Origin of the sequence: Anaerococcus faecalis (genome assembly GCF_013371425.1) — a bacterium.
GTDB classification, from domain to species: Bacteria; Bacillota; Clostridia; order Tissierellales; family Peptoniphilaceae; genus Anaerococcus; species Anaerococcus porci.
The window spans coordinates 1-230686 of the sequence record NZ_JABVBA010000003.1; the positions used below are offsets into that span (position 1 = coordinate 1).

At 30.5% G+C, this 230686-nt stretch carries 195 protein-coding genes, 1 pseudogene, 2 riboswitches and 2 other annotated features (1 of these 200 cut by a window edge); of the genes and pseudogenes, 57 read left to right on the forward strand and 139 right to left on the reverse strand.

Going from position 1 to position 230686, the window contains the following annotated elements; genetic code table 11:
• The 3 genes and pseudogenes from HV819_RS03615 to pepF form a co-directional block, all read right to left on the reverse strand.
• Positions 1-783: pseudogene (locus HV819_RS03615) on the reverse strand (IS256 family transposase); the annotation flags it as partial.
• Positions 784-1138: 355 nt separating this feature from the next.
• Positions 1139-1813, reverse strand: coding sequence for a CPBP family intramembrane glutamic endopeptidase (locus HV819_RS03620; protein WP_154539547.1), 675 nt, complete (start codon positions 1811-1813; stop codon positions 1139-1141).
• Positions 1814-2310: 497 nt separating this feature from the next.
• Positions 2311-4110 carry an oligoendopeptidase F gene (gene pepF / locus HV819_RS03625; RefSeq protein WP_154539549.1) on the reverse strand — a complete coding sequence of 600 codons (1800 nt, stop codon included), beginning with the start codon at positions 4108-4110 and terminating at the stop codon, positions 2311-2313.
• A 70-nt stretch (positions 4111-4180) separates the two neighbouring features.
• Here pepF and HV819_RS03630 point away from each other — a divergent pair, with 70 nt between their 5' ends.
• The gene (locus tag HV819_RS03630) at positions 4181-5422 is read left to right on the forward strand and encodes an aminopeptidase (RefSeq protein WP_154539551.1); all 1242 of its coding nucleotides are present in this window, start codon (positions 4181-4183) and stop codon (positions 5420-5422) included.
• Positions 5423-5731: 309 nt separating this feature from the next.
• On the opposite strand, the gene HV819_RS03635 is transcribed toward HV819_RS03630, so the two are convergent.
• The 3 genes from HV819_RS03635 to HV819_RS03645 are packed head-to-tail and all read right to left on the reverse strand — an operon-like array spanning position 5732 to position 8340.
• Positions 5732-6589: a class C sortase gene (locus tag HV819_RS03635; RefSeq protein ID WP_176269540.1), complete on the reverse strand. Its 858-nt coding sequence runs from the start codon at positions 6587-6589 to the stop codon at positions 5732-5734.
• The gene (locus tag HV819_RS03640) at positions 6564-7442 is read right to left on the reverse strand and encodes a class C sortase (protein ID WP_154539555.1); all 879 of its coding nucleotides are present in this window, start codon (positions 7440-7442) and stop codon (positions 6564-6566) included. Before HV819_RS03640 ends, HV819_RS03635 begins: the two co-directional genes overlap by 26 nt.
• On the reverse strand, positions 7429-8340 hold the full coding sequence (locus HV819_RS03645) for a class C sortase (RefSeq protein WP_154539557.1): 912 nt from the start codon (positions 8338-8340) through the stop codon (positions 7429-7431). Before HV819_RS03645 ends, HV819_RS03640 begins: the two co-directional genes overlap by 14 nt.
• A gap of 134 nt (positions 8341-8474) precedes the next feature.
• Between HV819_RS03645 and HV819_RS03650 the strand changes: the two genes are divergently transcribed.
• The 4 genes from HV819_RS03650 to HV819_RS03665 all read left to right on the forward strand — a co-directional run bounded on the left by HV819_RS03650 (position 8475) and on the right by HV819_RS03665 (position 10320).
• Positions 8475-8657 (forward strand): DUF1659 domain-containing protein, encoded by a 183-nt coding sequence (locus HV819_RS03650; protein WP_154539559.1) that lies wholly within the window; start codon positions 8475-8477, stop codon positions 8655-8657.
• Positions 8658-8671: 14 nt separating this feature from the next.
• On the forward strand, positions 8672-8902 hold the full coding sequence (locus tag HV819_RS03655) for a DUF2922 domain-containing protein (RefSeq protein ID WP_154539561.1): 231 nt from the start codon (positions 8672-8674) through the stop codon (positions 8900-8902).
• A gap of 210 nt (positions 8903-9112) precedes the next feature.
• Positions 9113-9643, forward strand: a complete 531-nt coding sequence (locus HV819_RS03660) for a sigma-70 family RNA polymerase sigma factor (protein ID WP_154539563.1) — start codon at positions 9113-9115, stop codon at positions 9641-9643.
• Between the two features lie 191 nt (positions 9644-9834).
• The gene (locus HV819_RS03665) at positions 9835-10320 is read left to right on the forward strand and encodes a hypothetical protein (protein ID WP_154539565.1); all 486 of its coding nucleotides are present in this window, start codon (positions 9835-9837) and stop codon (positions 10318-10320) included.
• Between the two features lie 45 nt (positions 10321-10365).
• On the opposite strand, the gene nagB is transcribed toward HV819_RS03665, so the two are convergent.
• The 6 genes from nagB to HV819_RS03695 form a co-directional block, all read right to left on the reverse strand.
• Positions 10366-11088, reverse strand: a complete 723-nt coding sequence (gene nagB / locus HV819_RS03670; protein WP_154539567.1) for a glucosamine-6-phosphate deaminase — start codon at positions 11086-11088, stop codon at positions 10366-10368.
• Between the two features lie 66 nt (positions 11089-11154).
• A complete protein-coding gene (locus HV819_RS03675) occupies positions 11155-12510 on the reverse strand; it encodes a PFL family protein (RefSeq protein WP_154539569.1) in 1356 nt (451 codons plus the stop codon).
• A gap of 2 nt (positions 12511-12512) precedes the next feature.
• Positions 12513-12782: an ACT domain-containing protein gene (locus HV819_RS03680; protein ID WP_154539571.1), complete on the reverse strand. Its 270-nt coding sequence runs from the start codon at positions 12780-12782 to the stop codon at positions 12513-12515.
• Between the two features lie 511 nt (positions 12783-13293).
• Entirely contained in the window at positions 13294-15150 is a 1857-nt protein-coding gene (locus HV819_RS03685) for a PTS mannitol transporter subunit IICBA (RefSeq protein WP_176269541.1), read from the reverse strand.
• Between the two features lie 10 nt (positions 15151-15160).
• Complete coding sequence (hxlB, locus tag HV819_RS03690) at positions 15161-15718, reverse strand: 6-phospho-3-hexuloisomerase (RefSeq protein ID WP_154539575.1); 558 nt, start codon at positions 15716-15718, stop codon at positions 15161-15163.
• Positions 15708-16397, reverse strand: a complete 690-nt coding sequence (locus HV819_RS03695) for a ribulose-phosphate 3-epimerase (RefSeq protein WP_154539577.1) — start codon at positions 16395-16397, stop codon at positions 15708-15710. The genes hxlB and HV819_RS03695 overlap by 11 nt, the downstream gene beginning before the upstream one ends.
• 142 nt (positions 16398-16539) lie before the next feature.
• On the opposite strand from HV819_RS03695, the gene HV819_RS03700 reads away from it, so the two are divergent.
• Complete coding sequence (locus HV819_RS03700; protein WP_154539579.1) at positions 16540-17286, forward strand: DeoR/GlpR family DNA-binding transcription regulator; 747 nt, start codon at positions 16540-16542, stop codon at positions 17284-17286.
• Between the two features lie 46 nt (positions 17287-17332).
• Here HV819_RS03700 and HV819_RS03705 read toward each other — a convergent pair whose 3' ends face one another.
• The 3 genes from HV819_RS03705 to rbr form a co-directional block, all read right to left on the reverse strand.
• Entirely contained in the window at positions 17333-18490 is a 1158-nt protein-coding gene (locus tag HV819_RS03705) for a mannitol dehydrogenase family protein (protein ID WP_154539581.1), read from the reverse strand.
• A gap of 2 nt (positions 18491-18492) precedes the next feature.
• The gene (locus HV819_RS03710) at positions 18493-20400 is read right to left on the reverse strand and encodes a PTS mannitol transporter subunit IICBA (protein WP_176269542.1); all 1908 of its coding nucleotides are present in this window, start codon (positions 20398-20400) and stop codon (positions 18493-18495) included.
• Positions 20401-20528: 128 nt separating this feature from the next.
• Positions 20529-21122, reverse strand: coding sequence for a rubrerythrin (rbr, locus tag HV819_RS03715; RefSeq protein WP_154539585.1), 594 nt, complete (start codon positions 21120-21122; stop codon positions 20529-20531).
• Between the two features lie 215 nt (positions 21123-21337).
• Here rbr and HV819_RS03720 point away from each other — a divergent pair, with 215 nt between their 5' ends.
• Positions 21338-22612 (forward strand): glucose-6-phosphate isomerase, encoded by a 1275-nt coding sequence (locus HV819_RS03720; protein WP_154539587.1) that lies wholly within the window; start codon positions 21338-21340, stop codon positions 22610-22612.
• A gap of 472 nt (positions 22613-23084) precedes the next feature.
• On the opposite strand, the gene HV819_RS03725 is transcribed toward HV819_RS03720, so the two are convergent.
• Positions 23085-23873 (reverse strand): hypothetical protein, encoded by a 789-nt coding sequence (locus HV819_RS03725; RefSeq protein ID WP_176269543.1) that lies wholly within the window; start codon positions 23871-23873, stop codon positions 23085-23087.
• A gap of 144 nt (positions 23874-24017) precedes the next feature.
• On the opposite strand from HV819_RS03725, the gene HV819_RS11555 reads away from it, so the two are divergent.
• Positions 24018-24074 (forward strand): hypothetical protein, encoded by a 57-nt coding sequence (locus tag HV819_RS11555; protein WP_328700347.1) that lies wholly within the window; start codon positions 24018-24020, stop codon positions 24072-24074.
• Between the two features lie 385 nt (positions 24075-24459).
• Here the strand turns inward: HV819_RS11555 and HV819_RS03735 are convergent, their stop codons facing one another.
• Positions 24460-25110: a hypothetical protein gene (locus tag HV819_RS03735; RefSeq protein WP_176269544.1), complete on the reverse strand. Its 651-nt coding sequence runs from the start codon at positions 25108-25110 to the stop codon at positions 24460-24462.
• A gap of 67 nt (positions 25111-25177) precedes the next feature.
• Here HV819_RS03735 and HV819_RS03740 point away from each other — a divergent pair, with 67 nt between their 5' ends.
• Both HV819_RS03740 and HV819_RS03745 read left to right on the forward strand, forming a co-directional pair.
• Complete coding sequence (locus HV819_RS03740) at positions 25178-26056, forward strand: hypothetical protein (RefSeq protein WP_154539591.1); 879 nt, start codon at positions 25178-25180, stop codon at positions 26054-26056.
• A 143-nt stretch (positions 26057-26199) separates the two neighbouring features.
• Positions 26200-26772 carry a GNAT family N-acetyltransferase gene (locus HV819_RS03745; RefSeq protein ID WP_154539593.1) on the forward strand — a complete coding sequence of 191 codons (573 nt, stop codon included), beginning with the start codon at positions 26200-26202 and terminating at the stop codon, positions 26770-26772.
• Between the two features lie 445 nt (positions 26773-27217).
• On the opposite strand, the gene HV819_RS03750 is transcribed toward HV819_RS03745, so the two are convergent.
• The 6 genes from HV819_RS03750 to thrS all read right to left on the reverse strand — a co-directional run bounded on the left by HV819_RS03750 (position 27218) and on the right by thrS (position 34364).
• Positions 27218-27832, reverse strand: coding sequence for an endo-alpha-N-acetylgalactosaminidase family protein (locus HV819_RS03750; protein ID WP_328700348.1), 615 nt, complete (start codon positions 27830-27832; stop codon positions 27218-27220).
• 138 nt (positions 27833-27970) lie between these two features.
• A complete protein-coding gene (locus tag HV819_RS03755) occupies positions 27971-28147 on the reverse strand; it encodes a hypothetical protein (protein WP_176269545.1) in 177 nt (58 codons plus the stop codon).
• Between the two features lie 307 nt (positions 28148-28454).
• Positions 28455-29813 (reverse strand): MATE family efflux transporter, encoded by a 1359-nt coding sequence (locus tag HV819_RS03760; RefSeq protein ID WP_154539597.1) that lies wholly within the window; start codon positions 29811-29813, stop codon positions 28455-28457.
• Positions 29814-29932: 119 nt separating this feature from the next.
• Positions 29933-31123: a peptidoglycan bridge formation glycyltransferase FemA/FemB family protein gene (locus HV819_RS03765; protein WP_154539599.1), complete on the reverse strand. Its 1191-nt coding sequence runs from the start codon at positions 31121-31123 to the stop codon at positions 29933-29935.
• Between the two features lie 128 nt (positions 31124-31251).
• Positions 31252-32430, reverse strand: a complete 1179-nt coding sequence (locus tag HV819_RS03770; protein WP_154539601.1) for a carboxylate--amine ligase — start codon at positions 32428-32430, stop codon at positions 31252-31254.
• Between the two features lie 8 nt (positions 32431-32438).
• Positions 32439-34364, reverse strand: a complete 1926-nt coding sequence (thrS, locus tag HV819_RS03775) for a threonine--tRNA ligase (protein WP_154539603.1) — start codon at positions 34362-34364, stop codon at positions 32439-32441.
• A gap of 542 nt (positions 34365-34906) precedes the next feature.
• Here thrS and HV819_RS03780 point away from each other — a divergent pair.
• From HV819_RS03780 to HV819_RS03790, 3 genes are all read left to right on the forward strand, one after another.
• Positions 34907-35608, forward strand: a complete 702-nt coding sequence (locus HV819_RS03780) for a GntR family transcriptional regulator (protein ID WP_154539605.1) — start codon at positions 34907-34909, stop codon at positions 35606-35608.
• 734 nt (positions 35609-36342) lie between these two features.
• Positions 36343-37284, forward strand: coding sequence for a 2-keto-3-deoxygluconate permease (locus HV819_RS03785; protein ID WP_176269546.1), 942 nt, complete (start codon positions 36343-36345; stop codon positions 37282-37284).
• Positions 37285-37492: 208 nt separating this feature from the next.
• Positions 37493-37573: riboswitch (THF riboswitch) on the forward strand.
• Between the two features lie 41 nt (positions 37574-37614).
• On the forward strand, positions 37615-38163 hold the full coding sequence (locus HV819_RS03790) for a folate family ECF transporter S component (RefSeq protein ID WP_154539609.1): 549 nt from the start codon (positions 37615-37617) through the stop codon (positions 38161-38163).
• A 356-nt stretch (positions 38164-38519) separates the two neighbouring features.
• Here the strand turns inward: HV819_RS03790 and HV819_RS03795 are convergent, their stop codons facing one another.
• The 18 genes from HV819_RS03795 to HV819_RS03880 all read right to left on the reverse strand — a co-directional run bounded on the left by HV819_RS03795 (position 38520) and on the right by HV819_RS03880 (position 57742).
• The gene (locus HV819_RS03795) at positions 38520-39860 is read right to left on the reverse strand and encodes a dicarboxylate/amino acid:cation symporter (protein ID WP_176269547.1); all 1341 of its coding nucleotides are present in this window, start codon (positions 39858-39860) and stop codon (positions 38520-38522) included.
• A gap of 22 nt (positions 39861-39882) precedes the next feature.
• Positions 39883-40647 (reverse strand): DeoR/GlpR family DNA-binding transcription regulator, encoded by a 765-nt coding sequence (locus tag HV819_RS03800; protein WP_176269548.1) that lies wholly within the window; start codon positions 40645-40647, stop codon positions 39883-39885.
• Between the two features lie 42 nt (positions 40648-40689).
• Positions 40690-41673 carry an aldo/keto reductase gene (locus HV819_RS03805; RefSeq protein ID WP_176269549.1) on the reverse strand — a complete coding sequence of 328 codons (984 nt, stop codon included), beginning with the start codon at positions 41671-41673 and terminating at the stop codon, positions 40690-40692.
• A complete protein-coding gene (locus tag HV819_RS03810) occupies positions 41674-42636 on the reverse strand; it encodes a carbohydrate kinase family protein (RefSeq protein ID WP_176269550.1) in 963 nt (320 codons plus the stop codon). It abuts the gene before it with no gap.
• Between the two features lies 1 nt (position 42637).
• Positions 42638-43474 (reverse strand): class II fructose-bisphosphate aldolase, encoded by an 837-nt coding sequence (locus tag HV819_RS03815; RefSeq protein ID WP_176269551.1) that lies wholly within the window; start codon positions 43472-43474, stop codon positions 42638-42640.
• A gap of 9 nt (positions 43475-43483) precedes the next feature.
• Entirely contained in the window at positions 43484-44533 is a 1050-nt protein-coding gene (locus HV819_RS03820; protein ID WP_176269552.1) for an NAD(P)-dependent alcohol dehydrogenase, read from the reverse strand.
• 25 nt (positions 44534-44558) lie between these two features.
• A complete protein-coding gene (locus HV819_RS03825) occupies positions 44559-45923 on the reverse strand; it encodes an MFS transporter (RefSeq protein ID WP_176269553.1) in 1365 nt (454 codons plus the stop codon).
• Positions 45924-46119: 196 nt separating this feature from the next.
• Positions 46120-47223: a zinc-binding dehydrogenase gene (locus tag HV819_RS03830; RefSeq protein ID WP_176269554.1), complete on the reverse strand. Its 1104-nt coding sequence runs from the start codon at positions 47221-47223 to the stop codon at positions 46120-46122.
• A gap of 207 nt (positions 47224-47430) precedes the next feature.
• Positions 47431-48132, reverse strand: coding sequence for a GntR family transcriptional regulator (locus HV819_RS03835; RefSeq protein WP_154539611.1), 702 nt, complete (start codon positions 48130-48132; stop codon positions 47431-47433).
• Entirely contained in the window at positions 48133-49263 is a 1131-nt protein-coding gene (locus HV819_RS03840; protein WP_176269555.1) for an SIS domain-containing protein, read from the reverse strand.
• Positions 49264-49355: 92 nt separating this feature from the next.
• Complete coding sequence (locus tag HV819_RS03845; RefSeq protein ID WP_154539615.1) at positions 49356-50462, reverse strand: ABC transporter ATP-binding protein; 1107 nt, start codon at positions 50460-50462, stop codon at positions 49356-49358.
• Complete coding sequence (locus tag HV819_RS03850; RefSeq protein ID WP_176269556.1) at positions 50455-51705, reverse strand: Gfo/Idh/MocA family protein; 1251 nt, start codon at positions 51703-51705, stop codon at positions 50455-50457. The genes HV819_RS03845 and HV819_RS03850 overlap by 8 nt, the downstream gene beginning before the upstream one ends.
• Positions 51706-51708: 3 nt before the next feature.
• Positions 51709-52512, reverse strand: coding sequence for a carbohydrate ABC transporter permease (locus HV819_RS03855; protein WP_176269557.1), 804 nt, complete (start codon positions 52510-52512; stop codon positions 51709-51711).
• Positions 52513-52528: 16 nt separating this feature from the next.
• A complete protein-coding gene (locus tag HV819_RS03860) occupies positions 52529-53440 on the reverse strand; it encodes a carbohydrate ABC transporter permease (RefSeq protein WP_176269558.1) in 912 nt (303 codons plus the stop codon).
• 19 nt (positions 53441-53459) lie between these two features.
• Entirely contained in the window at positions 53460-54743 is a 1284-nt protein-coding gene (locus HV819_RS03865) for an ABC transporter substrate-binding protein (protein ID WP_154539621.1), read from the reverse strand.
• 173 nt (positions 54744-54916) lie between these two features.
• Complete coding sequence (locus HV819_RS03870; RefSeq protein WP_176269559.1) at positions 54917-55897, reverse strand: tagatose 1,6-diphosphate aldolase; 981 nt, start codon at positions 55895-55897, stop codon at positions 54917-54919.
• Position 55898: 1 nt separating this feature from the next.
• The gene (locus tag HV819_RS03875) at positions 55899-56831 is read right to left on the reverse strand and encodes a hexose kinase (RefSeq protein WP_154539625.1); all 933 of its coding nucleotides are present in this window, start codon (positions 56829-56831) and stop codon (positions 55899-55901) included.
• The gene (locus HV819_RS03880) at positions 56828-57742 is read right to left on the reverse strand and encodes an N-acetylglucosamine kinase (RefSeq protein WP_154539627.1); all 915 of its coding nucleotides are present in this window, start codon (positions 57740-57742) and stop codon (positions 56828-56830) included. Before HV819_RS03880 ends, HV819_RS03875 begins: the two co-directional genes overlap by 4 nt.
• Positions 57743-57902: 160 nt before the next feature.
• Here HV819_RS03880 and HV819_RS03885 point away from each other — a divergent pair, with 160 nt between their 5' ends.
• A complete protein-coding gene (locus HV819_RS03885) occupies positions 57903-58652 on the forward strand; it encodes a DeoR/GlpR family DNA-binding transcription regulator (RefSeq protein ID WP_154539629.1) in 750 nt (249 codons plus the stop codon).
• Positions 58653-59040: 388 nt separating this feature from the next.
• Here HV819_RS03885 and HV819_RS03890 read toward each other — a convergent pair whose 3' ends face one another.
• The 7 genes from HV819_RS03890 to gltX form a co-directional block, all read right to left on the reverse strand.
• Positions 59041-59637: an ECF transporter S component gene (locus tag HV819_RS03890; RefSeq protein ID WP_154539631.1), complete on the reverse strand. Its 597-nt coding sequence runs from the start codon at positions 59635-59637 to the stop codon at positions 59041-59043.
• 72 nt (positions 59638-59709) lie between these two features.
• A riboswitch (FMN riboswitch) is annotated at positions 59710-59825 on the reverse strand.
• Between the two features lie 360 nt (positions 59826-60185).
• Positions 60186-61238 (reverse strand): zinc-ribbon domain-containing protein, encoded by a 1053-nt coding sequence (locus HV819_RS03895; protein ID WP_176269560.1) that lies wholly within the window; start codon positions 61236-61238, stop codon positions 60186-60188.
• A 77-nt stretch (positions 61239-61315) separates the two neighbouring features.
• On the reverse strand, positions 61316-62323 hold the full coding sequence (locus HV819_RS03900; protein ID WP_154539635.1) for a sigma-70 family RNA polymerase sigma factor: 1008 nt from the start codon (positions 62321-62323) through the stop codon (positions 61316-61318).
• 90 nt (positions 62324-62413) lie between these two features.
• The gene (locus HV819_RS03905) at positions 62414-62941 is read right to left on the reverse strand and encodes an NYN domain-containing protein (RefSeq protein ID WP_154539637.1); all 528 of its coding nucleotides are present in this window, start codon (positions 62939-62941) and stop codon (positions 62414-62416) included.
• Positions 62928-63638, reverse strand: coding sequence for a 23S rRNA (guanosine(2251)-2'-O)-methyltransferase RlmB (gene rlmB / locus HV819_RS03910; RefSeq protein WP_154539639.1), 711 nt, complete (start codon positions 63636-63638; stop codon positions 62928-62930). The genes HV819_RS03905 and rlmB overlap by 14 nt, the downstream gene beginning before the upstream one ends.
• Complete coding sequence (gene cysS, locus HV819_RS03915; RefSeq protein ID WP_176269561.1) at positions 63638-65056, reverse strand: cysteine--tRNA ligase; 1419 nt, start codon at positions 65054-65056, stop codon at positions 63638-63640. The genes rlmB and cysS overlap by 1 nt, the downstream gene beginning before the upstream one ends.
• Position 65057: 1 nt before the next feature.
• Positions 65058-66539 carry a glutamate--tRNA ligase gene (gltX, locus tag HV819_RS03920; protein ID WP_176269562.1) on the reverse strand — a complete coding sequence of 494 codons (1482 nt, stop codon included), beginning with the start codon at positions 66537-66539 and terminating at the stop codon, positions 65058-65060.
• 1391 nt (positions 66540-67930) lie between these two features.
• Here gltX and HV819_RS03925 point away from each other — a divergent pair.
• Together HV819_RS03925 and HV819_RS03930 are read left to right on the forward strand one after the other, a co-directional pair.
• Positions 67931-70723 (forward strand): AAA family ATPase, encoded by a 2793-nt coding sequence (locus tag HV819_RS03925; protein ID WP_154539645.1) that lies wholly within the window; start codon positions 67931-67933, stop codon positions 70721-70723.
• Positions 70724-70726: 3 nt separating this feature from the next.
• On the forward strand, positions 70727-71380 hold the full coding sequence (locus tag HV819_RS03930) for a hypothetical protein (protein WP_176269563.1): 654 nt from the start codon (positions 70727-70729) through the stop codon (positions 71378-71380).
• A gap of 42 nt (positions 71381-71422) precedes the next feature.
• Here the strand turns inward: HV819_RS03930 and HV819_RS03935 are convergent, their stop codons facing one another.
• Positions 71423-72304: a radical SAM protein gene (locus HV819_RS03935; protein ID WP_154539649.1), complete on the reverse strand. Its 882-nt coding sequence runs from the start codon at positions 72302-72304 to the stop codon at positions 71423-71425.
• An 11-nt stretch (positions 72305-72315) separates the two neighbouring features.
• Complete coding sequence (locus tag HV819_RS03940) at positions 72316-73326, reverse strand: threonine aldolase family protein (protein WP_154539651.1); 1011 nt, start codon at positions 73324-73326, stop codon at positions 72316-72318.
• A gap of 316 nt (positions 73327-73642) precedes the next feature.
• Between HV819_RS03940 and HV819_RS03945 the strand changes: the two genes are divergently transcribed.
• Positions 73643-74554 carry a TDT family transporter gene (locus HV819_RS03945; RefSeq protein ID WP_154539653.1) on the forward strand — a complete coding sequence of 304 codons (912 nt, stop codon included), beginning with the start codon at positions 73643-73645 and terminating at the stop codon, positions 74552-74554.
• Positions 74555-74680: 126 nt separating this feature from the next.
• Here HV819_RS03945 and HV819_RS03950 read toward each other — a convergent pair whose 3' ends face one another.
• From HV819_RS03950 to HV819_RS03980, 7 genes are all read right to left on the reverse strand, one after another.
• Positions 74681-76753 carry a heavy metal translocating P-type ATPase gene (locus HV819_RS03950; protein ID WP_176269564.1) on the reverse strand — a complete coding sequence of 691 codons (2073 nt, stop codon included), beginning with the start codon at positions 76751-76753 and terminating at the stop codon, positions 74681-74683.
• A gap of 1 nt (position 76754) precedes the next feature.
• Entirely contained in the window at positions 76755-77087 is a 333-nt protein-coding gene (locus HV819_RS03955; RefSeq protein ID WP_154539657.1) for a DUF6110 family protein, read from the reverse strand.
• A 309-nt stretch (positions 77088-77396) separates the two neighbouring features.
• On the reverse strand, positions 77397-77603 hold the full coding sequence (locus HV819_RS03960; protein WP_235942759.1) for a hypothetical protein: 207 nt from the start codon (positions 77601-77603) through the stop codon (positions 77397-77399).
• Positions 77604-77620: 17 nt separating this feature from the next.
• Entirely contained in the window at positions 77621-79777 is a 2157-nt protein-coding gene (gene feoB / locus HV819_RS03965; RefSeq protein WP_154539661.1) for a ferrous iron transport protein B, read from the reverse strand.
• Positions 79778-80002 (reverse strand): FeoA family protein, encoded by a 225-nt coding sequence (locus HV819_RS03970; RefSeq protein WP_154539663.1) that lies wholly within the window; start codon positions 80000-80002, stop codon positions 79778-79780.
• Positions 80002-80223, reverse strand: a complete 222-nt coding sequence (locus tag HV819_RS03975; protein ID WP_154539665.1) for a FeoA family protein — start codon at positions 80221-80223, stop codon at positions 80002-80004. Before HV819_RS03975 ends, HV819_RS03970 begins: the two co-directional genes overlap by 1 nt.
• Positions 80224-80741: 518 nt before the next feature.
• Complete coding sequence (locus tag HV819_RS03980; RefSeq protein WP_154539667.1) at positions 80742-81605, reverse strand: DegV family protein; 864 nt, start codon at positions 81603-81605, stop codon at positions 80742-80744.
• Between the two features lie 335 nt (positions 81606-81940).
• Positions 81941-82183, forward strand: a binding site (T-box leader).
• 51 nt (positions 82184-82234) lie between these two features.
• Between HV819_RS03980 and HV819_RS03985 the strand changes: the two genes are divergently transcribed.
• The 5 genes from HV819_RS03985 to HV819_RS04005 all read left to right on the forward strand — a co-directional run bounded on the left by HV819_RS03985 (position 82235) and on the right by HV819_RS04005 (position 88930).
• Positions 82235-83422, forward strand: coding sequence for a hypothetical protein (locus tag HV819_RS03985; RefSeq protein ID WP_229771205.1), 1188 nt, complete (start codon positions 82235-82237; stop codon positions 83420-83422).
• A 216-nt stretch (positions 83423-83638) separates the two neighbouring features.
• Positions 83639-83875, forward strand: a binding site (T-box leader).
• 66 nt (positions 83876-83941) lie between these two features.
• The gene (locus HV819_RS03990) at positions 83942-85114 is read left to right on the forward strand and encodes a hypothetical protein (protein ID WP_154539669.1); all 1173 of its coding nucleotides are present in this window, start codon (positions 83942-83944) and stop codon (positions 85112-85114) included.
• 35 nt (positions 85115-85149) lie between these two features.
• Complete coding sequence (locus HV819_RS03995) at positions 85150-86211, forward strand: branched-chain amino acid aminotransferase (protein ID WP_154539671.1); 1062 nt, start codon at positions 85150-85152, stop codon at positions 86209-86211.
• 9 nt (positions 86212-86220) lie between these two features.
• Entirely contained in the window at positions 86221-87351 is a 1131-nt protein-coding gene (locus HV819_RS04000; RefSeq protein WP_176269565.1) for an iron-containing alcohol dehydrogenase family protein, read from the forward strand.
• A gap of 532 nt (positions 87352-87883) precedes the next feature.
• Positions 87884-88930: an endonuclease/exonuclease/phosphatase family protein gene (locus HV819_RS04005; protein WP_176269566.1), complete on the forward strand. Its 1047-nt coding sequence runs from the start codon at positions 87884-87886 to the stop codon at positions 88928-88930.
• A 46-nt stretch (positions 88931-88976) separates the two neighbouring features.
• On the opposite strand, the gene HV819_RS11935 is transcribed toward HV819_RS04005, so the two are convergent.
• The 14 genes from HV819_RS11935 to lacA all read right to left on the reverse strand — a co-directional run bounded on the left by HV819_RS11935 (position 88977) and on the right by lacA (position 117489).
• The gene (locus HV819_RS11935; protein ID WP_176269567.1) at positions 88977-90644 is read right to left on the reverse strand and encodes an ABC transporter permease; all 1668 of its coding nucleotides are present in this window, start codon (positions 90642-90644) and stop codon (positions 88977-88979) included.
• The gene (locus tag HV819_RS04015) at positions 90634-91710 is read right to left on the reverse strand and encodes an ABC transporter ATP-binding protein (RefSeq protein ID WP_176269568.1); all 1077 of its coding nucleotides are present in this window, start codon (positions 91708-91710) and stop codon (positions 90634-90636) included. Before HV819_RS04015 ends, HV819_RS11935 begins: the two co-directional genes overlap by 11 nt.
• Positions 91711-91714: 4 nt before the next feature.
• Complete coding sequence (locus HV819_RS04020; protein WP_176269569.1) at positions 91715-92770, reverse strand: extracellular solute-binding protein; 1056 nt, start codon at positions 92768-92770, stop codon at positions 91715-91717.
• A gap of 128 nt (positions 92771-92898) precedes the next feature.
• Positions 92899-93648, reverse strand: coding sequence for a response regulator transcription factor (locus HV819_RS04025; protein WP_176269570.1), 750 nt, complete (start codon positions 93646-93648; stop codon positions 92899-92901).
• A gap of 2 nt (positions 93649-93650) precedes the next feature.
• Positions 93651-95231, reverse strand: a complete 1581-nt coding sequence (locus HV819_RS04030; RefSeq protein WP_176269571.1) for a sensor histidine kinase — start codon at positions 95229-95231, stop codon at positions 93651-93653.
• 20 nt (positions 95232-95251) lie between these two features.
• Positions 95252-96028, reverse strand: a complete 777-nt coding sequence (locus HV819_RS04035) for an HAD-IIB family hydrolase (RefSeq protein ID WP_176269572.1) — start codon at positions 96026-96028, stop codon at positions 95252-95254.
• Positions 96029-96275: 247 nt separating this feature from the next.
• The gene (locus HV819_RS04040) at positions 96276-97490 is read right to left on the reverse strand and encodes an MSCRAMM family protein (RefSeq protein ID WP_176269573.1); all 1215 of its coding nucleotides are present in this window, start codon (positions 97488-97490) and stop codon (positions 96276-96278) included.
• Positions 97491-97511: 21 nt separating this feature from the next.
• Complete coding sequence (locus tag HV819_RS04045; RefSeq protein WP_176269574.1) at positions 97512-99626, reverse strand: pilin N-terminal domain-containing protein; 2115 nt, start codon at positions 99624-99626, stop codon at positions 97512-97514.
• 148 nt (positions 99627-99774) lie between these two features.
• Complete coding sequence (locus tag HV819_RS04050; protein ID WP_176269575.1) at positions 99775-113637, reverse strand: SpaA isopeptide-forming pilin-related protein; 13863 nt, start codon at positions 113635-113637, stop codon at positions 99775-99777.
• Positions 113638-114243: 606 nt separating this feature from the next.
• Positions 114244-115650, reverse strand: coding sequence for a PTS galactitol transporter subunit IIC (locus HV819_RS04055; RefSeq protein WP_176269576.1), 1407 nt, complete (start codon positions 115648-115650; stop codon positions 114244-114246).
• A gap of 34 nt (positions 115651-115684) precedes the next feature.
• On the reverse strand, positions 115685-115990 hold the full coding sequence (locus HV819_RS04060; protein WP_154539697.1) for a PTS sugar transporter subunit IIB: 306 nt from the start codon (positions 115988-115990) through the stop codon (positions 115685-115687).
• An 11-nt stretch (positions 115991-116001) separates the two neighbouring features.
• On the reverse strand, positions 116002-116469 hold the full coding sequence (locus HV819_RS04065) for a PTS sugar transporter subunit IIA (RefSeq protein WP_154539699.1): 468 nt from the start codon (positions 116467-116469) through the stop codon (positions 116002-116004).
• A gap of 8 nt (positions 116470-116477) precedes the next feature.
• Positions 116478-117008: a galactose-6-phosphate isomerase subunit LacB gene (gene lacB / locus HV819_RS04070; RefSeq protein WP_154539701.1), complete on the reverse strand. Its 531-nt coding sequence runs from the start codon at positions 117006-117008 to the stop codon at positions 116478-116480.
• A 28-nt stretch (positions 117009-117036) separates the two neighbouring features.
• Positions 117037-117489 (reverse strand): galactose-6-phosphate isomerase subunit LacA, encoded by a 453-nt coding sequence (gene lacA / locus HV819_RS04075; RefSeq protein WP_154539703.1) that lies wholly within the window; start codon positions 117487-117489, stop codon positions 117037-117039.
• An 819-nt stretch (positions 117490-118308) separates the two neighbouring features.
• Here lacA and yajC point away from each other — a divergent pair.
• From yajC to HV819_RS04100, 5 genes are read left to right on the forward strand one after another with little or no spacing between them, the layout of a single operon-like run.
• Positions 118309-118584, forward strand: a complete 276-nt coding sequence (gene yajC / locus HV819_RS04080; protein ID WP_176269577.1) for a preprotein translocase subunit YajC — start codon at positions 118309-118311, stop codon at positions 118582-118584.
• Between the two features lie 16 nt (positions 118585-118600).
• A complete protein-coding gene (agaV, locus tag HV819_RS04085; protein ID WP_154539707.1) occupies positions 118601-119077 on the forward strand; it encodes a PTS N-acetylgalactosamine transporter subunit IIB in 477 nt (158 codons plus the stop codon).
• Between the two features lie 18 nt (positions 119078-119095).
• Entirely contained in the window at positions 119096-119902 is an 807-nt protein-coding gene (locus HV819_RS04090; RefSeq protein WP_176269578.1) for a PTS mannose/fructose/sorbose/N-acetylgalactosamine transporter subunit IIC, read from the forward strand.
• Positions 119892-120887 (forward strand): PTS system mannose/fructose/sorbose family transporter subunit IID, encoded by a 996-nt coding sequence (locus HV819_RS04095; protein WP_154539711.1) that lies wholly within the window; start codon positions 119892-119894, stop codon positions 120885-120887. Before HV819_RS04090 ends, HV819_RS04095 begins: the two co-directional genes overlap by 11 nt.
• Complete coding sequence (locus HV819_RS04100) at positions 120887-121318, forward strand: PTS sugar transporter subunit IIA (RefSeq protein ID WP_154539713.1); 432 nt, start codon at positions 120887-120889, stop codon at positions 121316-121318. The genes HV819_RS04095 and HV819_RS04100 overlap by 1 nt, the downstream gene beginning before the upstream one ends.
• A gap of 294 nt (positions 121319-121612) precedes the next feature.
• Here HV819_RS04100 and nagA read toward each other — a convergent pair whose 3' ends face one another.
• A complete protein-coding gene (gene nagA, locus HV819_RS04105) occupies positions 121613-122740 on the reverse strand; it encodes an N-acetylglucosamine-6-phosphate deacetylase (protein ID WP_176269579.1) in 1128 nt (375 codons plus the stop codon).
• Positions 122741-123209: 469 nt separating this feature from the next.
• Here nagA and HV819_RS04110 point away from each other — a divergent pair, with 469 nt between their 5' ends.
• Entirely contained in the window at positions 123210-124997 is a 1788-nt protein-coding gene (locus HV819_RS04110; RefSeq protein ID WP_176269580.1) for a homoserine O-acetyltransferase/O-succinyltransferase family protein, read from the forward strand.
• Between the two features lie 51 nt (positions 124998-125048).
• On the opposite strand, the gene HV819_RS04115 is transcribed toward HV819_RS04110, so the two are convergent.
• The 14 genes from HV819_RS04115 to HV819_RS04180 form a co-directional block, all read right to left on the reverse strand.
• Positions 125049-126380: an alpha-amylase family protein gene (locus HV819_RS04115; protein WP_176269581.1), complete on the reverse strand. Its 1332-nt coding sequence runs from the start codon at positions 126378-126380 to the stop codon at positions 125049-125051.
• A 247-nt stretch (positions 126381-126627) separates the two neighbouring features.
• Positions 126628-127101 (reverse strand): PTS system mannose/fructose/N-acetylgalactosamine-transporter subunit IIB, encoded by a 474-nt coding sequence (locus HV819_RS04120; protein WP_176269582.1) that lies wholly within the window; start codon positions 127099-127101, stop codon positions 126628-126630.
• Complete coding sequence (locus tag HV819_RS04125) at positions 127102-128025, reverse strand: sugar phosphate nucleotidyltransferase (RefSeq protein ID WP_176269583.1); 924 nt, start codon at positions 128023-128025, stop codon at positions 127102-127104.
• Positions 128026-129048 carry a UDP-glucose 4-epimerase GalE gene (gene galE, locus HV819_RS04130; RefSeq protein WP_176269584.1) on the reverse strand — a complete coding sequence of 341 codons (1023 nt, stop codon included), beginning with the start codon at positions 129046-129048 and terminating at the stop codon, positions 128026-128028.
• A 10-nt stretch (positions 129049-129058) separates the two neighbouring features.
• A complete protein-coding gene (locus HV819_RS04135) occupies positions 129059-130162 on the reverse strand; it encodes an ABC transporter ATP-binding protein (RefSeq protein ID WP_176269585.1) in 1104 nt (367 codons plus the stop codon).
• Positions 130163-130172: 10 nt separating this feature from the next.
• On the reverse strand, positions 130173-130352 hold the full coding sequence (locus HV819_RS04140) for a DUF6903 family protein (protein ID WP_176269586.1): 180 nt from the start codon (positions 130350-130352) through the stop codon (positions 130173-130175).
• Positions 130353-130354: 2 nt separating this feature from the next.
• Positions 130355-132514, reverse strand: coding sequence for a 1,3-beta-galactosyl-N-acetylhexosamine phosphorylase (gene gnpA / locus HV819_RS04145; protein ID WP_176269587.1), 2160 nt, complete (start codon positions 132512-132514; stop codon positions 130355-130357).
• Complete coding sequence (locus tag HV819_RS04150) at positions 132514-133398, reverse strand: carbohydrate ABC transporter permease (protein WP_176269588.1); 885 nt, start codon at positions 133396-133398, stop codon at positions 132514-132516. Before HV819_RS04150 ends, gnpA begins: the two co-directional genes overlap by 1 nt.
• A gap of 9 nt (positions 133399-133407) precedes the next feature.
• Positions 133408-134298, reverse strand: coding sequence for a carbohydrate ABC transporter permease (locus HV819_RS04155; protein ID WP_176269589.1), 891 nt, complete (start codon positions 134296-134298; stop codon positions 133408-133410).
• A 1280-nt stretch (positions 134299-135578) separates the two neighbouring features.
• Positions 135579-136025, reverse strand: coding sequence for a hypothetical protein (locus HV819_RS04160; RefSeq protein ID WP_176269590.1), 447 nt, complete (start codon positions 136023-136025; stop codon positions 135579-135581).
• A gap of 76 nt (positions 136026-136101) precedes the next feature.
• Positions 136102-136365, reverse strand: coding sequence for a class IIc cyclic bacteriocin (locus HV819_RS04165; protein WP_176269591.1), 264 nt, complete (start codon positions 136363-136365; stop codon positions 136102-136104).
• A gap of 57 nt (positions 136366-136422) precedes the next feature.
• Positions 136423-136593 carry a hypothetical protein gene (locus tag HV819_RS04170; protein WP_176269592.1) on the reverse strand — a complete coding sequence of 57 codons (171 nt, stop codon included), beginning with the start codon at positions 136591-136593 and terminating at the stop codon, positions 136423-136425.
• Positions 136594-137253 (reverse strand): ABC-2 transporter permease, encoded by a 660-nt coding sequence (locus tag HV819_RS11865; RefSeq protein ID WP_176269593.1) that lies wholly within the window; start codon positions 137251-137253, stop codon positions 136594-136596.
• A complete protein-coding gene (locus HV819_RS04180) occupies positions 137234-138115 on the reverse strand; it encodes an ABC transporter ATP-binding protein (protein ID WP_176269594.1) in 882 nt (293 codons plus the stop codon). The genes HV819_RS11865 and HV819_RS04180 overlap by 20 nt, the downstream gene beginning before the upstream one ends.
• Positions 138116-138355: 240 nt before the next feature.
• Here HV819_RS04180 and HV819_RS04185 point away from each other — a divergent pair, with 240 nt between their 5' ends.
• Positions 138356-140023: an FAD-dependent oxidoreductase gene (locus tag HV819_RS04185; RefSeq protein ID WP_176269595.1), complete on the forward strand. Its 1668-nt coding sequence runs from the start codon at positions 138356-138358 to the stop codon at positions 140021-140023.
• 76 nt (positions 140024-140099) lie between these two features.
• On the opposite strand, the gene HV819_RS04190 is transcribed toward HV819_RS04185, so the two are convergent.
• The 7 genes from HV819_RS04190 to HV819_RS04220 form a co-directional block, all read right to left on the reverse strand.
• Positions 140100-140426 carry an ATP-binding cassette domain-containing protein gene (locus HV819_RS04190; RefSeq protein ID WP_176269596.1) on the reverse strand — a complete coding sequence of 109 codons (327 nt, stop codon included), beginning with the start codon at positions 140424-140426 and terminating at the stop codon, positions 140100-140102.
• Between the two features lie 211 nt (positions 140427-140637).
• The gene (locus tag HV819_RS04195) at positions 140638-141825 is read right to left on the reverse strand and encodes an iron-containing alcohol dehydrogenase (protein WP_176269597.1); all 1188 of its coding nucleotides are present in this window, start codon (positions 141823-141825) and stop codon (positions 140638-140640) included.
• Positions 141826-142485, reverse strand: a complete 660-nt coding sequence (locus HV819_RS04200) for an L-fuculose-phosphate aldolase (protein ID WP_176269598.1) — start codon at positions 142483-142485, stop codon at positions 141826-141828. It abuts the gene before it with no gap.
• 13 nt (positions 142486-142498) lie between these two features.
• Positions 142499-143926, reverse strand: coding sequence for an FGGY family carbohydrate kinase (locus tag HV819_RS04205; protein WP_176269599.1), 1428 nt, complete (start codon positions 143924-143926; stop codon positions 142499-142501).
• Positions 143927-144904 carry an NAD(P)-dependent oxidoreductase gene (locus tag HV819_RS04210; RefSeq protein ID WP_176269600.1) on the reverse strand — a complete coding sequence of 326 codons (978 nt, stop codon included), beginning with the start codon at positions 144902-144904 and terminating at the stop codon, positions 143927-143929.
• A gap of 21 nt (positions 144905-144925) precedes the next feature.
• Positions 144926-146101 (reverse strand): S-methyl-5-thioribose kinase, encoded by a 1176-nt coding sequence (gene mtnK, locus HV819_RS04215; RefSeq protein ID WP_176269601.1) that lies wholly within the window; start codon positions 146099-146101, stop codon positions 144926-144928.
• A 7-nt stretch (positions 146102-146108) separates the two neighbouring features.
• A complete protein-coding gene (locus HV819_RS04220; RefSeq protein WP_176269602.1) occupies positions 146109-147434 on the reverse strand; it encodes a Na+/H+ antiporter NhaC family protein in 1326 nt (441 codons plus the stop codon).
• A gap of 187 nt (positions 147435-147621) precedes the next feature.
• On the opposite strand from HV819_RS04220, the gene HV819_RS04225 reads away from it, so the two are divergent.
• Positions 147622-148389, forward strand: a complete 768-nt coding sequence (locus HV819_RS04225; protein ID WP_176269603.1) for a DeoR/GlpR family DNA-binding transcription regulator — start codon at positions 147622-147624, stop codon at positions 148387-148389.
• Positions 148390-148975: 586 nt separating this feature from the next.
• Here HV819_RS04225 and megL read toward each other — a convergent pair.
• Positions 148976-150172: a methionine gamma-lyase gene (megL, locus tag HV819_RS04230; RefSeq protein WP_176269604.1), complete on the reverse strand. Its 1197-nt coding sequence runs from the start codon at positions 150170-150172 to the stop codon at positions 148976-148978.
• Positions 150173-150246: 74 nt separating this feature from the next.
• Here megL and HV819_RS04235 point away from each other — a divergent pair, with 74 nt between their 5' ends.
• On the forward strand, positions 150247-151164 hold the full coding sequence (locus HV819_RS04235) for a LysR family transcriptional regulator (protein WP_176269605.1): 918 nt from the start codon (positions 150247-150249) through the stop codon (positions 151162-151164).
• Here HV819_RS04235 and HV819_RS04240 read toward each other — a convergent pair.
• Complete coding sequence (locus tag HV819_RS04240; protein WP_176269606.1) at positions 151127-152521, reverse strand: Na+/H+ antiporter NhaC family protein; 1395 nt, start codon at positions 152519-152521, stop codon at positions 151127-151129. The genes HV819_RS04235 and HV819_RS04240 overlap by 38 nt on opposite strands.
• A 403-nt stretch (positions 152522-152924) precedes the next feature.
• On the opposite strand from HV819_RS04240, the gene HV819_RS04245 reads away from it, so the two are divergent.
• Entirely contained in the window at positions 152925-153635 is a 711-nt protein-coding gene (locus HV819_RS04245) for an ABC transporter ATP-binding protein (protein WP_176269607.1), read from the forward strand.
• Complete coding sequence (locus HV819_RS04250; RefSeq protein WP_176269608.1) at positions 153607-154515, forward strand: ATP-binding cassette domain-containing protein; 909 nt, start codon at positions 153607-153609, stop codon at positions 154513-154515. The genes HV819_RS04245 and HV819_RS04250 overlap by 29 nt, the downstream gene beginning before the upstream one ends.
• Before the next feature lie 29 nt (positions 154516-154544).
• Here the strand turns inward: HV819_RS04250 and HV819_RS04255 are convergent, their stop codons facing one another.
• The 11 genes from HV819_RS04255 to glpX form a co-directional block, all read right to left on the reverse strand.
• Complete coding sequence (locus tag HV819_RS04255; RefSeq protein WP_154539761.1) at positions 154545-155888, reverse strand: hemolysin family protein; 1344 nt, start codon at positions 155886-155888, stop codon at positions 154545-154547.
• 89 nt (positions 155889-155977) lie between these two features.
• A complete protein-coding gene (locus HV819_RS04260) occupies positions 155978-156622 on the reverse strand; it encodes a V-type ATP synthase subunit D (RefSeq protein WP_154539763.1) in 645 nt (214 codons plus the stop codon).
• Positions 156623-156625: 3 nt separating this feature from the next.
• Positions 156626-158017, reverse strand: coding sequence for a V-type ATP synthase subunit B (locus HV819_RS04265; protein WP_154539765.1), 1392 nt, complete (start codon positions 158015-158017; stop codon positions 156626-156628).
• A complete protein-coding gene (locus HV819_RS04270; protein ID WP_176269609.1) occupies positions 158017-159783 on the reverse strand; it encodes a V-type ATP synthase subunit A in 1767 nt (588 codons plus the stop codon). Before HV819_RS04270 ends, HV819_RS04265 begins: the two co-directional genes overlap by 1 nt.
• A gap of 12 nt (positions 159784-159795) precedes the next feature.
• Entirely contained in the window at positions 159796-160107 is a 312-nt protein-coding gene (locus tag HV819_RS04275; RefSeq protein WP_176269610.1) for a V-type ATP synthase subunit F, read from the reverse strand.
• Positions 160100-161098: a V-type ATP synthase subunit C gene (locus HV819_RS04280; RefSeq protein ID WP_176269611.1), complete on the reverse strand. Its 999-nt coding sequence runs from the start codon at positions 161096-161098 to the stop codon at positions 160100-160102. Before HV819_RS04280 ends, HV819_RS04275 begins: the two co-directional genes overlap by 8 nt.
• A gap of 9 nt (positions 161099-161107) precedes the next feature.
• Positions 161108-161659: a V-type ATP synthase subunit E gene (locus tag HV819_RS04285; RefSeq protein ID WP_176269612.1), complete on the reverse strand. Its 552-nt coding sequence runs from the start codon at positions 161657-161659 to the stop codon at positions 161108-161110.
• 12 nt (positions 161660-161671) lie between these two features.
• Complete coding sequence (locus HV819_RS04290) at positions 161672-162136, reverse strand: V-type ATP synthase subunit K (protein ID WP_154539775.1); 465 nt, start codon at positions 162134-162136, stop codon at positions 161672-161674.
• The gene (locus HV819_RS04295) at positions 162129-164066 is read right to left on the reverse strand and encodes a V-type ATP synthase subunit I (protein WP_176269613.1); all 1938 of its coding nucleotides are present in this window, start codon (positions 164064-164066) and stop codon (positions 162129-162131) included. The genes HV819_RS04290 and HV819_RS04295 overlap by 8 nt, the downstream gene beginning before the upstream one ends.
• Positions 164053-164379, reverse strand: a complete 327-nt coding sequence (locus tag HV819_RS04300; RefSeq protein WP_235942760.1) for a V-type ATP synthase subunit H — start codon at positions 164377-164379, stop codon at positions 164053-164055. The genes HV819_RS04295 and HV819_RS04300 overlap by 14 nt, the downstream gene beginning before the upstream one ends.
• Positions 164380-164874: 495 nt before the next feature.
• Entirely contained in the window at positions 164875-165837 is a 963-nt protein-coding gene (glpX, locus tag HV819_RS04305; RefSeq protein WP_176269614.1) for a class II fructose-bisphosphatase, read from the reverse strand.
• 159 nt (positions 165838-165996) lie between these two features.
• On the opposite strand from glpX, the gene HV819_RS04310 reads away from it, so the two are divergent.
• Positions 165997-167229: a hypothetical protein gene (locus HV819_RS04310; protein ID WP_176269615.1), complete on the forward strand. Its 1233-nt coding sequence runs from the start codon at positions 165997-165999 to the stop codon at positions 167227-167229.
• A 69-nt stretch (positions 167230-167298) separates the two neighbouring features.
• On the opposite strand, the gene HV819_RS04315 is transcribed toward HV819_RS04310, so the two are convergent.
• Both HV819_RS04315 and HV819_RS04320 read right to left on the reverse strand, forming a co-directional pair.
• Positions 167299-169089, reverse strand: coding sequence for a SpaA isopeptide-forming pilin-related protein (locus tag HV819_RS04315; protein ID WP_176269616.1), 1791 nt, complete (start codon positions 169087-169089; stop codon positions 167299-167301).
• Positions 169090-169111: 22 nt separating this feature from the next.
• Complete coding sequence (locus tag HV819_RS04320; protein ID WP_176269617.1) at positions 169112-171784, reverse strand: SpaA isopeptide-forming pilin-related protein; 2673 nt, start codon at positions 171782-171784, stop codon at positions 169112-169114.
• 634 nt (positions 171785-172418) lie between these two features.
• Between HV819_RS04320 and HV819_RS04325 the strand changes: the two genes are divergently transcribed.
• The 11 genes from HV819_RS04325 to HV819_RS04375 all read left to right on the forward strand — a co-directional run bounded on the left by HV819_RS04325 (position 172419) and on the right by HV819_RS04375 (position 184057).
• A complete protein-coding gene (locus HV819_RS04325; RefSeq protein WP_176269618.1) occupies positions 172419-173183 on the forward strand; it encodes an ABC transporter permease in 765 nt (254 codons plus the stop codon).
• Entirely contained in the window at positions 173173-173859 is a 687-nt protein-coding gene (locus HV819_RS04330) for an ABC transporter ATP-binding protein (protein WP_176269619.1), read from the forward strand. Before HV819_RS04325 ends, HV819_RS04330 begins: the two co-directional genes overlap by 11 nt.
• On the forward strand, positions 173849-174829 hold the full coding sequence (locus HV819_RS04335; protein ID WP_176269620.1) for an ABC transporter substrate-binding protein: 981 nt from the start codon (positions 173849-173851) through the stop codon (positions 174827-174829). Before HV819_RS04330 ends, HV819_RS04335 begins: the two co-directional genes overlap by 11 nt.
• Before the next feature lie 156 nt (positions 174830-174985).
• Positions 174986-175717, forward strand: a complete 732-nt coding sequence (locus HV819_RS04340) for an ABC transporter ATP-binding protein (RefSeq protein ID WP_176269621.1) — start codon at positions 174986-174988, stop codon at positions 175715-175717.
• Positions 175692-176687, forward strand: a complete 996-nt coding sequence (locus tag HV819_RS04345) for a COG1361 S-layer family protein (RefSeq protein ID WP_176269622.1) — start codon at positions 175692-175694, stop codon at positions 176685-176687. The genes HV819_RS04340 and HV819_RS04345 overlap by 26 nt, the downstream gene beginning before the upstream one ends.
• Positions 176677-177996 carry an ABC transporter permease gene (locus HV819_RS04350; protein WP_176269623.1) on the forward strand — a complete coding sequence of 440 codons (1320 nt, stop codon included), beginning with the start codon at positions 176677-176679 and terminating at the stop codon, positions 177994-177996. The genes HV819_RS04345 and HV819_RS04350 overlap by 11 nt, the downstream gene beginning before the upstream one ends.
• A gap of 659 nt (positions 177997-178655) precedes the next feature.
• Entirely contained in the window at positions 178656-179531 is an 876-nt protein-coding gene (locus HV819_RS04355) for a metallophosphoesterase (protein WP_176269624.1), read from the forward strand.
• A 42-nt stretch (positions 179532-179573) separates the two neighbouring features.
• Entirely contained in the window at positions 179574-180920 is a 1347-nt protein-coding gene (locus HV819_RS04360) for an MFS transporter (RefSeq protein WP_216629208.1), read from the forward strand.
• A gap of 7 nt (positions 180921-180927) precedes the next feature.
• Positions 180928-181746 carry an HAD-IIA family hydrolase gene (locus HV819_RS04365; protein ID WP_176269625.1) on the forward strand — a complete coding sequence of 273 codons (819 nt, stop codon included), beginning with the start codon at positions 180928-180930 and terminating at the stop codon, positions 181744-181746.
• Positions 181747-182553: 807 nt separating this feature from the next.
• Positions 182554-183075 carry a sigma-70 family RNA polymerase sigma factor gene (locus HV819_RS04370; protein ID WP_154539801.1) on the forward strand — a complete coding sequence of 174 codons (522 nt, stop codon included), beginning with the start codon at positions 182554-182556 and terminating at the stop codon, positions 183073-183075.
• On the forward strand, positions 183068-184057 hold the full coding sequence (locus tag HV819_RS04375) for a hypothetical protein (RefSeq protein ID WP_154539803.1): 990 nt from the start codon (positions 183068-183070) through the stop codon (positions 184055-184057). Before HV819_RS04370 ends, HV819_RS04375 begins: the two co-directional genes overlap by 8 nt.
• Before the next feature lie 288 nt (positions 184058-184345).
• Here the strand turns inward: HV819_RS04375 and HV819_RS04380 are convergent, their stop codons facing one another.
• The 30 genes from HV819_RS04380 to rpmH all read right to left on the reverse strand — a co-directional run bounded on the left by HV819_RS04380 (position 184346) and on the right by rpmH (position 213730).
• Complete coding sequence (locus HV819_RS04380; protein ID WP_176269626.1) at positions 184346-185404, reverse strand: ribonucleotide-diphosphate reductase subunit beta; 1059 nt, start codon at positions 185402-185404, stop codon at positions 184346-184348.
• A 294-nt stretch (positions 185405-185698) separates the two neighbouring features.
• Positions 185699-188227, reverse strand: a complete 2529-nt coding sequence (locus HV819_RS04385; protein WP_176269627.1) for a ribonucleoside-diphosphate reductase subunit alpha — start codon at positions 188225-188227, stop codon at positions 185699-185701.
• A gap of 264 nt (positions 188228-188491) precedes the next feature.
• Positions 188492-188965, reverse strand: coding sequence for an RDD family protein (locus HV819_RS04390; RefSeq protein ID WP_154539809.1), 474 nt, complete (start codon positions 188963-188965; stop codon positions 188492-188494).
• Positions 188966-188971: 6 nt separating this feature from the next.
• Positions 188972-189973: a signal peptide peptidase SppA gene (gene sppA / locus HV819_RS04395; RefSeq protein ID WP_154539811.1), complete on the reverse strand. Its 1002-nt coding sequence runs from the start codon at positions 189971-189973 to the stop codon at positions 188972-188974.
• A gap of 243 nt (positions 189974-190216) precedes the next feature.
• A complete protein-coding gene (locus tag HV819_RS04400; protein WP_176269628.1) occupies positions 190217-190519 on the reverse strand; it encodes a hypothetical protein in 303 nt (100 codons plus the stop codon).
• A 510-nt stretch (positions 190520-191029) separates the two neighbouring features.
• Entirely contained in the window at positions 191030-192469 is a 1440-nt protein-coding gene (locus tag HV819_RS04405; protein WP_176269629.1) for a PTS transporter subunit EIIC, read from the reverse strand.
• Positions 192466-193344, reverse strand: coding sequence for an N-acetylmuramic acid 6-phosphate etherase (murQ, locus tag HV819_RS04410; protein WP_154539817.1), 879 nt, complete (start codon positions 193342-193344; stop codon positions 192466-192468). Before murQ ends, HV819_RS04405 begins: the two co-directional genes overlap by 4 nt.
• Complete coding sequence (locus HV819_RS04415) at positions 193325-194314, reverse strand: MupG family TIM beta-alpha barrel fold protein (RefSeq protein ID WP_176269631.1); 990 nt, start codon at positions 194312-194314, stop codon at positions 193325-193327. Before HV819_RS04415 ends, murQ begins: the two co-directional genes overlap by 20 nt.
• Positions 194301-194612: a hypothetical protein gene (locus HV819_RS04420; protein WP_176269632.1), complete on the reverse strand. Its 312-nt coding sequence runs from the start codon at positions 194610-194612 to the stop codon at positions 194301-194303. Before HV819_RS04420 ends, HV819_RS04415 begins: the two co-directional genes overlap by 14 nt.
• A 168-nt stretch (positions 194613-194780) precedes the next feature.
• Entirely contained in the window at positions 194781-195617 is an 837-nt protein-coding gene (locus HV819_RS04425) for a MurR/RpiR family transcriptional regulator (protein WP_154539823.1), read from the reverse strand.
• A 47-nt stretch (positions 195618-195664) separates the two neighbouring features.
• Positions 195665-197677: an ATP-dependent zinc metalloprotease FtsH gene (gene ftsH / locus HV819_RS04430; protein ID WP_154539825.1), complete on the reverse strand. Its 2013-nt coding sequence runs from the start codon at positions 197675-197677 to the stop codon at positions 195665-195667.
• Positions 197678-198148: a MarR family winged helix-turn-helix transcriptional regulator gene (locus HV819_RS04435; protein WP_154539827.1), complete on the reverse strand. Its 471-nt coding sequence runs from the start codon at positions 198146-198148 to the stop codon at positions 197678-197680.
• Between the two features lie 348 nt (positions 198149-198496).
• Positions 198497-199360: an NAD(P)/FAD-dependent oxidoreductase gene (locus HV819_RS04440; protein WP_176269633.1), complete on the reverse strand. Its 864-nt coding sequence runs from the start codon at positions 199358-199360 to the stop codon at positions 198497-198499.
• A 1-nt stretch (position 199361) separates the two neighbouring features.
• The gene (gene trxA / locus HV819_RS04445; protein WP_176269634.1) at positions 199362-199670 is read right to left on the reverse strand and encodes a thioredoxin; all 309 of its coding nucleotides are present in this window, start codon (positions 199668-199670) and stop codon (positions 199362-199364) included.
• A gap of 35 nt (positions 199671-199705) precedes the next feature.
• Complete coding sequence (locus HV819_RS04450) at positions 199706-200302, reverse strand: Smr/MutS family protein (RefSeq protein WP_176269635.1); 597 nt, start codon at positions 200300-200302, stop codon at positions 199706-199708.
• The gene (locus tag HV819_RS04455) at positions 200302-201693 is read right to left on the reverse strand and encodes a DUF1538 domain-containing protein (protein WP_154539835.1); all 1392 of its coding nucleotides are present in this window, start codon (positions 201691-201693) and stop codon (positions 200302-200304) included. The genes HV819_RS04450 and HV819_RS04455 overlap by 1 nt, the downstream gene beginning before the upstream one ends.
• A gap of 108 nt (positions 201694-201801) precedes the next feature.
• Positions 201802-202788: a phosphate acetyltransferase gene (gene pta, locus HV819_RS04460; RefSeq protein WP_154539837.1), complete on the reverse strand. Its 987-nt coding sequence runs from the start codon at positions 202786-202788 to the stop codon at positions 201802-201804.
• Between the two features lie 64 nt (positions 202789-202852).
• Entirely contained in the window at positions 202853-203323 is a 471-nt protein-coding gene (locus HV819_RS04465) for a DUF4446 family protein (RefSeq protein ID WP_154539839.1), read from the reverse strand.
• The gene (locus HV819_RS04470) at positions 203311-203919 is read right to left on the reverse strand and encodes a cyclodeaminase/cyclohydrolase family protein (protein WP_154539841.1); all 609 of its coding nucleotides are present in this window, start codon (positions 203917-203919) and stop codon (positions 203311-203313) included. The genes HV819_RS04465 and HV819_RS04470 overlap by 13 nt, the downstream gene beginning before the upstream one ends.
• Positions 203897-204751, reverse strand: coding sequence for a ParB/RepB/Spo0J family partition protein (locus HV819_RS04475; RefSeq protein ID WP_154539843.1), 855 nt, complete (start codon positions 204749-204751; stop codon positions 203897-203899). Before HV819_RS04475 ends, HV819_RS04470 begins: the two co-directional genes overlap by 23 nt.
• The gene (locus HV819_RS04480) at positions 204729-205658 is read right to left on the reverse strand and encodes a ParA family protein (protein WP_154539845.1); all 930 of its coding nucleotides are present in this window, start codon (positions 205656-205658) and stop codon (positions 204729-204731) included. Before HV819_RS04480 ends, HV819_RS04475 begins: the two co-directional genes overlap by 23 nt.
• On the reverse strand, positions 205636-206856 hold the full coding sequence (locus tag HV819_RS04485; protein ID WP_154539847.1) for a CinA family nicotinamide mononucleotide deamidase-related protein: 1221 nt from the start codon (positions 206854-206856) through the stop codon (positions 205636-205638). Before HV819_RS04485 ends, HV819_RS04480 begins: the two co-directional genes overlap by 23 nt.
• A gap of 518 nt (positions 206857-207374) precedes the next feature.
• Positions 207375-208004: a 16S rRNA (guanine(527)-N(7))-methyltransferase RsmG gene (rsmG, locus tag HV819_RS04490; protein WP_154539849.1), complete on the reverse strand. Its 630-nt coding sequence runs from the start codon at positions 208002-208004 to the stop codon at positions 207375-207377.
• Positions 207997-209886 carry a tRNA uridine-5-carboxymethylaminomethyl(34) synthesis enzyme MnmG gene (gene mnmG / locus HV819_RS04495; RefSeq protein WP_176269636.1) on the reverse strand — a complete coding sequence of 630 codons (1890 nt, stop codon included), beginning with the start codon at positions 209884-209886 and terminating at the stop codon, positions 207997-207999. Before mnmG ends, rsmG begins: the two co-directional genes overlap by 8 nt.
• 1 nt (position 209887) lies before the next feature.
• Positions 209888-211252, reverse strand: a complete 1365-nt coding sequence (gene mnmE, locus HV819_RS04500) for a tRNA uridine-5-carboxymethylaminomethyl(34) synthesis GTPase MnmE (protein WP_176269637.1) — start codon at positions 211250-211252, stop codon at positions 209888-209890.
• 117 nt (positions 211253-211369) lie between these two features.
• On the reverse strand, positions 211370-212233 hold the full coding sequence (gene jag / locus HV819_RS04505; protein WP_176269638.1) for an RNA-binding cell elongation regulator Jag/EloR: 864 nt from the start codon (positions 212231-212233) through the stop codon (positions 211370-211372).
• Complete coding sequence (locus HV819_RS04510; protein ID WP_154539857.1) at positions 212199-212954, reverse strand: YidC/Oxa1 family membrane protein insertase; 756 nt, start codon at positions 212952-212954, stop codon at positions 212199-212201. The genes jag and HV819_RS04510 overlap by 35 nt, the downstream gene beginning before the upstream one ends.
• Before the next feature lie 39 nt (positions 212955-212993).
• Positions 212994-213206 carry a membrane protein insertion efficiency factor YidD gene (gene yidD / locus HV819_RS04515; protein WP_154539859.1) on the reverse strand — a complete coding sequence of 71 codons (213 nt, stop codon included), beginning with the start codon at positions 213204-213206 and terminating at the stop codon, positions 212994-212996.
• Positions 213196-213546 carry a ribonuclease P protein component gene (gene rnpA / locus HV819_RS04520; protein ID WP_154539861.1) on the reverse strand — a complete coding sequence of 117 codons (351 nt, stop codon included), beginning with the start codon at positions 213544-213546 and terminating at the stop codon, positions 213196-213198. Before rnpA ends, yidD begins: the two co-directional genes overlap by 11 nt.
• A gap of 49 nt (positions 213547-213595) precedes the next feature.
• Positions 213596-213730, reverse strand: a complete 135-nt coding sequence (gene rpmH, locus HV819_RS04525; RefSeq protein WP_154539863.1) for a 50S ribosomal protein L34 — start codon at positions 213728-213730, stop codon at positions 213596-213598.
• Between the two features lie 897 nt (positions 213731-214627).
• On the opposite strand from rpmH, the gene dnaA reads away from it, so the two are divergent.
• The 9 genes from dnaA to HV819_RS04570 all read left to right on the forward strand — a co-directional run bounded on the left by dnaA (position 214628) and on the right by HV819_RS04570 (position 224425).
• On the forward strand, positions 214628-216004 hold the full coding sequence (dnaA, locus tag HV819_RS04530; protein ID WP_154539865.1) for a chromosomal replication initiator protein DnaA: 1377 nt from the start codon (positions 214628-214630) through the stop codon (positions 216002-216004).
• A 232-nt stretch (positions 216005-216236) separates the two neighbouring features.
• The gene (gene dnaN, locus HV819_RS04535) at positions 216237-217349 is read left to right on the forward strand and encodes a DNA polymerase III subunit beta (protein WP_154539867.1); all 1113 of its coding nucleotides are present in this window, start codon (positions 216237-216239) and stop codon (positions 217347-217349) included.
• Positions 217350-217357: 8 nt separating this feature from the next.
• Positions 217358-217567 carry an RNA-binding S4 domain-containing protein gene (locus HV819_RS04540; RefSeq protein WP_154539869.1) on the forward strand — a complete coding sequence of 70 codons (210 nt, stop codon included), beginning with the start codon at positions 217358-217360 and terminating at the stop codon, positions 217565-217567.
• Positions 217567-218643, forward strand: coding sequence for a DNA replication/repair protein RecF (recF, locus tag HV819_RS04545; RefSeq protein ID WP_176269639.1), 1077 nt, complete (start codon positions 217567-217569; stop codon positions 218641-218643). The genes HV819_RS04540 and recF overlap by 1 nt, the downstream gene beginning before the upstream one ends.
• A gap of 11 nt (positions 218644-218654) precedes the next feature.
• Entirely contained in the window at positions 218655-220559 is a 1905-nt protein-coding gene (gene gyrB, locus HV819_RS04550) for a DNA topoisomerase (ATP-hydrolyzing) subunit B (RefSeq protein WP_176269640.1), read from the forward strand.
• A gap of 8 nt (positions 220560-220567) precedes the next feature.
• Positions 220568-223009 (forward strand): DNA gyrase subunit A, encoded by a 2442-nt coding sequence (gene gyrA, locus HV819_RS04555; protein ID WP_154539875.1) that lies wholly within the window; start codon positions 220568-220570, stop codon positions 223007-223009.
• A gap of 2 nt (positions 223010-223011) precedes the next feature.
• Positions 223012-223320 (forward strand): STAS domain-containing protein, encoded by a 309-nt coding sequence (locus HV819_RS04560; RefSeq protein WP_154539877.1) that lies wholly within the window; start codon positions 223012-223014, stop codon positions 223318-223320.
• On the forward strand, positions 223320-223652 hold the full coding sequence (locus HV819_RS04565; protein WP_154539879.1) for an ATP-binding protein: 333 nt from the start codon (positions 223320-223322) through the stop codon (positions 223650-223652). Before HV819_RS04560 ends, HV819_RS04565 begins: the two co-directional genes overlap by 1 nt.
• A 2-nt stretch (positions 223653-223654) precedes the next feature.
• A complete protein-coding gene (locus HV819_RS04570; RefSeq protein ID WP_154539881.1) occupies positions 223655-224425 on the forward strand; it encodes a SigB/SigF/SigG family RNA polymerase sigma factor in 771 nt (256 codons plus the stop codon).
• Positions 224426-225113: 688 nt separating this feature from the next.
• Here HV819_RS04570 and HV819_RS04575 read toward each other — a convergent pair.
• Positions 225114-226103 (reverse strand): hypothetical protein, encoded by a 990-nt coding sequence (locus HV819_RS04575; protein WP_176269641.1) that lies wholly within the window; start codon positions 226101-226103, stop codon positions 225114-225116.
• Between the two features lie 366 nt (positions 226104-226469).
• Between HV819_RS04575 and HV819_RS04580 the strand changes: the two genes are divergently transcribed.
• From HV819_RS04580 to HV819_RS04590, 3 genes are all read left to right on the forward strand, one after another.
• A complete protein-coding gene (locus HV819_RS04580; protein WP_176269642.1) occupies positions 226470-228614 on the forward strand; it encodes an ABC transporter substrate-binding protein in 2145 nt (714 codons plus the stop codon).
• 460 nt (positions 228615-229074) lie between these two features.
• A complete protein-coding gene (locus HV819_RS04585) occupies positions 229075-230037 on the forward strand; it encodes an ABC transporter permease (protein WP_176269643.1) in 963 nt (320 codons plus the stop codon).
• A gap of 1 nt (position 230038) precedes the next feature.
• A protein-coding gene (locus HV819_RS04590; RefSeq protein ID WP_154539887.1) for an ABC transporter permease subunit crosses the window boundary here: on the forward strand, positions 230039-230686 show its beginning. Its footprint extends 1302 nt past the window's final position; only the first 648 of its 1950 coding nucleotides appear in the window; its start codon is at positions 230039-230041; its stop codon lies off the right edge, out of view.

The following is a 230686-nucleotide window of genomic DNA, read 5'->3' on the forward strand; positions in this document are numbered from 1 at the left end:
TAGGATATTTCTTAAGAAATGAACCTGGCATCTTTGCCATATTACATTTACGAATGTTTCTTTTATTGCTTTTACTAGAGCTTTGTGAGCATCTGATATTACCATTTTAAGTCCAGATAGTCCTCTAACTTTTAAATATTCAAAGAAGTTTGACCATGAATATTAACTTTCACTAGAACTTAGGTCTAAGCCTATGATTTCTCTATTTTCTTTTTCAGTTGTTTCTATTGCAATATGATAAGCTTTTGATACTACACGATTGTTTTCCCTTACTTTTATGTAGACCACATCTACAATTAGATACGGAATTTTTAGTTTGCTTAAGTCACTATTTCTCCATAGCTTTACTTCTTCGTCAAGCTCTTTAGTTAAAGATGATACAAAGGATTTAGAATATGCTTTACCACACATATTTTCTATCACCTTGGATACTTTTCTTCTTGATACTCCTTGAACATACATTTCTAGCATGGTTATAAGTAGTGCTTTTTCATTTCTTTGATATCTTTCAAAGACTTCTGTTGAGAATTTACCATCTCTTGTCCTAGGTACTCTTAAAGTTAATGTTCCTATTTTGGTTGTATAGTCACGTTCATAGTAGCCATTATGGTAGGTGATTCTGTTAGGATCCCTTTGATAGGCTGTATTTTCTAAATATTCATCTTTTTCCATAAGTTCATTAAAAACTTTTGTTAAGATAGATTTGGCAATTTTATTATCTACAGATTCATTAATTAAATTTTGTATTTCTTCTTGATTAATTGTAAAATGTAATTGGGTCATTTGTTCCTCCTAGTTGGTTTTTGTGGTTAAAAACATTGTACTAGTTTGGGTTTTAAATGACCTTTTTCTTTTTACACAATTATACGGACTCTATCATTTTATTTTATCATATTTTTAACAATATGACTATATTATTAAAATGAAACTGCAATATTTTTATTTATCATTTGATTTTCTTGTGAACTAACTTTATTAATTAAAGTAAATATTTTATATGCAAAAATTCTAAATTTTTGCTATAATAATAGTGTAAATTATCGAATATATTTTAGGACTTATATGATTTCTATATTATTCGTTAATTACCATAATCAAAAAGAAGATCTTCCCCAAAATTTGAGGAAGGTCTTCTTTTTTATAAGGCAAAGTATAAAATAACTACTGATATTAAGTTCCATAGGCTATGAAGATAGGCTGAAAGTCTTAGACTATTTGTAAGGTACCTAACCATAACTAGGACAAAACCTAGAGAAAAATAGACTAAAAATGAGTAAAGGTCTGTAGGAATATGCATTAGGGCAAATACTATATTTGCAAGTATAAGCGATATAATATCTCTTAGGTTTTGGTCGTTTTTTTTAAAGATTTTTCTAATTATACCAGGAAAATACTCCCTAAATGTGTATTCTTCTACAGCTGGAGCAAGTAGTACCATGTAGGCTATAAGAGCTGGTGAAAAGTTTAAGGCTAACATATTTTCTATGGCTTCTTGGTTTTGTGATATAGAAGCATTTGATCCAAATATCATACCTAATAAATAAGATAATGTAAGAATTGATACAAAGCCTACCACTAGAACTTTTAAAGTGTTTAATACCCCCATCTTGTTTTGGTGTCTTCTATAAAAAATAAGATAGAAAATTAAGGTAAAAAGAGCGTATCCTACTGTTATAATAAAAACTATATCTCTACTCATTCCCATCATTATACTAGTTATAGCAGGTGTTGAGCCAAATAATATAAGTAAAATTAAAAGAATAAGTCCAATTATCCTATATTTTCCTATAAATCTTTTTGATAAATATTTCATAATACCCCTTTCATTTTCGTTAATACTAGATATTTACCCTAAATTTTATTGATTAGCTATTTTTATATTTTCTTGTATTTATCATTATAATCAAACTCACTAATGTTTTTTTGATAATTGACACATTTTGAAAAGAAAATCTAAAAATATTCATACTTAAATTCTATCGTACAATTATTATTTTTTAATATATTACTTTTAGTTCTTTCTAAGTTTCTAGCTATTATCTCTTCATATTAAGATTTTATGTCTTTGTTATTAATATCTTTAATATTTTCCTTAATTATCTCATTATATTTTACCTTAAAACTTGGATTTAATAATATATAAGACCACTTTCAAAGTATGTTCAATATATTTAATGCTATTCTTATTTTTCTTTATTTCTTATCATAATAAAATCTACATTTCTATATTGCTATAATATATATCAAGGCACAAAAAAAGAAGGGAAGATCCCCTCTTTACAGTATTTTAATACCTTATTTTATTTGCAATTATTCATATAGTCCAATTTTTTGGCAAAGCTCATCTATTTTGTCTATTATTTCACCTATAAAGTCAATTGTATCTTCTAGGGCTTTGGTATTTGTCATATCTACTCCTGCTTTTTTAGCAAGATCCATTGGACTTAGAGTTGAGCCTAAGTTTAGAACTTCTCTCCATCTTTTTATATCTTCCTTATCTCCATGGATTAACTTTTCTGAAACTTGAGTTCCTATGGTAAGTCCTGCTGAGTAGGTATATGGGTAAAGTCCCATATAATAATGAGGTTGTCTCATCCATGTAAGTTCAGATCCATCTACAAGTTTGACATCACTTCCCCAGAACTCTTCTAGTTTTTCTCTAAAGATTTGGTTTAAGTCATCGCTTGATAGACTTTCTCCCTTATCTACTCTTTCATAGACTTCTCTTTGGAAAGCTGCCTCTAAAAAGTGAGTTACAAAGTTGTGGTAATAGGTTTTTGAAATCATTGTATCCAATACCCAAAGTTTTTGCCTATCATCTTTGGCGTTTTTAAGTAGATATCTTTCCATAGTGATTTCATTGGCGGTTGATGGACTTTCTACAAAATACATTGATACGTTAGTGTTTAGAGCGTCTTGATTTTTGTTGGCATTTTCAAAGTGTCCAGCGTGTCCTAGCTCGTGGGCAAGGGTCATTACTTGACTCATGTCCTTGTTGTAGGTTGTCATGATATAGGAGTGAACTCCGTAAGGAGTATCACAGAAGGCTCCAGTTCTTTTGCCTTCATTTTCTGCATAGTCTATCCATCTTTCTGAAAATGCTCTCTTAAGCATTTCTACATAATCATCTCCCAAAACTTTTAGACCATCAATTATATAATCTCTCGCTTCCTCTATTTCAATTTCTTTAGAAAATCCTGAATCAATGGAAAGTTTAAGGTCTGCATAAGTCATTTCATCTAATTTATAGACTTTTTTGATGATATTTGCATACTTTCTCATATATTTTGGAAGTTTTGCCATAATTGTGTCTATATGATTGTCATAGATTTCTCTTGGTATATCTTGGTAGGATAAAAGCATATCAATTACAGAATCAAAGCCTCTAAGTTTCGATACTATTTTCTCATTTTGCACTTGAGTATTATAGATAGCACCATTTCCTCTTTCATATCTTCTAAGGGCATCGTGGTAGTTTCTAAAAGCTTTTCTTCTTACTTCTGTGTTTTTATCAGCCTCGAAGTATTCTTCAAAGTTGTTGTGATTAAGATTTATCTTCTTACCATCAACTTCAATTGGATCTACTTTTATATCTCCATAACGCATGGAAGAATATTCACCATAAGGTGCATCAAATGTTGGGGCAAGTTTTGATAAAACTTCTTCTGCACTATCATCTAGAATATGGTCCTTTTTATCTAGGATTTTTTTAAGGTAATAGTCATAGTCTGGATTTTCTTTTCTAGTTTTATTTACTATATCTTCATCAATTTTTGTCAATAGTCCATCAAAAAATGTAAGATTTGATCCTATATCACTAGATATAGTACCAAATTTGGCATATCTTTTTTGAGGATGTGGGTCGTTTGCATCAACTTCTGTTGAGATTCCAGCAAAAGATCCTAACCTATGAAGTCTTGCCACTATATCTGATAGACTCTTTAAGGCCCTTTTTAATTTTTCACTAGAGTCTATCTCTTTAAATTCTTCTTTGAAATCTTCACTTAATTTTAGGGTGTTTTCTAATTCATCATAGAAAGCTTTGTCATTTTCAAATATATCTTCTAATTTCCAAGTTTCTTTTACATCAACTTCACTTCTTTTTTTCATAATTTCCTCCTAACTATCTATATTCCATTATACCCTTATAAAGGAGTATAATGAAAAAAACGGAGGTATTATGACTATAAATTTAAAAAAATTAGAAAATTATGCAAAACTTGCAGTAGAATTTGGTGTAAATGTTCAAGATGGTGAAGATGTTTTGATAAATTCTTCTATAGAGGATCCCTCTCTTGCAAGATTTATCACAAAATATGCTTATGAAAGTGGGGCTCGTAAGGTTAGCATAAATTGGAAAGATGAAGAAATCATAAAGCTTGACTACACATACCAAAATCAAAAAACTTTAAATGAAGTTCCAGACTATATAATAGAAAAAAATATCTATCAACTAGAAAAACATAGGTCTAATAGGATTTCAATTATTGGAGATGACCCAGATTTATTAAAAAATTTGGATCAAAAAAAGATAGCTGAGGCTGTAAGGGAGAATTCTTTAAAGCTTAAAGACTTTGTAAAATATACTATGAACGATATGGTTTCATGGCTTGTTATAGCCTATCCTACCAAGAAATGGGCTAAGAAAATCTTTCCCGAACTAAAAGAAAATGAAGCAGTAGATAAGCTTTGGGAATTAATTTTTGACGTAAGCCGTATAGATGAAGACTGGAATAATACTAAAAAGAATTGGCAAGACCATATAGAACTTTTGAATGAGAAGGCAAGCTTTTTAAATGCTCATCAGTTCGATGAAGTTTGCTACAAGTCTTCTAACGGAACAGACCTTAGGGTAAAACTTCCTAAAAATCATATATGGATGTCAGCATCATCAAGAAATGAAAAGGGAGATACTTTCTTGCCAAATATACCAACAGAAGAAGTTTTCACCTCTCCTCAATATGATGGAGTAAATGGAAGACTTGTTGCAGTAAAACCACTTGTATATAATGGGGTGATTATAGATAAGTTTGAATTTACCTTTAAGGATGGACTTGTAGTAGACTTTAAGGCAGAAGTTGGATATGATACTTTAAAGGAAATGCTAGAATCCGACCCAAATGCTAAAAGACTTGGAGAAATCGCCCTTGTACCATACCATTCTCCAATAAATGAATCCAATGTCTTATTCTTTAATACACTTTTTGATGAGAATGCCTCATGCCATTTCGCCCTAGGTAAAGCCTATCCTACTACTATAAAGGGTGGTACAGAAGTAGCTGACGAAGATCTGCACACCATAGGTCTAAATGATTCTTTAATCCATGAAGACTTCATGGTGGGAGCAAAAGATCTAGATATAAAGGCCTACAAAGATGGAAGAGAATATCAAATATTTACAGATGGAAATTGGGCTAAATAAACTTAAGAATAAAAACTGAAGTTCTTTTTAAAAAAATAGCGAATTTCTATCTTTTCATGATTGTAAGCTAGTCTTAGAAAATTTCAAAAAAGTTTAATTGATATTTGATACCAAATCATCATAAAGTATTTGTAATGGTTTTTAAAGATTAATTCATTATAAAATTATCGATAAACTAGCAATTATTGGTATTTAGCTACTATTATTTTTATGTAATATATTTCCTAGATTATTAATATATGTATTTAATATAAAAAGTAGATGAACTTTTTAAATTCATCTACTTTTTATATAGCTTGACTTAAATTTTCAGCTAATTTTTCGATTTTTTATAAGTTTTATTATCCTACTTACCACAAAAATAATAAGAATAAAATCTATAATCATAAATCCTACATAAATATAATTTGTTATCTTTACATTCTCACTTACTTCAATTTTTTCTGTCTTTTGATTTTCTGTAGGATTTTTTTCATCTTCTACTCTTCTTGCATTTACCAAAAGCCTATTTGGCCTTGGCCAAAAAAATGGATGACAGGTAAGAAGGGTTATTATATCTTCTCCCTTTTCTATTCTTAAGCTTTCCCAATCAAAAGGACCAATTACTTCTTTTGAAAATACTTTGTATGTTAGAGTCCTATCAGCTCTTTTTATATAAATTAAATCTCCATTTACCAAATCATCTGCATATAAGAGCATGGTATCTGCCCACCATCCCCTATGGCCTGCAAGGACTGAACGTGTTGATTCTCCTCCTACCGGGATTGATGAACCTGATACTTGTCCCAATCCCCAGGCTATATGGTCATAGCTTGCATCTAGATAAATTGGAATTACTTTTCCAAGTTTTGGTATTTCTATATAAGCAAATATATCATCTGGATTATCAAGAATTGATTTAGACCCGAAGTCCCCTACTTCAAATGGATCTGTCATTGATATGTCAGAATCTTTTATAGTTTCATTGTATGCTATAGCTCTTTTTTCTACCTCGTCTAGGATTTCTTTATCTTCCTCTGCTTGAGATTTCAATACTTTTTCATAGACCATTTTGTTTTCTATGTCGGAGTAGAATCTTTTTGCAATAGGAAAGGCTAGTATTATAAGACCTAGAAGTATTATTATATAGCCAAATATTTTCTTATTTTTCTTTGAGTCTTTCTTCAATATCTTTTACCTCCATGTTCATCTTTTTTTGACGATGTTTTTCTCTAATATAGGTTAGAATGGTAAATAAAAGTATAGGGATAAGAACTAAAAATAGTTGGTAGAAGTCTGGTCTTATCTTTGGGGTGTTGGCACTACCATCATCTATTGCCTGAGCATAATCTATTCTTTCTCCTCTTACTAAAAGCCTATGTGAATTTATCATATATGGTGTACAGGTAAGAAGGGTTGCATAATCTTTTTTATCAACTACTAAAATAGGATCAAAGTTAGTAGGCTCTACTACTTGAATTTTATCCACCTTGTAGGCTAAAGTTTCTTTTATATTGTGGATATAGAAAATATCTCCCTCTGTAAGTTGATTAAGATACCTAAATAAGACTGCGTTAGGAAGACCTCTGTGAGCTGTGATTACCGTATGGGTGGAATCTCCCCCTATAGGAAGCGAAGTTCCCTCAAGGTGACCTGCTCCCTTTTCAAGAACATCATCGCTTGTTCCTGCATATATTGGGATATCTACTGCAATTTTTGGTATTTCAATATGCCCTAACATCTCATGGACTTCAAGCATTCTTGCATAGTCGGCCTTAGCTTCTTTTACCTTTTCATCATAAGGGTCAGAGATTATAGATGGATCTAAAGTTTGGTTGTAAACTCTCGCTAATTCCATCCTTTTTTCTAGGTCTTCTTTGCTTACATCATCCTTAGCCTTTTTAAATTCTATGATTTCATCTTTGGCCTCTATCTCGTAGAATTTTTGGCTTATAAAAGGATAGGAGAAGATAAGAAAACCCACTAGGAATATGAGTAAAAAAGGTAGATTTCTTCTTATGTCTTTTTTACTTAACTTCATCATCTTTACCTAAATTTTCTATTTGGTTTTTGATTTCATCAATTTTTTTACTTGTCTTATTATTTTCTTTCCTTAGTTTTCTTATTCTAAATAGGAGAATTATTATAATAATAAGGGCTATAAAGAATAGAATCCTAAATATCCAGTTGGTTTTGGCTTCTTTAATCAATTCTTCATCTACACTTTCTACATATTCTACCCTGTGACCTCTTACTAAAAGTCTATGTGAATTTATCATAAAAGGAGTACAAGTAAGTAAGGTTGCATAATCATGTCCTGGAAAAATCATAAGATCTTCAAAGTTTGTAGGCTCTATTACTTTGATTTGATCAACTTGATAGGCAAGGGTTTCTTTAATATTATGTATATAAAACTTATCTCCTATTTTAAGTTGGTCAATATTTGTAAATAGAGTCTTTTCTGGTAGACCTCTATGGGCTGTAAGGACTGTATGAGTGTTGTTTCCACCTATAGGAAGAGAGGTTCCTTCAAGGTGGCCTACACCAATTTGTAATACATCTTCACTAGTTCCTGCATAGATGGGTAGGTCTTGATTTATCTTTGGTATTTCTATATGACCTATCATTTCCTCTACTTCGAGCATTCTTGCGTACTCCCTCTTGCCAGCTTCTTGTTTTTCCTTAGCAAATGGATCTTCCGGTACAACTCCTGATAGAGCATCATTGTATGCTTTTGCAAGACCAATTCTTCTATCTATTTCTTCCTTATCAATCTTTGACTTACCTTGGTTAAATATTTCTACTTGTTCCTTTGAATCTAAGGTATAGTACCATCTTGATATTATAGGATAAAGAAGAACCAATATCCCTATTAGAAATATCAGCTTCCATAATATATCTTTTAATGTAATTTTTTTCTTTTTTTTATTCTTACTCATTAAATCACCTATTTTAAAGTCCTTGTTTATTATATCTTACACTACTTGATAATTTTAATAAAGAATTTTTGTAAATATATAATTTCAGGACATTTTCTTCTTTTGCTCTATCTATAAGTGAAAGGAGATAAGATATGAAAATTAGAATATTATTTAAAATCAATGATGGTGCAGAGGAAAAAAAGATTTCTAGAACTTTTTCAAATTTAAATGAAGCATTAAGTAATGAAAATCTTAAAAACTTTGCCCAAGCCTACATGTCACTTACTGACATTACTGCTTATACAGTAGAAAAAATAACAAGTAAAGAAATATAAGGAAGGAGTAAAAAATGGAAAATAGAAAATTAAAATTAGGATTTAAGGATGACTTCAATAAGTCAAAGACCATATCAGTTGACTATCCAAAAGTAGACCTTAACAATCAAGAAATAAGGACTGCTATGGATAAGATTATAGAAAGCAAGGTAATAGAAACAAAAGATGGCAAGATAAGTAAAGTTGACAAAGCCTATATAGAAAGAGTTTCAAGAGACGAAATCAATGTAAATGAAATAATTTAAGTAAAGCTGGCTTAGGCCAGCTTTTTAAATACTAAATTTAAATAAAACTTATCAGTCTTAATGGAATTTAAGGTCTATTATTTTAACCTTAAAGTTCTTTTAGGCAAATAATAAAGTCCTAAAAGGACTTTAGCAAATTAAACTTTTATATAAATTTCCTATAGACTAAGTATGTCGACAAATAAATAGCGATCGCAGTAAGGAAATTTTATGAAAATATGTATAGAAAACTTGGATGCGATTATAAGAAAGTACAAACCACTTATCATAAGCACTATAAACAAGTTTCCAATCTATGATAGGAATGAAGCCTATATCAAAGCTTATGACTTTATCCTTAATATAGTGGAAGACTATGATGAGAAAAGAGGAAAATTTGGAGGCTATATAAAATATAGACTATATTATTACTTTCTAGATATGAGTAAAAAGAAAGAAGCAATATCCCTAAATGATAAAGATAAAAAGGGAATAGAACTAATAGAAAATCTTAAAGATAATATAGACATAGAGAAAGATTTGATTAAAAATGTCGAAATAAAAGTATTAAATGATGCAATAAAAAAGCTTAACAAAAGACAAAGAGATATAATCTATCTAAAATACAACAAAAATTTCTCCCACAAGAAGATAGGAAGTTTATTAAATATTAGCCCTAAAACTGTAACTAATATTCATGGTGATATTATATATAAGCTAAGAAGGATTTTACGTGAAGAAGAGATTTTAGAAAATTTTTAGTTTTTTATAAAATTTCATAAGTTCTAAATAGAGGAATTAAAGCTTATAATTAATTTTTTGATTTCATTAAAATAATTTCATCGGAAATTCTTTTATTAAGATATAAAACAAGCCAATAATTGACTAATAAGATGAAATATAGTACACTTAATGTCTAGAGAAGACTTTCTTCTGTGGGGAAAGGAGGCTTTATGGACAATATTATCGCCATCTTACCTATTGAAATCAAAGGTTTTGGTATTGGCTGTGAGGTCTATTATACATCTCATATTGTAAAAGATAAGAGATCATGTGAACTTTTTTTGAAACATTTGTGTGCCAAAAGGGCTATTTCTGTAAAACTTATGCACAAAAGAATGAAAGATATCTTGAAAGTTTCAAGGAATTTACCTTATTTTATTGATTCCTTCAATGTATTTTTTCCCTTTAAGATAAATGAAACTGACCATGATAATCTTAGGAGAGCTTTTGTAAATGCCTTTTATGTTGAAAATATCAAAGATTCTACTATTTTTCTCAAAAATGGGTCTACCCTTTCAAGTCTTAATAAGGATAAGTCCTTAAAAAATAATTTTAACCATGCAAGTAAGGTGATGTACATGGCCTTAGCTAAAGAATCTACTAACTTTAAAAAAAGGCTTGAGCTTTATCAAAGTCTTAATATACTTGATTTTTAAAAAACAGGCTCCCTCAAAAAGGGAGCCTGAAATCTTAGATAATATTTATCCTTCATATGCTTCTTTATCTACAAATAAATAGCAATTTGGGTGAAGGTGTAGTAGGCTTGCTGGGAAATTTGTGTCAATTTTATCATCTTCTATAATTTTCTTTACAGCATCAAACTTATTTTTTCCACTTGCAAGTACAATTATGGTTTTTGCATTGAAAGCATCTGCCATTCCCATTGATATTGCGTATTTTGGAACATCTTCTTCTGATTTAAAAAATCTTGAATTTGCCTTTATAGTTTCATCTGTAAGCTTAACTATAGATGTTCTTTTGTTAAGTTTGTCAGCTGGTTCGTTAAAGGCTATATGTCCATTGTTTCCAAGTCCTAGTATTTGAATATCTCTAGGTCCCATTTCATCAAGAACTTTGTCATATTCTTTAGCATATTTTTCGTCATTTGTATCAGCCTTTGGTAGGTGGGTATTTTCTTTTTTAATATTTACCTTATTAAATAAGTTTTCATCCATAAAATATTGATAAGATTGTTCATTTTTTGGGTCAATTCCTACATATTCATCAAGGTTTACTGACTTAGCCCAGTGGAAAGATATTTCTCCATCTTTTTGTGCTTTTACTAAATTTTCATAAAGTCCAACTGGTGTTGAACCTGTTGCAAGTCCTAATTTTGATTGTGGCTTTTCTACTAAAAGGCTTTTAAATAAGTCTGCTGCTTTTTTGCTCATCTCTTCATATGAATCACTTACTATAACTTTCATATAAAATCCTTTCTTTATTTATTTGTTTCTTTTTATATTTTACTGGTTATTGTTTTTTTTTAAATGCTAATTTTTAAATGAATGAACTGGAGCTGGTATTCTTCCACCACGATTTATAAAATCAGATGAAGAAGACTGTCTTATATCCATAATTGGAGCATAACCTAATAACCCACCAAATTCGGCATAGTCACCACACTTTTTGCCATAGACAGGAATTACTCTTACTGCTGTTGTTTTTTGATTAATAACACCAATTGCTGCCTCATCTAAAATCATAGCTGATATAGTAGAAGCCTCAGTATCTCCAGGGATTGCTATCATGTCAAGTCCCACAGAACATACACTTGTCATAGCTTCAAGTTTATCAAAGGTCAAATGTCCTGCATCTGCCGCCTTAATCATAGCTTCATCCTCACTTACAGGAATAAAAGCTCCTGAAAGTCCTCCAACAGATGATGATGCCATAAGACCTCCCTTTTTTACTGCATCATTTAGCATAGCAAGAGCTGCTGTTGTTCCATGTCCCCCAACATGCTCTATTCCTATCTCTTCAAGTATTCTTCCTACGCTATCTCCAATAGCTGGGGTAGGTGCTAAGGATAAGTCAAGGATTCCAAATTCCTTGCCAAGTCTTTTAGCTACATCACGACCAATTAAATCTCCCATTCTTGTAATCTTAAAAGCAGTCTTTTTGATAGTTTCATAGACCTCATTTATTGGTTTTTTCTTATCTTTTTCAATAGCAGCCTTGACAACTCCAGGTCCTGATACACCAACATTTATAACAGTATCAGCCTCTCCTACCCCAAGAAAAGATCCTGCCATAAATGGATTGTCCTCAACTGCATTAGCAAAGGCTACAAACTTTGCACAACCTAGAGAATCTTGGTCTTTGGTAAGTTTGGCTAAGTCTTTAATTCTCTCTCCTATAAGCTTAACTGCATCAAGATTAATACCTGCTCTTGTAGATCCTACATTTACAGATGAACAAACATAATCAGTAGTTGAAAGGGCGTGTGGAATAGAGTTTATCAAAATTTCATCAGATTTTGTCATAGATTTTTGAACAAGGGCAGAAAAACCACCGACAAAATCAACTCCAACATCTTTTGCCACCTTATCAAGAACTTCTGCATATATCGTATAATCATCCAAAGCTGAGCTTGCTGCAACTAAGGAAATAGGTGTTACTGAAATTCTGTTATTTATTATAGGAACTCCATATATCTCTGATACTTTTTTGGTAGTTTCAGTGAAATTCTCACATTCTTTCATCATCTTTTCATAGATTTTTTTGGTTGATTTCTTATAGTCACTATCGGCACAATCAAGAAGGTTGATTCCCATAGTAATAGTTCTAATATCCAAATGCTCTTGGTCAAGCATCTTTATTGTTTCAATAATTTGCTTAGTATCCATAACTAAATCCTTGCCATCTTATCAAAAAGTTCTTCGTTTTGGAGCCTTAAATCAAGGCCAATCTCCTTAGAAAGCTTTCCTATAGCCTTATTTACATTTTCAAAAGAATCATTAGACTCTTTTAAGTCAACATTTAAAATAGCAACAAACTTATCATCCATAATAGTTTGACTAAAATCTAGGATGTTGATATTGAACTTAAAAAGTAGTTCAGAAACCTTATATACAATACCCGGTTTGTCATTTCCAATCACTGTCAAAATTGCTTTCATAATATTCTCCTATTTTTCCAAAGTTTCTACTAGAACTATTTTAGCATAATAAAGTGAAATTTAAAACAAGCTTTTTAGACCCATTATTAAAGGGACAAAATGAACATCCCTTTTGTCCCATGTTATAAACTATTCTTATTAAAAAATCTCATTTTAATTATGCATATGCCTATAATAATTAAAGAGAATTTGTTTTGGTGCACTTGAATCTAAAGCTTTCCCCCACCCGCATAGCAGATGTTTTTTGCTTTACTATATTCCATTTGCTCAACTAACTTAAGTGTACAATAAAAAACTGCCATTTGGCAGCTTTTCTGTAGACAAAGTACTTTGAAATTTATTATACACAAAACTTCTTACATCTAGTTAAAGAACAGAACATTACTTTAACTTAAGTAAATAGTAAAGGAAAGTCCCTTTATATCTAAATTAATTATATAGTAAAGAAAAACTTATTAGCTTTATTCATTAATTTACTCTCTGCAATAAAAATTTGTCTTTTTTCAAATTCTTATTTATTCTCTTTTGTTAGGATTTCGTAGATTTCGTCTCTATTTGCATTTTCTACAAGATTATTTACTACTTCTTCTGCATTGATTTTATTTGCTACGTTTGCTAGTATTCCTATGTGGTCATCGTCTTTTCCAGCTATTCCTACTATTAGTTTTACAAGCTCTCCGTCCCAATCTACTCCTTTTTTACTAACTATAACAACTATTCCAGATTTTTTTATAGATTTTTTAGTTTCACTAGTCCCATGAGGTATGGCAAGACCTATACCAAAGTGAGTTGGAGCTTCCTTTTCTCTTTGAAGCATACCAGCCTCATATTCCTTATCTACATAACCTGATTTTTCCATAAGTTCTTGAACTTTCTTTATAACTTCTTCCTTACTAACAAATGTTTCATCAAGGATTATATTTTCTTTTTTTAATATTTGCCTATAAGTTTTATTTTTCATTTTCTTTTCTTCAAAGCTTTCATAATACTTGCCTTCTTGATTTTTAATTTCGGATAATAACCTATCTAAATTGACATCATTAAGATAATTCTCTATTGTTATAATATTATAATTTCCAAGTTTTCTTTTTGCCCTGTCATACAGGTTTTTGTGTAATACAACTACATCATAATCACTTGGAACTTCTTCTATGGTAAAGTTTTTAACTTGAATACTGTTTATGTTGTTATCTTTTAGCATTTTTGCAAATCTTGATGCTCCCATGGCAGATGAACCCATTCCAGCATCACAAGCAAAGGCAACTTTACTAATTTTTCCTGTGATTTTCTTATTTTGTTTCATTTCTTTAGTTTGAGCTTCATATTTTCCTATATTTTCTTCGCTTTCCTTGCTAGCTTTAAGAATTAATGATGTAACTAAGAAACTTACAAGAGTTGCTACAAAAACTCCTAATATAACTCCAAAGTAGTTTCCTCTTGGGGTTAGGGCAAGGTAGGAGATGATTGAACCTGGTGATGGTCCCGCTGTTAATCCAACTCCTAGTAGGTTAAAGATAAAGGTTCCTGACATTCCACCTAAAATCATTGCTATTATTGTGATAGGTTTCATCAATACATATGGAAAGTATAGCTCGTGGATACCACCTATAAAGTGGATTACTATAGCTCCTGGTGCTGATTTTCTAGCTGATTCATTGCCAAAAAGGGTATATGCTAGTAAAAGTCCTAGACCTGGTCCTGGATTTGATGCCACCATGAAGTATATGGATTTTCCTGTAGCAAGGGTTTCTTGCATACCTAATGGGTAGTAGATACCTTGATCTATTACGTTATTGAGAAATAACACTTTAGCTGGTTCATTTATCACTGAAAGTAAAGGTAAAAATCCTGTTGATACTAATACTTCGATTGCCTTTGTTATTAGAATATTTAACGATTCTATAAGTGGTCCTATAAATAAATAAGATAGAATCATTAGGATAAAGCCTAAAATACCAATAGCAAAGTTATTAACTACCATTTCAAAACCAGACCTAATCTTATTTCCAAGTAATGAATCTACTTTTTTCATGATATAGCCACCAAGAGGTCCCATTATCATGGCCCCTAGAAACATTGGTATTTCGGCTCCTATTATAAGTCCCATTGTTGCTATGCTACCTAGTACTCCACCCCTTTTTCCACCTACCATGGTTCCGCCAGTATTTGCTAAAAGTAATGGTAGGAGGTATTTAACTGATGGAGCAACAAGGCCTGCCAATTTTTTATTTGGAAACCAACCTGATTCGATAAATAGGGCTGTTACAAGACCCCAAGCTATAAAGGCGCCTATGTTTGGTAAGACCATATTTGTTAGAAATCCACCAAATGACTGAACTCTTCCTCTAATTGATATTTTTTCTGACATTTCTTACTCCTCACTCAAGATTTGCATGGTATTGCCATAGTTTGACCATATCGATATTTTTGTCATTAACTATTTTCAAAGCTATAGAATCACCTAGTATTAATAACGCTTGTTCAAACAAACTTGTCATAGGTTGCTTGCTTAGAAGCTCATCTTTTAGATTTAATTTAGTATTTGTTGGTATCCTAAGCATGATATCAGTATATTCTTTCATGCTTGAATTAGGGTTTGAACCTATGTAACAAACCATTGCTCCTATCTCTTTTGCCTTTTTTGCTATGCTTAAAGGATAGAGACTTTCTCCACTTCCTGAACCTACTATAAGCAAATCGTTTTCAGAAATAGCAGGCTCTGTTATCTCCCCAACTACATGACAGCTTACACCAAGGTGGGATAGCCTTTTGGCTATAGCCTCAAGTGAAAGCTTAACTCTTCCTACACCTACAAAAAATACCTTCTCAGACTTATTAATTTTTTCTATTAACTCATCAACTTGTTTTTCATCAATTTTTTCAAATAAGTTGGATAACTCACCCAAAATAATTCCATAAGATTCTTTAAAGTCCATTTTCTGCCTCCTTTATACTTTTTATGATGTTTTCCCTATTTTCCTTAAGATTTAAGCCTTTCTTATACAAACTTTTTGAACCTAAAACCAAGTCTCTTGCACCATATGATATATAGTCATTAAACTTATCAGTACTTACCCTTCCATCTAGTTGTATTTTTGCCTTAGAGTTTGATCTATCAATCATTTCTTTGATATTTTTAATCTTCTCTAGACCATATTTTATTTGCCCTTCATTTTTGTTTGTTGCATAGCCTGGATTTATCATCATAATTAAGACAGAGTCTAGTTGGTCTATTACGTATTTTAGAACACTTTCATCCCTCGCAGGTGTAAGGGCAACTCCTACTTCTATGCCTGCATTTTTTACTATATCTATATATCTTTGGACATGAACTGATGTTTCTTCATGGAAGCTAATCCTATCAACATTTAAGTTAATCATCTCTTTTATAAAGTATTCGTTGTTGACACTCATTATATGAACATCAATATACATATCAGTATATTTTCTAATTTCTTTTATTGTTTCAAGTCCAAGTGGCATAGATGGGGCAAAAGCTCCATCTATAACATCTATGTGTAGCCTATCAAAGCCTGATTCTTTAAGCTCATCAATGCTTTTTTCAAGATTTAATAAGTTAGCACACATTATGGATGGTGATAGTAAAGTCTTCATTTGTGCTCCTTTTTTTGCGTGTTTATGCTGTTTTATCTTATATTACCATCGTAAACACGCATTGTCAAGCATTTTCCTGTATTTTTTTGCATGTTTGCTTGATTTTTTAGATAATCTAGGTAAATTCTTATTAGGAGAATATATGTTAAAAGCTGAAAGACAAGAAAAGATTATTGAGATTCTCGAAGTTGAACACAAGGTTATAGCAAGCGAGCTAAGTAAAAGGTTTGACGTTTCAGAGGACACTATTAGAAGAGATTTAAAAGAATTAGATAATTTAGGAAAACTTAAAAGGGTTCACAGTGGAGCTTTAAAGATTGGACCAAAGATTACCAATTTTGAATATAGATCGAAGATTGGTCAGGAAGAAAAAAAAATCATGGCTAAAAAAGCACTTCCATTTATAAAGGAGAACTCCCTTATAGTTATAGATGGTGGAACTACAAACAACACCCTTATAAACCAAATTCCTCTAGACTTTAAGTGTAAGATTATTACAAATTCCATACCTATAGCAGTGAGTCTTAACAACCACAAGAATATAGAGTGTATAGTCTTGGGTGGAGACTATGACAAAAGAACTATGAGTAATTTCGGACCAATGACCCTAAAAGAACTTGATTACTTTGTTCCAGACATTTATATAATGGGAGTTTACAATATTAATCTCGAATATGGTGTAAGTGTAAATACCTTTGAAGAGTCTGTCATAAAAAAGAAAATGAGTGATATTTCTACAGATGTCTTATGTATGGTTACAAAGGATAAGCTTGAAACTGTGAGCAATTACAAGCATACGAACTTAAAGGATATAACTTATCTTATAACATCTAATTGGGAAGATAAGTTTAAGAAAAAATATAGAAAATTTATTGAAAAGGTAATATAAATAATTAAAATATCCAGACCAAGTGGCCTGGATATTTTTTATGTTTTTAGTCTATTTTTTCATATTCTTCAACTATTTTTTCAAATAGTCCACTTCTTTCGTCTTTTTTGATTTCTGCAAAGTGTTCAATGGCCTTTTCTATGCCATTTTCTTTGATATAATCTTGTATTTCTAATGCTTTTTCATCTTCTTTGTTGTCATATTTGAATGCATAGGCTATGGCTTTAGCAAGATAATCATATTCTAGATTATTGTCATAGGCTGATATTGCAGGACTTACTAGCCTATCTGTTTTACCTAGCTTTCTTTGTGGATCTCTTGCAACTCTAGCTACTTCATCATGGCTTGCTGTCTTTAGAAATCTATTTAATTTTGATTCTTTGAATTTATCTAACTCTACTTTATCAAATCCATATTTTTTGATTAGTACTTTTGATGATTCTTCCATTAGTTTTTTAACATCCGAAAGAATTTCTTCATCTCCGAAGGCCTCATCCATCATTGTGTAGCCTTTATAGTAACCAAAGTAGGATGTTGCTGCATGAACTCCGTTTACTAGGAAGAGTTTTCTTTCTAGTTCTTCGTCTATGTTTTGGGTGTATTCAGCATCTTTTATTGGTTTTGTTGTTGAATCTTTTAGTTTTGTTTGTTCAATTACTGCTTCGAAGTCGTCTGAAATTTCTACTACTGACCTTCCATCTACTGTTTTATTTTGTACAATTCTGTCTGTTACTGTGTTTGGGAAAGTTGCAAGGCTATCTACTTCTTCTTCTGTTAGACTTGTGTTTTGTAGTAGGTGTCCTTTTAAGATATCACTTGCTCTGAAGGCATTTTCAAAGGCCATTATGTCTACTTTTGGTGTAGATGGGTCTTTTTTTTCAAGGCCTTTTGCTATAATCTTTGATGTTGAGTCTAGGTTTTCTACTCTTACTGAGGTTGTTATGATATCAGCTTTTGTAATTGCTTCATAGATTTTTTCAAGATCTTCATCTTTACTTGAGCATAGGGCTGATACATTTTCAAGTTTTATAGCTTTATTTTCATGATCCATTAGTTCTAGACCTACATATCCATCTTCATTGATTTGGTCTACTATTTTGTCAAATACATCTACAAATATGAGTTTGTAACCTGAGTCGTGAATTATTTTTCCAAGTAGCCCACGACCTATGGCCCCTGCTCCAAATTGAATTGCTGTCTTCATATTTATTCTTCCTCTCTTGTTAAGATTTCATATATCTCATCTTTATTGGAGTTTTCTACTAAGGAATTTACTATCTCTTCTGTGTTGATATTATTTGCGACATTAGCAAGAATTCCTATATGATCATCACCTTTTCCAGCTATTCCTACTATTAGTTTTACTAATTCTCCGTCCCAGTCTACTCCATTTTTACTTGTTATTACTACAAGACCTGATTTTTTTATCTCTTTTTTAGTTTCATTTGTTCCATGTGGAATGGCAAGACCTATGCCAAAGTGGGTAGGGGCTTCTTTTTCTCTTTGAAGCATACCAGCTTCATAACCCTTATCTACATAGCCTGATTTTTCCAATAATTCTTGAACTCTTTTAATGGCTTCTTCTTTATTTTCAAATGTTTCATCTAAAATTATATTATCCTTTAATAAGATAGTATTTTTCTTTTCTTCTTTCAAGTCAGCTATTTTTTGAGTTTCTTCTTTTACTTCTTCTTTGTTCTCAACTTTTGCTGTACTTTCTGCTTCTTTAAGCCTTTCTACAACTTGATCATATTCTGGAGCTTGCATGAAGTTATTTACTGAAACATGTATTGCATTTGGAACGATTTGTTTTGCACGCTCTGTAAGATCTTTATGGGTTACTACAAGGTCTACATCTTTTGGAAGATTGGCTATAGCTACATTTGTTATATCTATTCCTTCTAATAATCCTGCTTCTTTTAGTTTTTTCTTTAAGATGCTTGCTCCCATGGCTGATGAACCCATTCCTGCATCACAAGCAAATCTTATCTTTGAAATGTTAGCAAATGACTTTTCTTCGTTTACTATTGCTGTTTCTTTTCCAGATTTATTAGCTTTTACATCTCCCTCTGCCTCATCTAAACTTTTTGAGCTTTTAGAAGTTCTTAATATTACTGAACCTATAGCAAAAGAAATGACTGTTGCAACTAGAAATCCTAGGATTGTTGCAAGGTAGGAGCCTTTTGGAGTCATAGCAAGCCAAGCTAGAAAACTTCCTGGTGATGGGCTTGCTACAAGTCCACCATTAAGGAGTTCAAGAGTAAAGGTACCTGAAGCTCCTCCCACTATTGTTGCAAGGATTAGTTTTGGATTCATAAGGATATATGGGAAATATATCTCATGGATTCCACCGAAAACTTGAATTATAGCTGCACCTGCCGCTGATGATTTTTCTCTTTTATTACCAAAGATAGAATAAGCAAGAAGAACTCCTAGTCCTGGTCCTGGATTTGATTCAATCATAAATAGGATTGATTTTCCAGTATCTGCAGCTTGTTCTAATCCTATTGGTGTAAAAATACCATGATTTATGGCGTTATTTAAAAATAGGATTTTTGCTGGTTCTATAAAGATGTGAACTAAAGGCAAAAGTGATCTTTCTAATAAGAAATTTATTCCAGCTGCAAGTAAGCCAGTTAGACCTGATATAAGAGGTGCTACAATTACATATGATAAAAGGGCTAAGCCTAAGGCTAAAAATCCTGCAGAGAAATTGTTTACAAGCATCTCAAAGCCTTCTGGAACATGTCCTTCATAAGCATCTTGAAGCTTTTTAAGTAGCCATCCTCCCAAAGGTCCTAAAAGCATGGCAGCAACCAGCATTTTTTCTTCTCCTGCTGCAGCTATTGCTCCCATTAAAGCTACTACCCCTACTACTCCACCCATTTTAGGATTAATAAGGTTTCCACCTGTATAGGCTATAAGTGCTGGTATAGCATATCTTAGAAGTGGATCTACTATCTTGTTGAAATTTTCATTTGGTAGCCATCCTGCTGGTATGAATAAGGCCGCCATAAATCCCCAAGCAATAAGTGCCGCTATATTTGGCATTACCATGCTTGAAAGGAATGATCCAAAGTTTTGGACTCTAGATCTTATACTTTTTTCTGTCATAGTCTCCTCCTTTATTTATTTATTATAATTATACCCAATAAATAAATTAATAACTTAAAAAAAAACCTGCCTATAGGCAGGTTTTTTAATGAAAGATTCTAATTTTTATTTTTTAAATTCTTTATTAATTAATAATTAAAGTTTGCAACCTCAAAGAAATCTTGTGGATGTTTACAAGCAGGACAAATCTTAGGTGCTTTTTTACCTTCGTAAAGGTATCCACAGTTCCAACATTTCCAAATTACTTTTTCTTCTTTTTCAAATACTGTTCCATTTTCAATATTATCATGAAGTTTTTGATATCTATCTCTATGAGCTGCTTCTACTTTAGCAATATGTTCCCAGCTTCTTGCTATTTCATCAAATCCTTCTTCTCTTGCAATTTTTGCAAATGATGGATACATATCTTCAGCTTCTTCGTTTTCTCCATCGATTGCACCTTGAAGATTTGTTAATGTATCATGGTATACAACTGGAAATGCTGTATAATCTGGGTTTAATTCGATTGCATCAAGTTTAAATTCTTCTTTAAGATATTTATAAAATTGTTTAGCATGAACTTGTTCGTTTCTTGCTGTTTCCTCAAAGATTTGTTGAATTTGAACATATCCTTCTTTTTTAGCGATTTTTGCAGCAATTGTATATCTCATTGTTGCTTGTGATTCACCAGCAAATGATGTAATTAAGTTACTTGCTGTCTTTGTTCCTTTTAATGATGTCATTATATGTACTTCCTTTCTCTTGCGTTACTCAAATACATGTTCTTGTCATCTCTACATTAATTACTATATACCTTTCTTTAAAAATGTCAATAATGATTCTAAAGTTTTAATCATTCTAAAATAATGAAAATTATTATCATTATCAACAACCTTTTCCTTTATTTTTTTTATAATTGCTCATATTTTGGGTATAAATAAAAAAAGGAGGATTTGTAATGAATATAGATTTTACTAATGTTGACCTTACAGGTCTTGACTCTTACAAAGACAAAAGTCTCGATGCATTCAAAACTTTAATCGAGAAAACAGGAGAAGGTAGTGACTTTTTAGGTTGGATTGATAGGCCAGTTGACCTAGATATGCAAGAATATGAAAGAATAAAAAAAGCTAGCAAGAAAATCCAAACTAATTCCGATGTACTTGTAACTATTGGTATAGGAGGATCTTACCTTGGAACAAAAGCTATAGATTATGCTATGGCAGGCTATTTTAGAAGAGAAAATGGTACTCAATTAGTATATGCAGGACATCAACTATCTGGCGAATACCTCTATGACCTACTTGATTTTCTAAAAGAGAAAGAATTTTCTGTAAATGTCATTTCAAAGTCTGGTACTACGACAGAACCAGCTATCGCTTTTAGATTTTTAAAGGAAATGGCCGAAGAAAAATATGGTAAGGAAGAAGCTAAAAATAGGATTTTTGTTACAACCGACAGACAAAAAGGAGCTTTAAAGGATTTAGCTACTAAAGAAGGTTATGAAACTTTTGTTGTACCTGATGATATAGGCGGAAGATTTTCAGTAATTTCGGCAGTAGGTCTTCTTCCTTTATGTGTAGCTGGAGTTGATATAGACAAATTTGTTGATGGTTTTAAAAATGGTCGCAAAAAATATACTATTAATTCATTCGAAGAAAATGATGCTATAAAATATGCAGCTATTAGAAATATGCTTTACGAAAATGGTAAGGATATAGAAGTTTTAGTAAACTATGAACCTAAACTTAAGTATATTTCAGAATGGTGGAAACAATTATTTGCAGAAAGCGAAGGAAAAGATGGCAAGGGACTTTTCCCAGTATCTGTAAATAACACTACAGATCTTCACTCCCTAGGTCAAATGATCCAAGATGGCAAAAGAAATATATTTGAAACAGTTCTTAAGGTTCAAAAACCAGATAAGGATATTACAATTAAAGAGGATTCTGATAACCTAGATGGTCTAAATTATTTAGCAGGAAGAGACCTTTCTTATGTAAATGAAAAGGCCATGGAAGGTACAATCTTAGCCCATATCAAGGGAAATGTTCCAAATATTCTTCTTACTATAGATGATGTATCTGAAGAAAGTTTGGGAGAACTTTTATACTTCTTTGAAGTAGTTGTTGGAGTAAGTGGCTATATGCTTGGAGTTAACCCATTTAACCAACCAGGTGTAGAAGAGTATAAAACCCAAATGTTCAAACTTTTAGGAAAACCAGGATATTAAATAAAAAAATAAGACCTCAAAGACTCTTTGAATTAGAGATTAAATAAAAACTAAATTAGGAAGTCTTTAGGTGGCATGATAAAAGGCTATGGGTTTATGATTCATAGCTTTTTTCTTTGTTATATAATAATTAATATCTTCTAATTACTTGACTAATAGAGGAATGTATAGGAATATGTATAGAAAAGTGAAGGAGAAAAACATGAAAAATCAAGAATTAAAAAGACAAAGCTTTATAGAATATACCTAAGAAAAATCAAAAAATTAAAGACGTACTTTTAGATATGGCTAAAGAACACTCATATGAAATTAAAGAAAGAGGAGACCTTGAAAGAAAAAATAATGATGCAAAAGATTTTCTAGATATACCAATTTGATCTTTAAAGAGAATGCTTAAAGAAGATTATGAACTTGGAAAGATAAATTCTTAAATAAATGAAAAAGGCCATGAACGAATCATAGCCTTGAATTATTACATATCTTTTATAGAAGATTTTATATGTTCTCTTTCTTCGTTTGAAAGATTGTATTTATCAAAAAGCTGTTCATCAATTTCATTAATAGATTTTGTCCAGTCGATATCTGACTCAGAAGTAAAATCTTGAAGTGGAACAAATCTATATACTATTTGAGTAGTGTTTTGAGATGATTTAACCAAAGTAACCATAAATCTCAAGAATTTACTTTCTAAATATTTTTTAAGATTCTGTGCTTCTTCGATTGTTTCAAACTTTCCAATTGGTATTAATGAATCCGTACAGGCAGATTTTTTCTCGCCGATATATGGTTGACCAATCACCTTTTTATCAGTATGAGGTGCTCCAGCAGATTTTGATATGAAAACTTTATATGAGTTAAAAATGTCAACATTCTTCTTTATTTTATCTTCTATGATATACCTTATTTCATTAGCTTTACACCTGAGTTCGCAAGCACCTTTGAACATATAAATTGATGCTACTTTTTCCACAACACTTTGTTTCCCAATAATTCCGAAAGCATTTCTTCCTTTAGTTATTTCAGTTAAAGGACGAAATTCTTCTTTTTTTACTTTTTTTAGGATGCTAAACTGATATTCGTCTGTAAGTATTACATCTATTCCTTTTATAAATAGTTCTCTTTTTTTATGAATACTATTGCCATTTGTATGCTTTATAAAATCTAATTCACCAATATGTTTATTTGATGATATAAAATAGCAAATCCCCCCTTTAATTTCTACAGAATTAAAAATGTCATTAGTATCTTCAGTCAAGTCCATAATATTGTGTAAAATTTACTAGCACAATTTGTATAGTTATTCTATAATATTATACCAGTTTGTACAAACTAATTTTCACATTAATGTGAAATCATTCCTAAAATTTGTAAGGAAGTACATGATATTAAAGAACTTAATCCAGAAATAATAAGAACTTTTGTAGATAAAATTCATGTAGAACAATCAGAAAAAGTTCAATGAACAAATCTTAAAAGACAACAATTTGATTTTATTGGAACTTCATCGGTAAAATTGACATATAAAAACCGGCATAAAGGTTAATATCTTCATGCCGATTAAATTTTAAGGAAATTAATCCCTAATTAAAAGCCACCAATGGACCTTATTTTTACTTTCTTGTAAATAAAAGCATAAAAGGAAAAATTCATCTTTATATTAATTAAAAACAAAATAAGAATAAATATATAAAAATAGGACTGTTGCACAATGAATCAATCATTTAAAAAATCATCACAAACTCCTCCATTATTATTTGACCTCCATAAGCGGCAGGCTATTATAAGTTGTCTATGAATAACTTGTAATTATATAACAATAGAAATTCATATTTTTTGCAACAGCTCTATCACTTATTTTTGTCAGCATATTTCAAAGCACCACCTAAAATAGCATTAATGAAGTCTCTTGATTCGTAGATTTTATAGTAGCTTAGTTTCTTATCTAAGATAAGTTTAGCTGTATTTTCTTCTATAGTTTGGTTTTCATTTGAAAGTTCTCTTACAAAACTTTTATGAAGATTTTTGTCTTTTGGGTTAAGGGTGTCAAATACATCTATGTAGCAAACATTTTTGACGTCAACTTCTACTTCAAGTCCATCACTTGCCTTTTTTATATCTTTTACTGAAACTTTGAGATTTGCATAATTTGCCTTTAAGAATTCTTTTTGTTCAGGCAATTCACTAGAATATGATTCAGATAAGACTTTGTTGATTTTACTCACCTTATCAAAATACTTCTCTTGAGCTTTTATATCTTGTTCTTTTATACTAAGTACGGCCTTATCAATAGACCTTTGAGGAGTGTTATAGAATTTTTCATATAGGAAAAATGGAGATATAATAAGTATTCCAATGACTAAAAGCCTAATGATTCCATTTCTTTTATTTTTCTTTTTTCTTATATTTCTTCTTTTGTTCCTATCATGTTTTTGATAGGGAGAAGTTTTTCTTTCTCTTGATTTTTCAGCGAAAATTTCACTTCTTTTTTTCTTAGCCATGATTTATCCTTTTAACAAATAATTTTCTTTTAAATCCCTATTATTATATAATTAAAGTGGTGATACTATGAAAAAACAAAAATTAATAATAGCAGATATATTGGCTCTTATTTTAAGCCTTATCATGATATATTTACCCTTATTTACAAATAAAGAAACTTTTTCCTGGATATATTATTCATATATTACGGCTTATTTTGCATCCATTTTTTCAAATACTAAGGATAGAAAGGTCCTATTCTTTTTCATTCCTCTTATATCTTTAAGTTTTATAAGAGCTTATATAATAGGATTTGACCCTACTAAGCCTAGAATTTTACTTAATAATTTATCTGAAATAATTGCATCTAATTACAAAATAATATTGCATATATTTATATTATATCTAGTAGAAAGGATTTTAACAAAAGTATTTGGAGCCTACTTTACAAAAATATGCGGGATAATATTATTTATCCTTTATTTACTATGCTTTAATACATCTTATCTTAAAGGTTTAAGTCCTTTCAATAAATATATGTTTTTTGGCTTTATATACTTTATCTTTGCAAGAATTAACCCTTCAAAAAAGATAAACCCTTATCTTTACATAATAGCTTTTCTTATCTTTATAATTGAAATTTTTATTATAGATAAGACTAAGATTTTTATAGGATTTTCTATAGGTTTTCTACTCTTAACCTATCTTATTTTAAAGGCTGATATATATGAGATAGGCTTTGAAAAGTACTTTTTAAATTCCCTTTTGTATCTTTTTGTACTTATTAAATTTCTTTTAGAAAATCTTTTATATCTTTCTAATTTAAACCTATATATTTCAGCTACTATAATTTCATTTTTTATAAGCATAATTTTTTACCAATTTAGGATAAAGATTTTTGACTATCTTTTCTTGGGAGTTCACAAAGATAATGCTAAAATAATAAAAAGTAAAAAAAGAGCCTAGTTATTGAATCTTAATTTAGATTTTAAAAAAATTATTCGAAAAAGTATAAAGCTATAAGTATAATCTATGGACTTTTAATGTGCTATTAATTTTTAAATAAATAGCATAAAAGCTTTAATATAATTTAAAAATTGGGGGATATTATGAATCCAGACATAAATATTACTGGTATAAGATTAGAAACAAATTCGCTTATTCTAAGACCTTTTAAAAAAGATGATCTTAAAGATTTTAATGAATATGCAAAAATTCCAGGTGTTGGGGAAATGGCTGGTCGGACTCATCACGAATCTATAGAAGAGTCATCAAAAATTTTAGATATGTTTATTAACGGAAAAAAGACTTTTGCTATAATCAAAAAAGAGACTGGTAAAGTTATAGGTTCATTTGGCATAGAAAAATATAAGGAAGAACTTGTTGGAGAAAAATATAAAAATTTAAAATGTAGAGAAATAGGCTATGTCTTAAGTAAGAATTTTTGGGGTAAGGGCTATATGACAGAAGCAGGTCATGCAATCTTGGAATATTGTTTTGATACTCTAGAACTAGATGCAGTATTTTGTGGATATTTTAAAAAAAATACTCAATCAAAACGTGTAAGTGAGAAGTTAGGTTTTAATTATTTATTAGAGCATTTCTTCTACACTAAATATGGAACTAAGGAGCAAGCAATATTAACTGTAATTCATAATAGCCAATGGAGAAAACAGCTTTAGATATTTTGTTAAAGTGATTAAGAAGACTATAGGAGTGTTGCCTAATATTAACTTATCAATTAAATCATCACTTTTAATTTGAGGAATTTCTTGTTACTTGGGATTATTTATAGTTAAATCTGTGATAAATAATTTAGTATCTTATAAAAATCCTAAAAAAGAATAATATTAAATAAGGAAGCTGTATAATATGTTTTTCTATAGTACATCATTTTATTTCTTATTTTGTTAGCATTTTTTCTTGACATAAGTTTTATCCTAATTAGCTTTTTAGCCTAACTATGAGATTTTTATACATAAATTTTACACAGTCATATAAAATTAAAAGGGCTATGAATTCAAAGATTCATAGCCCTTTCAATTTGCGTCTAAAGACTCCTTTAATTATTTAATTTATTGAGTCTTTAGATGCTATTTTTTAAAGAGGATTAAAGTATTACTATTATTATTTTCTTTTTTTACTTATAAATAGTCCAAGTATTGCACTAAAAAGACTTGCTAGGGATAGTTTAAGTGAGTCGTGACCTTCTGATCCATATCCTTTTAAAAGAACCATTTGTCCAAGTCCATCCGTATTTAGGTAAACTTTCTTAATCCCATCAAGACTTGTTAAGAATGGATTTTGGGCTTGAGAACCAAAGTTCATGGCTATTCTTTGACCTACTAAGTCTTTTACGTATTCATGACCCATTGGGTTATTCATTATATCCCTATAGGCTATGGCTCCATCTTGCCAGTCGATTTTACCATCATCATTTAAGTCATCTGCAAAAGCAATCTTTGCTGATGGTTTTATCCAAGTTCTTTCATCAAATACTTTGTAGCTACAATCCTTATTTTTATAGGCAAGTTGGTAGATGTAGGAAGATGAGTTTATTCCCAAGAAATTTTCATCCCCATAAGTTTTCTTTTCTATGGTAAGCCTAGTATAATCATCTGATCCACCACCATAGTTAAATTGAGAATTTGACCACACAGCTGCTGAAAGATTCTTATTGGTTACAAATCCATACATGTAACCTTTCTCTTCTATATCATTCATAGGATTATCAACATCTATATGGACATCTCCCCTCTATAACTTCTTTACTGGTATCGTTTTTTTCAGTAGTATTTAAATCATTCTCAGTATTTTCCTCTAGATCTTTTTTTATATCTTCTTTTGTATTTTCTTCGGCTTTATTAGAATCATCTTCTGCTATAGACTCGTCTTTTTAAGCTCTTTTATAACTTCTTTATTTTCTATGTTTGAGTCATTTACTACATCTTCTTGTGCAAAAGACTCACTAGAAGCTATAGTTAAAACTGATAAGGAAATAACACAAGCTAGAATTTTTTTAGGTAGTTTGTTCTTGACAAGATATTTTTCTTTCATATCGTCTCCTTTATATCGTTTTCCTGATAATTAAAAATATGGTAATTACCACTTCTTATATCAGAAAGGAATTATTTTTCTTTATCAAACGTTTTTTTTGATAAATGCTCACTATTAGAGCTTATAAGTGCTTTTTGACAAAGAGAAGAGACTGTTGCAAAATTATGAATTTCTATCCTTGCATCATTACAAATTACTCACAGACAATTGAGGATAGCTTAACATCTCATGGATGTAAAATTGTCGTGGAGGAGCTTGTAATAATTTTGGAAAGATTAATCATTCTGCTACAGTCCCATTTTTTAATTTATAGATTTTTTTCGATTTTTTGCTTATAATCACGTCTTAAAAAATATACACAATAAAATGCCGCAAAAAATTCTGCTATTATAAAGGATATCCAAATCATATTTATATTTCCTGTCCTTTCTCTTATAAAGTACATAAGAGGAAGAAGGATTATAAATTGCCTTAAGAAAGGTTCAAATAAAGCTACTCCAGATGATGATAAGGATTGAAAAATTGAAGCACATACTATGGAGAATCCTACTGGTAGGTAGGATATTGAAATTATCCTAATCATAGGTACTCCTATATCCATCATCTTTGGTGTTGCTGAAAACAACTTAAGTATAGGTACTGGAAATACCATAAAAATTATCATGCCAAAAACTATCATAATAGTTGCTGCAGATATAGATAATTTTATAGCTTCTTTTATTCTTTTCTCATTGCCTGCCCCAAAGTTATAAGAAACTATAGGTACCATGGCATTTGATATACCTAAAACCGGCATGAATTCGAAACTTTGCAACTTAAACATTACCCCATATGCTGCTATAGCTGATTGACCAAAACCTGCAAGAATTGTATTTATGAAAAATACTGCAAAAGAAGTTATAGCATTCATTAAAGCTGCTGGAAGTCCTATAGCAAAAATCTCCTTTAAAATAAGATGAGATACAGAAAATCCCCTAAACCTAAATCTTATTTCCTTATTCTTTCTTATATTTAGTCCTAGTCCAACTAAAGCTCCTATGATTTGACCTAAGACTGTAGCGATTGCTGCACCCTTAACTCCCAATTTTGGAAAACCAAAAAGACCAAATATAAAAATCGGATCAAGTATTATATTTATAATTGCTCCAATTCCTTGAGTTATCATTGTATAAAAAGTAAGACCTGTCGATTGGAGGAGTTTTTCAAAAAGAATTTGGAAAAATACACCCATAGAAAATAAGCAAACTATATATAAATAATCTATCCCATAGGATATGATTTCAGGATCTTTTGTTTGCATTCTTATAAAAGGTTCTACAAAAAATAAGGCAATAATAACAAATACAAATGATAAAATACCTGCTAGCATAAGTCCATGGACTGCAACACTTGATGCCTCATCTTTCTTATTCATGCCCAAATACCTAGATAAAAGGGCTGACACACCTACTGATATACCTACTCCAAAGGCTATAATTACATTTTGTACGGGAAATGAAATTGTAACTGCTGTAAGAGCCTTTTCTGAAAGCCTTGCTACAAATATTGAGTCTACTATGTTATATATAGCTTGAACAAGCATTGATATAATAATGGGAATACTCATCTCAAACAAGAGCTTGCCCATAGGCATATTCCCTAACTTTTGTGATTTTACTTCTGCCATCTAATCTCCTTTCAAAAAATAAAAATAACGGCAAGTGCCGCTATTTAAATACCTATATACTTACTTTATTAAATTTAATGAATATTGCAAGTCATTTTCAAAGTTTTTTACATTTTATTTTAGATGTTACTTAATTTATTTTTACTTTTTTTTAAAAATAAAAGACTCTTATATTTTTTTGGAAATGGATAATAGATAAAAGCCCCTGTTTTCCTTACTATATATCCATTAAAGTTTTGTTTAAACCTTAAAACTCCATCTGAACCATCATAAACCCCATCTATCCCAAAGAAATTATAGGTTTTAATTCCTCTTTTCATAATTCTTTTCATCGCTTCAAATTGTAGGATAAATGGTCCTGGAAGTTTTTGATATTTTGTTAAAGATCCCCCTAAGAAATATATAGCTTGATTGTTTTGATAAACTAGGATCATATTAGCAAGAGGAATTATATCACGACTTGCATCTTCTTTTAAATCTTTTAAGCTTTCTATTTCATTTTTTAAAGAATCTCTTCTTTGCTTATTCTTATTATTCTCTTTTATACCAGATAGTATTTCTTCAAGTCTTTTTATAGAATTATTTAAGTTAATTTCTGCTACTAGAAACTCTTTTTTATCGGAAAACTCATCATAGAAAGTATTATAATAGTCTATAGACTTATCCCCAAAGCCTTGTCTTTTAGCAGTTTCAAGGGTTAAACTTTTAAAATCTTCCATTTCATTTTTTTTAATTTCCCTAACTCTTATATCAAGCTCCTTAGCTTTTTTTATTTTTCTTTGGGCATTTTTATTAAATGAATTCAAAAGATTATCATAGTCATCTGGTAGAAAATCAGACAAATCTTTTACGAATTGATAATCAGGTGATCCATCATATTCAGGAACTGTCCCATCATTTCTTATATATCCAAGCTCTTGCATCTTATAGAAGGTAGAATAGTCTTCATCTGTTAATGGCTTTCCCTCTTGGTCATACTTTCTGAAATCTTTGTCAAGCTTTATTACAAGTTTTAAATATCCATTTTCTTTGGCATAATCTTTCATTTTATCATAGAAGAGATATTCATATTTTTCATTATAAGAACTTGCACCTACCATAAAGTCAATTCTTTTCCCGCCGAGAAAATTTCTAATAAAGCTAAGACCAACAGCAAAAATTTCTTCATCCTCTACGAGAGCTAGAAGTTTAGTTTCCCTATTATTACTTTCTAAAGAAGCTTTCATTTCACTAGTTTGCAAAAAAGAATAAGTTTCTACTTTCTTTAAAAAATCATCATATTTATTTCTTGAAATTTCTTTTATTACCATAATTGCCTTTCCTATTTAACTCTTATTATATATATGATATCATATATTAGCTCAATTAATAAATAAGAGCAATTTATATATTTTAAAATCCCTATAAAAACAAATAACGGCCGAGGCCGTTATTATTCTTATCCAAAAATTTCTTTTTCAGATTTTCTTATATGTCTTTTTAAAATTATTTTTCTTTCAAAAGAGTTATCATATTCCATTATATTTGGATTGGCTGTGTTTATTACTCTTTCTTTATCATTAAATTCATCTAATAGACTCTTGTCCATATGCTCTTCTAAGCATTTTTCACTTAATTTTATTAGCCTAAATTTCTTAGATGGCTCTACCAATTCACTTTTTCCATATCCTAAATCATTTATAGCAAGTTCAATTAAATTTACTCCAGCAAGAGTAGAGTAATAGAATGTCCTACCTTGTCTTTGGTTCATCTCTAAAACAAAGATTTCTCCAGTATTTGAATCCATCTTAAAATCCAAGTTAAATAAACCTACATAAGCTAGCTTATCAACTATATATTTTGCAATCTCTCTCATCTTCTCATTGTCTGCATCAACTTGAACCAGGTGATTTCCTACCGTCAAAACCCTTTTGTCAGAGATTAGATTTCTTGCAAGAACCATGGAAGTTTCACCCTTAGTAGACCTATATCCATTTAAGGAATACTCTGATCCATCTCCTCCATTTACATATTCTTGTACAATCATCTCTCCCTCGTAACCTGCCTTATAGATTTCTTTCAAAACTTTAATAGCTTCTTCTTTTGATGATATATCATAACCCTTTTGTTTTTTTTCGAAATCAAGAGCATAAAGGGCTGGGAAATCATCAGGCTTCATAAAGATATGTCCTTCAAGACTTAAGCTTTCTATATTATCTTTTCTGATAATTTCAGTTTTCGGATACCTAACCCCTATCTTATCAAGATATTCATAAAACTTTGACTTATAAAATAATTCTTTATAAATTCTTCCGAAAGGATAGGCAGCCTTACAATCAAAGTCTAACCTATCTAAATTCTTACATAGTATATTAAGATATATCTCATTAGGTGCAAAGATTATAAATATTGTATCAGGATACTTTTTTGCTTCTTCATTAAGCATAGTCACAAATTGATCATCATGACTTGAAAATCCTTTTTTATAAGTAAGGGTTGAGATTTTAGTATTTCTATAAACATTTAAAATCCCTGACCCTACCGTAACTGCCTTTTTATTAAAGGCTTCAAAGTAGCTCCTAGCTACAGAGTATGAATTATCGTCCGTACCTAAAACTAAAGCTCTTACTTCTTTCATCATATCTCCTAGAATAAAGACTTCATTGACTTGGAATCTTTTTCTTCATTTAATTTTTCAATAAATTCTTCGAATGAAACGTCTTTTGTTTCTTCTCCGTCCCTATTTCTTACTGTAAGTTTGCCAGATTCTTCTTCTTTTTCACCTACAACTAGCATGTAGTTTGTTCTCATAAGTTGAGCTTGTCTAATCTTATAGCCTACACCCTCACTTCTGTGGTCAACTTCTACTCTAAAACCTTCTTTTTCGATTTTTTTACATAAGTCATCAGCAAAATCAGAATATTTATCAGATACTGGAATTATAACAACTTGTTTAGGATTAATCCAAAGAGGGAATCTTCCTGCAAATTGTTCTGTAATAGATCCTATAAATCTTTCAATAGAACCTAAAAGAGCTCTGTGAAGCATAACTGGTCTTTGTTTTTCACCATTTTCATCTACATATGTTAGGTCAAAGTTTTGTGGCAATTGGAAATCAAGTTGAATTGTTCCACATTGCCATGTTCTTTTAGCCGCATCTTCTAAGTGGAAATCAATCTTTGGACCATAAAATGCTCCATCTTTTGGATTTATTTGATATTCAATTCCACGTTCTATTAAAGCATCTTCTAGGGCCTTTTCTGCAAAGTTCCACTCTTCAATCTTACCCATAAAGTCATCTGGTCTTGTTGAAAGCTCGATTTTATATTTGAAACCAAATGTAGAATAAAGTAAATCGGCAAGGTCAATCATCTTAAATACCTCATCCTTTACTTGACTTGGTAGGCAGTATACATGAGCATCGTCTTGAGTAAATGTTCTTACTCTGAAAAGTCCATGTAAAGCACCTGAAAGTTCATGTCTGTGAACTTGGCCATATTCTGCAAGTCTTATAGGAAGATCTCTATATGAATGTGGTTCTTCTCCATATACTAATACTGAACCTGGACAGTTCATAGGTTTTATTGCATAATTCTCACCATCTATTTTTGTAAAATACATGTTTTCTTTGTAGTGATCCCAGTGACCTGACCTATGCCATAGTTCTTCATTCATAATTAATGGTGTTTTTATTTCTCCATAACCATTTTTCTCAAGTACTTTTGTCCACCAATTTAAAAGCTCATGTCTTAGAATCATTCCATTTTCTTTGAAAAATGGGAATCCTGGAGCTTCCTCATGGAAAGAGAATAGGTTCATTTCCTTACCTATTTTCCTATGATCACGTCTTTTGGCTTCTTCTTGTAATTGTATATATTCATCTAATTGTTTCTTCTTCTCAAAACTTATACCATAAATTCTTTGAAGCATCTTCCTATCAGAATCTCCTCTCCAATAAGCACCAGCTATTGATTTAAGTTTGATAGCCTTTATAGCTTTTGTTGAAAGAAGGTGTGGTCCTCTACAAAGGTCAACAAATACACCATCTCCCATATCATATATTGTAATCAACTCATCTTTTGGAAGATCTTCTATCAATTCAACCTTATAGTCTTGACCTTCTTTCTTGAAATATGATAGGGCATCTTCCCTTGAAATTTCTTTTCTTTCAATTTTGAGGTCTTTTTTTGCAATTTCTTTCATTTTTGCTTCGATTTTTTCTAAATCTTCTGGAACAAACCTATGCTCTAAATCTACATCATAGTAGAATCCATCATTTATAGCAGGTCCTATAGCAAATTTAGCATCAGGCCAGATTTCTTTTATAGCTGCTGCCATTAAGTGGCTTGATGTATGCCAAAATATCTCTTTTCCTTCTTCATCATCAAATTTAACTACTCTAAAATCACAATCTTCATTAATTGGCTCAGCATAGCCTTTAACTTCACCATTTACAACAGCACCAAGAGCTGATCTAAAAAGTCCTTCAGAGATATCTTTTGTAACATCTCCTACTCTTACTCCATCTTCATATTCTTTTACATTTCCATCTGGCAATTTTACATCCACCATATTCTCTCTCCTTATTCTTTAATAATTACTTTTAAATAATAAAAAAGACACATCATCCCAAAGGACGATGTGTCGTGGTTCCACCTTAATTTAAACTCATTAATGTTTTATCGCAGACCTTGCGCTTCCTATTAAGGAAAATATCGGGGGTGGTCTTCAGAATAGTCTTTAATAGAAAGCTTTCAGCTTCTGCTTTCCTCTCTGTAAAAAAGTAAAATCCCTACTCTTCCCTTCAAATACTTATATAAAACTTATGTTTACATAATACTACAAAAAAATTTAATTGCAAATAATTTTTAAAAAAGTTTATTTGCCTAAGAAAATATTTATAAGAATAAAAATCTATTGTAACTTATATAAGCATGAGTTATGATTTTTATCTTTCCAAATAAGAACTTCTCTTTTACCTAAATAAATTCTTATCTTAATAAATAATGTTTAATTCTGATTATTTTTCATAAAAAATATTGCTAATCGAAAAATATTTTCACAATTTATATAGTATGTGATATAATACACGCATGATTAAATAAGGAGTTATTATGGTTTTAACTAATACAAAAATTAAAAGAAAATTTATAAAGGATGAAGCTTACGATATAATCTCCGAGCAAATTATAAGGGGTGAGTTAATGCCTAAGACAAGACTTAGGATAAATGACTTATCTAAAGACTTGGGGATTTCTAGAACTCCTGTAAGGGAGGCCTTATTAAAGCTTGAAGATGAGGGACTTGTTATGACTAAGGCAAATAGGTGGACTATGGTTGCCCCTATTAATATCAAAGAAACCTTGGATATCTATCCAATTATTTCAAGTTTAGAATGTCTTTCACTTAGGTTAGGTTTTAAAAGGATTGATGAAAAAATAATTAAAAAATTAGAAGATGTTAATGAAAAGATTAAACTTAAAAGTAAGGAAAAAGACCAACTTGAAATTTTAAAACTTGACGAAAAATTTCACAAGATTATTATAGACTCGTCTTTAAATGATGAAATTTATCCTATAATTGAGGGTCTTAAGAGAAAGGTAAAAAGAGTTGAAATTTACTTTTTTGAAAGCCATAAGGATCAATTTACAACTTATGAGGAACATAAAAAGCTTATTGAGTACTTAAAGGATAAAGATTTTGAAAAATCTATAAATGCCCTAAGAAAAAACTGGGTCAATACCCTTGATAGTCTTGACGAAATTACTGAAGACATTGAGGTAGATAGTGATGAAGATTTGTTACCAAATAATTAAATTATTAAGAATAAAATTATTTTAAATATAGTATACTGTCAAACTTAAATTAAGATAGGCCATTTTCTAATCTTTTATAAATATAATACTTAAGATAAAGGATATAGCTTTTTAACAGTAATAGTAGCTATCTAATAGGCTTACAACTTTCTTGTAAGAGTCAATATTTGCCAAATGTAATTAATTTTGTGTACAATATTGATCCAAATTTATACTTCAAAGATTTGCAAATATGGTAAAATTTTAAAATCAACTTATTCTTAGTTTTTGCTATCTTATTTTACTACAGATATAAGTTAATTATGATAGTGATTTTACTTTAATAGATTTAAATTAAGGCTTTGTGTAAATTTTCTATTTTTAGGCTTTAAATTTTCACAACGCTTTTAATTTTAACTAATATTAAAATGACCTCTTCTTTAATAAGTAAGTTTACAACAAAATGTATATTTAACTTATCCTTTACAATTTTAATGCTATATTTATACTATATGATATTATTGAAAATATATTCTAAATTATTTTTATTATTATAATTAATTATTCATTACTTACTTCAATGATATATCTATATTTTTTATTGCTCCCTAAACCTGACAAGGATTTAGGGAAACAGTAATCCAAATTTAAATAATAATTAAGTTTTGAAATTTTCTTAATATTAGATTAGGAAAATTATTTTTTATTTAATATTAGTGATTTTGGGTATCAATTTATAGTTAGGAGATGATTATATGCTTAAATTCATGAAAAAAATCCCGGGCGGACTACTTTTAATACCAATGCTTATATCCGCCCTTTTTCATACTTTTTTGCCTGACTTTTTTGTGGTGCCAGGCATAACAGAAGCCCTTTTTACCACAAAAGGAACTAATTATATAGTAGGACTTATTTGTTTTTTATCTTCAACTGCTATTGATATAAAAAATATAAGCAAGGTTTTAAAAAAACAAGGTACAATCCTGCTTCTTAAGATTTTCCTTTGCTTTATATTTGGAATAATTTTTATAAAAATCTTTGGACTTGATGGAGTCTTTGGCATATCTGCCCTAGCCTTTATTACTTGCATTTGTTCTATTAACCCATCCCTTTACCTTGCCCTATCTCACGACTATGGAAATAAAGATGATGAAGCAGCCTTTGGTCTTACAGGAATTCTTTGTGTACCAGCCTTTCCTATCTTGGTTTATTCTATATCTAAATCATCTGCGATAGATCGGACACCTGTAATATCTGTACTTATACCAATTGTACTTGGAATATTGATAGGAAATCTTGATAAAGATATGGCTAAATTCTTCACACCTGCTGTAACTATCCTTACTCCTTTTATGGGTTGGTCTTTTGGAGCAGGAATAAATATTATAGAGGCCCTAAAAGCAGGCCCTCAAGGAATACTTGTTACAATATTATTTTACCTATTGATATTTCCTCCAATATTTTTCTATGAGAGAAAAATCCTTAAGGAAAATGGAATTACAACATTTGGTATATCTTCCATAGCAGGACTTTCTGTATCAGTTCCAACTATAATTGCCCATACAGATAAGAGTATAGGCCTTATAGCCAATACTGCTACAGCTCAAATAGCCCTAGGAGTTGTCCTAACAAGTATTATAACTCCAATTCTTACGGGCATTTATACAGACAAGAAAAAAATAAAGAAAAATACTTAAAAAGAATAGAGTCTGTTGCAAAATTATAAATTTCTAATGTTTCATCATTACAAGTTACTCATAGACAATTTGAGAATACTTCTATCTCAATGAAGTCCAATTGTCGTGGATGATGTTATAATGGCTTTGGAAAGATTGATTCATTTCTGCAAATGTCTTCTTTACTTTTTTTAGTATATGTACTATAATTATAAACAAAATATAAATTGGTAGAGTAGGACTAAAGCGTTAAGTGCTAGAAAATGGGATGTTGTTTCTAGACGAAAGATTTTAGTCCGCATCCGCTACCATCATATCCTATGATGGCAGACTACCAAATAGGAGGAATTTTTGAAAAATCTTAAAAACATTAGAACTATGATATTGCTATCATTTTTTATAGCCTTATCAGTTGTAGTATCCAAATTTTTTTCTATCACTACAATGAGCCAAAAGGTTGGTCTTGGCTTTATAGTTACAGCCCTTATGTGCTCAATTTTTAATCCATCACTTGCAGTTATTGCATCTATAATAATTGATCTTGTGGCAAATCTTTTATTCCCAACTCCTGGAGGTTTTTACCTTCCCTTTGTTATTACTAAGATTGCTTCTGCCCTTATCTATACTTTCTTTTTGTATAGAAAAGAGATTACAAGAAAAAACATCATATGTGCAACTACTCTAAACACCTTGATTACAAGCTTATTTTTAAATACAATCTGGGTAAGCCAGCTTACTGGAAATCCCTTTATAAGCCAATTTTTATTAAGGATACCCTCTATGGCCTTTAACTATGTCTTACACACCATAGTTTTAGTTATAATCTTGCCAAAACTTGCACATCTATTAAGAAAAGAAGTAAAAAGACTAGGTGCTCAGCCAGAAAATGCACCTTATTAAAAATTTTTAAAAACAGGGATTATTGAAATTAACCCATAATATGGGATAAGTTCATATAGGCCCTGTTTTTTAGTCTATTATTTATTAAATTTTCATTTTTCTTAAAATTTTATTTGCTAAGAAAAAAACACTATATTTAAAATTAATAATTTCATCCTCTAAATCTAGATAATTTATTTTCTAAATACCCCATTTATTAATTAAATATCTTATAAGTTTTAATATAGTTTTTATAAATATTAAACAAATAGATAGTATGATTTGACTAGCTTAATTTAAATAAACACTTATGTAGTTAAACAAAAACTTTAAATTATAATAAAATCTTTACTCTATTTCATCTATCAAATATAGATCTAATTATAATATACATCCTCATCAAGCTCCCCCTCACGTTTATTAATTATTACATTTGTTGTAGCATCCCCAACCACATTTAAAGTAATAACAGCCATGCCTGGTAAGTAATTCATTGCTAAAACTAATGAATAACCAATCATTGCTAATTCTGAATTCCAGCCAAGACCACTCATAACTACGTAAACCATTGTAGTACCTGCAACTGGTATAGCTGGCGTACCAATGGCCATACATATCGATAAGAATCCTGTAACTATAAGAGTCATCGATGTGACTTCAATTCCAGCAGCAGTACCTATAAATGTAATAGATATCATGTGCATTAATGTGGTTCCGTTCATATTAATTGTCATTCCAGTTGGAAGCACAAAACTTGTTATTTCTTCTGAGCAACCTAATTCTTCATTGCATGTTTTAACATTTATAGGTAAAGTAGCAGCAGATGAATTAGTTGCTGCAGCAAATAGTGCTACTTTTGAAATCTTTTTCATAAATGGCAATGGATTAAGTTTAGTTGTCAATAATATCCCTATAGGATATATTGTTAAAAGTAATAGAATTGATGTTAAGGTGGTTGCTACCATCCAAACTAAAGTTGGTTTTATGTACTCTACTCCATATACTGCAAGGGCTCTTGTTACCATACATAAGATAGCAAAAGGACTTATATAGTTAATTAAAAAATTAAGATACTTTTGAATTAATTCATTAAATGAATCAAATAATTTTTCTATCGGTTCTGCATAGTCACCCATAAATATTATACAAACTCCCATAATAGAGGATATTACAACAACAGATAATATTTGATTGTTAAATGTTAATGCATTAAATATATTATCAGGAACTGCATTTATTAAAACTGTAAGCGGATTATATGCCTCCATTGTAGTTAATTCTGTAGCTTCATGAGTGGGAAGGTTAACATCAAATCCACCAAAATTTTTAATAAGCATAGCAATAACACCAGCTAAGAATGCAATAATAATATAAAAACATACGAAAGTAAACAATGTTTTTATAGCAATGCTTCCTAGTTTTTTTGGATTTCCTAGTGAGGATATAGCTAATGTTAGAGATGTTAAAACTAGTGGTACAATCGCTAATTGTAATCCTCTCATAAACAATTGGCTAATAATATAAAGTATCCCAACACCATCAAATCCCTTTGACTTTGTTACATCAACTAAAAACATAGTGTTAATAAACTTCCATATATCACTTTCAGTACCTAATCGTTCTCTAATTATAATTAACAATCCACCAAGCAAAAAACCAAAAATTAAAGATATAACCATCTTATTAACAATTGACATTTTTTTAATTGATCTCGTCATTTATATCTCCTTTCAGTAATTTCTAATATAATAATTTTATATTATTATCCTTACAATAATTAACCCATTCAATATTAGGTTCACTATCAGTAATAATATAGTTAATAAATTTTAAATCAGTTAACCTAATAAATGCTGTTTTGTTAAATTTAGAATTATCAACTAGTAAAGCAACTTCATTAGCACATTTAATCATCTTTTTCTTTACAGATGACTCATTATCATATGAATCTGTAATTCCGTTTATAATATCTACACCTCGACAGCTTATTATCGATAATTCAGCATGATAATTTTCTATAGTTCTTTCAGCTGTTTCACCATGAAAAGAAATAGTATTTTTATTATAAATACCTCCAGTCGATATAATATTTGGCTTAAAATCTTTAATCTCTCTAAATATAGCACAAGAATTAGTTACAATTGTTAAATTTTTATCATTTTTTAATGACTTTAAAGTTTCCACACAGGTAGTACTTGAATCACAAAATAACGTTCTTTTATTTTTTATAATATCTCTTGCAAATAAAGCAATCTTTTTCTTCTCATTAGTGTTTGCAATTTGTCTTTTATAAAAATCTATCTCGCTTTTATTTGTTTCATCATCTTTAACCCAAATTGCCCCACCATGAACTCTTCTTACACAGCCTTTTAATACTAATTTATCTAAATCTCTCCTAGCAGTTTCATCAGTTATAGACCATCTATCACTTATTTCAGAGACAGTTATCTGATTTTTGATTTCAAGTAGACTCTCTATTTCATTTAATCTAATACTATTACTCATTATTCCCCCTTTTTAGACAACTAATTAGGAGAGAAATTACTATTAATTTGCACAAATTTCATCTGCTAATTTTGTCATATACTCAATATCTTCTTTTTCAATTTCTAGTTCTGCTGAGATTACATTCTCTTTAATCTCACTTACTTCTGATGCACCAGATAATAAGTTAATATTATCATTCTGATTTATAATCCAAGCTAGCGCTAAATTTGCTATAGAACAATTGTATTTTTTAGTTAGTGGTTTCCAATTATTTAGCATCCAAACAACTTTTTTTAGATTTTCTTTTTGCCACCAGAACTTATTAGCTCTTGCTCCTTTAGGCATGTAATTTTCATCAAATTCTCCTGTTAGTAATCCTTGCTCTAATGGAGAATAAGCTTGAAATGTAATATTGTTTTTAATACATAAAGGCATTATATCTTTTTCGACCGATCTTTCTAGAATATTATATTTTAATTGAACGATATCTAGTTGACCTGATTCAATATATTCTTTAATCTGATTATAATCCACATTAGCAGCACCTATATATTTTATCAAACCTTCTGATTTTAATTGCTCTAGAGTTTTTACAACTTCAGAAATTGGTGTATAAAATGGTTCAACCGCTTGCCAATGTGTCATGTAAACATCTATATAATCAGTGTTTAACCTTTTCAAGCTATCTTCTACTTCTTTCCTTATTGAGTCTGGCGTTAATAATTTATATAGTTGTCTTCCCCCAACTTTATTAAACAGAGCACCTTCTCTATCCCAAACAATTCCACATTTTGTAATTAAACATATGTCTTCTCTAGAAATCTCATTAATCGCTTTCCCAACAATTTCTTCGCTTTGTCCAAAATTATATCCAGGAGCTGTATCTATTACATTAATTCCATGATTTACAGCTTCAATTATTGTATTAACAGATTTATCAATATCAACCTCAGAATCCCAAGCTGTACCAGCTCCCATAGCCCAAGTTCCAAGTCCAAGTTTTGATATTTTTCTATCTGTTTTCCCTAAATTTATATATTGCATTTAATTTTTTTCTCCTTCCTGAATAAAATATCTATTTAGATTTTCATTAAATTGCTTTCTAGTTTTTATCCCACTAGTTGCACCTAAAGATTGTATAGATATACCTGCTGCAACATTAGCCATTTGAGTACATTCCTTAATGCTTAATCCTTCAACCAAACCTGTAATAAAACCAGAAGCAAAATTATCACCAGCCCCAATAGTATCGATTGCTGTTATACCATGCATAGCTGGTATTACAGCTTTAAATCCACTTTCATTTTTAATATAAGCCCCTTTAGAATCAATCTTAATTACAACACATTTCACACCATAAGATAATATATCGTCAGCAATTTCATTTATATCATTTTTATTTGTCATTAATCTAGCCTCATCTATATTTGGAAAGAAAAAATCTACTAATTTTAATGAATTCTTAATATCATCGAAAGTTTCATTATTTCTTGGCTTTATCATATCAGCTGTAATTATCATATTTTGTTGCTTAGCTCTACTTAAAATTTTAACTAGCTCTTCATCACGTAATAACGGGTTATTAAAAAAACTTCCATATGATAATATTTTTGCATCTTTTATTAAGTCTAAGTTTAAATCATCAATTGTAGTTTTCCATAAACTACCATTTTTACTTGTTATAAATGTTCTTTCACCATCATGCGCTACCAATCCAATATTTATAGATGTATTGATACCATCTTTAACTGTGATTCCATCAATATCTATTAAATTGTTTCTACAGTGATTAAGTATGAATTTTCCAGCTATGTCATTTCCAACCATTGAGATTAATTTAACTTTTGAACCTAATCTCGAAATTATTGTAGCCTCATTTAAAGCATCTCCTCCTGTTGTTAAAGAAATATTCTCAAGTGGATAAGATTCACTTTTAAAAACTTTTTTATCTACTGGTTGTAGAGGCACATCTACAACAGATGCGCCTAAACATATAACATCCACCATACTAATTAACCTTATTATTTGCACCAAATAATTTTATTTTATATTCGGCTTTTTCTTTTATAGCTTGTCTTACATGTTGTTGTAATTCAAGAAATGGCACATCGCAATGCATATTAACTGCTTCCATTGCAGCTTGGCATAGTTCTGTATGAATATTAATCTTTGAAATTCCTAATCTAATTGATTTTTTAATATCTTTATCACCTATTCCTGATGCTCCATGTAAAACTAATGGCACATCGACAGCTCTACTAATCTTTTCTATTATATCAAAATTTATTTTTGGCTCACTAGTATAAACACCATGTTGATTACCAACTGCTACAGCTAAAGAGTCGCATCTTGTTTTTTCGACAAATTCTTGTGCCATATCAGGATCTGTATATTGGTACTCTGCTAATGCTTCTTCATATATAGTTTCATTTCCAACATGTCCTAATTCTGCTTCAACCGGTACTCCCAATGGATGAAAATAATCTACTGCCTTTTTTATCTCTTTTACGTTTTCCTCGAAAGGAAGTGATGAAGCATCTCTCATTACTGAATTCATACCATGATTATAAGCATTTTTTATAATATCCATACTTCTTCCGTGATCCCAGTGAGTAATTATAGGAACAGTAGCATGTTTAGCCATAGAAATCATCATGGCACTAAACTCTTCAAAATTTGTATTTTGTATAAATCCTGAACCAAATGATATTATTATAGGTGCTCTTAAATTTTCAGCAGCATCTATTACCGCCATTAGCATTTCTGCATTCCAAACGTTAAAATGTGGGATAGCATATTTGTTTTCTTTAGCTTCATTTTCCCAGTATTTAATATCTCCTAACATTTTATCCTCCTAGTCTTTAATAACTTTAATTACACCTTTAATAATGTCTTGTTTCTTATCTTGATCAATTGCTTCATCAAATGCTTCTTGTACATTTTCATAATCATATATATTTGTTACCATAGATTTTACATTTATTTTACCATTATTTATTAACTCTATTGTTTCTGGAAAATCATTACAATATCTAAATGAAGTTTTAATATTAACTTCTCTATTAATTTTTAAGAAATCTATTGGTACAGGTTTAGATTGTGTCCCAACTGCTATAATATCTCCACCTCTAGAGACAATATTTACAGCTTGCTTCATTGTAACCTCGTTGCCAGCAGCCTCAAAAACCAATTCAATGCCTTCTGGATAATTTTCCTTAATATATTTATATAAATCTTCCTTTTTACTATTAATTACAATCTTAGCCCCTAATTCTAACGCTTTATCTAGTCTTTTATCAATAATATCTACAACAATAATATCAGTAGCCCCATTAGCTAAGCACGCTTGAAGAGTCATTAAACCAATACATCCCGTACCAAATATAAGTATTGTCTTTCCTGGTCTTGCATTACCCAGTTTTGCAGCATGAACTCCAACCGCAGCTGGCTCAACTAATGCTCCTTCTAATGAAGTCATTGTCTCTGGAAGTTTAAAGCACCATTCTTCAGGATGAAGCATATAGTTGGTTAATGCCCCTTTGTAATTTGGCTGAGTAGCTAAAAAATCAACAGAAGGACATATATTATATCTGCCTTCTTTAGAGTAATGTGTACTTAAATCAGGAACTCCAGGTTCTACTATAACTCTATCTCCAACTTTAAAATTCGTTACATTTTCCCCTATTTTAACAACTTTACCACAAACTTCATGACCTAAACCTATTTTTTGATTAGGATCTTTAGGAGGTATAAAAGGTCCGAATTCAAATCCATGAATATCTGAACCACACATGCCAACGTATTCAACTTCAATTAATAGCTCCCTATTTTTAGGATTTCTAATATTAGTTTCTTGTATTTCAAATTGTTTCGGTGTTACTAAAATTGCTTCTGTATTTTTCATCTCTTTCTCCTTATTAATTCTTAAATCAATGTCTACCTATATCTTCTACAGACTCCCCTCTTGTTTCTACACCCAAGAATATAATTCCTACTGCTATAATTATTGCAACTACTGCTAATAATACGAAAACAGCTGAAGGCCCATAATTTGTTAATACAATGTTTACAATGAATGGAAATATTATTCCACTCGCCCTACCAACTGCGTTACAAAAACCAGAGCCTCTTAATTTCGCATCTGTAGGCCAAATTTCGGGAACATATACAGCTGAGGCAAAGCATACATACATATATATAAATGTGAATAGTATAAAACCAACTATTGATATTGAAGTTAATGAATCTAGCTGACCGTAAAAAATACCTAATACACCAATAATTACTAGGAGACCTATCCCCATTACTTTTCTAGGAAGTTTATCCATTATTAATGATGCTATGAAAATACCAAATGGAGCTCCAAATAACCCAACAGTATTTAGTAATGTAGAATCTTTTGTATTTATACCTTTGGCTGCAAATATCGTTGGCAACCAATTCATTAGAGTATATTGAATTACATTCATTCCAATCAGTACTAAAGAACCAATAATAACTCTTTTTAATAGTTCACCCTTAAATAATTCTCCATATGAAATACTTGATAATCCACCTTCATTACTAATCTTAACTTCCGGTAATTTTTTACCTGTTTGTGCTTCTATTCTTTCTTCAATACTGTTTAATATTTCATTAGCTTCAGAATATCTACCTTGTACTTCTAACCATCTTGGGGATTCTGGAAATTTATTACTAATTAACACCATAGCAATTATTGATAAAACAGAAGGAATTGCAAACTGTATTCTCCAATCCAATTCAGGAGCAACCCCAATTGTCACAATTAGTGTTGCAATAAGAGAACTAATTGGATGAGCCCAGTTTCCAATAAATGAAGTCCTAGATGACCAAGTACCTCTTGATACAGCTGGCATATATTCTGTAAATCCAGCAAAAAGAACTACCAATAATGCTCCTAATCCAAAACCTTGAATAGTTCTGATTATGTATAATAGTTCCATATTAGGACATACTATAGCTCCTATCATAGCTAAAATATGTATTATTTCATATAATAGTATGCTTTTCTTTCTACCAATTTTGTCACCTATAATTCCGCCAATTAATGCTCCAAACAACATACCCGCAGTATATAAAGATGAAAAAGAAGCCAATCCCTCTTGTGTTATCCAGCCAATTTCAATCAACCTAGCACCTACAAGTCCACCTATACCATTTGACCAACATACTAATAATGCGAACGCTGTTACAAACCACATTTGTGTGTGCCACCTAGAAGTAGGTAGTCTATCAAGTCTTGCCCCAGCATTTGGGAAGTTATTATTATTCATTTTTACCTCATTTTTTAATTATTTTTTTAATTTATTCATATTAATAATCATTTTATTTATTTTTTCATTTACTAAATTATCATATTCTAAAAAAGATATTTTATATTAAGTGTAGCTATTTAAATAGCTACACTTTTATACTGTACAGTTAATATACGTATCAAACCTATTTATAGATTATTATAGATCACTGAAATTATTCTTCTCCATAATCCTTTGTATTTTTATCATCAAAGTCATATTCAAGAAAAACTTTAACAGCTTTTTTATCCGCCATTGCTTGGAATCCTTTTTCCCATTCTGAAAGTCCATAATGATGAGTAATCATCGGTTGAACATTAATCTTACCTGATTCAAGTAACCTAATTGCATTTCTCCATGTTGTTGAGTCATAAGCCATATGTCCAATAATACTCTTGTTCCACTCAGTTATAGAATTAATAGAGAAATCTAATGGCTTAAATCCCATTCCTATTCTCACAACCTCACCATTTGGTCTAAGCATTTCTAGAGATTGTTTTAATGCTATATTAGCTCCAGAACATTCAAGTACAAGTCCTAAATTATCTCTACCACATATTTCTAAACATTTTTCAACTACATCTTCTTCGCTACCATTAACTGTATGAGTTGCACCTAATTCTTTACCTATTTCGAATCTAGTTTCTACATCATCTTCAAGTCCTACAAGTACAATATTTACAGCTCCCATAATTCTAGCCATTTGAACTGAAAACAATCCAAGAGGTCCTGCACCTATTACTACGACATCTTGACCAGGTAAAAAACTTGATTGTTGTGCAATTGCTTTATACGCATTTGATATAGGATCTAGTAGTGCAGCTTCTTCATAGCTAACATTCTCAGGAATTTCCCAAATTGCATGTTTATGAATTCTTAATATCTCACCAGGAATTTTTAAATACTTAGAAAACCCTCCACCCCATCTATTATTATCGAGTCCAATGTTAACCTTTTCTTCACAATCTAAAAAATCTCCTTGTTCACATGCTGGACAATGGCCACATACATGTCCGCTATTATCAGAAACTATTCTTTGACCTACTTTCCAATCTTTAACGTTTTCACCAACTTTTACAATTTTCCCAGAAAACTCATGACCCCTAATTGAATTAAACTCATCTGATCCATTATCAACTTTAAAATGTTTCATATCTGCTCCGCATATTGCGGCCGCTTTCACTTTAATAATAATATCCTCTGGTCCACATTCTGGTATGTCTACATCTATTAATCTGTAACCACCAAATTCTTTTCCATACCTTGCTAATGCTTTCATGTTTTCCTCCTTAAATATTTATAGACATAGTATATCGTTTTTTCTTTGTTATGTCAAACTAATTATTTGTTTTTCTTTGTTTTTTTATAATTAATCTTTTTATTTTTTTGATTTATCTTTGTTTTGTCTTTGTTTTATCTTTCTATATAATATAATAAGCAATTAAAAAAAGAGATTTTATAAAAAAATCTCTTTTGAAAAATAAATTTATTGAGGTTTATATGAAGTTTCATAATAGAACATGTCTCCTCTAGCATAGGATATAGTATACTCTATTATATTTTCTTCAATATCAAATGTTGTTCTAATAATCTTAAGGCAGGGACTATTTTTTTTAAGTCCTAAGGACTTTGCCATCTCACTATCAAGCTCTGATACTGAAAATCTCTCCTTAATTTGGTAAATATTTACCTTAAAGTTTTCCCTAAATATATCATATAGGGCCTTTTTTTCTAGTAAATTTTTATCTACTTGAGAAAACCTCCCATAGGGAATAGTAGTTTTTTCATACATCATCGGCACATTATCTGCCAACCTTAGTCTGTCAAATTGTATGACTTTTTCCTTATCTTTTAACTTCATTTTATCCTTTAATTTATTATTTGCATCTCTTATGGCATAGTCTACTACTAAAGACTTAGGCGTTTTGCCATTTTTCTTAGTTTGCTCTGTAAAGGAATAGTAGTTTGATAAGTTTTCCCTATCTCTTTCTCTTATAAAGGTTCCCTTTCCCTGAATTTGGTAAAGGATACCTGAATTTACAAGATAGCCTATAGCATTTCTTACGGTTGTTCTTGAAACATCGTAGTCTTTACAAAGTTGCCTTTCTGAAGGAAGCTTATCTCCATTATTCATTATGGCAATCTTTTCCAAAAGTTCATCTATAAGCTTTGTATAAAGAGCTGACATTTATTTATATTCATGAATTGTAACGCCTTTTACAACTCTGTTTACTGTGTTTGATCTAGAAGGATTGTCAGGTCTATTACCCACCCTTAAACTTGTAACCAGAGCAAATATTTGGGCAATTACTATATATCCTATAGAAAGATAAGCATCATTTAAGTCATCTGATTCAAAAATAAGCTCATAATCTCTATCAAGCTTGGAATTTGCAATTCCTATCAACTTTTTAGCTATACCGTCATTATATACTTCGTCTAAAACATCAAGATCATATAGTCTTGTATAAGCATTTGATGATACAAAAGAAACTAATAGGGTGTTTTCGTCTATGAATGATTTTGGACCATGTCTAAATCCCATGGAAGAATCCCAAATTGTAGCAACCTCTCCTGCTGTAAGCTCTAAAATTTTAAGTCTTGCTTCCTTGGTAAGCTTTCCTAAAGGACCTGAACCAAGATATACAACCCTATTAAAATCAAAGTTTACTAAGTCTTCTAGTTCATCTATTCTAGAATAAATTTCTTTTCCAAGTTTTGAAAGCTTTTCTACAATTTCCTTTTTATTTTCACTCTTTGAATCGAATATCAAAAGAGTTGCTAAAAGCATAGATGAAAATGAGTTTGTCATGGCAAAACCCTTATCGTTTGTAATTTCAGGCTCTAAAAATACATAAGAGTTAGGATCATCATATAGACCTTTTGCAAGCTCACCATCTTTTGCACAAGTTATAGGTAGGTTGTAGAAATCATCGACTAATTGTTGCCCTAATTTAACTGCAGCTAAAGATTCTGGGGAGTTTCCACTTCTTGCAAAGGAAACTAAAAGAATTTTTTGATCTTTTTGAAAGTGTAGGTAAGGGGAAGAAACTAAGTCTGTTGTAGCTACTGATTCAAAGTTAAAATCACCATGAGTCTTAAGATAGTCTACAGCTACATTCCCAACATATTCGCTAGTTCCTGCTCCTGTAAATATTACCTTAGTGTCTTTGCTAAGCTTTTCTAAAAATTTATCAATATCGCCTTTTCTTTCTTCATACAGGCTATACACATCAAGCCAAGTATCAGCTTGGTTTAGAATCTCAGTATAGGTGTTTTTAAAGTCTTTTTCTTCTAATTTGTTTTTATCCAATAGCATAATAACCTCCTGTATTGGTAACTACCATTACTTTAAGTGTATACGATTCCAAGTTTCATGTCAAGATTAGAGACTAAAAATAGCTTTGGAATTTAAATTTTATTATCTATTCTTTTTCCTGTTTCAGGATCAAATAAGAATATTTTATCACTATTTAAATATACACTGATTTCTTGATCTATATCATAAGATAAGTTATCAAAATCTCTAATAATTATCTCATTTCCATTAAAATCTGTATATATTACCTTTTCGCTTCCCAGAGATTCAACAACAACGACTTTTGTTTTGATTTCTATATCTTTTTCACTATTTCTTTTAATATTTATATGTTCAGGTCTTATAGCAAGTTTAATATTACTTTTACCAAAAGCCTTAATAGTATATGACTTAATATTTGTAAAAAGCTCTTCTGGAAAATTTACTAAGCTATTTTCTAATTTAACTTCTTTTTCATCTATATACATATTAAGCATATTTATCCTAGGAGAACCTATAAAACCAGCTACAAATTCGTTGATTGGATTTTCATAAAGATTAACTGGACTGTCTACTTGTTGAATTATTCCATCTTTCATTACTACAATCCTGTCCCCCAAGGTCATAGCCTCAGTTTGGTCATGAGTTACATATATAAATGTTGTATTGAGCTCTTTATGTAGTTTATTTATCTCAGTTCTCATTTGGGTCCTAAGTTTTGCATCTAAATTACTTAAAGGCTCATCCATTAAAAACACTTCCGGATTTCTCACCATTGCTCGACCTAAAGCTACTCTTTGGTTTTGTCCACCTGATAATTGGCTAGGTTTTCTGTCAAGATAAGATTCTAATTGCAATAACTTAGCAGCCTGACTTATTTTTTCTTTAATTTCTTCTTTAGAAAATTTTTGATTTTTTAAAGCATATGCCATGTTATTATATACAGTCATATGTGGATATAAAGCATAATTTTGAAAAACCATGGCAATATTTCTATCTTTAGGTTCTACATCATTGATTACCTTGCCATTTATTTTAATTTCTCCACTACTTATGTCTTCAAGGCCTGCTAACATCCTCAAGGTTGTGGATTTTCCACAACCTGATGGACCTACAAATACAATAAATTCATTGTTTTGTACACATAAATTAAAATCTGTTACAGCATGATATCCATTTTCATATATTTTATTTACATTAATAAATTCTATATTACTCATCTAGTCTCCTAATGAAATCATCAATTTCAACAACTTTTGATTCTTTTCTTGCCTGTTCTGATGCGAAACACATCATGTGACTCATTATAGATTCTTCTGCTCCAGTTTTAACAACTTCACTTTCTCCATGACATGCTTCATAAAAGGCTTTTATTATTCCATAATCTGCTCCGCCATGATCTGAAGCATTGCTTATAACTTGGTATCTTTCTTCTTTATAGCTTTTAAATCTTTTAACCTTAATTATTTGATCATAGTCATCTGCTATAATTTCACCTTCTGTGCCCATAATCTTAATATTTCTATGTACATCATTAGAAAAGGCTGAAAGATTAAATACCACTTCAACATCATCTTCAAATTCTATGGAGATTGCTTGATGATCACATACGTTGTTATCACATTTATAAACACATCTTCCATAAGGTCCTTCTCTTAAAGCTTTCTCCAGACCCTCTTTTGTCCTTGTAACATCAACAACATCGCGCCAGCCAAGTCCTGGATATCCTGTATAGAAGTCCTTAACCGAAAATACACATGTATCTTTATACTTACAATCAAGACACCTATCTGCTGCACCACTAGGTTCATTTTCTTTTTTAAAATAAGATAGTTTCCCAAAAGATGTAATATATTTTGGTTTTTTTCCTGTAAGGTATATTAAAATATCCATATCATGGCATGATTTTTGTAGAATTAAAGGTGAAGATAGATCTTCATTTCTCCAATTTCCTCTTACAAAAGAATGAGCAAAGTGAAAATATCCTATATTTTCATTATGATTTATAGAAAGAACTCTTCCTATGGCATTAGAGTCTATAAGTTCTTTGATTTTTACAAAAAATGGTGAGTATCTTAAGACATGACATATCATAAATACCCTATCCTTTTTCTTAGCTTTTTTGGCAATATTGAATACTTCATGAGCGTTTGGACTTATTGGTTTTTCAAGCAATATATTTAAATCATAATCTAAAGCTTTCATACATACGTCATAATGATCCCTATCTGGTGTTGCTATTATTAAGGTATCCACAAATCTTTCTTCATCCATTTTTTCAAAAAAATCTTTATAGTCTGTAAATATGTAGCAATCATCAATATTAAATTCTTTTTTACAAGCTTCAAGCTTTTTCTCATCAATATCTACAAAAGATTTTATTTCTACATCCCCATATTCTCTTAAAAGTCTGGCATAGGCAATTCTTCCCCTATGTCCTGCTCCAATTACTCCTAATTTCATAGTTTATCCTTTCATTCCACTTGTTGCTAAACTTTCTATAAATTGCTTTTGAAATATAGCAAATAATAATATCATAGGCCAAATTGAGATAAGAGCACTAGCCATATAAACAGGGTAATTTACTGCATATTGTCCTGTTGAAGCTAAGTTTGCTAATCCTACTGATAGAGTTTGTTTCTCTGGTAAAGTATTAACTATTAATGGCCACATTAAATTGTTCCATGTAAATAATAAACAAGTTATTATCAGTGTAACTATGCCTGGCTTCACTATAGGAAGGCATATATCTTTAAAGATTTTAAATTGTCCAGACCCATCTATTCTAGCAGCCTCCTCCAATTCTTTAGGTATTTGGCTAAAGAATTGTCTCATTAAAAATGTGCCAAAAGCTGAAAACATAGAAGGTAAGACCAAAGCTGTTATTGTATTTAGTAATCTTAATTTATTCATTATTTGAAATTGTGGTACTAAAAATATTTGTGAAGGTACCATTAAGATTGACATGATAAGAATAAATATTGCATTTTTAAACGGGAAATCTATCCTCGCAAATGCGTATCCAGCCATAGTGCACATTGTCACCTGTCCTATTGTTGTAATTACAGCATATAATACTGTGTTCTTAAATAGAACTGGGAAATTTAGCTTACTTAAACTTTCCGAAAAATTTGATATTTGAGGGCTACTTGGAAATATCTTTGGAGGAATTTGCATAGATTCACTAAGTGTTTTTAAAGATGTAAGTATCATCCATAAAAATGGAAAAACAGTAAATACTATACCTATTAGAAGTACTACATGTATCATGATTTTTCTCCAACCTTTAATTTTCAATTCCACTCACCCACTTTCTTTGTATTTTTAATTGTAAAAATGTTAATATCATTATAATTATAAATAGAATTGTAGCTATTGCGGCTCCATATCCCTTTCTACCAAAATCAATAGCTGATTGATAAAATAGGTATACTATAGTTTGAGTACTCTTTAAGGCTGGAGATGTTTTTGTAATCATCATAAATACAATATCAAATACTTGAAGACTTGATATCATTGATGTTGTTAAAACAAATACTAAAGTAGGGGCTACTAAGGGAACAGTGATAGTGAAAAATTGTTTAATTTCACTTGCTCCATCTAATTTAGCAGCTTCATAATATTGTTTAGGAATAGACTGCATCCCCGCAAGAAAATAAACTATATTCATACCTAAACTCATCCAAATTCCAACAACTATAATACACAACAAAGCCGTATCATTATCAGCTATCCATGCTCTAGGTTCTCCACCAAAAAGCATTATAAATTGATTTAATAAACCATATTGTCCATTGTAAATCCATTTCCAAATCATAGCTACCGCTGCAGGCATTGTTACTGCTGGCAAAAAATATAAGGTTCTATAAATTCCTACTCCCTTAATATTTTTATTCAATAAATTAGCTATAGACATTGATATAAGAACAGAGATTGGAACTGTGATTATAGTATATTTTAGAGTATTTCTTAAAGATAGATAAAAATTTTCATCTTTAAATAACTCTTTATAATTATCAAATCCTACAGGATTCCAAACTCCAAATGAATTCAAGTCTGTGAACGAATAAAAAATATTTTGAAAAAAAGGAATTATAAAAAATATAGTTAATCCCAACAATACTGGGAGTATCATTAGATACCCCCACATTGCCAAGCGAAGATTATATTTTTTTCTTTTCTTTTTTTTAATCTTCATATAATCACATTCCTATTGATTAATTTTGTTCCTTTTCTAAGGCATCATTCATTTTTTGGGCTAAATCTTTCAAAACATCCTTTACTGGTTTATTAAATGAATACATCTCATTTATTGCATCTTCTTCATATGCATTCCAAACAGGTGTATTTTTACTAACTGGGTATGGAACAGAGTATTCCAATTCGTCTACAAAAGCTTTTAGATTCTTATCAGGATAAGATTTTTCCCAAGTTTCCAAAACTTTATTGTTAGCTGGTATAACAGTAGCTTTTTCAGCCCACATTTCATTTACTTCTTTGGAGCCAAGATAAGCTAAAAAGTCTAAGGCTTGATCTTTGTTTTTTGAACCCTTTGCTAAACAATATGAAAGACCATGAATAGTAGCAGCTCTTTCTTTAATTTTAGGCATTATTTCAAGATCTATATCTTTACTTATATTTTCATCACCTAAATATTCTGGAATCCTCCAACTTCCTGAATAAATCATAGCTATCTTACCAGCCTTAAACAAATCTGTATCATTGGTATCTGTAAGTGTTTTAAGATCCGGTGAATATCCTTTTTCTCCTATATCAATCCATCTTTGAATACCATCATAAGCTTCTTCTGTGTCATAGCCTGACTTTGTCTTATCTTTATTGATAATATATCCACCACATTGAGGTATAGTATCATAATATCCTTCTTGAGTCGCAGGTTTAAATGAAGTTCCCCAAATTCCCTTGTCCTTATCTGTTAATTGTTCTGCTGCCTTTACAAAATCATCCCAAGTCCAATCTTTGTTTGGATAACTAACGCCTTTTTCATCAAATAATTTTTTATTATAGAAAAGAGCTGTTAGATCCCAATCTTTTGGAATACCATATAAATGATTATCATATGTGTATAAGTTGATTAATCCCTCAGGATAATCTTCTTTTTTTATTCCCATCTTATCTAGATAATCATCTAGGGGTTCAATTACTCCATTACTTACAAATTTTATAAAATTAGGTCCATTCATTGTAAATATATCTGGCATAACATCACCTTGGGCTTGGGTTTCTAATTTTGTGAAATGATCTTTAAATGTTGTCTCTTCTATTTGTATATCTACTCCAGGATTTTTTTCTTCATATTTTTTTTCGATATCCTTCATTGTTGCAATTTGATCTGGATTCCACATGGCAATACGAACAACGTTTTCCCCAGATTTAGAACTCTTCTCTTCTGAGCTAGGATTTTTAGAATCTTTATTTCCACATCCTGTAACCAATAGTGCTAACGACATACACAAGGCAAACTTTTTCCATAATTTCATATTTTTCTCCTCTCCATTCTAAGTCATAAATGATGAAATATTTATGCATTAAATGTTTTTATGTATGGTAATTACCTTATCTTTAGTATAATACAGTTCTTTAATGTAGTCAAGTTTTTTTAATATTATATAATATTAAAAATGGGCCCTATTAAGGACCCACTTGTGTTTTTTTATTCTTCAATTTTATCAAAAACTGATTTTGCTGTTTCTTTTAATACTTTGTTTAAGCTTTGTATATTATCCAAGCCTTGAGTATTTAACCATTTTATTGCATCATCATCAGATTTAGCGAATTCTTCAACTCCACCCTTCCATGTAGCTCTTCCACAAAGTACTCCATTAAATTCTGAGCCTGCTTCCTTTGCAAATTTAAGTGTTTCTTTGAATAAGTCTGCGCTTACCCCACCTGATAAGAAGATAAAAGGAATTTTGCTTATATCTGATTGTTCTTTGAAAAATTTAGAAGCTTCTTCTTGGCTATAGACAACTTCTTTTCCATATCCTTCGACAAAATTCATATTTACTGGAGTTTCAAGTTTTAAGACATCAATCTTATATCTTTCATCTTGAAAGTCTTTAACTGCTGCATTTACCTTGTGAGGTCTAACTTTTGCAAATTCAGCACTTTTACTATCTTCTATTTTTTCATCATAGACTATTAGTTCAAGGAAAAATGGAAGTCCTAAAGCTTCACATTCATAACCTATCCTTTCAATAAAGGCCTTTTTCTTATCATTTGTTTCTTTACTTTGATCTACATCATAGTAAAGAAGAATCTTTATAGCTTCTGCCCCTAGTTCTTTAAGCCTTAAAACTGAACATCCATCTATAAGTTTTGGTAGTCTTTCAGGATCATTTTTATCAAAACCAGTTACTTCATAACTAATCAAGAGTCCTGCATTTTCATCCCTTACCTTTATTGCTTCAAGTCCATATATTGGATCTAGTAAGATTGATGATGAATATTTTGTTAATTGTTTAGAAACTAATGATTTAAATCTTGAAATATCTTCTACATTGTTTAAATTTTCATCAAAAGCTCCTATCATTTTTTCCATTGAGCCTCTTTGATCTATAGCAAGGGCTGCTATTACTCCATTTTCATTAGCAAGCTTTTTTAAATTTTCTACCTTTTCTTTTGAAATTTTCATATTATATCTCCTTTATGCTTATTTTTTCATAATACTTATCAAAATCATTCATATTTACATGAGCTATTTCTTCATTTAGGACATTCAAAAGTCCACAATTCATAGATTTTCTTATAAAATCTTCGCCACTTTCTTTATTAAAAATTGCAGATATAGCACCTGCAAGACTTGAATCTCCACTTCCTACTGGATTTAGTGCCTCTACTTTTGGAACAGCTGTTTTATAAATTTTATCATTTATTTTAACTACCGCTCCACTAGCTCCTTGACTAACAATAATATATTTTATTTCAGATAAGACAGAATTTGAAAATATTTCTTTTATTTTTTCATCTTCTTCTGGGAATTTCTTACCAATTATATCTATAATTTCCTTTTCATTTGGTTTTATAAGATCAGGTTTAAAATCTGCATTTACTAAATCTTTGAGTGTTGAGCCTGATGTATCAAGGGCTACAAATATATTTTCATTTTTTGCAAATTCAATAATTTTCTTATAAAAATTTGAATCAAGGCCTTTTGGAAGTGAGCCTGATATACTTATAATATCTAAATTATTAGCAATTTCTTTAAGATGGGCTAAAAATTCATCTTCTTTTTCTTTAGAAACTTCTGGGCCCTTTTCAAGTATTTCTGTTTGCTTGCCATCATGTAAAATAGCTATGCAATTTCTTGTTTCATCATCTAACTTTATAAAATCATGAGATATTTTTCTCTCATCTAATCTTTTTTCGATAAACTCGCCAAGCTTTCCACCAATAAAGCCTGAATTTGTAACATCTTCACCTAATTCTTTTAGTACATAGGATACATGGATTCCCTTTCCTCCAGCATCTTTTTCTACCTTAGCTGTCCTATTTACATCATCTATAACAAAACCATCTAATTTGTAGGATATATCTACAGAAGGATTGGCAGTTATGGTTAAAATCATATTATTGCCCCTTTTTCATAATATTTTTTGGCTAGAATTAAAGAACCTTCAATAGGAGTTGTATAAGGCTCAATTATTTCTATATTGTTTTTTATATGCTTTTCAATAGCCTCTATAAGTTTATTTCCTAATTTATATACTCCACCTGAGTAAGAAACTTTAACACAACCATCAAAATCAAGTTTATTTATAAGACTGTCTATAGTTAAGGCAGCTTCATAGCCTACTTTGTCTAAAAGTTCTATGGCATACTTGTCGTTTTTTTCTAATGCTGGGTTTAATAGCCTTGCACAATTTGCTATTTCATCCCTTTTCATCTTTTCTGCTATATCTATCAGTTCAACATCATCTTTTATGCCTAATTCATTTTTTACCAATTCATATATATAAGTTTTTTCTATTCTTCCATCACTCATTTTTGTGAATAAATTCAAAATATTCTTACCTATAAAGTAAGCACTGGCTTCATCTCCTAGAAAAGGTCCCCATCCACCTGATCTATCTGAATTTCCTTTATCATCTACACCAAAGGCTATAGAGCCTGTCCCTAAAACAAGATTTATACCTGCTTGTGCGTTTAAGGATCCAGACCATCCATTAACACAGTCATTTCCCATCTTGTACTTACCTTTGCCCAAAAATTCATCAAAGAATTCTTCCATGAATTTTTCGTTTTCAGGATATTGACCATAGCCTGGTATAGCCAAAAAGGAAAAATCAATATCTTCAATCTTTATTTTTGCATTATCACAAAGTTTATTTATAGCTTTTGTAACGTTATCACTAAATTCATCCCTAGTGATTTGCTTTAGGTGAATAGTATTAGTTTTCTCTTTAAAATGTTTATTGTCAACACATAAAAGATAATCTGTTTTTGTACCACCACCGTCTACTCCCAAGAATATAGACATAGGCCCTCCTATAAATGTTTTATATTGTTTGTTTTTATATCTATGATATAATAATATAGTAAAGATATTTAATTGTCAATAGTGAAAATCCATATTTTCAAGGATTTGATATAAATTAATAATGAACAATTTAAAACATTTATTTTTAAAGAGGTATAAGATGTTAAAAGAGGAAAGACAAAATTTTATTTTAAACCATGTCAAAAAAAATGGAATAATCAGAGTTTCTGATGTAACTGAAGTTTTAGATGTAACTGAGATGACAATAAGAAGAGATCTTAAGGAACTTGAAAATAAAAATAAATTAAAAAGAATCCATGGAGGGGCAAAATACATAGATGATTTAACCGAAAGAGAGTCAAGTCACCAAGAAAAATTGCATATGAACATGGAATATAAGATAATTATAGCTAAAAAAGTTTCTAACTTAATCAAAGATAATGATACCGTTTTTATTGGAGCTGGTTCTACACTAGAACTTGTGTCAAATTATCTTGATAATAAAAAATGCAAAATCGTCACTAATTCACTATTTCTTTTTAATAAAATTTATGATAAAGAAAATATAGAATCAATTCTTGTTGGAGGAAGGATAAGAAAGGTTACCGGAGCTTTTGTAGGAAATTTTTCAGATAATATAGTTGAAAGTCTACATTTTAAATCTGCTTTTATAGGTGTGAATGGAATAAATTATAATAATGCTTATACATATAATGAACAAGAAGGAGAACTTCAAAAATTAGCTCTTGATAATTCGGTCCACAAATATTTAGTTGCTGACCACACAAAAATTGGTAAGGAAGATTTTTATTCATTTTATAATATAGATGAAATCCAAGCTGTTATTTCTGATGATAAAATCAGTAATGATAAACTTCCAATACTTAAAGAATATACTGATATTATATAAGGACTTATATCTAAGTAAAATATAATTTCTCATTCTTAATTTACTACTTCAAAAACTACTACATATGAAAGTGTTTTAGAGTATCTACAATCTCTTTCTTGGACTTGTTGATACTCTGAATTTTTTATATCATATTTTCCTTACTTTTGGTATATTTTATAAAAACACCTTAATTTAAGATATTAAAAATTAAAAAAGGGACTGTTGCAGAATGAATTAATCGTTCAAAATCATTACAAACTCCTCCACGACAATTTCACCTACTTAAGTGGCAAGATATTCTCAAATTGTCTATGGCTAACTTTTAATGATGCAACGTTAGAAATTCATAATTTTGCGACAGCCCCCTTGTCTACAGTCTATACTATGGATAAATTATAATATCCTCTTACTTTCTATCATGTAAAATACCCGATACATGTTTATATAATAATTTAGTTGCAAGAATTTCTATTGTTCCCTTTACTAGATTAAATGGAACTATGGCAAAGACCATAAGTGTAAAATATGACTTAACTAGGCTATTTAACTTGGATGTCATTTGTACAAAAGTGTCCATACCTACTCCCATTATCTTTCCGTATAGTGGGAAGATTACAAAGGCATTGGAAAATGTTGCAGCAAGGGTCATAAATAACATTCCTACTATAAGTGCTATAGTTGCTGTTTTTTTAGTCTTCTTTCTTTGGTAGATATAAGCTGAGATGAAAACAAAAAGTCCCCCAACTATAAAATTTGATATCTCTCCAACTCCACCTGTAGAAGTCTTGGTTAAATTTAATAAGTTCTTAATAAGTTGAATTAATACTCCATAAACAGGACCCATTGAAAAACCACCTATAAGAGCTGGAACATCAGCCAAATCAACTTTCATAAAAGGCGGTGCTATAGGAATTGGAAATTGAATAAACATAAGTATAAAACTCATAGCAGACAAAATTCCTACCTTAACTAAATTTCTTAACTTTCTTTGGTCACGACTCATAATATCCTCCTTAATTTTAGGCATTAAAAAATGCCCATAAATCAGGGCATAAGGAAAAGTCCATACAAAAATGGACATCTTCTTTCATCCAGACTATACTGTCGGTTTGGGAATTACACCCAATCGGTCAAAAGACTCGCAGACTATAACTGCCGGTTTAGGAATTTAACCTCACCCTGAAGATACTTTTATAATAACATAAAATTAAAAAATTAACAAAATTAATCAAACTAAATATAAAAAAACTTTTAAGATAAAATTTAGATAATTTGAAAATTATGAAGATGAATAAGTCCTTATTTTTAGAAAAATAGTAATTAGGCACTTATAAAAATTTAGATAAAAAGTAAGATGCAATTGTCATTTCATTTCCAAAAATGATAAAAATAAGTTTATTTAAAATATTCAAACTTTCAATCTTTATAATATTTCTTTCTTATTTTAATTCAACCTATTAGTGCCAACTATATAGGGATATTATTTCTTATTATTTAATTTTTCTAGTTGACACTAATAAATCATCTTGCTTTATGCTACTAGTACATTACTTATTCCTTATGAAATTCTCCTGTAACAAGCTTGGATGATATCCATCCCTTTCCTATATAAAGCCAGTATCTTTCTCCATCACTTTCTACTTTTGTTGGATGAACTACTTCTCCCCTTCTTACTTCTCCCTTTTTTTCAGATTTGATACTAGGAGATGCCCTAAGTTGACCTACACTAATATCTACAGTAAGGTCCTTTCCCATAAAGTCCTCTGCTTTATAAAATTCTACATAGGAAGGATTACCATTCTTATCCCATAGGTCATTGCTTATGATATTGTCTATATCATAGTCTTTAGAAAACTCTTGTTTTCTTTCTTTTATGCTTTTTTTCTTATTATTTTCCTTATCATCTTTTCCAAGTTCTTCCTTTGCCCTATCATTTACTACAGCTATATCTTGAGATTTAGGAAATAGTTCTATATATTTACTAGAAAGACTTTCTGCTTTTTCATAATCTCCACTATTAAAGATATCTACTAATTGGTCAACCGCCCTTTCTTCTGCATCTTTTAATAAGTCTTCTGCCTTTTTATAATCTGAACTGGTTGATTTTGGTATGGTCTTTAGCTTAGTAACCGCCATTTCAAATTCCCCATTTTTTATTAGAGATTTAGCATCAGATAAAACTTTAGCAAAATCGTTGGACTCATTTTTCAAAGAAGAACTAACTTTATTTGAAGATATTTCGCCTCCCACAGTATCATTTGTTTCTTTGTTGTCAATTAAAGCAAATCTTATAGCTCCTACTATAAGTACTATAATAAAAATTATAATCAAGACGGTTATTATAACTTTCTTTATCCCTAGATAATTATTGTAATTATCAGCAAGCTTTACCTTTTCATTTTTATAATTTCTATGAGTATTCCTAGAATCATTATTGTTAATATTTTCTCTAAAATCTTCTCTTACTGGCCTAAGCTTTTGGGTTGTTTCTTGGTCTTTATTTCTATTATTATTTGGATTAGAGTCATAATTTAGCTTACTTCCACAATTATTACAAAACTTAGCCCCATCTTCATTGGGATGACCACAATTTTGGCAATACATATGCACCTCCTATAATAATTATTATATATCTTTTAATTTCTATATAAAAAACGTGCTGATTGCACGTTTTATCTCACCTACTCTTGATCACTATATTGCTTTAATTTTCCAAGAGCTTGATTTTCTATTTGTCTGATTCTTTCTCTTGAAAGGTTGTAGATTGTCCCTATCTCTTCTAGGGTTTTTGGCTTTTCATTGTCTAGACCGTACCTGTAGACTATAATTTGCTTTTCCCTATCAGATAGTTGGTCTAGGGCCTTCATTAGAAATTCCTCCATATCTTTTTTGAGGATTTGATCATCTACTGGAATGGACTCATCTCCAACCATATCCATAAGCTCATCTCCAGTCGAGTCCTCACTATCAAGATTTATATTAAGACTTGTAGAATTTACTTGATTTCTATTTATAAGGAAAAGATCATCTGCTTGTTTTTTGTCTATTCCTTCTTGTTTTAAAATCTTATATAACTCTTCCTCGCTTGCTTCTGGATTTGCTTTCAAGATTTGTTTAAGTTTGTTTAGTTTTAAGTACTTCCCAGCAGGGATTCTTATAGTGTGACCTTCCTTGTTTATTGCCTTTCTTATAGCCTTATCTATCCACTTATAAGCGTAGGTTGTAAACTTATATCCTAAGCTTAAGTCGAATTTCTCCGCAGCCCTTATCATTCCAAGCATACCCGATTGAACTAAATCTTCTAGTTCTAGGTCATTTCCATGGGAACGATAAAAGTAGGATGCCCTGCTTCTTACAAGTCCTTGATTTTTATCTACCAAGGCTCCTAGAGCGTTTTGGTTGCCCTTTTGGAATTGTTCCACTATTTGCTCATTTGTTAAGTCTGATAATTTGAGAATATCACTTCTTTGTTTGGCAACTAAGAGGTTTGTCTTCTCCTTTTTTTTATCATCATCTTCAAATTCATTATCTAAGTCTTCATCTTCTAGATATTGATCAAACTCTTCCTTTTCTTCATCTGTAAGCTTTTTATAAATCTTTAAAGCTTCTTTTTGATCAATTTCTTCTTCATCGAAGAAGTCTTTGAATTTGTCTAAGACTTCCTCATCTTTAAAATTTATTTTATCCATATAACCACCATAAATTTGATCTGCCTTAGCAGTCAAGTTCTTATAAAAATGATTTGAATTTTTATAAATTGAATTTTTCCACCATCACCATTATTCATCTTTCAACCTGTCCCCTATATCATCTAACAAGTCTTTAAGCTCATCTGATATAGGAAAGTCCTTGAAGTTTGTAGAGAAGTCTTTTCTTTTGCTTCTTTTTATCTTATGTTTCATATTCATAAGCTCATTTCTAAGCTCAAGGGCTGTTATCCTACTTGCTCCTCTTTCAAAAGCAAGAGATTGAACTTGACCATCATCTGTAACCACCTTTACATTGTGACGTCTGGCATAGAGGTTGGTCATCTTTTCTATATAGGTATCAGCCGTTTGAAACTTCTTGGTATATACTATTTTAATACCCAATTTCTCACTTATATTTTCCCTATCTCCATCTGAGTTGTAGGCATCAAATACCAGCTCTACAATTTCATTTGAAAGACAGGCGTACTCTGCCATCATATCAATCAACTTTTCTCGAGCAAGTTCAAGTGATTGGGACTGGATAGACTTTAATTCGGGCCAAGAATTTATTATATTATAGCCATCTATATAGGTTAGGTTCTTTTTAGTTAAAGCCATTTTGCCTTATGGTCTCATATATTGCAATAGCACTTGCTACCGACGCATTTAATGAATTTATTTTGCCAAGCATTGGTATTTTAATAAGTCCATCGCAATTTTCTCTTACAAGTCTTGATAGTCCCTTGCCCTCGTTTCCTACAACAAGTCCAATCTTTCCTGTAAGGTCTGTTTGTGTAATATCAGATTCTGCCTCTCCAGCTAAGCCATAAATCCAGAAATTTTCTTCCTTTAGTTCTTTTATGGCCCTATTAATATTAATAACCTGTGCTATATCGATGTTGTTAATGGCTCCTGCACTTGTTTTATAGACTGTTGAATTTACCTTGGCAGAGCGTCTTTCACCTATGATTATTCCATCAAAACCAAAAGCTTCTGCACTTCTTATAATGGCACCAAGGTTATGAGGATCTTCTATTTGATCTAATATCATAAGTCTTTTTTTATCCTTTAACTCATCCAAGTCCTTATATTTGAAATCTTCTACTTCAATTTCTACTCCTTGGTGATTGCCATCAATTTTTGAAAAATAGTCCTTATTTTCATAGACTATTTTTACATTTCTTTCATTAAGTTTATTTATTATTTTTTCTATAAACTTATTATTACTATTGCTTTTTAAAATATGAGCTTTTAAAATTTTTTCACCAGTGTCTATAGTTTCAATTACAGGCTTTCTACCAAAAATCTTAGCCATTATTTAAGCTCCCACTTAGTACCTTCTTTGGTATCTTTTAAAATTATGCCCATTTGACTTAGCTTATCACGTATTTCGTCAGCTTTTTGGTAATTTTTCTCTCTCTTAGCTTCATTTCTTTCGTCTATCAGTTTATTTATATCATCTTCATCAACTAAATCAGTGGATTTTTTCCTGTTTTCAATTCCAAGAACATCTTCAAGTTTAAGATATAAATTTCTTGTTTTTTCTACAAATTCCTTAGATGAACTTGAGTCAACTTTTGTATTAGCAAACTTAGCAATATCAAACAAAACTGTTATGGCATCAGGAGTATTTAAGTCATCATCCATAACCCTTTTAAACTCTTTTGCAAATAAATCTAGCTCTTTAAGTGATTTTTTCTCATCATCTGTGAGATTTCCACTTGTAATTTTAAGCAAGTCATCTAACCTAAATTTGGCATTATTTAACCTATTTAGGGAGTTTTGGGCTTGTTCAATTATCTGTCTTGTAAAGTTTATAGGAAGTCTATATCCTGCTGATAGTAGCCAAAATCTTACAACCATGAGATCATATTCTTTCTTTATATCATGAAGGGTAAAGAAATTACCCAAAGACTTACTCATTTTAGTACCATCTACTTGAATCATTCCATTGTGCATCCAGTAGTTTGCAAACTTCTTGCCAGATCTTGTTTCTGATTGGGCTATCTCATTTTCATGGTGAGGAAATTGTAAATCTTCTCCACCAGCATGAATATCTATTGTTTCTCCCAAGTATTTTTTGGTCATAGCTGAACATTCTATATGCCAACCTGGTCTACCTGAACCCCATGGTGAATCCCATGAAATTTCACCTTGCTTTTTTGTAGCTTTCCATAAGGTAAAGTCCATAGGATTTCTTTTTTTGGCCTTATCCTTATCATCAAGCCTGTTTGATGCTCCTTCTCTTAAATCTTCTATATTTTTTCCGGAAAGATGACCATAGTTTTTGGCCTTTGAAATATCAAAATAAACATCTCCATCAGAAACATATGCCGCATCCTTATCTATTAATTCTTTAACAAAGTTAATTATATCATCCATCGTTTCTGTAGCTTTAGGGTGTATAGTATTTTCCTCATCTATATTCAAATCTTTGGAATCTTCCATGTAGGCTTTTATAAACTTGTCTGAAACTTCCTTTGTTGTAATATTTTCATTAATGGCCTTGTTTATAATCTTATCATCGACATCTGTGAAGTTTACAACATATTTTACATCATATCCTAAATATCTTAAATATCTTCTCATGGTATCAAACACTACTAAAGGACGAGCGTTTCCTATGTGCATATAATCATATACAGTTGGACCACATACATACATTTTTACCTTATTTTCATCTATTGTTTTAAAGTCTTCCTTTTTTCTTGTGAATGTATTATATATTTTCATATCAAAATCTTCCCTTAACGTAGTTTAATCTATCAATTATCTTAGACTTGCCCATAATAACAAAGGCATTTCCAAGATCTGGCCCATGTACATTGCCTGTAAGAGATGCTCTTACTGGAAACCATAAGTTCTTTCCTTTTATGCCAGTCTCTTTTTGGATAGATTTCATTACAGATTTAGCAAATTCCATATCGACTTCATCAACTTCATTTAGTTTATTAATAAAGCTATCAAAAATCATCTTAGCTTCATCAGTTCTTATAGCTTCAACCGCCTCATCTGTCCATTTCATTTCGCTATCATCTACATAGTAAAAATAAGCTTGATCTACTATATCTGAAAACTTATCTATAGCTGATTGCCAAGTTGCTGCAAGTAGATTAAGCAATTCATCTGGATAGTCTTCACCAAAGAAACCTGCTTTTATGCAATAAGGCTTAATTGCCTTTGCTAAATCTTCAACGCTCATCTCTCTCACATAATGACCATTTATCCAATCAAGCTTTCTTACATCAAATACAGCCCCTGTCTTATTTACCCTATCAAAGCTAAATTGTTCAGCCAATTCTTCCATAGTAAAAATCTCTTCTTCGCTATCTGGTGACCATCCCAAAAGAGCAAGATAGTTTATTAAACCTTGAGGTAAATATCCTCTTTCGATGAAATCTTCAACCATTCCATCTCCATTTCTCTTAGAATATTTTTTGTGATCTTTATTTAATACTGTTGGTAGGTGGATAAATTCTGGAGACTTCCACCCAAAAGCTTCATAAAGATAAACGTGTTTTGGTGTTGATGAAATCCACTCATCCCCTCTTACTACATGAGTAATTCCCATTTCATGGTCATCAACTATAACTGCAAAGTGATAAGTTGGATATCCGTCCTCTTTTATAAGTACTTGGTCATCCATATCAGATGTATTAAAACTAATTTTCCCCTTAATCCTATCTTCAAATGAAATATCTGTATTTTTTGGAAGTTTTAGTCTTACTGTGTATTTTTCTCCATTTGCAATTTTTTCTCTTGCCTCATCAAGGCTTAAAGATCTACAAAGTCCATCATATTTTGGAGTAAGTCCATCAGCTTTTTGTCTTTCTCTTAAATTATCTAGTCTTTCCTTTGAGCAGAAGCAGTAATATGCCTTACCTTCTTCTATAAGTTGATTTATATATTTATCATAAATTCCAGCTTTTACCCTATCTGATTGGATATAAGGTCCAGCCTCTCCCACTTCAGTAACTTCTCCATTTTCATCAAGTTTTACACCTTCGTCAATTTCTATACCTGACCATTTTAAAGTCTTTAGAAGATTTTCCAAGGCTCCTTCAACAAATCTTGTCCTATCTGTATCCTCAATCCTTAAAAGCATCTTTCCACCAGTATGTCTTGCATAAAGGTAGTTAAAAAGTGCTGTCCTAAGTCCACCGATGTGGAGGTATCCTGTTGGTGATGGTGCAAATCTAACTCTTGTTTCTGTCATAATTCCTCCTTAAATTCTTGCTTTTATTATATAATATATTGACATTTTTATAAACATTTAACAAATTTACTTAATAGTCTTATCTATAATTAAGTTATTAACAATTTTTATAGCTTAATTTTAACGTAAAGTAGGGAGTGATTTTACACTCCCTACCCTATTATTACCCATATTTTAACACACAAAACAAATCATTTCAAGATTAATTATGAATTATATACTTCTTCTTGCTAGCTTAATTATATTTTCACTAATCTATTATTTTATTTGTTCTATAGTGTTTATAATGATTTAATTATATTATGAGTATTTTATAATTTCAATTAATGGCTATTAGGTATTTTAAAAATTGTAGTCATAAAATTCCAAAAATATAAATTTTTCTCTAAAAAGTTGTGAAAATTTAGTAAAAGATAAATCATTAAGATTTCAAGACTTATCACTGATAAAATCTTGATGGACAAGAACTTCTAGATAAATTATATGAAGTTATAGAATGTTTATTGAATATAGACAAAGACTTAGTGAATTTTAAACTTAGAGATTTTATAGGAAAAATCTGATAACTCTAATACAAAAAATCTCGCAAAACACAATATAGCTTAGGATAGTTTTCAATAGCAAGCCTAATTAAAGCTCTACTCGGCTAAGATAAGTCTAGTCTAGTCCAAGCTCTTATATCAGTAGTCTTATTTGGATTTGGTATAGAAAAAAATAATAAAACATTCTATAATATAAGTATAGTTTTTTTGCTTGTCATATTTATTATTTTGTACAAGATTTTAGCAGAAGTTTTGTTTATAACTTCTTATTAGGATTTCTTATCCATTTATAAATCTTGTAGCATTTCATGTGGCTTGCTTTATTACAAATTTTATCATATCTATATATCCTAATAAAATTATACTTAGAATTAAAGTAAGGTAAGCTTGTATTGATAAATTAATAGATTTATCTAAAAAAATCAATAAAGTTACAAGTAAAATAAAAAACAAAAGTGAAACTTATATCCATTCGACTATTATCTAATAGATAATCAATGATTTTATTAAGATTGTAAGAAATAACGAATCTTACAGTAAAAAATATGCTAAGTGTATAAAAACAGCTTAATATAAGCAAGTAGCAATAATAAAAATGTTACGAAGCAAAAGATTAATCAATAGCAAATAATTAAGTTTCAAAAGCCTTCAAAACTACTAATTATGGAAAACCTAGTTTTAAACATAGTTAGAGCAGGAAAAATCAATAGAAATTTTAACATTATAAATTCTAAATGGTAATATATTTTTAAAAAAACATTTAAAGTAAATCATTTTTTTTAAATAAAATCAGATAATAATTAATATTCACTTGTGATATAATTATATTAAAAATTTTAAGGAGGTAATATGGCTAGGTATTTGGTAGGAGATTCGATTGATACATGGAATTTTACTGACGCCTATAATAGTTGTAATGACAATGATATTATAGAGTTAGAAAAAAATTTCGAACTTTATCTCCCGAATGGTTTCATATTAAATAAAAACATTACTATTGAAGGTCATCTAGAAAATAAAAATAATACTGATTATTACACTAATAATATATATGGTGATTTTACAATAAAAAATAAGTCTAATGTATTGCTTAAATCCCTTTGGATTGAGTGCATAAATAATACAAAAAATATATTAAATATAAAAGACTCATCTGTTGTAAGTTTAAATAATGTAGTATTAAAAAGATCAGAAAATATAAAGATTAATTCTAACGAGGGTAAGTATCCAGATATTTACTTAGATGTTAATTCTAAGCTTTTTATGGACTCAGTTACGACTTTTGATATAGAAGACAATTATTCTGTGTTTTTCTTTAAAAACTCAAGAGTAGAGATTAAAAATTCAAATATTAACTCAAATCTAACAGTGAATAATTCAACAGTTAATATAGAAAATACCTCTATAAGCAAACATTATACAAATACAATTAATTGCCAAAACTCAACCTTATCTATAAAAAACTCTAGTGTAAAAGGAGGTTTTGTAGAAAAAGATTTGCCTTCTCTATACCTTAAAAATTCGAAACTCTATTCAAACAACTCTATATATGAACAAAATAAATATACTGCTAATATTTACCTATCAGATAATTCATATATTGAATCTTCTAATGACACCATCTCATCATTAAATCTATCTGAAAGTAGAGGGCTAATTGAAAATACTACAATAAAAGAAATAATTTTCATAATCAAAAAATCTTATCTTGTAAGTGATAAAAATTTGCTACTTTTAGGAAAAAACAATGAAAAAATAGATATCTATATGGATGATTTTTCTACATTAAGAGCAAAAATAGTAGATTTTTATAGGGTTTTTAATCCTAATGTTAGACTTAATGGTAATTCATACTTGCAAATTAATAATATAAACTATGAAGGTGAGTTTGACTTAGAAAAAATAAATAGCTTAAAATTTGAAACAAAGCAAGATTCTACTTATAAGATTTTAAGCTTAGATAATCCAGATAGTAAAAATGATAGCAATGGTTTAGAAAATTCTAATGAAGAAAGTAACAATGAAGTCGATGCATTTAGTGAACTCAATAAACTTATAGGTCTTTCCTCTGTTAAAAATGAGATAAATAAGATGGTAAGAATGGTTGAATTCAACAAAAAAAGGATGGAACAAGGACTTCCTGTTGAAAAAAGCTCACTACACTCAGTATTTTTAGGAAATCCTGGAACTGGAAAAACTACTGTTGCAAGACTTATAGGAAAAATTTTATTTGAAAATGGTGCCCTTTATAATAAAGATAAATATATATTTATAGAAGCTTCAGAGTCTGATTTAATTTCATCTTTTGTTGGAAAAACAGCAATACAAACCCATGAAATACTTGAAAAGGCCAAAGGTGGAGTCTTATTTATAGACGAGGCTTACACCTTAAATAAGGGTGATTCTTCTGTAAATCATGGACAAGAGGCCATAAATACCATTCTTAAATACATGGAAGATCACAGAGATGAAATAATGATAATCTTTGCAGGATATACCAAGGAAATGGAACAATTCCTTGAAACAAACCCAGGTCTTAAGTCAAGAGTTTCAAATAGGTTTATCTTTGAAGACTATACAAGTGATGAGATTGTTGAAATAGGAGAAAGTATCCTAATTAGTAAACAATATGTTCTAGAAGATAGACAATATTACAAGAAAAATGTATCTTTTGCTTATGAGTCAACACTTGATAAGTCAAATGCAAGATGGATTAGAAATTTCAATGAAAAACTCCTAAAAGTATTTGCAGATAGGGTAATAGAAACAGGCTCTGATGATTTTACTACTATAACAAATACTGATATAGATGAAGTTTTCGATTCTAAAAAATATAAAAATTACGATGATAAAGATGAAGATGCTTATGAAAAATTAAATAAGCTAATCGGTATAAATCAGGTTAAAAAACAGGTCAACGAATTTATTTCAATGGCAGAGCTTAACAAAAGAAGAAAAGATCAAGGGCAAAGAGTCCAATCCATGTCCCTTCATTCCCTATTTTTAGGAAATCCTGGAACTGGAAAAACTACTGTTGCTAGAATATTAGGTAGTCTTCTATATCAAAAATCTATTATAACTGAAAATAAATTCATAGAAGTTTCTCGTTCTGACCTTGTAGCTGGCTTCGTTGGCCAAACCGCCATAAAAACAAGGGAAGTTTTAAAATCCGCCCTAGGTGGAGTACTTTTCATAGATGAGGCCTATAGCCTTTCATCAGGAACTGGAAATGACTTTGGAAGGGAAGCAATCGATGAAATCCTCAAATTTATGGAGGACTATAGAGATAATATTGTAATAATATTTGCAGGTTACAGCAAAGAAATGGCTGAATTCCTTGGGATGAACTCAGGTCTATCTTCAAGAATACCAAATAGGTTTGTATTTGAAGACTATGACGATGAAGAGATTTGTCAAATAGGGCTATTAAGTCTAAATAGTCTTGGTTATAATATAAACGAAGATTTATATAAGGATATAATAGTTAATAATTATCACAAAACAAATGATAATAGTAACGGTAGATGGGTTAGAAACTTCAACGAAAGACTTGTAAAGACTATGAGTCAAAGAGTTGCAAATACTAATTCTGATGATATAGATAATATTTTAGATGAAGATTTACTTAATATAAAGGAGTAAAAAATGGATGATAACACTTATGTAAAGCCTCCTAATCTAGAAAAAGAGGATGAGTATGTAAAACCAAAAAGTAAAAAAGATGATTATGTTAAGCCTCCAAAACAAGAATATTCTAATATTAAAGAAAGTTATTACAAAATCAAGGAAAATCCTTATATCTATGAAAATAAAATTTACAAAGATCCTTATGAAAACCCAACTTATTTTGGTACACCAAAAGTCGGATTAAAGTTTTATATAAATTCCTATCTGATATACTCATTAATATTTGGATTTTCTATGTTTAATCAAACGAAATTAGTTGGTTTACTATTCTTGGCTTATAGCTTATTTTCAAATTATACCTACTCTTGGTATGCTGATTATAAGAAATATGTGGGTGGAAAATTCAAATGGTTTTTCAGCCCAATGGGTACTGTAGCTACTGCAGCAGCCTCAACATTTTTTCTAGATGCAGTAGATGGTGACTATAATTCTTTCAGCCTACTAAGACCTGGTTTTTATAGAAAAAATCAGCCTATACTTATATTTATAATATTATGCGTAGTAGCAGAGTATTTTAAATATATTATTAACTTTTTTATTGCCTTAGTTTCTATATTTACTCATAAAACTACAATAAGAAAATACAATGAGGCCGTAGATTATAACAACTAAAAAAATCCTATATATAAGCTAAAAACTTATATATAGGTTTTTTTATATTGCCCTAGCTTGATTTTTAGAATCTAATACCTCTGTTGGAAGACTTTCCAAAGCATATTCTAATTTTTTAATCATCTTTTCTTTATTTCTCATATGACTTGATACCCTAACAAGGTTTACTATATGTCCCGATGAGTATAAAACATCTCCTGGAACATTTAAATTTTTTAATAACTCTATTTGCTCTTCTAAGTTTTCTCTATTTGTTGTTTCTTGAAATTTGCCTTCTTCTCTCATCTTAAAAAGAAGTGAACCATATTGGACATCTGTTGACATGATAAAGATTCCTATAGGTGAGTAGGTATTTAAAAACTTGGCAGTCTCTTTTGCATTTTCCTTTGATTTTCCTCTACCCTTTATCCCTTGCATAACTATGGCATTATAGCTCATTTTTGCATATTTCATCTTTTCAAGACCCTTATGGTATTCTTCTAAGTCACATCCCTTATTAAGCCAGGATAAGACCTCTCTATCACCTGTTTCTACACCAAACCAAAGCTCGTTATAAGCTTTCTCCCTTAAAACTTTCAAATCTTCCTTGCTCTTATTTTTAAGATTATAAAAGCTGGCATAGGATGTGATTGTCTTTATCTCTGGTATATATTTGTGGATAAGATCTGATATTTCAATTAATTTCTCAGTAGATAGCACAAAGGGATCTCCATTTAAAAGATATATCCTTTCAATTGGTCTTGGATAGCTTTGTGAGATTTCTATAATATCACTTTCTACATCAGCCATGGGTGATATGGCAAATTGTGTCCTATGATACATTGTGCAAAAGGCACAATTATTATGGCTACAACCATAAGTTACCTCCAATAGTGGTGTGTAGGCTTCAAGTGGTGGTCTATAGACTTCTCCTGTGTAATGCATAATAGTCCTTTCTATATATTTTCTATAAATTTTTCGATATCTTCCTTGCTCGTCTTATAGCTTGTGACAAGTCTTACTATATTATAATCATTATCTTTTCCACAGCTTTCAAAAATGGCAAATTTTTCCCATTTTTCAACATCTTTATCACTTACTTTTACAAAAACTTGATTTGATGAAAATTCATAGGCTAGGTCAAAACCCTTGTCTTTAAGGCTAGTGCTAAGTTTTTCAGCCAAAAGATAGGCTTTTTTTGCACCCTTTATATATAAATCATCCATAAATAGTCTTTCAAACATAAGACCTGTCACAAAGCCCTTTGCAAGCATAGCTCCCTTTTGTTTTTGTAAATTTCTAAAATTTCTCTTTAAGTCATCATTAACTATAACTAAGGCCTCTCCAAACATAAGTCCATTTTTGGTTCCACCAAAGTAAAATATATCACAAAGTTTTGTAAGGTCTTTAAATTTTATATCTGATTTTTTACTTACCAATGCATGGGCAAGTCTTGCCCCATCCATAAAAAGATATAGGCCATTTTCTCTACAAAAGTCATATATCTCTCTAAGTTCTCCTTTTTTATAGAGTGTTCCAACTTCTGTTGTATTAGATATGTAAACTTTTCTAGCAACAGTATGATGTTCATTGGTAAAAGTCTTGTATTTTTCTTGAAGTTTATCTTTTGTAAGCTTTCCATCCTTTGTCTTAATGGTTTCAATCTTAATCCCACAAGCTTCAATCGCTCCTGCCTCTTGGTCTTCTATGTGGCCAGTCCTTGCTGAAATTATCGACTCTTCTGGTCTCATGCCAAGACTTGCACCAAGTATATTAGCACTTGTCCCACCTGGAATAAAATAGATATCAACATCATTATCCCCTAATTTTTCCTTTATTAAATTTTCTGCAATTTTTGTATGAGAATCTGTTCCATAGCCTGGATTTAACTCATCTAGGTGTTCTTTTATATAGTCTAGTATTTCTGAGTAACATATATCTGAATAGTCATTTCTAAAATTAATCATAAAGTCTCCTTAGTGAAAATGTTTCTAATTTAATCATACATTTTTAGAGGGATTTTACAACGAAAGCTTACTTCATAGATTTATGGATATAATATTGAAACATAAATAATCAACTTTATCTAGTAAAATAATAAAACTCAAACTTTATTCTAAAACTCCCATACAATTTGCATCTTATAATTTTACTATATTCGATATTGCAAAATATCCTGACTAATAGATAGGACAGATTTATCAGTAATAAATTTTTCTTGTTATAAAGTGTAATATGTTATATAATAAACAAAAATTTTATTATATTAAGAAAGGAATCACTATGACAAAACGATTGCCCCTACCTATAGTTGGTCTTATGCTTTCTATGTTTGCTCTAGGAAATTTATGGCAGGATACAAGCCCTGGCTTTAGGATACTTTTTGGGACTATAGGATTTATTTTAGGACTTTTATTTATATTTAGGATTTTAAAAGATCCAAAAACCTTTTCAGAAGAGATGAAAAATCCAATAATGGCCTCAGTTATTGGAACTTTTCCCATGGCCCTTATGCTTTTTTCAGTATATATTAAGCCGATTTTTGGAAATAAAGCAATTTTAATTTGGTATTTAGCAATAATTTTTCATATAATTTTGATTGTTTATTTTACCCTTAACTTTATAATAAGGCTTGATTATAAAAATGTATTTGCATCATATTACATAGTATATGTTGGTATAGTTGTGGGAAGTTTAACATCACCTGCCTTTGAGAAGAAGAATTTGGGAATTGCTTTTTTCTATTTTGGTTTTATAGCTATGCTTATTCTTTTAGGGCTTGTAAACTACCGATACATAAAATATAAGGAGGTTCCAAATCCTGCAAAAGCACTTTTCATAATCTCATCAGCCCCAGCAAGCCTATGCCTTGCAGGATATATCCAAGCTTCAAATATGCCAAATAAGGCTATGGTAATTTTTTTATTAATCTTATCTCAAGCCTTGTTTATCTTTTGCTTGACTAAGTTTATATCCTATGTAAGACTTCCATTTTACCCATCCTACGCATCTTTTACCTTTCCATTTGTAATAACTGCAATAGGGATTAAGATGGCTTGTGGATTTTTAAAAAATGCTGGAATGAACCCTGGCTTATTGTTAGTTTTAGCAAAAATCGAGTTTTATTTTGCAACCATAATTTGCCTTTATGTTTTAATTAGATTTGTAATAAATTTTGTAAAAGTCAAAAATTAGAGGAGGAGATATGAATATTAAAGAAAGTATTAAAATAATTGACACCTACCTAGACCTTGATAGTGCATAAAGGGACGTTCACGCCATGCACTTTATCAGTGCAAATAATGAACGTCCCTTTATGCACTAACTGTATTGTCTCATATTATCACTTGCTATCATTACCGTAGATATATTGTGTAATAAAGCTGATTGGGTATTAGTCAAAATCCTTGATACCCCTAATCCAATAAGTAAGGAGTTTATAACTATAATTTTTTCATAATCCCTCCTCACCCTCTTATCTACAGCCTTTGAAAGCTTTATTAAATCAACTAACTCTTTTAAGCTGTCTGTTTTTATAGAAACATCAGCAATTTCTTTGGCAAGATCTGCCCCTTTTGACATTGATATACCAACATCTGCCTTTGATAAGGCTATAGAGTCATTAACCCCATCTCCTACCATTACTACCGTTCTACCCTCATCTTTCATTTTTTCGATATAAGAAAGCTTATCTTCTGGAAGTACTTGGGACTTATAGTAGTCAAGGTCAAGTCTTTTACTTACAGCACTTGCAGCATTTTCCGCATCTCCTGTAAGCATGGCTATATGCTTAAATCCTAAGTTTCTAAGACTTTTTATAGTATCTTTTGCATCTTCTCTCAATGGATCTTCTATACATAAAACAGCTATTAAGCTATTGTCAAAGGCCATAAATAAAAGTGAATATTCTTCCTTAAGTGAGTCTATAAGCTCTCTATTTTTATCACTTATAGGGATTTTTTCATCATCTAAAATAAAATGTTCACTTCCTATTAAGGCAGGCTTTCCATTGATTGTTGATTTTATACCATGAGCTAGAATATATTCGGGTTTTGAGTGCATTTCTTCATGGCGAAGATTTTTCTCTTTTGCCTTGTTCACAACCGCCCTTGCTATAGAGTGTGGAAAGTGTTCTTCAAGACAGGCTGCAATTCTTAATGCCTCATCAGCATTGGTATCTTCAAAGGTGATTACTTTTTTGACCTCTGGCTCTGACTTTGTCAAAGTTCCAGTTTTATCAAATACTATTGTGTCAGCTTTTGAGAGATTGTCAAAGTATTTTCCACCTTTAACGAGGACATTCGAATCAACAGCTTGGCTAATAGCTTTCATATAAGCAATAGGTATAGTAAGTTTTAAAGCACAGGAGTAATCAACCATCAAAAAGGCCTTAGCCTTTATAAAGTTACGGGTAAGAGCATAAGTGATACCTGCTCCAATAAAGGAATATTTTACAAGAGTATCGGCTGCATTTTCTGCCTTAATTTGAGTCTTGGACTTGTTTCTCTCACTATCTTCTATGAGCTTAATTATATGATTTAGCCTAGAATCATCATATTTGTTCATAGCCTTGACAAGGAGTTCTCCTTCTTCAAGAACAGTTCCAGCAAAAACGGTCGATTTTTCATTTTTCTCAACTGATTTAGCTTCTCCTGTAAATGAAGCTTCATTTACCATACCTAGACCTGAGATAACTTCACCATCTACAGGAATTGTGTTTCCCATAGACACATATACAAGATCTCCTATTTCAACTTCCTTAAGATCAATTAAGACCCTTTTATCATCTCTTTTAACAAATACCTTGTCCACATTAAGAGCGAGAGATGACTTGAGATTTAGCCTTGATTTTTTCAAAGTGTAGTCTTCAAGCTCTTCACCTAAGGATAATAAAGCCATTATGCTAGCAGCATCTTTATATTCTCTAGTAAGAATGGATACTGAGATTGCTGTAGCATCAAGTAAGTCAACATTCATCTTTCTTTCTTTAATTGAAATTAAGCCTTTTTTAATAAAGGGAATGGCACGTACTATGGTGAAAAAAGGTCTAAGCGGTATAGGCATTATATAGCCAAACAAAATCCTTCTATAAGCTGCATCTCTTACTATATGAAAAACAGATCTTTCTTCTTGAGCAATGAAATCTACATCATCTATCTCAAAATCATCTAGACTTTTAGGGTCAAGATTTAGGATAAATCTTGCAACCATTGGAAGGGCTTCTTCCTCATATTTTACAACTATAGACTTAGCAAGCTTTGAAATTTCACAAGATTTAACCCCATCAAGATTTTCGATTTTATACTTTAATTTATTAATGTGAGAGTCTTCTAGGTAGTCTTTGTATATAAATCTAGACCTTTGGGGACATCTTGCCTTAAGACTTGCTCTCATCCTAATCCTCTTTTTCTTCTTTTATTTCTTTCTCAACTTCTTCTTTTGCTTCATCTTCTTTTGCTACTTTTTCTATATCTAGGTCTTCTTTTTTCTCAGCTTCAATTCTTTCTTCGATTTCGTTTTTTACCTTAGCTTCTGCTACTATATCATCTGTAGTCATCTTTATATTTTCAACTGTCTTATCGATTGAGCTTTTTGCCTTTAAACCTTGTCTTACTGTAGCTACTGCTGCCTTCTTAGCAGCCTTTGAACTTAAGGCTTTTGCTCCTAAAGCTCCTGCAACAACTCCAATTCCAGCACTTAAAATTTTCTTGTTAATCTTGATATTCATTTTTCTCTCCTTATAATGTTTATTATTTTAAAATGATTATAAACCCATCGCAAGATTTATGCAAACTTTTTTAATTTTATTTTAAATTTCACTAATAAAAATCTTTATTACTATCATTTCTTCTAGTCAGTGCAAAAAGGGACATTAATGATTTGCTCTATAAAATATCTGTTGTGAGTTTTTTTACACTTTTATTCTAAAAAAACTTTCCCAGCTTTTAACTAGGAAAGTTTTCTTAAATTTAAAAGCATATATAATTCTTAGAAGATTTTTATGTATGCTCGGCTATTTAAGTAGCCAAGCTTAAGATTAATCACAATAAGGGCATGATTTGCCTTTGTTTTTAACCTCCTTATGGTTTTTAACTTTACTATGGCATGAAGTACTGGAACAAGACTTAGATTCTGTACAATCCTTACACCCAAAGTTTGAACCTTCTTTAATAAACCTTGTATATATGATATATGAACATATAGCTAATATAACTAGTAAAAATATCCATGATTGTAAGTTCATAAAATCTTCCTTTCTGCTTATCTTCCTTGTTGTGCAAGCCTAACTTTATATTTTTTCTTCTTTTCCTTATATTTAACTGGTCTAAAGATTAGATATAAGATTCCAATCAAAACTATTACAGCAAGTATTGTCTTAATTGAGAATATTCCATATAAGAAGAAGTTTGCTAAGTTATAAAAGATAAATGCTATTGAATATGCAAAAATCATTTGGTATCCTATTGCAATTAGTGTCCACCTATTGTTGTTCATCTCAGTTTTTATAGCACCTACTGCTGCAAAACATGGCATGCAAAGCATATTAAATAGTAAGAATGAATATCCTGCAATAGGAGTTCCTATAGCCGCATTGAAAGCTGTGATAAGTTGTCTGTTTGTTTCATCAAGATCTGAACCAATTCCAAGAACAACACCCATTGTTGAAACTACGTTCTCTTTTGCTACAAAGCCTGTAATTGTTGCAACAGCTGATTGCCATTGTCCAAATCCTAAAGGTTTGAGCAAAACTGCTACATATCCACCAATAACTGCAAGAATTGAGTTCTCTGATTCTGCTTCAACCATATTAAAGCTAAAGTCAAAACTTGATAAAAACCAGATTATTATAGATGAAACAAGGATTATTGTTCCAGCTCTCTTTACAAAGGCCATACCTTTATTGAATACATCTCTTAACACTGAAGTAATTCTTGGTGCATGGTATGGAGGAAGCTCCATAACGAATGGTGCTGGTTCTGAAGCAAACTCTCTAAATTTCTTAAGGATAACACCTGAGATAATTACTGCAAATATACCTATTATATAAAATGAGAAGGTAACTAAGGCTTGCTCTTGCTCGAAGAATGCACCTGCTATAAGGGCAATTACTGGAAGTTTTGCAGAACATGGCATAAAAGATGTAGTCATGATTGTAATTCTTCTATCTCTTTGATTTTCAATAGTTCTTGAAGATTGGATTCCAGGAACTGAACAACCTGTACCAATCATTACAGGTATGAATGATTTACCAGAAAGTCCAAACTTTCTAAATACCCTATCCATTACGAATGCAACTCTTGCCATATATCCTATATCTTCAAGAATTGAAAGTAGGGCAAATAGTACAAGCATTTGTGGTAAGAATCCTAATACTGCACCAACACCTGCTATAATACCATCTGTAGCAAGACCTACCAAAACATCATTGATACCCAAATTTGTTAGAAAATCTGCCGTAGCTGGTGTAAGAGTATCTTCAAAGAACCCATTAGCTGCATCGGTTGCACCTGTACCCAAAGTTGATATAGCTATATAGTAAATTACAAACATAACTAAGGCAAAAATTGGAAGTCCCAAAATTCTATTTGTAACAATCTTATCAATCTTATCTGTAGTAGAAAGCTTTGGTGGAGCTTTCTTAAGTACACGCTCTGAAATATCCCCAAGCGCATCATATCTTTCTGTAGTTATTATGCCTTCTGCCACATCTTCTTCTTTTTGCTCAAAATCTTCTCTTAACTTGTTGATTTTGTCTTTTTGGCTTTGTGATAATTTTATACTTTCAAGCATATCATCATCATTTTCAAAAGCCTTAATTGAATAATACCTTAATAAATTTTTATCAGTTGAATCTTTAATTTCATTTTCGATTTCAGATAGGGCTTTTTCTAGTTCTTTTGAAAAAGTAAGTGGATGTGGGAAGTATTTTTTTCCATTACTTTTAACAATTTCTTTAACTAAAGCATCGGTTCCCTTTTTCTTGCTTGCTATAATTTCAACAACTGGACATCCCAAAAGCTCTGATAGTTTCTTTGTATCAATGATGTCTCCATTGTTTTTAACAATATCCATCATGTTTAGGGCAAGAATTGTAGGAATACCTAACTCTATTAATTGACTTGTAAGATATAGGTTTCTAACAAGGTTAGAACCATCTACAAGGTTTACTATAAGGTCTGGTCTATTTTCTACCAAGTATTGCCTAGAAACAACCTCTTCCATAGTATATGGTGAAAGAGAATAAATTCCTGGTAAATCTTGGATTATAATGTCCTTGTGACCTTTTAATCTTCCTTCCTTTTTATCAACAGTAACACCTGGCCAGTTACCAACCCTTTGATTTGAACCTGTAAGTTCATTAAAAAGTGTGGTCTTACCAGAGTTAGGGTTACCTGCTAAAGCAACAGTATAAGTCATTTAATCCTCCACTAGTATATTTTTTGCATCTTCTTTTCTTAAAGTTAGCTCGTAACCTCTTAGATTAACTTGTATAGGATCTCCTAATGGGGCGATTTTTCTAACATAAACTTCAGTATTTTTAGTAATACCCATATCCATAATTCTTCTTATGGTTGCTCCATCTCCCTTAATCTTTTTGATAATAGCCGTCTCTCCGACAGCAACATCCTTTAAAGTCTTCATTAGTTTAACTCCTTTACATAAATTCTTTTCGCTAAGTCTTTATTTAATGCATACTTACTATCATCAACCATGATAATGTAATTCACACCATCAAAGAAAAATAACTTAACTTTCTTTCCTTTAACAAATCCCAAATTTGAAAGGCGGTTTTTCACTTCGTCATTTCCCGTAATCTTTATAACTTCAACTTCTTGTTGATCTTTGCATAAAGTAATTGGCATTATTCCCTTCTTTCCTTACTATTAATACTAATAATGTGATTTATAGCTTATAATAATATGATTTATTGTAATAATAGTCAATATCAGCAATCCACCGAAAAATCAGATTTTCTTATATAAATTACATTACTATAAAGATAATAGCTACATAAATAATATGTAAATATTGATATATATTATCAATATCTCTAATAAATATTATACAATTTATTTCTGATATTGAATATCAATATATTGACATTTTATCTTGAAACTTAAAATATATATAAAAAGTTTCTGACTTTTTTTATTTTTTTACTTTTTTAATTAATATTCATTGATATATAAGGATTTTGAAAAATAGAAATTTTCTTCTTTTTTTAATTATTTTTAAAACTATACTTACTTCGTTAAATGTTGTTAAATATTTCTTTAACTTTCCCATATATTTAGATACAAAAATAATTTATTATTCAGGAATTTGAATCATATTAGAATAAATATAAAATTATTTCCAATATAAAAAAAGCCCCTAGGGCTTAATATGGAAAAACAGAGCAAAATACAACCCCATCTCCTAGGTGTACTCCTATAACTGGAGTAACATCTATTATTTTAAAATCATTTGCCTTTTCTATTTCTTCTGCCAATCCTTCTTTTATAATCTCTATAGGCTCATCACTACCTGCCCCTCCTATTATAAGTTGGTAACTATCATATTTAGTACAAAGCTTCTTTACGTATTTAATTAGTTCCTTATAAGATTTTTTCTTTCCTGTTACTTTCTTTATAAGGGAAACTTCTCCATTTTCTATACATAAAACCGGTGAAAATGAAATTAGATTACCAAGTTTTGCTATAGACTTTGGCAATCTTCCTCCACGAGATAGGGCATCTAGATTTTTTACAACCCCACATACATTTACATATTTGAGGTTTTCTAGGCTCTTTTTATATATTTGCTCTAAACTTTCACCATCTTCAGCATATTTTGCAGCCTTTATTACAGGATAGATTGATGCTATTGTTGCAGTGTTAGTATCAATTATTTCAATGTTTGCATCCGATTTCTTTTCTAGAAACTCATCTTTTCCTATATGCATCATTTGATTCATACCTGTTAATTTTTTTGAAATCGAAAAAATCAAAAAGTCCCTATATCCCCTATCATATTCTTCTTCTAATAATTTTAAGAAATATCCTATTGATGGGATAGATGTAGTTACTTTCTCATCACTTGCCTTATATTTTTCTAAAAATTCACTTTTTGAAATCTCATATAGGTCTATGTATGATTTATCCTTAAAATTAATATTAAAAGGTAGGATGGATATTCCATACTCTTTTGCCATCTCTAAGTCTATATTGCAACCAGAATCTGCTATTATTTTTACTTTTTTCATATTTACCCCATTTATAATTTATTATTTATAGTTTATATATATTTAAAATTTTTTCTTATTTATATCAATTTTAACACTACTATACTTTCTAAAAGCCTTAAAACAATTATTTAATATAAATTTAACAGACAATGATGTGGACATTATAAGAATATTTATTTTATATTTATCATATAAATTTAATAAATATACTCCATATGAAATCAGTTTGGTTTTTATTGCTTAATAATTTATATTTATGTAATCAATATTCTATAAATAGCCTTTTTGTAAAATTTATTAATATTTTTCAAAAAAATATTTGCAATTTTAAAATTTAGTGTGTATAATTAGTTTTAATAGTTAGGAAGTGGAGCAGTAGTTAAGCTAATTTCTTAAGAGAGGTACTGTGTGGTGTAAAGTACTGAAATTACTTAATGAAACTAGCCACCAAGCTGGGTAGCTGAAATAAGAGTAGGTTATTCCGGGAACTCCCGTTACAGAGTTATTCATTATAATTGAGTGCATCAACTGATGAAGAAGAGTGGTACCGCGGGAGTAGTATAAATTTATTTAGATATTCACCTCTCGTCTCTTTGCTTAGGCAATAGAGACGAGAGGTTTTTTATTGCCAAATACTGGAGGAATATATGGAAAGAACAAGTAATAATTTTAAAAAAACTAGTATAGGTAGGAAACAGATTGTCCAATCAGGAGTTTTCTCCTTGGCCTTGATGATGTTTTCATCTCATGCTGGAGGTGGTTTTGCAACAGGAAATCAGGCTAATACATATTTTGTAGGATTTGGAAATATGGGTATTATTTCAGCTATATTTGCTATGTTTATCCTTAGTTTTGTTGTAAGGGAAGCAATTATAATGTATAGGGCAAATGATTTAAAGTCATATAAGGACTTGTTTAAATGTCTTTACCATCCATTCGATAAATTGTCTATCTTCTTTGAAATTTTCTATCAAATAATGGTTTTAATGGCAATTGCATCAGCAATTTCAGGTGCAGCTAGTGCTTTGAAAGAATATATGAACTTCAATTATGTAGTAGCTGCCATTATGGTTTCTGCTATAGTACTTTTTTTAGTAATTTTTGGAGCAGACTTTGTTAGAAAAATTTCTGCTGTTATGGGAATTGTTATTCTTGTCACAGCTATATCAATTTATATCATAGGAAGCTTTATGGGGGAAGGAATCTTTACAATTATGAAGGCTGACTTTATTGAAAATGGATTTAGTAATTTTCCTAAGGCTGGTATAAATTCATTTGTATATGCAGGTTTTCAATGTGTACAAATACCTTCGCTTATAGCATGTTCTAATGTTATAAATAATAAAAATGAAGCAAGCTTATCTATGAACATAGCCTTTATCATAAATTTTATAGCTTTGGTTTTATCAGTGACTATGCTTTTGTCATGGAGGAGTGTTTATATGAATGTTGATGGTGGAGAAGTTTTACCTACCTTGACATCAACCCAAGCTATGGGCTTTAAGTGGATGGGAATCTTCTACAGTATATCTTTGTTTATGTGCTTATTGTCAACAGCAGTGTCTATAGCCTATGGTTTTGTAGCAAACTTTGAAAATGCCAAGGTAATTTCAATTATTAAAAGTGCAAAAATAAGAAGAGCTATAGTAGCTTTATTTATAATAAGCATTTCAATGTTTATATCAATGGTAGGCTTAACTAACATTATAAAATATGGATATGGCTATTGTGGATATATAGCTATAATATTTATCATAATTCCATTTATGACAGTTGGGGTGTATAAAAATAGAAAAATCTTTGAAAGGAAAATAGAAACTAAGATGAATACTTAATATTATATTAATAAGACTTTAATAAAACTAAATAATTCTATCTTAAGCAAACACCTTGCTTTAGGCTTTAGAAAAGATTGTTATAAAAATATTTTATAAAGTTTTATATATTTTTATAAGTCTAGATTTCAACATCTATTATTTTTTGGTAAAATTTTTGCATAAATTTAAAAATAATTGCTTGCTTTTTCATTTAAAAGGGTGTAATATATTTATTAACAAGTTTTGACGTGGAAAAGTAAGCTAGTTGAATTTAAAGAGAGGTACTATTTGGTGTGAAGTACTATGAAGACTAGGATGAAAAATCACCACCGAGCTATAATGCCCAAATTTTTGTAAGCATTATCGGGAACTCCCGTTACAGAGTTAATCATTATAATTGAGTGCATCAACTGATGAAATAGAGTGGTACCGCGGGAGTGGATTATTTAGTTTTAGTCTCTCGTCTCTAAGCCTTAGGCAATAGAGACGGGAGTTTTTTTATTGCCTTAGAAAATAATAAATTTTAAGGAGAAAAGAATGAAGTTAAGGAGAAATCTTTCAAAAAATGCAGTTGTTTCTATAGCCCTGATGCTATTTTCAGCCCATGCTGGTGGTGGATTTGCTACGGGTAACCAGGCCAATACATATTTTGTAGGACTTGGTTTTTGGGGAATATTTTCAGCCATCCTTGCCATGGTTATTTTGTGTGGGATGCTAAGGGAAGCTATGATTATGAAAAATAGTAGGAATCTTTCATCATACAAAGAAGTTTTTGAAAATCTTTATCACCCCTTTGATAAACTAGCTTACGCCTTCGAGGCCTTTTACCTAATCATGGTAGTTATGGTTATAGCAACTACCATATCATCTGCAGCAAGTGCCTTGAGTGATTCTTTTGGCTTTTCTTATAAGATAAGCCTTGTATTGATATCTGCCCTTATCCTTCTTATGGTCATGTTTGGAGCAAATCTTGTAAGAAAATTTGGGGCAGTAATGGGAATTTTAATCCTTGTAACAAGTCTTTCAATCTACTTTTATGGAAGCTTTTCTGTGGAAAATCCTTTAGGAAGGCTTACAAATGAATTTAGTCAAAATGGATTTTTACACTTTCCAAAGGCTATTGAAAATGGCTTTGTCTATGCTGGTTTTCAATGTGTACAAATACCTGCAATGATAGCTTGTTGTGGAGTTCTTAAAAATAAGGAAGAAGTTACAAGGTCTATGAATATATCAAGCCTAATAAACTCACTTGCCCTTGCCCTGTCAGTATTTATGCTTTTTGTATGGAAAGACTACTTCATGGGTATAGAAAATGGAGCAACTCTTCCTACCCTCACAGTCACCAAGGCACTTGAGAAAAATTGGATAAGCGTATTTTACCTAGTAAGTTTAATACTTTGTCTGATATCATCAGCAGTTACCATAACCTATGGTATGGTCGCAAGATTTGAAGAAAATGAAAAATTAAAGAAAATAAAAAACATAAAAGTTAGAAGACTTCTTCTATCACTTTTTATAGTATTAGGTTCTATGCTTATATCAAGTATAGGTCTTACAAATATAATAAAATATGGATATGGCTATTGTGGATATCTTGCAATATTCCTTATAATAATACCTTTCCTTACAATAGGGGCCTATAAAAATTATAAGTATATGCAAAAAGAAGAAAATAAGGTTGGAGAAAATATACAAATATCATTGGACTAAAAATAATATAGAAAATTTTACAAGAGAGGTAAATTATGGAATTTGAATTTGTCGAAAAAAAGGAACTTAAAGAAAAACCAAAAGAAAATCTAGGTTTTGGAAAATACTTTACAGACTATATGTTTGTTATGGATTACACAGAAGATAAGGGCTGGCACAACAAAAAGATTATCCCTTATGGAGATATCACAGTAAACCCATCAACTATGGTTCTCCACTATGCTCAAGAAACCTTTGAAGGTCTCAAAGCCTATAAGGGAAAAGATGGTAAAATATACCTATTTAGACCATATATGAATGCCAAAAGATTTAAAAACTCAAATGAGAGAATGTGTATGCCAGAAGTTAGTGAAGAACTTTTCGTAGACTCAATTAAAGAGCTTGTGAAAGTTGAAAAAGATTGGATTCCTGAAGGAGAAGGCGAAAGTCTTTATATAAGACCTTTTATGTTTGCCGATGAAGAGTCCCTTGGTGTTCACGTTGCCAAGTCATATAAATTTTTGGTAATACTTTCTCCAGTAGGAGCTTACTATCCAGAAGGAGTAAACCCTATTAAAATCTATGTAGAAGATGAATATGTAAGGGCAAGTGTTGGTGGAACTGGTTTTGTAAAGTGTGGTGGAAACTATGCGGCAAGCCTTATAGGGCAAAAAAAGGCAGAAAAACTAGGTTATACACAAGTACTATGGCTTGATGGAATACATAGAAAATATGTAGAAGAAGTCGGCTCTATGAATGCTATGTTTTTAATCGATGATACAGTGGTAACTGCACCAATTGAGGGAACAGTTCTTCCAGGAGTTACAAGAGATTCTATAATGACCTTGCTTAAAGACTTTGGCTACAAGGTAGAAGAAAAACATATGCATATAGATGAATTAATGAAAGCTGGACGTGAAGGAAGACTAAAAGAAGCCTTTGGTACAGGAACAGCCGCAGTAATCTCCCCTATAGGGGAACTTTACTACAAGGGTGAAGAAGTAATTGTAAATGACTTTAAAACAGGAGAACTAACTCAAAAACTTTACGACACCCTAACAGGAATCCAATGGGCTACAAAAGATGATAAGTATAAGTGGAGAGAAGAAGTCAGATAGGAGATAATAATGACAAGCGTAAATTTGACAAATTATAGCGTAAGCAGGAACAATTATAAGTCCTTGGCAAGAGTATGTAAAGATGAAAGGGTAGAAAATGTAGTAATAATCGGTGGTAAAAGGGCAATGAAGGCTGCAAATAGCCTTATAAAGGAGGCTTTACAAGATACAGAAATTAAAGTTTTGGGAGAGTTTGTATATGGTAAAAACTCAACCAATTCAAATATTGAAAAACTTCTTAAAAAAAACGAGGTAAAAGATGCCGATGTAGTATTTGCTGTAGGTGGTGGTAAGGCAATTGATACTGCCAAGGTTATAGCAGATAGGTTAAATAAGGACTGCTATTCCTTTCCAACAATCTGCTCAAACTGTTCATCTGCAACAGCAATTGCTGTAATTTATAATGATGATGGCTCCTTTTCCCACTATGAGGATAAGATAAAAGCACCAAGCCATATTTTTATAAATATAGAAATTCTAGCAAAGGCCCCTGAAATTTATATGTGGGCAGGAGTAGGTGATGGACTAAGCAAAGAAGCCGAAGTTTTATTTGCTATGAGAGGACAAGATTTAAACCACGTGGCAAAACTTGGTAAAGCCATTGCCAAATCTTGCCAAGAGCCTTTCTTAAAATATGGCCAACAAGCAATTGAAGATTGTAAAAACAATAAAAGCTCTAAGGCCATAGAAGAAGTCGCCATGGACATATTTATAAATACAGGAAATGTATCCAACCTAACCAACCAAAAAGACTTCTACTACAACTCATCTCTAGCTCACGCTTTTTACAATGCAAGCTGTTCAGTAAAAAGAGAAGGACACTTTGAACATGGAGAAGTAGTATCCTTCGGTGTACTTGTTCTTCACGCTTATGATAGAAATCTTAATGAACTTGATAAGATAGGAAGATTTAATAAAAAAGTAGGACTTCCTACAAAACTTTCTGACCTTAACTTAAAAATTGATGACCTTGAACAGATAGCAGATGAGGCCATGAAAACAAACGAGTGGAAAAAGGCGAAAGTAGAGCTTTCAAGAGAGAACTTTATAGAGGCTATAAAGGTAGCTGACCAATATGGTAAGGCCCTTGATGATGAAATGAAAATTGAAAAAGCAAGCTATGAAAAAATAGCTAAATAATATAAATAAACAAATCAAAATTTAAAATTAAATATTTTAATAAGTAAATACAAAACTAAAATTTATAAAAGGACTCTTGCAAATAATTTAATCCTTGCAAGAGTCCCTTATTTTTTATAATCTATATCTTGTAATACATTAATATAAAACATTATAGATTTTTATAAAAATTCCGAATCAATTCTAAAATAACAAAATTAAAGAAGAAATCAAAAAGTAAGGGATAATTAAGCCGTCCATAATTTAATAAAGCTATATCAGATAATGAAATCTTTTGTAGGTATTGCTATTTTGAATTTAAAGAAATTATCTAAAAGATAATATATCTATAATCTATAAGAAAAACTAGAAGATTTGTTTATAGCTGATATAAGTAGGTCTTAAAAAGCTTTCCAAAGCCTATACCCATAGCCTTAAAATAATCTTTTAAAAATTCCTTCATAATTCATTTTTCTTTCTATTCATTAGACTTAGAAAAATTATAATTTACCAAAATATTATAAAATGATAAAATATAAAAAAAGAGGTGCTTATGAAAAAAATATTAAAAATTTTAGCAGGTTTTATAGGAGTTGTTTTTATCTTATTTCTCATACTTCTATCCTATCTTTGGATAAGAGAATATAGACCAAAAGAAGTAGAAGATATAAAAGTTATGGGAAAAGCAGAAGAAGAGATTGAAAGTAATAAAGAATATAAGATTATGACTTGGAATATCGGCTATGCAGGTCTTGATAAGGATACAGACTTTTTTATGGATGGAGGAAATATGGTCTTTCCCATAGATAAAAGCCATGTAGAAAATGCTCTTGATAATATCTTAAAAATATCAAAAGAAATAGGTGCTGATTTTAAACTTTTTCAAGAAGTAGATAGGGATTCTAAAAGAAGCTACCATATAGACCAAGTTGAAATTCTAAAGGATAACTTGGGTGGAAATCTAGCCTTTGCCCTAAATTATAAGGTAGATTTTGTACCATTTCCATTGCCACCACTTGGAAAAATCACATCTGGAATCCTTACCCAAACCGAGAAAAAAATAGAAAAATCAGAAAGATACCAACAACCCATCCCCCACAAATTTCCAGTAAGACTTGCAAACCTTAAAAGAGGATTTTCCGCCTCCTACCTTCCAATAAAAGAAAGCGATAAGAAATTTGTCTTAGTAAATATCCACTTAGACGCATACGAGTCTGGAAACCAGGGAAGGCTTGCCCAAAGTAAGCAAATCATAGACTTTATAGATAGTGAATATAAAAAAGGAAACTATGTCCTTGTAGGAGGAGACTTCAATCAAGAACTTAGCGGAGTAAAAAAAGAAGTACCTGAAGGAATATGGGATCCAAGTCCCTTCCCTAAAGAATACCTAAAAGACTTTATGAAACTTCTTTATGGAGATAGCGAAACATCTGTTGTAAATGATAAACCATATACTGGAAAAGATGCCTATCTTTCTACCATAGATGGCTTTATAGTTACAGATAATATAGAAGTTAAAAATATAAAAACCATAAAAGAGCAAAACTTCCAATACTCCGACCACAATCCTGTTCTTTTGGAATTCAAACTTAAAAACTAAGAAAAAATTGTATGGATTTTTTACTTCCATACAATTTTTTAATTTCTTATATATTGGTATTTTTATTTTTCCCTAATAGGTTAAAACCTACGAGTGCTATAACTGTAAATATTGTCAAAAGGGTTGAAAGTGCTGCTGCTACTCCATAATTTCCTCTTACTACTTCTGTATATATGGCTACTGTCATAGTCTTTGTTTTGACATTTGTAAGAAGTATTGATGTTGAAAGTTCTGATATCAATGTTACAAATGATAAAATAGCACCTGAAATCAAGCCACTTGCCATCATCGGAACTGTGATTTTCAAGAAAGTTTTTAATTTACTTGCTCCAAGACTTATTGCAGCTTCTTCTATAACTATTGGAATTTGTTGTAGGGTTGAACTTGCAGATCTTAGTGTATAAGGCATTCTTCTTATTACAAAAGATATAATGATAATTTGTATTGTTCCTCCCATTGCCATAAATCCACTTCTTCCAAATCCATTTGCAAATGATTTTAAAAGTGATATACCTATTACAACTCCTGGTAATATAAATGGAATCATTGTAAATATATCTATCAAATTTGTAAAGAAATTTTTTCTTCTTACAACAAGATAAGATATTATAAGTGATAATACTATTATTACTAAAAGTGCTATTATTGGAAATACAATAGAATTTATAATTGAATTTCCAAGTCTTGATATAGCTGTTTGATAGCTTTTTAGTGAATATCCATCTATAAATATTTTTCCTGAAGTCTTTTTAAAGGATGTATATGTTAAATATATTTGTGGAAGAATTGATAAAAATACAACAATATACACTAATAAATGAGCAATTATATTTGCTGGTCCCTTTAATTGTTTTTTTGCAACAGGATTTAAGAAATTTGATGAATAAGCTGATTTTTCAGCAATCTTTTTTTGTATTATAAAGACTAAACTTGTAAATATAATAGCAATTACAGCAATAGCTGATGCAAAAGATTGATTTGTACCAACTTCTCCTACAAATTCGTTATATATTAGCACAGGAAATGTTCTATAACCTTCTCCAATAAGCATTGGTGTACCAAAATCAGACATACATCTCATAAAGACCAAAAGAGAACCTGCAAGCAATGATGGAACTATGAGGGGTAAAATTATTTTGAAAAATCTTCTAAGCCCCACACAACCTAAATTCTCACTTGCTTCTATTACGGATGCATCTATATTTTCAAAAGCAGACTTTGCATATAAGAATATTAATGGATAAAGTTGTAGCGAAAACACCAATAATATCCCTTTAAATCCATAAATCTCTGGGATTTTTATAGAAAATACATTTGATAGAAACTCAGTTATAATTCCACTTCTTCCAAGTAGCAATATCCAAGAATATGCCCCTATAAATGGTGCTGACATTGAAGCTATAACTATAATTATATTTAAGGCTGTATTTCCCTTTATCTTATACATACTCATAATATATGCAATTGGTGTTGCTAAAAGTATGGTAGATATTGTAGCTAGACTTGATATTTTCAAAGAGTTTAGGAGGGTTTGAAAATAGTAATTCTTGGAGAAAAATTTATGGAATTCATTGAAAGTAAATCCCTCTCCTTTTACATATACTGAAGATAGAAGCAATCTAATTATCGGATAAACTAAAAATAGCAAAAGTCCAATTAATATAACAATTGTAAAAATCTTCCATATATCTATATTCTTTTCTTTACTTTTCATAACTATCACCTACTAGATTTAGGCTACCATCTTTAGTAAAAACATTAATCTTTTCTTTTTTTATTTCAACAAAAACCTTATCATTTATAGTTTCTGTTTGATTTAGATATGATTCTTCTAAAACATCAATTTCTTCATCATTAGGATTTATCATATGAAAATGTGTATTTGCTCCCAAAAACACATGGTCTATAACCTTACATTCCATACCCTTATCACTTCTTATAAGATCTTCTGGCCTTACAGATAAGATTATCTCACAATCATCTTCTGTATTTAATTTCATATCTAGTTTATAATCTTTGCTAATTTCTATTTTTTCATCTTTAGCATTATAGAAGGCTTTAATTTTATTATTTGTGCCTATAAAATTTGCAACAAAAGTATTGATTGGTTTGTGATATATTTCTCTTGCACTTGCACATTGTTGGATAACTCCATCTTTCATTACTGCAATTCTATCAGAAATAGCCATAGCTTCTTCCTGATCGTGTGTTACATATACCGTTGTAATTCCTACCTCTCTTTGGATTCTTCTTATAGTCTCTCTTAACTCTACTCTTAGTTTTGCATCAAGATTTGATAAGGGTTCATCCATGAGTAAAACATCAGGTTTTATTATTATAGCCCTTGCAAGGGCAACTCTTTGTTGTTGACCTCCAGATAAGGCTTGTGGTTTCTTTTCAGCATGTTCTTCTATTTGCATAAGTTTTAACATCTTGTCGGTTTCTTCTTTTATAGTTTGAGAATCTACTTTTCTTTCTCTTAAACCAAACTCGATATTTTTTCTTACTGTCATATTTGGAAATACGGCATAGTTTTGAAAAACCATTCCTATATTTCTTTTAGATGGATCCATATCATTTATTCTTTTGTCCCCAAAATAAAAATCTCCACCTTCTATTGAGTTAAAACCTGCAATCATTCTAAGAAGTGTTGTCTTACCACATCCTGAAGGACCAAGGAGAGTAAAAAACTCTCCATCCTTTATTTCAAGATTGATATGCTTTACAACTTCTCTGTCCCCATATTTTTTTACTGCATCTTTTATTAGAATTTTTGACATAAGCTTATCCTTGTATGTCTGCGAATATTTCTTTATATTTTTCTACTATTTCTTTTTGATGACTTGTGACATATTCATAATCCTCTTGATCAAGTTTTATATCTTTTAAATCTTTCATATAATCATTCATTTCAACATCATCTCTAACTGGTCTATTTGTTGTTTGACTTGCTAGAATTTGCTGTGCTTCTTTTGATGTTATAAAATCAATAAATTTCTTTGCATTTTCTTGGTTAGGTGCATTTTTAACTATAGCTGTAACTGATGGCAAGAAAATTGAACCCTCTTTCATATAAACTATATCAATATTATCAGCGCCATCTTTTTTAAGTTGCATAACTGGATCTTCATAAGATAGCCCTACTGCCATCTCCCCATCTGCTACTGTCTTATATACTGATGATGAAGATGATTGGATTTTACCATCTACATTTGTAAATAAATCCTTAACATATTGCCAAGCTTTTTCATCTTCATATCCACCCATTACTTTTAACATATTTGTAAGATGACAAAATGCTGATGAAGATGAAGTAGGATCAGCTGTTGCGATTTTTCCTTTTAATTCAGGATTTAGTAAATCTTCATATCCCTCTATTTTTATATTCTTAACCAAATCTTTATTTATTATAATACAAGAACCATCTAATTTATCAGCGGCTGGTATAAACTCATTGTGTTGATATTCTTTTATAAGTTCACTGTCATTTGTTGAAACATATTCATCAAATAAATCTTTATTTTCATAAAAAAGACTATAAGCTGAACCCCATATTACATCTGCAACAGGTTGAGACTTTTCTCCTTTTAATTTTGTGAAAAGTTCTCCTGTTCCTGCTTGTTGTAATTCTACATTTATTCCTGTACTTTCTTCAAATGCAGGTATAATTGAACTTACAATTCCCTCAGAATTTGGTGAATATACTACAAGAGTATTGGATGAATTTTCTTTAGTTTGTTTATCATTGCTTACATCCTTACCTCCACTATCATTAGATGAGCATGCTGTTAAGCTTATAGCAAGAGCCAATGATAAAATAGCAAATATTTTCTTCTTCATAATTTCCTCCAATTTTTTTATTATTGTTATTTGTTAATATAATTATATAAAATAAAAATCTCAAAAAGTATACAATCCACCAATAAAAGGTATACTTTTTGAGATAAAAAAACGTTTTTATATCTTTATCATATATTTTTGTTATATTTTCCAGGACTTATACCAACAAATTTTTTAAATACCTTAGAAAAATATTTTTGATTAGAAAATCCACACAAAAAAGCTATATCTATAATCATAAGTTCTGTATTTTCTAATAATTTTATAGCTTCTTTTATCCTTACCCTATTTAAATAGTCATTAAAAGTTATAGAAGTATATTCCTTAAACTTTTTATTTAGCATAGATTCACTATAATTAAGTTTCTTTTCTAAATCACTTATTGAAATCTTCTCGCCGTAGTTTTTTTCTATATAAGCTATCATTTCAAGAGCAATATCAGATTTTTTATTTTCATTTTTTTCAATTTTTAATATATCTATATTATCTTCCTGATTTATAAAAGATTTTCTCATTTCATAAATATTTTTGGCAGTTATTAAAGACTTATTCAACTCTTCAATATCGATAGGTTTTAGAAGATAATCTGTAACTCCATACTTTATTGCCTTTTTTGCATAATCAAAATCATTATAACCTGAAACAATTATGGCTGAATATTCATAGTCCAGACTTTCTTTTATCATAGTAAGTCCATCCATCAAGGGCATAGAAATATCTGTAATAACAAGTTCTGGATTGAATTTCTTAATCTTTTCCAATCCTTCCAAGCCATTTTTTGCACTTTCTAAAACCTCCATCCCATATTTAGAAAAGGATGGTAAAATCTCAAGTTTCTTTCTTATAATTTCTTCATCTTCTACTATTAAAACCTTCATACTTACACCTTAAAGCTAATTCTTACCATTACAAAATCATTTTCTACAAATTCAAGACTTGCATCCTTATATAAGATTTTCAGTCTTTTTAAAGTATTTTCCAATCCATGATGTTTGTCAGATAAAAATGAATTTTCGCTTTTTCTTATGACATTTTCATTTATTCTATCAATTTCATCTTTAGACAAAGCCTTACCCGAATCAATAGTATCAATATAGACTTTATCATCTTTTTTATATATATTTATCCTTATTTTTATAGTATTATCATCTCTAAAGCCGTATTTAAAGCTATTTTCTAATAAAGGCTCTAGAAACAATTTACAAACCATGACCTTGTTTAAATCATCCTCAACATTGATTTTTAAATCCATCCTGTTTTTATATTTAATTTTTTGGATTGCTATATAAAGATTCAAATATTCCAAATCTTCTTCCAAATGCAAAAAACTCAAATTATTTATTGAATATCTCAAAAGTTTGCTCAAATTGCTAATAAGTCTTTGACACTCATCCCTATCTATATACATTTGATAAGAAATTATATCCAAAGTATTATATAGAAAATGAGGATTAAATTGACTTTCCATAGTTCTAAATTCAGAAGCTTTTTTCTCATATTTTAAACTGACATTATTGCCTTCAAGCTTTTTGACATTTTCAATCAAAACATTTATATTATCAGCTATATATTTTGTTTCATCATCACTATCAATAATAATTTTATCATTTTCTCCACTAGATACACCTCTTATAGCTTGGGTTAGGTTGTTAATGGATTTACTGATTTCAAAAGAAATTTTCTTGGTGAAAAATATTATAATAAGAATATAAACAAAAGATACCAAAGATAGGATAAAAAGCACTAAATAAAGCAAGTCTTTAGTAAAAAATTTTTTTTGCACATTATAAACCTTGAATTCTCCAAAATCTCCTTCTCTTTTTAGGTAGGAGTCCTTAAACCCATTTATACTATTATTTAAAGAGATATTGGATAGGTTTCCTCCCTTTGCCAAGACTCTGTTATAAGAGTTGCTTATGATAAAGTTTTTGGAATAATTATTTAATATATTTTCAACACTCGCACAAGATATATCAAGACAAATTGAACCATTTCCAAAATCCTTAATATAAATCAAACTCATATTTCCCTTATCATAATAGCTATAATATTTTTCCTTATCAAAAGATGAGAGCAAAATTTTTATATATTGGTCTTTTTCCTTAGTCAATAAATTATTAAAAGAAATTGAATTAGTCCTATTCAACTCTTTATCATAAGCATGGAAAGAAAAATCAAGACCTTCCTTATTTCTCAAACCATAAGCTTTCTCTATAAAATCACTATCTTTTTCATTAATAAAATCTAGGATATCATCTTTATTTTTATCAATAAATAAATCATTATCAGCAATTATTTCGTTGAATTTTTTACTTACAAAATCAAATTCTTTCTTATTATTTATCCTGTCAACCCTCATCAAAATAAAATAATAAATAAGAACAAAAACAATTGAAATCATCAAAAAACTAATAATAAAATATTTAACCAAATTTTTATATATTTTATGTTCAAATTTCATACAAACTCATAAAATCTCGCCTATATAATATTCTTATCCTTTAGATAATAAAAAATACCATCACAATCTACACTTTTACATATATCATAAGAAATATTTTTCAAATCGTCTGAACCATTCGCCATGGCTATTCCATTTACTTCTTCAAACATTTGAAGGTCATTGTTTCCATCTCCAAAGGCGAGAGCCTCCTCTTTTTTGATTTTATAATATTCTAAAATCTTTCTTACTCCAAGTCCCTTTCCCCCGTCTTTAGGAATAATGTCAACAGCCCTATCCCACCAAGCTGCAATCTTTGCACCCCTTGTTCCTAGAAGTGCCCTATCATATTCTTCCTTTCTTATGGACATATTTAGCTGATAAATCTTGGTTTTTTGAGCAAAGGATATTAAGTCATCTATAAAATCCGGCTTATGATTTGAAAATCCAAAATACATACTCAAAGCATCATCAAAATAATCTGCCACATATGATTTTTTTCCTGCCATAGCAAGGGGCTTATCCATAGCCTTTGCGTTTTCTATAAAATGTAGTACATCCTCATTTGTTAAAGGGTTTGAGAAAATTTCTTCTTTCTCATTAAAGCACAAAGACCCATTAAAGCTTAAAAACGAATCAAAATCAACCCCTTCAAAGACAGGAATTTGAACAGGAGCTCTTCCTGTAGCAATACAAATATGAATCCTCTTATCTTTTAATGCATTTAAGGCAATCTTTGTTTTTTCGCTTATACTATCCTTATCTAGGGAAATTAAGGTTCCGTCTATATCAAAAAATATTATCTTTATATCTGTCATTTATTCTCCTAATAGTTTCTCTTTTATTTATAATATAATGCCTGCTTGTTTTGGTAATCGTCCTATATTTAAAAATTCAAATTAAACAATTTCTTTGTTTTACTCACAATAAAATCATATAAGCCTTTTCTATATTATAACATTTTATTTTTAAACTAAAAGGGAGAAAGGGGCCCCTCATTTTCGTCCCCTTTATCCCTTAAAAAAAGACTGCTGCAAAGGTTGATTTGCAACAGTCATTATTTTTCTAATCTTTGGCCCTTACAGTTTTTATACCGTAGGCTATTAGGATTAGGCCTGTTATAAATATTATTAGTATTTTGACATCACCTGTTTTTACAAGGGAGCTTGTCTTTTTTCTTTGACGTGATCCTCCACCAGGTGTAGGTGGAACCTTTCCCTTGTAGTTTTCAACTTCTATTTTCATTTGGTGGGAGTTTTCTCCAATTTCAAAGTCTATTGGGTCTATTTTTAGAATGTAGTCCTTTGTTGGAGTTTTTGTTTCTATTAGCCTATAAGTTCCATATGGGAGTTGTTTGGTTTTGAAAATACCATCTTTACCACTTGTTAGTGTGTAGATTTTGCCATTTTCTTCGACATCTTCAAAGATTTTGTCTGTTTTGACTTGAACTTTAAAGACTGCCCCTTCTAATGGGTTTTTGGTATCTCCATCTATCTTTACAAAGGTGAAGATATTGGTTCGAGAATCTTTCTCATTTTCAAAATCGACTGTTTCTCCATCTTTTAGAAAGCTTGTTTCTTTCCCCTTATTTTTTTCATATCCATTAAGGGGACTTGTTTCTATGAATTTTGCTTCTTTTTCGAGGCCTTTGACTTTAATCTGTCCCTTATCGTTTGTGATAAGTTCTTCTATCTCGCCATCTTTATCATAGATGTAGCCATCATCTGTATTTTTAAACTTGAGTGTATTACCTTCTTTATCAACTAGCTTAAATCCTACACCCATAAGGGTGTCTTTGGTATCCTTGTCTATTTTTCTAAGGATTATATCATGAACTACAGTCTTTGGAATAATAGTAGCAGGGTTGATGGTTGTTTCATCTATACTTACAATAAAAGGTTTGAAAGTTTTTTCTTCTGTTTTAACTTGTCTAAACAGATAGGTTCCATAGGATAAGTTTTCTACCTTAATTAAATCTTTTCCATCTTTCTTATCACTGACTTTAACTGTTTTTTTCTCACCAAATTTTTTATTTAGGTCAGCTTCATCAACATTGGAAAAATTATTTACAAGCTCTTCAGCCTTTTTTTCATAGTCTTCACTATTATAGTCTATCAAGCTTTCATCATCAATCTTCCAATAATCAATAGCAGCTTCACTATTGTCTACTAAAATATTTAGGCTATTTCCGCTTTTAGCAAAAGCCAAAAGAGGAGTAACTAGGTATAGGACTAAGGCAAATACTAAGACTTGTCTTAGTTTTATATTAAGTTTTTTCATATTACTCCTCCATGTATAAACTTATGCTTCTTTTTTATTTGCTTGGATTTTGTATGCAGCAAGACCCATGATTGCGATACCTGCTACTACGAATATAAGTGAACCAATTCCACCAGTTTGTGGGATTGAAACTTTCTTATTCTCTATTTGCTTACCATAGCCAGCGTCTTTATTATCTTTGTTGTATTGAAGTTCTGAGTCTACTCCTGCGTATGAACCTTTTTCTACTGTGAATTCTGGTTTGTCATTTCTTGCAGCATAGCCTTTTGGAGCTGTTTTTTCTTCTAATTTATATTTTCCATAAGCTAGACCTTGGATTTCAAATCTACCTTGTCCATCAGATGTTACAACTACTACATTTTCATCAGCCTTTTCTCCCCAAGTATAAGCATTTGCGTTTTCTTTGAATGCCTTATTGTAGTCTTCTTGAGCTTTATCAATTGCAGCTTTTGCTGTTGTTCCTTTATCACCTTTTTGATCTTCAGCTGATAGATTATTATAGTCTGCTACTTTTTGATTTAATGTATCTTTTGCTGTTTTTACAGCTTCTGGACTAGTTTTAGCAGCTACTAAATATTTGCTTCCATCTTCATTTGTAATGTAGAATTCTGCTCCAGCAAGTCTTTCTTGTTGGTCACCTGATTTATTATTTGTCTTTACAAATTTCTTACCACCATTTACAACCTTTGGTTCTGTTGGGTTAAGTGGTTTTGGATTGTCAGATCTGTGGTTTACTACTGTTATAGTTCCATCTGCGCCTTTTTTGAATTCAGATTCTGAGCCTGATGTTGTTGCAATTTCTACAGCCTTATATTGTTTATCCTTTTTAAGACCCTTCCATGTGTAAGTCTTACCATAAACAGGTGGGTTTTTTGGATTTCCAGGAATACCATCTCGACTAGTAGAACCTATTGTTACTGTTCCTTCAAAGGTATAGTTATCAACTTTATCAAGGTCACTTTCTTTTACATCTTCGCCTGTATTTGCATCTACAAGTTTAAATGTTGCAGTTTCACCTTCTGCCCATTCTCCATCATCCCATGATTTATTTATTGTCAATTCACCATTTTCATTTGGTTTTGTTGGGTATGGTGTTGTTCCAAAGCCTGGTTTGTTACCATAATGGAACATGATGTCGTTGGCTTCTGGTATATCTACTACTGATTTAGAGTTTACAGTTGCAGTATATGTTAAGGTTACTTCTACAGCTTCTGTTTTTTCATTGACTTTTTTAAGGCCTGTTTCTGTAAGACTAGCTACGAAACCTTCATCTGTTTCTTCTAATTTATAATCTGTATTTTTTTCTAAATTATCTTGTCCAACTTTTATTAAAAGCGAACCTTTTTTGAAAGTTAAACCACTTGTCATCTTATCATCCCACTTAGCTGTTTTTAATTTTGAGTTAGCAGGGATTTTTGTTTTAACTTCATAAGGTACTTCTTTACCAATTTCTGCTGTTACTGTAGCTTTTTTCTTTTGGTAGTTTTCATAAACTGCACCAACTTTTGAGCCTGCTTCACCGTCTTCAACAACTTTTAAATCATTTTCTTTTGCAAAGTTTTTGTCGATTTCTGGCTTATTTTCTGTATTTTTTGGATAAACGTGAGCGTCGGCTACAATTCCATCTTCATTTACTAAAGGAAGAGTTAGAAGTGTAGGTACAGCTTTTGAGCCTGTAAGTACGCTTTGACCATCTTCGCCCTTGTATGTTGATTTTGTAAGGTCTTCTACTATTCTATATTTACCTTCAAAACCTGTTGTTGTAAATTTAAGACCATCTTCTGTTGTTAAACCTTCTTGTCCATTAACATCTTCCCATTGATCATTATTGTTTACATCAACTTGATCTTCTTGAATATCAGCTTTTAATTTTTGAAGTTTGAAGTAAACTCCAGAAATTTCTTTTGCTTCTGCATCAAAGAAAGTTCCAATATCTGGAATTTTATTACCATCATATCCTTTTTTGTTTACATCATGATTTTTTAATGCAGTTTCTGTCAAAAGAATTTTATGCACTGTTACTGTATTTGTTGTTGTTGCATTACTAGGTGCTGCATTAGCTTTTGCGAATGGTTGTACTACTATTCCAAGTACCATAGCAAGAGCTGTTAAAAATGACAAAATTTTGTGTTTCATATTTTTCTCCTTTTACCCTTTTTGTCAATTTACCTTGATAAATTTTTGGCTTTTGCCTTATCAATTTTTATAAGTTTAAAACTTATAGTTAGAAACATTCCTACTTTTATAATTAACTCAAAGGACCCTTTGAGGGTCTTTTGAGTAATTAACTTAATTTCTCTTTTTTCTTAGAGTAGCTTAGAACAGCTAGTATCATTAGAGCTAATCCAATGATTGTAAATCCTATCCAAACTCCTGGTCCACCAGTTGATGGATAGACTGCCTTTTTATTTTCTATTTGCTCTCTATTTTCATCAGAGTTTTCTAATTCTTTATCTTCTAGCCTGCCTTCTAGGTCTTCTTTATAGATTTTTCCATTTTGGACTTTGAACTTATAGGCTATAGGTTTAAGATTTGCATAACCTCTTGGAGCTTTGACTTCTTTTACTTGATAGTCCCCATCTGGGATTGATTTGAATTCAAATCTACCTTTATCGTCTGAAGTTGCTGTCCAAGCTTTATCATTCATGTTAGTTGGATCTACTTCTTTGCCTTCTTTTGTTATAGTTAGGTAAGTTTCTCCAATTTTCTTTTGAAGTACAAATTCTGCACCTTGAAGTTTAGTTTCTTTATTTGTAGAATCTACCTTCTCAAAGTAGATATCAGGATTTTTCTTATTTTCTAAGACAAGTGTCATATCATATTGGTTTCTTAATAGATACTTGTCATTTGCAAAGCCTGGATTGTGCTTATCTTGGCCTTGGCTAATTGAACTGTCATATGCCACGTACTTATCTATGCTTTCTGTGGTTTTAAATCCACTAGCTTCCAAGACTCCATAAGCAAGTCCTGCCCCAACTTTACCATCTTTATTGTATGGCATATCTACTATTACTAGGTATGTTCTTTGAGGATTTGTACTTGACTCTTCCGATGAAGATCCTTCAGGAGTATCTTCTTTACCTTTGTTTTCTTCTATAACTAGGTTTATTGTATTTTTATCATAGGCTAGTTTGAAGTTGGCATTTTTGTCTATAACTGTAGGAGCATCGAGCGTTGAAGTATTATTGACAGGAATTACCCTTACTTGGGTGTTAGAGTCATTTAGTTTTACTCCGCTGTCTGCTCTTATTCTTATGTCTTTTTCTGTGCCATTTAGTTTTACAAGGTTGTATTGCCTAAAGACTTTTTTGTCTTTGTTGATACCAACTATTTTGCTATCAAGATTAGCTGATGATTGACCTTGTAAGTTTGTAACTGTTGCATCTTTTATTTCTAAACTATCATCAAAGGAGTTGGTCCATAGGATTTTACCATCACGAGTTACTTCAATCTCCCAAGTTTTGTCTGTTTTATTGTAGCCATCTGGAGCTTTCATCTCTTTTAAGGTGTACTTGCCGTAGGCTAGGTCTTCAAATGTAACTTGACCCTTGCTATCACTTTTTAGTGTTCGGTCATCATAGCCTTCTACGTCTTTTCCTTCTAATAGGAATTGGGCTCCTTCAAGTGGATTTCCATCTTGATCTAGCTTTTTAAGTTTAAGGTCTGCTCTCTTGTAGTTTGCAATAATTTGCTTATTGTCTAAGATATCTATGAAGTGACCATCTTTGTCAACCTTGAATGATGATACTCTTTTTTCTGGAAGTTTGTATCCATGTGGAGCCTTAGTCTCCCATACTTCATAGCTACCTTCAGCTAGACCTTTCCATGAGAATTTACCATAGACATCTGATTTTCTTTCTGAGCCCTCAACTTTTACGCCATCTTTTCTTAGTTCAAACTCAGCCCCTTCAAGTACTCCTAGTACATCTAGGTCTGGCCTATGGCTAGTTTCACCAGTCGGATTATCTGTATTAGCATTTGAGATGACCCCACCATCAATCTTGGTGTATTCTATTACGTTTTTGTAGTTTACGAAGTTAAACTCAAGCTTACCTTCTCCACTTGCTCCTGGCACATAGAATTTAGACCATGAATGAGCCTCCCCAGTATAGTCAGTGTAATGTGTCCATCTAGGACATGATGTTGTCTTTCTACCATATGCATCAAGGCAATAGTATTCTCTATGGCTATAGTTTACGCTTGATAGCAATGATGTAGCCTTAGATGAATCACTTAGCTTACCCTTTATTTCTAATACATAGGTTGAATCTTCATCACCTCTAGCATTGAAGTATTCTTCTGGGAAAGTTAACAGTTTAGTTTCATTTGGATTGTAACCAAGAAGTCGGTTCCATTGGTCATAAACAGGTACATAGTGCGTAGTGAATCCATCACCTATAAATCTTAGGTCGCTTCTATTATCAAAGTCTACTGCATTAGATTGTGGTAGGTATCCATTTCGCCAGTTTTGAGCAAAGCCCCTGCCAGTTTTCTTATAAATCCTAACAGATAGACTATTTGCATCTATAGGTTGGTTAGTAGTAAATGTTAAATTCTTGTTATAAAGAGATTTGTTCCATAAGTTGTAATAGACAACAGCTGTAAAGGTCTTTTCCTTTGGATCTACTCTTAGATTGTACATCCATGCATCAGTTGTTGGATTCGCATAGCTTCTAGTCCCTTGACCATCAAGCATTACACTATAATCTACCCTTATATTGTCAGTAAAGATTTGATCTGCTTTTGCATATCTTGGTTTTCCAATTGTTACTCTTATTGGAAAATCTTGTGTGTGATCTATCTTTATCCTATCTGGATATAGTTGAATAAACATCTGCATATCTTCTGGTTTATAGTTTTCGACAAAGTTTGTAAAGGTATAGGTTATAGATTTTCTATCATCATTGATTTTTGCCTTGGCAATTTTTCCTGATGGACTCATCATATCTAGGAAGGATGAATCTGTCTTTCCTACTCCATCGTTGTCTTTAACTATTCCATCTAGGTCAACATTATCTGAGAAATTGACGGTAAAGGTATCTCCAGGTTTTACCATTTCACCTTCTCTTAATTTGAATCTAAACTGAGCGAAGATTGCCTCTCCTTCATTAGGATATACAACTTGTTCGCTTTCGCTCTTGCCACCTACTGACTTGACAGAAGCTTGCTTTCCATCAAAGATTAACCTATCAGATACATCTTCAGGATTTGTTGGATTGTCTGGGACAGTCCAACTTTGATCTCCTATGAGTACTGGTTTTTTCTGTTTATCAAGCATATAACCATCTAGGGTTGATGTTTCCATTAACCAATAAAAGCCATTAGGTAGGTCTGTAAATTCTGCCTTACCTTCAGAGTTTGTTGTTTGTACAAATGAAGTACCATCTATGGATGTTAGGGTGAATTTTACTCCTTGAAGTTTTTTACCTTCTTCATTGGTTTTGTTTATGCTAAACTTACCCTTTCCTGGTTTGTAGTTTACTATCTTAGTTAGACGAGTTTTATTTTCATCACTTATTTTCTGATAACCATGTTGGGTTAATATTTCTATATCATCGTCTATTACTCTAAATTCTTTTACTGAACCTTGTGGTTTCATATAGCCATCTGGAACTTTTGTTTCCATTATCCTATAATAACCATCTTTTAGATTTTCAAGCTTAAATTTACCATCTATATTGGATTTTAACTTATAATCATCAAGTCTATTGTAACTTGTTTCATATACTTTTTCTCCATTCTTTATGATATATCTTTTGCCTGTTTCTTTTTCTGTCATTATCAAGTCTAGATTTCTTGTAACTGGATAATAATCCTTAGCTGAATCATCTTGTCTTTCCAAGACAAATTCTACATTTGCTAATGGCTTATCTGTTTGTTTATCAACTTTAGTAAACTCTATGCCTATTTTTTTGTTTACAATCTTTAATGGTCCATTTACCTCTACACCTCTTAAAGGAGTAAGAGGTGGAAGTGTTGAAATAACGTCCCCTGTTTCATCGATTGGTCTATTTTGCTTATCAACTAAGATTGAGCCGTCTTGATTTAGCACTGCCACAAGCATTGCTGTAAAGGAGCCATTTTCTCTTGTAAATTTTATCTTATATTTTTTCAAAGTTTTTTGATATCCATCTGGTGCCATAAGTTCTTCTAGGATATATGTTCCTTCGGATATATCATCTACTTCAAACTTATAAATGTTAAGATTTGGATCTTCAGCCAAGTTTACTTCTTTTGTATAAGTTTTAGCATTTTTATTTGTATTATCATCAGCGGGCGATAATTTTAATTTTAAATATCCCGTTTTAATATTATCATAATTATTTGGTCTTGGTCTACCATTTAGTGATATTTTTGAAAAAACAAAATAATCTTTTTCAAAGTTTCTTATCCAAAAATCACTGTCCTTATCTTTTCTGAGGCTAGGTTTTCCTATTCTAGGGATATTTGCCAAAATATAATCAAAATCAGCGAAGTTTCCTACTATTTCATACTGTCCATTATCATTTAACTTAAGCTCATAGAAGGTTTTTTGTAAGTGGTTATTTCCATCTTCCTTAATTTGGATAACAATATATCTATCCATTTTTTTGTATCCAGTTGGTGGACTTGTTTCTGCTAGGGTGTAGACACCCTTTGATAGGTCTGTTATTTCAAAAGCACCATCCGATGATACCACTTCATATGGGGCAGCTATTGCCTGACCAGATTTGGCCTTATCTAGGTCATCTGGGTCATTGGAGTTTTTATAAAGGGTAAACTTTGTTTCTGATTTGATTGGGTTTTCCGCTTTATCGCTAACCTTTTTCCATTTAAGATCTGTTGTATTCTTATGGTTTATAAGTTTATTTCCATAAGGGCTAAGACTTAAGTTGTCGGACTTATCGAAGTTATTTTGTTTGTATTTTTCATCATAGGCTTGATCATATTTTTCATAATATGATTTCTCTCTTGTCTTGTTATATATAACTTCAAGACCATTTTCGCCTTTTTTAACTTCTATTATCCACCTATATTGGCTACTATTGCTTGAATAACCTTCTGGAATTATTATTTCTTCTAGTTCGTAGATACCTTCTGTTAGGTCGTAGAAATTTACAGAACCATCAGTTTGGGAACGAGCTTTATTATAGTAGGCTGTGGTTGCTCCACTTGTAGCATCAACCCATGTTCCTTCTTGGTATTTTCCATTATAGACTCCCTTAAACTTTCCATTTTCATCATATAGATAGCCTATTGTTTTATCTTCTGAAGCTAAATCCCCATCATGGATTTTATCTCTTACTTTCTTTAGGCTAAAGACTGCATCCTTCAGTGGTGTGTCATCTTCTTTCAGCTTAGTGAAGTTAAAATTGGTTTTCTCATAGTTTATTATTTGGTAATCTGACTCATCTTTTTTGTCAGTGACCTCTCTTATGGAAAGGTCATTTTTATTTTCTGAGACTATCTCAAGTTCTCCTGTACTTTTATCTTTAACCCTTATAGTAAAAAACCATGGGTTAGGTTTTTGGAACCTGTCTAGGATTCTAGTTTCTTCTAGTTTGTAGCGTCCTGGTCCAAGATTATCGAAGTTAAATCTTGAGTTATCGTAGGAGTAGATAGTTTTTTCATATCCTCCTTCGATTTTTTCACCTTTTTCATCAACTTCACTTAGTTTAAAGTCTGCTGCCCTAACTTCTTCTCCCTTGTTATCCAATTTTTGGAATTTAAGGTCAATATAGGACTTGGCATTTGTTATTGCAGACAAGTTACCATTTTGATCGGTCTTATAAGGGTATGAATCTGCCTTAACTACTTGTTTCCACTTACCTTGTTCATTTTCTGTGAAAGTTATAGTAATATAACCATCATTTTTCTTATAGCCTTCTGCAGGGGCTATCTCTTCTAGGATATAGGTTCCTTCTGGGATATCATTAAATTCAACTCCTAGAATCTTATCAGATATTGCCTCTTCTTTATAGATTGGGTCACCTTTCTTGTGTATTACAGCTTCATTTTCTATAATATCTTCTTCATAGGTGTCCTCTACTGGCTTATTACCGAAAAAGCTTGTTTGGACTGTGCCATCCTTATTTGTTTTTACCTTAATTAGTCTAAATTTTGCACCAGAGATGGCATTATAGTTAAGATCTACTTTTTTAAAGTTTAGTTTAGTTTTATTCTTGTAGTTAGTTACTTGAACATCATGGATCTTCTTATATGGAGCATCTGGTCTTGCAGGGTATGATCTTCCATCATCTGCTACTATCTTGGCATATTTGTTAAATACTGGATCATCTACTCCCAGCCCCTTAATGGTTGTTCCTATGAGTTTTTGCTTTTCTTCATCACTGATAGCCTTATTGAAATCATCAGATTCAGAGAATGTATGGCTAAAACCAAAGTCTATGTTCATGTAGTCAGCATCTCTTGGGCTTTTGTCTTTATTAACATAAACCTTAAAGTACCACTTCATAGGATTGCCATCTTTATCTTTTGGAATTTTGTAAGAAGCATCTGGAGTTTTTATTTCTTCTAGTTCGTAGATTCCTGGAGTTAACTCTCTAAAGTAGTTATCTCCCGGCTCACCTGTTGCTTCTGATACAGCGTCAAATTCTTCATTATAGTATTTTGGATATGTGTAATTACCTGTTGGCTTTCCATCTATATACTCAGGTGCCTTTTCTCCATTTATTATCTTACGTGCCTTAAATTGTGAGCCTGTTAATGTTGCTTTGTTTGAATTTACCTTAGAAACTCTTAGAGGAATCCTAAATCCACTCTCATCATTATTAAAGATTTCTGTAAGATTACCATTTGCTATTTCTATAGTTACTTGATTTGTATTAGGATCGACTTTCTTAAAGTCAACTGGATAAACTGATATAGTTTCAGTTGCCCATTCATTTGCATTTTTTTCATCTCTAGTATAGACAACTCGATATTGCCTACTAGGGTCAAGATTAGCAAAATCAAGGCTTCCTTGATATGGGGCATCTTTAGCATCTGCCACATCTGTCCAAGAAAGACCATCTCCTACTTGAAGTTTAATACTTCCTGCTTTACCACTTGGTTGTGTCTTATCTTCTTCTCCATTTATTTGATTTGAGTAGGTAAAGTCTACTTTAAGATTTATATCTCCTTGTGGAGTAGGAGGATTTACTTTCTCATTTCTTCTTATGATAAGATTATTTGTATCAAGATTTTCAAAATCGCTTGAATTCTTTTTGTCTGGTATCCATTTGAGAATATCATGAATCAAGTAATCTTGGTTAACTGAAGCATCATCATCTAATCTTAGCTTATAATTTATTACATACTCTTCACCTTCATTTGCTGTATTATTAGGGCTTGGTATATCAAATCTATAGATTCCATCTGCTGTGTTGGCTGATACCTTGCTTAATGGTTCTTCTTGTCCATTAGATTCTTTGTTAAAGCTATTAGATATCAAACTAACATGAGGATCTGGTCTAATTTGTAATTGTCCATTTTTAAGAAGTGATTCATCTATGCTTGTGCTAGGACCTTTTTTTACAAAGTTGTCTTCTACTAACAAGCTATCAAAGAAGTCTTTTTGTACATATGGGGCAATATTTTTTACCCATTGATTACCTATCCAATAGTTAGTTGCCTTGAAGTCAAAATGATCTATACCACTTATAGCCTTATCTGCCATATAATCCCTATATCCAGTATATGCTCCTGTATTGTCAGGATTTGTTAGGGTATCAACATGGCTTACCCAGCTTTCATAGCCTTTAAATGCTGATGTTATCTCAGATTGCCTATACTTATTGTATCCACCTTCCGAGAATCTATTAGAAATATTTCCATTATGGCTTGGAAGATTTATTACAAATTTTTCATCATAGCTAGCATCATTTGACATAATACTATTAACCCAAGAATTAAAGTCTTTTTTCCTAGTTACCATTAGCATATATGATGAATCATCGGTTATTGTATTTCTTTGGCTTACCCCAAAGGCTGTTAGGTAATCTCTTATCTTGGTATCTTCTGTTACAATATTGTTCGCTCTTATTAGCTTCATCGGATAATCTTCTTTTCCTAGATAATCATAGTCTGCAAGATTTACCTTATCAAGAAGCATCTTGTTTTGATTAGAGACACCTGAATATTGGATAAAAGATATATCTACTTGTGAGCCATACTTTTGTGCTGTATCTCTTAAGTCTGTTATAAACTTATTTATATTACCATCCAAACTTGTAGGACTAGATATAAAACCTGAATTTGAAGGGTCCTTGTCCCTATCAACCAACATTACTACATGGATTTTCTTTGGCCTTGTTTTATCTTCTATAGTTGTTCTAATCTTAGGTATTATAGTAAGTTTAATATCTCTTGTTCCCTCATCAGTATTTACAGCACTAGCATCTACATCGATATTTGCATTTTTTGTATCTACAGAATAAAATTTAGAGTCTAAATTAGCTGAACTTACTGCACTTGGGCTTTCGATATTTGAAAGATCTAGACCTGTATTTTCTAGTCTAGGACTATTTAATACCATTCTTGAAAGTTCAGGTGTTAGATTTATTTTTTGTCTTGATTTTAGAACTGTACCATCATCTCTTACTAGGATATACCAAGGGTTAGGATCTCTTTCATAACCAGCTGGTCCTCTATACTCTTCTAGAACATATTTTCCAGGTTTTAATTGGTCGAAAATTATTATACCTTGATTTTTTGGAAGCTCTTTAGGATCTTTTCCTATTTGCTCGTTTGGATTGTCTGGATTTGGCTTTGTTATAGCTTCTCCCGGACTTACCTTTTGTATATATTCTTCAGCAAAACCTTGGGCGTTTTTCTTTATCTCGAAATCATCAGTTGCAGTGTAGAGTCTGAAGTATGCTCTTCTCAAACCAACCTTGCCCTTGTATGGAGCAATTGCATCTCCTGTTTTCTTTATATACAATTCTCCGAGTTTAGCTTCTTTTTTATAATCTATAACTCCTTCAAAGATTGCATGTTCACCATATTTGGTATTGTTGTTAGGATCTCTTACTATAACTTTCATTTGACCTTCATCGGCTATGGCTTCTGCTTCAACCTTTAGTAGGATATCATTAGCTTTTTTATAACCTTTAGGAGGATTATTTTCCCTAAGTACGTAGTAGCCACCGAATTCTAGGTCATGAATTTCAAATTGATAGTCATATTTTTCTTCTTTAAATACCCTATCTTCTGAATTTGTCTTAAAGATATTTTGTATTATAGGCTTTTCATTTATTTTATCACCTATGATTGTTCCATAATAATCAGACTTGTATAGGTCAAAGCTTACAGGCTGACCAATTTCATCTACAAGTTTTTCATTTGCCAAGATAGGATTATAAACACCATCACTTGATGCCAAATACTTAGCAAAGTTTATATCAATTTTTCTGATATCATTTCCTATTTGATAAGCCTTTGTACTTCCACTATTCTCATCGGACCTTATAATATCATCTAAGCTTACTTCTTCTAGTTCTTCTACATCCTTATCAAGGTCTTTTTCTGTTGGGATTTTGTAGAGTTTGCTTTCAAGATTTCCTTTACTATTTTCTTTTACTACAAGTTTCCAACCGAAGAAATCTACTTTTGAATATCCCTTTGGTGCTTGAAGTTCTTCTAGTAGGTATTCGCCTTCTGAAAGATTGTCAAATACGAAATATCCACCATTTTTAGCTTGTTGACCATCTATCAAAGCAGCTGGCGGGTTAGTTTTTTCTGTATTATCAGAATAAACTTCCTTGAGGTAGAACTCATTATCTATTGTTCTTAGAGAATAGAGCCTAAATTTAGCATTGGATAGGCCTAGATGTTCATGACTTGGGTCAGCTAGGACATCCTCTCTAACTTTCCTAAATTTTATACTTGTTTTCTTAGTTTCATTTATTATTTCGTTTTGATTTGTCTTGACATTGTATATGTTTTTGTCTACAAAGCTTACTTCTACCTTTTTCTTACCTGCTGAATCTGTTGTCTCTTTAGCTTCTAAGATTAGCTTAGGGGCTTTTTCATAGCCTTTTGGAACGGATGTTTCTTCTAATATATAGAAGCCCTTTGGCATTTGCTCGAATTTGAAATCACCATAAGAACCTGTTGATTTTTGTTGGTAGAGTAGACTTCCATCAGTTTTAGTATCAAAGTCTGTTTGGTTTGCCTGTGCCTCGCTTAGATTTGTAGCTTTAAGTTTTGTAAGAGTAAATTCTGCTCCATCAAGCTTGGTATGCTTGTTTTTCTTGGTGAATTCTACCTTACCGAGGTTATCTTGGATATTGGTTACCTTTATTTTAAGCTTATCATTGTCAAGTTCTACAAGCTTTCTACCATCGGCAGATGTTGGTACCTCGCTTAGGTTTACTTCTGTCTTATAGCCATCATTTACATGAATACTAGGTAGGTTTTTGTAAAGGTATGGTCCATCGTCTGGGTTAATTTCTTTTCTTTCTACTACTATCCTAAAAGGCTTAATGGCTTCATAACCTTCTGGTGCAAGCTCTGATACCCTGTAGGCGCCTGGTTTTAGGTAAATTTTACCAGAGTCTTGATCATTTGTTTTGTATTTTTCTACCTCACCTGTATATATATTGGTAAAGATGAAAGTTGCTCCAGAAAGTCTGGTCTTGCCGTCTTCTTTGAACTTATCAATTTCTATTGGCTCTACTACATGAGCTGATATTAGCTCTTGGTATTTACCAGGATCAGTATGGGAATAAAATATTAGTTTAACTGATTTTGCCTTATCCTCTGACCAGTCACTATTGTTACCATATGATGCCTCAACTAGCTTTATAATATCATCAGCATATTCGATTTGAAGATCCCTTACTGGAGGATAGTTTCCTATCCTTGTTTCATTGTCCTTTAGCATCCTAAATTTATTGCCATATTGGTCATATGTCATACGGCTTTGATCAGAGCCTTCAAATTGCTTTTCTTTTTTCGAAGTTCCAGGTATATTTGAACCACCTAGGGTGTAATCGACCTTCCAAGAATCCGAATTGTAAGTTGATGAGTTAGAGAAGTAATCTCTATTTATATCAACCCCATCTGTATAGTGGTGAATTACCCTTTGAAGCATAGAGTTTTCCACTTGCCTATGCATGATTTCACCTGTTTTTGATGTGTAGTTTTTCTTAACTTGTTCACTATAAAAGAAGATTCTTTTCATTAAGTCTTCCATGGCTTGACCTTGGCTTTTAGAACCGTCCCTATTATATTGTCCATATGCTTGTAATTTTGGAACAAGTCTGTAACCAGATATATTGGAAGTACCTTTGACATTTTCATTAAGTCTTGATATTAGGAAATCTCCTGATGGATTTTCATTCTTATCTAAGAAGATTTCTTTTTTACCCTTGATAGTTGGATCATCTGTACCACTATTAAAACATAGACCCATATCAAAGTTTCTATTAATCCTCATTATAGTATAAGGATATTCCATATAGGCTATAAAGCCATTCATAAGCTCATCTTGGCTTATCTTTTCAGTATATAGATCAATATATCCACCTCTGTCGAGAACTGATGATGGATCAAAGATGTCATTTTTCTTTTCTTTGATAGTTGTCCTCATGTTGTAGGTATCATTTCTTGAGCCTGTTTGATTTTCGTAAGTATAGGAGACAATAGTACCTGGGTAGTATCTTCCATTATCAAGAAGAACATCCCTTACTCTAGTAGTTCTTCTATATCCTCCATCTACAAGTGGCACAAAGTATACTTTTGTTTTGTTTAAATCTTGCTTATCTCCAGTTCCATTTATGAGAAAATCTGGTGTTTCAAGACCTGTGTCTTCATCTTCTCCCAGTCTAATAAGGTCTTGAGCACTCCAGTCAACTCTATTGTCAGTAACTCTATTTGCTACTATGGTTCTTGTAGAATCATAGAAGAAATTTTCGTTGGTGAATTTATCTTGATAAACATTGTTTGCAACTATGTTTGTTTCTATAAGGTTAAATGGTACATTAGCATATGTTTGGGCTTGTTCAAGTCCCTCTATCCACTTAAAAATTGTTGGGATTTTCCTAAACTCTTCAAGTTTTTTATCAACCATAGCCTTAATATAGTTGGTGTCTGGGTTTATCCTAAGTCCCATAGAATAGGCTGGGTGGATTTGATTAGAATCTATAGGAGCTATAACTCTTATGTATAGTTTTTCTCCTAACTCAGATTTATTTATGGAAGTATTATCCATAAGAAGTTCTGCTTCTTTATCTGATGTTGTATAGCCACTAGTGTAGTCATTTATAGGGCTGGTAGATAATTTGTATTTGAAATTTCTAAGTCCTTGTGCAGCTGAGGAGAATAGGCTTATGTTAAGCTTACTAAAGTCGAGATTTTCTCCTTTTGTGCCTGCTAAAGGACTAGTGTCTACTTCTATATCCCATAAGACATTTAAGTCGTTTTGGTCGATAAACATAGATGAAGTTCGATTTCCATTTGAGTCTATGATGCTTTGCTTGGATGTCCAAGAAAGTTTGTATGGGTAGACTGTTTCATCGCCTGTTTGCTCATTTATAATATAACTTGTATTTCCTATTACTGGAGATGAGTCGGTTAAATTAACCGTCTTTGTAAGTAGGTCTTGCTCTGGGTTATTTTTTGGAGCAAGGGAGATATTTACATCTATGCTATCACTATTTCCAATATTATCTGTATCAAAGGCTAGGCTTTGATTTATATCTAGATTTATATTAGATTTTATAGACCTAACAAAGGTGTATCTAATATAGTGATTGTCTCCATCTTCTACATAAGATGGAGTAGCTACTACCTTGCCAGAATTATCTTTTAATTGCTTTAGCGAATATGTGCCATCTGCTTTTAGATAAGGACCTATTTTTAGGTCAAAATACCAACCAGTAGGTATAGGCCAAGTAGATGTTGCCATAACTTGTAGGCTAGTATTTACTTGAAACTCCTTATCAGAAAAACTATTAGATACCCTTAAATTATTTGGTCTAAAGTTTTCTTCCTGATCTTTTTTTACTAAGTCCTTTATTGCCTTATCATTGGCAGACATGAGTTTTTCTTCTTCATCTGGTGTAAGGATATATTTTTCTCCAAGCTCATGGAGAAGGTCTTGAATTTCTTTGATACCGTTTTTAGGATTAGCTAGAGCATCTTTTAATTCTTTATCTGCCTTGTCAAAGTTTGAAGGCTCTTCTTGTTTCTTTTCTTCCGATTTTTCTTCTTGGTCTTTGTTTTCTTTTTCAGTATTAGCTTCTTGTTCAGACTTTTTATCTTCTTCAGTCTTCTCTTCTGTTTTTTCTTCAGACTTTTTATCTTCTTCTGTTTTTTCCTTTTCAGTCTTTTCTTCAGCTTTCTTATCCTCTTCAGTCTTTTCCTCTTCAGTCTTTTTTTCTTCCTCTGCTTTGGACTTTTCTTCCTTGTATTGCTTAAGAAGGCTAAAGTCGCTTTCTAGGGAGTCTGTATCATATTTTTTTACCTTATCATCTGTTAAAACTGCAAGTAGGTCTCCCTTATTTTTAATCTTTAGATTTCCCTCACTATCCTCTTCATATAAGTTAAAGTTAGGATCAGGTGATATGTATTTATAGAAATCTAAATTGAAAAATAGCTTATCTTTTTCTTCTGCAAATCTTGTATATCCCTTGTTTTCAAAATCAAAGTCATCTAAAACTTTTAAGTCTATATAGGAATAGTTTTTGCCATATTTCTTATCAGGCTCTCTACCTTCTTTCATATCAAGGTAGGTTTTTTCATCAACTATCCTAAATCCCTCATCTTCTTCTATTATTGATATATCTAGGTCAAGGCCTTGGTCATTGAGGTCCTTTTTTACCCTATCATATTCTTTGCTTGCTTCTTCAATAGTAGAAAAATGTCCTTTTTCATACAGGCTTATATCATCCCTGTTTACAAGTCTGAAAGTGCGGGTTTTATCTGATATACCAACCGCTATTGAAAATTTATTCTCATCTTCTTCTCTTTTAGCAAGATCGTTTAATTTATGGGAATTTGTAATAGAAAGATTGGTATCAGAATCTGGCTTTAAATCTTCTATTGTTTTTATGGTATTTGGGTCTAGCTGCTCAGCCTTTGATGGAAAGGCTGGAATCATAACTTGAAGAACCATAAATAGTGCCATCAAAAACGACATTACTTTTCTCAGTGCTTTTTTCATATGCTCTCCTATTTCTATGTGGATATACAAGTTTATTTTGGCTATCTTTGCACTATCTAAACTAAACCTAAATTTTACTGACCAAGTCGGTTCAACTTTTTAATAAGCTCGAAGCTTATATGGGCTTTAAGTTAGTTTATTGTTTTTCAGCATTTTAATTCATTTTACTTAAGCTTATGTAGTTTATTTATAAAACTAACATATTTTAAAAAAACCGATAAAATTCACAAATATTTTATTAATATTTACAAGTTTATTTAATTATAACCCTAAAAATATTTTAAGTCAACAAAATTCTCACATATTTAAGTTCCCAAAATTATTTAAAATTTTTTGGCGATATCCTTTTCATCTGTCTTAGTTTACAGCAATTTTCAATTAATTATTATTGTAGCTGTCCATACAATAATATTATATATTTAACATTGATAGGTTTTCTGCTTTAAAGACTTTTTGGAAAGTAGACTATTATCATATAGAAATACATTTTTCAAAATATTTAGCAATAAAAAAGTAGATGAAGTTTCCAAATATCATCTACTTTTCTATAATCTAAGCATTCATTCTAGAGTAATTTATCATAATTATTATTTATAATTTTATATTCTAATTATTATTCTTTTTGTATTCTTCATTTCTTAATTGCATTTGTTTCTTATACCACAAGAATAGTAGTAAATAAACTGCTATAACTGCTAGAGCTATAAGAATCATTTTCCCACCTTGTCCATTAGCAAGTCCAACAAAGTAAGCTACAAATTTTTCTATAGGTCCTTCAAGTGTTGAGTGTGTTATTAGTGCTGTACTTGGCAATCCTTCTGGGAAGGCATGAACTGATTTGGCTGCTTCTGTTACATATGGTGCAATTAATGTGCCTGACCATAAAAATATTGGCAACATGAACACACCTATGATAATCATTCTAATAATTTTACCTCTTGTAACTACTAAAAGTGATGGTGTAAGTCCCATAGCTATGATTCCACCTAATGGTAGAACTTTATTTCCAGGTAAAATTAAAGCCATAAGTAACATAATAGGAGCAAGAATATTTGCTGCTGCCCACATTTCTGATCTTCCTGCAACGAATGGCCAGTCAAGTCCTATGTTAAGTTTACGTCCACCAAGTTTATTGTTAGTAAAATCTGCTATTCCTTGTGATAGGGGTTCTACTGATTCTATAAACCATTGACCTATAACTGAAAATAGCTCCAAACATGTAGCTGCTGTAAATGCAAGACCAAATGTATCAATTATTGGCATTCCAGCTAGTATACCTATAAATAGTCCTAGATAAATTCCTATTGCAAATTTTGAACCCCAGAAGCCAATCTTTGAGTTAAGTTTTGCAGCATCAAAGTCGTATTTATCTAAAAATGGAAATAATTTATCAATTATTTTATCAAATACCATAACAATAGGATTCATCATGTAGTTCATGTGGGTTGTTGTCATTGGATTGTCTTCTGGAGCATCTAATAAGTCATTAAATGTTGGTTTCATAAGATCTGAATTTATAATCTTTAGTACACCTATAAATATTACTAAGATTGTAGCAACTATTAAATTTGCTCCCATATATATTGCGAATAGACCTGTAATAGCTAAGTGCCAAATATCAAATATATCTACATCTAATGTATTTGTCTTTTTTAAAAATAGCATTACTAAGTTTACAATAATCATTACCAATAAAAAGTATAGGGTATATGGTGAACCCCACGTAATTGTAGCAAGTGGTGCCCAACCTACATCTGTAATACTTAACTCTACTCCTGTTCTTTCAACAAATTGTTGTAGAGCTTGTGAGAAATTAGTAGTCAATATTCCCATTATTGCTCCAATAGCTGTAATCGCTATCGCAAGTTTAATACCACCTTCTAAAGCCCTCGAAAATTTTACTCCTACCAATACAGATATTAATGTTAATACTATCATCATTAATACTGCCGGAGTCATAAAGTCCATAAAATTACCAAACAAGACATTGGCAAAATCAATTATAGCTTTCATCTTTTTCTCCTTAAATCATTTTTGAATTGTGATTTTATTTTAAATTGTTTTCTTTGATTATTTTTTCAACTTGATCATAAACTGGTTTAGCCATAGCTGGCATTCTATAAAGAATAGGACCGGCATCAACTGTAGGAGTTTTTACATCAAAACCTAAATCTGTTTTTGAAATTCTTGCAAAAATATCATATTTGCTTAGCATATCCTCAGTGATATCCTTTACCATTACTGCATCACATTTTAAAGCATAACCTCTATTTTTCATTTCTGTTTCCATTGCGTTTTTAATTTGATGGCTAGAGTTAACTCCAGCTCCACAAGCTGCTAACATTTTAATCATAATTTTTCCTCCTAAAATTTTTCCTTAATAAAATTATAAATATAATCAACGTCGTTCGATTCAAACATTTTCCCAATATCTTCAGTTTTTGTAACAAAATCCATTATCTGAGATAATATGTTAGTTTGTTCTCCACCACTTTTATTCAAAATCATAAAGGCAAAGTCGACCAAAATCTCTTTATCTGGCTCAATCATATTATTAAATTTAAGACTATTTTTCAATTTAATAGGTATGATTTTTGTTACATTTACTGTAGATGGCTCTGTATGTGGAATGGCAATGTTTGAAAGATTAGGATTAACAACAGACATATCCATACCTGTTGGATAATTCTTCTCTCTTTCTAAAATCATTTCGTAAAAGTTTTCTTTTACAAATGATTTTTCTAGAAGCTTTTGATAAATATAATAAAACAAATCTTCCTTATTTTTTGCATCAGATACATATATACAATCTTTATCAAATAGTTCAGTCATTTTAATACCTAGTCGTGATAATAACCTTTCTTCCATTTTTCGATATATTCATCAAAAAACTCATCATTGTTTACTTGGTTTTCTTTATCTTTATCATATTTATCTTCAAGAGCCATTAATTTATCTATTAATTTTTTGTTTTCTTCTGTTTCTTTGTATTTTGAATTTATAAATGAATCAACAATTTCTAAAGCTAAATCTTTGCCGACTATCATTCCACCGAAGGCAATTACATTGGCATTTAATTCTTCTCTTGCGTATTGGGCTGTTATACAGTCCCTAACCAAGGCACAACGTGCACCAAATGTTTTATTTACTGCTGTTGATATCCCAACACCTGTTCCACATAAAACTACTCCAAGATCACATTTGCCACTTACTACAAGTTCTGCAACTTTTTTCCCATAAATTGGATAATGTGTTCTTGTATTATCGTAAGTTCCAACATCGACTACCTCATGTCCTAGACTTTTTAAATGGTCTGAAACTTGCATTTTTAAACTTGTGACAATATGGTCACAACCTAAAGCTATTTTCATTATTTCTCCTTGAATTATATAGTTAGTATTATAGCATCTTGTTAAGCATGTCTATCCTAATTTGATGACGTCCACCATCATATCCATGGCTTAAAAAACTCTTTAAACAACTTTTTGCAAGAGCTTCACCTACAACTTCTTGTCCTAGGACTAATATTCTTGCACCATTGTGTCTTTTTGTCATAAGTGCTGATCTTTCATCAGATACTTCAGCAGCTACTATGCCTTTGAATTTAGAGCATGCCATATAAGAGCCGGCACCATAGTTATCGATCACAACTCCTACTGAGCTATCATCTGTTTTTTCTTTTAGTTGACTATTTTCTTCTAAAAGCTTTTCGCATACAACAGATGAACTATCTACGAAGTCAAAACCATCTTTTGATAAATCCTCATATTCATATCCCATTTTTTCAATCTCATTTTTAAGGATATCTTTTAATCTTTTACCATTGGTGTCCGATGATATATATATCTTCATGACGAAATCCTCCTTTTTCTTTTTTGTTTATTTTTGTTTACTAATGTTCTTTATATAAAGAATATACCATTCTCAAACAAATGTCAACACCAAATTTGAAAAAGTTTTCAATTATTTATGAAATTTATATAAACTAAGTTATTATAATCTGATTAAATAGGGCTTTTTGGCTAAAATACCCTAATTAAAGAAGGATAAAAAAATCTAGGATAAAAATAAAATTACCGGCAAGCACTGACTATGACAGGAGTTTATAGCTTTTTATAAGAATATTAAAATTTACAGTCTTTTCATTTTCAAAAAAACATTTCCCTAACTTGTATTTTAATGAAAGAGCTAAGATAATTTTAAAAATTATATATTATAAGAGGAGATAAAAATATAATATAATAATTTTTTTGTATTTTAATATATTTTTTTAAAATTTATTATTAAAGAAGCTTAAAGACTTGTTTTGTATCGTTTTCATATGTTTTTTATTTATTTTATTTTATAATTTAGGCGATATTCTTTCTATATATATTTATAATTTTTGTATCTTTTTAATATTTTTCTCTAATTATTATCTGAGCAAAATTTATAAATTTAACAATCAATTTTTTTATAAAACTTTGACAAAGTAATATAATTATATTATAATAATGGTAATTACCAGGTTAGTATTTGCATCTATTTATCTTTTACTTTTATATGTTTTAATATACAAATTTAAAAGATAAAGGCTTAGAGTTTTTGTTTTTTATTTTTTTCATTAGGGAAAATGTTTTAACAAATGCTTTTTTAGCAAATATTAAAATTCATTTAATGAAAGGAGGTTTAATGTTAGCTGATATTGCAGTCACATCCTTGGTATTACTGGCATTTATTAGTATTTTTATATTAATAAGTCAAATAATAAGCCACAAGAATTTAAATAAGAAAAAGAAATATTTTGAAGACTTACACAAGAATTTAAAACCTGGCAAAAAAATCATGTTAACTGATGGTATATATGGAGAAGTTATTTCTTTGAAAGAAGACTATGTTATTGTCAGTATTGCCAAGGATATAGAAATCAAGGTTAGTCGTTACTCAATTAGTGAAATTTTAAATTAAAGAGGGGGAAGTCTATATGCCAAATATAGTATTGACAAGAATAGACAATAGGCTATTACACGGTCAAGTTGCAACTCAATGGACTAAAGCTATAGGGGCAAATCTAATATTAGTTGCAAATGATGAAGTTGCAGGAAATAAAATGAGACAAAATCTCATGAATATGGCTGCTCCTACTGGAGTTGCTACTAGATACTGGACTATTCAAAAAACCATTGATACCATTCATAAGGCTGCTGATAGACAAAAGATATTTATAATATGTGAAAGTCCATCAGATGTTTTGAAGCTTGTGGAAGGTGGTGTTCCAATTACAAATGTAAATATAGGTAATATGCACATGGCCGAAGGTAAAAGGCAAGTAGCAGGTGTTGTTGCAGTAGATGACACAGATGTAGATGCTTTTAAAAAATTAAAGGAAAAAGGCGTTAATTTAGAAATTAGAAAAGTACCTACAGAATCAGCAGAGGATGTCAACAAATTATTTTCATAAAAAATCTAGGAGAATTTAATGAACTTTAATATAATACAAATAATTTTAATATTCTTAGTTACTTTCGTAGTAGCTATCGACCAATTCTCTTTCCTAGAGTCATTATATCAACCGATTATTACAGGTCCTGTTATAGGAGCAATCTTAGGCGATATGCAAACAGGTCTAGTTGTTGGTGCAACTTACCAATTAATGACTATAGGAAATATGCCTGTAGGTGGAGCTCAACCTCCAAATGCAATTATAGGCGGTATTGTTGCTGTAATTTTTGCAATTACATCAGGGCTTAGTCCAAACGCAGCTGCAGCTGCTGCTATTCCATTTGCTCTTTTAGGACAATATGGTGTTACAATTATATTTACTTTAATGAGTCCTGTTATGTCAAAGGCTGATCAATATGCCAAAGAAGCTAACCCTAAGGGAATAGAAAGGATTAATTACTTATCTATGGCTCTTTTAGGAACTATTTTTGGAATAATAGTAGTATTATTCTTTATAGCTGGTTCATCTTTCGGAGCAAAACTTGCTGAAAAAATTCCAGAAACTCTAATGCATGGACTTGGAGTAGCTGGTGGAATGATGAAGTTTGTTGGTTTTGCAGTTTTATTAAGACTTATGGTGTCAAGAGATCTTTGGGGATTTTTCTTTGTTGGATTTTCCCTTGCAGTTATAGTTATGGCAAATGATTCTTTATCAGGATCAGCTTTATTAATCATTTCACTTATTGGCTTTGCCATTGCTTTCTGGGATTATCAAATCCACTTAAAACTAAAGAGTGCAAGTGTTAGTGGAGGTTTCGAAGGAGGAGAAGAAGATGGAATATAATGATATGAACTCTTATAAGGACACTAACCCTAGTCCAAAGCTAGATCAAAAAACTTTAAATAAGATGGTTTGGAGATCACTTTTTCTACAAGCATCTTTTAACTATGAAAGAATGCAAGCTGGAGGATGGTTATATTCAATTTTGCCAGGTCTTGAAAAAATACACACTAACAAAGAAGACTTGTCAAAATCTATGACACATAACCTTGAGTTTTTCAATACTCACCCTTTCCTTGTTACATTTGTTATGGGTATTATACTTTCTCTTGAACAAAACAAAGTTGAAATACCAACAATAAGAGCCGTAAGAGTTGCAGCAATGGGACCTTTGGGTGGTATTGGAGATGCTATTTTCTGGTTTACACTTGTGCCGATAGTTGCAGGAATTTCTTCTAATATGGCATTACAGGGTTCTATAGCTGGACCGATTCTATTTTTTACAGTGTTTAATATTTGTCAATTTGCCCTAAGATTCTGGCTAATGAATTGGTCATATAAAATGGGTGAGTCTGCAATTGATATCTTGACTGAAAATGCAAAAGAATTTACAAGAGCTGCATCAATCCTTGGTGTTATAGTTGTTGGAGCACTTGTAAGTGTATATGGGGATACATCAATAGCTCTTGAAGTAGACAATGGTACAACAAATACTCCTGTACTTGTAGATACTATCGTAAATAATAATGAAATATCTCAATATGATGATCTATTATACAAGGATAAGGAGAAAAAAGAGTTAAATGATGGTGCAGTAATAAGAGATTTAGGAAATGGAAAATCAGAAATAGAATTTAACACATATGAAGAACAACCAGTAAAGGTTAAAATCCAAGAAGTGCTAGACGGAATAATTCCTGATCTTGTTCCACTTTCTATTACACTTTTATTATTCTTCTTATTGACTAAGAGAAAATGGACACCTATTAAATGTATCGGATTTTTACTAGTTCTTGGAATTGTTGGTGCATATATAGGAGTATTTTAATGACAAATGCAGTAATAGCAGTAAGTCACGCCTCACTTGCTAGTGGAATTTACTCAGCTATTAAAATGATAGCTGGTGACTTTGATAATGTAAGAATACAAGAATTCAAAGAAAATGACGACTTAAATCTCTTTGATAAAAAACTTAAAGAAAATTACGAATCATTAAAGGAATATGATAATGTTATAGTTTTGGCAGACTTAGCTGGTGGAACCCCTTTTAATAGAGCAGTAATGACTTTAGGTGAATTTGATAATGTGAGAGTTTTGGCAGGTCTAAACTTTGCTCTTTTATTTCAAGCTATAAATAGTGAGGGAAATAATATTGACGAATGTGTTGATGATATATTAAATATAGGAAGAGAATCAATAGTTTCATATAAATCGGAAGAAAACAATATAAATACAGATGATTTTGAAGATGGTATTTAGAAAGCAATACAATAATATAGGATTTTATAAAGTAAGGAAATAACTTTATATTATTTAAGGGGCTGTTGCAAAATGAATTAATCGTTGCAATATCATTTCAAGTCCCTCTACGACAATTTGGCCTCCATGAGCCGGCAGGCTATTCTCAAATTGTCTAGGAGTAACTTGAAATGATGCAACGATAGAAATTCATAATTTTGCAACAGCCCCTTTATTTATTCTTAAAGTCTTGTGTTTTAATTGCAAATTTCCAAGTATTAATACTTTCTACAATATTTTATCTTATATTATTTTCTATATCTCGTATCTTTTCTCTCCATTTAGGAAAGTTGCTTTTAGATTTAGTTCATCATCTAGCAAGATAAAGTCTGCATCATAGCCTACCTTTATCTTTCCACATACATCATCTATATCTACAGATTTAGCTGGCATTAAACTTGCCATTTGAACTGCTTCATAAACATCTACTATATCCCAATCATAAACATTTTTAACAGCTTCTTTAAGTTTTAAGATTGAACCAGCCAAGGAGCCTGATTCTAGTCTTGCTGTACCATTTTCTACCTTAACTGGAAATTCTCCAAGTTTATAATTACCATTTGCCATACCACCTGCCATCATACAATCTGTAATTAGAACAATTCTATCATAGCCTTTTTTATCTATAAGAATTTCAGCTGATGCTGGGTTTACATGATGACCATCACAAATTAGTTCTGAATAAGCATCAGAATTCATGGCTGCTCCCACCATTCCTGGCAATCTATGGTGAAGTCCACTCATACCATTGAAGGTGTGAACAAAGATATTAGCTCCTGCATCAATTGCTTCCATAGCCTCATCATAACTTGCATCAGAATGTCCTAGTGCAACTTTTACTCCCATAGCATTAGCTTTTTTAATGAAGTCTTTTACCCCTTTTCTTTCTGGAGCTAGGGCAATTTTATTTACAAGTCCATTTGACAATTCTTTCCATTTTTTAAGCTTTTCTATATCAGGATCTGACATATATTTTTCATTTTGAGCACCCTTGTATTTTTCTGTAAAAAATGGTCCTTCTAGGAATATTCCGCGAACTTTAGCACCTGTTACATCCTTGTATTCATCTCCTACAAGTTTTACTGCATCATTTAGTCTCTCTGTTGTATCTGTAAGAGTTGTTGGTAAAAAACTTGTAACACCACATTCTAAAAGTCCCTCACTTATTACATTTAGTGCTCCTTTTTCAGCATTCATTATATCCTTATTTTTGTAACCATGGATATGAGTATCTACAAGACCTGGAGCAAGAATTCCTTCTAAGTATTCATATTCTTCTGGTTCATTTTTTGAAATTGATTTTACTTTTGCATTTTCAACTTCTATATATAATTCTTTTCCAACACTGTCTTCTAATATTACATAATCTGCTTTATAAAACATCTTCTTCTCCTTGTACTTTCTATATATTATAATACCGACTACGATGAATTTATCAAAATGGTATTTGTTTATAAATGTTTGTTTTTTATTACTTTATACTTATTTTTATATGTTAGTAAATTTGATTAACTTAGGCTTTATTGCAAAATATTATTTAATTATATTGACTTATTTTTTTTATTATGATAATATATATAAAAATAAATCAGAACATAAAAAAGAAGAGTAACTTATAAAGATGATTTAAGAGAGCTTAGTTGTGGTGAGATAAGTAGATTTTTTGTAAGTGAAGATGGCCTTTTATTGTTGGCTTGCGATATGTAGCTTGCTAGGGGTGTGCCCCTTATAGCAGATGGTATTGTTTGATACCTACTAAGTCTATTATCGTGAGATATTAGAAAAATAAGGTGGTAACACGAGTCTTCGTCCTTTGGTCGAAGGCTCTTTTTTGTATATAGAAAGGAATATTATGCCAGTTATATTATCTGAAGAATTAATTAAAAAGGAAATTTTAGAAAAAGAAGACATTTTTACCATTGATAAATCTAGGGCAAAAAGTCAGGACATAAGGCCTTTAAAGATTGCCATAGTAAATCTTATGCCTAATAAGGAAGAGACAGAAATTGACCTTCTTAAACTTATATCAAATCATGCACTCCAGATAGAGGTTGACTTTATAAGAACTGATTCATATATAAATAAACACTCCAATTATGAAAGATTAAATAAGCTCTATAAGTCATATGAAGATATAAAAAACGAAAAATATGATGGAATGATAATTACAGGCGCTCCCATAGAAAATCTTGACTATTCTGATATAAAATATTGGGATGAGCTAAAGATGATATTTGACTATGCTAGGGAGAATGTCTTTTCTACTATTTTTATCTGTTGGGCATCCCTTGCAGCTCTTAACTATTTCTACCATATAGATAGTTTTTCTTATAAGGAGAAAATATTTGGTGTTTATCCTTTCTTTAAGGAAAGTGAATCTAGGCTTTTGGATGGCTTTGATGATGTCTTTAACATACCTCAATCAAGGTACAAAGGAATTGATCCAAAGGATGTAGAGCTTGTAGATGATTTGAAAATTTTGGGTGAAAGTGATGAGGTTGGCCTAAGTCTTGCTGCAAGCTGTGATTATAGGTTTATCTTTAGCCTAGGACACTTCGAATATAATAAATATACTCTTGATAGGGAATATAAGAGAGATTTAAAAAATGGATTATATGCTAAAAAACCTGTAAATTATTATTTTAAAGATAGCGATAAGATAAATATGAGCTGGAAATCAGCAGCAAGTCTTTTTTTCTCAAATTGGATAAATTATGCAGTATACCAAAATACACCTTATAGGCTAGATTCCATAAAAGAGAAGTCAGTATCAAAGTTTGGTGGCTCATCGCTTTCTGATGCGGGTCAATTTAGGAGAGTTAAGGAAATTATTAATAAAAAAGACGATAGGAATGTAATAGTCGTATCTGCACCTGGAAAGAGAAATCCTTACGATATAAAGGTAACCGACCTTCTTATAAAGGTTAGCGAGTCAAATGAGAAGATAAATAATATAGATAAGGAAATACTAAGACTAAGTAAGGTAAAAAATGAAGAAATTGAGATTAAAAATAAAATCTTAGAAAAGATAGGGGAAAGATTTTATGAAATTGTAGATGACTTAGACCTTAATAAAAATATAAAAAAAGAGATAGATGATTGTATTATAAGTGTGTCAGAGTCTTTAAATAAGGACTTTAACCTATCTCGTGGTGAGTACTTAAATGCTAAAATCCTTGCCCTCTACCTTGATTATGATTTTATAGATAGCAAAGATTTAATATATTTTGACCAAGATAATAAGGTTAATTTTGAAAGGACAACAGAGGCTATAAGAAAAAATATAAGAGCTGGAATGAAGGTGGTTGTTCCGGGATTTTATGGAAATAAAGATGGTCATATAAAAACTTTTGAAAGAGGAGGTTCTGATTATACTGGATCAATTTTGGCATCAGCCTTAGACTCATCTGTCTATGAAAATTGGACTGATGTTTCTGGAATTATGACAGCAGATCCCAACATAGACAAAACTGCCAAAAAGATAGAAAAACTCAAGTATAAGGATCTTGAAAAAATAATAAATTCTGGAGCAAGTGTCTATCAAAAGGATGCCATAGCTCCAGTTATGGATAAGAATATTACTATAAAAATACTAAATACCAACAAGCCTGATGATTCAGGTACTACTATAAAAGATTAAAATTCTAAAAGACAGGACTTAAAACCTGTCTTTTAATTAGTCTATAAAGTTTTACAATTTTAAAATTAACGCTTGGTATACATCTAAGGCCTCAGGTTCAAAGTCTCTTTTGTTATTTAGGATAATTTCGGCATCTTTTATCTCTTCTGCTATTTTTTCATCTATTAGGACAAAGTCATCTGAAAGATTTACCAAGACCATAAATTCCTCATCTTTGAAAAATCTTTTAAAGATATAGGCACTTTCATCAAAATAAATTTTCTCATAAGAACCTAGTCCATAAATTGAATTAATTTTTCTCATCATTATGAGTTCATGAATGTAGTATAAAAATGAATTTAAGTTCTTTAAGTCCTCCTTGTAGGAATTATTATAATTTACCATAGACCCATAGTAATTTTCAACTTTTGAAAATCCTCCCAAATCTGTCATCTCCCACCTTAAAGGGAGTTTACTAGATAGGCTAGTAGTTTTTTTAATCTTCTTTATAATATCATCTTCACTTAAATCCTTATTTTTAAGACTTTTATAGCTAGCTTTTATCTTTTTGTCATTTATCTTAGCTATATCAATATAATATTCACTTCTTGCTTCAATCTCTTCGCCTTGAAAAACGAAAGGTAGGGTTTTAAGAGAAAATAATAGGATATAAAGAGCCTTCATAAAATCATGTGACTCATCTTCATCATCAAGAATTTTATCACTTAGCCTAGGATAAGAAAGATTTGTTAAATCTATACCATAGTGGATATATTTTTCCTCTGTATTTTTTTGAAGTTTATCCAAAAGTTCGTAATATTTCCTATAGTTATTTTTTTCTATTATAGAATTTATATTTGATATATAGACTATATCAGAAAGATTTTCATCATCAATTAGGGAAATATCTCTTACTCCTATTATAAATATCAATTTATTTTCTTCGCAAAAAGACTTTATTTCTTTTAAAATACTAGAAGAATTATCTCCAAATCTTTCAAAGAAAAGATCAACATCATTAAGTCTTATACCCTTTACTCCCTTGTTTTTCCAATAAGATATTATATCTAAAAATTCATCCTTAAAAATATCTATCTTATAAGATTTAATAAGGTCACGAAAGCTAAAATCTAGGATTATTTTCATCCTAATTTCTTTAGCTTTTTTACATAGGTTTTCTATGTCATCTTCTTCTCCCAATTCTTTTTTTAGCTTATAAAAATCATATGAATTTTCATTTTCATAAAAAATATTATGTATTAAGCAATAGGTAAATCCAATCTGACTAATTGTAGATAATTTATTTTGTAATCCTTTTATATCTCCTATTCCGTCATTATCATGGTCAAAAAAAGACTCAACAAAGACTTCATAATAGCTTGATTTTTTTAAAATATTGTTCATTTTCCCTCGCTTTTAATGAAATATTTACTTATATATTATTACCCTTATTAATAATTTTTCTACATATATCTATATTTTAGTAAATTTTAAAACATAGGGTCATTATGATTAAATATAAATTAACTATTTTACTCAAATTATAGGTATTTAAATCTTATATTTATAAATATAGACTTTACCTATCTTAACTATAAATATAATAATATATAAAATTAGGCTTTTGCAAAATCTTGCAAAAGCCTTTTTCTTAATTTATATCAGAAACTTTTATTAACTTATCATCTGGAAGGGTAAGAATCATCACTTTTATACCTTTTTCTTCTATTTTTTCTAAATCTTTTATCTCTTCATCTTTCAAGTAGATTGATGGGGTGATTTCTTTTGTATCTATTCTTCTTCTTTGATTTCCTAAGTTTATTTTATCTATATTTAAACCCTTATCTATAATTTCTAATGCAGATTTGGTATTTTCTACTAAAAGTATAGCTCTTATATCTTCTTCTAAGTGTTTTAATTTATCTATTGCATCAGCTATAGAAAGAAAATATGATTTTATTCCTATAGGTGTTGCCACATTTAGGATTTTTATTTTCTCACTATCTTCTGCTATTTTATCATCTGCTACTATTATTGTATTGGCCTTTACTTCATTTAGCCATTTTTTTGAAACTTGGCCATGTAAAAGCCTATCATCTATTCTTGTAAGTACAACTTCTGCCATTTAAATCTCCCATAGATTTTCTTTATATACGCCATCCTTAAACATTTTTTTGAATTCTTCTTGGGCTGGTTTTAAGTCTTCCTTGTAGGTTATTCCTATCCACTTATCATTTGTAGGGAGTACTTTAACTTCTGCTATACCATCTTCTAAAAATTCTCCAATCATATTAGGTAGGATATATTCTGCATCTATTAGTCTATCCCTATTTTTTTCTAAATAGTTTTTATAGTATTTTTCACTTATTTCTATGAATTCTGGGAAGGCTGCCCATACATTCATTGAAACTAAAGAGTCTAGGTTTAGGAAATCTTCAGGATGATTTTCCTTAGAAAGCACTTTTCCATATTTATTTTCTATACCATGGGTTTCTTTAATATCTATTAACATATGGTCTTCATTTTCTAAGCATATTCCCCTATTTACTGCCCCATTTTTTGATAGGGTATTTTTTAATTTATAGCCTGCCATAGAAACTTGTAATTTTTTCTTGTTTTTTTCTATAATTTCCGGGTTATTTAGGTAGTCATACATTAGCTTGAAGACTTCCCTACCGTAATAGTCATCTGCATTTATTATTAAAAATGGCTCATTTATAAATTCTTTGGCATCTATAACAGCTGGGACTGTACCCCAAGGTTTAAGGCGATTTTTTGGAACTTCAAATCCTTCTGGAAGTTCTTGTTTTTGGAAGGCATATTCTACATCTATTAATTTTTCTATTCTTTCTCCTATAACTTCTTTAAAGTCCCTTTCTATTTCATCTCTTATGATAAAGACTACCTTATCGAATCCCACTTTTTTTGCATCATAGATTGAATAGTCCATTATTGTATGACCAAAATCATCCATCTTGGCAAGTTGCTTTACTCCTTTTCCATATCTTGAACCAATTCCAGCTGCAAGTATTACTAAACTTGTACTCATTTACGCCTCCTCATATCCATTAGGATTGTTCTTTTGCCATCTCCAAGAATCTTCACACATATCCTCTAAGCCATTTTCACATACCCAGCCTAGGATATCTTCTGCTTTTTTAGCTGAAGCATAACATTTTGCAATGTCTCCTTCACGCCTATCTTCTATTTTATATGGAATTTTCACTCCACTTGCCTTTTCAAAGGCCTCTATCATTTCAAGAACTGAATATCCTTCTCCTGTAGCAAGGTTAAATATTTCCACTCCTGAGAGCTTATCCATAGCCTCTATTGCCTTAACATGACCTTTAGCAAGGTCAACTACATGGATGTAGTCTCTTACTCCTGTGCCATCTTTAGTATCATAATCATCTCCAAATACGTGAACATAGTCATATTTTCCTATTGCAACTCCTGTTATATAAGGGATGAGGTTATTTGGGATACCCTTTGGATCTTCTCCTATAAGTCCAGATTTGTGGGCTCCTATTGGATTAAAGTACCTAAGTAGGATTACTTTCCATTCATTGTCAGATACATAAAGATCTGTCATTATTTGTTCCATCATGGACTTAGACCATCCATAAGGGTTAGTACATTCGCCTTTTGGAAAATCTTCTGTTATGGGGCAAGTTTTAGGATCTCCATAAACTGTTGCTGATGATGAGAATACTATATTTTTAACATTGACTTCTTTCATAGCTTCTAGAAGAGTAAGAGTTCCAGTTATGTTGTTTTGATAGTATTCAAGTGGTTTTTTTACACTTTCCCCAACAGCCTTAAGGGCTGCACAGTGAATTACTACATCTATTCTTTCATTTATTAAAACTTCTTTTATTTTCTCTTTATCGAGAACATCAGCTTCATAAAATTTTAAATCTTTTCCTGTAATTTTTTCTACTCTTTTTAAGCTTTCTACTGATGAATTTGAGAGATTGTCATAGATTACAACTTCAAAATTATTGTCTAAAAGCTCTACTGCTATATGTGAGCCAATAAATCCTGCTCCGCCTGTTATAAGTATTCTTTTCATATACCATCCTTTAGTTTTCTAAAATATTAATTTCTGTTTGTGGGTCAAAGAAATGCATTCTTTCTTGGTCTAAGTATAATTTTACCACATCTGCCTTTCTAATAGGATTATCCATATTAAGTTTTGCTAAATACTTATCTTTTTTACTATTTAGGTAAACATATTGCTCGCTTCCAAGCATTTCTGTAAAGGTAACTTCTCCTTCTAACTGACAAGGGGTTACTCTTTTTTGGTCATAAAGATGTTCTGGTCTTATGCCAAGTATTACTTCTTTATCTAAGTAGCCACGCTCTTCTAGTTTTTGACCTTTTACTATATCTATTGGAAGCTTATTAGATTCATTTTTAGCAAAGTATAATCCATCTTCTTTTATTATACTAGTATTTATGAAATTCATCTGAGGAGATCCAATAAATCCTGCTACAAAAAGGTTAATAGGATGTTGATATACTTCTGTTGGACTTGCTACTTGTTGGATTTGCCCTTTATTCATTATTACAATCCTATCTGCCATTGTCATAGCTTCTGTTTGGTCGTGGGTTACATAGATAAATGTTGTATCTAATTGCTCATGTAGTCTTGAAATTTCTGCTCTAGTTTGTACTCTTAGTTTGGCATCAAGGTTACTTAAAGGCTCATCCATTAGGAATACTTGTGGATCACGAACTATAGCACGTCCTAGGGCCACCCTTTGTCTTTGTCCACCAGAAAGGGCTTGTGGCTTTCTTTCTAGGTATTCTTCAAGTCCTAAAACCTTAGCTACTTGATCAACCTTGGTATCAATTTGGTCTTTGGGATATTTTTTAAGCTTTAGGGCATAGGACATATTTTCTCTTACAGTCATCTGAGGGTAGAGGGCATAATTTTGAAAAACCATAGCTATATCCCTATCCTTTGGTTCTACATCATTTACAAGCTTATCTCCTATATAAAGCTCACCTTTTGATATATCTTCTAGTCCTGCTACCATTCTTAGAGTTGTGGACTTACCACAACCTGATGGTCCTACAAAAACTATAAATTCTTCGTCTTTTATCTCTAAGTTAAAATCTTTTACAGCTTCTACTCCGCCATCATATATTTTATAAATGTTTTTAAATGTTAATCCTGCCATTTTTCCCCTCTTATGAAAATCTCCTGTTATATAAGTAAAGATCTAGCAATAGTAATCCAAGTGATATTATTTGGATAAATAAATACTTATATCCAGTAGTAGCATGTCCTATAAATTGTAAAATTACAGCTATTGTGAAAATTAGACCCAAAATTAAATTGGCCATTTTTTTCTTTTTATAATAATCCATAACTACTCCTTAATCCACTTTATCTCGCCTAATTTAAGACTTAAATCTTTTACATTTCCATCTTTATCATATACTTTTGTTTCTATATCCTTATTAGAATTGTTTATAATACAATACTCATCAAGGCCTTTGAAGGCTGCAACTTCTGCATATATACTTTCTGCAAAGTATTTTTTAAGTTCATCTTCCTTATGAGATACATACATGATGGCTCTTTTTATAATCCTTGTATTTTGGAAAGAATATGGACATCCTGCCATATAGAAACTTCTTCCCTTGCCATAGTCTCTTGTAGCCATTCTTACACCTTCATTGTAATAGTCTAGAATTCTTGTATCCTTATCTATGGCATATACATTTTCTTTTCCTTCTCCATAGTCTATCTTTCCTATTACATCCTCAAGTATAAAGTGGGAGTCTTCTACTTTTGTGAAATACTTGTTTCTTCCTTGTGAGAATCCACATTCTACATCAAGACCAAGGACATCCCTAAGTTGGAAAAATTTGCCATTTTTTTGATATGCTGATGGGTCTCCAACTCCAATAAATCCTCCACCATTATAAACATAAGAACGTAATTTTTCGATTATTTTACTGTCAGAAAAATAATCAGCTCCAGAAAATGCTGTGTAGGCATCTCCAGCATTTATTATCACATCAAATTCACTAAGGTCTTTTTCTTTTAAATCATCAAAGTTTATAAAGGATACATCTACATCCATACCTGATAAGGCTTCCATAAGTCCCATATAGGAGTAAGCAAGTTTAAATCTTTTACCATGGGCTACAATGTGTGAACCCCAACGTCTTATCTCGCCCCATGAGTTTAGTATTGCAACTTTGGCACTTGCCTTTGGAGTCTTTTCTGAAATTTTATCATAGATTAGCCTATATTCATCAGCAATATTTGCTATATAGTCTGTAAAGTCTTTAAATTTGTAGGCAAGGGATAAGTATCCACCATATCCAATCCTATCTAATGGACTTCTTAGAAGTGCTCTTCTTGCCTTTATCCAATTATCTCTTGCCTCAATTGATGGATCATTTCCTTCATAAAAGGTATCTGGGAAAAAGTATGGTAAAAATCTTCCCTCTTTCATTTGTGTGTCTATATCGGATATTAGTCTTAAAGTTATTCCATCTCCAACACTACCTACTACTCCATCAAGACCAATTTCTTTAAAATATTTGCCAAAAGGCTCTATTCCAATCCATGAATCTCCCAAAAACATTACAGCTTTTTTGTTATATTTGTGAACTAAGTCTACTAGTCTTTTTGCCCTCTCAGCTACAAATTTTGATTCAAAATCTATATAGGTTAGAAATTCTTTAGAAGGTTTCCTATACATTGAATTGTAATATCCTTCATCTATAAATACTTCAGGGGATGGTCTATAACCATATTGAGCTTCAAATTTATCTAAGGCATTTGGAGATACTGTATGAAGGTATCCAAACCAGTCTACATATTTTTCCTTAGCCTCTTTGTTAAATACTAGGGTAAAATGATAGAAAAATGTTGTAAACCTAACTATATCAGTTTTAGGATTTTCTATAAGCCACTTTTCTAGAGCTTCTTCTACGTATTTTGATGTTTTCTCCCCTCTTACATCCATTGGTATGTGGTGAGGGACATCTTTCCAATCATTTGTTATATAATTATACATTTGAGTTGGATCCCAAATGCCAAAGGCTAGGAAGGAAACTGAATAGTCGTGAAAGGGTATGGTTTTTACAATGACCTTATCTTTATCTAGGGTCCAATCATTTATATCAACAACTTTCCCTGTTGTCCTATCTCTTACTTCCCAGTATTTTTTATAGTCTGATTTGTAATCGATTTTTATTTGCTCATCATAGTAGTCTTCAAGTAGGTCTATTTCAAGACTTTCAGATGTAGCAGTTTTGAATTCACTTGAAAGATAAAGTCTAATAGCCTCATCTAAGTTTTTTTCAGCAAAGTCATTTATATCTCTTACTGTAAAGTAGGTTGTATATATATCTACATCTTCTATATCTTTAATCTCATCGGGAAGCTTTGTTCCGTCAGAATCTCTTATAGCATCTGCCTTAAGTTTATCAAGCATTTCCAAAGTTTCATTATAGAAATTTTCCTCACTAGGAAGGGTTAACCTTCCCCATAGTTTGTTTTGATTGGTCATTATCCTTTATCTCCTCCTACCATCATTCCTTCTGTAAGTTGTTTTTGTACTAGTATATACATTATTAAGGTTGGTATCATTACAATTACGAGTCCTGCATAAAGTCTACCATAATTTGCAGCCCCTCTTGCTGCTTGTTGTAGGTTAATAAGACCTACTGGTAGAGTTTTTTTAGTTTGGTCTGTCATAAGGGTTAGGGCTAGAATATACTCATTCCAAAATGACAAGAAATTAAATAATATTACTGTTATAACAGCTGGTTTTGCCATTGGAATCATTATATCAACCATGGTTCTAAAGTAGCCTGCTCCATCTATATAAGCTGCTTCTTCGTAAGATTTTGAAATAGATGAGAAGAAATTTGTGAGTAGATAAACTGTAAAAGGAACTGCAGTTGCTGCATAAATAAGGGCTAGAACGAACCTGTTATTTAATAGGAAAGCTCCTCCCATAACACTTGATAAGGGTCCTTGGTTTATCATCTTATTTAAATCTCTTAAAAGCATAAATATTGGAATTACTATATAGGAAAGGTTAATAAAAAGACCTGCTTTAAGTATGGTGCTAATTATTGACTTTCCTCTAAATTCCATACGAGCAAGTATATAGGATGCTGGTAAGGAAATTGCTAAAAGTATCACTAATCCTAAGAATGTAACCATAACTGAATTTAGGAAAAACTCTCCCATATTTGCAGCTTCCCAAGCATCTTTGAAATTGTCTAGGTAAAAGCTTGCTGGAAGTTTCCATGGATTTTGATAAAATTCTGTATTTGTCTTAAGTGATGACATGAACACCCACATAACTGGTATGAGGATAGATAGTGCCATTACTATCAGGCAAAAATATATAAATACCTTAAATAGTTTTGATTTTTCTTTCATTGCTCACTCCTAATATTGGATTAGATCTCTTTTAGTTAACCTATGCACTATAGCTGATAGGATAAAGGAGAATAAAAATACTACAACTCCTATAGCAAGTCCATAACCAAAGGCTGAATTGGTGTAGGCTTGTTCGTATTGGTAGTTTAAAAGGGTTAAACTTGCTCCATCTGGTCCTCCGCCTGTTAAAGCCTTTATGATTTGGAAGGCTATATTTATATTACTTATCACATAAAATGTAAGGGTTGTTCTTATTGTTTGCCATGTAAGAGGTAGGGTTATATCAAAAAATTGTCTAATCCTACTAGCTCCATCAAGCTTTCCTGCTTCATATAGGTGTTCTGGAATCTGACTAATAGTTGACATATACATAACCATATAATATCCAATCGCTTGCCAGATCATGGCAAAACCAATTGAGTAAACAACCTTGAGTCTATCTCCCAAGAAAGATATATTCTCACTTCCTGGATTTATAAGTCTTAAAAGTCCATTTATAAGACCTTCATCCATGCCATAAACTACTGCAAAGATTGATGCTATAACTGCAATAGATAAAATATTTGGAATATAGAAAATAATCCTGAATACGTTTTGCCCCTTAAATGATTCACGTGTCAAAATTGATGCGAAAACAATTGCCATAACCATAGTAACTATTGTAACTATAACTATAAGAAAAATTGTATTTTGACTTGCCCTAACAAAATTTGGATCTTTGACTAAAATTTTGAAGTTATCTAGACCTACAAATGTCTTATTACCTGAAAGTCCTCCTGTTTTAAATAGGGATTCTTTAAATACATTGAATGTAGGATATACCATAAATAATAAATAAAGAATAAAGGCTGGCAATAGACCAAAGAAAATAAATCTAGACCTATTTTTGCTATTTTTCATAAAATCTCCTTGTTTTTTAGCTAAGCTTTAAGGTCCTAACTTTCACACCAGGTAAAAGCTTTATTTTTAAAAGCTTAGACGCGTGGTAATTACCTTTTCTTTTATTATATGAAAAGAGGATTAAAAAGTCAACAATAATATTAAACGTTTTCTTCTTAGATTTTAATTCTAATTTATTTAAAAAAATTTTCTATTTTTTATTACAAAAATATAGTTTTTTTCACAAAATTAAAGTAGTTAAAGATTAAATATATAATATAATATTGGATTTAAGTAAATGCAAAAAGGGACGTTCATTTTATGCACTATAAAAAGTTATTATATATAATATTCTAATTTAATTTATCAAGTTATATTGGTAAACGGAAAGAATGAATGTCCTATTACTTTCTTTTAAATTGATATACTTTACGAAAATTAATTAATAAAAATTTTAAATTGATTATTTGAATAAAATAAAATGGAACCTTGCAAATTATATTGATTTACAGGGTCCCTTTCTTATTTTTAAGATTCTTATATTTTTCCTAAATTAATCATAAGGAATATATTTAAAACATTTGATTAAAGCTAAAATGTAAACACTTTTCTAAAGTTATAATATTATATTTGTTTTCCTTTATTTTTATCTCTTATCATAAGAAAAGCTCTTAAAATCACTATAATTAAAACTATTTCATTTCAAACATTATCAAGAGCATACTTATATCTTCCTTATCTTGATTTGCTTAGTAGAGTTTATACTATAAATTTGAAATTCAGCTGTGGCTGTCATTCTAACTCCACCTCTAATAGACCCTACTTCTGTCCTTTTTTTATATCATCGTATTCCTCGTTATCTATATTGTAGGTCTCCACATACTTGTTTTGCAAATCATAATTATTCAACTCATCCTCTCTAAACTTACCAAACTAAATATTAACTATAGCCTTAGATACAAATATAACTAAAAATAAATTTTAAACTCTATGATTTCTCTTTGTTATACAATTATACCTTTAATATTATAATACTTGCACAATGTATTCGATAAACAAGTATAATATCTATATATTCTTAATTTATAGGCTTATAAATTCTTTTATAAATTTTTATTATCAGGGTAATATATTGTTATATAAATAAAATAATAAGTTTTCAAATGTATAGATTATATACTAAGTTTAAATGAAATATAAATAGATTATTTGCAAAATTATTAACCTAGTATAAATAACCTATAGAAGAAATCTAACTGCTAAAGTTGGTGTTATTAAAACTTCTATTGTTGCAGCTAATATTAACAATATATATAAATAGATGAGTTTCTTTTTATTTTCTTGAAAAAAACACTTATCTTATTTCCATTATTGTTTTTCCAGCTTGAAATAATAGTACATAAATATATATAAGAAAACATCTCAAATATACCGTGTGGAAGAATAAGAATCATATAAGAAAAATGAGCAAACTTTGATATCAGTGATCCTAATATAATTCCATTTCCAACTAACCAACTATATATAATATATTTATTATTCATTGAACCATAGATTAAAAATAAAAAAGAAAAAGTATTTTTTAGAATTATACTTAATAAAGAATATAAGATATTATAATTTTCCATAGTTTGAATGATATTCTTTTCAACATAAAGACTTGAAATAAAAAATGTAAATATAACAGATCCAACATAAATTAAAGAATATTTTATAAATATTTTTTTTATAGTTCTTGTTTTTTTCATTTAATCTCCATAAAATACGGGGATACTTTAAGCATCCCCATTATATATCTATACCAATTCAACCGAAATAATTACTTTATGCTGAGTAAGTTGATGCACCAGCAACAACACCAACTATCCATGTAGGCATTGTTATTCCCATAATAATAGCAAACGCACTAGCTAATGTTCCACCATTACTTACTACTTCAGCAAGGTCATCTGCTAGAGAATGAGATATATCAAATCCCATTAGTCTACCAGCCCAAATGATTTCATTTCCAAATACTCCAATCACTAGTAAAAGTGAAGCTATAAAAATTACACAATTAATATATTTTTTTGTCTTTTTATTTTCCATTATTTCCTCTTTCTTTATATTAAATCCTTCATTTATTGAATTGATATAGAAACCAAATTAATTATTGTCTTTATACTTTTTTAAGAAATATGAACCTAAAGCAATAGGTATAAATGGTAAAAATGCAAATTCCTTGTTTTTTCCGATTTTTACTAAATAGCTCCACAAAATTATTGCTAAAATAGCTAATATTATACTCAAGTATCTGTATATTTTTTTGTTTGACATTTAACACTCCTGTTTATTTTTATTTAAACATTTTATAGATATAAATATTGATATTATAATCAGTAATATAGTGCTTATAGTTATTAAAAATATCAATAAAATTTTATTACTTATAAATATATTAAAAATATTTTTTATTTTTTTTGAGTCCAATCTTTTAATTAAGTACAAAGTAAAACTAGCAATTACTATAATAATAAACGATACAATTCTTTTATTATTGCTTGATAAGAAAAAGTTTAGTGGATTTACAATCGATAAATATATTAATGATGCTATTAAACCAATTATAGGAAAAATAAGCATATAACTTAACATAACTTTGCTATCTAAATAAAATTTTATTATACTTATTACTGAAGTAAATAAAAAACTAATTGTCAATATTAAAATATTTGATAAATATCTGGATACAACTATATCTTTTGATCTAACAGGTAAAGTCATAATATATTCTCTCCATCTGTCTTTATTATCTTCTTCAAATAATTCTAACGAATAACTTAAGGCAAAAAATTGAATTGATATACTAATTAGAGGAAGAATACTTGTTTCTATAATTATTGAAACTATACAAATAGCTGATATAAATACTAGTAATTTTTTTTTTGTAATTTTACTTAGTAATATTATAAAATCTTTATAAATCAGTCCCTTCATACCTCTTTCCTTTCTTTAACATATAAATTAAATTTTCAATTTCTAAACCATTTTCACTTAACGAATCATCTTCGTAAATGTTTTCGTTCAAATTACATGCTAATATAGTTAATTTATCGTTAGTTTCTAATACTGATAAAGGTCTAAAATTAGGATATCTAGTGTAAAAATTTATGTAACTATCAGTCTTTACAATTCTATATTTGTTTTTAATAATATCTATATTCTCATCTAAAACTATTTTTCCTTTATCCAACAATATTATTCTATCTACATTTTTTTCAAGCTCATTTACTATATGTGATGAGAATAAAACTGTATTATCATTATTAACATAATCTCTTAAAATCAAGTTAAAATCTTTTCTTGCAACGGGATCAAGATTACTAGTTGCTTCATCTAAAATAAGTAACTTTGGTGAATGACTTAATGAAGTTATTAACTCTAGATTAGCTTGCATACCTCTAGAAAACGTGCCTATTTTTTTATAATTAGAAATACCAAGATTATCACATTTAGTAAAGAAATAATTTTCATCCCATGTTGACTTGTAAATATTTTTTAATATTGTATTTATATCTTTTATACACAAATAATCTGAAAAACTTTTTGAATCAAATACAACTGACAAATCTTTCTTTACAGTAATATCATTTTTATATTTTTTTTTATTAAAAAGTTCTATTGTGCCTTCATAATCACTAACTATATTTAAAATCAATTTTATTAAGGTGCTTTTTCCCGATCCATTTTCACCTATTAGACCAACAAACTCACCTTGTTTTAATTCTAAATTATCTATATTTAATTTAAAATCATTATATGATTTTTTTAAATTATTTATTTTTATAAAACTTTTCATTTTAAAAATATGTTTTTCTCCTATTAATTCTTTGTTTATAATAACATATATATATATATATGTGTCAAATCAAACTAATTTAATTAAATTAAATTAGTTATATATTCGATTAAATAATATCAAATCTGATATTTCACTTTTTACTTTTATAAATTTTATTTTATTGTATATAAAATAAATTTAAACCCATTATTAAATTATATTTAAGTAAATAGGGTATAAATGTGTATGAGGTGACTTATGAAAATAGTTATAATAGGGGCAGTTGCAGCAGGAGCAACTGCTGCAACCAATATAAGAAAAATTTCTAAAGACAGTGAGATAATATTACTTGAAAAAGGAAGAGATACTTCCTTTAAAAACTGTGAGATTCCTTATTATCTTTCAGAAATGGTTAAAGATAGCAAAGATTTAATAGCAAGAAATCCTGAAGCTTTTAAGAAAAAGAATGATATAGATGCAAGAAACTTTAATGAAGCAATCTCTATAGATAGGGATAAAAAGGAAGTTTTAGTAAAAGATATTAAAAATGATAAAACTTATACTGAATCTTACGATAAGCTTATAATTTCAACAGGAGCTTCTCCTTTTATTCCAGATTCTATAAAAGGACTTGATAAGGATAGAGAAAATGTCTTTAAGGTAGAAAATGTAGTAGATGTTGAAAACATAAGAGCTTATATAAAAGAGAAAAATGCCAAAAAAATCATAGTAAATGGGGCAGGTTTTATAGGTATAGAGGCAGCTGAGAACTTAAACGAACTTGACGGAGTAGATATTTACCTTATAGTAAGGTCAAGAGTTCTAGAGGCAAATATTGATGAAGAACTTGCAGGATTTGTAGAAGAGAATATAAGAAAACATATAAACATGATAAAAAATGATGAGATTATAAAGGTAGAAGATGATGAGCTTCTTTTAAAAAGTGGCAAAAAATTAGACTACGATGTGCTCATAAATGCTATAGGTATAAAGCCAAATTCAGAAATTGCAAAAAAGGCTGGTCTTAAACTTACCGAGTCTGGAGCTATTGATACTGATCGAAATTTCTTAACAAATGACCCAGATATCTATGCCATAGGTGATGTTATAGAAGTATATAACCCACTTACAAGAAAAAATAGCAAACTAAATCTAGCATGGCCTGCTCACAGAGAAGCTAAATTTGTAGCAAAACATATCTTTAATATGGCAGGAAAGTCTCCTTCATTTATAGGGTCATTTTCCCTAAGGTCTTTTGATATGAACATTGCATCAACTGGTCTTTCAAGAAAAGTTCTTGAAAGTGAAAATATTGCTTTTGAATCAACTCTTATAAGACACAATGACTCAGTAGATATCCTACCTTACTCTAAACCTATGAACATGAAAATACTTTTCGACTCACACACTGGCCTTATCTACGGTATCCAAGCTGTAGGAGAAGGTGATGTAGTTAAAAGAGTAGATATAGTAGCAGGACTTGTTGGAATGGGTGCTGATATTTATGATCTTTATGATACAGAGCTATCATATCAACCAATCTTCTCAACTCCAGAAGATGCCCTAAATACATTAGCAAGTCAGGCTATAGATATATTCGAAGGTGATTTAAAGCATGTGAACTTATATGAACTTAAAGATAAAATTAATGACTTTAGGATTATTGATATAAGAAGTAAAGAAGCTTTTGATAAATCTCACATAAGGGGTGCAGAAAATATTGAAAGTTCAAAAATCAAAGAAAATCTTGATTTAATTAATAAGGATGAAAAGACACTTTTATATTGCAACTCAAGTAATATCGCAAAGTCTTTGACTAAGTTTCTAATAAGCCAAGGTTTTAACAAGGTCTATATGCTTGAAGGCTCCATGGTCTTTTTGGAAAAATATGTGGATGTTTTGGGACTTGATTTATTGGAAAGATAAAAGAAGGACTGTTTCAAGTGTAATTGGAACAGTCCCTTTTATTTTAGACAAAATTAAGATGCATTCTTATCTTATTTTATTTAGAAAGATTTATTACATTATAATTACCATTTTCCTTAAATATATTATCATGACTTATTATGATTACAATAGCATCTTTTTCTAATAAACTTTCTATCAAATTAAGAACATGAATTTTTACTTTTTCATCTAAGAAATTTGTTGGCTCATCAAATATATAAGCACTTCTTCTTGTTTTTGATACTAGCTCTAATTGTGCTAGTTTTTTTTGACCAGAAGATCCATTATACACTTTATTTAAAATTCCATATTGGCTTATTATTGGCTCTGAAGGTATGTAAACTATATCTTTATATAATATATCAATTTGAGTCAAGTCCATAATATTGTGTAAAATTTACTGATCCAATATTTGCTATTTCAACCTAGTATATAATTTAGAAGACATAATCCACTCCTCATTGATATCAATGAGGAGTGTTAGAACTTTCTATATATAATTTATATTAGAGTGTAACAAAATGAGGTATTGTAATAAATAAACCTAAACAATATTATGGTCTTGACTTAATATTTTATAAAATAAATTAAATTCAAATATTATCTAAGTTATTAATAGATGCTATCTTATAAATTTCTCTAATATCATCCTCATTCAGAGAATAAAACCCACCTGTTTTTTTCCCATTTAGATTATTTAAACTTACTAATTCATCTATATCATAATCATTGATACCCAACTCTTTAAAATTAATAGGCATGTTTATTTTCTTAATAAATTTTTTAAACTTTTCAATACCAATATTAGCAGTTTCAAGATAATTTTCATCATTAATTTCAACTTTAAATACTCTATTTGCAAATTGAACAAATTTATCTAATCCATGTCTTGAAACTACATATTGCATCCAAGCAGGAAAGATCACAGCCATTCCAACACCATGATTACAATTATATTTAGCAGACAAAACATGTTCTAAATGATGAGAATTCCAGTCTTGTTCTCTATCACATCCAATAATATTATTATGAGCCATTGTGCCAGCCCACATTATATTTTCTCTCGAACTTAAGTCCTCGCTATTTTGTATAGCCATTGGTCCAATTTCTACTAAAGTTTTCATTATACCCTCTAACAACCTATCAGATAATTGGACACTTTCTGTATTAGTAAAATATCTTTCTAAACAATGTGTAAAAATATCAATTATACCAGAAGCTGTTTGAAATTTATTTAATGTTAATGTAAGCTCTGGATTCATTATTGAAAAAACTGGTCTAATCAAATCAGATTCTATGGCGATTTTTTCAAAAGTTTTCTTGTTAGTTATTATTGCATTTGGTGAACTTTCACTTCCAGAAGAAGCTATGGTTAATATAACACCTACATCGATTGCTTCTTTGATTTCCTTACCACAATAAAAATCCCAGAAATCTCCATCATAATCTACTCCGATAGCGATAGACTTTGCTAAATCTATAGAGCTACCTCCACCTATTGCTAATATAAAATCAGTTTTTGAACTTTTTGCTATATTAATACCCTGATATACTAAGTCTGATGTAGGATTAGGCTCTACCTTATTAAATAAGTTATATTTTAATTCTTCTTTTTTTAAGGATTCTTCTATACTAGCAATTAATCCATTAGATTCAAATATTTCTGGGTAAACTATTAGAACATTATTTTTATTAATTCTTTTTATCTCTTCTCCAACTTTTATATGACTTTCTTTGCCAAAAATATATTTTGTTGGACTATAATAAGTGAAATTTTGCACTTACTTATCCTCCTTCTTTGGCTGACCATAATTTTTAAATCCTTCTGCAACTTCCTTCATTTCATCATCAGTCAATAAAATAGGTTTACCTATACTCATTGCTCTATATTGAATTTCAGCAACATATTCCATCTCTTTAGCAAGACTATAAGCAGAACTTATATCTTTTCCACATACAACTATGCCATGATTAGCAAGTAGTACCGCATCGGATTTTCCAGCAGCTTTAACAGCTGCTTTTGCTAATTCCTCTGTACCATATCTTTTATACTCTGCACAAGGTACTTCTATTGAATTAGCATCAGCAATAACATAATGGACTGGCTTTATTGGCATTCTTAAAGCCGAAATAGTTGTACAAAAAACAGAATGAGTGTGAACAACAGCTCTAGCATCCGGTTTATTCTTATAAAACAGTGTGTGTAAATGCCATTCACTTGAAGGTTTTTTATCCCCATCTATTATATTTCCTTCTAAATCCATAACAACTATATCTTTTGAAGTTGTCTTTTGATAATCTACACCTGATGGAGTTATAAATACAAGTCCACTTTCTTTATTAAATATGCTTAAATTACCACTAGTACCAGAGCTTAAACCTTCTGTACTCATTTTTTTTCCATAATCTACTAAAGCTTGTTTTTCCTCATTATAATTCATGTGTTCTCCTTAATTATTTTTTAAAAATATTATGTTCTATCCATTTATTATAATAATTTTTTATTAATTTATAATTACTAGGATTATATTCTTCATTTTCATTATTAAAATTGTTATTACTATGATTGAAATATTCATTGCATATCTCAAATAAGCCAAATAAAGTTGCATCATTAAAATGTTTTGGTAATATAATTGATTTTCGACTTAAATTTGACAGCATCTTTATTAATAGTTTAGATTTAAATCCATTTCCCATTCCAATAATGTTAATATATTTTCTTTTATTAATTTTTTCCATTTCTATTAAGTTTATATATATAGAACATGCTATATCAGCAAGTATCGCTAATGCGAAATCTATATCTTCTATTTTACTGTCAAGTGGTGTCTTTAATATAAAAGATCCTGATTTCTTCTTTAAACTTCTAATTCTCGAAGTTGATGTTAGATTTGCAATTACTTTTATATCTTTTATATTATCACAAAGTTTTTCAATTTCTTCATATGTTAAACTTTCAAAATATATATCTTTAAAATTCTGATAATTTAACCCTGTTATACCAGGGTTCAATTCTGAAATATAACCATCACCTTTTAAAAAAGAATTTATCCAAGTCTCTTTAGAATCCATATTTGGAAGATTTTTTGAAAAGCTAATAATAGGTGTAGTTGTACCAGAAATTACATACAATGAATTGTATTGATTTGGATAAATCTTCATAGCAACTTGCGTATCAGCTCCTCCTACAATAAATATGGCATCTGATAATTGACTGAATTTTTTTACCCATTCTCTTTTTATTTTTCCTAAACTAAAGCCAGAATTAACTTTTTTAGGTGGTGACAAACTTTCTAATTCAAAAATTTTAGCTATATCATATGAATAATCTAAATCATTTAAATCATATAATTGAGTATCAGTTGCTTGACTAGGTTCTATGGTCAGCTTTCCGGTAAATTCAAATGCTATCCACTCACTAACACTTGTGAAACTATAAATATCATTATACTCAGTTTTATATACATTTTTATAACCTAAGATTTTTGCTGCAGGAAAATCTTCAGTTAACTTTTTCCCAGTTCTTTCATATATATTTTTATATTCAATATTAGATATATATTCCCTACCTCTATTATCAATATTTGGTAAACCGATTACAGCTTTGTTATCATTATTAATCAACACTACAGATTGTCTTGTACTTGAAGAAGAAATGGCTGATATTTTTTTATCAAAATTTGACAATAACTTTAATAATGCTCCCTCAAATTTTTTCATATATTCATTTGGTAAAAAATAGATTGAATCATTGTAATTGTAGTCAATTCGATAATGATTTTTAAACTTTTCAGACTTTACAACTTTACCATCATCTTCTATAATGGACAATTTACTATTTCCAGTTCCTATATCAATTAGAAGATAAAAATTTTTCACTTAAATAATCTCCTTATTATAAATTATTTTTAATAAATCTTCTCCTTTAAACCATTTGAATATTCTTTCATTTAATATTTTAGATTGATGTGATGTAACCTGAAAAGTAGCACCTCCAATATGAGGAGTCAATATTACATTATTATTTTTTAGAAAATCCAGTTCACTATACTTAGGAGGTTCTTTAGGTAAAACATCTAGTATTACAGTTATTTTTTTATTTTTTATAATATTTATTAAATCGTTGTTATTTATTACTTGTGATCTGGAACTATTAATTAAAATGCCTCCTTCTTTTATATAATTTAAGAGCTTATAATCTATCATATTATTTGTTTCTGAATTCACTGGTAAATGTATACTAATTATATCTGACTCTTTAAAAATATCTTCTAAGTTCTTTTCTTTGTATTTTTCTATATCTTTAACATATGGATCATAATAAGAAATATTTGCTCCAAAACTAGTTAATAAATTTGCTAAACTTTTTCCAACCGCTCCAAGTCCAACTATCCCTACTTCTTTGTTATATATTTCTTGACCCATCCAAGTGTAATATGGTGTAGTGCCTTCCTTCCATTCACCATCTTTTATCCATTCTATAGAGGGTAAAATATTTCTATAGCTCATTATTATCATACCTACTATATATTCTGCAACGGCAATAGAGTTTCTACCCGGCGTACATATTACTGGTAGTTTATGCATATTGCATGCATTTATATCAATATTTGCTGGATTTGACCTACAATCTCCTATTAGCTTAAGATTTTTGTATGAGTCTAATACTTTATTTGTAACCCTATCTAATTCTGTTATTAAGACATCTGGGTTTACTCTATTTAAATTGTCTATCATTTCATTTTCATAAAATCTCTCTCCAGTGAGTGTCCAGGGTTCATATATAACTTCATCAAAAATATTTTTCAAATCCATTAGATTATTTTCAGAATAAGGTGCTCTAACATAAACTTTCATAATTATATCTCCTTATATCTTTTATAAATTATTTATATAATCAACTACTTCTTTACCATATTTTATTTTGTACCTATTTAATATTAAGTATTTGCCAAAATTAATTAGCAATATATCTAATTTTTTTCTTTTATCTCTATCTTTCAAAGAAGTTATTTCGTCCACTTTAGAATCTCCTATATCCCTTCTAATAATTTCAGTTCCTGCATATCCAAATGAATCTGCTATAACCTCACTAATATAGGTTTGCTTAAATAATTCGTTTTTAAAGTATTCATTTTTAATATACTTATCATATGCATCATATAACTTAAATATGGTCATATCTATTGTTTCTTCTAATAATTTATTCAACGCGTTTTTTCTTTTATCTTTTAGTATCAAACTATTTGCTAAAGCAAAAGAAATATTTCCCCAAACATTTCCAATGTCATAGCCCATAGGTCCGTAGAAAGAAAACTCTGGATCAATAACTTTTATGCCATTTTCATTAACAAATATACTACCAGTATGTAGATCACCATGAATTAAAGCTTGAGAATTACTTTGAAAATTATCCTTAAGTTTCAATACTTCACATATCAATTTTTTATCTTCATAAATATTTTGTTCTACATATTTAATCAAATCCTTATTAATAATATTTCTATCTTTATAATTAAAATAGGGTTCTGTCAATACAAGATCTTCAGTTATATCACATAAATCAGGATTTATAAATTTCTTGACATTTAACTTTTTCTCTTTTCTAGATAAAACATAATCTGTCGTTGGAATTAAAGTTCTTTTTAAAAATTCAGACAAAGAATCTGATAAGTGATTATATATATTTCCCTTTTTTAATTCTTTTCTTAGGTTTTTATAAGAAGAGATATCTTCCATTATTATCACTGATTTTTCTTTATCATAAAAATAAACCTTAGGTACAGATCCTGGATAATTTTTATATTGAGATATTAAAGCATTATATTCTATTTCACTCCTATTTATATCTAGAGGTCTACCTGATGATCTCAAATATACATCAGACTGTTTTACAATTATTGATTTTCCAGAATTATTATCACTTACTTTAAAAACATAATTTATATTCCCATCACCTATTTCTATACATTTTAAGTTATCACTATCTTTAAAAAAGTTATGATTGCGAACATAATCCAATATTTCTAAATTGCTTAATAATTTTGATTTCATAGCTATCTCACTTCCTGTTTATATTATCTCGAGTTTTTATTTTAGGAAAACCTACAAATATAAATGCTATACCAAATATTGCCATCAAAATACTATACCATGAATAAGGCACAATAGATAAAGTTGATATCTCTGCTATTCCTGCTGCTAATAAAATTTGTCCTGCCCATGGAGTAATTCCATTACCTATGCTCGCAAATAAATCAAGAATACTTGCTGTTCTTACTCTATCTACACCAAATTCATCTGAAATATCTCTTGCTATAGGGCCTACAGTTATTATTGCAATCGTATTATTAGTTGTTGCTACATCTACTAAAAATACTAAAAAAGCGATAGCTAGTTCTGCACCACTTCTACCTTTAACATTTCTAGTCAATCTATAAAGCAACCAGTCTATGCCTCCTAAATAATGCATTAACGCAACCAATCCACCTACCATTACAGCAATTACAGCCATGTCCTCCATCGCAATTATTCCTTCTCCTAAAATTCCAAATGCTTCTATCAATGTAAAAGTGCCTTGGAATATCCCAATAATTACTCCAACTAATATTGCAGATCCCATAGCTAACATCACATGAACTCCAATTAATGATAATCCTATAACTAATATGTAAGGCAATAACTGGATAAAATCCCAAGAAAGATTTTCATTAGATATGTTAGATGAACTTGACATAAAACCGAGTAATAGCAGAGTTATAATCACTGCTGGTAATACCATTAGAAAGTTAGCCCTAAATTTATCTTTCATTTCAACTTCTTGAGTTCTTGTTGCTGCTATAGTAGTATCAGAAATAAAAGATAAATTATCTCCAAACATTGCTGAGCCTACTACAGTACCACACATCAATGGCATCGATATCCCTGTAGAGTTTGCTAGTGCAACACCTATTGGCATTAAAGCCGTTACAGTACCCATAGAAGTTCCCATAGAAAAACTTAAGATACAACCTATTATAAATACACCTGGTAAAATCATACTCTGAGGTAACAAACTCAAGCCTAAGTTTGTAACTGATTTAACAGCTCCCATTCTATCAGCAACAAGATAGAACATCCCAGCTTCTAAGAAAATTAGAAACATTAATATTAATGTATCATCACCACCACCTTTACAAAACATGGTTACTAACTCATCAAAACTTAAATTTCCTTTAGATTTTTTTATAGAAAATATAAAAGCAAATATACAAGCTATTAATATTCCTACATTTAGAGGTAAGGAACTAGCACTACCTGTCATTATTGTTATTAATATGTACAAAAATATAAATATTAATAATGGAACTAAACCAAAAAAACTACCTTTTTTTCTTTCTTCTTTCATTTTTTTCTCCTTTCGTTTTTTTTTTCTTCATAAAAACGTTTGCTTCTTTCAATCATAATACCACATTATTAAATAAAAGTAAACAATATATTGGAGATTTTTTTGGTATTTTGTGGTTTTTTTGTTTGAGATAATTATGATACAATTTATACTATGATAGTTAAAATATAAAAATTTAAGGATTAATATGTTAAAGATAGATAGGCAAAATAAAATTTTAGATTTATTAAAAAGAAATGATAGTGTATTAGTAACTGAATTAAGTGATTTTTTTAATTGCTCTGATGAAACAATTAGAAGAGATTTAAAAGAATTAGAAAAATCTAATTTACTTACAAGGACGCATGGAGGTGCTTTTTTAACTCAAAAGAATGATAAAACATATCCTACGAAAATAAGAAATATCTTATTATTAAAAGAGAAAATTAGAATATGTAAAAAAGCTCTAGAAATTATTGATAATAACGACTTTATTTTTCTAGATTCTAGTAAAACCTGTTATCAACTAGCTAAATTCATACTTGAATCTGGTTTAAGTGTAACAATTGCTACAAACTCTTTTATAATATCACAATTATGTACTCAGAAAAAAAACGATATAAATCTTATAGTTTTAGGAGGTTATTTAAGGAATAATAATATGTCTACTGTTGGCGTAGAAGCTGTAGAGCAAATAAATAATTATTTTGCAGACAAGTGTTTTATTTCTCCGCCAAAAGTAAATTTAGAAAAAGGTATTTTTGATAATAATATTTTAGAATCAAAAGTAAGAGAAGCTATGATAACAAATTCAAATAAAAAGATTATTTTAGCTGATAATACAAAATTTCAATCAATAACTAATTACAAAATTACGAATACTAGTAATTTCGATTTATTAATTTCAGATATAGAATTATCAACAAATAAAAATGATATTTTAAAAAAATATAACGTTAAATTTATTCAAGCTTAGTTATTATATTAAAGAATTGTAGATTATTCAATGAATAAATTAAAAAAATTTTTAATTTATTAAAAATAATTAAACCAAGTCTAATTAATTTTAGAATGTGTGAAATCTTGTATACAGTAATAGAATATTTAAAGCTACAAAAAGAACATTTATTTAGTGATAGTAGAGGTAACAAGTGGACAATCCATATATAGTATTACATACTGAAATCAAACGCTATTCTACTTATCAGTATTCTTTAAATAAAGATGATTTGATATTAGAAAAAATTAGAAAATATTAAAATTTATTTAAGTTAATGTGTCTTTTTGTGGAAAAGTTAGGTTTTGTATATAATCAACTTACAAGTTTTTTCAAATATAATACAAAAACATATTGATTTTATTAATAAATATAAAATAGTAAAAATCGAATAATAATAGATAATGTAAATCTAATAAGCCAAGGTTTTAACAAGGTCTATATGCTTGAAGGCTCCATGGTCTTTTTGGAAAAATATGTGGATGTTTTGGGACTTGATTTATTGGAAAGATAAAAGAAAAACTCGATTAAGCCAAATTTGCTATAATCGAGTTTTTTAATATTTTTATTTAATTTTATCTAAGGCTTGTAATAAATCTTCTATTATATCTTCACTATCTTCAAGTCCTACTGAAAGTCTTATAAGTCCTGGTGCAATTCCAGCTTCTTTTAATGCTTCTTCTGTATAGGTTGAATGAGTCATGCTTGCAGGGTGTTCTATTAATGTTTCACAATCTCCAAGACTTACTGCAAGTGAGCATAGTTTAACATTGTTCATAACAATCCTACCAGATTCTATACCTCCCTTTACTTCAAAGGCAATCATAGCACCAAAGTCTTTCATTTGTTTTTTAGCTATGTCATGATTTTTAAAATCAGAAAGTCCTGGATAGTATATTTTTTCTATATTTTTATTTCCTTTTAGAGCTTCTACTATTTTTTTAGCATTCTCCACGTGTTTTTTCATACGAACTTCTAAAGTCTTCATACCTCTAAAGATTAAAAAGGCATCATGAGCTGAAAGTACTGAACCTGTAAAGTCTTTTTGACCAACAAATCTTACTTGGGTCATTAATTCTTTGCTTCCTGCAGAAAATCCCGCAACAACATCTCCATGTCCATTTAGGTATTTGGTGGCGGAGTGAACTACTATATCTGCCCCAAGTTTTAATGGATTTTGTAGGTAAGGGGTTGCGAAGGTATTATCTACTATAACCAAAGTATCAGAACTATTTTGCTTGGCTAAGTTCGCTACAGCTTCTATGTCAATAATATCAAGAGTAGGGTTTGCCGGTGTTTCAAGATAGATTATTCTTGTGTTATCTTTTACAGACTTTTTAAGCTCATCAATGTCTGTCATATCTATAAAATCAACATCTACATTGAATTTTTTTATTTCATTTAAAAAGGCAAAGGTACATCCATAAAGGGTTTTACAAGCTAATATATGATCTCCAGCCTTAATAAATGGCCAAATTGATGATGTTATTGCACCCATTCCTGATGATGTGGACACAGCAGCTTCTGCTCCTTCTAGGGCGGCAAGTTTTTCTTCTAGGGCATTGTTAGTTGGATTTCCAAGTCTTGAGTATATATATCCACCCTCTTCTAGGGCAAATCTTCTTCCTCCTTGTTCGGCATTATCAAATATAAAAGTTGAAGTTTGATATATAGGAAGTCCTAAAGAACCAAACCCATCTTTATATGATCCTTTATGTATTGTATTAGTTGCAAATCCTCTTTCTTTTTTAATATCTGTCATTTTTTTATCCTTTCTTATTTTTACAAAACAAATTACATATAATATAATAAATTCAAAATATATTAGGAGGTATTATGAATTTAACTAAAATTTATTACGCTATTGAAGTTTCTAAAACTGGTTCTATTTCAAAGGCTGCTAAAAAGCTTTACACATCTCAACCTGCAATCTCTATGGCCATAAATGATTTGGAAAGAGAATTGGGATTTAAGATTTTCAAAAGATCTAGAGCAGGTACTCAAACTACAGCCAAGGGCCTTGAATATCTGATTAAATGCCAAGACTTAATCAAAAAATATAAGGAAATTCAAAGACAATATGCTCCTATCAATAAAGATGCTAATGAACTTAGTGTTTCAAGCCAACATTTTAACTTTGCAGTATCTGCCTTTATGAAACTAATAAGCCTTCATAAGGAGCAAGTCTTTAAATTCTACCTTAAGGAAACCACCTCTCTCGATGCTATTAGAAATGTTGAAAACGATTATTCTGAAATTGCCTTTATTTATATAAATGACTCATATAAGAAGGCAATATTTGATCTTTTTAGGGAAAAATCCCTAAATTATACTTCTATAGCCCAAGTTATACCTCACGTTTTCTTAAATAAAGACCACCCTCTTGCAAATAAGGAAGTTATAAGTATAGAAAGTCTATATGACTACCCTATGATAATCTATGAACAAGACGAATCCGAGATTTTGCCTGAGGAGTTTATAACTCTTCCAAATCATAAGCAGATAATCTATACCCAGGATAGGGGAACATCTCTTGGACTTATTTCTAACACAAAGGCATTCAATATTGGTACTGGATGCATACACCCTAATAGCGGTTATGATAATATAAAAACTATAAGGCTTGAAAATCCTGATAATCTTTCTATGGATATAGGTTATGTATATAAGGCTCAAAGAAGACTTTCACCTCTTTGTAAACAGTACCTATCTTTGATTAAGAAAGAGCTTGTTCTGTGTCTTCCAGATTTTTAAGATGATTGGCAATCTTTGATTCCGGCATATCATATTCAAAGTTCCACTTATCCTTAGCCTTAGTAAATGGTATATAGATTGATATTATGGAAATTATAGCTAGGATAAATTGATACCAGAAAAATGGTATAAGCTCAAAAGGTGCAACAAGTCCCTTAGTAAAACCTGCTGCTATAAGAACTTGGGCTCCATATGGCACAAAACCTTGAAGTACACATGAAAATGTATCTAAGAGAGAGGCTGATCTTCTTGGATCAATCTTATATTCATTGCACATCTTCTTTGCTATAGGACCTGAAATAATTATGGCTACAGTATTGTTTGCTACTGCAATATCCGCTAAAGATACAAGCGATGCAATCCCCAATTCTCCAGATTTTTCATCCTTGGCAAATTTTCTAATCTTTGCAATTATCCAATTAATTCCTCCCTCTTTGGAAACCATATTAGAAAGACCTCCTATAAGCATGGATAAGAGAAATATCTCAAACATTCCTGTAAAACCTTCCCACATGGTTTGAGATAGGGCCAAAAGATTAAAACCATTGTTTATAAGAAGAACAATGCCTGATAAAACTATGCCACCTGTAAGCACTAAAAATACATTAACACCCATAAGTGCAACTACTAGTACAAATATGTAAGGTATAATCTCAATAATATTATAAGTTAAGTCAGATGCTTGAGCTTGTGTTTCAGGTTTACCGAAGATTAATAACAAGATAAAAGTTATTATTCCAGATGGTAAAGCCATTTTCATATTCATCCTAAACTTATCTTTCATATCACAATTTTGAGTTCTTGTAGCTGCTATGGTCGTATCGGATATAACTGAAAGATTGTCACCAAACATAGACCCACCTACCAAAGAACCCAACATTAAAGCAAGGTTTATTCCTCCTGATGTTGCAAGTCCAACCGCTATTGGACCTAAAGCTGTAATTGTGCCAACCGATGAGCCTGTAGCAATAGAGATAAAACAAGCTATCAAAAATACACCAGCTGTCAAAAACCTAGCGGGTATAAATGATAGTCCCAAACCTACTACTGAATCTACACCACCAGAGGCATTGGCTACAGTAGAAAAGGCTCCAGCCAATAAGTAAATCAAACACATTATAATTATGTTTGAATCTCCACAACCTTCAATCAGATTATCAAACTTTTCATCAATACTTCCCTTAAATAATAAAAATGCACTTATAATACCAACAAAGGCTGCAATTGGTGCTGGTAGTTGGTAAAAAGCCATCTCAACATTATTTAAATGTAGAATGATGCCAGTAGATAGATAGATTAGCACAAAAACTAAAAATGGTATCAAGGCTTTGCCCGATATTTTATCATTGTTTTTCAAAACACATCTCCTTTCTAATGATTACGTTTTCATAAATATGATATATCCGAATTTACTTTTTGTAAAATATATGATTGTTATAAGGTCTATAAGAAAAATTTATATACTAAAAAAATACACCTTTTGTTATATATTATTTTATTGTTATATTTTTTTATCAAAAAATTGACAATTTTTTTAGGCATGATATTATTAAAATATAAATATTATTATATATAATCTTAGAAACAAAAAATCTTCTAATTTAGGAATTAATGAACCTATATTCATTGTCACTAATTGTCTAAGCTATGAGATAATTTATATAGATGAAAATTTTGAAACTATGGAATATGAAGAATTCGAAAATGATAACACCGAAAGATTTTTTGTAGAAGAAAATAATAAAAAGTGGAGTTTTAAAATGAAAAAATACATATACAAATACAAATCAAATCTACTCTTATCTACTTTTTTTGGCATATTAGAAGTATATTTTATCTATCTTTATAGTCTAAAGTCTGCTGAATTTGTTGATATTATAATAAAAAATGATAATCCTAATATAGGAAAAGTTTGTATTACTACAATAATTTATATAGCTTTTTCTTATATTTCATTTTATATTTCAGAATTAAATTGCCAAAAATTTGCTAATAGTATAAGTTTTGAATTAAGACATGATTATTTTGAAGGTTTGTATGAAAATAAAATTTCTTCTTTTTATTTAAGTAAAAAAGAAAATTATATTACGGATATAGACCAAAATATCGATCAACTTAGGCTAGATTATTTAATGAATTTGCCTAATTCTATAAAGGGTATTGGTCAAGTTCTTGTGTATTTGATTGCCTTATATAAGATACATATAATTATTTTGACTCTTACTATAGTATTTGTAATTTTTCCTGCTATGATTAGCAAAATCTTTTCTAAGAAGATTTCAAATTTAAGAATACTAAGATCAAACAAACATTCAATATATCTAAGTAGACTAAATGAATTATTGGATGGTTTTTTGCTTATAAAGGAATCTAATAGCAAAAAGTTTTTTATAAAAAGATTTGATGAATCTAATAAAAATTTGCTAGATGCAAGAAAAAAAATTGAATTTATCAACTTCTATCTTGTATGAATCTATGTTTGCTCTAAATTTATTATCAGCAATGCTTATTATTTTATTTGCATCTATTCTTGTAAGTAAGGGACATATATCTTTAAAAGAACTTATTGCATCTATTACTTTGGTTTCTATTTCAACAAATGCTATAGCTGAAGCTTTTAGATATACAAGCAATGTTTTTTCAACAAAAGAGATAAAAAATTTGGTTTTAGAAAAACTTCCTAAAAAAGATTTTATCAAAAAAGATAAGCTTAAGCCAAAACTTGATTTAAATATTAAAAATCTTGATTTCTCCTATGATAATAATAAGATTTTTTCTAATTTGAGTATTGATATTAAGGAAAATAAATCTTATGCAATAATAGGAAAATCAGGTTCTGGAAAATCATCTCTTGCTAAAATCCTTATGAAAATAAATGAAAATTATAAAGGGGATATTAGTTTTGATAATGGTGATTTTAGAGATTTTAGTGAGTTAGAAATATATTCTCTAATCTACTATATTCCACAAAATCCAATAGTTTTCAATATGAACTTGTTGGAAAATATTGTTTTAGGAAGTAGTGATTATGATAGAAATGAAGTTTTGGATATAATAAAAAAAGTAGATTTAGATTATTTGCTTTCACAAAAAAAAGATGAGAAACTTGATAGTAATTCTCTTTCTGGTGGGGAGAAAAAGAAGTTAGAGATTGCAAGGGCAATTTATAAAAATGCTAAATTAATTATATTTGATGAACCTCAAACAGGTCTTGATCCTAAATCATCCCAAACTATCGACAATCTAATTTTTTCTATGGATGATATAACAAGAATTGTTATAACTCACAAGCAAGATTGTGATTATTTGAATAAGTTTGATAGGATTATCAATATAGAAGATTATAAGTAGATTATTGTAAACAAAAGCACTACCATGTATTATGCGGTAGTGCTTTCTTCTTTTTCTTTATTGATTTTTTTTATTCTTACTATTTTTATTCTAGTTTCTTCAATATAGAGAATTTTAAATTCATATCCCTTATAGATTACTTTTTTATCGCTGCTATCATCATCCGGTATATATCCCAATTTATCGATTAAAAATCCAGCTACCGTATCATATTGATCATCATCTTCATCTATGTCTATATCAAGTATTTCGTTTAAATCTCTTATTGATGTTGAACCTTTTACTATATAAGAGCCCTTTGTTGATGTTCTTATATCAGGTAGGTCCTTATCATAAGTATCATCCATATCTCCTACTATCTCTTCTACCAAGTCCTCCATGGTAACAATTCCTGAAAATCCACCATACTCATCTATAAGAATTGCCATATGTATATGGTCTTTTTGCATCTGTTGGAAGAGTTTGTCAGTTTCTATCTTTTCTGGAACAAAAAAAGCTGGTTTTATAAGTTTTCTTATATCTACGCTTTTTATACCAACATCTATTGCCTCAAGCAGATAGTCTTTGGTATATATTATACCTAATACATTATCAAGATCTTCATCATAGACAGGTATTCTTGAATGTTTAAGTTTTATAAATTCATCTAGATATTTTCTTTGCCTATCTTTTATATCTATCATGAATACTTCAGGTCTTGCTGTCATTATCTCTTCTGCCCATACATCATCAAATTCCATGATTGAGTTAATCATCTTAGACTCTAGGGGTCTTAGGACTCCTTGGTCTTCTCCAACTTGGACAATAGATTTAATTTGTTCAGTTGTAACTTCCTTTTCTATGGCTTTGCTTTCTATGCCAAAAATTGCCATAATTAGGTTAGTTACTTTATTTACAATACCTACAAAGGCTTTGTTTATAAAAAGAATAAAGCTTGCCAATAGCCTAGTGCTTTTAGCTATCTGATATGGGTTTCTTATACCTATCCTTTGTGGAATCATGTTAGCAAATATTCTTTTTATAACTACAAATACAACTACCATCATTAGCATTATGACAATTTGCATAAAGTCTGATTCCCTATTAAGAAATATCTTTAAAGATGTATTGATATTTAATAAAAGATATGCCATAGTTATAATTGATAGTACTGCATCTTGAAAATTTTGGGTTTGCATTAGTCTTTGTTGGTCTTGAGATAATTTTAAGATGTCTTTCGCCTCATCATCTCCATCTTCCGCCATATCTCTTAGTCTTTGGTGGTTTAGACTTGTAAATGCCGAAAACATCATATTAATTGTTGCATTTATAAAAATAAGGGCCAAAACAACTATGAAAATTTTTATATTCGCGTAGGGTCCTTCTGTATCCATTACATTCTCCTTGTTTTATGTATTTTATAAAAGGACGTTTTTAAACGTCCCATTATTCTACTAAACTACGAATTTTCCTATATTCAAGACTAAGCTTGATCTGATATTATATCTTTTACTTTCATAAGCCTTGATATAGTAGCTCTTTCGTTTTCTTCTAGTTTAGCTCTTATATATTTTATAGTTTCTTCAAGATCAGGTATAGTCCTATATTCTAGGGCATTTACCCTTCTTCTTGTTCCTTCTATCTCGTCTGCCATAAGCTGGGTTGTCTTTTCAAGCTCTGCTAATTTCAAAAGCTTATCCATAACCTCATTTAGACCCTCTATAGCCGTATCAAGTTCTGCTGATGTTTGGGCAAGACCATATGGGTAGATGGATGCATTTTCATTGTCACCCTTTTTTATCTTAAATTCCATAGCAGGAATCCTTACGCTCATGACATTTTTTGTCTTTATATCTACCCCCACTTTTTGGGTCGGAAAGCTAACTGCCTCTTCAAGAAATTCTGGACTCATAAGTGATGAGGCTACTAGAAAGTCCTTTGATGAGTTTTTTAAGAGTTTTTCAACTTCTTCACGAAGTTTTTTATTTTCCCTAATCTTTTCTAGGAATTGTCTCATAAGCTCATCTTGCTTGTCTTTTAAAAGCTTGTATCCCCTAGTCGAAGTAGCCAATCTCTTCTTTAAGGTATTTAAGTTCATCCTTGTAGGAGTTACATTAAGCCTAGCCATGATCTAATTCTCCTCTTTTGTCTTATCAGTGTCCAGATATTTTTCGATAAGTTCGTCATCAATTCTCTTAAGTTCAGATTTTGGTATGATTTTGAGAAGTTGCCAACCAAGATCTAAAGTTTCTTCTATTGTTCTATTTGTATAGAAACCTTGGTTTATATACCTATTTTCAAATTCCTTGGCAAATTCTGCAAAGGCTAAGTCTGCCTTTGATAGGGCTGAATCACCTAAGATTTTTTGAAGCTCTCTTGCATCAACACCTGATGCGTATGCTGCATAGATTTGGTTCATAGTATCAGCATGATCTTCGCGAGTTTTTCCCTCACCTATACCCTTATCCTTAAGTCTTGATAGGGATGGTAGGATTGATACTGGTGGTTGGATACCCTGATTGTATAACTCATTTGATAAAATGATTTGCCCTTCTGTTATATATCCAGTCAAATCTGGGATTGGGTGGGTTATATCATTTTCTGGCATAGTTAAGATTGGAATTTGGGTAATGGTACCTGGTTTTCCCTTTAGTTTTCCTGCTCTTTCATATAAAGTTGCAAGGTCTGTATAAAGGTAACCTGGATATCCACGACGTCCTGGAACTTCTTTTCTTGCTGCTGATACCTCACGAAGAGCTTCTGCATAGTTGGTCATATCTGTCATTATAACTAATACTTGCATATCCTTTTCAAAAGCAAGGTATTCTGCTGCTGTAAGAGCCATCTTTGGTGTAGAAAGACGTTCTATGGCAGGATCGTCCGCAAGGTTTATAAACATTACTGACCTATCTAAGGCGCCTGTTTTTTCAAAGTCTTTTCTAAAAAATTGTGCCTCTTCGAAAGTTATACCAATAGCTGCAAATACTACAGCGAAATCTTCACTATCATTTAATACTCTAGCTTGTCTTGCAATTTGGGCTGCAAACTTGTTGTGTGGAAGTCCTGAAGCTGAGAATATTGGAAGCTTTTGTCCACGAACAAGGGTGTTAAGTCCGTCTATAGTTGATACACCTGTTTGAATAAATTCTGATGGATAGTCACGACTTACAGGATTTATTGCTACCCCATTTACGTCTCTTTTTTCCTCAGGAATTATAGATGGACCATCATCTATTGGTCTGCCTAAACCATTGAAAGTCCTTCCTATCATATCTTCACTTACTCCAAGTTCAAGTGGCCTACCTAGAAATCTTACTGATGTTGATTTAAGGTTAATTCCAGAAGAGCCTTCAAAAAGTTGAACCATAGCGTTTTTTTCATCAACTTCTATAACCCTTCCTCTTCTTCTTTCTCCTGTTTGAAGTTCTATATCTACTAGTTCTTCGTAGTCAACCCCTTCTACATCTTCTACAAGCATTAGGGGTCCTACAACTTCTGATACACTTTTATATTCTTTAAGCATTATTCATCATCCCCCTTAGCTTCAGCTTCTTTGCATTGTTTATCTATCTCTTCTTTAATTTGGTCAAACTCTTCTAGATTTTCATCTTTTATAAGTTTAAGTCTTGTAATTTTCTCTTTTACATCCAAATTTTCTAATTGTTCAAGATTTGCTCCATTTGATAGAGCTTCTAGAGATTTGTCATAGAAATATAGGATTGTATCAAGCATAAGATCTTGCTTTTGCATAGGACAGAAAGCATCTGTATCATGGAAAGCATTTTGTTGAAGAAAGTCTTCTCTTAGTGATTTTGTTGTATTAAGCTTTAGTTTATCATCATCACTTAATCCATCACGACCTATAAGTCTTACTATCTCTTGAAGAGATGATTCTTGTTGTAAAAGGCTCATAGCCCTCATCCTATTTTTAGAAAATCCTTCATTTATAGTCTTGTCTATATGGTTATCCATCTCATCTTGGTATAGAGAATATGAATTTAGCCAATTGATAGCTGGAAAGTGTCTTTGGTATGAAAGGTCATAGTCAAGTCCCCAGAATACCTTTACTATACGGAGGGTTGCTTGGGTTACTGGCTCTGATAGGTCTCCTCCTGGAGGAGATACAGCTCCTATTACTGATAGAGAGCCCTCAATATCATCTTTTCCATTTATTATAACTTTTCCACTTCTTTCATAAAAGTCTGCTATACGGCTAGCAAGATATGCTGGGAAACCTTCATCTCCTGGCATCTCTTCCAAACGACCACTCATCTCACGAAGTGCCTCAGCCCATCTTGATGTTGAATCTGCCATTAAGGCTACTGAGTAGCCCATATCTCTGTAGTACTCAGCTAGTGTTATACCTGTATAGACACTAGCCTCTCTTGCTGCTACTGGCATGTTTGATGTATTTGCTATAAGTACTGTCCTTTTCATGATAGATTCACCTGTTTTTGGATCCTCTAGTTCTGGAAATTCATCCAATACATCAGTCATCTCATTGCCACGTTCTCCACAACCTACATAAACTACAACATCAGCATCTGCATATTTTGCAATTTGGTGTTGGATTACAGTCTTTCCTGATCCGAATGGTCCAGGTATAGCAGCAGCTCCTCCTTTTGCAACGGGGAAGAAAGTGTCTATAACTCTTTGTCCTGTTATAAGTGGTGTATCTGGGTCAAGTTTCCTCTTAAATGGTCTAGCTTTTCTCACTGGCCATTTTTGGATCATGTTAAGTTCCTTCTCCCCATCTTCAGTTTCAATAATAGCAATGGTGCTATCTACTGTAAACTCACCTTCTTTTATCTCTTTAACTTTTCCAAATACTCCATTTGGAACCATTATCTTGTGTTCTATTACAGTGGTTTCATCTACTAAGCCTAGGACATAACCTGGTTTAACCTCATCGCCTACTTTTGCTACTGGTCTAAATTCCCATAGTTTTTCCCTATCTAGTGGTGGTGCTGTAACTCCTCTTTTGAGGAATTCTCCTGCCAAAAGCTCAAGTTTTTCTAGAGGTCTTTGGATTCCATCATACATTCTTTCAAGAAGCCCTGGTCCAAGCTCAACTGAAAGGGGTGCTCCAGTAGAAACTACCTCATCTCCTGGTCCTATTCCTGTTGTTTCCTCATAAACTTGGATGTTTGCAACATCTCCCCTCATCTCTATTATTTCTCCGATGAGCTTATCTTTTGAAACCTCGACCACATCATAGATATTGGCATCAGTAAGTCCTTTCGCTTCTATAAGTGGACCTGATACTCTTGTTATTTTACCTTTATTCAAATTGGTCTCCTTCTAGTTCAAAATGTTAGCTCCAACAGCTTTTTCTACACTTCTATTGATATCTGCCAATCCAAATCCAAGATTTTCCTTGTTGGATGGAATAAGTATAATTGCTGGAGTCATTTCTTCTCTGTACTTATCTATAGTTTCTGGAATTTCTTTTGCAAAGTCTTCTGTTATGAATATAACTCCAACATCTTCTTTGGAAAGTTCATTCACAAGTTTTTTTGCACTATCTCCATCAACTGCTGTATATACATCAACTCCCAATGCTTTAAACATTAGGACTGAATCTTTATCTCCTATAACGGCTACCCTATACATATAAATTACGCAACCTTTCTTCTATAAATTCTCTAGAAAGCATATTTTGCTTAGCCACAAGAATTATCCTAAGATTTTTAATCTCCATTTCACGATTTATCAAATATCCTAGTATAACCTCTGGTCCATAGCTAACTTTCTTAGAGTCTTTGGCAAAGTCTAGTAAATAATCATCTATAGCCTTTTCTATCATTCTTGTAGCCTCTTTTAGGTCCTTGCTATCAAGGGCCTTTTTTACTAGAGGATAAGTTTTTTCATTTATAAAAAAGTTTGCTAAAAGACCCACATCTTGGTTAAAGCCAAGAATAAAATTATTCTTATTAATAAATCCACCATCTATTAAGGCTTTTTTTAATAAGTCTATAGACTGATTTTGACCCTTAATCCTCAAAAGTGACTTAAGATTGACAAGGTCAATTCTTTGTCTAGTAAAGTCAACTAATGAATCAAAAGTTAAGTTTTTAGCATCTATAAGAAGCTTTTGATAAAAGTCCCTATCAAGAGATAAGTCTATATCTTGTGGATCTTTTGTATCTTCATATAAGTCTAGGGCATTTTTAGCATATATTATATACACATCATCAAAAGTCTTAAAATCGCTTTTTATAGCCTTTTTTATAGCTGATAAATCAATTGTACCTATATCCATATAGGCAGTAGAATAATCGGCATCTTGGATTAGCTCTTTAACTAAGACTTTGAGGTTGTGAAAGTTGTATTTTTCTTCTAAAAATACTATAAGATTTTTATCTGGGCTTATTTTTCTTATTTTTTTGTAAGATTCTTTAAGCATAGATAAAAGTGCCTTCTCATATTCTTCATTCCTATTTATATCCTTCATAAACTCCCCATAACTTGAGTCATTTAAAAGGGAAATTGCCTCAGAAAGATTTGAGCTATCTACTAGCCTTTGAATATTATTTGAAGTAAGGAGATTTTTTTCATATACTCTTGTTGTTACAGAAGCACGGATAAACTGTTCTCTATCCATCTAATCACCTCACTTAAATATTCTATCTGCTATAATTTTTTCCAAATTATCCCTATCATAGTTAAGTAGGGAAGAATACCTATTGTCATAAGATATTTTTCCACTTCTCACTACAAAGCCTTCATCTACGCTTTCTTTAGATAATTTTAAACCATTAAAGCTATTTTCATCAAAGTGATATTTCATATCCTTTTGTAGGAGAATTTCTCCATTATTAACATCAATTTCTTTAAGCCTATTTTCTACAAATTTTTTATAGTCATTAGGACCAAGTTTTCTAAGTTTTTCTAAAAGCTTATCTAAAATATCATCTACTAGCTCATTTTTAGCCCTGATTTTTATATCACGAGCCTCTCTTTCACTAGTTACCTTTGAGTTTTCTATAATTCTTTTTGCATCTTTTTCGGCATTATCTACTATTCTTTTAACTTCTTTATCAGAATCAGTTTTTGATTCTTTTTTTATTTCTTCACTTCTTTTATTAGCGTTAGCTAGTATATGATCTGCTTCCTTTTTGGAATCTTCTCTTATACCATCTAATAATAAATCAAGTTTACTCATAATAAACCCTTACTATTTATTTATTAGAAGTAGTGAAATTACGAAACCTAAAATTGCATATAACTCTACCATTACGGCGTATACTATACCTTGTACGAAGTTGTCCTCATTCTTGGCTAAGATATTCATACCACTTATTGCCACCTTAGCTTGAGCTATAGCTGAGAAATATCCAACCATACCTATAGGAAGTGCTGCAAATATATAATAAAGTCCTTGTTCAAATGAAACATCTCCACCTAGTTTTCCTAAAATCATAAATCCAATTACAAATCCATAAAGTCCTTGTGTACCTGGTAAAAGTTGAAGTACAAGTGCCTTACCAAACTTTCCTGGTTCTTCTACTGTAAGTCCTGCTGCAGCCTCACCTGTCATACCAGTTCCTTTAGCAGATCCCATACCTGATAAAAATACTGCTATTGCAACACCTACAGCACCCATAATTTTTCCACCATTTTGAATTAAAAAATCAACCATTGTATCCTCCTCTGATTATATTTATAAATTTACTATCTTCTATCATTTGTCTAAATTTCTTACCTCCACCCTCATAGAACTTGTTAAACATTTCCACATATATAAGTCTAAGTGAGTGAACATAGGCTGAAAGAGTTGATAAAAATAGGTTAAATAATTGGAATCCAACAAATATTATAACTCCAGCAACCTTACCTATAATTCCAGCTGACCATACCATTGCTACAATTAGGTTTACTGAGTAGGCTACGAATCCACCTGAAAGAACAAGGGCCATAAGTCTTAGAAAAGAAACAAAATCTCCAATCCATGAACTTATACCATATAGAGAATAAAGACCTCCAGCAGCTTTACCAGCTACCGTTTTGTTCTCACGCCCTCCAGTTAGTACTATACCTACCATACCTACTACCATTACTATCATAGCAATCTTTTTTGCTTCATTTTCTAGTAAAAACCATGCTATTGCTCCACCTACTGCCATATACCAAAATAATACATCAAATATAGCACCTAGTGGATCTCCATCTCTAATTAGCATATAGGCCTTTACTCCAAGAGCAGTAAATAAGGAAATACCACCTATGATAAGTGAAATTATCATAAGAGTGTTAAAGTCTTTTTGTGTATCTATAAGTCCTGGTATTGGTATAATTCCACCAAAAAAGGAACCAAATATTAATCCAAACACACAAGCTGAAAGTCCTACTCTTTTAAAAAGTCTTACCATTTTAAGGGTTGATTTTGGAAGGTCAACTACTTTTGGTAAAATCAAGGTTCCCAAAAATAATAAAAGTCCATAACCAAAGTCCCCAAGCATGAAACCTGTAAAAATAGTATAGAAGATTGAAACCAAAAGAGTTGGGTCAACTTCGTTGTACTTAGGTAGGGAGTAGGTTTCTACTATAGAATCGTATGGATCAATTAACTTAGGATTATCCAAAATTATTGGTACATCAGAGTCATCCCTTTCTGCTTCATTTATTTCTAGTAAGTATCCATCTCCTAAGGCTTGATCTAGATCGTCTTTAAACTTTTTATTTAAGTTTCTTGGTATATAACCTTCAATCATATCAACTCTTTTAGTCTTTAGAAAATACTCACTTGAAGCTTCTTTTCTTCTTAAGTTTTCAAGATAGGTTTTATAAAGGTAAAGATCAGGCAAAAGCTCTATAAAATCTTTAATCCTTTTCTCATTATCTCTTAATTTTTTTTCTTCTTCCTCAATTTTTTTATTATTTAAATAAATTTGTTCATTTGCTTTTTTTCTAGTCTTAATAATAGACTTAGAAAAACCATGATCTCTAAGAAAGAGTTTAAATCTATCACTTTCTTCAAGGCTTGATATTGCATATAAGAAATTTACATTATCCCTTTTTGAAATTTCGACTACAAAGGATTGAGAAAAATTCTCTTTAACTAGGTCTTTATCAAAGTCCTTATAAAATTGATCTGTAATTGTACCAATTTCTACAAAAAACCTATGAGAGTGTTCTATCTCTTCTACACTAAGGTCAAGGTTTTTAAAAGGTTCTAATTCAACATTATTCGCCCTAAGTTCTTTAATCTTATCCTTAGCCTTATCCCTTAAATCAAGGTCTTCTTTAAGCTTTGGATAGATTTTATCAAACCTAAAATTTAAACCTTCCTTGTTGAGATTTTCAATACTCATATCCTTTTTATTTAATTTGACTTTACCATTTTCAAGATATTCTTCTAAAGAATAGATAGCATAATCAAGTTTTGAAATATTCTCATCAATTTCAAGTAGCCTATTAGAGTTATCTACCTCTTTTAAGTAGTCCTCATCATCATCGACTTTAAGATCATTAAAATGAACATAGTTAAACTTTTGCAATATATCAAGAAGCAGGCTTCTATCATATTCAAAGGAAAAAAGATTAAACTTATCCATTTTAACTATTGCCATTTGCTACTATCCTTTCTACCAAAATTTCTAGAAGGTCATCAATTTCTCCTTGATCCCTATTTTTAATTTCTTCACTATCTTCATTGGCCTTAGCTATAACTGGCTTTTTATCATCTTCTGCCTTAGCCTTAGCCTTATCTTTTATATCTTTAGCATGGGTTTTGGCAGCTTCAATTGCCTTTAAAGATTCAATCTCCGACTCCTTTTTGGCGGCATCAATTATATCTTTGGCTTTTTTCTTGGCATCGTCTACAAGTTTATCAGCCTTAATTTCAGCTTCTTTAACTTGATTTAAAACTTCACTTGCCATCATTCACCTCCTAATATGTACAGTAATATTATAACATACTGACACTATAAATATATATTACCCCATTATTATGATTTTATAGATATTTTTTTCTTAAAATGATAAGCTTAGATTGTTAGACAAGCATAATAAATATCTATAAAATTTTATTTACAAATTAACATCTTCTACCACTTGACATTAGGAAAGAAGCAGGTTATAATTTAATTGATAATAGCTATCATTTACTAAATACCTAAAATAATATCCCCTAAGGAAACAGTTATGAAATCTTTTAAATTACAAATTAACATAATAATAGGAATATTACTTATATACATAGCCATTATCAGTATGAATTTTATTTTTGAGAAAAATCTCCTAACAAAGTCTGTGAGCATAGGACTTATGCTCCTATCTTTAATGCTTGTCAAAAGATCTGAGCTAATTTATAAAAAATCAGCCCAGACAGTCTTTATTATTTCTTTCTTTCTTATATTTATAAGTTTTCTTACTTAACTATTTTTGGTCAAGCTTTTGGTTAAGCTTGTGAACTGAGTTTATAAATCTAATAGTTCCTGAAGGTAGCCTAAGTAGGAGAGATTCAGTCTTTGCCATATTATTTTTCATGTAAGATACTCCCTTAAGGAAGGTTCCGTCTGTAATTCCTGTGGCTGCAAAGAGCACATCATCTCCTTTTACTAAATCTTCTATCTTATATACCTTGTCAAAGTCTACGCCCATTTTTATACATCTTTTAACTTGCTTTGAATCAGATGGGGCAAAGACTCCTTGGAAGTCTCCTCCTAAACACTTAAGAGCTGCTGCTGCTATTACTCCTTCTGGGGCACCTCCTATTCCCATAATCAAATCAATCTTTCCATAAGATAGTTCTGTTGCAATAGCTGTAAGAACATCCCCATCTTCTACCATGGAAATTCTTGCTCCTGTGGCTCTTATTTCTTCTACTAATTTTTCATGCCTTGGTCTATTCAAGACTGATACAGTTATATCAGAAATCTTTTTATCAAGAGCTTTGGCAACATTTTCTATATTTTCCTTAACGGACTTGTTAATATCTATAAATCCCTTAGCCTTAGAGCCGGTTGCAATCTTATTCATATATACATCAGGTGCATTTAAAATACAACCTTTTGGTGCAACTGCTATTACCGAAATGGAGTTAGAGGCACCATTGGCAAGTGATGAAGTTCCATCTATAGGATCTACTGCAATGTCTACCACATCATCTTCATCCATATTGCCTATTTCTTCTCCTATGTATAACATAGGTGCTTCATCTATCTCACCTTCTCCTATAACAACTTTTCCATTAATACCAAGATAGGTAAACATAGCCCTCATTTGATCTACTGCTATATTATCAGATTCATTTTTCCTACCTTGACCCAAATATTTAGCAGAGCCTAGGGCTGCGGCTTCTGTTACCCTACATAAGTTAATACCTAAATCTCTATTCATTTTTTCTCCTTTTAAGATTATAGAAACGTTTGCTACAAATACATTTTACCAAAATCTATAACAAAATTAAAGAAATTTACAAGAAATAGAAAAGCATTTAAACTTTGATTTTTTCAAATTTATGATATAATCATTAGGTATAAAATAAAAGGTGGTTTTATGAAAAAAATATTTATAATTCTTTCTCTTGTTTTTCTGGTATCTTGCACTGGTAAAACAAAGGAGAATTCTTACAGCAATAACTTATCTAAAAATCCTGTAAGTTCAACAAAAAGCTCTGATGATAAGAAAAATAAGAAGAATAAAAAAAACAACAAGCTCGAATATGCCTATGATTATATGGATGGATATAAAAGGGATAAATCTCTTTATGTAGATAGGATGCTTGGAGATTACCCATCTGATGTAAATTCAAATAAAGATATGGCTTATGAGAAAGAAGAACTTAAAAATCTTGATTATAACAAAAATCTTTTTATCTCAATGTATAATATAAGAATACCTAATAGAGCCTTAGTTTTTTCAAATGATGATTCTTATGTAATAGACTTTCCTGAGTCAGATGACTATGAGATATCTATAAAAATAGATAAGCTTTTTAAGGATGGAGATTACTCAGAAAATGAACTAAAAGAAAAGTTACTTGAATTTTCTTCAAAAAATACAATGGATAAGGCAAAAGACGGGAAAAATATTACCCAGCCTGTAGTAAATCTTTATAGTGATTATAAAAATGCAGCCTATTCTATAATAGAAGACAATAAATTTTCCTATACCAATATGTATGTAGCTACTCCTGCAAATATTATTAATTTTGAAATAATAGAAAATAAGGAAAAATCAGATGATTCTTCTTTCATAATGTCAGATCTTCTTTCAACATCCTATCCAGAAAGTGAAGATGTTCCTATAGTAAGTAAGTCCTTTAAAGACTATGGAGATAAAATAAATCTATATGCTACAAAAAAAATAAATATGGGAAATTTCTCTTTTAAAATCCCAGCCGATATGGAGAATACCCAAAAATCAGACCTTTTGACAGTTTTTGAAAAACAAGTTTCAGGAAAAACTATAAATCAAGTCATTGTTTCAAAGATTAAAAAAGAGGAAAATATGACAATTAAAGATGCTTTTAACAAAAGCCAGGGTACATCAATTCCTCCTTCCTATATAACTTCTATGGGAAAGATTACTGAAGAGAAGATTAATGATAAGACCTTCCTCAGATCAAAAGCTAGAATCTATACAGAGCAATTCTCTCTTGAAGGAGAAAAGGTGGTCTTTGAAGAAGGTGACTATTTTGTTTCTATGATTCTTACAGGACCTTTAAAAAATACAGCTAAAACCATCCTTTTAAACTCAAATATAATAAACTCTCTTACATTTAAATAGGTGTATAGATAAAATAAAAGTGGCTATTGCAAAATAATAAATTGACTTTTGCAACAGCCACTTTTTATATTACTTTATAGGTTTTTTTCTAATAGTATAAGAACTTACTGCAAAAAGCATAACTATAAGTCCAACTATACTAAATAATATTGTTCCCTTTCCACCAGTAAATGGATATTCTTCTCTGTTATTTTTTATAATTATAGGGTTATTATCATCATTTACTAATGCCCTTTCAGATACTTTATTTTCTTTTAAATCTATAGGATATATCTTTGCTTTCTCAACTTTAAATTCATATAAGTATGCATCTTCTGGTAACTTGTAACCAAATTTAGCCTTTACTTCTTTAATTCTATAAATTCCATCATCTAGTTCTCGAAATCCAAATCTACCAGAACTGTCACTTTCTACCTTATACGCATCTTCTTGTTTTTCTACAAAATCTCCATTCTCATTTATAGGATGGAATTTGCTATTTTCATCTTGTTTTTCAAGGATAAACTCTGCTCCTTTTAATTTATTCTCTATATTATCACTATCAACTTTTTCAAATACTATATTTGCTTTAAGTTTTTTATTTACTATGACTGTTGTGTTATCCTTGATATTTATGATATTGCCTTCACTATCTACATCAAAGCTTGATACAGCTTCTTTTGGTAGTGCATATCCATCTAAACTTTCTGTCTCCCACAGCTCATAGGAACCACTAGCTAATTTCTCATAAGAGAAGTTTCCATTTTCATCTGATACTCTTTTAGAATCTGATAGCACTTCTCCATCTTTTCTAAGTTCAAATGAAACACCTTCTAGTGTATTGTTCGTAGGTTGGTTTTGAGGATTTTCTTCATCTGAAGTTTTTTGTGTATCAGATACCTTGGTAAATACAATTTTATTTACATTATTTTCTAACTCAAGTGAAACTATTCCTCCACCCTCTGCAGATGATTCATGGAATATTGAGTAGGTATAGGATTGATCTATTATTTCATCTTTAGGATCATAATATGCGTAATAGTTGTAATTATCATAATAATACCTTTTATTTGAGAACCTATTGTATTCAACAGTAGTTTTTAATTGTTTAGCATTTTCACTTGTAACTTTTCCCTTTACTTCAATAAGATATGTTTCATTACTTTGGTAATCATTGTAATCATTTTGATCTCCAAGTATCATCTTTATAAATTTTACTCCACCTGGACTTGCTCCATTATAAAATTTACTATTTAAGTAGGTGAAATTTCTATCATTAGCTAAATTATCAAAATCTATTCCATAAGAGTCTGGTAAGGCATTGATATTATTTACCCTATATTTTCTAACGCTTGTAATATCTATATCTGCATCTTCACTATAAAAATATAAAGTCTTATTAAATGTATTTTCCTTTTGCCAGTTAACATATATAACCGATGTAAATTCCTTATTTGAAATATTTAGCTTGGTCATATAATTTTTTACCTTTACTAATGGATCATAACCAGATTCATAACTTACATTTATATAATCAGAAAATACTTGATTTGCTATTGAAGCACTTATTCCAACATTTGATGTATCATTTTTGATTTTTAGCCTATCTATATACATATGTGTATTTATACTTATATAATCAACACTATAATATTTTACATAATCGGTAAAGGTAAAGGTAATAGACTTTCTATCTTCATTTATCTTTGCACTTGCAAGTTTACCAGCTTGAGAATAAATATCTAGTTGATCATCTCCTAAGTAACCAATCCCATCTATATCTACATTATCTGAGTACTTTAATGTAAAAGTATCTCCTGGATTGATTTTAGTTCTTTGATCTAATTTATAATAAAGATTTATTGATATTCCTTCTCCCATATTAGGCTTTACAATATTTTCATCATTTTCTGTTGATATCTATAGAAGACTTACTCTTATCTAATATAAATAAATCTGAAACATCTTTAGGTACATATCCTTCTTCAATTTTGGTAGAGAATTCAGTACCTATGTTGATTGGTATAGGTTTCTTATCTACAATATAGCCAGGAAGTGATTGTATTTCTTTTAGCCAATACCTACCATAGGCTAAATTTTTAAAGATAATTTCTCCATTTTCACCTGTTTTCTCTTCCCTTTTGACATTGCCTTTTTCATCCATCAATTGAAATTTGACACCGGCTAAGAGATTACCTTTTTTGTCCTTTTTTATTACTTTAAATTCGCCTATTTGTTTTTTATTTGGAACCTTTAAAATTGGTTTTTCATAATCACCACTACCACTAGCAGATGAACCTTGTACCAAGATTGCATTTGTTTTACCTATTACATCTTTAGGACTTGTAGCATCCCCACCTTTGCTAAAAACTATAGTTTGTATTGGACCTTGAGGTTTTCTATCTGGATTTTGGACATCTAAATCCAGCTCACTTTCTACTCTTAAAAGATAAGTAGATGTTCCTATATTGTTTTTAATGTCAATTATTGCTGTTGGGGTAGCAAAAGAATAATCGTATCTAACAGTATAGCTACTAGGATTTACTTCTTCAAATTGACTATGGTGCATTATTACCGCATCTGGCAGAGAATTTCCTACAAATTTGTATAATTTTATAGTTGTCTTTTCATCAGATAAGTTAGCAGTATTTATATATTGAGAATTAGAACTTGCAGGATATACTTGTATTTGAGCTTGTCCACTTATATTCCTTGAAAGAGGATTAATATAAGCTAGTTGTACATACCTTCCATTTTGATCATTAACATATTCATATGCAGCCTTGATATTTGATATATTATTTTTACCTACAGAAACATTGGTGTGTACAACAGAAACTCTCTTTGATAATGTTTGATCCCCTATGCCTACATAAAAGTCATAGTCCCTATTATAATATGCCACATTCACATTTACTGAATGCTCTAAATGCAGTTTCATATCGACAGATTGAAGTCCCTCTATAGCATTTGTAAATACATAACTTATTTTTTTATTGGTTCCTCTTTCTATATCAAAAGATGGATTAATAACTGGATAAGCTAAAATCACTCCATCAGCTGTAAGAATATTAGGATAATTAAGCTTATCTGGCTGAATCATATTATAATGAAGGGTGTCTGATACATCTAGTGTAAAGTAATCTCCTTCCTTTGCACTTGTGTTTAATTGCAAATCCAAATCTATAGTAAATTTATTCGTATCATTAGATGTGTTTACTGGATTCGTACTTTTGATTTCAGAGCTATTTAATATCTTTATATTATCAGTCAAGTTGCTTCTATATTGGATTTGTGGATCTTCTGCAAGCTCTCCTAGTTCACTTATAAACACCTTTCCTTGACTATTAACAAATACAGTCCATTTTTTGCTTATCTTTTGATAGCCTAAAGGAGCTGTTTTCTCTACTAGGCTATATGTTCCAGATTTTAAGTTATCTATAAAAACTTTACCATTAGAATCTGAACTATATATATTTTTAAAATTCCCATCTGTTGATTGTAATTCAAATTCTGCACCTTCAAGTGGGCTATTATCTTCTTCATCATATTTATAAATTTCAAATTTATAATTTTCATTACTATATAAACTAAACAGACTTCTTTTTGCTCTTTTTTTAACATCAGGATTGCTACTTGTACGGTTTAAAGATGAATAAGTATCAGAATCATTTTCAAATTTTATAACTTCTTTACTTGGAGTAGATGTAGAATTTTCTTTGTCTGTGTTCTCCTTAGTTTCATTGCTGCTATTGTTGTCTTCTTTAACAACTTCTGTCTTACTTTCTTCTTTGCTTTCTTCTTTATTTTCTTTTTCTAATTGGTATTGCTTAAGCTTATCATAGTCATTTTTTAGGGAATTTGTATCATAAATATATAACTTATTATCGCTTATAGTTGCAAATATTTGACCATCATTTTTTATATTTATACTTGCATCTTCACCCATTTGGAAAAGGTTAAAACTAGGATCTAATGACTCATACCTTGCAAATTCTAGGTTGAAAGCTAATTTATTTTTATCTTTTTCATATTGGCTATATCCATTTTTAGAAAAATCAAAGTCATCTAAAACTTTAAAGTCTATATATGAATAATAAGGTCCATAGGGTTTTTCCTCTTTACCATCTACAATCTCTTCATAAGCACTATCATTAACTATCCTATATCCATTCTCATCTTTTATTACTGATATTGATATATCAAGTCCTTGACTATTAAGATTTTCTTTTACCCTATTATATTCTTCTTGTGCTTGACTTTCATTTTCAAAATATCCATCTTCGTATAATTTTAGTTCATCTCTTATAATAAGCCTAAATTCACGTGTGTTCTTATCAATTCCTAGTCCTATATTAAATTTATTATTATCACTTTCCTTATTACTTAAATCATAAAGCTGTTGAGCTTTTTCAATAGAAAGATAAGTAAGATCATCTTTTTTTAGGCTATCATCTAATTTTATGGTGTTTACATCTATCTTGTCAGCACTTGCAGTAAAATCAGGTTTGATTGTTTGTATTATTATAAAGAGTGCTAGTAAAAATGATATTGATTTTTTTATTGACTTTGACATATATACTCCCTTTAATTGTAAAGAATACATTATTATAATCTCTTTGCATGAGTTTTATAATATAGAGATAGGTGGTTATTTCATTGTGACATGCTATTTGCTTTAAATTTCATTAACTTTCTACATCTTGTAAAATATCTTATTAATATATACTCTAACTATAAAAACCGTAAGCATAACAAAAAATAAAATTTTATTTTTTTGGTTTATATAAATTTAAGTTTGGCTTTTTATTTTATAGAATTATTCAATTAAATAAATATGAGTATATACTCTTTTATAATAAATTCCAGCATATTCACACAAATAAAAACAAAAAAATCGGCTTTGCTTCCTTTACATTTGCAAAGTCGGATATTATAGCTTTTTACTCATATACAAATGAAAAAGTTTGTATATTTACTCTTATATTATCCTTTTTTGACTTTCCATAGTCAATATTTTTATCATTAAAATTTTAATATTTTGATGATTTTTTTACCTTCCTTTATTTTAAAAAATATACATAATTTTTCACACTAAGTTTAATCGTTATAAATAATATAAAAATGGCTTGGAGATTAAAATGAAAGTAATTCTAATACTTATTTATTGATAAAGTATATCACTTGTTATAAAATAAAAGAGGGATTTTATGAAAAATAAAAATACAATTTATAAAAACTTAATAGTTTTTACCATAATATTAGTTATTTGGGAATTTGTCTTTAGGATTAAGATTTTTTCACCAATCTACCTTCCAGGACCTTATATGGTATTAAAAAGTTTCCTAGAAATGATTGCAGATGGTTCGCTTATTGTCAATATCTATATGAGCCTATTTAGGATAGGACTTGGCTTTATCTTAGCCTTTATTACTGCCTTAGGCTTATCTTTAGGCTATTTTCTAAATGCTAAGGTCTTTTCCTACCTCGATGGAATCTTAAATTTCTTAAAAAATATCCCACCATTGGGGCTTGTTCCCTTACTTATACTCTGGCTTGGTATAGGAGAAGGGACAAAAATCACCATGGTCTTTATGGCATCTTTCTTTCCCTTGTTTTTAAATATGAAAAAGGGTTTTTTAGGATTTGATAAAGAACTTGTAGAGATGGCTTTAAGCTTTTCTTATAATAAAATGGATATATTTAAGAAGGTAATTCTTCCACAAAGCCTTCCTGATATCTATACAGGGATTAGAATCTCTTTAGGATATGCCTACAGGTCAATTATCGCAGCAGAAATGATAGCAGCAAGTTCAGGTCTTGGCTATCTTTTAAACTTTTCTAGGCAGATGTCAAGAACAGATAAAGTCTTAGTATCCCTAATTGTAATAGGATTTTTAGGACTTTTTACAGACTATTTATTGGCTAAGCTTTCAAAAATAGTATTGAAAGGGGATTTAAGAAATGAAACTTAAAGATGTCAGAAAAAACTATTATCTAGATAAAAAGATAATAAGAGCCCTTGATGGTATTACACTTGACATAGATATATGTAAAAGAAATGTCCTTATAGGTCAATCTGCTTGTGGAAAGTCTACTCTACTTAAAGCTATAGGGGGACTTATTCCCATAGATAAAGGGAAAATTTTAAAGGATACTCTTAAAACATCTTTTGTTTTCCAGAATCCAAGACTCTTACCTTGGCTTAATGTAAGAGAAAATATAGCCTTTTCTATGAAAGATAAACCTTTATATGAGAAGATTGATAGCTGGATATCTATAATGGGACTTGACGATTTTAAAAATGCCTATCCAAGTGAACTTTCGGGAGGAATGAAGGCAAGGGTAAACCTTGCAAGAGCCTTTGTCTATCCAAATGATTTTCTTTTGATGGATGAACCTTTTGCCTCCCTTGACCAGATAAAAAAGGAAGAACTTGAAATTGAGCTTCTTTCTTATATAAAAAAGGCAAATACTGGTTTTTTATTTGTAAGTCACGATTTAAATGAAGCCCTTAACTTAGGTGAGATAATTTTTATTATGAAAAAGGGAAAGATTGTTTCAAAACTTAACTTAGCTGAAAAAAGCTGGAACTATGAAGGGCTAAAATCATATTTTAAAAAGATAATAGGAGGAGAAAATGAAAAATAAAATATTAAAAATATTATCTATTTTTGTACTTATACTAAGTGTTTCAGCTTGTTCAAAGCAAAACACTAATGACAATACCACATCAAATGATGTTTCACGTGAAACAAAAAATGAATTTTCCATTGATGAGCTAAATATCAGCTATGTAACTGCACCACTCAATGTCCCATCAATTGTAGAAAAAAACAAGGCTTTTTTCCAAAAACACCTTCCAGGAGTTAAAATTAACTACAAGGAGATAACGAGCGGTGCAGACCAAACCCAAGCCTTAGCAAGTGGAGATGTAGACATACTTTTTGGTCTAGGGGGATCATCTGCTGTTCTTGCCAAGTCAAATGGTCAAGATTTAAAAGTCATAAATATGTATTCAAGAGCTCCTGAAGCCTTCTCTATATTTTCTAAGGATAATTCTATCAAAAACCAAGATGATTTAAGGGGCAAAAAAATCGGAGGCCCTGTTGGAACCAACCTTCATCAACTTCTTTTATCCTACCTTTGGCTTAATGGTATGACTGATAAGGATGTAGAGTTTTCTAATATGTCTATTCCTGATGCAGGCTCCGCCCTTGAATCTGGCAACTTGGATGTAGCACTTTTAGGTGGAGTTGCAGCTTACAAGGCAAAAGAAGCTGGCTTAAATGAAGTAGTAAATGGTAAGGGCTTAATTGATGCTATAATCTGTGTAGCTTCCAGCGATAAGTTTATAAATAATCACCCAGATGTTATAAAGGCTCTAAAAGAAGCACACGATGAAACTCTTGGTTTTATGGAAGAAGAGCCTGAAAAAACTCGTGAAATTGTCAAAAAAGAACTTGACCTTGATGATAAGGCATATGATTATATGTATCCTATGTATGACTTTTCAAATGAAATAAAAGAAGAAGATAAAAAGGGATTTGAAAGAACTAGGGACTTCATGCTAGATAATGGTATGATAGAAAATAAATTTAATATTGATGACTTGTTTTAAGTCTTAGCTTTATAAATAAATTATTTTTAAATCTTTTAAGGGATTTTTACAAGATATTATTTTTATATACTTTTGCCATTTAAAATAAATTGCATTTTTAGGAAAATTTATGTATAATTAATTAAGATTTATATTAAATTAGGCAATGGAGGGGCTATGGCTTTTATAAATATAAAAAATGTTAAAAAAAATTATAAAATTGGAGACAATCTAATAAGAGCCCTAGATGGGGTCAGCCTTTCTATAGAAAGGGGAGAGTTTATTGCTCTTTTGGGTGCCTCAGGATCTGGTAAGTCAACCCTTCTAAATTGTCTTGCAGGACTTGAAAGACCAACAAGCGGTGAAATTTCTTTTGGAAATATTTCCCTCAATAATTTAAATGAAGAGGAAGTAACCAAGTTTAGAAACTTAAATATAGGATTCGTCTTTCAATCCTACAACCTTCTTCCCCATCTTACAGCTTTAGAGAATGTATCTCTTCCCCTTATTTTTATAGGAATAGGAAAAAAAGAGCGAGATGAGAAAGCCTTTAAGATTTTAAGGGATTTAGGACTTTCTAAAAGAATTTATAATAAGCCAAATGAACTTTCTGGCGGTCAACAACAAAGAGTTTCCATAGCAAGAGCCTTTGTATCAAATCCAAAAATAATTTTTGCAGATGAACCTACAGGAAACCTTGATACTAAAACAAGCTTTGAAATAATGGATATGATTAAAGAGATGATAACTAAGAATAAACAAACCCTCATCATGGTAACCCACGATGAGGAAATGACAGAGTTTGCAGATAGGACTTTTTTTATGAGAGATGGTCAAATAGAAAAAGTTCACGAAAAACTAAGCATAGATGAGGTACTAAATAATGCAAGAGAACAAGGAAATAAATAATCAAGTAAGCAATACAGACAACTCTCAACCCCAAGAGCAAAGCCCTATTAAAAACAAACCGAAATTAATTATTTCATCCTATGAAATAAAACCAAAAATGGTAGAAGCCGGAAAAAATTTCACCCTAAATCTTAGCCTATACAATACAAATGCGGAAAATACCATCTACAACCTAAAGGTTAATATTGATCAAGGAAATAGTCAAAATACAGGCACTCCTAGTGGAGGTGAAAACAATACTATTACAGATGCAGCTGTATTTTCTCCTGTAGGAAGGTCTAATACTTTTTATCGCTCTGCAATTTATCCTTGGAACTATACATCTGAGTCTTTAACTATGAATGTTCTTCCCAATGCCAAGGCTGGAAACTATCTTATGAATGTAAACTTTGAATATGAGGACTATTTGGGTAACCAATATCAAAGCACTGAAACCATTGGTATTCCTGTAGTTCAAACCGCATCTATATCAACATCTGATATAAGCATGGATGATGTTTTTCAAGGTGAACCATCAAATATTTCCCTAAATATTTACAATACTGGAAAAGACAATTTAACAAATCTTATGTGTAAGGTTGAAGGTGATGGTTTCTCAGTAGATGAGAAAAGCCACTTTATAGGAAATTTTGCCCAAGGAGCAAGTGACACCTACTCTTTTAATGTAACTGCTAATGAGGGAAAAATTCTCAAAGGAAAAGTTGTAATAAGCTATGAAGACTCAACAGGACAAACCCATACAGAAGAGAAGGAATTCTCCAAAGAAATTAGTGAAAATACTCCTTTAGATAGCCAAGGAAACCCCATTGATAAGAATGGAGAACAAATTCCTGTAAGTGAAGAAATACCAATTTATAAATCACCTATTGCTTGGGGAACTTTCCTAGTTTTAATTTTCTTAATAGTATTTTTTATAAGAAGAAAAAGAAAAAAGAAGAGGGAAAAGGAGCTTAATATAGATGAAGATTAGTGATAGATTGTCCCTTTCATTTAGAAATCTACTAAGAAGAAAATCAAGGACTATTCTTACAATTCTTTCTGTTCTTATAGGAACAGTTTCTATAATAATGCTCCTAACACTTGCTATTGCCATGGACAAAGAACAAAAAGATATGATTGAGTCTTTCGGTGGCATAGAAAATATTGAAGTAACTAGCTCTGGCATGGGAAATAAAATCAATAAATCAACTTTCTCTAAACTAAAAAAAATAAATCATGTAAAATATGTAATCCCTTACAAGGACTTCTACTTTGATATAAAACTTAAAAGTGATAATAAAGCTAGATTACAAGCAAACTCAGGCATTAAGCTTATACCTGATGATATATTTAAGAAAATAAAACCAGATATGATAGAACAGGGAAGAGCCTTAAACTCATCCGATGATTTATCCATGCTTATAGGAAGTGATGTAAAAATATCAAAATTTAAAAAAATGGGACAATACTACCAAAAAGTTCCTGTAGATAAGCTTGAGCCTTTAAGTCAAAAATATAAGCTTACTTTAGGATATAGGGGTGAAGCTTTGCCATCACCTTCCATAAACAATGGATCAAAGCCTCAAAATATAGATGTTGATATAAAGCTTGTTGGAATACTAAATGATAAATCTTTCCTAGATAAAAACACTGTCTATATAAATGAAAAAACTTTCAAGTCACTTGAAAAAGAAGATCAAAAACTTGAATTAAAAAGTCTTGATTCAGATAATGGCCAAAGAAATAATAAAGAACTCTTTACATCAGTAAGCTTAGTTTGTGATAAGTATGAGAATGTAAGTAGTGTAGAGGATGAAGTTAAATCTATGGGTTATGAAACATCATCATCTATACAGATGATAGAAGATATAAATAAGGCGAGCAAAAATATCATGCTTATCCTTGGTGGTATTGGTTCAATTGCCTTTTTTGTATCAGCAATAGGAATAATCAATACCATGCTTATGTCAATCTATGAAAGGCAAAAGGAAATTGGAGTAATGAAAGTAATTGGAGCAAGTGTCTCTGACATAAAGTCTATGTTTTTGATAGAAGCGGGATTTATAGGTTTTTTTGGTGGACTTTTGGGTCTTTTAACATCTCTTTTAATAACCCTTATTATAAACCATTTTATAGGAAATATGGCTGATCCATCAGGTGAAAATTTTAAACTTCTAATTCCAATTTGGCTTGCTATCCTGGGAGTTTCCTTCTCATCTTTGGTAGGAATCCTTGCAGGCTACCTACCAGCCATAAAGGCAACAAAGCTTTCTGCTATAGAAACTTTACGAAGTAACTAATTTAAGACTTAATAAAATGTGAATTAAAAACTGACCCAAAAGTTGGACTAAAAACAACTTTTGGGTCAGTTTTTAATTGCAAATATATTATAAAATTCAAAATAAAAATGGTAAAAGAATTTTAAATTATGGAATTTAAGGATTAAAGTGATAGAAAACTTTTAAAATTCCTAATACTCCTAAAAAATGAGAACAAAAGATAATTTCTTAGCTATATCATGAGTGGAAGACTTATTTGAAAAATAAAATAAGAAATGTTTAATTGCAGAAAATTCTATATTTTAGATTTAATAAATAAACAATGAGAAAATTTACAAAAAAAGTCTGATATTATAAAGCATAACTTTTTTATAAAAATATGAAATTATTTATGAAATTATTTGACTTTAGTTTTATCTTATGTATAATATAGTATAAGAAAAATAAATTATTGTGGAGAAGCGAGTAGAGTTAATAACCTGCTCGCTTTGTGTTTTTATGACCTTTTAAAATTAAAAGGCAGAAAATATTTAATGGTCAATAAAAAAACGATCCCAATGCAAAGGAGGTGTAATTTATAAATTGAGGGTCAATCATTGCATATTTTGTTGATAATAATAATAAGCTAAGTAATTAATTTAAATTCATTTAAAAATTATAAAATTTAAGGAGAAAAAATAATGCGTATTTTTCAAATTTCTGATACACATGTAAGGGGTGATGGAAAACTATCATTCCAAAAAGCTGATACTATTAAGCTTTTGACTAAAACAGTTGAGTATTTTCAAAAATTAGAAGATTTTAAACTTCCTGAATTTTTTGTGGTGTCTGGGGATTTATCGGAAGGTGGAAAAAGAGATGGTTATGAGTATGTGAAAAAAGCATTGGACGCTTTACCAAGACCTTCTTACATACTTCCTGGCAATCATGATAAAAGAGATTTCTTTTTAGACATATTTAGAAATGAAGCCCCTATTAAAGAGGATATCAAACCTTATATTTGTTACTCTCTTGAAGATTATCCAGTTAGAATAATTGTAGTAGATACCTCTATTCCTGAAACTCATTTTGGTGGTTTATCAAAAGAGGTCGAAAAGTGGCTAGAGACTCGAGCCAATGAGGATGAAGGAAAACCAACATTAGTATTCACTCACCATCCTCCGTTTGATACTGGTATGACAGCAATGGACGAAGGTTTTATAAATAGTGATAAATTCGCTAAATTATTAAAGAGATTTAAAAAATGTAAATTATGTCTTGGACATTTACATGTATCTATGTCAACAGTATGGGAAGGTATACCTTGTGTTGTCGCTCCTTCTATAGCTATGCAAATGGAAGTTGATTTTCGTGATAAAGATGGTAAAGATGTAAGCAAAGAAGAAAAAGAAGATAACTTCAAAGGTGGAGGAGATCGCTTTTATTTAGGAAATCCAGGCTATTTAATACATGAATTAGTTAATGGAAATCAAATAAATAGTTATGTATCAACTATACCAGCTGGTGCTGATTATTCTGGTCCTTTTCCATTTAAATATTATGAAGGTGAACATTAATTTACTAAAGAATATAAATATTAATAAATTTAAGGAAGTGTTATGAATAGTATTGATAAAGAAGAAAGTAAAAAAACAGAAGAAGAATTGATGAAACGATTTCGTAAGTCAGCAGGTATAACTTTATATGAAAGTTCTGTACAATGGTATTGTTTCTTGATTTATGCTACTGGTGCTGCTTTGGTTTTCGATAAGGTATTTTTCTCAAATTTTAGTCCATCAATGGCTAAAATATTTTCTTTCCTATCATTCGGAATAGGTTATATAGCTGGTCCTTTTGGTGCAATATTTTTTGGACATATAGGTGATAAAAAAGGACGTAAATTTACAATGTATACATCCTTATTAATGATGGGAATTGCCACATCTGTAATAGGAATTCTACCTCCAGCACAAAAGATTGGAGGCTGGGTAGGATTAGTATTGGCTGGAATGAGGATGCTGGTATGTTTTGCACGTGGAGGAACTTGGGGTGGAAGTATACTTATGGCTTATGAAAATGTGCCTGAGAATAAGAGAAACCTTGTTTCTGCTCTTCCTCAAATAGGTATGCCTATAGGTCTTCTCTTGGCTTCAATATTCTTGCTAATTCCTTATTATTTAATGGACTCAGCAAGTTATCTAGCATATGGATGGCGTTTCGCATTCTTATTAGCTATTGTATTGAGTATTATCGTTGTACTACTAAAGGGTCATATGATGGAAACAGATGACTTTAAGAAAGCTCAAGCAAAACTTGAAAGTAAGGAAGAAGAAGACAAGGAAAAACAAATTGGCCTTGGTTACATGCTTAGGAATTATTGGAGAACTTTACTTTTAGGTTGTGGTACTCGTTGGATAGATGGCACTTGGTATAATGTTTGTATAGTATGGATTTTAAGTTATTGTGAAGAATATCTCAATATGTCTACAGGACATACTCTTTGGATACCAGTATTAGCTTGTGCATTCAGTATTCCATTTACCATGTTGGGAGGACATGTAAATTCTAAGATTGGAAATACAAAGACATACAGTTTGGGTTGCCTTCTTGTGATTATAGCATCTATCCCTTGCTTAAAATTGGTGGAAAATAGTGGTGGAAATCTTATATGGATACTATTTGCAATTGTAGTTGCATGGAGTATTATTTACCAATTAATTTGGGCCGTTTTGGGTTCTTTATGGTCTTCATATTTTCCTACAGAATTAAGATATTCAGGTATATCTTTTGTTTATCATGTGCCTAGTTTTTTAGTTGCAGGTTTGGCACCTACTATTAGTCAATATTTAATTAGATTAGGAAATGGAAACACTGTTTATGTAAGTCTATACATTATTTTAGCTGCAACTGTCGGCATATTTTGTGCATACAAATTAGAAAGTAATTATAAAAAAGGTAAAAGTTAATTAAGATATGAAAAGAGAGAGCATAAATAAAAAGACATTTAAAAATTTGCAAGAGTGTGAACTTTTCATTTTAGATTTAGATGGAACTATTTATATTGGTGATGAGCTTATTTATGGCGCTATAGATTTTGTCGAACACTTAAAAAATTTAGGTAAGAAATTTGTTTATTTAACAAATAACTCTTCAAGGGCATCATCAGATTATGTTAAGATTCTTAAATCTATGGGGTTTTCTTGTGAAAAAGAGAATGTATTTACATCAGGAATGGCAACAGGTATGTATCTTATAAAAAGATATCCTAAAAAAAAGGTATATCTTGTTGGAACTGAAGCATTAAAAATAGAATTGAATTCTTACGGCATAGAAATAAACAATGAGGATGCTGATGTAGTTGTTGTTGGCTATGATAATGAGCTTACGTATGCTAAGCTTCTTAAAGCCACACATTTTATAAGAAAAGGAGTACCTTATATAGCCACACACCCAGATTTAGTATGTCCTCTACCTCATGGTGAGCTAGCACCTGATTGTGGTAGCATTTGTTCTTTATTAGAAAAATCTACAAGTAGGCAGCCTGATATTATAATTGGCAAGCCAAATCCTTTTATGATTAAACTTTTGTCTAATAAATTAAATATTAATGTCGATAAGATTTGCTCAATCGGTGATCGTTTATATACAGATATTTTGGCTACAAAAAATTCTGGTGCTATATCTATATTAGTATTATCTGGAGAAAGCACTATAAGTATGGTTGATAAATCTGAATTTAAACCTGATTTTATTTATAATAGTGTATATGATTTAATAAATATCATCAGCTAATATGAATATATTTTATTGAAAAAAGTTTTTATTCTAATATAGATTAGAATTTAAAAGCTGTATTTGTCAAATAGTAAAAATAAAAAACAATAATAAGCTTATCCAACCTTTATTAAGTTACTATTATAGATAGTATACTTATAGCCGATAATTCATCACTATTACTAGTGATTAAAATGTACATTTTTAGCTAAATAAGAATGTACATTTTAATCATTAATTACAGTAATTTTTAAGTTATAAAAATAATTACCTACAATTTAGACCTTTCCTAAATAATTTAAATTTTATCTAAAATAGCTTTTTCTATTCTTATATTATAAATAATATCCAATGATTTAGGAAAGTTAATATCATTAAAGGTAGAATGCTTTTTGTGTTTGTATTATGCCTTGATTTCGATAAATAAACTGAAAATTTATCTTCAAAATACTTTTTATCTTTTAATTCAAATTGATTATATATAATCCTTTAATATATTATCAAAGCTGTAATTTTATTTAACTACCCCTATACTTTCTTATTTTAGTATTTACACACTATCTTCTCTTATAATACATATTTTTAAATTAACTTTGAAACTTTCTTCCCTTATTTTCTCAATCCTTTAAACTATAATCTATAATACTTTTTTGTCTTTTCTTCCTATCCTTAACATCTATTAATATTTAATTGTCTTTATTTTTAATATATAAGTAATATAATATAGAATATAATTTGTCAAAATATCAGAGTGAATAATTTTTTAATATACTATAATGATAGAAAAGTTAAATTCCTTACGAATATATAGGTGAAGGAGGATATATGAATGAAGAAAAAATCATAAGAGGAATTAAAAAGAAAAATGAAGCCTCACTTAAGGAATTTATTAAAATTTATGGACCTATTCTTAAAGCAAGTATCTATAAGAGCCTTTCTCTCAATCAAGAGCTGAGAATGGAAGTTTTAAATGATTCCCTCCTAGCCATTTGGGATAATATCGACTCGTTTGACCCGTCTAGATCATCTTTTAAAAACTGGTGTGCAGGTATTGGAAAATATAAGGCAATAGATGCTCTAAGAAAAGAACTTAGACATAAGTCTATAAATATAGATACTCTTGCAAATGTTCTTGAGTCTGATGAAGAACTTAATTTTGATGAATCAGATAAAATACTTGCTATGCTCGATGAGGATGATAGGGAAATTTTTAGGAAGTTATTTATAGAAGGATACAGCTATGACGATATATCAAATATTTATGATATATCCAAAGATAAGCTTTATAACAAAATCTCACGAAAAAAGAAACTATTAAGAAAAAAAATAGGAGGAGATTATGAATAATATTTATGATAAGATTAATGATATAAAATTTGATGAAAGCAAAATGGACCTTGACCAAATAGAATATGAAAATATGTTAAAAATCGCTTCAAAATATAAGAAAAACTCATCAAGGAAAAAATTTGTAGCTCTTGCAGCTGCTTTAATACTTGTAGCTAGTCTTTCAATCAAACCTGTAAGAACTGAAGCTTCTAAATTTGCTACTGATATTAAGGTTACAATGATGGAAACAATCGGAGCAAGTCCAGATTCTTATAAGTATGTTACAGAGCTTCATAAGCCGATTAAGCTTGGTGGTAATGAATTAATTTTAGAAAACTTTGTTATTGAAGATAATAGAGTTTTTGCAAATATCCTATCTTCTTCAAATGGTAAAGCTATTGAAGAAATAGATAATGATATCTATATATATAAGATTAAGGTCAATGGAGAAAGCTTTAAATCTTGGGGTTCTAGTGGTTCAGCTAGAATGGCTGATGATGGAGAATCTATTGTAAATCAATCTATGATAACTTTTGATAAGGATTTTCCTAAACTTGATAATGCCGATATAGATATTTATATATCAAGTGGAACTTCAAGTGAAGTTGTTTCAATAAAAGCAAGTTCAAATATTGTTAATGAAGATAATAAAATATTTGCAGAAGATTATAAGCTTGAAAATGGAGCCTCTATAAATCTTATGAAGATAAATCCAATAACAATGACTGCTGTGGTTGATAATCTTGATCCAGCTTATTCATATGAGCTAATTGGTACTGATGAAAATGGTCATAAGGTTCAATTAGATCAAAGAACAAGTGAAGATGGTAAAGTAACCTTCTTATATAATAGTTCCTTCTCTGACCTAAAGTTAGATGAATTAAAGGATGGTAGACCTATAAATTTCACCCTAACATCTTCAAAAAGAAATGTAGAATCTGGAAAAGAAACAGATGGCGTTTATGATAAGATAGCTGAATTTAGCCTTTCTGCCAAATAATAATCTTTTGTAAAGTGAAATCTAGTTTTGTTTTTAAGTATTTTTCTTACTTGTCTATAAGAATTCCCTTATATTTGTAATATATATTAGCTTTCTTATAGCTATTGGATATTTTGAATATATGAAGTCTTAGTCCACTTATTTTGTAAATCAAATATATGAATCGAATATTTTTTGACATAAATATTCCTCCTGATTGGCTTTTCTCTACCACAATCAGGAGGTTTATCTATACAAAATTTTAGACTATCTTAAAAACTTACATATTTTTTATTTAGGTATTATATTTTATAGATCATCTTCAATTACTGATGACTTAGAATATGCTGATACCTTTCCTTCAAAAAAGTCTGTCTTAACTTGGTTTGGATCAGAATATTCACTTACCCATTTCATAGATTGAGGCTCCTCATCATATCCTTCATATAATCTATCAAGACCAAGTCCCTTGGCCCTTAAATTTCCTAAATATTTGATATAATCCTCAATCATGGTAGAATTAAGTCCTGCTATATCATTTCCTATAGCATAATTACCCCATGCTATTTCTTGCTCAACCCCTTCTTTTAATAAATCTCTATAAAAATTCTTAAGCTCTTCTGTAAATAAGTCAGGTCTTTCTAATTTTAAGTCATTAATCATAGACCTAAATAGCCAAAGATGAGTATTCTCATCCCTATTTATGTATCTTATCTCTTGCACAGTACCTGGCATCTTTCCGTTACGACCTAGATTATAAAAGAAAGAAAATCCTGAATAAAAATATATCCCCTCAAGAATATAATTTGCAATTAAAACCCTCATAAGATTAAATTCACTGTCATCTTTGATAAACTCATTATATTGATCACCTATAAATGTATTTCTCTTTAGAAGATGCTCATCTTCTTTCCATAGATACAAAATTCTAGTTCTCTCCTCAGGTGAGCAAATAGAATCAAGTATATAAGAATAAGATTGAGAATGGATAGCCTCTTGATAGGTTTGGATGGCAAGGCAAAGATTAATCTCATTTGCAGTAATATAGGTTTGTAAATTAGGCAAATTAGCTGTTTGGATAGAGTCAAGATAGGTTAAAAAAGACAAAATCCTATCATAAGCCTTCTTTTCATTCTTAGTCAAATTCCTATAATCCTTAATATCTTGATTTAAATTAATCTCTTCTGGAATCCAGAAATTATTCATAGCTTGCCTATACCAATCACTAGTCCAAGTATACTTAACATTATTAAAATCATTTAAATTGGTAGTATTACCATTTATAATCCTTCTTTTGGAAAGTTCAATATCACCATCTTCATTGAAAATCCCTCTTTTAGACACCTCTTCATTATACTTATCTTCCATAATATCCTCCTAAATTCCTAAACTCTCATATACCTTTTACCCCAATATTATAAAAACAAATTAAAGCTTGTAACTATATTAAATTTGCAATTTTACAAAAATGAAAGAAACAAAGTTTCTTACTAAAGCTTTCTTGTGCAAAAGTCGTTTCTAATAGGTAAAAATGTGGACTCTTAGGGAAGGAGAAACGAGGAAGAATAGTCCCCTTACTCCACCCTAAAAGCAAAGAATTAATTTTAAAATCTTATTATTCTTATACCAAAATATGTTTTTCTATATTTTTCTAAAATATATTTATGATGCACAGGACTCACAATCTTCAACCTCAAGAGACTTACCCCTTACATAATATAAAGACTTAACACCAGCCTCATAGGCTGTTAGATAAATATTTAAGATTTGTCTCATAGTATAGTCTGTAGTTATATAAATATTTACAGATTGACCTTGGTCAATATGTCTTTGCCTTATTCCACAAGCCTTCATAGATATATTTTGGTCTATGTTGTAGGCATTTTCATAAAGCCAAAAAGTCTTGGTGTTTAGTCCCGGAGCAACCCTAGGCACTATAGCGCCTTTTTTTTCTTCTAAGAAATACTTGTTCATAATTGGATCAACTCCTGGTGAAGTACCTGAAATAATAGAGGTTGAACCAGTTGGAGCTATGGCTAATAGATAGCCATTTCTTAAACCTGTTTCATGAACTTCTTTTTTAAGCTTTATCCATCTATCAGAATCATATCCTCTTGATGTAAAATAATCTCCATTATCCCAATCAGAACCTTTAAAAACCTTGTATGGTCCTTTTTCCTTAGCTATCTCATTACTTGCCTTTATAGCAAAATAATTAATATCCTCATAAACCCTATCTACAAAATCAAAGTGGGCTTCTTCCTCAGACCATTTAATATCATTTTTGACTAGCATATGATGGTAGCCACTTGTGCCAAGACCAATAGCCCTATATTTTTTGTTAGTAACTTTGGCATATGGGGTTGGGTAATAATTAAGGTCAATAACATTATCTAAAGCCCTAACTATAGTTGAAACAACTTCTTCAAGCTCAAGCTTATTATTTACATCAATATTTCCTAAAGTTAAACTTGCAAGGTTACACTCAACAAAATCTCCAGGCTTTGTTTTATTAACAATTACAATTTCTCCTTCTTCTGTAATAATTTCTTCAGAAACAGTCTCGGATGGACTCATATTTTGGGCAATCTCTGTACATAAGTTTGATGAATAAATCATACCTTGATGCTTATTTGGATTAGCCTTATTTACTGCATCCCTATTAAAGACAAAGGGGGTTCCTGTTTCAGTCCATGACTTGATTAATAATCTTATCATATCCTTTATAGATATAACTCTTTTAGAAATATCCTTATCTTCTACTAAGATTTTATAAAATTGCTCAAAGTCATCTCCATAGCTATCTTCTATAGATCTCCCATACTTTGTTAAAACTTCATGAGGATCAAACATATACCAGTCCCCATCTATATTATCCCTGCACTCTTTCCAGAATAAATCTGGTACACAAACTGCTGGAAAAATATCATGGGCTTTCATTCTATCATCCCCGTTATTTGTCCTAAGATTTAGAAATTCAGGTACATCCTTGTGCCATATATCTAAATAGCAAGCCACAGCCCCTTGCCTTACACCTAATTGATCAACGGCTACTGCAGTATCATTGGCAAGCTTTATCCACCTTATAACTCCACCTGCAACATTTTTAATACCTCTAATATCAGAACCTTGGGCCCTCACCTTACCAAAGTAAAGTCCCATACCACCACCGTGTTTAGAAACTTGGGCAAAATTTGTTATAGAGCGGTATATACCTTTTAAAGTATCTGGAACTGTATCTATAAAGCAGGATGAAAGTTGGTTAAAAGGCTTCCTAGCATTAGTCATAGTTGGAGTTGCCATAGTTGCTTTTAAGCTTGATAGGATATCATAAAGCTTTTTAGCAAAATGAACCTTGTTTTTTTCTCCGATAGCTAAGTGCATAGAAATCCCCATAAACATCTCTTGAACATTTTCTATATACTCATCATCATAAGTCTTAATCAGATATCTTTTTAAAACCAAGTCAAGACCTGAATAAGTAAAAAGCTTATTTCTTTCATAATTCAAATACTCTCCTAACTCCTCAAGCTCCTTATTAGTATAATTTTCTATTATATATTTACCATAAAGACCTTCTGCTGTTAGGAATTGGATTTTAGATCTGAAATCAACAATACCATACTTTTCTTCAGATAATTTAATCTTTTCATCTAAAAGGTGAATCATAAAGCGGGCTGCTATAAACTCCCAATCTGGACTTTCCTTACTTGTAAGCTCACTTGCAGCCTTAATTAGGGCATTTAAAAGACTTTCCTTGGTCATATTAGCTTTAGTAAAGGACTCAAACTTCATAAATAAAGAGTCAATTGGGTATCTTTGATTATCAAATTCTTTATTAATACTTCTTATTATTTTTAAAGTATAATCATCATCTATATATTTTTCAAAATCAGAAATAACTTTCCTATCCATGGTATGCTTGGCTCTATAAAGAATATAGGACTTAACTTCCTTGTAGAAGTTATTTTCAATAAGTTCAAGCTCAACCAAATCTTGAATTTCTTCAACTGTCACTATATGATCTGTTGGATACTTATCTTTAACAATTTTTCTAATATTTGAAGAAATCTTCTTTAACTTTTCATCACTTATGCTAGTACCCACAGACCTAAAAGACTTAAAAATCGCCCTTTGGATTTTCTCCTCTTCAAATTCTACAAGTGTACCATCTCTTTTTTTAACTTCCATATCTACCCCTAAATATTGTTATTTTTATGTTAATTCCACTATATATTGTGGTTTTTCATTTTCATACTAATAAATCATACCACAAGAAGTGTCTTAAAAAAAGGGTGAAACATAATTATATTATTATTAGAAATTTTTAAATTTGAGCAAAAAAATAAGACCTTCTTTCCATATACATTGAAAGATAAGGCCTAATTCTTTATTTCTTAGTCGCTTTTTACGCTTACTTATTTTATTATATTAAATCAAAAAACTTAACTTATCTTAATATTCAAATAAATAATCTACCACATCATCCTTGATAACAACAGTATCAGCCATTATATCAGCTAGAGATTGCTTATTTTGGTTAAATCCTATTATAAGATATAAAATCTTAAGGAAATTTTGGATATACCTTACAAAAACCTCCCTAATAAGGCAATCAAAAAAGCTTAACTTTTCATCATAAAGTGATATAACCCTTATCCCTACAACCATTTTACCCAAGGTTTGGCCATTATTAAGGTAAGTTAGGATAAAAAAGTAAAAAAGACTAATTACTGTTGTCATAAGTAATCTTACCTCAAGACCCATAAGGGTATACTCACTACTTACAGAAAAAATAGTAATGATAATACTTGCTATAGAGCTTGTTATAATTGAGTCGATAGTGAAGGCAACAAGTCTTATAAAAAAGCCTGCATAGGCAAATTTAGGTATAGAAATGGTCTTTTGAGTTTTTTCTACATTTTCCATAAAAGCCTACTTTCCATAATAATACATAGGTACAGGGGAATCTTTATCCATAAGGTCCTTTAAAATTGCAAGATCAGACTTGGAATCTTTTCCTATTAGTGCTTGTCCCTTTGATAAGAGTTTAGAAAATGGAGCCATCTCATCAGAATATTCATAGACTTGTGGATTATCAAGCTTATATTCTTTCTTCATATCAGCTAAGGCTGTATCAAAATTACCAATCTTATCAACTAGTCCATTTTCTAAGGCTTGTGCTCCATCATAAACCCTTCCATCAGCAAGCTTTCTTACATCATCCTCTTTCATAGACCTGCCTTGAGATACTAGCTTAATAAATCTATCAAATGAAGAATTAATAAGATCTTGGAAATATTTCTTTTGCTCATCAGTCATATCTTTTCCAGAACTTCCAGCATCTTTCATCTTACCAGTAGTAATATTTTGTTGCTTAATACCATACTTTTCAAAAAGTCCTTGAAAAGACATAGATGACATAATTACACCAATAGAGCCTGTAAGAGTTTCATTAGATGCGTATATTCTGTCAGTTGGAGCTGAAATATAATAACCTCCACTTGCAGCCATTGTTTCCATAACTGTGAAAACTGGTATTTTCTTATCTTTTTGGATTTCCTTTATCTTATTTGCAACTTGCTCTGAGTTATAAACTGCTCCTCCTGGAGAGTTAACCTTTAAGATGACCCCCCTTACAGTATCATCTTCCTTTACTTCTTTTAATCGCTCCATAACAGCATCATATACTGGACCATCTCCAATAGCACCCTTATAAGTTATTACTGCAATTTTTTTGGATGTATCAGAGCCCTCTATTATATTTTTGTTAGCAGTTGATGAAAATGGATTAAAAGATCCTAAATATTTTTGGGCTATCTTTTCACTTTCTTTTTCTGTTACTTCATTACTTTTAGTTTTAACAAGACTAGAAGCTACGAATAACAAAATAGCTATTGCTATTGCTATCCATTTTTTACCATTACTTTTTTTCATAAAATCTCCTTATTATAAAATATGAAATTCTTCCATTATAAGTATAATACACCAATATCAAAGATTCAAGGAAAATCAAAAAGCCTTTGCTTTTTGTATTAATATTGAGTACAATGAAAGAGCAAGACAATTATCGTTAACACTATGAGAAATTGTTTTTGTATAGTCTCTTAATTGAGACTATTTACATAGAGGATTTTTACCCAAAACTTAATTGTATATGGTAAAAGTCCATTTTTTATATTAATTTCTTCTATCAAGCTTTCTTTTAGTTTCTAAAATATTATTTGCAATAAGGGCAATTACCACAAAATAAAATTTATCATTTATATATCCTAAAAGTAGGAAATTAATTCCCAAAGCCAGCATCAATACTATGATAAGAGAAAGTAAATTTGCAATATAAGGGTGTTTTCTAATAAAATCTTCCCCTATAAATCCTACAAGAAAAATCTCCAAAAGAATAGATAAAATTAACACTACAAATATCTCTATAATTATAAAAATATAGGGATGACTTTGATGAAAATTTCTAATACTATGCATCCTTTCCTCCCTTTCTTAAATTTTATTTTTATACACTTGTATAACAATAAATAATATTTATTATATAATAAAAAATGCTTTGAGAAAATAGAAGGGTTAGAAAGATTATTTAAAAGTTAGACTAAATCTTTTTAAAGAGCCTAAACTGTATTAGACTCTTAAAAATAACTTTTAAAAAAGATATTTATCTATGACATAGATAAACTCAAGGTTTTGATAACTGAAGTATAACTAAAATAGAACAATATTTATTCTAATTATGTCTTAATGATAAATTATAAAGTAACATTTCTTTAAATATATATATATATCAAGAATTGAAGAAATATAGATTTAACTCAAGCAAACTTAATTTTGAAGTCTATTTTTGAAAAGCCCTATAAAATTTAAATTTCCTAGACATTATAACTATATTTATTAAAACACCCTCTTTACTGCCTTGTACAGTAAAGAGGGTAACTATCAGATTTAAGATTTTATTTTTATATTTTTTCAATTTTAATATATTTCCTACTTAAATTTAAATTCCTTACTTCCTGTAAGGTCTTCACCTTCTACATATTTTTTATCTATACCAAATAGGTAAGTTAGGATAAATCCTCCTATATAGGCTCCTAGAAGTCCAAGGATATATCCAAAAGCTCTTCCATTGTATATTAATGGAATCAATGCTAGTCCACTTGGTCCTATGGCTGTTGCACCTATATTTCCTATTGCTCCTATTATAGCTCCTCCAACTCCTCCACCAAGACATGCTGTGATGAAGGCTTTACCCATTGGAAGGGTTAAGGCATAAATTAGGGGTTCTCCAATACCAAGTATACCTACTGGAAGTCCTCCCTTAGCGATTTCTATTAGCTTTTTATTTTTTCTACATTTTACCAAAACTGCTATAGCCGCTCCAACTTGACCTGCTCCTGCCATGGCAAGAATTGGAAGAAGGTAAGTTGCACCTTGGCTTTCAATCATTGCTACATTGATAGGTGTTAAGATTTGATGAAGGCCAAGCATTACCATAGGTAGGAATACTGCACCAAGTATAAATCCTGAGAAAGCTCCTCCTAGCTTTATTACTCCATTTATTACTCCTATAAGTCCATTTGATATAAGACCTGCTATAGGCATTATAATAAACATTGTAAGTATACCTGTTAAAAGAAGTGAAATTGTTGGTACAAGAATAATATCAAGAGCATCTGGTATAACTTTTCTTAGGTTCTTTTCTATTTTAACTAAGATAAATACAGCAAGTATTACCCCTATAACTCCACCTTGTCCAGGTAGAAGTGGTGAGTTTAAGAAGATATTTTTTAAAGGCTTATCTGGATTCATTGCAGATAAGTAAATCATGCCTCCTATTACTCCACCAAGTCCTTCATTACCCCTAAATACTTTTGCAGCATTTATACCAATAAATACATTAAGATATCCATAGAGTCCTGTCTTTATTATATTTAAGACTTGAAGTATTGATACATATGTTTCTCCGCTCACACTTCCTGCAGTTATCAAATTTTGTAAGACTGAGGCTATACCACCAATAAGACCTGCACCTACAAAGGCTGGTATTAGTGGAACAAAAATCGATGCTATTGTTGCAGTAAAGGACTTAAAAGCAGAATCTTTTTGTCCTTGTTTCACTTTCTCTTTATTCTCCCTAGTTCTTATATCTATTTCACTTTCCTCAGTGAATGTAGCTGCTGTAAGATTTGCCATCTCACGAGCTATCTTTTCGCTTTTTCCAGGCCCTGTTACTACTTGGATTTGATCACCTTTTACAAGACCCATAATCCCATCAAGCTCTTCAATCTTTTCAAAAGAAACCTTTTCTTGATCCTTTACTTTTACTCTTACCCTTGTCATACAATTTATGACTTCAACTAAGTTATCTTCTCCTCCAAAATAGCTTACTAATTTTTGGGCAATAATTTTATTTTTATCATCTGTCATTGTATCCCCCTTCTTAAAAATCCATCATTTTCTTTTAAAATATTTAAAGCTTCATCTCTTTTTATATCCTTAAGTCCCATAAGTATGGCACACTTAACAGAATTTTGTGACTCGTTTAAAAGTTTTTCCGCCCTTTTTTCATCAACTTCACACACTTCTTTTATAATGGATATGGCCCTTTTTCTAAGCTTCTTATTTGATACTCTTACATCTACCATGAGGTTATCATATACCTTTCCTATCCTAACCATAGCCGTTGTGGAAATTATATTGAGAACCATTTTTGTAGCAGTTCCTGCCTTCATTCTTGTAGAGCCTGTAAGAATTTCACTTCCTGTATCTACTTCTATAGGACAGTCTGCATACTTTGAAATTAAGGAGTCTAGATTACAAGATAAAGAGCCTGTGCTTGCTCCAATCTCTCTTGCATATTTTAATGCCCCTATAACATAGGGAGTTCTTCCGGAACTTGCTATTCCTACTAGCATATCTTCTTTAGTAAATTGATTTTTTATAAGATCCAATTTTCCCATTTCTTCATTATCTTCTGCATTTTCTACAGGATTTCTTAATGCCTTATCACCCCCTGCAATTATTCCGTTTATAAGATTTGGATTTACTGAAAAGGTAGGTAAGGCTTCACTTGCATCAAGAACTCCTAGTCTTCCACTTGTACCTGCTCCTATATAAAAAAGCCTACCACCCCTGTTAAGTACTCTTACAAGCTCATCAACAAGTTTTTCTATCTCACCTATTTTTTGACCTACCTTTTTTGCTATTGATTGATCTTCCTTGTTAATTATTTCAATAATTTCTCTTGTAGATTTCAAATCAAGATCTTTTGAATTAATATTTCTATTTTCTGTTGATGGCAATCCTATCATCTCCTTTTATTAAATCAAGTATAGCTAGATGCTCTTTACAAACTCTTCCTATGACATTTCTAGAATTACTAAGTCCCAAATCAAGCCTTGCTATCTCTAGCTCTCCAGAATATCTTCCCGAATTCTTATTAAGGATAAGAAAATCTCCCTCTCTTATATAATTATTTGAAACTTCATTAATAAATTTATAAGTTCTCTCATTTCTTATAATATATTTGCTTATATCACTTCTTACCTTAAATTCATTAATTTCATATCCCTTTTTTAAGTATAGATCAAGATTAATAATCCCTTTCTTTTCAAAAACTTCAATATATCCTTTGTTCTTCATACTTAAACCTTCAGATAATACTAAATTATTAATCTTATAAAATCTTTTAAGCTTAAGATATGAATAATAAGGGTCTTTAAACCTATCCTCTTCAAGGCTTGGAAGAGATTTATACAAGGGTCCTCTAAAGTCTTTATCTCCTTGAAAAAATGCAAATAAATCAAGTCCAAATTTCTCCAATACTTTATTTTTTTCTATAAAATCATCCTCTCCCAGTCCAGAAAATTCTAAAGGATAGTAATTGTGCCAAGCAGAAATGTTAGAAAAATTTCCTCCAAGCTCTTTAATTGCTTCAAGTGTTTCACGTGAAACACTTGAAGCATTTATAGCTATCCTATTATTCTTAGATAAGTTCACTATTTTTTCTTTGTCGAAACCGAAATCAAGTCTTAATATAAGTCCCATTCTCAAAAGCTCTGGGTAGTGTTTCAAAATTTCTCCATTAATATCAAGGCAAATATCAATCTTAAGAGAATCTGCCAAAGATTTTAAAAAGATAAGTTTTTTCATATTCCTATCATCTACTGGGTAATGCATAGAAGTAAAAAGAATATCAAAATTTTTAAACTCATTTATTTTCTCTTCTATATAATTTTCATCTTGATTAAGATATAGACTAAATCCCAACATTTTTTAACCTTCTTAGCATAAGAGTTGATGAAATTATAGCAATAAATAAGCTAGCAATAGAAGATATTCCAGTTTTTGGATTGTTTTTTTCTTTTATTATCCTACTTATCATTTCCTTGTAGCCACTATTTTCTACATTTTTTGTACTTATCTTATCAGCTATATTTAATGATTTATCTTCTTTATCATCCTTTGACTCTATCACTATTTCTTCTTGATTTTCTTTTAGCGTATCATCAGCTAGGGAATTTGTTGGTATTAACAATAAGGCTAAAGCTAATAATATAAGCTTTTTCATTTATACCTCCTTTGATGGCACATTAATATAGGAATTATATAAGTTAAACTTTTAATCTTATTAAATATTCTAAAATATATTAGACTATTGTTTGAAAAGCTTTTCATTTTCTATATTATAAAACACTTGAAAATTTATTTCAAGTGTTTTTGTTTATTTTTGAAATAATTATTTAAGTTTATCAGTTAAGTCCTTACTTATTTTAAGGCTTTCATTTACATTTTCGTAATTTTTAGCTATATAGGTGAAAAATAGAATATCTGTAATTATAAAAGATGAGAATCTTGAGGTAATTGCCCCATATCTTATTTCTTTTTCACTTGATGGAATTTTTAGAATTATGTCTGATAGGTCTTTTATTTTTGATTTTTCAGACTTTGTTATGGCTATAACCCTAGCATTATTTTCTTTTGCAAATTTCACTGCTTCTAATACTTCTTTTGTTTTAGCATTATAGGAGATTGCTATAAGGATATCACCCTTTTTTATATGGCTTATGGCTGAAAGATTTGTGTGAGCATCTTTTTCATAAAAAACATTTGCACCTGCCCTAAGGAGTTTATAGTAGAAATCTTCACATATAAGTCCAGATCCTGCAACTCCACAAAGGTAAATCCTACTTGCCATATTGATTAAATTTCCTGCCTTTTCTATATTTTTTTCATCTATTATAGCATAGGTTTTTTCTAATGTCTTTTGGATATTTGCTCTAGATTTATCTATTATTTCACTGATCTTATCATCCTTTTTTATTTCATCTTCTATATATTCATTCTTGCTTTCAAAAGATTTTGCTATCGAAACTTTCATATCTACAAAGGACTTATAGCCTATTTTTTTGACAAATCGTGTTACCGCAGACTGAGAAGTTTTTGTATTTTTAGCAAGGTCTATGGATGATTCGTTTATTATCTTATCTTTATTTTTAAGTATATAGTCTGCTATAAGTTTATCTTTTTGAGTGAAATTTTCTTTTTTATCTTTTATTCTTATTAAATATTCCATATATTCCTCATTTTATTAATAAAAAAGACCCCTAGAAGGGGTCTTATCTACTCATCTTTTTTGGAGTCATCTTCACTTGAACCAAGTTCTATTGGCTTATTATCTTCTTCATTTTTTTCTTCTACAATTTTTTCTTCGTCTTTTGTGCTTATTTCATCACTTGAATTTTCATTTGTAGACTCTTTTTCTTCAATTTCTTCTTTTACTTTGACTTCTACAGGTTTTTTATTTAGAATTTCCATAAATTGTTCACCTGTTATAGTCTCTTCTTTAAGAAGGAAGTCTGATATTTCGTGAAGTTTGTCTAGGTTATCTTTTAAGATTTCTATAGCTCTCATGTGGGCTTGAGATATGATGTGGATTACTTTCTCATCAATTTTATCTCCAGTACCACTAGATACTATAAGTGAGTGTTCTCCACCTAGGTATCTTCCAGTTGTTCTTTCAAGTTGGACAAAATCAAAATCATCGTCCATACCATATTGGGTTACCATGGCTCTTGCAATTTGGGTAGCTCTTTCTATATCATTGCTTGCCCCAGTAGTTTTAGTATTAAAGATAAGTTCTTCTGCACTTCTACCACCTGCAAAGGTAACTATTTCATCAAATAGTTCTTTTTTGGTCATTATATATTTCTCATCACGATCAACACTCATGGTATAACCTAAGGCCCCTGATGTTCTTGGAACTATGGTTATCTTGGTTACTGGTTTCTTTTGGGTTTGAATAGCTGTAACTAAGGCATGTCCTACTTCATGGTAGGCTATAATCTTCTTTTGGTCATCGCTTATTACAGCATTTTTCTTTTGTGCACCTGCTATTACAGTTTCTATACTTTCTTCAAGGTCAACTTGTGTAAGTTTTTTCCTACCTTCTCTTACAGCTCTAAGCGCACCTTCATTTACTATATTTGCAAGGTCTGCACCAGAAGTTCCTGCCGTTCTTCTTGCAATTTCTTCATAGTCTATGTCATCTTCTCTTTTAACATTTTTTGCATGAACTATTAAGATGTCCTTTCTACCATTTAAATCTGGTAGCTCAACTCTTACTTGTCTATCAAATCTTCCAGGTCTTGTAAGAGCTGGGTCAAGGATTTCAGGCCTATTTGTTGCAGATAAAAGTACTACTCCCTCAGCTGCATCAAATCCATCCATTTCGTTTAGAAGTTGGTTAAGGGTTTGTTCACGTTCATCATTTCCACTAAAACCTGATGTATCCCTTCTCTTACCTATGGCATCTATCTCATCTATAAAGACGATACATGGAGCCTTTTCCTTAGCTTGTTTAAAAAGATCTCTTACCTTACTTGCTCCCATACCTACAAACATCTCAACGAATTCTGAGCCTGAAATTGAGAAAAATGGTACATTAGCCTCACCTGCTACAGCTTTTGCTAAAAGTGTCTTACCTGTTCCTGGAGGACCTACTAAAAGCACGCCTTTTGGAAGAACTGCCCCTATATCCCTATATTTTTGTGGTTCATGTAAGAAATCTACGACTTCATTAAGGCTATCTTTTGCCTCTTCTTGGCCTGCTACATCTTTGAAAGTTTTTCCCGTCTTATTTTCCATGTAGACTTTAGCATTTGACTTACCAAAGTTCATGAAGTCTCCGCCACCTCGGCCTCCCATAGTCTTTGATAGAGACCTGTTAGCCATATAGAAAATTAAAAGCAAGAATATAAGAGGCAAAATAGATGTTATAAACAGGGTGAGCCATGGACTCATTTTTGTTTCTATCTCTTTCGTAAATGTTAGGTTCTTATTATTCTTAGCCTTATCAAGTAATCTTTCTGTAAGGTTAGTATCTGGCCATAAACCTGTGGTGAAAGTTTTTTTGTCACCATCAACCATAGCTGTGAAGGTATAGTTATAATCATCTTTGGTAACTTCTCTTACTTGGTCATTGTCTATCATTTGGACAAATTGGTTGTAAGTTACCTCCTTTGGCTTCTCTCCCATTGTAATAGGATTAAGCATGTATCTTATTACTAGAAAGGCAACTATGGCTATAATCCAATAGTAGACCAATGGCCTATTGCCTTTTTTATTTGATAGCATCTATAAACCACTCCTTATAATATAATCATCTAGTAAGCTATCTAAAGATTCTAATTCATTAATGATTGTCTTTAAGTTAGTGTTGATATTTGACTCATCAACCTCTGGTTTTATTTTATCAAAATACTCACTTACCTTATCAGCTGCATCAACACCTTTTTGGGTAAGCTTAACATTTACAACTCTTTCATCTTCATCTGATCTATTTCTATCAACAAATCCTTGCTTTTCAAGTTTCTTGCAAATATTTGATATATTTCCACCATTTACACCTATACTTTTTCCAAGATTACCTATTGATACTGAATCTTCAGATGCAGATAAGGTCATAATCATCTTAAGTTGTAGGGTTGTTACTCCTAGATCTGTTGCTGTTTCTTGTAATAGTAAATCTATCTTGTGTGATATTTCTCTAATCATAGAGAATATAGAATTATTAAATTCAAAAAAATCAATGTGTCTGTCTGTCATATAAACCTCCATAAATTATAGACCTATATTTAATATAGGAGATAAGTATTCTCCACTATTATTTTACATATATTGTAATAAATTTCAAGTATTTAGAAAGAATATTTTTAATACATACTTTAATTGTGAATTAATTATGTTCTTTGATAAAAAACACCTATTATTATCTTTAAAAAAACTAATGGGGTTGTTGCTTAATGAATTAATCTTTATCATATAATTACAAATCCCTCCACAACAATTTTACTCTATTGTATAAAGCTTTGTTTTTAAGATTCTAGAAGTAACTTGCAATTATATAAAGATATAAATTCGTAATTTTACAACACCCCACTAATAGTTTCACTGTCATTTTGTTTCACGTGAAACATTTCTTATATATGAGCTTGCATTAAGTCCTGCTACTTGACCTTCACCGCAGGCTTTGTTTATTTGGTAAGGCTTACCTGTTATGTCACCACAGGCAAAAAGCCCCCTTATATTTGTCTTCATATCTTTATCCACCAAGATATGTTTTTCATCCATTTTTACAGATGGTACTAAGTTTTTAGGCTTAGATGATGATTTTATTATAAAAAATCCATCAGCCCTGATTTTACTACCATCACTAAGCTCAAGACTTTCAGCCTTTATTAGGCCATCAAATTTTAAAGGCCTTTCATCTACAATATTTATATTAGATGAAAGTTTTATATTTTTTTTGTACATATTTATAAAGGTCGTATTTTTAGCTACTTTATTTATAAATTCTACTTCTTCTATTGACTCTTCATTGTAGCCTATAACTACAACATCACGCCCCTTATATAAAGAAGCATCACAGGTTGCACAATAAGATATACCCTTTGCAAAAAACTTATCTTCACCTTCTATAGCTTTACCCATGTCTATACCTGTAGCTATAATGCAGGCTTTTGATTTTAGCATTTCATCTCCAAAATCTACTGCAAAGTAGTCTCCCATAGCGTAAACCGCCTTAATTTTTTTATCTTTTATATCTATATCATAGTATTTAATTTGCTCTAGGAATCTTTGATATAGGTCATCTCCCTTTATATCCTTAAATCCTAGGTAATTTTTTATGGATGGACTTTTTGAAAGAGCTTTGGAATCTTTCCCAATGACTAAAACCTTGTTTTTTCTAATTGCAGCATTAAGGGCTGCAGATAATCCTGCAGGCCCTTTACCTACTACTATTAAATCATAATCCATATTATTTAAGTTTTTCTACTTCTTCAAGTATAACTTCTTTAGCTTGGAAGCCTACTAGGGTGTTTTTTAATGTACCCTTTTTGAAAAGCATCATTGATGGGACTGCATTTACATTATATCTTCCAGCAAGTTCTGGACTTTGGTCTACATCTACTGAATATATATCAAAGTCTACTTCAGATTCTAATTCTTCAAGTATTGGTTTTTGCATCTTGCATGGTCCACACCATGTAGCTGAAAAATCTACTAAGACTATTCCTTCATTTTCTAGTACATGAGTATCAAACTCTTGAGTATTTAATTCTTTCATTTTTATCCTCCATTAATAAAGTTATTATACTTCTATTATTTTTGATCAACAAGACCACGAACATCACTTACAGGTAGTGAAAAAAGTATACCATTTGAATCTTGATTAAGCTCTAAGCTATCATAAAGAGCTGATTTAATTTTTTCCGCTATATCTTTTTTTATAAGCATTATTACTATATCTTTTTCTGGTTCTATAACCATATTTAAAAATACTGACTTTTTTTGGATACCTGAACCCCTTCCGTGAACAACAGTCGCCCCCCTTGCTCCATGTTTTTGGGATATATCTATAACCCTATCGGCATTGGACTTATCCACTATTACATATAAAGTCTCATATTCCATATTTATTTCTCCTTTTTTATCTATTGGTGTTGTAAACATGATAGATGTGTTTTTCTTGTCAAATTTATCTGATAATTTATCCAGCAAGTCTTTTACTAAAGAGTCATTTACTAAGGCTGATACTATTTCTTTTCTTTCTTTATTAATTCCAAGGACTTCTAATATGTGATCATTAGCAGAACCCTCTGCTAAAAGGCAACTTATATATTTTGCTCCATAAGCTTGAAGCTGTTGCATAAATTTAGATCCTTTAGATCTATTTGTAATTATTCTTAAATATTTCATTATCCCTCTATGACCTCCTTATAAAAAGATCCCATTATCATTATAGTTATAACTGGCATAAGTGCAACAAAAGCTATAACTCCAAATCCATCTGCAACATTTCCTGCAACCCCTTGGCAAAATGCGAGAATAAAGGTTGCAGTCATTGGCCCTGACGCAACTCCACCTGAGTCAAAGGCAATACCTACAAAAAGTTGTGGTACATTTCTTGAAAGTATTAGGGCAAGTAAGAATCCCGGTCCTATTAGCATCCAAAGCTTAAATCCGTCTATTTTGATTCTTATCATTGCAAGCATCACTGCAAAGGCAACTCCTATTGATAAAGCCTTCATTATAGATGACCTATGGATTGAACCAGCAGTTACATCTTCTACTTGCTCTGATAATACAAATACTGCAGGTTCTGCTAAAACAACTAAAAGTCCTAGAACAAAGCCTATTAGTGGAACAAATTTAAAGTCAGCATAAGCCTCTCCCATAACTCTTGCAAGTTCCATAAAACCTCCTTCTACTGAGGCTAAAAACATTATAAGACCAATATAGGTGTATCCAAGTCCAAGCATTATATCTTTTTTATTTTTTAGTTTAAATACTAGCTTATCCATTATAAGAAATACTATAGTTATAGGTAATATTGCAAAGCTCGCTGACTTAAATCCACTTAAAATTGCTGAAGTATGGGCTACTTCTTCTATTACAACTGCTGATGGGTCTATGGACATTGTCATCAAAAGTCCTGCAAGTATTGGTCCTGTTGATGCTATTCCTACAAGTCCAAAGGAGTTTTCCTCACCCTTACTCTCTCCTTTAAGTTTACTTACTCCAAGACCTAAAGCTATTATAAAAGGAGTTGTCATAGCTCCTGTAGTTGCACCAGATGCATCAAAGGCTATAGCATGACTTAAATCACTTGATATAAACATAAGAATAAAGATTGCTCCATATATACACATCATAAGACTAGATAGCTTAATTTCCTTAAATATCCTATAAAGTCCTATTGATATCATCACTCCTACACCTACTGATATTATAGAAACTATTAACATTGATTCAAGTCCTATAGCACTGCTTACTTGCTTTGCTAAAATTAATAGGTCTGGTTCTGCAATTGATATTACAAAGCCTATAAATACGCCAAATATTATAACCTTTAATATATTTTCACTTTTTGCTATAAAATCTCCCATAAAAGATCCTATTTTTGATATTGATAAATCTACCCCAGTTAAGAATATAGATAAACCTACTATTACACCTAAACAACCTATAAGGAAGTTTACGATTAATTTATTATCTACTGGTCTAAATATATTCAATACTAACACAAGAATGGCTATGGGACCTACTGCTTTTGCATTTTGTTTTAATTCTTCTCTAAATATAGTCATCACCCCTTTAAAATGATTATTGTTTAATTTTTATATTATTAATAGCTTATTTTTTATATAATAAAAGAGGCAATCATTAGACTGTCTCTTTATTTTAACTTATTAACTTTAGTCTCTAACTTGGTTAGCAGTTAGGATTGCAAGTTTATAAACATCTTCTTCGTTACATCCTCTTGAAAGGTCATTTACTGGTTTATTAAGTCCTTGAAGTATTGGACCAAGAGCTTCATAATTTCCTAATCTTTGTCCTATCTTATAACCAATATTTGCAGATTGTAGATCTGGGAATATAAATACTTTAGCTCTTCCAGCTACATCTGAGTTAGGGATTTTCTTTCTTGCTACTTGTGGTGAGATTGCAGCATCAAATTGCATTTCCCCATCAACTTTAAGGTCTGGGTCCATTTCCTTAGCAAGTTTTGTAGCTTCTTCTACTCTTCTTGCCAATTCGTGTTTAGCAGAACCTTTTGTTGAGAAAGATAGCATTGCTACTATTGGTTCTATACCAAATTCAACTGCTGTTTTAGCAGCTTCTACTGCAACTTCAGCAAGTTCATTTGATTGAAGAGTGATATTAATAGCTGTATCTGCAAATAATAATTTTTCACCATTTGGTCCAAGCATAATCATTACACCACTTACCCTATTTACACCTTTTTTTGTTTTTATAAGTTGAAGAGCAGGTCTTACAGTATCTCCTGTTGGGTGAGCAGCACCTGAAACCATACCATCAGCCTTACCTGTTTCTATAAGCATAGTTCCGAAGTAGTTATTGTCTTTTTTAAGCAAGTAGTCACCATCTTCTCTGGTGTTTTTACCATTTCTTAATTCTACATATCTATCTACTAATTCATCGAGTAAATCAGAGTGTCTAGGATCAATTATTTCTATATTTCCTAAGTCCACACCTTCTTCGTTTGCAACTTTTTTAATAGATTCAGGATCTCCAAGTAGTATAGGTTTAATAAGACCATCATTGTTGTGTCTTATCGCTGCCCTTAAAACTCTTGAATCATCACCTTCTGGAAAAACTATAGTACGATTTTTCCCTCTAATATTATCAGTTGCAAGCTCCATTACTCCATCATTTGCCATAATAGCCTCCTAATTAAAATCGATATTAATACTATTATTATACCCTAAGTGAAAATATTTTCTTCTATAGTTTTGCCTTTTCTAGACATTCATTCTCTCTTTCAGAAAGTTCTATCTCACTTTCTCCATTTATTATCTCTTTAAGATAGGTATTTGAACCTTCTTGGGAATAGAGATTGGTTAGAATTATTCCATTGTGGTAAGAGTCTAGAAGAGTTAAAGAAAATGAGTTTTTCCCTCTTTGGTTTTCAAAGGCATCAAAATGAACAACTGCCATCTTATTTACAGCTCCCATAGATGAGTTTTTAGTATCTGCTGATCTTTGGTCAAGAGATCTTATCTCCTTATTTGACTTATCTATTTGTTTGTTTAATTCTAAGATTAATTCTTCTAGGTTTAGATCTGGATTATTTCCCCTAAGAAGATGATCGTATCTTCTTTTTTGCCTTCTTAGCTTATCGTTGTTTGACTTTATCATAGTAAATTCAACTATAACTATTATAAATAAAATTATTATTGCCATTATTTGTCCCATAACTTAATCCTCTTTCTGATAATATCCATATTCTTTTCATATAGCTTATCACAATATTTAGTAATTGATTTGTAGTCGGTTTTTTTAAAATTGCTATCTTTATCAAAGTATTTTTCATTCATAATAACATTTACAAAAGATGAATGTATACATTCCTTTACCAATCTAAGTCCTATCTCCCCATCACTTATAGTTGAAAATTTCCCATTTTCAAGTAGAAAATCACAATCTTGAAGGACTATTATCATAAGTTCGATTGTTCTTTTTGGTGCAATATTTGCATCATTGATAAGCTTATCAATATTATCCATTTCATTATTTTTAAAAGCTTTTAAAAGGACATTTACCCTATCTACATCTTCTTGCATCAAATCCTTTAGCTCTTGTGAATAAGCTATGAATTTCTTAAAGATTTTTTTCCCCTTTTTATTCAAATTCTCATCTTTATAGTCCTTTTTTGCCATCATCAATATTAAATTTATTCCAAGATTTCCACTAAGACTTGCTAGGGCTCCTCCTCCAGGATAGGCTGTAGGCTTTCTTGTATTATCTATTAATTCACCTAGCTTAAAATCAATCAACTTCTTCTCTGCCATTTTTTATACTCCAATAAAGTCTTTCAATATCTTCTATAGAAAAGCAGTCTATAGACACTTTGTAGGTATTATTTTGCTTTTTAATCTCAACCTTTGAGTCTAAGAGGTTTATAAATTTTTCCTCAAAGTCTTCAAAAAGTATCTTATCTAGCTTATCTTCTTTTATGTCTAAATTTTCTTTTCTTTTATTTTTATTCTTTTTTTCTACATTTCTAATATTTGTTTTTTTATTTTTAAAATCATCAAGGCTTTTACTTCTTTCATTCTTATCTTTTATAGAAAGAAGTGTCCTTGCCTGAGATGAAGTTATATTTCCCTCTTCTAATTCCTTTTTACTATTTTCATCAAGTTTTAAAAGCCTTAGGGTATTTGCTATATAAGATCTTGATTTTCCGACAGTTTTTCCTATCTCGTCTTGTTTTAGTCCATAATTTTTAATAAGTTCATTATAGGCATTAGCCTCTTCAAGAGCTGTAAGGTCCTCTCTTTGAACATTTTCTACTATAGAAAGTATATCTATATCTTTATTATCTACATTTTTTATAATAGCATCTATTTCTGTATGACCTAGAAGCTTACTTGCCCTAAATCTTCTCTCCCCTGCTATAATTTCATATTTATTGCCATTTTTTCTTAAAACTATTGGATTTAAAAGACCATATTGTTCTATAGACTGGCTTAGACCCTCAAGAGCTTTTGTATCAAAACTTTTTCTAGGTTGGTCTTCTCTTCTGATGATTTTTTCCATAGGAATTTTAACTACAGTCTTATTTTTCTTATTATTTTCTGGTATAAGCGAGCCAAGACCCCTACCCAATGTTTTTCTCGTCATTTCTTATCACCTGATTTTTTTCCTCATCTTTTTGAAGTTTTTTATCTTTCTCATCTTTTCTTAATTCTTGATTATAATCTTTACTTTCTTCACTTATCTTTTCCTTAGTCTTTTTCTTGAAATTTTCCTTTTCTTTGGATTCCTTTTTTATATTTTCTATAAGCTCACTTGCCAGATTAAGATAGGCTCTTGCTCCCTTTGATTTCTCATCATAAACAATTACTGACTTCCCATAAGAAGGTGCTTCGGCAAGTTTTATATTTCTAGGAATCATAGTCTTAAAGACCTTGGACTTAAAATATGATTTTACTTCTTCTACAACCTCATATGAAAGCTTACACCTTCCATCAAACATACATAAAAGAACCCCTTCAATTTCAAGATCTTCTTTTACAGAACTTTTTATAGACTTATAGGTATTCATAAGCTCACTTACCCCTTCTAGGGCATAATATTCTGTTTGAATTGGTATTATTATGGAATCACTTGCTACAAGAGCATTTAAAGATAAAAGTCCAAGAGATGGTGGGCAGTCTATAATTATAAGATCAAAATCATCTCCTATTTCTTTTATAATAGAACTAAGCATAGTGAGTCTTTCTCTCTCATCTAAAGAAACCAATTCCACTTCAAGACCAGAAAGGGCATTTTCACTTGGAATAAGATAAGCACCATCTTCTGTTTTTACTATGTAATTTTCAAATGAATCTTCTTCATAAAACATCTTGTATATAGACTTCTCTACCTTAGATTTATCAAGACCCAAACCTGTTGTAGTATTTGCCTGAGGGTCAAAATCTATTACCAGAATCTTTTTTCCTAATTTTGAAAGGGCAGTGGCAAGATTTACCACTGTAGTAGTCTTTCCTACACCACCCTTTTGATTAAATATCGAAATTGTCTTCATACATACCTCTCATTATTAATATGGAAAGGTCCATGGCCCTATTTTTAGTCCAACGCCTAGCCTTATTCCTACTTGCAGAGAACTTAAATTCTCTAACAAACTTTTTATCCTTATATTTTACACCTATAAAAGCTTCTCCTTTGTGAGCATAGCCTGTAGTTATTATACATAATGCTGATTTTGTCCTATCATACAGACCATCGAGCATCTCATATGCACATTCCTTGCTGACTGCAGAATATTTTCTTAATGTTTCATATGAAACATTCAAGATTTTTTCTTTAGTCCTATCAGAGTAGGTCACATAGGACTCTTCTATTACGTCACTTGCACCAGCTATATCTATAATAGATGACGCCACCATTCCTCCTGTAATAGACTCAGCACAAGATACTTTCTCTTTTCTCTCTTTTAATAAATCTATAAGGGTTTCTTCTTTTCTCTTTCCATCATCTGACAATAATAGTGGACCAAAAACTTCCCTTACTTCCTTTTCCTTTTCATCAAGTAAGATAAGAGCTTTATCATCACTTTCTGCCTTTGCACTTATTCTTAAAAATCCTCCCTCATCATCAAAATAAGGACTTATGGTTGGATTTGTAGAATGAAGATCTATCCTACTTGCCATATCCCATTCTCCCAAAAGTGCAATTCTTAAAGTCTTTGACTTAATAACCGCTTCTTTTTTTATATATTTAAGTAATTTATTTTCAAACATATATTTCATCTCTTGAGGTGGCCCCGGCATAAGAACTATTTTGCTCTTATTATCACAATCAATAATACAACCTGGTGCTGTACCTATATCATTTGGAAGAATAATAGCATCTTTAGGAAATTTTGCCTGCTTTATATTCACACTAAGGGCCCTTTCATTTGACTTAAAATATGAGTCAAGTTTCTTTTTACTTTCCTCATCTATAACTACCTTATCTTCCTTACCACTTGCCCTGATCGCTACTTCTTTACTTATATCATCTTCAGTAGGTCCCAGCCCTCCTGTAATAAAAATATAATCAACTTTACCAATAGCATTTTTAAGTTCTTTTAATAACCTGTCAAAATTATCTCCAACAGTTACCATCTTGTATAAATCTATTCCAAACTCACTTAATCTTTGTGCTATATACTTTGAATTAGTATCGGTAATATTTCCAAGTAATATTTCTGTTCCAACTGAAAAAATTTGTGCTTTCATAAAACCTCTTTTCTCTTTAAATAGTATAACAATATCAAGATAAGTTTTCAATATTAAATGTTTCACATGAAACATTTCTTACATATCAGCAGTAATTCTTTTTTATTATACTCTCTTAGATTATTTTTTATATCCTAAAAATCACTTCAATTAATTTAATTCTTCAAATTAATTATTACGTACTTGTTATTATAATTAATTATGATACAAATAATAATGTATAATCTTATTTATTATAATTTACTACTTAAGCAAGAGCCCCTTAGTTTGTCTCAACATTAGGCGAAGAATAAAAGTAAATATAATATTATTAATAATACAACAAAACAATGAGATTTTATTAAAGTTATAGTAATTTACCTTAATAAAAACAATATCTAAACTTTCCAATTAAATGAAGTGACTTATTACTAATTATCTTAATTAAACACATAAAAAATAAAAAAGACCTTAAAACAAAATATGTTCTAAAGCCTTATGATTAAAATCAAAAAATAATCTTAAGATATTAATGAATATCAAAGAGGATTCTTCTTTGGCAAGTTTTTTGCCCTCGGATATTTTATTTTTGTTGACCTTACTTTTTTTATTAGTATATTTTTTCTTGTGTTTCCATTAAGGTCTATTGTGTCTATATTTATTAACTCTCCTCCTAAGATTTTAAGAGCATTTTCGGCTTCATTTAATTCTTCTTCTGCCTTAGGACCTTTCATTGCTATAAAAATTCCCCCTACTTTTAGAAATGGTAAGGCATATTCCAAAAGGGTTGATAGTTTTGCTACTGCCCTTGATACTACCATATCAAACTTTTCCCTATTATTTTTAGCATAATCTTCTGCTCTTGTATGAATAGCTCTAGTATTTTTTAAACCTAATTCCTCTATTACCTCATTCATAAAGCCTACTTTTTTATTTACTGAATCTATGAGGGTTAAGTCAAATTCTTTTTTTATCCTAAGAGGAATCCCTGGAAATCCTGCTCCTGAACCTATATCTAGAACTTTCATTCCCTTATTTATATATTTCTCAATGGTTAAGGAGTCGTCAAAGTGCTTTACTTTAATCTGGCTAGAATCAACTATGGTGGTTAGGTTGAATTTCTTATTTGTCTCTATTAGCATTTCTTCATATTTTTTAAACTTATCCATCTAAATCACCTGCCTTTAGTCTTATTAGTAAAACATTTATATCAGCAGGACTTACTCCAGATATTCTTGAGGCTTGTCCTATGGAATCTGGTCTTATATCATTAAGTTTTTCTGATGATTCTTTCTTTAGTCCTTTTATAGTAAAATAGTCTATATTTTGTGGGAGTTTTTTATTTTCAAGTTTTTTAAACTTGTCTATATCAGCCATTTGTTTTTTAATGTAGCCTTGATATTTGATCTCTGTTTGAACTTGAATTTGTTGAAATTTTGGAAGCTCTGGTCTATCAGGGTCAAGTACTTTGACAAGCTCATAAGTAAGCTCTGGTCTTTTTATAAGATCGAATAAGCTATATCCTGTTTTAAGTGGACTTGTTCCAATAGATTCTAATATTTCATTATTCTTCTTGTTTGGACTTATCATAACCCCTTTTAGCCTATTGATTTCTTTTTCTATATTTTCTCTTTTTCTTAGCATTTTCTCAAAACGTTCATCTGATACAAGTCCTATCTTGTGTCCAATTTCTGTTAGTCTAAAGTCTGCATTATCTTGTCTCATAGTAAGTCTATATTCACATCTTGATGTCATCATCCTATAAGGTTCATTAGTTCCTTTTGTTACAAGATCATCTATTAAAACTCCTATATAAGCATCCGACCTATCGAGTATAAGTGGATCTTCTCCTTTAATTTTAAGGCTTGCATTAATTCCTGCTATTAAACCCTGACCTGCTGCTTCTTCATAACCTGATGAACCATTAATTTGTCCTGCAAAAAATAAGTTTTCTACATTTTTTGACTCAAGACTTCTCTTTAAATCTGTTGAATCAAGGCAGTCATATTCTATACCATAGGCTGGTCTCATAATCCTTGCATTTTCCATTCCCCTTATAGTTTTATAGAATTCTCTTTGCACTTCTTGAGGAAGAGTTGATGATACACCTTGGATATAGACCTCATCTGTTGATAGGCTTTCTGGTTCTATGAAAACTTGGTGGATATCCCTATCTGGAAATCTTACCATTTTATCTTCAATAGATGGGCAATATCTAGGACCAACTCCTTTTACTAATCCCCCATACATAGGTGATTTATGAAGGTTTGCCATGATTATTTCTTTAGTTTCATTTGTTGTATAAGTTAGGTAACAATTTTCCTGTTTTTTATCTGAAAAGTCTTTATCTTCATTCATAAAGGAGAAGGCTACTACATTTTCGTCTCCTTTTTGAACTTCTGTTTGTGATAAGTCTATTGTCTTAATATCAACCCTTGCAGGTGTTCCCGTCTTGAAGCGTCTAAGATTGAAACCTAACTCTTCTAGACTATCTGATAAAAATGTAGCTGCTGAAAGTCCATGAGGACCTGATGTTTTTTGATAATCTCCCATAAGAATTTTTCCATTAAGATAGGTTCCTGTGCAAACTACAACAGCTTTAGTAGGAAAAATTGCCCCTTGTACTGTTTCTACACTTTTAACCTTTCCATCTTCTATGTTAATCTTATCAACTTCTTGTTCAAATAAGTCAAGATTTTCTTGCCTTTCAAGAGTTTTTTTCATCTCTTGGTGGTATTTTATCTTATCAGCTTGAACCCTTAAAGAATGAACTGCGGGACCTTTTGAGGTATTTAGCATCCTTGATTGTATAAAGGTCTTATCTATGTTTAATGCCATCTCACCACCTAAAGCATCTATCTCTCTTACAATATGTCCTTTTCCAGTTCCTCCTATATTTGGATTACATGGCATATCTGCTACAGACTCCATACTTGTTGTCAAAACCAAGGTTTTAAAACCAAGTCTTGCACTTGCAAGAGAAGCCTCACAACCTGCATGACCTGCCCCTATTACTACTACATCATAGGATTGGTCTATATATTTTTTCATCTTATTTTCCAACACAAAACTCCCTAAATACTTTATCCATTATCTCATCTGAAACAGTTTCTCCAATTATAAGACCCAAGTCATCATATGCACTTCTTAAATCAACCTCTACACAATCGATAGGAACTTGGGACTTTATATCCTTAAGGGCATTTTCTATCTTTTCTTTTGCTAAATTTAATAATCTTTCATGGCGTAGGTTTGTAATAATAAATGATTCTTTATTTAAGTCCTTAGTATTAAATATTTCAAAGATAGCCTCTTCAAGCTTATCTATCCCATCCCTGCTTATCATAGAAGTTTCAATAACCTTAAAATTGTTACCTAAGTCTTCTTTTTTAATCTTTGAATCTAAATCTAATTTATTTAAAATAATGATAGCATTTTTATTCTCTATAATATCAAGTATAATCTTATCCTCTTGATCAAAGTCTCTAGACCTATCAAATATTGCTATAACTAAATCTGCATCTTCTGCAAGCTCCCTTGACCTTTCAACTCCTATTTTTTCAACCTTATCTTCAGTTTCTCTAATTCCAGCCGTATCATTTATTTTTAAGGTCAGATTTCCTAAATTTATATACTCAGTTATAGAATCTCTTGTAGTTCCAGGTATATCTGTAACTATTGCTCTATTTTCATTCAATAGGACATTTAATAGAGATGACTTGCCTACATTAGGTTTTCCTATTATTGTTGTCTCTATTCCATCTTTTATGAGCTTGCCCTTATTAGCTGTTGATAAAAGCTTTTTAATTTCATCATTAGCCCTTTCTACATAAGATATTATATCATCTAAGGGAAGATCTTGCCCATCTTCTGTAAAATTAATGGAATACTCAATCCTTGATAAGGCCTCCAACTGGATGTCCCTTATATCTTCTATTTTTTCTCTTAATAATCCTGATAATTGCTTTAATCCTTGTTTTTGAGATAATTCATTAGTTGAATTTATAATATCAAGAACTGCCTCAGCTTGAGATAAATCTATCCTTCCATTTAAAAAAGCTCTTTTAGTAAACTCACCAGGTTCTGCTAAATCACACCCCTCATCTAGTAAAAGATTTAATATATCTTTTACAGAAATCATAGATCCATGACAATTTATCTCACAAATATCCTCTCTAGTATAAGTATTTGGTCCTTTCATGAAGTTTACCATAACTTCATCATATACTCGGCCATCTTTTTCTATATGACCATAACGCATCATTCTATTGTCCTTAATCCTATCAAGTTCCCTCTTATTAAATGGCTTAAAGATCCTTTTTATAATGTCAAAAGAACTACCGCCACTCATACGAACTATAGATATACCACCACTACCTTGTGGTGTTGAAATTGCTGCTATTGTAGATTCACTCATAATTCTTCCTTTCTATAACGATTGTTTACCTTTGACATAAACATCTCTTATTATACTATAGTATTATACATTAATTATTTCCATTAAAAAAGATGTTTCACGTGAAACATCTTTTAACTAGTCAATTTTGTAATCAACTACAACATATCTTCTTGGTTCTTCTCCTTCAGAGTGGGAATCCAACTTATCATATTTTCCTATTTGCTCATGAGCAAGTCTTCTTTCATATGAATTCATATATTTTAGATTCCAAGGCTTTCTAGTTTTCAAAACCTTCTTACAAGCTTTATCAGCCAAGTCAATAATTTTTTCATCTCGTCTTTTTTTGTAGTTATTTATATCAATATTAAGCTTTAGATTATTCTCCCTAGTATTTATTATCTTTCTTATAATAGTTTCTATACTTTCAAGAGTCTTTCCTAATCTTCCTATAACAATTCCAGTATCTTTAGGGTCAATTTTTGCATCAAGCTTAATAATATTATCTTCAAGATTTCCTATGACTTTTATATCTTCAAAATGCATATTATAAAGAATTTTCTCAAGTAGATCTTTCGCCTTATAGTAAAGCTCTACATCAGTATTTAACTCATCTTCTTCAACAATATTTGCTTCATCTAATCTTTCATCTTGATTAGATTTTTTATCTATGCTTTTTTCTTCTAAAACTTCTTCATCTTCTTTAGAACTTTCCTCATTTGTAATTTCTCTTGATAAGGCTGTTACATCAAAGTTTTCTCTAAGAGATTTTTTGCTATCTTCTTCAATTTCTTTCATAAGATCATCGATACCTTCATCTAAATCTTGATCATAGGAAATCTTTACAACAGCATCCTTTTGACCAATAAGACCCAAAAATCCACTAGACTCTTCTTCGATTATTTCGATAGATACCTCATCTCTAGTCTTATTTATCTCTTTTAAAGCTTCATTTATAGCTTCATCTTTAGTTTTTGCTGTTCTTATTATTGATCTTTTCATTTTCTACCTCTTCATCTCTTTTTCTAAGTCCTATTAAGTATTGGCCACCTAAAATTACAAGCCTTGCTATAGAACTTGTTGTCCAATAAAGTGGAAGACCTGCTGGAAGGCCCCTAAATATAAAATAATACATAATTGGCATTACCATAAGCATTGTATTCATAGAACCCATTCCTGGAGCTTGGGCATTGGTTGCAGGTGATGTTTTCATAGTAAAAAGTTGAACTAAAAGCTGACTTATACTTGTTAGAAGTGGAAGCCCATAAAATAGTGGATCCGCTTTAGATAGGCTTGGAACCCATAAAAAGTCGTTTCTTATTGCATGAAGTCCCCCATCAAATACAAACTTGTCAGGATTTTGTATAACCCTATAGAGGGATAAAAGTATTAAAAGCTGGAAAATCATAACTAAACATGAGGAAAGTCCTGGTCCTACTCCCTCTTGCTTGTAAAACTCTTGCATCTTTTGTTGCATAATTTGAGGATCATAAGAGTATTTTTTCTTAATCTCTTCGATTTTGGGTTGCATTTCTGATGATTTCGCAGCTTGTTTTTGCTGATTCATAGTCATTGGTATGGTTATAAGTGATACCAATGCTGTCATAATTATAATTGATATGGCATAAAAGCTCATACTCTCTGGTTCTGTAAAGTTATTTACCAAAGTTTCATAGATTAATTTCATCAAACTACCAAGTAGTTGTGCTATAAAATTTAACATTTTTTTCTCCAATCTCTGAATTGAATTATAAATCAATTGCTAGGCCGGATCGTACCCTCCCTTAGAAAAAGGATTACACCTTAGAATTCTCCAACAAGCCTTAACTAAGGCTTTTAAAAAATTGTACTTCTTAAAACAGTCAATAGCATATTGGCTACAAGTAGGATAATATTTACATTTACCCGAGCCTAAGAATGGAGAAATAAACAATTGATAAAATCTAATTATTTTTAAAAAAAGCTTATTTAACATAATTTATTTTCTTTTCCTTAAAGGCCTTATTTAATACGTGACCTAAAGAAGATTTAAGCTTATCATAAGTAAAATCTGTGGTATGTTTTTTTGGTATAATAATTATATCAACGTTGTTTATATATCTATAATTATTGTAAACAATAGACCTAAGTCTTCTTTTTAACTTATTTCTTTGGTGGGCCTTGCCTACCTTTTTAGAAATAGAAAAACCAATTCTTGGTCTATTTACTCCGTTATTTTTGACTAAAACTGTAAAATCCCTATTATAATAGTGCTTGGATTTCTTATAAACTCTTTTAAAATCTTCGTTCTTTCTTAAAGTAAATTGTTTTTCCATAGGAATTAATGTCCCTTATCCACAATATAAAAAAGCCGCAGCTTTTTTATTATGCAGATAATTTCTTTCTACCCTTTTTTCTTCTGGATTTTAATACTCTTCTTCCAGCGGGAGTTGACATTCTTTTTCTAAAGCCATGGTCTTTTTTTCTTTTTCTTCTATTTGGTTGATAAGTTCTCTTCATATTATCACCTCCTATTATTTTACGCTGTCTTTAATTATATGGAAATAAAGGGTAAAAGTCAAGGCTTTAACCTAAAAAAATAGACAATTTATTTGATTTTTTTATACTGCTAGATAAAAATTTAAAAATTAAAAGTTTTATTATAAATTTAAGTTTTACTAAAGTCGAAAAATCTATACATAAATGATTATAAATGCTTAATTTAAAAATTATTTTCCATCTAAACTTAAGTTTTCTATGAAAATTTATTAGTAAGTAATGCAGCTTACAACTTAGTTTACTAAAATAATTATAATTATATAAAACAAATATACAAAAATATCCTATTAGTTTATATTCATTTATGTAATGATTTTGCATTAATACGCATTTGTGGATATCTTTTTTTATTTATATTTTATCCACAAGATATTAAGTTAATTTTTAAGTGTAAAAATATAAATTTTTTTAAAAAAGATTTTATATGAACTTGTTAAAGTTAGGATATAGCAATTTTCTTATTTAATAATTTTAATATTTTTCCAAGATATCCACAATATCCACAGGATTTAATATTTCTAAATAAAATGATTTTTTAACTTATCCCCAACTTATCAACAAGTTGTGGATAACTTTACAAAATGGCTAAATTAATGTATAATCTCTTGTGTAAAAGATATAGATAAGTCTAATTTTCTTAAGTTTTTGATATGATTTTGTGGATAAATCCATAAATTCTATTTTTAAATTTAAAAATTCTTGTCTAAAATCCGTAGTACAAGGCATTTTTAATATCCACTAAAAACTTATCCACATATTATCCCAATTTTGTGGATAAGTCCATAATTTTATTTTAATTCCTGAAATTTAAGGCAGAATTAAATGTGGATAAAATTCTAAGGAGAATGAGAGATAATAATGAATCTAGAATACATAAGTAATGAATTAAAAGAAAAGATGAAGGCTAATGTTCCTGATAAGGCACAGTATGATACATGGATAAGTATCTTAAAGCCTTTAAATGAATTCAATGATATTATCTATTTAGAAATACCAAAAAAAGAACTTAAATTCATCTTTGACCAAATATGGGTTCCCCAAATGCAGGAAATTCTTAATAAGATAAATAATGAAAGAAATACTAATTATAAGCTTGAAATTATAGCTAAAGATAGCGATGATTATGAAAAAATCTTATCATTAGGTAAGTCAACTGATAATAATGGACAATTGCTTATAAATGATGTAAATAAGTATCCTAAGCCACTTTTAGAAAAAACTAATATTTTTGAAAATTTTGTTCAAGGTAAGTCTAATCAATTAGCCCTTGCAGCAAGTCAGTCAGTGGCAGAAAACATGGCAAATTACAAGGTTTCAAGAGTCTATAATCCTCTTTTTATATATGGAGCATCTGGTCTTGGCAAGACTCACTTAATGCAAGCTATAGCCCATAAAATTCTAGATAAAAGAGATGATTGTTATGTAATGTATCTATCAAGTGAGAAATTTACAAATGAAATGATCTCAGCTGTTAGAAACAATACCAATGAAGAATTTAGAAAAAAATATCGTTCAGTTGATATGCTTTTGATAGATGATATTCAATTTATAGCAAATAAGACTGGAACACAAGAAGAGTTTTTCCATACCTTTGAAGATCTTTATAACCAAGGAAAGCAAATAGTAATATCATCAGATAGGCCACCAAAGGAGATTAAACACTTAGAAGAAAGATTAGTTTCAAGGTTTGGTTGGGGCATTATAGTTGACATTTCAAAACCAGATTTTGAAACTAGAGTTGCAATTTTGCAAAAAAAACAAGATGAACTGGGAGCTGTAGTAGACTATGAAATATTAGAATATATAGCAGAAAATATTGAAACAAATATAAGAGATTTAGAAGGTGCACTTGCAACTTCTATTGCCTGCTCTAAATCAAATAACCGCTCCTATGTAACCCTTGATGATGCAAGACTTGGAGTTTCATCAAGAGTCCATGTCAAAAGTAAAAGAATTACAGCAGAAGATATTCAACAGATTGTAGCAGATAGATACCATATAAAACTTCAAGACTTGAAGGGAAAGTCTCGAAAAAGGGAATTTGTAATGCCAAGGCAAATTGCTATGTATTTATGTAGGGATATGTTATCAGTATCACTGGTAAGTGTTGCCAATGAATTTAATAGGGATCATTCAACCGTTATGCACGGATATGAAAAGATAGAATCCATGATAGAAGAAGACCAAGATTTTAGATCGGAAATAGAAGAAATAAAAAAAGAAATAAAATCATAGTTATCCACAATTTGTTGATAAGTATGATGATAAGTATGTTTATAAAAAAACTATTAAATAAGAAAAAATAATAGCTGTGGAAAATGTTGATAAGTGGATAAGATATAAAAACTTATCCAAATTTTATCATTTGGCTTTTTCATTTTAATTTAAGCCTTAGCAATACTTATCCACATACCCACAAAACCTATTACTAATACTACTAAGTTTATATAATATTTTAGGAGCCATTATGAAAATTGAAGTAAGACAAAAAGAATTATCAAATAAAATCTCCATAGCCTTAAAGGCTGTATCAAGAAAGACCAATATACAGATACATGAATTAATATACTTTGAAGCTAAAGATGATACTCTTATCCTAAGTTCATCTGATGGAGAAATATCTATAAGAACAAAACTTAAAGTTAATGTCATAGAAGAAGGAGAAATGGCTATAAATGCCACTATAATCTCTAATATTATTAGAAAACTTCCAGATTCTACTGTAAGGATTACCCTTGAAGATTCAAAAATTAATATTAGGTGTAATGGATCAAATTTCAATATTCTTGCCTTTGACTACTACGATAAAAAGGAATTAAAAGTACCTAGTGTAGACTATTTAGAAATTGAAAATGATAAGCTAAAAAGATCTATATCTCAAACTGAGTTTGCTACAAGTATTGATGAAACCAAGCTAGCCCTTACTGGTATACTATTTGAACTAAAGCAAGGATATTTAAACTTTGTAGCCCTTGATGGATATAGGGTAGCCCTTAAGAAAATCAAGCTTGACTACCCTGGTTCAATGGATAATTCAAGACTAATTATTCCAAGAAAGTCAATATCTGAATGGACAAGAATTATTGATGATGAAACAAAGACTCAAATCTATAAGGATGATAAGGATATAATTTTTGAATCAGGGGACACTACAATGTATTGCAAAGTAATAGATAAAAACTATATAGACTATACAAATATAATTGCAGATATATCTACAACTACAGTTATAGTCAATAGGATTGAACTTATTAACGCCCTTGAAAGAGCCCAATTATTAAATAACACCCAAAGAGCAAACTTAATTAAGATAAGTCTTGAAGAAGATGTATGTAAGATAGAATCAAACTCTGAAATAGGAGACTTAAAAGAAGTCGTTCATATAGAAAAAGAAGGAGATGATGTAAAGATTGCTTTTAATGCAAGATACCTTCTAGAAGGAGTTAAGGCTTGTGATACAGATACTATAAGGATGAACTTAAAATCATCACTAAATCCATGTATCATATATCCTAATGATTCAAAAAATGAAGGTGAAGAATTCACATATCTAGCTCTACCAGTAAGGCTTGCAGAATAGGGGAAATTATGATTGATATAGAATTTCAAACAAATCTTATCACAGCCAAGGATCTTTTAAAGGCATTAGATATAGCCTCATCAGGTGGTATGGCTAAACATATGATAAAAGAAATAGGTATAGTAGTAAATAAAGAAGTTTTTTATGAAGCTGGTAAAAAACTTAGAAAAGGTGATGAAATAATCTTTAATGATGAATTTCATATAAGTTTAATCTGATGTGGATTAAGAGTTTAGAACTAAATAAGTTTAGAAACTATCTTTATCAAAAAATAGAATTTAATGAAAATATAAATATCTTTTTGGGAGATAATGCCCAGGGAAAGACCAACCTTTTAGAATCAATTTTTTACTTAGCTAATGCCAAGTCTTTTAAGGCAAATAGGGATAGGGAACTTATAATGTTTTCTGAAAAAGAGATGGTTCTTGATGGAGTAATAAGAAAGGGAAAATCCTTTAAAAATGTCTATATTAAGGCAAATAAGTCAAGTAAGGATATTTTTGTAAATGATATAAAATATGATAAAACATCTGATTTAAAGTCACTTTTTAAGATTGTTTTATTTACTCCAGAAGATTTGACTATAATAAAAGATGGACCAAATTTTAGAAGAAAGTTAATTGATGATATAATAATAAGCGTGGACTTTTCCTATAAGGGCATAAAAAGAGACTTTGATAAAGTTCTTTTAAATAGGAATAAAATCCTTAAAAACCAAAAATCTAAGTTTTTTAAAAATCAATTATTAGCCTATGACGAGCAGATTATTAGGCTAAATTACAAAATATACCAATATAGGAAAAAATATATAGCCCTTATAGACAAGTATGCAAATAAAAAACATGAGCTTTTAACATATGGTAGGGAAGATTTACATATTGTATATAAGCCTGAGATTAAAGCAGATTCTCTTGATGAGTACAAGTCAAAGTTTAAGCAAAGGCTAATTGATGATTTAAAATACTTTAGAACTTCATCTGGAAGCCAAAGAGATGAAATTGATATAATAATTAATGGTAAGGATACAAAAAAATATGGCTCACAAGGCCAGCAACGTTCAGCAATCTTAAATATAAAGCTTGCAAATGTAAGTTTAATAGAAAATACTAGCCAGGATAAGGCAATTATCTTATTTGATGATGTTTTTTCAGAACTAGATGAAAAAAGGTCTAGTTTTTTGTTGGAAAATTTAGGAAGATTTCAAACAATAATCACAGCAACTAATACCAAGAGTCTTGATATAGTTGATAGGTCAAAGATAAGAAAAATAAAAGATGGCCATATCCTTAAATAGAAAGGAAATTTATGGAAAATTCACAATATAATGCGTCCAATATTAGGGTCTTGAAGGGGCTTGAGCCTGTAAGACTTAGACCTGGAATGTATATAGGATCAACTAGCGAGAGAGGACTGCACCATTTAGTATATGAGGTTGTAGATAACTCAGTAGACGAGGCTTTGGCAGGTCGCTGTGACTATATAAAAATAACCATAGATAAGGACAATATAGTAACAGTAGAAGATGATGGTTCTGGTATACCAATAGAAAAACACCCTGAAACAGGTAAATCAACACTTGAAACAGTACTTACAGTTCTTCATGCTGGGGGTAAGTTTGATGATAAGGCCTATAAGGTATCAGGAGGTCTTCATGGTGTAGGTGTTTCCGTAGTAAATGCCCTAAGTGAATATCTAATAGCTGAGGTAAAAAGAGAAGGTCATATCTTTAGGATGACATTTGAAAGAGGAAAGGCAACAAGTGATCTTGAGATAATTGGAGATACAAAAGAAACTGGAACAAAGATTAGTTTTAAAGCAGATGGAGAAATTTTTGATACAACAGTCTATGACAATAAAACCCTAGCAGATAGATTTAGGGAAATGGCCTTTTTAAACAAGTCAGTAAGGCTTATTTTTGAAGATAGGAGAGAAGATAAGACTGTAGAGTTTAAATATGATGGTGGAATCAAGGAATTTGTAGAATACCTTAATAGGAATAAAACACCAATTTTTGAAGAAATTCCATATTTTGAAGGTATGCAAGAATCAACAGAAGTTGAGATAGCCTTCCAATATACAGATGGATATAGTGAAAATATCCTATCTTTTGCAAACAATATCTACACAATAGAAGGTGGAACCCACCTTTCAGGCTTCAGGTCAGCTCTTACAAGAAGTATAAACGACTATGCAAGAAAATATAAATTACTTAAAGAAAACGAAGATAACCTCCAAGGTGAAGATGCAAGAGAGGGAATTACAGCTATAATATCTGTAAAAATAACTGAACCTCAATTCGAAGGCCAAACTAAGGGAAAACTTGGAAATGGTGAGGTAAGAGGAGCAGTAGACGCTTTCTTTTCAGAACATATGGGAAATTTTCTTGAAGAAAATCCTAAAATTGCAAAACAAATTATTCAAAAGGCTCTTGCATCAAGAAGGGCAAGAGAGGCTGCGAGAAAGGCGAGAGATTTAACACGTAAAAGAAGTATCCTAGATTCAACAACTCTTCCAGGAAAGCTTGCTGATTGCCAATCTACAGATTTAGGTGAAAATGAAATTTTTATAGTAGAAGGTAACTCTGCGGGAGGTTCTGCTAAGGGGGGACGTGATAATAGGATTCAAGCTATCCTTCCTTTAAGAGGAAAAATAATGAATGTAGAGAAGGCAAATCTTGATAGAATATTAAATTATGAAGAAATAAAATCAATGATTACAGCCTTTGGAACAGGAATAGGAAAAGAATTTGACCTATCAAAACTTCGTTATGGAAAGATAATAATAATGACGGATGCCGATGTAGACGGTGCTCACATAAGAACACTTCTACTTACATTTTTCTATAGGTATATGAAGCCTTTAATAGATGAAGGTCATGTATTTATAGCCCAACCACCACTTTATAAGGTGTCAAGTGGTAAAAATGAAAGATATTGCTATACAGATAAGGAATTAGAAGAGATAGTAAAATCTTGGAATACAGACAATTACAAGATTCAAAGATATAAGGGTCTTGGTGAGATGAATGCTGACCAATTGTGGGAGACAACCATGGATCCAGAGCATAGGGTCTTACTGCAAGTATATGAGAAAGAAGACTCACAAATGTCAACAGATGCAACATTTTCAATGTTAATGGGTGAAAAAGTAGAACCAAGACGTGAATTTATTGAAGAAAACGCCCAATATGTTGAAAATTTAGATGTATAGGAGGATTCATGACAGAAGATAGATTTCAAAATATAATCGAGGTAGATCTTGAAAATCAAATGAAAAATTCTTACTTGGAATATTCCATGTCAGTTATAGTTTCAAGAGCCTTACCTGATGTTAGAGATGGGCTTAAGCCTGTTCATAGAAGAATATTATACGGAATGGAAGGACTTGGACTTGATCCAAGTAAACCAACTCGTAAGTCAGCAAGAGTTGTAGGTGAGGTAATGGGTAAGTACCACCCTCATGGAGATAGTGCAATCTATGATGCTCTAGTAAGGCTTGCCCAAGATTTTTCAACAAGGTATCCTCTAGCAAGTGGTCAAGGTAACTTTGGTTCAGTAGATGGTGATGATGCAGCAGCTATGCGTTATACTGAAGTAAAGATGAGTAAGATTGCAAAGGAAATGCTAAGAGATATCAATAAGGATACAGTTGACTTTATGCCAAACTTTGATGAAGAGGAAAAGGAGCCAACAGTCCTTCCATCAAGATTTCCAAACCTTATAGTTAATGGATCAAATGGTATAGCAGTAGGTATGGCAACTAATATGGCTCCACATAACCTTGGAGACTCAATTGATGCTTGTATAGCTTATATGAAAGATCCTGAAATATCAATAAAAAAACTTGCAAATATTATCAAGGGACCTGACTTTCCTACAGGAGCTCAAATATTGGGAAAGACAGGAATAAAAAAAGCATATAATACAGGAAGAGGAAAACTTAAACTTCGTGCTGTAGCAAACATTGAACATTTTAAGAAAAATAGGGAAAGAATTATAGTTACAGAAATACCTTATCAAGTAAATAAGGCAAAATTAATAAAAAAAATAGCTGAATATGTAAAAGATAAAAAACTTGAAGGTATATCTGATATAAGAGATGAGTCAGATAGGAAGGGAATGCGTATAGTAATCGAGGTAAAAAGAGATGCTAACGCCAATATAGTCCTAAACAACCTCTATAAGCAAACCCAACTTGAGACAACTTTTGGCATTATAAACCTTGCCTTAGTTGATGGAGTTCCTAAAATACTTAACTTAAAAGAGCTTATAAAATACTATATAGCTCACCAAAAAGATGTTGTAAGAAGAAGAACAATTTTTGATCTAGATAAGGCACAAAAGAGAAAACATATAGTAGAAGGTTTAATAATAGCAATCGACAATATCGATGAAATTATAAAAATAATTAGATCATCCTATGACAATGATGAGATTAAGAAAATCTTTAATGAAAAATTTGGTCTAACAGAGCTTCAAAGTCAAGCTATTCTTGATATGCAACTTAAAAGGCTATCAGGACTTGAAATTGAAAAACTCCAAGCTGAAGATAAGGAACTTGAAGAAAAAATCACCTACCTTACAGCAATATTAAGTGATGAGGGAAAACTTGTTGGTGTAATAATCGATGAAATGAGTGAAATTAAAGAAAAATTTTCAGATGAGAGAAGGACAAAAATTGTTCCGGATGTGGGAGAATTTGATGTAGAAGAGCTTATAGAAAGAGAAGATGTCCTTATCTCTTTAACTCATGATGGTTATATAAAAAGACTTCCTATAAATACCTATAGAGTACAAAATAGGGGTGGAAAGGGAATTTCTGCTGGAAACACCAAGGAAAATGACTTTATTCAAAAAATTATGACTACAAATACTCATGAGTCCCTACTTTGCTTTACAAACCTTGGTAGGGTATACTCACTTAAAGCCTATGAAATACCTGAAGGAAGTAGGCAATCTAGGGGTCAAGCTATAATAAATCTAATAAGTCTTGAAACAAATGAAAAAATTACAGATATAATGGAACTATCCCACCTAGATGAAGTTAGCCAATTAGTCTTTCAAACAGCTAATGGAAAAATCAAAAAAACTGATGCAGAACTTTTCCAAAATATTCAAAGAAATGGAATTATAGCCATATCTCTTGAAGATGGTGATAGACTTGTATCAGTTAGTCAAATAGATAGTGAGTGTGATATAATTGTATCAACTCAAAAGGGAATGGCCATCAAATTTAGCTCATCTGAAATTAGGTCAATGGGAAGAGCTGCCCGTGGAGTAAGGGCAATAAATCTTTCTGAGGATGATCAGGTAGTATCCATGAATACCCTAAATGATGAGGTATATCTTGTAGTAGTAACTGAAAATGGTTTTGGTAAAAAGACCTCATTTAATAACTTTAAAAATCAAAATAGGGGTGGAAAGGGAGTGAAATGCCATAAGGTAAATGAAAAAACAGGAAATCTTGTAGCAACACTTCCAGCAAACTTAGATGATGATATAATGATGGTGTCCCTAAAGGGTGACATTATAAGAATTTCAGCAAGAGATATATCAACTAGTGGTAGAAATACTCTTGGAGTAAAGCTTAAAAACCTAGAAAATACAGATGATTGTATTGTTTCTGTTACCAAATATTATGAGGAAACTAGTGAGGATTAAAAATGTTTGATACAAGTATAGAAGAAAGAGATGACTTTTTACTGGTAAAACTTAAGGGTGATTTAGATGTATACTCAAAAGAAGATTTTGTAGAATTTAATGACAAATCCTTAAAAAATACTGACAATAACTTAGTTATAGACTTAGAAAATCTGGACTATATAGATTCTACTGGTCTTGGTATGTTTATAAATATATACAAAGACCAAGAAGAAAAAGAAAAATATGTAAAAATAATAAACCCTAAAGAAAATATAAAAAAATTATTTAAAATAACAGACTTAACTAACTTATTTGATATGGAGGAATAATGGAGACTATAAAATTACAGATTCCACCAAATACAATCTATCTCAAATCCATAAGACTACTAGCAGCAAGCCTTGCAAGTGATATAGGTTTTGATATAGAAGAAGTTGAAGATATAAGAGTAGTTGTATCAGAAGCTTGTAATTACAAAATGAGTGATGAGGATATAAAGATAGAATTTCATGTAGATGATGGCTTTATCCAAATAAGAGTAAGTGGAAAAGATAGGGAAATTGAAAAAGAAAATCTAAAAATACAAAAGCTTATACTTGAACAATTAGCTGATAAGGTAGAAGTTGTAGATGATAAAATAATACTTACAAAAGAGAAATAATTATGGCAAAAACTAAGGCTTCTTTGGAAAGAAGGAAAGAAATCAAAGAAAAATTTGAACAATTTCATAAAACAGGGGACAAAAAGCTAAGAGCTGAGCTTATAGAAGAGCATATGTATATAGTAGATATACTCTCAAATAAGTATGTTGGAAAAGGGATTGAAAAAGATGACCTATACCAAGTGGCATCCCTGGGCCTTATTTATGCAATTGATAGATATGATCCGTCAAAAGGATATGAATTCTCTTCATTTGCAACTCCAACTATAATGGGTGAGCTTAAAAGATATTTTAGAGATAAGGGTTGGGTTATAAGAGTGCCTAGAAGGATACAAAATCTTTATAAAAAGATAAATACAGCAAAAAAAATCCTTCCACAGGAGCTTCAAAGAACCCCAACAATAAAAGATATTGCCTCATATCTTGGAGAAGATGAGGAAACAATACTAGAAACAATTGAGGCAAGTAAGGTTTATTCCCCACAAAGCTTAGATATGAAATACCAAGTTCAAAAGGGAGAAAATGCAGTTGACCTTTCAGATATGATAGGAAAAGATGATAAAAACTTTGACTCAGTTGAGCTAAAAGACTTAATAGAAAAATCAACCCAAAGACTAAACGATCTAGAAAAAGAAATACTAGAGTTAAGATATTATGAAGGACGCACCCAAGTTGATATAGCAGAAAAACTATCCATATCACAAATGACTGTATCAAGGATAGAGAAAAAGATCCTACAAAAATTCACAATTGAGATGAAAAAAATGCAATAAATTCGAAAAAAAGCTCTCAAATAATACAATTGAGAGCTTTTTCTTTTAGTTTTCTTCAATTTTTCTCTTTTTTTCTTTGATTACTATTGAATCATAATCTTTTTTAAGTATTTTTTTCATTTTTTATTCATCCTTTTTTATCTTTAGTTGTAATATACTTACAATAATAGGATAAAATAAAAATCTGCTTTAGTAAATGAAAACGATAGAAAATAAAAAATATGAAACACAAGAAAACGAGAATCATTATCAATTCTTTGAATAAGTTGAAAATTTGTCTTAAGCTGTATATATTCCTATTTTATAGCCTATATAGTTATTTGTATTATTATATGATTTTTTGTTAAATTTCTTATTAGATATAATTTATCTTCTATCTCTTAGTAATCTTTTTATTTTTTATATAGTTTTTTACTCCTATTTTCCTATATTACTCATATAATCAAATGAAATCATTTAAAGACTAAATAATTTTATTTTAGTAATTATTTATAAGTGAGCATAATTTTTTACAAGTTAAAATTGTCTTTAAATATTGTATAAAAGTATTTATATAAATTAGATGAAATAAAAGGTTGTTGCAAAATGATGAGTTAATTCTACAACAACCTTTTAGATTAAGAAAAATACTTTCAATAAAATTTCAAATTATTTTATATAAGGAAATTTTATTATTTAGAAAGATATCCTATTTTCCAGGATACATTGTAGAATAGCCTGGATACATTTTTCCTATCTCTTCTATGATTAGACCTATATCACCAAAGCCTGTTTCTTCTAATTTTTGTTGGGCCCTGTAGTTTGCAAGGTCAATATCAGCATCTGTTATGTCATTTATCTTATTTTTGTCAAAGCCATAATTTGCTACTAATTGTTTTCTAAATTCATCGTAGTCTGATTTGTTTTGGGCAAATTTCCCCATACCTTCTCCCTTAATTTTAGAGCTATTTTTGTTTGTATCTTTAGTATTATTATTATCATTTTGTGAAGTTTCTTTAGTTTTTGTACCTTCGTTTGTTGACTTATCTTCGTATTTCTCCTGAAGCTTTTGAGTAGCCATATCTATTTGCTCATCATAGCTTGAGAGCTTGTTACTTTCATAAATATCAAAGAAAAGTTTTTTAAGCTCTCCATTAGATATATTGGATGCATCAAAACCTTGCTCTTTTATATATCTTCTAGCATTTGTATACATATCTGTTTTGTCATCAGTGGTATAAACCCAATTTTCTTCTACATCTATAATTGAAGAAAGTGGATACTCACTATTTTTACTTGGATGGTCTTTGGCAACTTCATTTAAGAAAAAGCTTAACTTATTCCAAAAACCTGTTTTTTTTCTGAGATTTTCTGCTTTTTCCCCATATTTTTTGATATCCTCATCTGTAAGAGAGTCTATAATATCTTGGTCAAAGCCTGCTTCTTTAGCCATGATATCCCTTAATTCACTTACACTGAAGTCTTTTTTATTTGATTTAGTATTTTCTTTATCCTTATTAACATTGCTTCCATCATTAGAGGAATTTTTCTTTTCTCCTTCGAGATTATTTTTATTTTTCTTAGTTAAATCACTTACTTCTAAACTTTTATTATTAGATACTATCTTATTGCTGTTATTTGCATTACAAGCACTGAGCACTAAAGATAAAGAAAGGGCTACAATAATTTTCTTGTTCATCTCTCCCTCCATTAATTATTTTATTATATTTTTACCCAAATCATTTAAAAGATAATTTTTATTAATAAAATAAGATGGATTTCAATATTTAAATGAAGTAATTATCAATTTGATTTAAAAAAAATTTGTATATTATACAATCGATTTAATGTTTTATCTTAATAAAATCCCAAACTATAGTAAAATCTATGTAAAGATAGTGTCAAAAACACGAATAATTATAAATAAGTCTAAAATGTGATTTTTATTTTCTATCTCTTCTAATTGGAATTATAAGAATTAATAAAGATTTGACAAGAACATAAATATAAACTATAATGAATTCATATAAAATCAAAAAAAGAAAAAAGAAAAGAGGATAGAAGAATGAATGTAAAAAAAGTTTTTTCCCAAGCTTTTGCTTTTGGTTTAGCTTTAACACTTACAGCTTGTGGTGGATCTAACAAAGATGATTCTAACAAAGATAATAATGCATCCAATTCACCAAGCACACCTGCATCTAATTCTAAAGGCGATGCTGAGGTTGATAACTTTAAAGCACAAACAAATGATAATACACTAGTTGTTGGTGTGGATTCAATTGGAGGAGAATTTATCCAAGGATTTAACAATGGTACAAATGATGTAACTGCAAGAGAGTTCATGGGAATTCAAGGTGCAGCATCCTATGATACATATATAAAAGATAGGAACGGAAAATATAATTGGAATCCAACAGTACTAGAAGAAGAGCCAAAGACTGTTAAAAATGATGATGGCTCATCAACAACAACTTTCAAACTTAAGAAAGATTTAAAATGGTCTGATGGTGAAGCAATTACTGTTGATGATTATTTATTTAAATCTTTGCTTCATTCATCAAAAGATTATTCTGTTATAACAGGTTCTACAGAAATAGGAGCAGACTCTATTAAGGGATACAATGATTATAGAGAAGGAAAAACAGATGAATTTGTAGGTTTAAAGAAGATAGATGACAATACATTTGAAGCTACAATAGATTCATCTTTCTTACCATACTTTGAAGAAGAATACTTAAAGGCATTTAATGCAAGGCCAATCCATTATATAGCACCAAATTTAAAGGTTGAAGGTTCTAAACTTGCTCTTAAAGATGGTTATGAATTAAGCGAAGATGACAAGAAAGCATATATAGAATCTCTTGACCAACAAATAAAAGCTGAACAAGAAGCTTATGACGAAAAAGTTAAAGATGCTGGTGAAGAAGATGCTGATGCTAAAAAAGAACACGAAGAAAAGAAAAAGAATCTTGAAGATAAAAAGTCAGCTGCTGAAAATGGTGGAGATATAGACCCTACAAAGATGCTAGTTGAACAAGCAATGATTTTTGATGCAAATGACTATAGGAAAAAACCAGCTGTAACATGTGGACCTTACAAATTTGTTTCATTTGAAAATAACATGGTTAAACTTGCTTTAAATGAAAATTATGCAGGAGATTTTGAAGGTCACAAGGCTACAATTCCAAATGTTATAATTCAAGCAATTAATACAGAAATAGCAGTTGATCTTGTTAAAAATGGAGACATTGATATATATGAACAAGAAATGAATGGTTCAAAAATTGACCAAATGAGAAAAGCTGCTGATGAAGGTAAATTATCTTATGTATCATATGATAGAAATGGTTATGGATGTCTAAAGTTTCTAACAGATAGGGGACCAACTCAATATAAAGAAGTTAGACAAGCTATAGCTTTCCTAATGGATAGAAATGACTTCGTTCAAAACTTTGCAGGTGGATATGCTGTTGTAACAAATGGTATGTATGGTTCAAGCCAATGGATGTATAAGGAAAGAGGAGCTGATGTTGAGTCAAAACTTACAAATTATACTCTAAACATTGATGAGGCAAATAAGAGACTTGATGCCTCTCCTTATAAGTTTGAAAAAGATGGAAAAACTCCATGGGATGCTCAAAAAGCTCAAGAACAATACAAGTCAAATGCATCAAGCTTTGATTATTACAGATATGATGAAAATGGTAAGAAGTTACAAATCAACCAATTTGGTGCAAAACAATCTGAAATAACAACCCTTCTTTCAAACCAATTACCAGACAATGCAAAACAAGTTGGTCTTGAATACAATGTTCAAGCAGGAGATTTCAATACACTTCTTAACTATATGTATAATCCTAAAGAAGGAGATGCAGCAGAATATACAGCATTTAACATGGGAAATGGATTTGGTACACCATTTGATCCTTACTACCAATACAATAGTAAGGGAAATGACAACACAACTAAAACAAATGACCCTAAGGCTGATGAAATAACAGTTAAATTAAGACAAACTGATCCATCTAAGAAAGATGAATACTTAGATAGATGGGAAGAATTCCAACAATGGTATAATGATTATCTACCAGAAATACCACTTTATTCTAATCAAGTTCACTCAGCTGCTTCATCAAGAGTTGAAGGATTTGAAGGTGTAACACCAGAATGGGGAGTTTCTTGTCAAATCAATCAAATGAGTCTTAAGTAAATCTAAAAAATGATAAAAATTAGGCTATTGCATTTTTGCAATAGCTTATTTTTGTTAATTATAAAAATAATGTCTTAAATATTTTAAATTTTAAAAAAGAAAAAATAGATAAAGTATTATAAATTTTATTTGAAATTAAACTACAATTATTATTGAGATTAGAGAAATAATATACATATATAGTCAAATAAGCTTCTAAATATTGGATTTTTACAAGCAAATTTAAATCTTTATTAAGTAATAAATCATTTTTAAATTGACAAATTAGCCATCTTATATTATTATATTGTTTATGATATTGTAAGTTTATTGTAAGGAAGATTTTTTATATTTATTTATTAAAATTTATAATTAGTTTTTTTCCAAATGTCTTTATTTTTCAAAAATGTCTATATTTAACTATTTAAATTGAAAAATAATTGATGCAGTAAACTTAATAAACATTAAGGAAGGGACAAGAATGTTAAAATACATAATAAAAAGAATCATTAACCTGATTCCTGTAGCTATAATTATATCTGTATTGGTTTTTGTTTTATCAAAATCCATGCCTGGAGATCCTCTTTTAGCTATGATGCCTAAAGATGGGAGAATGACAAAGGCCCAACAAGAAGAGTTATATAAAAATTTAGAAAAACGCTATGGATATGATAAGTCATTACCAGAACAATACTTTATGTGGGTAGGAAGGTCTTTAAAAGGAGACTTTGGCGATTCACTTCAATCAACAAGGCCTGTAAAAGAGTATTTATCAGAGCCACTTAGAAATACAATCTTATTAAATATAGGCTCAACTCTTATATCTTTTATACTCTCAGTCTTGATAGGTATAAGGTCGGCTGTTCATAAGGGAGGGATCTTTGATAAGTTCTTCCAGGTATTTACTTTGGTGGGAATATCATTACCTACATTTTTTATAGGCTTATTTTTGATATTTTTATTTGCCTTTAGGTTAGGATGGTTTCCTGCAAATGGTATGCCTAGAAATAATAGTTTTGGAGAATGGATAAGATATTTAATACTTCCAACTCTTACCCTAACTTTTGGTTCCATGGCTTCCATTTCAAGATACGTAAGAAATTCTATGCTTGATTCTTTAAATGAAGACTATATAAGAACAGCTAGGGCAAAGGGTCTTAAGGAAAAGACTGTAATTTATTCTCATGCTTTTAGAAATGCTTTAATCCCAGTTGTTACTGCAATGACATGGGCTGTTCTTTCTATGTTTTCAGGTTCAGCTATAACTGAGACTATATTTGCATATAGGGGAATTGGAAATATCCTTATAAAGTCAGTTCTAGCCCAAGACTATAATGTAATCTTAGCCTTAACTATGTTTTATGCTATACTTACACTTTTAGGAAATTTAATCATGGATATTGCTTATGCTATAGTAGATCCTAGAGTAAAATTGGAGGCTTAATATGAAAGATAAATTATATAAAAGTTTTAAATCTTTTGGAAAATTAGTTCTTTCCCTTTTTACTTTCGGAACTAATTCTAATGAATATGACAAAGCTGATAAAGTTAAGGAAGATGCTCAAGGAATAGTTGACCAACAAACAAATACTCAGCTTGGAGATATTGATCCTAAAAATGAGAATGAGGACTTAAAGGAAGAAGCTATTACATCACCTGGTAGGATGGCTGTTAAAAACTACTTTAGAAATCCATTAGGAGTAATAGGTCTTGTTTTACTACTAGCTATGATTTTGGTCGTATTTGTGGGTTCTATTTTAGTTCCATTTAACCCTTATCAATCAGAAGGTACACTTATAAATGTATCACCTGGTTCAGGTTATATGAATTATCCTTCTGAGATGGAAAAAGAGGGAGTTAAGAAAATATCTGTAGGAAACACTTTTGGCGTAGGTCTTACAAATGAAGACAACTTCTATTATTGGGGAAAAAATAATGAAGATGACGTTATGAAGATGCCTAAGGAAATAGAAGATAAGATAAAAGATAAAAAGATAAAAGATGTTACTGCAGGAGATAGGCATATCCTAATAGCAACAGAAGATAATGAAATATATGGTTGGGGTAATGACTCTTTCAAACAAACAAAACTT

Coding starts and splice junctions, on each gene's coding strand:
- HV819_RS03735 (WP_176269544.1), bottom strand. CDS start 25,110: ATGGCTAAGAAAAAAAGAAGTGAAATTTTCGCTGAAAAATCAAGAGAA.
- HV819_RS04245 (WP_176269607.1), top strand. CDS start 152,925: ATGAAAAAATACATATACAAATACAAATCAAATCTACTCTTATCTACT.
- HV819_RS03900 (WP_154539635.1), bottom strand. CDS start 62,323: ATGGATAAAATAAATTTTAAAGATGAGGAAGTCTTAGACAAATTCAAA.
- HV819_RS03990 (WP_154539669.1), top strand. CDS start 83,942: ATGAAGTTAAGGAGAAATCTTTCAAAAAATGCAGTTGTTTCTATAGCC.
- HV819_RS04115 (WP_176269581.1), bottom strand. CDS start 126,380: ATGAACAATATTTTAAAAAAATCAAGCTATTATGAAGTCTTTGTTGAG.
- gltX (WP_176269562.1), bottom strand. CDS start 66,539: ATGACAGAAACAAGAGTTAGATTTGCACCATCACCAACAGGATACCTC.
- HV819_RS04540 (WP_154539869.1), top strand. CDS start 217,358: ATGATTGATATAGAATTTCAAACAAATCTTATCACAGCCAAGGATCTT.
- HV819_RS04585 (WP_176269643.1), top strand. CDS start 229,075: ATGTTAAAATACATAATAAAAAGAATCATTAACCTGATTCCTGTAGCT.
- HV819_RS04310 (WP_176269615.1), top strand. CDS start 165,997: ATGAAAAAAATATTTATAATTCTTTCTCTTGTTTTTCTGGTATCTTGC.
- HV819_RS04365 (WP_176269625.1), top strand. CDS start 180,928: ATGAAAAGAGAGAGCATAAATAAAAAGACATTTAAAAATTTGCAAGAG.
- HV819_RS03765 (WP_154539599.1), bottom strand. CDS start 31,123: ATGGTAATAAAAGAAATTTCAAGAAATAAATATGATGATTTTTTAAAG.
- HV819_RS03950 (WP_176269564.1), bottom strand. CDS start 76,753: ATGAGAGCAAGTCTTAAGGCAAGATGTCCCCAAAGGTCTAGATTTATA.
- HV819_RS03710 (WP_176269542.1), bottom strand. CDS start 20,400: ATGACAGAAAAAAGTATAAGATCTAGAGTCCAAAACTTTGGATCATTC.
- HV819_RS04125 (WP_176269583.1), bottom strand. CDS start 128,025: ATGAGTACAAGTTTAGTAATACTTGCAGCTGGAATTGGTTCAAGATAT.
- HV819_RS03665 (WP_154539565.1), top strand. CDS start 9,835: ATGGACAATATTATCGCCATCTTACCTATTGAAATCAAAGGTTTTGGT.
- HV819_RS04225 (WP_176269603.1), top strand. CDS start 147,622: ATGTTAAAGATAGATAGGCAAAATAAAATTTTAGATTTATTAAAAAGA.
- feoB (WP_154539661.1), bottom strand. CDS start 79,777: ATGACTTATACTGTTGCTTTAGCAGGTAACCCTAACTCTGGTAAGACC.
- nagB (WP_154539567.1), bottom strand. CDS start 11,088: ATGAAAGTTATAGTAAGTGATTCATATGAAGAGATGAGCAAAAAAGCA.
- HV819_RS03805 (WP_176269549.1), bottom strand. CDS start 41,673: ATGCAATATATAAATTTAGGGAAAACAGATAGAAAAATATCAAAACTT.
- HV819_RS04350 (WP_176269623.1), top strand. CDS start 176,677: ATGAAGATTAGTGATAGATTGTCCCTTTCATTTAGAAATCTACTAAGA.
- HV819_RS03835 (WP_154539611.1), bottom strand. CDS start 48,132: ATGTCAGCTCTTTATACAAAGCTTATAGATGAACTTTTGGAAAAGATT.
- sppA (WP_154539811.1), bottom strand. CDS start 189,973: ATGAAAAAAAGTAATGGTAAAAAATGGATAGCAATAGCAATAGCTATT.
- rsmG (WP_154539849.1), bottom strand. CDS start 208,004: ATGGATAAGTTTAAAAAATATGAAGAAATGCTAATAGAGACAAATAAG.
- HV819_RS04320 (WP_176269617.1), bottom strand. CDS start 171,784: ATGTCAAAGTCAATAAAAAAATCAATATCATTTTTACTAGCACTCTTT.
- HV819_RS04560 (WP_154539877.1), top strand. CDS start 223,012: ATGTTTGATACAAGTATAGAAGAAAGAGATGACTTTTTACTGGTAAAA.
- HV819_RS03890 (WP_154539631.1), bottom strand. CDS start 59,637: ATGAGTCGTGACCAAAGAAAGTTAAGAAATTTAGTTAAGGTAGGAATT.
- yidD (WP_154539859.1), bottom strand. CDS start 213,206: ATGTTAAATAAGCTTTTTTTAAAAATAATTAGATTTTATCAATTGTTT.
- lacB (WP_154539701.1), bottom strand. CDS start 117,008: ATGAAAATAGCTTTAGGTTGTGACCATATTGTCACAAGTTTAAAAATG.
- megL (WP_176269604.1), bottom strand. CDS start 150,172: ATGACAGATATTAAAAAAGAAAGAGGATTTGCAACTAATACAATACAT.
- HV819_RS04165 (WP_176269591.1), bottom strand. CDS start 136,365: ATGGAAAATAAAAAGACAAAAAAATATATTAATTGTGTAATTTTTATA.
- HV819_RS03780 (WP_154539605.1), top strand. CDS start 34,907: ATGGTTTTAACTAATACAAAAATTAAAAGAAAATTTATAAAGGATGAA.
- HV819_RS03675 (WP_154539569.1), bottom strand. CDS start 12,510: ATGGATACTAAGCAAATTATTGAAACAATAAAGATGCTTGACCAAGAG.
- gyrB (WP_176269640.1), top strand. CDS start 218,655: ATGGAAAATTCACAATATAATGCGTCCAATATTAGGGTCTTGAAGGGG.
- mnmG (WP_176269636.1), bottom strand. CDS start 209,886: ATGAAAAAATATATAGACCAATCCTATGATGTAGTAGTAATAGGGGCA.
- hxlB (WP_154539575.1), bottom strand. CDS start 15,718: ATGGACTTTAAAGAATCTTATGGAATTATTTTGGGTGAGTTATCCAAC.
- HV819_RS03840 (WP_176269555.1), bottom strand. CDS start 49,263: ATGCTATTGGATAAAAACAAATTAGAAGAAAAAGACTTTAAAAACACC.
- HV819_RS03875 (WP_154539625.1), bottom strand. CDS start 56,831: ATGATTTTAACCATAACTGCCAATCCTTCTGTAGATATATCCTACAAA.
- HV819_RS04340 (WP_176269621.1), top strand. CDS start 174,986: ATGGCTTTTATAAATATAAAAAATGTTAAAAAAAATTATAAAATTGGA.
- thrS (WP_154539603.1), bottom strand. CDS start 34,364: ATGGTGGATGTAAAATTGCCAGATGGAAATGTAAAAGAATATGAAGAT.
- HV819_RS03770 (WP_154539601.1), bottom strand. CDS start 32,430: ATGAAAGAAGTAAGAGCTTTAGTTTTAGGTACGGACGATAATTCATAC.
- HV819_RS04565 (WP_154539879.1), top strand. CDS start 223,320: ATGGAGACTATAAAATTACAGATTCCACCAAATACAATCTATCTCAAA.
- lacA (WP_154539703.1), bottom strand. CDS start 117,489: ATGAAGATATATATATCATCGGACACCAATGGTAAAAGATTAAAAGAT.
- HV819_RS03810 (WP_176269550.1), bottom strand. CDS start 42,636: ATGGTGGATGTTATATGTTTAGGCGCATCTGTTGTAGATGTGCCTCTA.
- HV819_RS03930 (WP_176269563.1), top strand. CDS start 70,727: ATGGATGATAACACTTATGTAAAGCCTCCTAATCTAGAAAAAGAGGAT.
- HV819_RS04170 (WP_176269592.1), bottom strand. CDS start 136,593: ATGTCAAACAAAAAAATATACAGATACTTGAGTATAATATTAGCTATT.
- HV819_RS03850 (WP_176269556.1), bottom strand. CDS start 51,705: ATGAAATTAGGAGTAATTGGAGCAGGACATAGGGGAAGAATTGCCTAT.
- HV819_RS03740 (WP_154539591.1), top strand. CDS start 25,178: ATGAAAAAACAAAAATTAATAATAGCAGATATATTGGCTCTTATTTTA.
- HV819_RS04385 (WP_176269627.1), bottom strand. CDS start 188,227: ATGGAAGTTAAAAAAAGAGATGGTACACTTGTAGAATTTGAAGAGGAG.
- HV819_RS03620 (WP_154539547.1), bottom strand. CDS start 1,813: ATGAAATATTTATCAAAAAGATTTATAGGAAAATATAGGATAATTGGA.
- agaV (WP_154539707.1), top strand. CDS start 118,601: ATGCCAAATATAGTATTGACAAGAATAGACAATAGGCTATTACACGGT.
- HV819_RS04355 (WP_176269624.1), top strand. CDS start 178,656: ATGCGTATTTTTCAAATTTCTGATACACATGTAAGGGGTGATGGAAAA.
- HV819_RS03970 (WP_154539663.1), bottom strand. CDS start 80,002: ATGAAGACTTTAAAGGATGTTGCTGTCGGAGAGACGGCTATTATCAAA.
- HV819_RS03680 (WP_154539571.1), bottom strand. CDS start 12,782: ATGAAAGCAATTTTGACAGTGATTGGAAATGACAAACCGGGTATTGTA.
- HV819_RS03880 (WP_154539627.1), bottom strand. CDS start 57,742: ATGTCTATATTCTTGGGAGTAGACGGTGGTGGTACAAAAACAGATTAT.
- HV819_RS03725 (WP_176269543.1), bottom strand. CDS start 23,873: ATGGACTTGACTGAAGATACTAATGACATTTTTAATTCTGTAGAAATT.
- HV819_RS11865 (WP_176269593.1), bottom strand. CDS start 137,253: ATGAAGGGACTGATTTATAAAGATTTTATAATATTACTAAGTAAAATT.
- HV819_RS04000 (WP_176269565.1), top strand. CDS start 86,221: ATGACAAGCGTAAATTTGACAAATTATAGCGTAAGCAGGAACAATTAT.
- HV819_RS04360 (WP_216629208.1), top strand. CDS start 179,574: ATGAATAGTATTGATAAAGAAGAAAGTAAAAAAACAGAAGAAGAATTG.
- HV819_RS04255 (WP_154539761.1), bottom strand. CDS start 155,888: ATGGATACAGAAGGACCCTACGCGAATATAAAAATTTTCATAGTTGTT.
- HV819_RS04095 (WP_154539711.1), top strand. CDS start 119,892: ATGGAATATAATGATATGAACTCTTATAAGGACACTAACCCTAGTCCA.
- HV819_RS04295 (WP_176269613.1), bottom strand. CDS start 164,066: ATGGCAATAGTTAAAATGGATAAGTTTAATCTTTTTTCCTTTGAATAT.
- HV819_RS04580 (WP_176269642.1), top strand. CDS start 226,470: ATGAATGTAAAAAAAGTTTTTTCCCAAGCTTTTGCTTTTGGTTTAGCT.
- HV819_RS04570 (WP_154539881.1), top strand. CDS start 223,655: ATGGCAAAAACTAAGGCTTCTTTGGAAAGAAGGAAAGAAATCAAAGAA.
- dnaA (WP_154539865.1), top strand. CDS start 214,628: ATGAATCTAGAATACATAAGTAATGAATTAAAAGAAAAGATGAAGGCT.
- mtnK (WP_176269601.1), bottom strand. CDS start 146,101: ATGAAATCAAAATTATTAAGCAATTTAGAAATATTGGATTATGTTCGC.
- HV819_RS03945 (WP_154539653.1), top strand. CDS start 73,643: ATGACAAAACGATTGCCCCTACCTATAGTTGGTCTTATGCTTTCTATG.
- HV819_RS03745 (WP_154539593.1), top strand. CDS start 26,200: ATGAATCCAGACATAAATATTACTGGTATAAGATTAGAAACAAATTCG.
- HV819_RS03720 (WP_154539587.1), top strand. CDS start 21,338: ATGAATATAGATTTTACTAATGTTGACCTTACAGGTCTTGACTCTTAC.
- rbr (WP_154539585.1), bottom strand. CDS start 21,122: ATGACATCATTAAAAGGAACAAAGACAGCAAGTAACTTAATTACATCA.
- galE (WP_176269584.1), bottom strand. CDS start 129,048: ATGAAAAGAATACTTATAACAGGCGGAGCAGGATTTATTGGCTCACAT.
- dnaN (WP_154539867.1), top strand. CDS start 216,237: ATGAAAATTGAAGTAAGACAAAAAGAATTATCAAATAAAATCTCCATA.
- HV819_RS04290 (WP_154539775.1), bottom strand. CDS start 162,136: ATGGTTGATTTTTTAATTCAAAATGGTGGAAAAATTATGGGTGCTGTA.
- HV819_RS03940 (WP_154539651.1), bottom strand. CDS start 73,326: ATGATTAATTTTAGAAATGACTATTCAGATATATGTTACTCAGAAATA.
- HV819_RS03820 (WP_176269552.1), bottom strand. CDS start 44,533: ATGAAAAATACAGAAGCAATTTTAGTAACACCGAAACAATTTGAAATA.
- HV819_RS04030 (WP_176269571.1), bottom strand. CDS start 95,231: ATGAAATTTGAACATAAAATATATAAAAATTTGGTTAAATATTTTATT.
- HV819_RS03865 (WP_154539621.1), bottom strand. CDS start 54,743: ATGAAATTATGGAAAAAGTTTGCCTTGTGTATGTCGTTAGCACTATTG.
- HV819_RS03760 (WP_154539597.1), bottom strand. CDS start 29,813: ATGGCAGAAGTAAAATCACAAAAGTTAGGGAATATGCCTATGGGCAAG.
- HV819_RS04180 (WP_176269594.1), bottom strand. CDS start 138,115: ATGAAAAGTTTTATAAAAATAAATAATTTAAAAAAATCATATAATGAT.
- pta (WP_154539837.1), bottom strand. CDS start 202,788: ATGGCAAATGATGGAGTAATGGAGCTTGCAACTGATAATATTAGAGGG.
- trxA (WP_176269634.1), bottom strand. CDS start 199,670: ATGAAAGAATTAAATACTCAAGAGTTTGATACTCATGTACTAGAAAAT.
- HV819_RS03630 (WP_154539551.1), top strand. CDS start 4,181: ATGACTATAAATTTAAAAAAATTAGAAAATTATGCAAAACTTGCAGTA.
- HV819_RS04510 (WP_154539857.1), bottom strand. CDS start 212,954: ATGTTAAATTTTATAGCACAACTACTTGGTAGTTTGATGAAATTAATC.
- HV819_RS04440 (WP_176269633.1), bottom strand. CDS start 199,360: ATGGATTATGATTTAATAGTAGTAGGTAAAGGGCCTGCAGGATTATCT.
- HV819_RS04005 (WP_176269566.1), top strand. CDS start 87,884: ATGAAAAAAATATTAAAAATTTTAGCAGGTTTTATAGGAGTTGTTTTT.
- HV819_RS04190 (WP_176269596.1), bottom strand. CDS start 140,426: ATGGACTTGACTCAAATTGATATATTATATAAAGATATAGTTTACATA.
- HV819_RS03640 (WP_154539555.1), bottom strand. CDS start 7,442: ATGAAGTTAAGTAAAAAAGACATAAGAAGAAATCTACCTTTTTTACTC.
- cysS (WP_176269561.1), bottom strand. CDS start 65,056: ATGAAAATATATAATACATTCACAAGAAAAAAGGAAGACTTTAAAACA.
- HV819_RS04435 (WP_154539827.1), bottom strand. CDS start 198,148: ATGACAGACAGACACATTGATTTTTTTGAATTTAATAATTCTATATTC.
- HV819_RS03855 (WP_176269557.1), bottom strand. CDS start 52,512: ATGATACATGTAGTACTTCTAATAGGTATAGTATTTACTGTTTTTCCA.
- HV819_RS04285 (WP_176269612.1), bottom strand. CDS start 161,659: ATGAGTAAACTTGATTTATTATTAGATGGTATAAGAGAAGATTCCAAA.
- HV819_RS04150 (WP_176269588.1), bottom strand. CDS start 133,398: ATGAAAGAAAAATCAAAACTATTTAAGGTATTTATATATTTTTGCCTG.
- HV819_RS04060 (WP_154539697.1), bottom strand. CDS start 115,990: ATGATTAAAATGTTAGCAGCTTGTGGAGCTGGAGTTAACTCTAGCCAT.
- HV819_RS04280 (WP_176269611.1), bottom strand. CDS start 161,098: ATGGATAGAGAACAGTTTATCCGTGCTTCTGTAACAACAAGAGTATAT.
- HV819_RS04420 (WP_176269632.1), bottom strand. CDS start 194,612: ATGAAAAAGCTTATATTATTAGCTTTAGCCTTATTGTTAATACCAACA.
- HV819_RS03885 (WP_154539629.1), top strand. CDS start 57,903: ATGTTAAAAGAGGAAAGACAAAATTTTATTTTAAACCATGTCAAAAAA.
- HV819_RS03660 (WP_154539563.1), top strand. CDS start 9,113: ATGAAAATATGTATAGAAAACTTGGATGCGATTATAAGAAAGTACAAA.
- yajC (WP_176269577.1), top strand. CDS start 118,309: ATGTTAGCTGATATTGCAGTCACATCCTTGGTATTACTGGCATTTATT.
- HV819_RS04300 (WP_235942760.1), bottom strand. CDS start 164,379: ATGATGGCAAGTGAAGTTTTAAATCAAGTTAAAGAAGCTGAAATTAAG.
- HV819_RS03980 (WP_154539667.1), bottom strand. CDS start 81,605: ATGAAAAAAGTAAAAATAATAGCAGATTCTGGTTGCAATATAGACTTA.
- recF (WP_176269639.1), top strand. CDS start 217,567: ATGTGGATTAAGAGTTTAGAACTAAATAAGTTTAGAAACTATCTTTAT.
- HV819_RS04415 (WP_176269631.1), bottom strand. CDS start 194,314: ATGTTGGGATTTAGTCTATATCTTAATCAAGATGAAAATTATATAGAA.
- HV819_RS03985 (WP_229771205.1), top strand. CDS start 82,235: ATGGAAAGAACAAGTAATAATTTTAAAAAAACTAGTATAGGTAGGAAA.
- HV819_RS04090 (WP_176269578.1), top strand. CDS start 119,096: ATGAACTTTAATATAATACAAATAATTTTAATATTCTTAGTTACTTTC.
- HV819_RS04405 (WP_176269629.1), bottom strand. CDS start 192,469: ATGACAGATGATAAAAATAAAATTATTGCCCAAAAATTAGTAAGCTAT.
- HV819_RS03830 (WP_176269554.1), bottom strand. CDS start 47,223: ATGAAAGCATTAGCAAGGTATGGAAAAGAATTTGGTGGTTACAGATTA.
- HV819_RS04400 (WP_176269628.1), bottom strand. CDS start 190,519: ATGCATAGTATTAGAAATTTTCATCAAAGTCATCCCTATATTTTTATA.
- HV819_RS03795 (WP_176269547.1), bottom strand. CDS start 39,860: ATGACGAGATCAATTAAAAAAATGTCAATTGTTAATAAGATGGTTATA.
- HV819_RS04160 (WP_176269590.1), bottom strand. CDS start 136,025: ATGAAAAAAACAAGAACTATAAAAAAAATATTTATAAAATATTCTTTA.
- HV819_RS04200 (WP_176269598.1), bottom strand. CDS start 142,485: ATGAATTATAATGAGGAAAAACAAGCTTTAGTAGATTATGGAAAAAAA.
- gnpA (WP_176269587.1), bottom strand. CDS start 132,514: ATGACCAATCAAAACAAACTATGGGGAAGGTTAACCCTTCCTAGTGAG.
- HV819_RS03645 (WP_154539557.1), bottom strand. CDS start 8,340: ATGAGTAAGAATAAAAAAAAGAAAAAAATTACATTAAAAGATATATTA.
- HV819_RS03695 (WP_154539577.1), bottom strand. CDS start 16,397: ATGAAGACTTTACTATCACCATCCATAATGTGTGCTAACTTATTAAAT.
- HV819_RS03825 (WP_176269553.1), bottom strand. CDS start 45,923: ATGAATAATAATAACTTCCCAAATGCTGGGGCAAGACTTGATAGACTA.
- rpmH (WP_154539863.1), bottom strand. CDS start 213,730: ATGAAGAGAACTTATCAACCAAATAGAAGAAAAAGAAAAAAAGACCAT.
- HV819_RS03785 (WP_176269546.1), top strand. CDS start 36,343: ATGCTTAAATTCATGAAAAAAATCCCGGGCGGACTACTTTTAATACCA.
- HV819_RS04345 (WP_176269622.1), top strand. CDS start 175,692: ATGCAAGAGAACAAGGAAATAAATAATCAAGTAAGCAATACAGACAAC.
- HV819_RS03800 (WP_176269548.1), bottom strand. CDS start 40,647: ATGAGTAATAGTATTAGATTAAATGAAATAGAGAGTCTACTTGAAATC.
- pepF (WP_154539549.1), bottom strand. CDS start 4,110: ATGAAAAAAAGAAGTGAAGTTGATGTAAAAGAAACTTGGAAATTAGAA.
- HV819_RS03925 (WP_154539645.1), top strand. CDS start 67,931: ATGGCTAGGTATTTGGTAGGAGATTCGATTGATACATGGAATTTTACT.
- HV819_RS04135 (WP_176269585.1), bottom strand. CDS start 130,162: ATGGCAGGATTAACATTTAAAAACATTTATAAAATATATGATGGCGGA.
- HV819_RS04110 (WP_176269580.1), top strand. CDS start 123,210: ATGCCAGTTATATTATCTGAAGAATTAATTAAAAAGGAAATTTTAGAA.
- HV819_RS03960 (WP_235942759.1), bottom strand. CDS start 77,603: ATGAACTTACAATCATGGATATTTTTACTAGTTATATTAGCTATATGT.
- HV819_RS04015 (WP_176269568.1), bottom strand. CDS start 91,710: ATGTCAAAAATTCTAATAAAAGATGCAGTAAAAAAATATGGGGACAGA.
- HV819_RS04050 (WP_176269575.1), bottom strand. CDS start 113,637: ATGAAAAAAGCACTGAGAAAAGTAATGTCGTTTTTGATGGCACTATTT.
- HV819_RS04425 (WP_154539823.1), bottom strand. CDS start 195,617: ATGGAATATTTAATAAGAATAAAAGATAAAAAAGAAAATTTCACTCAA.
- HV819_RS04380 (WP_176269626.1), bottom strand. CDS start 185,404: ATGGAAGATAAGTATAATGAAGAGGTGTCTAAAAGAGGGATTTTCAAT.
- HV819_RS04475 (WP_154539843.1), bottom strand. CDS start 204,751: ATGACGAGAAAAACATTGGGTAGGGGTCTTGGCTCGCTTATACCAGAA.
- HV819_RS04480 (WP_154539845.1), bottom strand. CDS start 205,658: ATGAAGACAATTTCGATATTTAATCAAAAGGGTGGTGTAGGAAAGACT.
- HV819_RS04330 (WP_176269619.1), top strand. CDS start 173,173: ATGAAACTTAAAGATGTCAGAAAAAACTATTATCTAGATAAAAAGATA.
- HV819_RS04140 (WP_176269586.1), bottom strand. CDS start 130,352: ATGGATTATTATAAAAAGAAAAAAATGGCCAATTTAATTTTGGGTCTA.
- HV819_RS04390 (WP_154539809.1), bottom strand. CDS start 188,965: ATGGAAAATGTAGAAAAAACTCAAAAGACCATTTCTATACCTAAATTT.
- jag (WP_176269638.1), bottom strand. CDS start 212,233: ATGAAAAGATCAATAATAAGAACAGCAAAAACTAAAGATGAAGCTATA.
- rnpA (WP_154539861.1), bottom strand. CDS start 213,546: ATGGAAAAACAATTTACTTTAAGAAAGAACGAAGATTTTAAAAGAGTT.
- HV819_RS03700 (WP_154539579.1), top strand. CDS start 16,540: ATGTTAAAAGCTGAAAGACAAGAAAAGATTATTGAGATTCTCGAAGTT.
- HV819_RS03955 (WP_154539657.1), bottom strand. CDS start 77,087: ATGAATATCAAGATTAACAAGAAAATTTTAAGTGCTGGAATTGGAGTT.
- HV819_RS03650 (WP_154539559.1), top strand. CDS start 8,475: ATGAAAATTAGAATATTATTTAAAATCAATGATGGTGCAGAGGAAAAA.
- HV819_RS04235 (WP_176269605.1), top strand. CDS start 150,247: ATGAATTTAACTAAAATTTATTACGCTATTGAAGTTTCTAAAACTGGT.
- HV819_RS04260 (WP_154539763.1), bottom strand. CDS start 156,622: ATGGCTAGGCTTAATGTAACTCCTACAAGGATGAACTTAAATACCTTA.
- HV819_RS03815 (WP_176269551.1), bottom strand. CDS start 43,474: ATGTTAGGAGATATTAAATACTGGGAAAATGAAGCTAAAGAAAACAAA.
- HV819_RS04370 (WP_154539801.1), top strand. CDS start 182,554: ATGAATGAAGAAAAAATCATAAGAGGAATTAAAAAGAAAAATGAAGCC.
- HV819_RS04325 (WP_176269618.1), top strand. CDS start 172,419: ATGAAAAATAAAAATACAATTTATAAAAACTTAATAGTTTTTACCATA.
- HV819_RS03895 (WP_176269560.1), bottom strand. CDS start 61,238: ATGTATTGCCAAAATTGTGGTCATCCCAATGAAGATGGGGCTAAGTTT.
- HV819_RS04120 (WP_176269582.1), bottom strand. CDS start 127,101: ATGGCAGAAGTTGTACTTACAAGAATAGATGATAGGCTTTTACATGGC.
- HV819_RS04265 (WP_154539765.1), bottom strand. CDS start 158,017: ATGCTTAAAGAATATAAAAGTGTATCAGAAGTTGTAGGACCCCTAATG.
- HV819_RS03975 (WP_154539665.1), bottom strand. CDS start 80,223: ATGCCAATTACTTTATGCAAAGATCAACAAGAAGTTGAAGTTATAAAG.
- HV819_RS04455 (WP_154539835.1), bottom strand. CDS start 201,693: ATGACTATATTTAGAGAAGAATTAAAACAAAATGCAAAAGCAGTAGGT.
- HV819_RS04055 (WP_176269576.1), bottom strand. CDS start 115,650: ATGAAAGCTATAATTGATTTTGCCAATGTCTTGTTTGGTAATTTTATG.
- HV819_RS03905 (WP_154539637.1), bottom strand. CDS start 62,941: ATGGCTTTAACTAAAAAGAACCTAACCTATATAGATGGCTATAATATA.
- HV819_RS04065 (WP_154539699.1), bottom strand. CDS start 116,469: ATGACTGAACTATTTGATAAAGATTGTATATATGTATCTGATGCAAAA.
- HV819_RS04210 (WP_176269600.1), bottom strand. CDS start 144,904: ATGAAAGTTTATGTTAGAGCACCTTATTCTGAAAATAATCTAATGGAT.
- rlmB (WP_154539639.1), bottom strand. CDS start 63,638: ATGGCTAAGATTTTTGGTAGAAAGCCTGTAATTGAAACTATAGACACT.
- HV819_RS04220 (WP_176269602.1), bottom strand. CDS start 147,434: ATGAAAGAAGAAAGAAAAAAAGGTAGTTTTTTTGGTTTAGTTCCATTA.
- HV819_RS04470 (WP_154539841.1), bottom strand. CDS start 203,919: ATGGCAGAGAAGAAGTTGATTGATTTTAAGCTAGGTGAATTAATAGAT.
- HV819_RS04485 (WP_154539847.1), bottom strand. CDS start 206,856: ATGAAAGCACAAATTTTTTCAGTTGGAACAGAAATATTACTTGGAAAT.
- HV819_RS04035 (WP_176269572.1), bottom strand. CDS start 96,028: ATGACAGATATAAAGATAATATTTTTTGATATAGACGGAACCTTAATT.
- glpX (WP_176269614.1), bottom strand. CDS start 165,837: ATGAATAGAGATTTAGGTATTAACTTATGTAGGGTAACAGAAGCCGCA.
- HV819_RS04185 (WP_176269595.1), top strand. CDS start 138,356: ATGAAAATAGTTATAATAGGGGCAGTTGCAGCAGGAGCAACTGCTGCA.
- HV819_RS04155 (WP_176269589.1), bottom strand. CDS start 134,298: ATGAAAAATAGCAAAAATAGGTCTAGATTTATTTTCTTTGGTCTATTG.
- HV819_RS04375 (WP_154539803.1), top strand. CDS start 183,068: ATGAATAATATTTATGATAAGATTAATGATATAAAATTTGATGAAAGC.
- gyrA (WP_154539875.1), top strand. CDS start 220,568: ATGACAGAAGATAGATTTCAAAATATAATCGAGGTAGATCTTGAAAAT.
- HV819_RS03860 (WP_176269558.1), bottom strand. CDS start 53,440: ATGAAGATTAAAAAAAAGAAAAGAAAAAAATATAATCTTCGCTTGGCA.
- HV819_RS11935 (WP_176269567.1), bottom strand. CDS start 90,644: ATGAAAAGTAAAGAAAAGAATATAGATATATGGAAGATTTTTACAATT.
- HV819_RS04575 (WP_176269641.1), bottom strand. CDS start 226,103: ATGAACAAGAAAATTATTGTAGCCCTTTCTTTATCTTTAGTGCTCAGT.
- HV819_RS03845 (WP_154539615.1), bottom strand. CDS start 50,462: ATGAGTAATATAGAATTTATTAATGTAAATAAAATATATGAAAATGGA.
- HV819_RS04275 (WP_176269610.1), bottom strand. CDS start 160,107: ATGTATAGGGTAGCCGTTATAGGAGATAAAGATTCAGTCCTAATGTTT.
- HV819_RS04020 (WP_176269569.1), bottom strand. CDS start 92,770: ATGAAGAAGAAAATATTTGCTATTTTATCATTGGCTCTTGCTATAAGC.
- HV819_RS04450 (WP_176269635.1), bottom strand. CDS start 200,302: ATGAAATATTTAAGAATAATTACAAATAGATCTAAAGGATCTAAATTT.
- HV819_RS03685 (WP_176269541.1), bottom strand. CDS start 15,150: ATGTCAGAAAAAATATCAATTAGAGGAAGAGTTCAGTCATTTGGTGGA.
- HV819_RS04335 (WP_176269620.1), top strand. CDS start 173,849: ATGAAAAATAAAATATTAAAAATATTATCTATTTTTGTACTTATACTA.
- HV819_RS03995 (WP_154539671.1), top strand. CDS start 85,150: ATGGAATTTGAATTTGTCGAAAAAAAGGAACTTAAAGAAAAACCAAAA.
- HV819_RS03870 (WP_176269559.1), bottom strand. CDS start 55,897: ATGAAAATTTCAAAAGAAAAGGTAGAAAATTTAAAAAAGCTTGCTAAT.
- HV819_RS03935 (WP_154539649.1), bottom strand. CDS start 72,304: ATGCATTACACAGGAGAAGTCTATAGACCACCACTTGAAGCCTACACA.
- HV819_RS04315 (WP_176269616.1), bottom strand. CDS start 169,089: ATGGGAGAAGGAATATCAATAAATCTTTATTATAAATTAGATCAAAGA.
- HV819_RS04100 (WP_154539713.1), top strand. CDS start 120,887: ATGACAAATGCAGTAATAGCAGTAAGTCACGCCTCACTTGCTAGTGGA.
- HV819_RS03755 (WP_176269545.1), bottom strand. CDS start 28,147: ATGAAAGAAAAATATCTTGTCAAGAACAAACTACCTAAAAAAATTCTA.
- ftsH (WP_154539825.1), bottom strand. CDS start 197,677: ATGCTATCAAATAAAAAAGGCAATAGGCCATTGGTCTACTATTGGATT.
- HV819_RS04465 (WP_154539839.1), bottom strand. CDS start 203,323: ATGGGACAAATAATGGCAATAATAATTTTATTTATAATAGTTATAGTT.
- nagA (WP_176269579.1), bottom strand. CDS start 122,740: ATGTTTTATAAAGCAGATTATGTAATATTAGAAGACAGTGTTGGAAAA.
- HV819_RS04045 (WP_176269574.1), bottom strand. CDS start 99,626: ATGAAACACAAAATTTTGTCATTTTTAACAGCTCTTGCTATGGTACTT.
- HV819_RS04025 (WP_176269570.1), bottom strand. CDS start 93,648: ATGAAGGTTTTAATAGTAGAAGATGAAGAAATTATAAGAAAGAAACTT.
- HV819_RS03655 (WP_154539561.1), top strand. CDS start 8,672: ATGGAAAATAGAAAATTAAAATTAGGATTTAAGGATGACTTCAATAAG.
- HV819_RS03705 (WP_154539581.1), bottom strand. CDS start 18,490: ATGAAGACAGCAATTCAATTTGGAGCAGGGGCCATAGGTCGTGGGCTA.
- mnmE (WP_176269637.1), bottom strand. CDS start 211,252: ATGAGTGAATCTACAATAGCAGCAATTTCAACACCACAAGGTAGTGGT.
- HV819_RS04040 (WP_176269573.1), bottom strand. CDS start 97,490: ATGAAAAAACTTAATATAAAACTAAGACAAGTCTTAGTATTTGCCTTA.